Raw genomic sequence first — 230185 nt, forward strand, 5'->3', positions numbered from 1 at the left:
TCTTCGGTTGTCCTCACAAACCATCGATGATCAACGCGGTGGCCGTCTTCACGCCCACGCCACGCCCAACGCCGAAGCCAAGTGACGTTGGAGTATTAGGACTGGTCAGCGGCCCTCTTACGTTGCCGATGCGCCACCGGGGCGCATCAGCCGAGGAGGACACATGACCGAGCCGAGCCCCACTGAGGCCACCAAGAAGGCCCCGACAAAGAAAGCCCCTGCCGCGCCGGAATTCGCCCCGACGGTCACCGACAAGGGGCGCTTGGACCACACCGCCTGTGGGCATCCCCGTGACCTCAAGGGCCGGGCTGCATGTCGAGCCAACCACGCCAAGCAGCAGGACGCCCAGTGGGCCTACTCGACGACGAAGACGCCCACGCCAGGCAGGGTCTCGGTCATGCCCTTGATCCGTAACACCTGCATGGCACGGTCGATCACGGGTTCCGTAACGCCGTAGTGCTCGATCAACTCTCGGCGGCTGGGCAGCTTGGAGCCCGGCGGGAACTCGCCGGACTTGATGCGTTCGGCGAGGTCGTCGGCGATCTGCTCGTAGCGGTAACGCGGTGGCACGGTGTTCCCCTCGGTTGGCAACACGAGTAGACCACCTACGCCAGCCCTTGACTACCCAACGGTACCTGTGGGAGGTTGCCTAAGAGGTCGATTCCCCCGGTTGGCACTGTGGGCCGGTCCTCACTGGCGTGGGGGGGCGGCCCCGCCCCCCCCCGCGGGGGCCCCCCCCCCCCCCCCCCCCCCCCCCCCCCCCCCCCCCCCCCCCGGGACACACACGGCACGAGGAGGCGGCAGTGCTCCATTCCCACCCCCGGACGCGGCGAACACCGGCCTCGACTGCTCCGGCGAGCCGATGAGGCGCGTCTCCTACGACGGGTACGTCCTGGCGGTGGCGCTCACCCTCGCCCGCCGGCATCGGCCCGTCTGGTCATGGCGGCATTGGCGACACATCTGCCGCTGCGGAAGCGCCCTGCCCTGCCAAAGCCGCCACCGTATCCCGATCAACCGCGGCCACTGGCCCAGCCAGGACGGCCCGCGATGACCACCCACCAACCGACGCACGGAATCGACCCCACGTAGGAGCGGCCCCATGCAGCACAAGTTTGTCGTCACCCCCCGGTCCAATCACGACGCCCCGGCAGGCAACCCCGCTGCCGGGGCCGGAGAGCGGGGGCGCTCGTGATCTCCAGTGTGCTGTCGGTCCTGTTCGGGGGGCTGGTGCCGGGCTTCCTGCTCGGGCTGCTCGCGTTCCGGGTCAAGTCCCGGTGGTGCCCCCGCTGCGGCGGGTCCACCCACACCATGCCGCTGCCGGGGCACGACCGATGACCGGGCCGGGCCGGCAGCACACCGGCACCGAGTCGCCGATCGGGCGGCGGATGGCCGAGCTACGGGCTCGCCGGGGCATGAGCCAACAGGTCTTCGCCGACCGGATCGGCAAGTCGAAGAGCTGGGTCGACAAGGTCGAACGAGGCGTGCGTACCCTCGATCGGCTCTCCGTCATCGAGACGGTGGCCGGGGCGCTCGGCGTCGCCCCGCACGTCCTGCTCGCCGGCAGGACCGCACCGGCACCGGCCACCGACGTGGGTGCCGGCGTGGAACGGGTCCGGGCCGCACTGGCCCGACACGATGCCCCGGGGTCGGCCCCGGTCGGCCCGCCGGTGCGCCAGCTCGACGACCAGGCAGGGTACGCGTGGACGGCCTATCGCAACGGGCATCACCCCCAGGTGCTGCGGATGCTGCCCGACCTGCTCGTCGACAGCCGCCATGCCTGCCCCGCCGGCCTGGTGGACCCGCCCGCCGCCGACCTGTTGGTACGGGTCCACCGACTCACCGCCCAGACGCTGGTCAAGCTCGGCGAAGCCAACCTCGCCTGGCTGGCCGCCGACCGGGCGATGATGGCCGCCGCACGCGGTGAACCGCTGCGGGCCGGGCTCGCGGCGGTCTCCCTCGCCCAGGCGCTCCGGGCGCTGCGGCGGGGCCGTCTGGCGACGGCTGCCGCGCTCACCGCCGTACACCGACTCGACCCGGCGGTGTCGGAGGACGATCCGCCGGCCCTCGCCCTGACCGGGACGCTGCTCATCGAGGCCGCCCTCGCCGCCGCCAGCCACGGCGACACCGCCACCGCCCACGACCTCACCGAACGCGCCGCCCGCCTCGCCACCCGCCACGAGCAGTACGACCACCAGCACGACGGCATCGCCTTCGGCCCCACCGCCGTCGAACTCGCCCGCGCCCTGACCGCCACCCGGCTCGGCGACCACCATCGGGCCGTCGCCGCCCACCGCCGGGCCACCGAGCACGACGGCTGGCAGCGGCTCCCCGCCGAGACCCGCGCCGCCCACCTCATCGACATCACCCGTGCCCACCTCGACCTCGGCGACCGGCACGCGGCCGGCCGGGCGCTGCTCACCGCCGACCGCATCGCCCCCGCCGAGACCCGCACCCGCCCCGCCGCCCGCACCGCGCTGACCGCCGTGCTCCGCTCCGGACCCACCCCGGCCGACGTCGCCCGCCTCGCCGCCACCATCGGATTGACCCGCGCCTGACCACGGGAGGCGCGGATGGCGCGGGCCCCGGTCGCGGTCGCCTGGCCCGTGGTCGCCTTCTCCGTCGGGTTCAGCACGGTGATCGTCCTGGCGGACGCCGTGGCCGGAATGCCAGCGGAACGAAACGTTCTCGTTTCCCTCGATGGTGCGACGTACGTCATAGCTGGCTGCACCGGAGCGAATCCGCAGCTAACGTGAGTACGAAATCGTTTCGCGAGGAGAGATCATGCCTACCGTGCCCGCCGTCCAGCGCGGCGCAGGAACCGCCGACGACCGGGCCGGCGACGACCGCCACCCGGAGCTCCTCGAGGCCGTGCTCGAGCTGCTCCGCGAGGTCGGCTACGACCGGCTGACCATCGACGCGGTGGCCGCGCGGGCTCGGGCCAGCAAGGCCACCGTCTACCGGCACTGGCCCGGCAAACCCCAGCTGGTCGCCGCCGCGCTGCGCCATCGCCACGTCGGCGTGCAGATTCCCGCCGACACCGGTTCGCTCCGCGGCGACCTGCTCGAACTGCTGCGCACCACCGCCGCGATCTGCACCGACGACAGTGACCTCATGCAGGCTCTCATCTTCGCCATGCGGAGCAGCCCCGAACTGGAGAACCTGATCCGGCAGCAGGTGCTGCCCGCCGGCCGGGTGGCCGGCGTCGCCGTGGTGGTCCGCGCGGCAGCCCGGGGCGAGATCCCCGCCGAGGCCGGTGAACGGGACCTCTTCCACGACCTCGCCCCGGCCATGGTGATGTCCCGGATCATGGCCCACGGTCTCCCGGCCGACGACGAGTTCATCACCAGTCTCGTCGACCAGGTGCTGATTCCCGTGCTCCGCTACCGCTCCGACTGAGCGGCCAGCCGCGACCGCCCCAGACACACCGGGCACTGCGCCCGTCGGTCGCAGCTCCGCACCGGGAAGCCCGCCCGGTGTCCCCGTCATCCGCAACGCAGCCCGTACCTCATTCGAAAGGCCCACCATGCCCGGTTCCACCGCAACATCCCCGGGCGCACCCGACGCCGTGGCGTCGACAGGGGCGCACCCGCGGCGCTGGCTGGTACTGGCGGTCATCGCCATCTCCCAGCTGATGGTCGTCCTCGACGCCACCATCGTGAACATCGCCCTCCCGCAGGCCCAGGCCGACCTCGGCATCTCCGACGCCGACCGGCAGTGGGTGGTCACCGCCTACACTCTCGCCTTCGGTGGACTGCTGCTGCTCGGCGGCCGGATCGCCGACTACTGGGGACGCAAGCGCACCTTCCTGGTTGGTGTGGTGGGCTTCGCGCTCGCCTCCGCCATCGGCGGCGTGGCCACCACCGGCGAACTGCTCTTCGCCGCCCGCGCCCTCCAGGGCGCCTTCGGCGCGCTGCTCGCTCCCGCCGCGCTGGCCCTGCTCACGGTGCTCTTCACCGAGCCGAGGGACCGGGCCAAGGCATTCGCCGTCTACGGCGCCATCGCCGGTGGTGGGTCCGCCGTCGGTCTCGTCCTCGGCGGCGTGCTCACCGAGTACGCCGACTGGCGCTGGTGCCTGCTGGTGAACATCCCGATCGCCGCCGTCGCCCTCGCCGCCGCGATCCCGCTGGTCCCCGAGAGCCGCGCGCACGGCAACACCCGGTACGACATCCCCGGCGCCATCGTGGTCACCGCCGGCCTGGTCTCCCTGGTCTACGGCTTCACCAAGGCCGCCGAGGACGGCTGGGACGCCACCGCCACCATCGGTTTCATCGCCGCCGGCGTGCTCCTGCTGGCCGCCTTCGCGGTGATCGAGAAGCGCTCCAGCCACCCGCTGCTGCCGCTGCGTATCCTGCTCGACCGCAACCGGGGCGGCGCGTTCCTCGCCTCCACCCTGATCGGCGCGGGCCTGTTCGGCGCGTTCCTCTTCCTGACCTTCTACTTCCAGGTGGTGCTGCGCTACACCCCGGTCAAGGCCGGCCTGGCCTCGCTGCCGATCACCCTGGGCGTGCTGATCGCGGCCGGCGTGGCCAGCCAGTTGCTGCCCCGCCTCGGCGCGAAGCCGCTGATGGTGACCGGTGCCGTCCTCGCGGCGGGCGGCATGTTGTCGCTGACCCAGATCGGCCTGGACACGTCCTTCGTCACCCATCTGCTGCCCGCGCAGGTCATCCTCGGCATGGGTCTGGGCTTCACCTTCGTGCCGCTGTCCAGCCTGGCCCTCGTCGGCGTGCCGGAACACGACGCCGGCGCGGCCAGCGCCACCCTCAACGCCACCCAGCAGGTCGGTGGATCGTTGGGTACCGCCCTGCTCAACACCCTGTACACCAGCGCGGTCACCGCGTACCTGGCGACCCGGGTACCGGACCCGGTCAACCAGGCCAAGGCCCTGGTGCACGGCTACACCGTCGCCTTCGCCTGGGGGGCCGGGCTGATCCTGCTCTCCGGGCTCACCACCCTGCTGCTGATCAAGGTGCGCAAGCAGGACCTGTCGACGGGTGGCGCGATGCACCTGGGCTGAGCCCGCACCGGCCGCCGGCCACCCGCCCCGGGGTGACCGGCGGCCGACGCCCGCCCCCACGGACGCCGGTCGGCCTAACCCTTCACGCAGACCACCTGCTTGAGGTGCGCCACCACCTCGACCAGGTCGTCCTGCTGCGCCATCACCTGGGTGATGTCCTTGTACGCGCCGGGGATCTCGTCGACCACCCCGGCGTCCTTGCGGCACTCCACCCCGGCGGTCTGCTCCGCCAGGTCGGCGGTGCTGAACGTCCGCTTCGCCTGCCCCCGGGACATCCGCCGCCCCGCGCCGTGCGACGCCGAGCAGTACGCGTCCGGGTTCCCCCGACCCCGCACGATGTACGAGCCGGTGCCCATCGACCCCGGGATGATGCCCAGGTCCCCCCGACCGGCCCGGATCGCCCCCTTGCGGGTGACCAGCACGTCCACCCCGTCGTACTGCTCCTCCGCCACGTAGTTGTGGTGGCAGGAGATCGGCTCCCCGTAGCTGACCTGCGGGAACGCGTCACGGACCACGCCGCAGAGCAGGGCGAGCATGACCGCCCGGTTGCGCCGGGCGTACTCCTGCGCCCACCACAGGTCCCGGCGGTAGGCGTCCATCTCCGGGGTGCCGGCGAGGAACACCGCCAGGTCACGGTCGGGCAGGTCGGTGTTGTGCGGCAGGGTGCGGGCCACCCCGATGTGCCGCTCGGCCAGTTCCTTGCCGATGTTGCGGGAACCGGAGTGCAGCATCAGCCAGACCTGCCCGGCGTCCGGGCCGTCCTGCTCGACGCAGACCTCGATGAAGTGGTTGCCCCCACCGAGGGTGCCCAACTGGTGCCGGGCCCGGCTCTCCAGCTGTGCCACCCTGCGGTCCAGCGTGGCGAACCGGCCCCAGAAGTCGTCCCAGCCGCGCTGCTCCAGGCCCCGGACCCGACGCGGGTCGACCGGGTCGTCCCGCTTGGCGAAGCCGACCGGGACGACCGCCTCGATCGCCGACCGCAGCGACGCCAGGTTGTCGGGCAGGTCGGCGGCGGTGAGCGAGGTCCGTACCGCGCTCATCCCGCAGCCGATGTCCACCCCGACAGCGGCCGGCGAGACGGCCTGCCGCATCGCGATCACCGAGCCGACGGTGGCCCCCTTGCCGTAGTGCACGTCCGGCATCACGGCGACGCCCTGCACCCAGGGCAGCGCGCCGATGTTGCGCAGCTGCTGCGCGGCCTGCGGCTCGATCGCGTACGGGTCGGTCCAGACCCGTACCGGGGCCTTGGTGCCCGGCAGCGGGGTGAATGCCATCGTGGTCTCCTCGTTCGTCGGAGCAGGGGTGACAGGATTCGCACCTGCGACCGTCGGGGGTGGAATCCGGTGCTCCACCAGTTGAGCTACACCCCTCGGCGGGTGCCGGACGACGAAAAAGCCGCCCGGACCCTGGACGGGGTGGGCGGCTACGCGTGTCGCGCTGGCGCTATCCGCGCCGCCACCCCGGTCGCCGGCCACACCTGCCCTGGGTACGCCCGTCGGCTGGCAACCGCACACCGCCGCGCGGCACTGGCCGCGTGGACTCGGTGTGCAGGTGCTGCGACACGGTGGGCTCCCCGGTGGATTCGGTGTGGCGTTGCCCGTTGAAACTAGGCCAGCGCCCGGACGGCGGCAACGGATATTCACACCGCTCGCGGCAGCGCCGGTACGGCTACGCGTGCTCACACACCCGTGACACGTCGTCACTCCAGGCGCTCCCCACCAGAGCGACCGGAAGGCGGACCTCCCTGACGTGCTCGTCGGCGGTCTGCACCGCGGTCATCCGTGGACGGTCCGTCGTGACGGCGCAGCGCGCGGTACGGTGCCTGACCATGGCACTGATGCGCTGCGACTTCGACTCCGACGCCCTGGGACTCAGCACCTCGATGACGGTGATCCTGCCGCAACGCGCCCCGTCCCAGCTCGGGGACTCCGGCGGCGCGGTCGACGGCGACCCGCCGGTGCTCTACCTGCTGCACGGTCTCACCGACGACGACACCGCCTGGCTGCGGCACACCTCGATCGAACGCTACGCGGCCCCGCTGGGCCTGGCCGTGGTGATGCCGCAGGTAGGCCGCAGCTTCTACACCGACGAGGCGCACGGCAACCGGTACTGGACCTTCCTCACCGAGGAGCTGCCGCAGGTCTGCCAGTCGCTCTTCCGGCTCTCCGACCGCCGGGAGGACACCTTCGTGGCCGGGCTGTCGATGGGTGGCTACGGGGCGATGAAGTGGGCGCTGCGACGGCCGGAGCGGTTCGCCGCCGCCGCCAGCCTGTCGGGGGCGCTCAACGTCGCCCACCGCCGGGACCACCCGGACCGGCCGGTCGACCCGGCCGTCTGGCACACCATCTGGGGAGACGCCCCGGTGGCCGGCGCAGACGACGACACCGTGGCGCTGGTGGGCCGCGCCGGGGCCGACACTCCCCCGCTCTACCTCGCCTGCGGCACCGAGGACTTCCTGTACGAGGACAATCTACGCTTCGTCGAGGCCGCCCGGGAGCGGGGTGTGCCGGTCACCGTGGAGTTCTCCCCCGGCGACCACGACTGGCCGTACTGGGACGCGAAGATCCAGGACGTGCTGACCTGGCTGCCACTGCGCACCCGTCCACCGACGGCCTGAGCCTCCGGTGCGGTCGACGTCGGGCGGTGCGTCTGGTGACCGGTGACGTCGAGCAGGGCCGGATCAGCGGGGCGGCAGCGCCGAGCGGGCCACCGGGAAGTCGAAGTAGGTGTCCGGGTAGGGCTCGTCGGCGTACCGGTAGTGCCACCACTCCCGGTCGTAGTTGACGAAACCGCCCCCGGTCATGAGTCGCTCCAGCAGTTCACGGTTGGCGCGGGCGGTGCCGGTGATCCGGGTGTCGGCGGTGTGCGCGAGCGGGTCGAAGCAGTCGAAGCCGGTGCCCATGTCGACCGCGCCGTCGGCGAACCGCTTGTCGGCCGGGTCGGTGCACGCCACCAGCGGCTGGCCCGGGGCGTAGCTGGACCGGGCCGGGGCGGCCAGGGGCTCCAGGGTCAGGTCGAGGGTGCTGCCCCGGCTGTGCGCGGTGGGCGCACCGAGGTAGCCGTCGGCAAAGAGCCTCGACTTGGCCACCCGGGGATAGAACTCGGCCTTCATCTGCTGCCCGGCGGGGTCCTTCGCCCAGCGGACGAACTCGTCGGCCGCGCGCTGCGGCCGGTAGCAGTCGTACACCCGCAGGCTCAGGCGCTGGGCGCGGGCGGCGTCCTGCACCCGGCGCAGCGCCTCGGCGGCGGGCCGGGTGAGCAGGCACAACGGCTCCTCGTAACCGTCCACCGGCCGGCCGACGAAGTTGTGCGGGCCGGCGTACCGGATGTCCACCGCGATGCTCGGGTCCACCTCGGACAGCAGCACCACGTCGGCCGGGGCGCGCGACCCGGTCGGACCGGGCAGGGCGGCGCTCGACACCGGCACGGGGCCCGGCGGCCGGTCGCAACCCGCCGTCCACGTCGCCAGCGCCACCGCTGCGGCCAGCAACCGGGTCGCCGCCGACCGACCGCGGTCCGCGCCGGACCGCACCGTCGGCGGCGTACGACGAGGTCCCGTCCCCGACCGACAACCGTCCGTGTCGGGTCTCACCGCTGGCGGGGGCCGACGTGGCGGGGCCGGCGACGCAGCGCGAGCAGCAGCCCGGCGGCCCCGGCCACGACGGCGGACAGGACGACGGCGACCAGCGGACGCGACCACCGGTGACCGGCCGGGTCGAGCCGGGCCGGGCCACCGGCGGCGGCCAGCGGGGGCGGGGTGGCGGCGGACCCGGACGGCGTGGCGGTCAGCTCACCGGGGTTGACCAGCCGGCCCACGGCCGCGCCCCGGGGCACCCCGAAGCCCCAGTCGAGCAGGTCCGCGCCCTGCTCCCAGCCCCGCTTGTCGAGGACCTCCGCGCCGAGCAGGGCGACCACCAGCCGCCGGCCGTCGTGCTCGGCCGCACCGACGTAGGTGTGCCGGGCCAGGTCGGTGAAGCCGGTCTTCCCACCCAGCGCTCCCGGGTACCGGTAGAGGAGCTGGTTGTCGTTCTGGATCTCGAAGGACTTCTCGTCCAGCGCCGGCTGACCGGGGATCGTCGTCTCCCGGGTGGCGTCGTAGCGCCGGAAGGTGGCGTCGGCGAAACAGGCCCGAGCGATCAGGGCCAGGTCGTACGCGCTGGTGAACTGGCCCGGCCCGTCCAGCCCGGACGGGGTCACCGCGTGGGTCTGCAACGCGCCGAGCTGCTGGGCGTGCGCGTTCATCGCCCGCAACCCACCGGCCAGCCCGTCCGGGCCACCGCCGAGGCGGGCCAGCGCGTTCGCGGCCTCGTTGCCGGACTTGAGCAGCAGGCCCAGCCAGAGGGTTTCGATCCGGTACCGACCACCCTCGGCGAAGCCCACGGCGGAGCTGCCGGGCTCGATGTCGAGGTCCCCGTGGGTCAGGGTGACGACCTGGCGTGGATCGAGTTTCGGCAGCATGGTGGCGGCGAGCAGCAGCTTCTGCACGCTGGCCGGGGTGCCGTACTCGTGCGGGCCACAGCCGCCCAGCACGTCGCCGCTGTCCAGGTCGGCGACCACCCAGGAGGTGGCCGGCACGGCGGGCGGCACGGATGTCCCGGCCGGGCGTACCAGACCGTCGGTGGCCAGGGCCGGACCGCCGACCGCACGGGCGGCGGGGTCGGCGGGCGGCGGCACCGGTCGGGGCGGCCGGGACGCCGACGGTACGGGGGCGCACGGCCCGGTGGTCACCGCCCCGGGAGCCGCCAGGGCACCGGTCGGTGCGCCGGCCGGCGACATCAGGAGGGCGGCGATGACGGCAGCGGTACGTCCCCGAACTCTCACGCTGACGAACGTAGTGACGCCGGGCCCGCTGATCCGGCGATCCGGCGAATCACGCCCGACCGACCCCGACGGGCCGGTAGAGTGCCGCCCCCACCACAGCTGTGGTGGGGGCGGACGACGCCCGCGCCGACCCCGCTCGGGCGGGGGCGTCGGCCAACCCCCACCCGACAGACCCGGCGGTCACGCCAGCCGACCGGGTCAGTGGCCCCGGATGGCCCGGTGGATCTGCACCGGCAGGGCCGGGGCGCCGTCCACCGGGGCCGGGTCCTCGGCGGTGGGTGCGATGCCACCGGTGGCGATCCGGTCCAGGGTGGCCAGCCCGGCCGCGTCGATGCTGCCGAACACGGTGTAGTTGGGGCGCAGCGCCGAGTCCGACTGGACCAGGAAGAACTGGCTGCCGTTGGTGTCCGGGCCGACGTTGGCCATGGCGAGGGTGCCTCGGGCGTAGAGCCGGCGGACCCCGGTGGGGTCGGTCGGCGCGGGTGGCAGGCCGGTGGGCAGCTCGTCGCGGTAGCGGTAACCGGGCCCGCCCTCACCGGTGCCGGACGGGTCGCCGCACTGGAGCACCTTCAACGTCGGGTAGGCGGTCAACCGGTGACAGGGCGTCCAGTCGTAGAACCGGTGTCGCGCCAGGTGCAGGAAGCTCTGCACGGTGCACGGGGCCTGCTCCCGGTCCAGGGTCAGCCCGATCGGGCCCTGCGAGGTGCGCAGGGTGACCCGGACGGTGCCGTGATCCGGCGTCCGACGCGGGTCCGGCGGCAGCGGCACCGGCCGGGCCGCCGGTTCGTCGGGCGTGGAGGTGTAGGCGCACGGCCCCTTCGTGGTCCGGGGCGCGCTCGGGCCGCCGGCCGGCGCGGCGACGGCGGCGGTGCCACCGGCGACGACCAGCGTGGCCGAGGCCAACGCCACCCCGGCGAGGCGGGCCAGCCGGCCGTGGGGACGCGACCCGGCGGCGAACGGTCGGGGTTCACTCGACACTGTGGTCCTCCTGGACTCGTGGTACCGGAGAGGCGGCGGGTACCGGAACGACCGGAGTCTATGGAGGGTGGGACCGGTTGTCGACGCTGCTCGATCCCGGGCGAGGCGTCGCCGTCAGTCCCAGGCGACCCGCCGCCGGACCCGGCGGCGGGCCCGCCGCCGCCGGCGGCCGACGGCGAGCAGGACGGCCAACACGCCGACCAGCACGGCCGCCCCGCCCACCACCGCCCCACCCCACCAGTCCGGTGCTCCCACCGCCCGCCCGGCGGTGGTCGGAGCGGCGGCCGCCGGGGTGGACGGCGGAGCGGACGGGCTGGCGGCGGTCAGCTCACCGGGGTCGACCAGCCGACCCACCGAGGCGTCCCGGGGCAGGCCGAAGCCCCAGTCGAGCAGCCGTGCCCCCTGTTCCCAGCCGCGCACCGGGCGAGCCTCCGCACCGAGGAGGGTCACCACCAGCCGTCGGCCGTCGCGTTCGGCGGCCCCGACGTAGGTGTGCCGGGCCAGATCGGTGAAGCCGGTCTTCCCACCCAGCGCCCCCGGGTACCGGTAGATCAGCTGGTTCTCGTTCTGGATCTGGAAGCCGGGCTTGCGCAGCGCCGGCTGGGCCGGGATCTGGGTCCGCTCGGTCAGCGCGTACCGGCGGAAGGTGGGGTCGGCGAAGCAGACCCGGGCGATCAACGCCAGGTCGTAGGCGCTGGTGAACTGGCCCGGCCCGTCCAGCCCGGACGGGGTCACCGCGTGGGTCTGCCACGCGCCGAGCCGGCGTGCCTCGGCGTTCATCTCGCGTACCCCGGCCGACGCGCTGCCCGCGCCGAGGCGGGCCAGCAGGTTCGCCGCGTCGTTGCCGGACTGGAGCAGCAGGCCGAGCCAGGCGGTCTCGACCGAGTAGCGACCACCGTCGAGCAGGCCCACCGCGGAGCTGCCCGGTTCGATGTCCAGATCCGGGCGGGTCACCGTGACGACCTGTTTCGGGTTCAGCTTCGGCAGCATGGTGGCGGCCAGCAGCAGCTTCTGCACGCTGGCCGGGGTGCCGTACTCGTGCGGGCCACAGCCGCCGAGGACCGCCCCGGTGTCCAGGTCGGCGACCAGCCAGGAGGTCGCGGTGACCGGCGGCGCGGGGGCGTCGGGCGGCACGACCAGACCGGGGGTGGCCAGCGCCTCGCCACCGACCGCCTGCTGGGCGGGCACCGCCGCAGGTGGGGTGGGACGGGGCGGCCGGGTCACCTTCGGCACCGCCAGCTTCGGGCACGGCGTGACGGCTGCGCGGGCCGACCCGGCGCGGGGCGCGACGGACGCGCCGGCCGGTGACGGCATCCCCGCGACGAGGAGTACGGCCGCGACGGCGGCCGGAACCCGGGCTCTCATGGTGAGGCACCATACCGAGCCCGCACGTCGGATCCACAGTGGCCGCGCCGCCCGACGGCTCGTCCGGTGCCGCGCCCGTCGACCACCCGGGTCTCACCAGGAGTAGGTGGACGGTTACCGAAAGGCGACGAAAATCCCGCTCCAGATCGACCACGGAATCGCTCCCACACCCCCTGAGCTGGCGATTCGTCCACCCGACACGCATCGTCAGAGTTCGCTCACCGCACGTCTTGAACGATCTCCGTCCGCTCCCCGTATCCATCGCCGCAAGGACGGATCGGGGCGGTCGCCAATGCCGGGCGTCGGACACCGGTCCTCCTTGACCCCAGCCACCGTCGGGCCACCCGGACGCGACATCGTCGACGGCCCGCCGGAGATCAGAGGAGAGGTACATGGCCAGGCCAATGCGGAAGAATGCCGTCCTCAAGCTCGGCGGAGTCGGCGCCCTGGCGGTGCTGCTGCTGGGTGGCGGTCTACAGCTCGCCTCCGCGGACGAGAACACCGGCAGCGCCGCGCAGACCGTGAACTGCCCCACCGTGCGAGACAAGCTGCCCGCGATTCCGGCGGCTGCCGCCGCCGGGGTGGAGCGGGAGCTGGCCAACCTGGACGAGGAGATCGCCCGGCAGAACGAGCGGCTGGCGAAGCAGGCGGCCAACCCCCAGGGCGGCGCGAACTTCATCAACAACGCCATCCTCGGCCCGTTGAAGAGCAAGCGCGTCGCGGTCCTGGACCGCATCGAGATCAACTTCAACCGGGTCGGCGCTCAGCGTCCCGACCTGGACAGCCTGGCCACCTGCGGACTGAACGCCCCGGGTATCGCGAGCGCCCTGAACAGCTCCGTCAAGGCCGGCAACGCCGCTGCGGGCGCGGGTACCACGGCCGCCGCGCAGACGGTGAACTGCCCGACGCCGCAACTGCCGGACGTCCCGGCCCAGGCCGCCGCCAACGTCCAGGCCGAACTGGCCAACCTCGACAAGCAGATCAGCGAGGCCAACGCCCGCCTCGCCCAACAGGCCGCCAACCCCCAGGGCGGTGCCAACTTCATCAACAACGCCATCCTCGGCCCCCTGAAGGACAAGCGCCAGGCCGCCCTCGACCGCATCGAGATCGCCTTCAACCGCGTCGGCGCACAGCGCCCCAACCTCGACAACTTCGCCGCCTGCGGCCTCAACGGCGCGGGTGCCGGCAACGCCGGATCGGGCAACAACGGCGGAGGCAACGCCGGTGCCGGCAACAACGGCGGTAACAACGGAGCGGGTAACAACGGTGGGGGCAACGCCGGTGCCGCGCAGACGGTGAACTGCCCGACGCCGCAACTGCCGGACGTCCCGGCCCAGGCCGCCGCCAACGTCCAGGCCGAACTGGCCAACCTCGACAAGCAGATCAGCGAGGCCAACGCCCGCCTCGCCCAACAGGCCGCCAACCCCCAGGGCGGTGCCAACTTCATCAACAACGCCATCCTCGGCCCCCTGAAGGACAAGCGCCAGGCCGCCCTCGACCGCATCGAGATCGCCTTCAACCGCGTCGGCGCACAGCGCCCCAACCTCGACAACTTCGCCGCCTGCGGCCTCAACTGACGTACCACTCACGAGCGGCCCGGCGGATGATCCGCCGGGCCGCTCGACGTGTCACACCCCGGCCGACCCGACTTTCGCGCCGACGACTTCAGCTCCCGTCAGCCGACCCGGTCTCGGCCAGATAGTCGTACAGCGCGGCGGAGGCACGCAGCCGGCGCAGGCTGCGGCGGTGCAGGTCTTGCTCACGCCGGGCCAGTTCGGCCCGGACCCGGTCCGGCCGGCCGGTGCTGCGCAGCTCGTCGAGGACCGCCGTGATGATGTCGAACGGGTAGCCACCTCGACGCAACAGGGCCACCACCTGCGCCGCACGCCACTCCGCCACGTCGTACACCCGGTAGCCGGTGCCCCGCTGCCGGTGCGGACGGAGCAGGCCGCGCTGCTCCCAGAGGCGGAGCTGCGAGGTCCGCACGCCGACGTGGGCGGCCACCACACCGATCCGGGCGTCCCGACGGGGCACGGCCGCTGCCGGGCCGTCCAACACGGTCTCGAACGCACCCAGCACCCGAGCGATCTCGGCGCGCTCACGGTCCAGCTCGGCATGGCCGGCGTCGAGCGCGGCGAGCGCCGTCGGCCACTCGCCCCGGTGCACGGCGGCCAGCACCTCCCGGGTACGCGACCAGCCGTGCCCCTCCGCCATCCGGCGGGCCACCGCGAGGGCCCGCACGTGCCGTTCGGTGAGCATCCGGTAGCCGCTGGGCGTGCGGTCGGCCGGCGGCAGCACCCCGTCGGCCAGATAGTTGCGCACCTGCTGGGTGGAGATCCCCGCGCTGGCCGCGACGTCGACCACCCGCCACCGTCGCTCACCCACCCGGTCACCCACCCGGTCACCCACCCGGTCACCCTAGCGGTTGTCACGTGGTTTGAGACTTTACGCCCAGCAGCTTCCCGCCACCTCGGCGATCTTCGGTGAAAGTCTCCACAGGAGCATGAATGAGAAAATCGAAGGTATGGAGCAATCAGCGCAGCCCGCCGCCGACCACCACGACGTGATCGAGGTACGGGGGGCCCGGGAGAACAACCTGACCGGGGTCTCCGTCGACATTCCCAAGCGACGGCTCACGGTCTTCACCGGGGTCTCCGGCTCGGGGAAGTCGTCACTGGTGTTCGGCACCGTCGCCGCCGAGTCCCGCCGCCTGATCAACGAGACGTACAGCGCCTTCCTCCAGTCGTTCATGCCGAACCTGTCCCGACCCGACGTCGACTCGCTGCGGAACCTGACCCCGGCGATCGTGGTCGACCAGGAACGGATGGGGGCGAACTCCCGCTCCACCGTGGGCACCGCCACCGACGCGTACACGATGCTGCGGATTCTGTTCAGCCGGCTCGGCGAGCCGCACGTCGGCGGGGCCGGGGCGTTCAGCTTCAACCTCGCCGAGGGCATGTGCCCGGCCTGTGAGGGGCTCGGCCGGGTCTCCGACCTGGACGTGCCCGCGATGGTGGACGTGGAGCGCTCACTCAACGACGGGGCGATCCTGGTGCCGAACTTCGCCGTCGACTCCTGGTACTGGCAGACCATCGTCGGGTCCGGCCTGTTCGACCCGGACGTCAAACTCCAGGACTTCACCGCGCAGCAGTGGGCGGACTTCCTGCACAAACCGGCCACGAAGATCAAGGTGGGGGCCAACAGCTGGACGTACGAGGGGCTGGCGGTGAAGGTCCGCCGGCTCTACCTGGCCAAGGACCGGGAGTCGATGCAGCCGCACATCCGTGCCTTCGTGGACCGGGCGGTCACCTTCACCACCTGCGCCACCTGCGGCGGGGCCCGGCTCAACGAGGCCGCGCTGTCGTCACGGATCGCCGGACGCAACATCACCGAGTGCACCGCCCTGCAGATCAGCGACCTGGCGCAGGTGATCGGCGGGATCGACGCCCCGTCGGTGGCGCCGCTGGTGGCCGACCTGCGTGACACCCTGGACTCGCTGGTGGAGATCGGGTTGGGCTACCTCAGCCTGGACCGGGAGTCCGGCACCCTCTCCGGCGGCGAGGCACAGCGGGTGAAGATGGTCCGCCACCTCGGGTCCAGCCTCTCCGACGTGACGTACGTCTTCGACGAACCGACGGTGGGCCTGCACCCGCACGACATCGCCCGGATGAACGACCTGCTGCTGCGGCTGCGCGACAAGGGCAACACGGTGCTGGTCGTGGAGCACAAGCCGGAGACGATCGCGATCGCCGACCACGTGGTCGACCTCGGCCCGGGTGCGGGCTCGGCCGGCGGCCGGATCTGCTACACCGGTGACGTGGCCGGGTTACGTCGCTCGGACACGCTGACCGGCCGGCACCTCGACCACCGGGTCACCCTGCGTACGGCCGTCCGCCGGCCCACCGGTCACCTGCCGATCCGCGGTGCCGACCTGCACAACCTGCGCGACGTCGACGTCGACCTGCCGCTGGGTGTGCTGACCGTGGTCACCGGGGTGGCGGGCTCGGGCAAGAGCTCACTGATCCACGGCTCGCTGCCCCGTCGGGGTGGGGTGGTGGTGGTCGACCAGTCCGCGATCAGGGGTTCCCGGCGCAGCAACCCGGCGACCTGGACCGGCCTGCTCGACCCGATCCGTACCGCCTTCGCCCGCGCCAACGGGGTGAAGGCCGCGCTGTTCAGCGCCAACTCCGAGGGTGCCTGCCCGACCTGCAAGGGAATCGGGCTGGTCTACACCGACCTGGCGACGATGGCCGCCGTCGCCACCGTCTGCGAGGCGTGCGAGGGGCGTCGCTACACCCCCGAGGTACTGACGTACACGCTGCGCGGCAGGAACATCAGCGAGGTGCTCGGCATGTCGGTCGCCGAGGCGCGGGACTTCTTCCCGTCCGGACCGGCCCGGGTCGTGCTGGACCGGCTGGCCGAGGTCGGTCTCGGCTACCTGACCCTGGGGCAGCCGCTGACCACGCTCTCCGGCGGGGAACGTCAGCGGCTCAAGCTGGCCGTGCACATGGCCGAGAAGGCCGCCACCTACGTCCTGGACGAGCCGACCACCGGTCTGCACCTGGCCGACGTGGACCAACTGCTCGCGCTGCTGGACCGCCTGGTCGACGCGGGCAACACCGTGATCGTCATCGAACACCACCAGGCGGTGATGGCACACGCGGACTGGATCATCGACCTCGGCCCCGGCGCCGGTCACGACGGCGGCCGGGTCGTCTTCACCGGCACCCCCGCCGACCTGGTCGCGCACGGTGACACCCTGACCGGCCGCCACCTGCGCGAGTACGTCGCCGCCGGGTGACCGGCCGGGCCCGGCGGGCACATCGCCCCGCCCACTGGCCGGTGTCGGTCAGTTGTCGGGCAGCCGGCGCAGCCAGGCGCGCTGCCAGGGGGTCTCGACGGCCTTCGGGTGGTAGTGGTCGCGGACCCAGGCCACCGAGTCCCGGGCCGGCAGCCCGTCGAGGATCGCCAGGGCGGCGAGGGCGGTGCCGGTCCGGCCGATCCCACCCCGGCAGGCCACCTCCACCCGGGTGCCGTCGTGCGCGCGACGCAGCGCCTCACGGAGGGCGTCGAGGGCGTCCGCGCGGTCGAGCGGCAGCCAGAAGTCGGGCCACCGGATCCGCCGGTGCGGCCAGGCGGGGGCCGCGCCAGGGGCCAGGAGCAGGGCGAAGTCGGCCGGCGACACCTCGTCGGCCACCCGCCGCCCGCGTACGGTCACGCCGCTGGGCAGCGCGACCACTCCGACCGACCTGGACCAGTCCACGCCGTGATTCTGCCTGATACGCACAGCGTGCGCCGCCCCCGACCCTGGGGGTCGGGGGCGGCGCGGTCGGCGTGCGGGTCGCCTCTCGGCGGGTGGCGCGAGACGGCTCCACGTGACCCCCACCACCCGACAGCGGGACTGAGGGCCGGCAAAGAACGAGGCGGGAACCACCCGCACCCCGCGAATGGCGGGAACGTCGCGGCACACGTTGGTCAACTCGACGGCGACATCATCATGACTGTGCGTGACACCCTTGCGCGGGTTCCGGCCAGGCGCTCCGATCCAGGCGGCGGGCTGTCTCACCGGCCTCCTCGCTCAGCTTGAGGATTCGGCAGGTCAGCTCGACCCGGTCGGTACCATTGGCGGCGTCCAGCCAGGCGCACGCGCCCCGGGCCGCATTCCAGATCGACTCGTCCAGCCGTCCAGTGAATCGGACAGGGGTGACGATCCGTAACCGGGGGGTGGTCGCCGGTGCGCGCCGACGGGTTGGTGGCGACGACGCCACATCGAGAGACGACGCCACATCGAGACCGGAAGGGACGTGACCGGATGGCGGAGGCCGCCGAGTCGGTGTTCACCCAGGTGGTCAACCGGAACCCGGGGGAACCGGAGTTTCACCAGGCGGTACGGGAGGTGCTGGAGAGCATCGGTCCGGCCCTCGCCCGCCACCCCGAGTACGGGCACGCCCGCATCATCGAACGGATCTGTGAACCGGAACGGCAGATCATCTTCCGGGTGCCGTGGGAGGACGACCACGGTCGGGTCCGGGTCAACCGGGGTTTCCGGGTGGAGTTCAACAGCGCGCTCGGCCCGTTCAAGGGCGGCCTGCGCTTCCACCCGTCGGTCTACCTGGGGATCGTCAAGTTCCTCGGGTTCGAGCAGATCTTCAAGAACGCGTTGACCGGGCTGCCGATCGGCGGTGGCAAGGGCGGCGCGGACTTCGATCCGAAGGGCTGCTCGGACCGCGAGGTGATGCGCTTCTGTCAGAGCTTCATGACCGAGCTGTACCGGCACATCGGCGAGCACACCGACGTGCCGGCCGGTGACATCGGCGTCGGCAGCCGGGAGATCGGCTACCTGTTCGGCCAGTACAAGCGGATCACCAACCGGTACGAGTCGGGGGTGCTGACCGGCAAGGGCCTGTCGTACGGGGGCGCTCAGGCGCGCACCGAGGCGACCGGGTACGGGGCGGCGTTCTTCGCCGAGGAGATGCTGCAGCAGATCGGGGACAGCCTGGACGGCAAGCGGGTGGTGGTCTCCGGTTCGGGAAACGTGGCGACGTACGCGATCGAGAAGGTGCACCAGCTCGGTGGCACGGTGGTGGCCTGCTCCGACTCCGACGGTTACGTACTCGACGAGAAGGGCATCGACCTGGAGCTGCTGCGGGAGCTGAAGGAGACCCGCCGGGCCCGCCTCGACGACTACGCACGACACCTGCCGCACGCGGTGGCGGTCAACGACCGCACCGTCTGGGAGGTGCCCTGCGACCTGGCGCTGCCGTGCGCTACGCAGAACGAGATCGGCGGCGCGGAGGCCGCGGCGCTGGTGGCCGGCGGCTGCGTCGCGGTGGTCGAGGGGGCGAACATGCCGACCACCCCTGAGGCGGTGCGCATCCTCGGCCGGGCCGGGGTGAGGTTCGCCCCGGGCAAGGCTGCCAACGCCGGCGGGGTGGCGGTGAGCGCGCTGGAGATGCAGCAGAACGCCAGCCGTGACTCGTGGACGTTCGCCCAGTCGGAGCAGCGGCTGAGGGAGACCATGCGGGACATCCATGCCCGTTGTTGGTCCACCGCCGAGGAGTACGGCCTGCCGGGCGACTACGTGGCCGGGGCGAACATCAACGGCTTCCGTCGGGTGGCCGAGGCGATGCTGGCGCACGGGCTGGTGTGAGCGGCTGACCGGGCCGAGGCTGGAGGCATCCGGGTGGGCGCACGCGCTGGTGCCCGCCAGACCATGGGTCTGACGGGCACCAGCGTCCAGCGGTGTGCTCCGGGTCAGCGGGTCATGCCGAACCGGTGGCGACGCCGCCACACGAGGGCACTGAGCATCAGCACCACACCGGCACCGACGAGCCCACCACCGACCTTCAGCGGCGTGCTCAGGTTGTCACCGGTGACCGGCAGGTGATGCTTCTTCGGCAGCACGGTGAGCGTCGCGCTGGCCGTCCGGCCCGAGGTGCGCCCGGTCGCGGTGAACGTCAGCCGACCGACGTCACTCGGTCGGTAGCTCACGGTGAACCGACCGTTCGCGTCGGTCTGCGCCGTGAAGTGCCGGGGCGCGGGCTGCGGCTGTGAGTTGTCGACCCGCACCATCGCGACGGTGGTGCCGTCGCTGCGCCGGGCCGGGGCCTGCCCCGGAACGGACGCCGCGAGGGGCGCCACGGTGACGTCGATGTCGACGGTCTCGTTCGGCCCGAAACCGGTGCCGGTGAGGACCACCGTCTCACCGAGGATGATGGTGGGTGGGCTGACCGTCAGAGACGGTGTGGTGGGCGGGTAGTCCGGTGGCGGCTGCGGGGTGGCCGTGGTGTCGGCGGGTGGCTGCGGCTGGGCCGCCCCCGCCGCGCCCGGCACGGCCACGATGGCCAGGCCGACCGTCAGCGCCATGATGATGCGGGATAGCCGCATGATGGTCTCCTCCTACTACTGGTTGCAGCTAGGTGCGGGAACTACTTGGGTGGTCCACGGGGTGGCGGTCGGTGTGTGCCAGAGCTCGGGGGTGCCTGTGGAGTTTCGGCCGGTCAGCAGGTCCACTTCGAGGGTCCGGGTGGCGCCGGGGGCGACGTCCACGGTGGCGACGACGACCTGCCGGCCCCGTTCGATCCCGCTGCCCAGGGCGGTCGCCTTCCCGTCCAGCCGGGCGTCGAGCACGGTCCCGCCAGCCGGGCTGTAGACCGAGACCAGGGTGCGCGCGGTGTACGGGTCACCGGCCTTGCCGAGGCCGAGCACCGACTCGGTGAGACCCGAGTCGGGGGCCGACGAGTGCAGGGTGAAGCGCAGCTTGAGCTGCCGCCGGCCCTCGTCGGCGCAGTCCCCGACGGTGACGGTCGCCGTCGGCCGCAGGTAGTAGCCGAGCTTCGCGCCGCTGCCGTCGTTGAGGAAGACCCCCACTGTCGGTACGGGCTCCCGGTCGGGGAGCGCACCGGCGAGCCGGGTGTCGCTGAACGAATGTTGTTCCTCGGATCGGGCACTCCAGAACAATATCCGCCTCTCCGTTATAGAGCGGTCAAAAGCCGACAAAAGCAGCTTAGGATCTACCTCTTTCGTGAGGAAGGCGTCAAAGACCGCAGCCGCCGACGCGGCAAAGAAGGCGTCCTGCCCGCTGCCGTCGCGTCGCTGGTAGGCGTCGTTCAACAGGGTGCGCACCACCTGGTCGCTGACCAGGGTGGCGTCCCCCGGCACCCGGACCGGCCCGGTGGCCTGGAGCAGGTAGGACAGCACCACCGGATCGACCGCCAGGACACCGTCGACGCTCGCGCCGCTGTGCCGCCGGTACATCTCCCGGTAGAGCCCGGCGGCGACCGGGAAGTTGGGCGTCAGGTTGACGTCGGCCGGGTAGATGCCGGGCAGGTCGGTGTAGATCCGGCGCACCTCGTCGTCCACCGGCAGCACGGGCGAGAACGAGCCGAAGTCGCTGCTCGTGCCCTGCTTGCGCATCTGGACGCGGCCACCGTCGGCATGGATCACGGCGTACGCGCCGAACATCCCGCCCGTCGCCCTCAACTCGGCGAGGTTCTGCGAGACCAGCAGGTAGTCGCGGGGGCCGTCGGCACCCAACAGGGTGGGCAGCACCCGGGCACCCCGCTCCACCGCCCCGGTCAGGGAGGCCAGGCGGTCGATCTCCTCGCGCAGCCCGGTCAACGCCGTCCGGATCTGGCTGAGCAGGTTCTCGGCCGGCACCGCGTCGAGCCTGGCGCGCGACTCACGCACGGCCGCGTCCGCCGCCGCCAACTCCGCCGACGCGCCCCGGAGCCGGTCCAGTTCCAGCCGCCCTTCGCGCGGCAGCAGGGTGGCCAGGTCCATCCGGAGCAGCACCGGGAAGGCCCGCCGGGCCAGGTCGTCGATCGCCACCGCGATGCGCCGGACCGCGGTCAGGTCGTCCCCGCCGTACGGGGCGTGCTGGGCGACCCGCCAACCGGGATCGCCGGTGGCCGCCCGCGCCGCGCCGGCCTGCTCCTGCAACGCCGCCAACGTCCGTTGGGCACGGTCGAGATCACCCCCGAGCACCTGGGCACTCAACTCCCGGGCGAGCCCGGCGGCGTTGAGCAGATGGGCGCGCGCCTGCCAGCCGCGGAACCCCACCCAGCCAGCACTGCCGAGCAGCAACGCCCCGACGATCAGCCCGACCGACAGGGCCCGCCGGACCCGCTGCCGGGTCCGGCGTCGCACTCGCCGACGGCCGAGCCGCGAGCCACCACTCTCCGTCACACCACACTCCGCTCTGGACCGGACAGAAATGACCGTTGATCGGGTTTCCAGCACCAATAACAGCATGCCTGCCCGATTATTACCGCCTTTCTGACCTAAGACCTCTTTTGTGAGGGTTGTTCGGGTGGCTGGCCGGCGGCGACCGCACCCAGCAGCGTCTCGATCCGGTCCACCCCGGCCCCCAGCGACATCTCCCGCAGATACGTCTCCCGGCCCCGCCGCCCCATCTCGGCACGGGCCGACGCCGGGATCGTGGAGGCGAGCCAGAACCGGTCGGCCAGGGCGGCCCAGTCCTCCGGCGGACAGGAGAGCCCGGCCCGCGCCCGTTCGACCAGCGCGGCAGTGTCGCCACCGGCGGAGGCCACCACCGGAGCGGCGCAGGCCAGCGCGGACTGCACCTTGCTCGGGACCGTCCCCCGCAGCTCCGGAAGGTCGCGCAACGTAACGAGCTGGTAGTCGGCGGCGGCGTACAGCTCGGGCATGTCCACCGGCGACCGCCGTTCGACGAACCGGACGTTGTCGGCGCGCAGCTCGGCGGCGAGCCCCCGGACCCGCCGCTCCTCACCCCCGGAGCCGACCAGCACCAGGTCCATCCGGTCGTCGAGCGCCGCCGCCGCCCGGACGGCCGTCTCCAGCCCCTGGCGTACGCCGATCGTGCCGGCGTGCATGACCACGCAGCGGGCGTCCCGGCGCACCAGTGCCTGGGCGGCCCGGCCAGGGCGCACCGGTTGGAAGATCCGCTCGTCGGTCCAGTTGAGCACCGTGTGCACCCGCTCCTCGGACACCCCCTGGGCGAGCACGAGGCCCCGCATGGACGGTGCGGTGACCGCCACCGCGTCGGCCTCCCGCAGCACCCGCCCCATGGCTGCGGCGATCCGGCCGGGCCGGGCCCGCCCCTCGGCATCCTCCGCGCCGGTGGCCTCCCCGGTCCACAGATCCTGCACGTGCAGCACGGTGGGTGCCCGGCCGAGCAGCCGCAACACCCCGGCGGCGGCGAAGGTGGTCGCGGGAAGCTGGAAGACGTACAACACGTCGACGTCGGCCAGGTACCGCCGACCCACCAGCGCGGCGCTGGCGGCGAAGGAGAGGTAGCCGGCCAGTCGCGCGGCGGGCGAGCCGTCCCCACCGGCATACCGCGGCACCCGGCGCACGGTCAGCCGCTCGCTGCGGGTCAGGTGCCGCCAGCGCTGCCGCCAGCCCGGGTAGACGTGGCCACCGGGATAGTCCGGAAAGCCGGTCAGCACCCGCACCTCGTGCCCACGCCGGGCCAACTCCTCGGCGAGACCGCCGGGGATGAAGGCCGGCTCCGGCGGGAAATGGTACGACAGGATCCCGACCCTCATCGCCACCCTCCCCCGCCTCCTCCGGCGGCGACCGGTCCCGGCCGGCGGCCAGCGGGGACCGGTCGCCGAGCGCCGGCCCGCACCACGCTGCCGGCCCGCGCCGGGCGGCGGCGGTGAGCCGCCGCCCGCGCGAAGCACCCTCGCCCCGCCGACGCCCCGCCCGACGGCCGGGCGGCCGACCGGGCGACGGAACCCGGAGCGGTACTCATCGCGACAGCCGGGTGAGTTCCTGCGTCCGGTCTCCGACGGGTTGCAGCCCCTGGTCGCCCCGGTGGTCGGTGGTGACTCGGTCGGCCGGGACCGACCGGCGGCCGGCGGTGGCGATCCGGTACGCCTCGTACTGGTAGGCGTCGGCCTTGGCCACCTTGGTCATGTTGAGCACGCAACCGAGCAGCCGTACCGAGACGGAGTGCAGGGAGCGGGCCGCCTCGGCGACCTGGGCTCGCGAGGTCCGCCCCTGCTGGGTGACCAGCAGCGCCCCGTCGGCCTGCACCGCCACCACCACGCCGTCGGTGACGGCCAGCAGCGGCGCGGTGTCGATCACCACGATGTCGGCGGACTCGCGGAGCGCGAGCAACAGGTCCGCCATCGCCTTCGAGCCGAGCAGTTCGCTGGGGTTCGGCGGGGCCGACCCGCTGGGGAGCACCAGCAGGGACTTGTCGCCCCAGCGCTGGACCACGTCACCGACCTGGACGTCGCCGACGAGCACGTCGGTGAGCCCGACCGCACCGTTGACCCCCAGGTAGTCGGCGACCTTCGAGCGACGCAGGTCGGCATCGACCAGCAGCACCCGCCAGCCCGCCTCGGCCAGCGCGATGGCCAGGTTGCAGGACATGGTGGTCTTCCCCTCGCCCTGCAACGCACTGGTCACCGCGATCACCCGGGCCGGCTCGTGCACGTCCACGAAACGCAGGTTGGTGCGCAGCTTGCGGACCGCCTCCGCCCGGGCGGAGGTCGCCGCCTCCCCGACGATCAGCGGTGCCGTCTTGGCACCCGCGTCGTAGGGCACCTCACCGAGCAGCGGGCTGCCCGTGGCCCGTTGCAGACCGGCGGCGTCGCGCAGCCGGACGTCGACCATGCCGCGCAGCACGGCCAGGGCCGCGCCGAGCAGGAGTCCGATCAGCGCACCGATGCCGAGGTTGCGGTTGGGCGTCGGGGAGACCGGGCTGGAGCTGACCCGGGGACCGCCGACCACCTCGATCCGGGTGGGCCCGGGCTTGCCGTCCGAGGTGGTCTCGATCTTCTGGACCAGCTCGACGAACCTCGCCGACAGCGCCTCGGTGAGCTTCATGGCCCGGGTCTGGTCGGTGTCGGTGACGGTGGCGCGCAGCAGCACGGTGCCCGTCTCGGTCGAGGTGGCGACCCGACGCTGGACGTCGTCGGCGGTGAGACCGAGGGAGCTGTCGGCCACCACGGCCTGCGCCAGGCGGTCGCTGCGCAGCAGGTCGGCGTAGGACTTCACACGCTGCTGGAGGAAGAGCTCGCCCTGGTAGGCGTTGCTGACTCCCTGGCCGGGGGCGGTCACGAAGAAGGTCACGGAGGCCACGTAGCGGGGCACCGTGCGGACCGTGACCAGGGCCGCCGACCCGACCGCGACCATCAGCGTGACCAGGACGATCCACCAGTGCCGGCGGATCAGGCGCAGGTAGGTGCGGATGTCCATCACGCCCTCCGTTCCGGCGGAACGGCTAGCCGGTGAGACTGCACGAAATCCCCCTAATATCTGCTATCAACATGACAGTATCGAAAAGGTGCAGCAAGCTCGTTAAGCGACCAGGTGAATGTAGACGATACAAACCTCCTTTGAACCCTGAACCACCGCAAAAGCGGAACAAACCCGCAAAGGACGCTAATGGACCACTCGGAACCCCTGACCGACACCGCCGCGGTCCAGCGGCGCGACTGGGTGACGCGGCGCGCGAAGACCCTGTCCTTGCTAACGCTCGACACCGCTTCCTGGTGCGCCGGCTTCCTGCTCGCCGCCTGGGCCCGGTACGAGTTCGGGATCACCCCGCGGCAGTGCGCCGCCGCCCTCGGCGCGGCGCTGGTCTGCACGGTCGTCCACGCGGGACTCGAACAGGTGCGGGCCACCGCCTACGGCCGGCATCCGATCGGCAGTGTCGGCGAGGCACGTGACCTGGGCATCACCGTCGTGCTGGCCGCCGCCGTCGTGCTGGCCGCGCTGCTGCCGATGACCGTCCGGCCGACCCCGGCCAGCGTCCCGGTGCTGGGTGGCGCCGTCGCCCTACTGCTGATGGGCGGCGGGCGGATCGTCTACCGGTGGCGCCGGGACCGCGAGGCCCGGCCGGCCCACTCGTCCGACCGGGCACTCGTCTACGGGGTCGATGCGGCCAGCGAACGCCTGGTCCGGGTTCTGCTCGGCGACCCGGCCGGCGGGTACCTGCCGGTGGGGCTGCTCGACGACGACCCCGACAAGCAGGGGCTACGGCTGGCAGGACTGCGGGTGCTCGGCGGCCGGGAACAGCTGACCCAGGCCGTGCACCGCACCCGGGCCAGCACGGTGATCTTCTCGATCAACGGCTCGGACGCCGAGTTGATGCGCGACGTCCGCAGCCGCACCCTGCAGGCCGGTGCCGCGTTCAAGGTGCTCCCACCCGTACGGGAGCTGCTGGACCGCCCGGTCACCGCCAACGCCGTACGCGATCTACAGCTCACCGACCTGCTCGGGCGGGCCCAGCGGATCGCCGAACTGGCCGTGGAGCGCAACGGTCTGGCCGGACGCCGCGTGCTGGTCACCGGGGCCGGCGGCTCGATCGGCTCGGAGCTGTGCCGGCAGATCGCCCGCTGCGACCCCGGTGAGCTGATGATGCTGGACCGGGACGAGTCCGCGCTGCACGCCCTACAGCTGTCCCTGCACGGACGGGCGCTGCTCGACGGGCCGGAGTTGATCCTCGCCGACATCCGTGACGCCGACGGCATCGCCCGGATCATCGCCGGACGACAGCCCGACATCGTCTTCCACGCCGCCGCCCTCAAACACCTCACGCTGTTGCAGCGCCACCCGGGCGAGGCGGTCAAGACGAACGTGCAGGGCACGCTGAACGTGCTGGAGGCGTGCCGTGACGTGGCCGAGTTCGTGAACATCTCCACCGACAAGGCAGCCAACCCGGTCAGCGTGCTCGGATACTCCAAGCGGATCACCGAGCGGCTGACCGCGCACTACGCCAACCGGTACGCCGGCGCGTTCCTCAGCGTCCGCTTCGGCAACGTGCTCAGCAGCCGCGGTTCGGTGCTCACCGCCTTCCAGGCACAGGTCCGGGCCGGGCTCCCGATCACGGTGACCCACCCGGACGTGACCCGGTACTTCATGACCGTGCAGGAGGCGGTGCACCTGGTCCTCCAGGCCGCCGTCGTCGGCCGGGGCGGCGAGGCGCTGGTGCTGGACATGGGCGAGCCGGTGCGGATCGCCGAGGTGGCCCAACGGCTGGCCGCCGAGGCCCCCCAGCCCACCGAGATCGTCTTCACCGGCCTGCGCCCCGGGGAGAAGCTGCACGAGGACCTGTTCGGCACCGACGAGATCGACAGCCGTCCGCTGCACCCGCTCATCTCCCACGTCCGGGTACCCGCGCTGAACCCCGTGGAGCTGGCCGGGCTGGACCCGTACAGCGACCCGGACGAGCTGACCAAGCGGCTGGCGGCGTGCTGCGAGGACGACTCCGCGCGGCTCGGCGACGGCCCTGCCCCCATCTCCGCGCTGCCCTCCCCGCGCTGATCCCGCCGCCCGCCCGGCCCGACCCGCAGGGGTCCGGTCGGGCGGACGGTGGGGACCGGGGGTCAGCGGCGCCGCTCGTCCGCGTCTTCCCGCTCGTGCGGCTCGGTCTCCTCCAGCGCCTCGGTAGCCGGCTCGGTCAGGTCGTCGCCCGGCACCGCCACCGCCTCGGCCCGGTCCCACTCGTCCGGGCGACCGCCGGCCGGGGTTTCCGGGGCGGTGGCCTCGCCCGCGAAGCCGTACTCGTTCGGCTCGTCGTGCCGGCTCATAGGTGAATCCTTCCCGTCACGTCAGGTTCGTACCGTGCTGGCCCCCGGTGGGGGTGTGCTCGGCTTACCCATGGTGGGGGGCCGGTAGTCGGCGGCGAGGTGGTTGCCGCCCGGGCCAGGCCGGCCCAGAGCAGCTGGCGCAGCCCGATGATCGCCGCCGCCGTCGCCAGCGCCGCCCAGCTCCGCCCGCCCACCAGCCGGAGCAGACCGGCGGCGACCAGCAGGTCGAGCAGCACCCGCAGGGCGGTCCGCCAGGACCGGGCGGTCAGCAGCACCGTGCCGCCCACGCCGAGGGCGAGCGCGCTGACGACGGTGGCGAGCACGACCGCGACACCGGTCACCGGGGCGGCCCGCCGCCCCCGCCCCCGGCCGGCGGTGGCTCCGGACCGGGTCGCGGTCGACCGCCGGCATCCGCGGCGGCGTTGACCTGCTGCTTCTCCTGGGCGATCTCCCGGCTGAGCACGATGTTCAGCGCGGTCCGGATGGCGGCGATCGCGGCCAGCTGGCCGAGCTGGGCGAAGGTCGGCGACACCGCGGTACGCAGGATGTCCGCCGCGAGCTGGAACTCCAGGCCAAGGGTGAGGAACCGGCCGAGGGAGAGCCGGATCGGGGTGAACCCGGCGGCGCTGCGGTGTCGCAGCCCCTCGACCACGAACCGCAGCGCCGCCCAGAGCGCACCGACGAAGATGATCGTCGCGCCGAGGGTCTCCACCACCCCCACCACGACCGCGTCGCCGTGGCGCAACAGCTCGTCCAGCCTCACCCGGTGGCGTTACCCGCCCCCGGGTCAGCTAGTCGGTCGTCAGGACAGCTCCCGCACCGCCTCCAGGATCAGCCACAGACCGCAGATGGCGAAGAGCACGGCCGCGCCGTACCGGATGGTCTTCTCCGGCAGGTGCCGGCCGAGCAGCCGGCCGACCAGGATGGCCAGGGCGTCGGCGGCGACCATGCCCAGGGTCGAGCCGAGCCAGGTGCCGAACCAGCCGTACTTGGTGGCCAGGGTGATGGTGGCGAGCATCGTCTTGTCGCCCAGTTCGGCCAGGAAGAACGCGACACCGACGGCGAAGATGGCGGACTTGCCGGTCTTCTCCGCCTTGCGCTTCTCCTCCTCGGTGAGTTTGTCCCCGCGCAGCGTCCAGGCACCGAAGCCGAGGAACGCCAGACCGGCGACCAGCGAGATCCACCCGGTGGGCAGGGCGGCGTTGAGGCCGACCCCGATGGCCACCGAGGCCAGGTGCACGATCGCGGTGGCGATGGTGATGCCGATCAGCACCGGGACCGTCTTGAAGCGGGTCGCGAACGTGAGCGCCATGAGCTGGGACTTGTCGCCCAGCTCGGCGACGAAGATGACGCCGAAGCTGACGACCAGCGCGACGAGGAAACCGTCCATGAGAACCTTCCCGATCAGGCCGGGAGGAGGTATGGGGCGCCCTCGACCCGGCTGTGACAGCCTGAGTCGAAGGTCTCGCCCGCCCCACCCGAAGGTGGGGCCGCGTGGCCGGGTGCGGAACGCACCAGTGTGTCGACCACGACATTGGGGGCTACTCCCCTTCGCGTCGGCCAGCCTAGCCGACCGGGCCGGCCACCGGAGTACCGGGTGAACAGCGTCACCATGGCGGCCGGCGGCCGGCGGCCGGGTCAGCCCGCCCGGGCCAGCGTCACCCCGAACAGCCCGTCCGGGTCGGTCCAGAACTCCTCCGGCAGGAAGCCGGCCGCCGCCAGCTCCGCCGCGATCCCCTCCGGCCGGAACTTCGCCGACACCTCCGTCCGCAGCTCCTCGCCGGCAGCGAAGTCGACCGTCAGATCGAGGGCCCCGACCCGGACCCGCATCGCGTGCCCCGCCCGCAGCCGCATCTCGATCCACTCCTGCTCCGGATCCCAGCGCGCCACGTGGGCAAACGCGTCCGGGTCGAAGTCGGCGTCCAACTCCCGGTTGATCACCCGGAGCACGTTGCGGTTGAACTCGGCGGTGACCCCGGCCGCGTCGTCGTACGCCGGCACGATCACGGCCGGGTCCTTGACCAGGTCGGTGCCGAGGAGCAGGTGGTCACCCGGCTCCAGGGCCGACCGCATCGCCGCCAGGAAGCCGGCCCGCTCGGCCGGCAGCAGGTTGCCGATGGTGCCGCCCAGGAAGATCACCAGCCGTCGACCGCCGGTCGGCAACCGGTCCAGCTGACGGGTGAAGTCGCCGACGATGCCGCGCACCCGCAGCGCCGGGTAGTCGGTGGCGATCTGTTCGGTGGACTGCCGCAGCGCACTCACCGACACGTCCAGCGGTACGAAAGTGCCCAGTGTGCCGCACCGGGTGAAGGCGTCCAGCAACAGCCGGGTCTTCTCCGACGAACCGGAGCCCAGCTCGATAAGCGTCTTCGCCCCGGTCGACGCCGCGACGTCCGCCGCCCGCTCGGCCAGCACCGCCCGTTCCGCCCGGGTCGGGTAGTACTCCGGCAGCCGGGTGATCTCCTCGAACAACTCGCTGCCCCGGGCGTCGTAGAACCACTTCGGGGGCAGCCACTTCGGGTCTGCGGTCAGGCCGGCCCGGACATCGGACCGCAGTGCCCGGTCGAGGTCCCGCTCCTCCAGGTAGATCTCCAACGGTTCCGCACTCATCAGATGTCCCCTCTCCCTCCGACAGCAAGTCCCGTCCCACCCGTGCCGCCCGGGTCACCCCAGCTCGCCGAGGCGCACCCCGGCCGGTTCCGCCTGCACCCACCGCCGGTCCGGCACCTCCTGCCAGCCGGGCGCGTCGTCCACCGGTTCGGAGGCCAGCAGCACCGCGTCGCCGGTGGCGCGCACCGACAGGGCGTGGTCCCACACGCTCGCCACCACCGACACACCGTCGGTGAGCAGCAGGTTCAACCGTGACCCCGGCGCGCGGGCGGCAACCTCCCGCACCGTCGCGGTGACCGCCTCCGCCGCCGACGCGCCGGCCCGCAACCGGTGCCGTACCAGCGCCCAGAGCAACGCCGAGTCGGTCGGCGCGTCGAGGGTGACCAGATCCCGCACCGGCAGACCCCCGGCCAGGTCGAGCACCGAGTCCGGCCAGCCGCGTACCACCCCGTTGTGGCTGAACAGCCAGCGCCCCTCGGCGAAGGGCGCGGCGGCGCTCTCCTGCACCGGCATGCCGACCGTGCCGGAGCGCACCGCCGCCAGCACCGCGCCGGAGGTGGTCACCGCGGCCAACTCGGGCAGGGTCGGATCGGACCAGATCGGGCCGGCCCGCCGGTACCGCACCGGGGTTCCCGCGCCGGGGTACCAGCCGACGCCGAAGCCGTCCGCGTTGATCGTCCCGCCGCCGCGCATGTCGCGTGGGGCCCAGGACTGCCGCACCAGCGAGTGCGGCGGGTCGTACAGCAGCGCCCGCAGGGTCACCGGGGGGCCGAGGTACGCCAGGTGCCGGCACATCAGGCGACGCCGCCGGTCACCCGTGGGCCTCCTCGGGCCGGGCGTCGCGGGCACAGCGGAAGCCGCTGAAGATCTGCCGCCGGATCGGGTGGTCCCAGTTGCGGAAGGTGCCCCGACAGGCCGCCCGGTCGGTGCCGAACGAGCCCCCGCGCAGCACCCGGTAGTCACCGCCGAAGAAGACCTCGGAGTACTCCCGGTAGGGGAAGACGGCGAACCCGGGATGGCCGTGGAAGGGGCTGGCCGTCCACTCCCAGACGTCGCCGATCAGCTGGTGCACCCCGAGCGGGGAAGCGCCCCCCGGGTACGCACCGACCGGCGCCGGCCACAGGTGCCGCTGGCCCAGGTTGGCGTGCGCGGCGGTCGGTTCCTCGTCACCCCACGGCCAGCGCCGGGACCGGCCGGTCGCCGGATCCCAGCGGGCCGCCTTCTCCCACTCCGCCTCGGTGGGCAGCCGCTTGCCGGCCCACGTCGCGTACGCCTGCGCCTCGTGCCAGCAGACGTGCACCACCGGCTCGTCGTCGCGCACCGGCGACCACCGCCCGAACCGCCGGCACACCCAGCCGTCGCCGTCGCGTCGCCAGTGCATCGGCGCGGTCAGCCCGGCCCCGGTGCGGTGCCGCCAGCCGGCCGTGCTCCACCAGCGCGGGTCGTCGTACCCGCCGTCGGCGAGAAACTCCCGGTATGCGCCGTTGGTCACCGGCACGGCATCGATGACGTACGCGGGCAGGTCGACGGTGTGCGCCGGCCGCTCGTTGTCCAGCGCCCACGGGTCGGTCGAGGTGCCCATGGTGAACGGCCCGGCCGGCACCAGCACCTCACCGGCGGCCCGAACCTGCGGCTCGGGCGGCGGGGGCGCATCGAGCACCGGCGGGCCGGCGCGCAGCTGGTGGGTGGCGAGCATGGTCTCGTCGTGCTGCTGTTCGTGCTGCACGATCATGCCGAAGACGAACCCGTCGGCGATCAGCGCCCGGTCGGTGAACCGGATCCTGTCGAGCAGGTCGTGGACCTTGTCGCGGACGGTCGCCACGTACGCCCGCGCCTCGGCCGGTGGCAGCAGCGGCAGCGAGGGCCGGTCCTTGCGGGGCTGCTTGAAGGCGTCATACAGGTCGTCGATGTCCTGTCGGACGGGTGCCCGTCCGCCGACGTCGCGGACCAGCCAGAGTTCCTCCTGGTTGCCCACGTGGGCGAGGTCCCAGACCAGGGGGGACATCAGCGTCGAGTGCTGACGGACCAGGTCGTCGTCGTCGACGGCGGTGGTCAGCGCGTCGGTGCGGGCCCGGGTCCGGGCCAGCTCGGCCGCGATCCGGCTGCGCAGTCGCTCGGTCTCCGTGCCCGGCTGTTCGGTGGTGGTCACCGGTGCCCCCTCTTTGCGGCGACGATCCGTCGCCGCAGCCCGCGGTCGATCTCGTCGTGGGTCTCGGTCGGCAGGTCCAGTCCCGGTAACGCCTCCCGGGCCAGGTCGAGCAGGGCCGCGGCGGCCGTGGCCAGCGGCGGGTCCGCCAGTCCCCGCCGCGCGGCGGTATGCCAGCGGTCGGCCACCGGCGTGGCGATCGTCCGGGCCGCCCGGACCGTCCGCTCGTCGTGCAGCAGCGCGGTCAGCACGGCCAGTGGGATGGTCCAGTCCCGGCCGGGCTGGGCGTCGAGGTAGCGGACCTCGAGGTAGCCGCGCGGGCGGACCGGTGGGAAGAGCGTGCTGACGTGATAGTCCAGGTCGTCGGTGGTGGGCGGGTGCGGCAGCGCCCCGGCTATCCAGTCGGCGAAGGTGACCCCCGGTGGCGGCGTCCAGTCCGGGCCGTCGTGCCGTAGGCAGAGCAGTGGCGCGGCGAGGACGTACTCCGTCCAGGCCGCGACCGGGTCCTGGTCCGGCCGGTGCGCCGACCAGACCGGGTCGGTACGGGCCGGGTCGATGTCCAGCCAGGCGGCCATCCGGGCGGACGCCCAGCCGGTCCGCCGGCCGGCGTGTCGGTCGGCGGTGGCGAAGGCCGCCACCAGCGGTGGCCCGATCGCGTGCACCGCCGCCCAGCGGTCGGCCAGCCCGGCTGCCTCACCGATGTCGAGGCAGACCTGGAGGCCGGCGGTGCTGTACATCATGGTCTTCCCGGCCGGGCCGCGGCGGTCGAAGACGCAGCGCATGGCGCGATAGCGCGGGGTGTCGACCACCGGGTGCGGGGCCCGCCACGCATCGATGCCGGTCCGCCCGAGCACCAGCCCGGCACGGGCGAGCAGAGCGTCGAGTTCGTCGATGTCGGCCTGGGTCGCCGAGACCAGCGCGGCGACCGAGGATCGCGGCGCGGTGGACACCTCCACCTGGCCGCCCGGCTCGACGGTCACGGTGCTGCCGTGCCGCAGGGGGCGGGCCGGGCTGGCGTCGTCCAGGGTGGGTGGGCTGTGCGGCCCGAGCGCCGCCCGTAGCCGCGACCGGTCCAGCGGTCGGGCGGGGTCGGCGGCGTCGTGGACGGTCCATTCCAGTTCAACGCCGGTGAGGGTGGGTGGCCCGGTCTTGAAGCAGATCCGGGCGAGGTGTCCGGCGGCACCGGACACCTCGCCGAGCACGGTCGACCGGTCCAGCTCCGGCGACGTCACCACGAGATGATCCCCTCCCGATGTCGGCGTCCGGCCGTGCCGGCCGGTCGGGGCATGGCCGTCGCGGGCCGCCCCCGTCCCTCCATCCTCTGTCTAGCAGACGGATCCCGCACGCCCGACCGGAAGGAACTTCCTGTGAAACCTTTTCGACTAGTTCTTCCGGCCGGGGCCCCCGCCCTCGCTCCCCTTCGGGCCGCCGACGTCGCCCTTCGGTCCGCCGCCATCGTCGTCGGCATCGTCGGGCTCGGTCGAGGGGTGGCCCGGGACGAGGTCCCGGCAGTACGCCTCCACCCGGTCGGCCCCGCCGGCAGCGGCCATCAGGTCGACGAAACCCGGTTTGGTCACCGCCTTCCCCCGTTGCTGGGGCGACTTGGCCAGGTACGCCCGACATTGCCCGACCAGCTTGCCGCGGCCGGCCGGCTCGCCGTGGTGGGGGGTCGCGTACGGGGCGACGGGGGCCGAGGGGGCGCCGCCCGGCGCGACGGGGGGCCGACGCGACGGGCTCTGCCGGTCCGGGCCGGACCGGTGCGGGGTGGGGTGGGTGTCGGACGGGACGGGGTCGGGTACCCGCTCGGCGGGACGATCGTCGAGGGTGACGGCGGCGAAGGCCACCCCGGCGGTGGCGGTGGCGGCCAGCCCGGCGATCCAGGCCACCACGCCGGTGGTCAGCCGCCGCCGCCGTCGTCGGCCGGCCACGACGGGCCCGGGAACAGCGGCAGCCCGCGCGGCCCGGAAGGCCGCCACCGCCTCCTGCTCGCCGGCGAGTTCGTCGGGCCGGGCCGGGCCGGCGGCGGCGGCGAGCAGCCGGGCGAGCGGATCGTCGGTGGACGGCGGTGTGCCGGTGCCGGTCGGATCGAGCAACCGCTCGGCCTCGGCCCGGTCCACCGTCGGGCCGGACCGGGCCGACCGGCGGAAGTTCATCCAGTCTCCCCTCACGTCAGCCGTCCGCCGGCTCGGCCCGGGACGCGTGTGACGTCGGCCGGGGTCGGGGCGGGGTGACCCGCTCGTCGTCGGACGGCTGGGGCGCGTCGCCGCGATCCAGCAACGCGGCCAGCCGGCGCAGCCCCCGGTGCGTCGCCGTACGGACCGCGCCCGGTCGCCGGCCGAGCACCCGCCCGGCGGTCTCGGCGTCCAGCCCGATCACCGCCCGCAGGAGCACGGCCTCCGCCTCCCGGGGCGGCAGGGTGGCGATCAGGGCCAGCGCGGACTCGGTCCCGATCGTCTCACCGGCCCGTTCGGCGGTGTCGGCGTCACCGGCGAGGTCACTGAGCGCCTGCACCGGCACCGGCAGGGACGGGCGGCGACGCTGCCGACGCAGGTGGTCCATGGCCCGGTTCCGGGCGATGGTCACCACCCAGGCGCGGAACTCGCCGCCGGTGAACCGGGACAGGTCCCGGGAGATCTGCAACCATGCCTCGGAGGCGACGTCCTCGGCTTCGGGGCCGACCAGCGCGGTGAGGTACCGCAGCAGGCCCGGCTGGAGGCTGCGGTAGAGGAATCGGAAGGACTCCTCGTCGCCGGCCTGCGCCGCTACGACCGCCTCGGTCAGGTCATCGGTCATGGCCGTGCCGCGCGCATCGTCGACCCGGGTCGACGATGGGCGTACACGTGACGCAGCCACGGTCCGACCAGCGGCCTCTCTCGCGCACCCTCAGCCCCCCGCTGACCCGATCGCACCCGACGCCGAAGGCCGGGTGAGCCGTCTGGACACCGCCGGGAGGCACGGCGTCGGGTGTGGCCGCGGTACCGGCACCGGGTGGGCCAGAGTCGGGGCAAGGTTAGGAGCCGGGTGGGGTCGGGAGCAAGGGGTCATCGGGGCGGAAAGGGTGAGATGGATCAACCCGGAACGACGGCGGGTCGGCGTAACGCGGATCACCCTCGGGACGCTCCCGACGCAACGTCGGGCCGCGAGCGGTGGACCGCCACGTCTGCGGCGCGCGTCGGTGATGACGGCGAGTTGACCGCCGATCACCGCCCGTCAGGGCGGTAGACGGCCGGACCCGGACGGACCGGCCTGCGGATACCGGAAGGGATATCGGCGTCTGCCGGACGGGAGGCCCCTGGGTACGGTATGGGGGTGTTGTCATCCGAGGTCGTGCTCAGCGGTCGCTACCGCCTGGACGAACGTGTCGCCACCGGCGGCATGGGCGACGTCTGGCGTGCCACCGACCTGGTTCTCGGTCGCCAGGTCGCGGTGAAGGTACTGCTGCCGGCGCTCGTCTCGGACCCTGATTTCATCGCCCGGTTCCGCTCCGAGGCGCGGATCATGGCCGCGCTCCGCAATCCCGGCATCGTGCAGGTCTTCGACTGCGGCGAGGACCGGCTCCCCGACGGCGGCCGGGCCGACTATCTCGTCATGGAGTTCGTCGAGGGCGAGCCGCTGTCGCGCCGGATCGAATCGGCCGGCCAGCTGGACGTGACCGAGACGATGTCGATCGTGGCGCAGGTCGCCCAGGCCCTGCATGCCGCGCATGCCGGTGGGATCGTGCACCGGGACGTCAAGCCGAGCAACCTGCTGGTGCAGGAGGACGGCACGGTGGTGCTTGTCGACTTCGGGGTCGCCCGCTCCACGAACGTGACGAGCATCACCAGCACCAACGCGGTGCCGGGCACCGCCCTCTACATGGCGCCGGAGCAGGCATCCGGCCGTCCGGTCTCGGCCGCCACCGACATCTACGCCCTCGGCGCGGTGGCGCACTGCTGCCTGACCGGGCAACCGCCGTTCACCGGCGACAACCCGCTCCAGGTGGCAGTGCGGCACCTCGACGACGAGCCCCCGGAGCTGCCGGCGGACATTCCCGCGGCGGTCCGGGCCCTGGTGGCGCGGGCACTGGCCAAGGACCCGGCGGACCGTTTCGCCACGGGTGCCGAGATGGCCGCCGCCGCCCGCGCCGCGACCGGTGACGGCAGCGCCGCCATGACCGCCCTGGTGACCCCGCCGCTGCGCGACCCGTCCGGGGCGAACGGCCACCGCGTCGACCTGCCGAGAACGCCGACGACGGTGGTCGGCCCGGGGTCGCGGCGCAGCCGCCGAGGTTCCCTGGTCGGCGCGTTGGCCGCGGTGCTGGTGGCGTTGACCGCACTCGGCGCCGCGCTCGGCGCGGCGAAGTCGCTCGACAACGGCGTGCCGAACATCCGGAGCACCGGACCGGCGGTAGCGCCCACCGACCAGACCGAGGCCCCGGCGGTCACCGAGGAGACCGGCCCCGACGAGCCGGCGCGGCCGTACCGGCCGGGAAACCCGACCGACCGGTCGTCGCCGTCGATATCGGTCAGCCCGACGCCGCCCCGGAACGGCTCGTCCCAGCCGCTGCCGACCAAGTCCGCGCCGGCCACCCCCACGGAACCGACGCCGCCCACGACCACCCCCGCGGAACCGACGCCGCCCACGGCCACCACCCCCGCGGAGCCGCCGCCGACCACGGCCGACACGAGCGGCGGGGGCGGCGGGGGCGGCGGGGGCGGCAACAATCCCCCGCCGGCAAGCCAGCTGACCGGCAGCTGATCCGTCCCGACAGCAGGCATCCCAGGAACACCGAAACGGACGTAAATCGCCATATCGCCATCTAGGCTCCCGAGTAGTACACGTCTGACAGGGAGCTCGGGTGAACGCAGAGAAGCTCGTCGTTATCGGTCAGGGCTACGTCGGGCTGCCGCTGGCCATGCGCGCCGTCGAGGCCGGGCTGGACGTGGTCGGGCTGGACGTCGACGCCGACCGGGTCAAACGGCTGGCCTCCGGCGAGTCCTTCGTCGAGGACATCCCCGCCGACCGGCTCGGCCGCGCCCTGGCCAGTGGCCGGTACCGGCCGAGCACCGAGTATCCGGACGCCGAGGGTTTCGACATCTGCGTCATCACCGTACCCACCCCGCTGCGCGACGGGGCCCCCGACCTGAGCTACGTCGAGCAGGCCGGCAGCGCCGTCGGCCCGTACGTCCGGCACGGCTGCACGGTGGTGCTGGAGTCGACCACCTACCCGGGGACCACCGAGGATCTGCTCCGGCCGCTGCTGGAGGCGGCGAGCGGACTGCGCAGCCCGGGTGACTTCCACCTCGGTTACAGCCCGGAGCGGATCGACCCGGGCAACCCCACCTGGCGGCTGGAGAACACGCCCAAGGTGGTGTCCGGGGTGGACGAGGCGTCGCTGGCCCGGGTGGACGGCTTCTACCGCCGGCTGGTCGAGCGGACCGTGCCGGTCGACTCCACCCGGGTCGCCGAGCTGACCAAGCTGATCGAGAACACCTTCCGCCAGGTCAACATCGCGCTGATCAACGAGCTGGCGATGGCCTCCCACCACCTGGGCATCGACGCCTGGCAGGCGATCGAGGCCGCATCGTCCAAGCCGTTCGGTTTCATGCCGTTCCGGCCCGGACCGGGCGTCGGCGGGCACTGCCTGCCGATCGACCCGTGCTACCTGTCCTGGCAGGTCAAGCGCACCCTGGGCAGACCGTTCCGGTTCATCGAACTGGCCGACGACATCAACCACCAGATGCCCGAGCACGTGGCCCAGCGGGTGATGGCCGGGCTGAACCGGATCGGCCGGCCGGTCAACGGCGCCCGGTTGCTGCTGCTCGGCCTGGCGTACAAGAAGAACACCGGCGACATGCGCGACTCGCCGGCGGTGGACGTGGCCCGGCGGCTGCAGGCGCTCGGTGCGGACGTGCACGCGGTGGAGCCGTACGCCGAGCCGCAGCACATCCCCGGCGGGGTGGTGGTGGTCGACCTGACCGAGCGGGAGGTCGCGGCGGCCGACGCGGTGGTGCTGGTGACCGACCACGACAGCTTCGACTACGACCTGGTCACTCGACACGCCCGGTACGTCTTCGACACCCGGGACCGGTGCCGGGGCGAGATGGTGGAACGGCTCTGACCGGTACCGGCCGGCCCGTACCACCACCGGGCCGGCCGGCCCCGGGACCGGACCGGGTCAGTCCGCGCCGAGCGCCTCCACCACCGGGCGGGCCAACGCCCGGCGGGCCGGCAGCACCGAGGCGGCCAACGCGGCCAGCACCGCCACGGCCAGCATCACACCGAGCCGCCCCCAGGGCAGCACCAGCGTGAAGTCCCCGCCGACCCGGGCCACGAAGGCCACCGCCCCGGCGCTGACGCCGATACCCAGCGCGGTGCCGAGCAGCGCGCCGACCAGGGCGGTCAGCACCGCCTCGACGGCCAGCAGCGCACGCATCCGTCCCCGGGACAGCCCGAGCGCACGCAGCACGGCGTTCTCCCGGGTCCGCTCCAGCACCGAGAGGCTGAGCGTGTTCGCGACGCCGACCAGGGCGATCACCACGGCCAGGCCGAGCAGCGCGGTGACGAAGGCGAGCAGCATGTCCACCGTGCCGGTGAGCATCTTCTTGTAGGCCGCCTGGTCCATCAGGTTCACCGTCGGATACCGGGCGACCACCGCCTCGACGGCGGCGCGGGCCCGCTCGGCGGACACCCCGGTGGCTGGTTCGACCTCGGCCAGACGGCCCCGTTCGGTCGGGAAGAGCGCGGTGAAGTCGGCGTCGGTCAGGTCGACGACGTGCCCGGCGGGAACCTGGGCCGGCGTCGGGGCATCGGCGGTGACCACGGCGGCCACCCGGAACGGACGTCCGGCGACGGTGACCGTCGACCCCACCCGCCAGCCCCGGGCCGAGGCCAGTTCCCGATGCGCCAGCACCGTCCCCGGCTCCAGGTCGGCGACGTCCCCGGCGTCGACCCCGGCGAGGGTACGGCGCACCAGGGCCGGATGCGCGGACCGCAGCTCGACGCCGTCGACGACCCGGCTGCGCTGTTCGTGCACCACGCCCACCTCGGGGCGGGTCGCCAGCTCGCCGGCGAGTGGGGCGGGCAGGTCGCCGCCGATGCCGGTGACCACGTAGTCGACGCCGATCTGGGCGTCGACCGCGCGCTCGATGCCCACCTTGACGCTGCCGGCGCCCACCACGAACGCCGAGACCAGCCCGATGCCGATCACCAGGGCGGTGGCGGTCGCGGAGATCCGACGCGGGTTGCGGGCGGCGTTGGCGACGGCGAGCGCGGCGGTGGCCCCGAGGAGTGGCCGCAGCGGTCGGCCGAGCACCCGCACCAGCAGCGGCACCAGCACCGGACCGAACAGCACGATGCCGAAGAAGGCCAGCACCCCGCCGAGGGCGACCAGGGCGATCTGGCCGGCGGCGGCAGCCCCGGCCAGCGCGGCGATGCCGGCGGCTCCGACCAGCGCGCCGACGGCCAGCCGGACCCGCCCGGCGCCCCGGGCCGGCTGCCCGGCCGCGTCGGTGAGGGCGGCCACCGGCGGCACCCGGGTGCCCTGCCAGGCGGGCACCAGCGCGGACCCGACGGTGACCACGGTGCCGAGCAGCAGGCTGAGCAGAACGGTCCGGGGGGTGGGCGTGAGGTCACCGGAGACCGGCAAATCGAGGCGGGGCGCCAGGGCCGTCGCCGCGGCGGCCAGGCCGGCGCCGAACGCCACCCCGAGGGCCGAGCCGACCAGGCCGAGCACCACCGACTCCAGCACGGCGGCCCGGAAGACCTGCCCCCGGTGCGCCCCCACCAGCCGCAGCAGCGCGGTCCGCCGGGCCCGCTGGGCGAGCACGATGGCGAAGGTGTTGGCGATGACGAACCCGGCCACCACCACCGCCACCCCGGCGAAGGTGAGCAGCACCATCCGGAACTGGTCCAGGTCGCGGACCGCGTCGTCGACGGCCTCGTCGAGGATGCGCTGCCGCGACTTCACCGTGGCGTCGCCGCCGACCACCCCGGCCACCCGGTCGTCCAGCGTCTGCGCCGACATGCCCGGCTCGGCGGCCACCATGATCCGGCCGTAGCCCTGTTCCCCGCTGGCCGCCAGGGCGTCCGCGCCGACCAGGCCGATGAACGGGCCGCCGATGTCCCGCGCGGTGCCGGCCACGTCCACGGTGCCGACCAGGGTGTACGGGCGGGCCGGGCCGGTGGCTCCGCCGACGGAGACCGGGGTGCCGAGGACGAAACCCTGCTGTGCCACCGTCGGCGCGTCGAGGACCACCTCGCCGGCGCGGTCGGGCAGCCGGCCGGCGACCACGTCGTACGAGCGCAGCGCCGGTTCGGTGGGGATCGCGGCGAGCACTCCGAAACCGAGCACCGGACGGCCGTCGGCACCGACCACCCCGGCGAGGGCGGTCAGCTCACCGGCGGCGGCGGCCACCCCGTCGACCGCGCGCACCCGGTCGACCAGGGACGGCGGCAGGGCGCCCCGGCCGGCGTAGACGCCGAGGTCGGTGTGCCGGTCGAAGGTGGCGGCCCGCTCGTACGCCCCGGCCCGCATGCCGTCGGTGAGCATCAGTGTGCCGGCGACGAAGGCGACACCGAGCACGATCGCCACCGAGGAGAGCAGCAGGCGCAGCGCGTCGGCGCGCAACGTGCGCAGGGTCAGGCGCAGCATCCCGGTCACCGCCGGCGGTGGGCGACGGCCACGACCGTGGCGGGCCGGACGGGGTCGGAGCAGCCGGCTGCGAACCGGACGGGCCCCGGGCAACCGGTAGCGGGATGGACGGACGTGGGGACGGACATGGGGACTCCCGGTCGGCGTGGTGCAGGTCTCCTCCGACGCTAGGCAGCACCGGACCGGCCGGCGTCCACCCGGCCGCTCGCACCGGCTCCACCGCAGGTCGCCCCCGACCGGGGCCACCCCTACGACTCAGGTCGTACCCGGCTCAGCCGCCCGGGGTGACCAGGCCGCTCTCGTACGCCAGGACCACCACCTGGACCCGGTCGCGGAGCTGGAGCTTGGCCAGGATCCGGCCGACGTGGGTCTTCACGGTCGCCTCGGCGACGTGCACCTGGGCGGCGATCTCGGCATTGGCCAGCCCCTGGGCGACCAGCAGCAGGATCTCCCGTTCCCGGTCGGTGAGCTGGGCCAGTCGCGGGTCCTCGGCGGGGGCCGGGCCGAGCCGGTCGGCGAACCGGTCGAGCAGCCGACGGGTGATCGACGGGGCGACCACCGAGTCGCCCTCGGCGACCACCCGGATGGCCGCCAGCAGTTCCTCCGGCGGCACGTTCTTCAGCAGGAAGCCGCTGGCCCCGGCACGCAGCGCGGCGAACGCGTCCGCCTCCGTGTCGAAGGTGGTGAGCACCAGCACCCGGGGGCGGCCGTCGGCGGAGCCGGCGCAGATCCGGCGGGTCGCCTCCACCCCGTCCATGGTCGGCATCCGCAGGTCCATCACCACCACGTCGGCCTCGACCCGGGCCAGCACCCGCAGCGCGTCCGCGCCGTCGATCGCCTCGCCCACGACCGCCAGGTCGGGCTGGGAGTCCAGCACCATCCGGAAGCCGGCCCGGACCAGCGCCTGGTCGTCCACGATCACCACTCGCACCGTCATACCGCGATCACCTCCGGGTCCGGGGTCGACGGTAGCGGCAGCCGTACCTCGACCTCCCACCCGCCACCGGTGCGGGGGCCGGCGCTGAGCCGACCGTCGTAGACACCGACCCGTTCCCGCATCCCGACCAGGCCATGGCCGCCGGAGGGGGCCGGGCGGACCGGCGGACGGCCGCGTCCGTCGTCGGTCACCCGGACCACCAGGTCGTCGTCGACGCCGAGCACGACCGTCACGTCCGCACCGACCCCGGCGTGCTTGAGGGCGTTGGTGAGCGCCTCCTGCACCACCCGGTAGACAGTCAGGTCGAGCCCGGGTGGCAGCGCCGCCGGCACGCCCTCGGCGCGGAGCCGGACCCGCAGGCCGGCGTCGCGGAACCGGCCCACCAGGGCGGGCACCTCCCCGACGGTGGCGCGGCGGCGTTCCGGGTCGGTGGTGGGGGTGGTGTCGTCAGGGCCGGTCGTCGCCTCCGGCGTGCCCGGTTCCCGCAGCACGTCGACCAGCCGACGCATCTCCTCCAGGGCCTGCCGACCGGTGTCGGCCACCACCTTCACCGCGTGCCGGGCGGTCTCCGGGTCCCGGTCGAACAGCAGGCGGGCCCCGTCGGCCTGCACGATCATCACCGCCATGCTGTGCGCCACCACGTCGTGCAGCTCGCGGGCGATCCGGGCCCGCTCGCCGGCCACCGCCGCACGGGCCTCCGCCTCCCGCTCCCGCTCCAGGGTGCCGGCCCGCTCCTCCAGGCTGAGCACGTAGAGCCGGCGGGTGCGCACGTTCAACGCGGCCAGCCAGACCCCGCCGGTGACCAGGCCGAAGTAGATCGCGGTGGCCCACCAGACGAGGTTGGACTCGGACTGCGTGGCGGCCAGCAGCACCCCGATGGCGGCGACGACCCCGGCCAGCACGCCGTCGCGCAGCCGGTCGGCGTACTTGACCACGCTGTAGAGGGCGATCAGCACCGCGATGTCGTAGGCCAGCACGCCCCAACCGGCGACCACCTGGGTCAGCGCCAGCGCGGCCACCACGGCGGCGACCAGCGCCGGGTGCACCCGGCGGAACAGCAGGGCCAGCGTCATCGCGAGGCCGACCAGGACGGCCGGCCAGCCCCCGGGCTGGGCTTCCGCCCCGCTCACGGCGAAGAGCGCCACCAGGCCGCAGACGCCGACGTCGAAGGCGACGCTGCGCAGCGGGCGACCGAAGAGGGTACGACTCACGGTGACCGAGCGTAGTGCCCCGACCTGGGTCGATGCCGGCCGCTCGGGCGGACCGGCCGGTCGGCGGGGTCAGACCAGCTCGCGCAACCGGGTGATCTCCACGGTCTGCTCGGTCGCCACCGCGTTGGCGAACTCGTTGAGCTGTGGGTCGACGCCGGCGGAGAGCAGCTCGGTGGCCATCGTCACCGCGCCCTCGTGGTGTGCCGTCATCATCTGGACGAAGAGCCGGTCGAAGGCGACGCCGCGGGCGGCGGTGAGTTGCCCGATCGCCTCGGGTGACTGCATGCCGCGCATCCCGCCATGGTCGTGGCCCGGCTCCTCGGCGGCCAGGCCCCGGGTGTCGAACCAGCCGCGCAGTAGCCCGATCTCCGGCCCCTGGGCACCCCGGATTCGTGCGGCGATCGCCTTGACCTGCGTGCTGGCGGCCCGGTCGGGGGCGAGCGCGGCCATCTGGAGGGCCTGCTGGTGGTGCGGGATCATCATCCGGACGAACCAGACGTCGGGGGTGTTGTACCGGGGTGAGCTGGTGTCGCGGACCTCCTGCGCGGGCCGCGTCGTGGCGGGCTCCCCCGGCCGACCGGGCACGATCACCCCGGGGGCGTCGGCCGGAAGGGTAGCGGTCGGCGCGACCGTGGAGCCGGATGCCACCGGGGTCGACGGGCCGTCGGGGCGCAGGGCCAGCCCGATCGACAGCAGGACGGCGGCGGCTGTGACGACGAGCAGGGTCCGCCCACGTCGGCTGGTCATACGACTCCCCCTCCGATCGAGGTCATCGCGATAGTATCCATTCACCGCGGTGCTTCGATGTGGCACAGATCACATCGACCATGCTCGCTGGCCGGTAAGCTATCTGGCACGCGTCGTCCCCTTTCGAAGGGTCTGCCGATGATCAGATTCCCCTTACCCCGACGACGGCAGCTGAAGATCGTCAGCGTGGTCGCCGCCGGCCTGCTGGTGGCGAGCGTCGCCACCAGCCCGGCGGGCAACGCCGCACCGGCCACCGCGGCGGAGGGCGGGACCGGGACGGCCCCGGGCCTCGACGTCGACGAGATCTCCAGCAGCCCCAACCTGCGCCAGGTCGCCAACCTGCCCAAGCAGGCGCCGTTCGACACCACCAGCGCGTTCGGCACCGACATGGCCTTCCAGGGCCGGTACGCCTTCGTCGGCAACTACAACGGCTTCGTCGTCTACGACATCGGCCGCCCCAGCGCCCCGAAGATCGTGTCGCAGGTGCTCTGCCCCGGCTCGCAGAACGACATCTCGGTCTACGGCGACCTGCTCTTCCTCTCCACCGACTCGTCGCGCAACGACGACTCCTGCGCCAGCGTGTCGCAGCCGGCCTCGGTGAAGGAGTCCTGGGAGGGCATCAAGGTCTTCGACATCAGCGACAAGGCCAACCCGCGCTACATCAAGTCGGTGGAGACCGCCTGCGGTTCACACACCCACACCCTCGTCCCGGGCAAGGACCGTAAGACGGTCTACCTGTACGTGTCGTCGTACAGCCCCCGGGCGGACTTCCCGGACTGCCAGCCCCCGCACGACTCGATCTCGATCGTCAAGGTGCCGGTGAAGAAGCCCACCGAGGCGGCCGTGGTGGCCACCCCGAACCTCTTCCCGGACGGCGGCTACGAGGGCATCCCGGGTCAGACCTCGGCCACCTCCGGATGCCACGACATCACCGCCTACCCGACCAAGGACCTGGCCGCCGGCGCCTGCATGGGCGACGGCGTCCTGCTGGACATCCGGGACCGCGAGGCGCCCCGGGTGATCAACCGGGTCCGGGACACGGTCAACTTCGCGTTCTGGCACTCGGCGACGTTCAACAACGCCGGGACCAAGGTGGTCTTCACCGACGAACTCGGCGGCGGCGGCGCGGCCACCTGCAACGAGACCGTCGGCCCGAACCGCGGCGCGGACGCCGTCTACGACATCGCCGGCCGCGGTGACGCCCGCAAGCTGACGTTCCGCAGCTACTTCAAGATTCCCCGGACCAACGCCGACACCGAGAACTGCGTGGCCCACAACGGCTCGCTGATCCCGGTGCTCGGACGGGACGTCATGGTGCAGGCCTGGTACCAGGGCGGCGTCTCGGTCTGGGACTTCACCGACTCGACCAGGCCGAAGGAGATCGGTTTCTGGGAGCGGGGGCCGCTGTCGGACACCCAGCTCACCACCGGTGGCGCCTGGTCGACGTACTACTACAACGGGCACATCTACTCCAGCGACATCCAGAAGGGCCTGGACGTGCTGAAGCTCAACGACTGGCGGACCTGGACGGCCGATCTGGTCCGGGTTCCCGAGCTGAACGTGCAGACCCAGGCCGGCTACCTGAGCTGGTAGCTCGACCGACCGGCGACGGCCCGGTCCCCGTTCGGGGGCCGGGCCGTTCGCGCGCCCGGGACGAAGTGCGGGCCGCCCACCGTGGGGTCGGCGCCCGGGACGAAGTGCGGGCCGACAGCGGCCGGCGATCGGCCGCAACCGCCGGTCACCGACCGTTCCAGCCGACCGGCGGCGGACTCGGACCGGCTGTGCGAGGATCGGTCGCCGTGACACCTGCCGGCGGGGCACCGCCCGTACCGACCGACCGCCCCCGCCGTCCGGGGCTGCACCCGCTGGATTGGGTGGCGATCGGGCTGGCCGTGCTGGGCCTCGGCGCGGTGGTCACCGGCCTGCTCCCCCGGGCCGAGGCCCAGGCGACGTTGCACCGCATCCTGCCGCTGCTGCTCTTCCTCGGCGCGGTGGTGGTGCTCGCCGAGCTGACCGCCGTCGCCGGGGTGTTCGACGTGCTGGCCACCCGGTTGGCGGTCGCGGCCCGGGGCAGCTTCGTCGCCCTGTTCCTGCTCTGCGTCGGGTTCGCCTCGGTCACCACCATCGCGCTCAACCTGGACACCACCGCGGTCCTGCTCACCCCGGTGATGATCGCGCTGGCCCGCAAACTGGGCATCGCCCCGGGGCCGCTGGCGATGACCACGGTCTGGCTGGCCAACACCGCCAGTCTGCTGCTGCCGGTGTCGAACCTGACCAACCTGCTCGCCGCCGACCGGATCGACCTGGCCCCACCGGCGTACGCGGCCAGGATGGCGCTGCCGCAGCTCGCGGCGATCGGGGTGACCATGGCGGGGCTGTGGCTCTGGTACTGGCGGCGGGGCCGACGCGACGCCGACCGGTTCACCCCGCCCCCACCGCACCGGCCGGCGGACCGGCTGCTGTTCGGCACGGCGGTCGCCGGCTGCCTGCTGCTCGTCGCCGGCATCCTGGCCGGGGTGGAGATCGGGATCGCCGCCACCGCCGCCGCCGGGCTGGTGGTGCTCGGCTTCGCGGTCCGGTCCCGGCGGACCCTGCGCCCGGCGCTGCTGCCCTGGCGGCTGCTGGTCTTCGTGACCGGCCTGTTCCTGGTGGTGCAGACCCTCGGCCGGTTCGGCCTGGACGACCTGGTGGCCGTCCTGCTCGGCGACGCCGGTGGCACGGTGGGGGCGTTGCGGGCCGGTGGCACCGGCGCGTTCCTGGCCAACCTGGTCAACAATCTGCCCGCCTACCTGGCCGGCGAGGCGGTGCTTACGCCCGGCGACGAGACCCGGCTGCTGGCGCTGCTGATCGGCACCAACGTCGGCCCGCTGGCGGTGCCGTGGGCGTCGCTGGCCACCCTGCTGTGGTACGAACGCTGCCGGGCCGCCGGGGTGGCCGTGCCGCTCGGCCGGTTCGTGGCGACCAGCGCGGTGGTCGCGGTGGTCGCCACGGTGGCCTCGGTACTCGCCCTGCTGGTGACCGGCTGACCGGTCGGGCCCGGCACCGGGTCCTCCAGACCGTCCCTGCCACCCGTCACCGCCGACCGGCCGCTCAGATCCCCATCTCGGCCTCGTACGCGGAACGCAGCCGGGCCCGGGCGGCGGGGGCCAGGCAGACGTGCCAGGCGGACCCCTCGTCGATGACGTTCAGTTCGCCGGCGGCCTGCCGGGCCAGCAGGATCTCGGCCAGCACGTCACGTGCGCCGAACCGGGCGTACCAGGCCACCTCCACGTCCACCGCCCAGCCGAGGCAGTGTCCACTGGGGAGCATGGCCGGGTGACCGAGCCGACGCAACCGGTACTGGTGTTCGGTGCTGTGGGCGAAGCTGGTCACCCACAGTGGCGGGGTGCCCGGCGGGGCGGACCGGGCGAACTCCCGGGCCAGGTCGTTGAGGAGGGCGACGAGCTCCCGGCGGGTCCGCCGGAACGTCACCCCGGCGGTGCGCGGGGTGGCCTCCGGCAGCAGACGGCGGCGGACGACGCGTGCGCCGCGACCGAGGACGCTCGCCGGCTGTTCCTGGTATCGGAAGCCGAGCAGGCCGCGCCGGCGCAACCATTCCAGGTCGATCAGGTCGGGGTGTGTGTTGACCTGCTCGTCGGTGCGCAGGGTCGGGGCGTCCCGCCACCACATGAGGTCGATGCGGGACAGCAGGTAGATCCGGACCAGCGCGGTCAGGTCGGCGGCCGAGGTGCGGTCGTTGGGCTGGTGGCGGGCCAGCTCCAGCAGCAGCGTCTCGCGGGCGCCGATCAGGCCCTGCTCGGTGGCGTCGAGCACCTCGGCGATGGCCGGCTCGCGCAGCCGCTGGTCGAGCAGCACCTGACGGGCCGCCGTGGCGGCGGTGCCGGCCAGTGCGCCGACCTCGACCAGCAGCTCCGCGACCGCCTCCCGGTAGGCGGCGAGGTCGGGGGTGGCCGGCCGGGCGGCCCGGGACGGGACGGGCGTCCGGCGGGCCGGGGCGGGCGGGGTGACGCCGGGCTGTTGGCCGGGGCTTCGGCTGGGCACGCGCATGGTCGGTCCTCTCCCGGTGCGACACGGTGCGGATGAACCTGAAGGCACCGTAAACGCTGTGAACCGGTGGAGAACGAGCATTCCTCCCATGACCCCCTAAGGGCGACATGCGGCCCGACGCCGCCCACCCCGAGCCCGGCGCCGCCCACCCCCGGGGCCCGGGGGTGGGCGGCCCGGCGGTCACCGCAGCGCGCAGGCCGTCCCGTTCACGGCGAAGCCGACCGGGGTCGGGTTGACGCCGCTGTAGGAGGCGTTGAAGCCGAGGGTGACCGAGGCGTTGGGGGCGACCGTGCCGTTGTAGCTCTCGTTGGTCACCGTCACCTCCGTACCGCTCTGGCTGAACCGGCCCGACCAGCCCTGGCTGATCTGCTGGTTGCCGGTGAACCGGAAGGTCAGCCGCCACGACGACCAGGCGTCGACGCCGGTGTTGGTCACCGTCATGTTGCCGGTGAAGCCGGTGCTCCAACTGTTCGCCGTGTACGTCACCGCGCACCCGCCACCCGGCGGCGGGGTGGTGGTCGGCGACGGCAGCGTCGGCGTCGGCTGCCCGGTCGGTGTCGGCGTCGCGGTCGGTGTCGGTGTCGGCGTCGCGGTCGGCGTCGGCGTCGGCGTCACGGTCGGGCTCGGCGTCGGCGACCCGGTCGGGGACACCGTCGGGGACGGGGTCGGCTCCGGCGGGGTGCCGGTTCCGGCCTGCTCGGCCGCCCAGTTCGCCAACCAGGCCAGCGCCGAGTTCCAGTTGATCGCGACCTCGTTGACCGAGTACGCCCCGATGTCGTCGACGAAGCACTTCTGCGGCTTGCAGCCGGCGAGCTGGGCCTGGGCGACCGGGTCCTGCAACTCGCTGTTCGGGCCGCCGGAGAGCGCGCCGGGCGGCGCGGTGGGCAGCGCACCGTCGCTCTGGTTGGCCCAGAACCGGTGGTGCACGTTACGTACCGGCTTGTCCCCGTAGCCGGCAACGTAGGACTGGTTGAGCGGGTTGCGGCCGAGCAGGTAGTCGTAACCGGCGAAGGCCCCGGCCCGGTAGCGGGCCGTCCCGGTCAGGTCGAAGGCCGTGGCGAGCACGTTCGCGTTGTTGGCGACCCCGCCGTTGGAACCCCAGTAGTAGTGGCCGTCGCCGCTGCCCGGGGCCGGGTAGCCCTGGTTGGCGGTCTGGGCGAGCATCCGGTCGGCGAAGGCCACGATCGCCGTCCGGATCGCGCTCACGTCGGCGGTGGGCAGGCCGGTCGGCACCAGGGCCAGGGTGGTGTCCCCCAGCCCGGCGGTCCAGCTCCAGTCGTACGCCGATCTGGTGAAGCTCGTGCCCCGGGCGTGCGGGGAGCCGCTCAGGTCGGTGCGGTAGCCGGCCGTGCCGGTGGTGGCGTACAGCTCGGCCGCCGCCCAGTAGAACTCGTCGCTGACGGTGGTGTCCTCGTACGCGCCCCCGCCGGTGCCGTCCGAGGCGGACGCGAGCCGGTTCGGGTTGGCCTTTGCCGCCGCGTACGCCTTCTCGGCGGCGGCGAGGGTCCGGGCGGCGAAGGCGGCGTCGAACGGCTTCCACAGCCGGGACGCCTGCGCGGCCGCCGCCGCCAGGTTGAGGGTGGCGGCGGTGCTCACCGGGGAGAGCAGCCGGGGCTCGCTGTCGGCCTCGGGGCGGGTGGGCAACGCGGTCCAGTTCTGGTCGTGGATCTTGTGGTGCACCATGCCGGCGTTGGTCAGCGCCCGCGCCAGTCGCCGATCGTGGTCGCGGAAGCGCAGCGCGAGGCTCAGGTGGGGCACCCCGCGTCCCGGTACGTGCCAGGGCCAGTTCGACCGTACGCACGCCCGACAGGCCGGCCGGCGCGGACGTGGCCGGTGGACGGGCCGGCCCGGCGGCTGCCGGTCGGTCACCCGGCTCCGGGCGGGCGGGGCGGAGGGGCGGGCTGTGCCGGTCGGCACGGTTGTGCCGGTCGGCGGAGCGGCCCGACGGGGGTGATGGAAAACTCTGCCCATGAGTTCCGCACCCACACCGACCGACCTCTCCGCTCCCGGCGACTCCGACGGGGTGCCCGCCTTCGTGGATCTCGGCCTACGCGCCGAACTGCTGGGCGCACTCGCCGCGCTCGGCTACGAGGAGCCGACCCCGATCCAGCGGGAGGCGATCCCGCTGCTGCTGGCGGGGCGGGACCTGCTGGGGCAGGCGGCCACCGGTACGGGCAAGACCGCCGCGTTCGCCCTGCCCCTGTTGCAGCGGATGCCGGACGACCGCAGCAGCGGCGACCCGGTGTCGTTGGTGCTGGTGCCCACCCGGGAACTGGCCGTGCAGGTCTCCGAGGCGTTCCACAGGTACGGCAAGGACCTCGGCGCCCGGGTGCTGCCGATCTACGGCGGCCAGCCGATCGGCCGCCAGCTCCGCGCCCTGGACCTGGGCGTGGACGTGGTGGTGGCGACCCCGGGCCGGGCGCTGGACCACATCGCCCGGGGCACCCTGCGGCTGGGCTCGCTGGCCACCGTGGTGCTGGACGAGGCCGACGAGATGCTCGACATGGGCTTCGCCGAGGACATCGAGGCGATCCTGGAACACGCGCCCGCACAGCGGCAGACGGTGCTGTTCTCCGCCACCATGCCGGCCCGGATCGACGGGTTGGCCCGCAAGCACCTGACCGACCCGGAGCGCATCCAGATCGGGCGGGAGCAGCCGGTGGCCGGCGAGGCGCCCCGGGTACGGCAGAGCGCGTACATCGTCACCCGGGCGCACAAGCCGGCGGTGCTGGGTCGGGTGCTGGACGTGGAGTCCCCGACGGCGGCGATCGTCTTCTGCCGCAGCCGGGAGGAGGTGGACCGGCTCACCGAGACCATGAACGGGCGCGGTTACCGGGCCGAGGCGCTGCACGGCGGGATGAGCCAGGAGCAGCGCGACCGGGTGATGGGGCGGCTGCGCGCCGGCACCGCCGACCTGCTGGTGGCCACGGACGTGGCGGCCCGAGGGCTGGACGTCGAGCAGCTCACCCACGTGGTCAACTACGACGTGCCGTCGGCCCCGGAGTCGTACGTGCACCGGATCGGCCGGGTGGGTCGGGCGGGCCGGGAGGGGGTGGCGATCACCCTCGCCGAGCCCCGCGAGCACCGGATGCTCAAGACCATCGAACGGGTCACCGGGCAGCGGATCGACATCGACAAGATCCCCACGGTGGCGGACCTCCGGACCCGACGGATGGCGCTGACCCAGGCGGCACTGCGGGAGAGCCTGCTCGAGGACGACCTGGACCCGTTCCGGGTGATCGTCGAGTCGCTGTCGGACGAGTTCGACCTGATGGAGGTGGCGCTGGCGGCCGTCAAGCTGGCCCACGAGGCGGCCCTGCCCGGCTCCGACGACGAGGAGGAGATCCCGCAGGTGGCGGTCCGCGCGCCCCGGGAGTCCCGACCCGGGTTCGACGGCCGGGGCGGGGAACGGCGCGGCGGTGGTGGCAGCCGGCCGCGCACGGGCGGTACCGCGCAGGTCTTCATCGGCCTGGGGCGACGCGCCGGGGTACGTCCGCAGGACCTGGTCGGTGCGATCACCGGGGAGACCAAGGTGAGCGGCCGGGACATCGGCTCGATCGAGATCGCCGACCGGTTCTCCCTGGTGGAGGTGCCGCAGGGCGTCGCCGACGAGGTGATCGCGGGCTTGCGCAACAGCACCATCAAGGGACGCAAGGCGACCGTACGGCGCGACCGCGGCGGCGAGGGGCACTGACCCACCACGCGATATCGGCCCGCACCCCCGAGCCGGGGCGCGGGCCGGTCGCGTTCCTCAGAGTGGGTACGGCCCGAAGCGGCCCCAGGCGACGATCGCCGCCAGGATCAACAGCACCACGGTGATCGCGGTGCCGGGGTGCTCCTTGGCCCGGACGTGCACCACGATCGCGCCGACCATCACGATCACCAGGCCGACGGCGGCCAGCGGGGTGAGCACCGTGGCGATGCCGGTGAGGCCGGGCAGGACGAGCCCGATCGCGGCCAGCACCTCGACCGCGCCGAGCGCCTTGACCTGGGTGGGCGGGACGTTCTCGACCCATCCCATCCGGTCGCGCAGCTTCTCCTTGGGTTGGGTCAGCTTGGTCAGTCCCGCGCCGGAGAAGAGCGCGGCGAGCAGGATCTGCAGGATCCACAGGAACACGTTCACGGGTGGTCGCCTCCAAGGGGTGCCACCGTACGGTGGCTGATCAGTGGTGTGGGAAGGGTCAGGCTGGTGCGGGAAGGGTCAGGCTTCGCCGCCGATCGGCCCCCGACGCCCGGTGGGACGTCGAGGGCCGCCGAAACAGGACCGGCACGGCGGGACGGTCAGGCGGCGCCGACCGGCCGACCGCCGAGCGTCTCCGCGTCGATCTCGGCCGGGCGCAACGCCAGGGCGAGCACGTCGGCGACGTCGGCCAGGGTGTGCACGATCAGCGCCTGGCGTACCTCGGCGGGCAGGTCGTCGAGGTCCGGCTCGTTGCGGGCCGGGATGATCACCTCGGTCAGGCCGGCCCGGTGCGCGGCGAGCAGCTTCTGCTTGACCCCGCCGATGGGCAGCACCCGACCGGAGAGCGTCACCTCACCGGTCATCCCGAACTCGGGCCGCACCGGCCGGCCGGTCACCAGGGAGGCCAGCGCGGTGACCATGGTGATGCCGGCGCTCGGGCCGTCCTTGGGCACCGCCCCCGCCGGGACGTGCAGGTGGATCCGGCGTCCGGCCAGGACGTTCGGGTCGATGCCGTACCGACGCCCGTTGGAGCGCAGGTACGACCACGCGATGTGCGCGGACTCCTTCATCACGTCGCCGAGCTGCCCGGTCAGGGTCAGCCCGGGTTCACCCTCCATGCTGGTGGCCTCGATGAAGAGCACGTCACCACCCGCGCCGGTGACCGCCAGGCCAGTGGCCACGCCGGGCACCGCCGTCCGCTCGGCCGATTCCGGGGTGAACTTCGGCCGGCCCAGATAGCGGGCCAGGTTGCCGGTGTCGACCCGGACCGGGGCCGGGTCGGTGGCCAGCGTGACGGCGACCTTGCGCAGGATCTTCGCCAGGGCCCGTTCGAGCTGCCGGACACCGGCCTCCCGGGTATACTCCCCCGCGATCGAGGCGAGGGCCTCGTCGGCCACGGTGGCCTCCTCGGCGGTCAGCCCGGCCCGCTGGAGCTGCCGGGGCAGCAGGTGGTCGCGGCCGATGGCCACCTTCTCGTCCTCGGTGTAGCCGTCCAGAGTTACCAGTTCCATCCGGTCCAGCAGCGGGCCGGGGATGCTCTCCACCACGTTGGCGGTGGCCAGGAAGAGCACGTCGGACAGGTCGAGGTCGACCTCCAGGTAGTGGTCCCGGAAGGTGTGGTTCTGCGCCGGGTCGAGCACCTCCAGCAGGGCGGCGGCCGGGTCGCCGGCGTACCCGGCGGCCAGCTTGTCGACCTCGTCAAGGAGCACCACCGGGTTCATCGAGCCGGCCTCGCGCAGGGCGCGGACGATCCGGCCGGGCAACGCGCCGACGTAGGTGCGCCGGTGGCCGCGGATCTCGGCCTCGTCGCGGACGCCGCCGAGGGAGACCCGGACGAAGTTGCGGCCCAATGCGCGGGCCACCGACTCGCCGAGGCTGGTCTTGCCGACACCGGGCGGGCCGGCGAGGGCGAGCACCGCGCCGGAGCCGCGCCCGCCGACCACGCCGAGGTTGCGCTCGGCACGGCGGTTACGCACCGCGAGGTACTCCAGGATACGGTCCTTCACGTCGGCCAGGCCGGCGTGGTCGGCGTCGAGCACCGCGCGGGCCGTCGCCAGGTCGGTGTTGTCCTCGGTACGGGTGCTCCACGGCATCTCCAGCACCGTATCCAGCCAGGTGCGGATCCAGCCCGCCTCCGGGGAGGCGTCACTGGCCCGCTCCAGCTTGCCGACCTCGCGCAGCGCCGCCTCGCGGACCTTCTCCGGCAGGTCGGCGGCCTCGACCCGGGCGCGGTAGTCGGCAGAGCCGTCCGGCTCGTCCTCGCCCAGTTCCTTCCGGATCGCGGCAAGCTGCTGGCGGAGCAGGAACTCCCGCTGGGACTTCTCCAGCCCCTCGCGGACGTCGCTGTTGATCTGCTCGGTGACCTCCTGCTCGGCCAGGTGCTCACGGACCCATCCAACGAGCAGTTCCAACCGGGCGGTGACGTCCGGCGCGACGAGCAGTTCGGTCTTCTGCGGCAGGGTGAGCCAGGGTGCGTAACCCGCCGCATCGGCCAGTTCGGACAGGTCGGTCATCCGTTCCATCGCGTCGATGACCTGCCAGGCGCCACGCTGCTGAAGGACCGAGGTCATCAGGGCGCGGTACTCACGGGCCAACTCCCGGGCGCGACCGGCGGGAGCGGGTTCGTCCAGTCGGGTGGCCTCCACCCAGAGGGCGGCGCCGGGGCCGGGGACGCCGGAGCCGATCCGGGCGCGGGCCAGACCGCGTACCACGGCGGCGGGCTCGCCGTCGGGGAGCCGGCCCACCTTCTCGATGGTGGCGATCGTGCCGACGGGGCCGTACTCGCCGTCGATGCGCGGCACGGCGAGCAGGGTCTTGTCACCGCTGGCTCGGGCCGCGTCGACCGCGGCCTGGGTGGTCGGGTCGAGGGTCACCGGAATGACCATGCCGGGCAGCAGGACGACGTCGGTCAGGGGAAGTACCGGAAGGGTTGCCATCGGACACCTGCCATCGCGTTGAGTTGAGCGTGTCTCACTCAAGTCACCAACCGCTCCCCGTGTTCCGGGATGTGACCCAGGACACATCTCGGGGGCGGCGCGGCCGCCGGCCAGCATTGGCCGGACCCGGATATCCCAGGATTGACGCGACCCACCAAATGTAAGAGAGGCATATTGTTGCGGATTTGCCGTCAGATACGTCAAACTCTTAGCACACCCCGCTCAACACAGGGAGTAATGGCGATGGCAAGGAAAGTAATCACAGTTCTTACCGACGACCTCGACGGCGGAAAGGCCGATCGGACCGTCGAGTTCAGCCTGGACGGGGCGGCGTACACCATCGACCTCTCCGACGAGAACGCGGGGGTGCTGCGCAAGACGCTCGACGCCTACATCACCGCTGGCCGCCGAATGGGGCGGGGTGCGATCGAGGCCGGTCGCCCGGCTCGCCGCCCCGCTCGGGCCGGCGTCTCGGGAATGGATCGCGAGCAGAACCGCGCCATCCGGGAATGGGCGACCAAGAACGGCCACGAGATTTCCGAGCGCGGTCGCATCCCGGTCTCGGTCGTGGAGGCGTGGAAGAACCGCTGACCGGCGGGTCGAGTCACGATCGGATACGCCGGGGTCACGCTGAGATATCAGCGAGGACCCCGGCGTTCTTCGCGTTGTCCACGATTTCCATCCGGCGGCCGGGCAGCGAAAACCATTGCCGGCCGGCACGATCGGGGCCGATAGGGCCGGCCGCCCCGGGAACCATGGGCCGCGCCGTCGGGCCCGGTGGGGCTGATGCGCCGGTGGGCCGGTGGGGCCGCCGCATCGTCGGGGCCGGCAAGGCCGGCGCGACCAGGGGGCCGGGGCGGGTCGCCGCCGTGGGGACCGGTGAGGCGGCCGGGGACCTGGGCCCGTCCTCGGGTCCGCTCCCCGAGCCACGAAGAACTGCGGGCCGCCTCGGGGATTCCCCGGGCGGCCCGCAGTCGTCGTGCGTGTCGGGTCAGTTGACCTGGATGCGTACCACGTCGAAGGCGGGGGTCTGGTTGGCCCGCTCCATCATCGGCACCCGGTGCGAGCCGTCACCGGCCCAGACCGCGCACTGCGCCGTACCCGACTGCGGCAGGCCCGGGACCTGGATGGTCACGTCGTCAGCCTGGTTGCCGCCCTTGCCGTCCTCAGTGGCCACGAAGAACGCCGGAACGTCCTGCGGGTTCGACGGGGCCTGGTTGGTGTTCTGGAGCATCCGGCAGGCGGTGTGGAAGTGACCACGGGTGAGGCCCTGACCGTTGAGCACCGAGCTCTCCAGGTAGTAGCCACCCTGACCGGCCGCCAGGAACCGGTCACGGACCAGGTTGCGGGTGGAGACCTTCAGGCTGAACGCCTGGTTGCGCTGCACCCGGTTCGGGAACTGCGTGATCAGCAGCGACGGGTTGTTGGCCGCCGCACCGACCTCGCCGAACGCGGTGCTCACGCAGCGGTTGCCGTTCTGGAAGCCATCGTGCGGCTGCAACCTGCTGTTGGCGCAGTCCTTCGCGAGCACGCCCAGGGCGTTGCCGTTGTTGCCGTTCTGGCCGCCGTTGTTGTTGCCACCGTTCTGACCACCGTTGTTGCCGTTCTGGCCACCGTTGTTGTTCTGGCCACCGTTGTTGCCGTTCTGGCCACCGTTGTTGCCGCCGTTCTGGCCACCGTTGTTGGCGGCCACCGTGCAGCCGGCGAGCTGCTCCAGGCCCTGCGGGCGCTGGGCGAACCGGCCGATCGCGGTGGCGATCCGGTTCAGGGCGGACCGCCGCTTGTCGGCCAGCGGGCCGAGGATGGCGTTGTTGATGAACTCCTGCCCGTTGCGCCCCTCGGCGGCCAGCCGCTTGTTGGCGTCGGCGATCTGGGTCGTCAGCAGGGCAAGCTCCTTGTCCACCTCGGCCTTGGCCTGAGCCGGGATCTGGGGCAGCTTGGGGGTCACCTCCGGGCAGGCCACCGTCGAGGCGAGCGTGGTCACCGGCGCGTTGCCGGCCTTGACGGCCTGGCACTCGGCGACGGACATCTGGCCGTCACCCCAGTGGTTGCGGACCCAGCGACCGTTCTGCCACGTCTGGGTGGTGCTGCCGCGCCCGCTCGGCGAGGTGGCACCGGGGCTCGGCGCGACGCAGGCCGACGAGACGTTGCGGGTCTGCCTCGGCTTGTCCCCGGCCGATGAGATCTGGGTGACGGCGGCGATACCGCCGAAGACGACGAGCGCACCGACCGCCGCCAGCAGCCGCTTGCTCCGCGCGTTACCGGATGACCGGCGTGCCCCTGTGGACCTGCGCATCGAATTGCTCTCCTTCTCGATCCGGTACCTGACTCATGTCCCCGACGAGGAGACGGACTTTCGGGTGGGTCGCCCTGCCGGGGTCACTGCGACGTTCCGGTCGCACGTCGATGGCCGACGATGCCTTTCCGCACCGTCCGCCGCGTCGGGTGGCGCGGCTGGGAAGATCCTGTCCATTCCCGCTTAGGTACGGGCCGGCACGGACGAAGGTTCAAAGCGGATCGAGGATTCCGGGACCGTTTTCCGGCCGGACCGGGATGTCACCAACCGTCGCCGGAAAATGACGGCGGGTCGTTCCGGGTGGATCAGTCCACGCAGAGGTGATCGAACGCGAACGGCGTGGTCAACTCGTCCCGCCGGTCCCGCAGCGCGCGGATCTGCCGGCGCAACTCGTCCCGGTCGATCAGGGTCGACTCGTCGACGTCCGGGGCGGCCAGCCGGTCGCCCACCGCCACGGCCGCGAGATCCTCGGCCAGCCGGGCGGCGTCCACCCCGCAGTGCAGCCGTGCCTCGACAACGGTGACCCGTTCCACCAGACACCGGCCGGGCCGCACCTCGACCCAGCTCCACCCCTCGGCCACCTCGCCGCGCCAGCGCACGTGCAGCCCCCGCACGATCGGGTCGCTGAGCCGCCGTGACACGTACGCCTCGACGGCAGCCGCCCGGGACAGCGCGCCGAGGTCGTTGACCGGCCCGGTGCGCCCGTCCGGCAGCCGGCCGACGATGTCGCGGTACCCGACCGGCGCGTCGTCCGGATCGTCCGAGGCCGCACCGGCCGCGTAGGCGCGTGCGTCGATGACGTACGTGATGATCCGTCGGCCGTGTCCGGCGGCCCGCAGCGTCGGTGAGCCGATCCGCAGCACCGGCAGGCCGACGGCGGCGCACACCGCCGCCCCCATCCGCTCGGCCCGCTGCCCGGCCGAGCCGGCCGGCGCGGTGGGGCCGACGGTCAGGGCGAACACCGGGACACCGGTGTCGACCGCGCAGACGACGTGGTCGAACTCCTCCCGCAGGGCCGAACTCCACTGGTGCCCGGTGACCCCGGCCGGCCGCCGCGACACCAGGTCACCGAGCCGGCGTCCGCCGTACACCGCCTGGCCGGCCCGCAGGAACAGCGGCGCCGCACCGGCCGGGACCGGCCGCAGCCGGGCACCGTCGTCGGTGGCGGTACGCGTCATCGTCGGGCCGGTCCGTCCGTGGCAGGGGAAGGTGACCGGCCGAGTCTAGGACGTCGGCCACGGTTCCCGCCGCGCCGGTGTCGCCGGTGGAGACGGCGCCGGGCGGCCGGCGCGCGCCCCGACCGGCTTCTCTACGCTCACGGGGTGCTACACGACGGACCGGCCCCGGAACTGTTGACCAAGCGGAGTCTCGTCACGGTCTCCCACGCCATCGAACGGTCGGCGCTGGCCACCGCCGAGGACGGCCCACTGGTGGTGATCGCGCTGTTCCAGCGGATGCCCTACTTCCTGCGGGAGCGGGCCCGCTACACCCGGATCGCCGCGAGCGCGGCGGTCACCGTGGTCGGGTTGGCCGGGGAGGCGCCACCGGAACTGTCCCCCGGGGCGTACCCGGTGGCGCTTGACGAATCCGAGGAGTTGGCCCGGGAGTGGAGCGTGGTGGCGCTGACCCCCCGGTTCGGGGCGAGTCTGGTGGCCCGGGACCGGCGGGAGGTGGTGGCGGCCGGCACGCTGGAGGAGGGCCGGCTCTTCTCCGGCCGCTGGGGGTTCCGCCGCGACGAGGCTCTGCACGAGGTGATCCGGCTGCGCGCGCAGCTCGGCGACCGGCTCCCGCCGGTGGCGCTGACCGCGATCGATCAGGTGCTGCGCCGGGTCCGGGACCTGCCGGCGACCCCCGGTGAGCGCCGGGCCGAGGCGGCGTTGCGGCTGATGGCCGAACGGGTCGAACGGGCCCACCGGACCGCCCCGGGGCGGGTCGACGAGCCGGCGGAGGGCCCGCCGGGGCTGGTGGACGAGCCGACGCTACGCCGATGGACGGGGATGGACGGGGTGACCGCCTCCGGCACCCTGCCGGTGGCCCTGATCGGGGTACGGGTCAGTGAGCCGGCCGGCGCCCCCGAACGCTTCGGGCGGCGCAGCGCCGCCCGGGAGGCACAGGCCGTGATCGCCGCGCTGACCGCGCCACTGCGCCCGGTCGACCGGGCGGTCCGCCTCACCTCCGACGAGTACCTGCTGGTCCTGCCGGCGTTGACCCGGGAGGAGGCGCTGGCGGTGGCCGGCCAGGTGCACGCCTCGGTGGCCGGGCTGGCCCGGTCGTACCCGTTCGTGTCCTTCGCGGTGCACGCGGCGGTCACCGTGACCGCCCGGCGGCCGATGCCGGTGGCCGAGGTCCGGCACGCCCTCGAGTGGGCGGCCCGGGAGGGCGTTCCGGTGGCCACGGTGGCCCGGGAGGCCGTCGCGAGCGCCGCCCACCACTGAGGACGGGAGGCAGCGGGGTGCGGGTGGTCTCGTTGGTGCCGTCGCTGACCGAGGCGGTGGCGGCGACCGTGCCGGAGATGCTGGTCGGCGCGACCGACTGGTGCGTCCACCCGGCGGGGCTGGACGTGGCCAGGGTCGGCGGCAGCAAGTACCCCGACCTGGACCGGGTGCGTGCCCTCCGGCCGGACCTGGTGCTGCTCAACGTCGAGGAGAACCGGCGTGCCGACGCGGACGCGCTCACCGCAGCCGGGGTGCCGGTGCTGGTCACCTACCCGCGAACCGTGCCGCAGGCCCTGGACGAACTGGCCGGGCTCCTCACCGCGCTGGGGGTGACCGGGGAGCCACGCTGGCTGACCGACGCCCGCCGGGCCTGGGCCGCGCCCGCCGTCCCGGCCGGTGTCCGCCGGGCCGTGGTGCCGGTGTGGCGTCGTCCGTGGGTGGTGCTCGGCGGGGACACCTTCGCCGGGGACGTGTTGCGCCGGCTCGGCGTGGTCAACCTGTACGACGACGACCCCGAGCGCTATCCGCGCCCCGACCTCGACGCGTTGCGGGCCCGCCGGCCCGACCTCGTGGTGCTCCCCGACGAGCCCTACACGTTCACCGCCGAGGACGGGCCGGACGCCTTCCCCGGCACTGCCTGCGCGCTGGTCTCCGGCCGCCACCTCACCTGGTACGGCCCCTCCCTGGCCGAGGCTCCCGCCCTGCTCACCGCCCAGCTCTCGGCCCCGTCGCCGTGACTCGCCGTCGGGCGCGGCACCGAACGCCCTGCCCGCTGCGGATCGGCGGGGAATGCGTCGGCAGGGCGTCCTGGCCGGTGGTGGCCGTCCCGGTGCCGACCCCGGCGTCCCGGGTGCCCGGCGGAACCGCGCTGCCCGGCTGAGCACCGTCGGGCCCCTTCCCCGCGGGGAGGGGGCCCGACGAGGTGCGGCTCAGGCCACCGGGGTGACCCCGCCCGGCGTCCGCTCCACCAGGCCCGCGTCGTCCAAGTCGTACCCGATGGTGCTGGTCACCTGGACCACCCCGCTGATCTGCCCGGCGAGCCGCACCGCCAGCTCGGCGGCGGTCCGCCGGTCCAGCCGGCCGTCCAGCGCCACCGCGCCGTCGCGGACCTGGACGGTGACCAGCCCGTCCCGGACGGCCAGCACCCGCCGCAGCACCTCCTGCACCACGTCCTCCCGGATCTCCGCGTCACTGCGCAGGTGCACCCTCAGCAGGTCGCTGCGGGTGACGATGCCGACCAGCCGGCCGAGGTCGTCGAGGACGGGCAGCCGCTTGACCGACTCCCGGTCCATCAACCGGGCCGCCGCCGGCAACGACGCCCCCGGGTGCGTGGTGACGGCCGGCGCGGTCATCAACTCCTTCGCCAGCAACGCCTCGGCCTTCTCCCGGGACGCCCGACGCCGCCGCCGTTCGAAGACCCGGCGTTCCTCCTGCGCCCCGGAGTGCTCCACCTTGTGCAGCAGGTCCGCCTCCGAGACCACCCCCAGCACCCGACGGAACCCGTCCACCACCGGCACCGCGCTGATGCCACGCCGGATCAGCACGTCGACGATCGCCCGGTAGGGGGTCTCCTCCCCCACCGTGGCGACCTCCCGGGTCATCACGTCGTCCACCTGCCACGTCCTCATCACGACCTCCTCGACGGCTCTCACGGCCGACGCTAGGGCCGGCCCGACGGGCCGGGCAGAGGCGGGTGGACCGACGCCTCCCGGGTCGAAGGTCCCGTCCGGACGGCCCGGCCAGGGGACTTAGGTCCCGCTCCGGCACGGACCGGTCGGCCCTGCCGGATCAGCCCCGACGGGCGTCGAATAGAGCTGCCACCGGGAAGTGCGGTGCCAGGCAGAGAAGGGACGTGGAGACCATGACCGCGACGATCGAGCGGAACACCACCGCCAGGAGCATCGCACCGGTGGCCGGAACCGAGACCACCCGCCAGCGTGCCGCCCGGTACGTCTGGGCCGGAACCCGGATCGCCCTTGGCTGGATCTTCCTCTGGGCGTTCCTGGACAAGCTCTTCGGCCTCGGTCACGAGACCGCGACGAAGAACGCCTGGATCAACGGTGGCAGCCCGACCAAGGGTTTCCTCGCCTTCGGCGCGGCCGGCCCGTTCGAGGGGCTCTACCACGACATCGCCGGCGCGGCCTGGGCCGACTGGCTGTTCATGCTCGGCCTGGCCGGGATCGGCGTGGCCCTGCTGCTCGGCATCGGGATGCGCGTCGCCGCAGTCGCCGGTGGCCTGCTCATGGTCATGATGTGGACCGCCGTCCTGCCCCCCGAGAACAACCTCTTCCTGGACGACCACCTGATCTACGCCGCGGTGCTGGCCGGCCTCGCCCTGGTCGGTGCGGGGAACACGCTCGGCCTCGGCCGGGTCTGGGCCAAGCTCCCGCTGGTGCGCCGGTTCGGCTGGCTCAGGTAGCCGACAGGCCGGTAGGGGCGCCACCGTCGAGGTGGCGCCCCTACCGTGCGTCCATCCCCCGTCCGCCCCGACGGTCGTACCTGATCCCCAGGGCCGCCCCGTACGGTGGCCGCCGGTGGGCGCGGGGGGCGCGGATCGGGACCGCCGGGAATCGGTGCGTCGCGATCGGGCAGGATCGAGACCGACCGGACGATCGTGCGACGACGGAGGAGACCAGCAGATGAACGCACCCCAGGCAGGCAAGCCGGAGATCGGCCCGATCGAGGGCGCGGCGCCGGCGGACCTCGTCATCGAGGACATCACCGTCGGGGAGGGCCCCGAGGCCCGTCCGGGCCAGCTGGCCAACGTGCACTACGTCGGGGTGTCCCACTCCACCGGCCGCGAGTTCGACGCCTCCTGGAACCGGGGCGAGGCCTTCGAGTTCCCGCTCGGCGGCGGCCAGGTCATCGCCGGCTGGGACCAGGGCGTGGTGGGCATGAAGGTCGGCGGCCGTCGCCGGCTCACCATCCCGCCGCACCTGGGCTACGGCAGCCGGGGCGCCGGCGGCGTCATCAAGCCGAACGAGACCCTGGTCTTCGTCGTCGACCTGCTCGGCGTCCGCTGACCGCCGGTGGGGTCGCCGGCACCGTCCGGCGGCCCCACCGGCACGGGCGGTGACCCGTCAGGCGCAGGCCGCCAGACGGCGGGGCGTGACCTCGACCGCGGCGTCGCCGTGCCGGACCGGGATGATCCGGTGCAGACCGGTGGCCCGCAGCACCCGGGTGACCACCGGATCGGGGTCGACCACGACCAGCTCACCGCCCCGGGCCCGCACCCTCAGGTGGGCGGCGACCAGCGCCCGCACCCCGGCAGCGGAGAGCACCTGGACGCCGGAGAGGTCCAGCCGGAGCAACGGACGGGCCGGCGCGGCCCAGAGGGCGGCCCGGAACGCGCCGACGGTGGCGATGTCGATCTCGCCCACCGCTCGTACCTCGACCACGTCGTCGGCCACCCGGAGCCGCACGTGGAACCGGTCCTGTCCCTGCGTCATGCCCCGAATCTAGCCCCCACCCCCGACGTTTCCGCCCTGCCCGAGGCGGGTTTCCGGGTAGTCCCAGGGTCGCCCCGGAGTGGACCCGCACTCCTCCTCAGGGTGGAGCGGGTCTCAGGGTGGAGGCCGACGCCACCCGGCCGCCCCCGGGTCTGCTGCGCGGGACTCCCGCGCGGTGTCCCGCGGGCAACCGCCACGGTGTGCCGGGTACGACCGGGCCGCCGCGACGACGGCCCGGTCGTACCCCGGTCGTTCCTCCCCGGCCGGCGGTCAGCCGCCGCTGGCCGACGGCGCGGGCGACGTGCCCCCGGCGACCGCCCCCGGGTGCGGCGGGCTGGTGGTGGGCGCCGGCTTCAGGCCCGGCGGTACGGGCAGCGCGCTGCCCCTGGCGAACTCGGCCCAACTGGTGTTCCAGGCCGTCCAACCGTTGCCCGGCCGCAGCGGCACCTCGGTGCCTGTCACGGTGACCAGGTCGCCGACCTGGGTGACGCCCATCAGCCAGTCGGCGGCGGTGGACGAGACGTTGGCGCAGCCGTGCGAGACGTTGGTGTAGCCCTGGTCCCCCTCCGACCAGGGCGCGGCGTGGATGAACTCGCCGCCCCAGGTGAGCCGCTGGGCGTCCTCGACGTCGACCACGTAGCCGCCGTCGGGCTCACCCCGGGTGTCGAAGCGGGTCTGCTGGTGCTTCTCCATGATCACCATCTTGCCGCTGGAGCTCGGCGTGCTCGGCTTGCCCAGGCTGACCGGGATCTTGCGGATCAGCTTGCCGTCCTGGAAGACCGACATCTGCTTGGTGCCGTTGTCGATGTCCAGGGCGACCTGCCGACCGATCTTCGAGGTGGACCGCCGGTCGGCGTCGCCGACGTACTCCTTGCCGATCGGCAGCCCCTCCAGCGCCGACCGGACGCTGATCCTCGTCCCGGTACGCCAGAAGTCGGGGGCCCGGTAGTAGACCTGGCTGCCGTCCTCCAGCCACGACCAGGTGCCCGGCTGGGGCGGATCGGTCTGCACGAACAATCGTCGCTGCACGGCCGCTCTGGCCTCTTTGGGAATTGCCGGTTCGAACGCGACAGTCACCGGCATCGCGGTGCCGTACGTCTGGTTCCCGGCGAAATAGAGCACGCTGGTCAGCGTCTGCCGGTTCGTATTCGCCGCCGTGGTGAACGTCGTGCGCCCGACGGTCGTACGACCCGAGTCGCCGGTCGCGGTCACCTCTGCGGTGTAGGTCCGGCCGCTGCCCAGCGGGGCCGCCGGCACCCAGCTCGACCCGTCGTCGCGGGCCTCGCCGGCCACCGCCCTACCCTTGTCGTCGGTGAGTTTGACGCTGGTCACCCGGCCGTTCTTCACGGTGGTGCCGACCTCCGCGCTGACCGGCACGTCCTTCGCCCGATCGGCGGGGGTCACCGACACCGTGGGGTCCGCCGCCCCACCGGATGCCGCCCCGGCCGTCGGCTTCCGCTCGGCGGTACATCCGCCGAGGACCAACGGTGCGGCTGCGATGGTTACCGCCAGTAGCGTCAATCGCCGCCTCACGTCCATATTCCGTCCCCCATTTCCAGTCCCCTTGGCCACATTCTGTACGGCGTTTCTCGGGCCAGGTCGTGCTTTTCGGGGAACCGGGCGGGCAGCGCCGGGCGTATGGGCCCGAGCGATGCCGGACGGGGCCGAGAGGCGCCGATGTCCGGGATCGCCGGCGCCGGGTCGCCCCGGGCCGCCGACGACCGGTCAGTCCCAGTCCTGGTCGCCGTGGTTGCGAGCCCAACGCCCACCGACCGGCGGGGTGTCCAGCCGGATGGCCGCCACCGAATTGCCGGCCAGGTCGTTGTCCTCGACCCGGCAGCCGACACAGCTGCCCCGCGCGGTGATCCAGAGCCCGTGGGTCTGGGTGTGTTCGTCGTGGTTGTCCCAGATCCGGTTGCCCCGGACCGTCGCCGAGTCGAACGCCGCGTTGATCGCGATCCCGGCCCGGGTCGGCGGCCCGGCGGGCAGCTCGTACGGGGTGCCCGGCAGGGGGGTGTCCCCGCTCCACCCGGTGTACGCGTCGGGGCGTACCGGGGCGAGGGTCAGCTCGGTGGCGCTGTTCGCGGCCACCACCGCGACCCGCCGGCCGACCCGCAGCACCTTGCCCCGGTGGCTGTCCTGCGCCCAGTTCGCCGACCGGTCGACCAGGGACCGTTCGCTGTAGCGGACCGACTCACCACCACCGCTGGACGCGTCGGCGCACTGCCGACCGTTGTTGCGGATGCGGTTGTCGATCAGCATCGCGTCGGTCATCGGGCGGTCCACCCGGATCGCGTCCAGGCCGTTGCCCCAGAACTCGTTGCTCTCGACGACCACGTCCTGCGCCGGATGCGGGTAGCCACGGCCCAGGTCGTGCTCGTGGTAGCCGTACCCGCCGTTGCTGCTGATCCGGTTGCCCCGCACCGTGTACGGCCCCGGGGTGTTGCCCATGCTGATCCCGTCACGCACGTTGCCGTCGATGACGCAGTCGGTGAGCAGGCCACCCCGGCCGGCGACCCCGGCGGTGCCGTTGCCCGAGACGTCGTAGCCGGCCTCCAGGTTGCCGGTCATCGTGCAGCCGGTGACGATCAACCCGTCGGCGCCCCAGTCGGAGATGCCGAACCGGTTGGCCTGGCTGTGGCAGCCGATGATCCGGTAGCCGCGCGGCGGCGTCCAGTAGTCCTTCTGCAGTTCGAGGAAGATGCCGTTGGTGCCGTTGGCCAGGGCGGTGCAGTTGGCGATGGTGAGCCGCTCCATGTCGCCCCACCCGCCGATGCCGATGCCGATGCCCGCGCCGCCCATCTCCTCGCCGTTGTCCAGCCGGCCGCAGCCGACCACCACCACCCCGTCGACCAGGGTGTCCTGGAGGAAATCGCAGCCCAGCCCGCTCGCTCCGGTGTGGTGGATGTAGAGGTTGCGGAACACCCCGCGCACCACGTACTGCAACCCGAGGCCCTTGGCCAGGTAGTTGTACTCGGCCAGGGCCACCCCGGAGCCGTCGATCTCGAAGTCGGCGAAGGTGCAGTCGGCGATGTGCCGGTCCCGGTCCGCGCCGTGCTGGAGCACCGTCCAGAACGCCAGCGGCGTCGGGTCGGTCCGGTTGCCCTCGTTGCTGAGCAGGAACCGGGTGGCGGCCGGACCGGCGCCGATCAGCGACACCCCGCTACGCCACACCGTGCCGGCGTCCCGGATGGAGTAGATGCCCGGTGGGCAGTAGATGACCCGGGCCCGCCCGTCGGCCGTGTAGCCGTCGCCGAGCCGGTCCACCAGAGCGGCCAGCGCCGGCTGGTCGTTCGTCACCCCGTCTCCGGTCAACCCGTAGTCGTGGGCGTTGCACCACAGCGGGGCACCGGCCACGGGCGGCCGGCGGTCCCGCACGGCGACGGGCAGACCCTGGTACGGCACGGGTGACTCCTCTCGGCGGTGCGTCCACGACCGACGCGGCAGGTCCGCGACCGACGCGGTGCGTCCACGACCGGCGCGGCGTGTCCGCGACCGACGGCGGGTTCCCGGCCCGTCGACCCGAAAACCCCACCGGCCGACCGGCGGTCCGGACGAAGCGGACGAACGCCCGACGGGCCGACGGAGCCGGTCACCCCACCCAGGGGTGACCGGCTCCGGGCGTACCGCTCAGACGTTCGCCACCAGCAGCGCCGGCTGTTCGACGCAGTCGGCGACGTGCCGCAGGAAACCCCCCGCCACCCCGCCGTCGCAGACCCGGTGGTCGAAGGTGAGGCTGAGCTGGGTCACCTTGCGGACGGCCAACTGCCCCTCGACCACCCACGGCTTGTCCACGATCCGCCCCACGCCGAGCAGCGCGGCCTCCGGGTGGTTGATGATCGGGGTGGAACCGTCCACCCCGAACACGCCGTAGTTGTTGAGGGTGAAGGTGCCACCCGTGAGCCGGGCCGGCGGCAGGGTACCGGCGCGGGCGGCGGCGGTGGTCTCCGCCAGCGCGGCGGCCAACTCCCGGGTGGTGAGCCGCTGGGCGTCGCGCAGCACCGGGACCAGCAGGCCCCGGTCGGTCTGCGCGGCGATGCCCAGGTGCACCCCGCTCGACTGGACGATCCGCTGCCCCTCGGTGTCGACGTGCGCGTTGAGCTGCGGGAACCTCCGCAGGCCGCTGAGGCAGATCCGGGCCAGCAGGGCCAGCACACTGACCGGGGCGTCCGGGGTGGCCGCGTTGATCGCCGCCCGGGTCGCCAGCAGCGCGGTGGCGTCCGCGTCGACCCAGATGGTCACCTCGGGGATCTCCCGGCGACTGCGGGAGAGCTTGTCGGCGATCACCTTACGGATGCCGGTCAGCGGGATGACGACGTCCTGCCCACCGGTCGGGGCGGGCGCGACGTGCGGGGCAGGGACCGACCGGTCCGGAACGACGGCGAGCCGGTCCGGCGGGGTGTCCATCGCCGCCTCCACGTCGCCGCGACGGATCACGCCGCCGGGGCCGGTGCCGCGCAGCGCACCCAGATCCACACCGTGTTCCCTGGCCAACCGGCGCACGATCGGCGAGATGACCAGGGCGGACGCCCCGGCGGGGGCAGCTTCGACGACGGGTTCCGGGGCTGCGGCCGGCCGGGGCCGGCGGCGGCGTCGGGCGGTGCCGCCGTGCCCGGTGCCGTACCCGATCAGCACGTTGCCGGAGCCGGCCCGTTCCTCTTCGCGGTAGGTGGCGTGGCCGGCGGGCTCGTCACCGCCGTCCAGCGGCGCGATGGTGATCAACGGTTGGCCGACCGGGCGGACCTCACCGACCGCGCCGTGCAGGGTGACCACCCGCCCGGCGTACGGGCAGGGCACGTCCACCACTGCCTTGGCGGTCTCCACCTCCACCACGCTCTGGTCCACGGTGACCACGTCGCCGACGGCGACCCGCCACTGCACGATCTCGGCCTCGCCCAGCCCCTCGCCCAGGTCGGGCAGGAGGAAGACCTGCGCGCCGGTGGGGCCGGCGTCCGGGCCGGTCGGGACGGTACGGGCGCTCACGCCGCGCTCCCCTGGGCGAGCCAGCGCGGATCTGGCCGGTCGTCCCACTGGAGGCGGGCCACGGTGTCGAGCACCCGGTCCACCCCGGGCAGGTGGGTGTGTTCCAGCATCGGCGGCGGGTAGGGGATGTCCATTCCGGAGACCCGCAGCACCGGGGCGTGCAGGGCGTGGAAGCAGCGTTCCTGGACCCGGGCGGCGATCTCCGCGCCGACTCCGGCGAAGCCCTGCGCCTCGGTGATCACCACGCACCGGCCGGTGCGGCGTACCGAGGCGGTGATCGTGGCGTCGTCGAACGGCACGATGGTCCGGACGTCGACGACCTCCAGATCCCAGCCCTCCTCGCGGGCGGCCTCGGCGGCCTCCAGCGCCACCGGCACCGCCGGGCCGTACGCGACCAGGGTGGCGTCGGTGCCGGGCCGGCGGACGACGGCCCGGCCGATCGGCGCGGTACGGCCGGGCAGCTCGGCCTCGGCGCTGGCGAAGTAGAGCTTCTTCGGCTCCAGGAACACCACCGGGTCGGGGTCGGCGATCGCCTCCCGCAGCAGCGAGTACGCGTCCGCGACGGTGGCCGGGGTGACCACCTTCAGCCCGGGGGTGTGCGCGTAGTACGCCTCGGACGAGTCACAGTGGTGCTCGACGCCACCGATGCCGCCGGCGTACGGCACCCGGATGACCATCGGCACGCTCAGCGCGCCCCGGGTGCGGTTGCGCAGCTTGGCCACGTGCGAGGCGATCTGCTCGAACGCCGGGTACGCGAACGCGTCGAACTGCATCTCGACCACCGGTCGCAGCCCGGACATGGCCAGGCCGACGGCGAAGCCGACGATGCCGGCCTCGGCGAGCGGGGTGTCGAAGCAACGCTTGTCGCCGAACCGGGCCTGCAACCCGTCGGTGATCCGGAAGACCCCGCCGAGCTGCCCGACGTCCTCACCGAAGACGAGCACCCGCTCGTCGTCGAGCATCGCGTCGGCGAGCGCGGCGTTGAGCGCCTTCGCCATGGTCATGGTGGCCATCAGGCGTCCCCCTCGCTCGCCCGGTCGGCGGCCAGCTCGGCGCGCACCTGTTCGCGCTGCTCGACCAGCTGCGGGGTCGGCTCGGCGTAGACGTGGTCGAACAGGCTGAGCGGGTCGACCACGGGCTGGCCGTTCATCCGCGTGCGCAGGTCGCCGGCGTACGCCTCGGCCTGGGCGGCGATCGTCGCGACCGCCGCGTCGTCCAACTCGCCCCGGTGGCGCAGGTACGCCTCCAGCCGGGCGACCGGATCCCGGTCCCGCCACGCCTCGACCTCCTCGGGGTCGCGGTAGCGGCTGGCGTCGTCGGCGTTGGTGTGCGCCTCCATCCGGTAGGTGTGCGCCTCGACCAGGTACGGCCCGTGGCCGGCACGGGCGTGCGCGACGGCGCGGGTGAGCACCGCGAGGACGGCCATCGGATCGTTGCCGTCGACCTGTTCGCTGGGCACCCCGTAGCCGACGCCCTTGTAGGCCAGGCTCGGCGCGGCGGTCTGCCGGGACAGCGGCACGCTGATCGCGTACTTGTTGTTCTGCACGAAGAAGACGACGGGGGCCTTGAACACGGCGGCGAAGTTGAGCCCCTCGTGGAAGTCACCCTCGCTGGTGGCGCCGTCGCCGACGAAGGCCAGCGCGACGGTGTCCCGCCCCTGGTAGGACTCGCCGTAGGCCAGCCCGGCGGCATGCACGCACTGGGTCGCCAGCGGGGTGCACTGCGGGGCGGTGTGCACCACCGTCGGGTCGTACCCGCAGTGCCAGTCGCCGCGCAGCAGGGTGAGCGCCTCGACCGGGTCGATGCCCCGGGCGATCAGCGCCATCGACTCGCGGTAAGTGGGGAAGACCCAGTCGTCGTCGCGCAGCGCGAGCACCGCGCCGACCTGGCACGCCTCCTGGCCGCGCGAGGACGGGTAGACGGCGAGCCGGCCCTGCTTGGTCAGGGCGGTGGCCTGCGCGTCGAACCGGCGGCCGACGACCATCCGGCGGTACATCTCGCGCAGCGCCTCGATCGGCGGCTCGGGCAGGTCGGCGCGGGCCGGCAGCGGGGTGCCGTCGGGGTTCAGCAGCCGGACCGGCTCGACCTGCGGGAGCAGGCCGGCAGTCGGCTCGGGACCGACCGGGGTGGCCGGTCGACGGGTACGCGGGGATGCCCTGCGGACCGCCTGGGGTGTGGTCGTCACGGCGGGGACCTCCTGGACGTGTGGTGGCCCTATGCTCCTGCCGATGGATGATTGACTCAACATCCCGATGGAACGCGGGACGATTGGCCTACTGAGGAGTATCTTGTGAACCAGGAGACCACCCCGCCACCGGGCCCACCGGGCGGAACGGGACGTTCGGCCGCCGCCGCCCTGGACGAGGTGGACCGACGGGTCCTCGACGAGCTGACCCGCGACGGCCGGCTGTCCATCCGTACCCTCGCCGAGCGGGTGCACGTCTCGCGCACCAACGCGTACGCCCGGGTGGAGCGGCTGCTGCGCGACGGGGTAATCACCGGGTTCCGGGCCCGGGTGGCACCGGAACCGGCCGGACTGGGCACCTCGGCGTACATCGCGCTGACCATCCAGCAGAACAGCTGGCGGGAGGTCTCGGCCGAGCTGGCCCGGGTGCACTACGTCGAACACGTCGCGCTGCTCAGCGGCGAGCACGACGTGCTGGCGCTGGTCCGGGCACCGGACAACGCCACCCTGCGGGACGTGGTGCTGGACCGGGTGCAACGCATCGCCGGGGTGCTGTCCACCCGAACCTGGCTGGTCTTCGAGGAATTCGACGGCACCCGCAGCCCGTGGGCGTAGCCCGGCCGGACACGGGGCTGGGCCTGCGTCCGGCCCGGCGCGGCGTCGGCGAGCCGGTGTGCGCACGGGTGAGCAGCGCACCGTGCCGAGGGTGGCGCGGTCAGCGTTCCGGTGGTGCCTCCAGGCCGTCGCGGTCGGCGAGGTCGAGCAGCGGCACCAGCGAGAACCGGCGCTCGTCCAGGCCGGCGTGCGGATCGCCGCGTTCGGCGAACCGGGCCGGCATGCTCACCACGTCGAAGTCCTCGGGCCGCGCATCGTCGAGCTCGGCCCACGCCAGTGGCGCGGAGACCAGCGCCGCCGGAGTCGGCCGGATCGAGTACGCCGAGGTCATGGTGTGGTCCCGGGCCATCTGGTTGTAGTCGACGAAGACCGGCCGGTCCCGCTGGTCCCGCCACCAGGTGGTGGTGACCAGGTCGGGTCGGCGGCGCTGCATCTCACGGCCGAGTGCGAGCACGGCCCGCCGGCAGTCGCCGAAGCTCCACCTCGGCTCGATCGACAGGTAGACGTGCAGGCCACGCCCGCCGGTGGTCTTGGGGTAGCCGACCAGGCCCAGCTCGGCGAGGAAGGCCCGGACCTCGTGCGCCACCGGCACCACCTGGTCGAAACCGACGCCCGGCATCGGGTCCAGGTCGATCCGGAGCTGGTCGGGGCGCTCGACGTCGGCCGCCGTCACCGGCCAGGGATGGAACCGCAGGGTGCCCAGGTTGGCCGCCCAGATCACCACCGCCAACTCGCTCGGCGCGACCTCGTCGGCGGTACGACCGCTGGGGAAGGTGAGATGCGCCGTCCGTACCCAGTCGGGGGCGCCGGCCGGCAGCCGCTTCTGGTAGAAGGCGTCACCCCGGTTGTCCTGCCGGGTGCCGATCTTCGCCCCCTCGAACACCCCGCGCGGCCAGCGCTCCAGCATCGTCGGCCGGTCCCGCAGGGCGCGCAGGATGCCGTCGCCGACGGCCAGGAAGTAGCCGACCACGTCCCGCTTGGTCAGCCCGCGCTCGGGAAAGTAGGGCTTGTCGGGGCTGGAGATGCGGACCAGCCGCTCCCCCACCTGGATCTCCTCGGCCGCCGTCGCCACGCTCTCACGGTAACGGTCACCACCGACACCCGGCGGCGGCTCACCTCGGCCACCGGCATCGGACCGGCCCCGGGCCGCCCGAGGCTGCGGGCGACGCCGGGACGACGGGTGTGACATGTCGAGCTGGGCGCGCGGGGTGCCCCGGGCTCGCCGGCAATCGCCGGACGGTCCCCCACTAGGCTCGCCGCCATGGCGACCTACCTCGACGTACACCCGGAGAACCCGCAGCCCCGGACGATCGCCCGGGTGGTCGACCTGCTGCGCGCCGACGGCCTGATCGCCTACCCGACGGACTCGTGCTTCGCGCTCGGCTGCCAACTGGGCAACCGGGACGGCCTCGACCGGATCCGGGAGATCCGGCAGCTGGACAGCCGGCACCACTTCACCCTGGTGTGCCGGGACTTCGCGCAGCTCGGCCAGTTCGTGCACATCAACAACGCGGTGTTCCGGTCGCTGAAGGCGGCCACTCCCGGCAGCTACACCTTCATCCTGCCGGCGACGAAGGAGGTGCCGCGCCGGCTGCTGCATCCGAAGAAGAAGACCGTCGGGGTACGCATCCCCGACCACCCGGTGGCGCAGGCGCTGCTGGCGGCGCTGGGTGAGCCGCTGGTGTCGAGCACCCTGCTGCTGCCCGGCGAGACCGAACCGATGACCCAGGGCTGGGAGATCAAGGAACGGCTCGACCACGCGATCGACGCGGTGATCGACTCCGGCGAGTGCGGCACCCTGCCCACCACCGTGGTCGACTTCTCGCAGGACGAGCCGGAGATCGTCCGCTACGGTGCCGGCGACCCGAGCCGCTTCGAGTAGCCGCGTCCGGGGTCAGCGCGTGCCGGGACCGGCCGACGGCAGCGGCAACGGCTCCACGACCGGGTCGCCGACCCGGGCGGAGTGGGCGGGCGCCGGCCGGTCGGGTTCCGGGGTGCGGCTGTGCCGACGGCCCGCCCCCACCGGCCCGGTGTGCCGGGCCACCTCGCAGGTGACCAGGTGGATCGGCGGCGGCGGCGCGACAAACCGCCCCGGCCCCCAGCGCACCCAGAGCGCGACCCGGCCGGCTGCGGCCTCCGCCGTCAGCTTCTCCCAGGTCCGCCGTCGGTCGGTGTGGTCGACCTCGACGACCACGGGCGGCCCGTCGCGCCGGGCACACGCCACATCCAGCACCGACCGGCGGTCCGTCATCGGCGGGGGCAGCGGCAGGACGCTCGCCGCCCGGCGATAGGAGCGCCAGCCCTGCTCGGCAGCCCAGGCCAGCACGGTGTCGATGATCCGCGCGGTCACCTCGTCGGTACCCAGGTCGACGAACTCGAGCCGGGTCAGCCGCTCGGTGAGCGATGCCGCCAGCCGTTCACCGTCCGCCGCGCCGTCCACCCGGGCAGGGTATCGACCCACCGGCGACGGGCCGACCCCGGGCGCGCCTCCCGGCGACGGGCAGAGTCGGCGCGGTTACCCGGGTCGTACCGGGGGTAGGCATGAGGCCATGGCGGAACTGGCGGCGCTGTGGATCGTCCGGCACGGTGAGAGCACGGCGAACGTCGCCGCCTCGACTGCCGAGTCGACCGGCGCCGAGCTGATCGACCTGACCCATCGGGACGCCGACGTGCCGCTCTCGGCCACCGGTGAGCAGCAGGCTCGGGCCACGGCCCGCTGGCTGGCCGGCCTGCCGGCGCAGCGTCGACCGGACGTGGCGGTGGTGTCGCCGTACCTGCGGGCGGGGCGGACCGCCGAGCTGGCGTTGGCCGGCACCGGCATCCCGGCCAGCGTCGACGAGCGCCTGCGCGACCGCGAGCTGGGCATCCTCGACGGGCTCACCGGGCACGGGGTGACCCGCCGGTTCCCCGACGAGGCGGCCCGGCGGCGACGGCTCGGCAAGTTCTACTACCGGCCGCCGGGCGGCGAGTCCTGGACCGACGTGGCGCTGCGGCTGCGTACCCTCCTCGGCGACCTGCGCCGCGACCACCAGGGGCGGCGGGTGCTGCTGTTCGGGCACGACGCCCTGGTGTTCCTGCTCCGTTACCTGGTGGAAGGGCTGACCGAGGCGGAGCTGACGGGGCTGACCCGGGAACACCTGATCGCCAACTGCTCGGTGACCGGCTGGTCGGCCGACGCCGCCGGCCGGCTCACCCTGGACACCTTCAACGACGTCACCCATCTGCACGCGCAGGGCGCCCCACCCACCACGGAGGACGAGGTCCATGCCGAACCGGTCTGACACCCGGGTCATCACCCCGGGGTTGCTGCGGGACTGGGCACTGCCCGTACCCACCGGCGGCAAGGAGAACCGGGGAACCGTGCTGGTGGTCGGGGGCTCCCGGTTCACCCCGGGAGCGGTGTTGCTGGCCGGGGTGGCCGCGCTGCGCGCCGGGGCGGGCGTGCTGCAACTGGCCGCCGCCGAGTCCACCGCCGCCGCGTTGAGCATCCAGGTGCCCGAGGCCATGGTGGTCGGCCTGCCCGAGACCTCCGACGGCGCGGTCGCCGGTGACCCGGGTGACCGACTCGGTGACCTCGTCGAGCAGGCCGACGTGGTCGCCGTCGGACCCGGCCTCAACGACATCGACCAGACCCGCGCGCTGCTGCACCTGGTGCTGACGGCAGCGAGGCCGCAGACGGCGCTGGTCTTCGACGCGTACGCGCTGGGAGCGCTCAGCCACGAACCGGACCTGCTGGTCGGCGCGGACCGGCGGGTGGTGCTGACCCCGAACCTCACCGAGGCGCGGCACCTGCTCGGCCGCGATCCCGGCGACGACCTGGACGCCGAATCCCGCGAACTGGCCCGCCGGTACGAGGCGGTGGTCTCCCTGTACGGCCACGTCGCCACCCCCGACGGGGAGGGCTGGCGGGAGGAGAGCGGCGACGCCGGGCTGGGCACCTCGGGCAGCGGCGACGTCCGGGCCGGGCTGCTCGCCGGACTGCTCTCCCGGGGCGCCGAACCGGCCCAGGCGGCCTGCTGGGCGGCCTGGGTGCACGCGGTGAGCGGGCAGCGGCTGGTGCCCCGGTTCGGCAGGATCGGGTTCCTCGCCCGCGAGTTGCTCGACGAGATCCCGCACACCATCGCCACCGTGTGACGGTCGCCGGTGCCGCCAGCCGGCTCGGCCTGGGTGACCGCCGATCAGGCCGACAGCGACGACCCTCGATCCCACCGCAGCCCGCCGACTGGGCGCGGCGACCGACGAGCTGGTCACCCGTCTCACCGCCGCCCCCGGCTGCTGACCCACCGCCACACACTCCGTGCCACCGCCTGGGCCGGGTCGAACCAGCGGGGTCTCGACCGGCCGATCAGACCCCGCAGCGGTTCACCAGGCGGTCACCGGCCTGCCGTCGGGCTCCGGCAGGATCCGCCGCACCCGACCCGGGGGCAGCCGCCGCTGCCGCCATTCCCGGGGGTAGCCCACCGAGACCTCCTCGAACCGCACCCCGTCCTTCCAGGTGGTGCGCGGAATGTGCAGGTGGCCGTAGACCACCGCGCGGGCGGCGAACCGGCGGTGCCAGTCGGCGGTGCCGTCCGTCCCGCACCACTGCGCGAAGATCGGGTAGCGCAGCACCTCGGTCGGATGACGGTCCAACGGCCAGTGGTTGACCAGCACCGTGGGCAGCGCCGGGTCGCGGGCCGCCAGCCGGCGGGCGGTCTCCGCCAGCCGGGCCGCGCACCACTCCTGCCGGCTCCGGTACGGGTCGGGGTGCAGCAGGAACTCGTCGGTGCAGACGATCCCGGTCCGGTGCGCCTCCGCCAGGGCCGCCTCCCGGGTGTCGAACCCCGGCGGTCGCCAGCTGTAGTCGTACAGCAGGAACAGCGGGGCCACCAGCGCGGGACCACCCGGGCCCCGCCACACCCGGTAGTCGTCCTCGGGGGTGACCACGCCCAGTTCCCGGCAGCGCCGCACCAGCAGCTCGTAGCGCGCCACCCCGCGCAGGGTCACCGGGTCGGCCGGCGGGGTCCACAGCTCGTGGTTGCCGGGGGCCCAGATGACGGTGTCGAAGCGCCGCGCGAGCAGGCCGAGCGCCCACTCGATGTCGGCGACGGTGTCCGCCACGTCACCGGCGACGATCAGCCAGTCCCGTGGCGACCCGGGCCGCAGCGCCTCGACCAGGGCACGATTCTCCGCGTACCCGACGTGCAGATCGCTGATCGCGACCAGACTTCCCTCGATGTCCTCCCCCAGCATCCGCCGATCGTACGCAGTCGATCGCCCGGCGTGGGACATCGGCGCTGTCGGCGCAACGGCGGTGGCCGTCCGTCGGTGCCGGTGCCGGGGACACCCGATCTCCGCACAACCGGAGAACCCGGCCGTTGCCGGGTGCCGGAGGTGCTCCCGGACAACCCCGAGGGCCACCCGGTAGGATCGTCCTCGGGCCGTGACTGGCGCGTGGGGATGGAGCACCATCGGGAAGCGGCCCCGTCACGAGGACGCACGCCGAGCGCCTGGGCCTTCCGCACGTCACCTGGAGGTCGCATGTCGCTGAACGCCGAATCCACCGCCTTCCGCAGCGCGCTCGAGGTGATCCGTGCCGTCGAGCCCCGGGTGGCCGACGCCATCGGCGCCGAGCTGGCCGACCAGCGCGAGTCGCTGAAGCTGATCGCCAGCGAGAACTACGCCTCCCCGGCCACCCTGCTGACCATGGGCAACTGGTTCAGCGACAAGTACGCCGAGGGCACCGTCGGCCGTCGCTTCTACGCCGGCTGCCAGAACGTCGACACCGTCGAGTCGCTCGCCGCCGAGCACGCCAAGGAGCTGTTCGGGGCCGCCCACGCGTACGTGCAGCCGCACTCCGGCATCGACGCCAACCTGGTCGCGTTCTGGGCGATCCTGGCCGATCGGGTGGAGTCCCCGGCGCTGAAGAGGGCCCAGGTACGCCAGGTCAACGACCTGACCGAGGCGGACTGGTTCGCGCTGCGCCGGGAGCTGGGCGACCAGCGGATGCTGGGCATGTCGCTGGACGCCGGTGGCCACCTCACCCACGGGTTCCGGCCGAACATCTCCGGCAAGATGTTCGACCAGCGCAGCTACGGCACCGACCCGACCACCGGGCTGATCGACTACGACCGGGTCGCCGAGTCGGCCCGGGAGTTCAAGCCGCTGATCCTGGTCGCCGGCTACTCGGCGTACCCCCGGAAGGTCAACTTCCGGATCATGCGGGAGATCGCCGACTCGGTCGGGGCCACCTTCATGGTCGACATGGCGCACTTCGCCGGTCTGGTCGCCGGGAAGGTCTTCACCGGTGACTTCGACCCGGTGCCGCACGCGCACATCGTCACCACCACCACGCACAAGTCGCTGCGGGGCCCGCGCGGCGGCATGGTGCTCTGCGGCCCGGAGCTGGCCGACCAGGTCGACCGGGGTTGCCCGATGGTGCTCGGCGGCCCGTTGCCGCACGTGATGGCCGCCAAGGCGGTGGCGCTGGCCGAGGCGCGTCGGCCCGACTTCGCCGACTACGCCCAGCGGATCGTCGACAACGCCCAGGCGCTCGCCGAGGGGCTGCTGCGTCGGGGCACCACCCTGGTCACCGGCGGCACCGACAACCACCTGGTGCTGCTCGACGTCTCGGGCTACGGCCTCACCGGCCGGCAGGCCGAGCAGGCGCTGCTCGACTCGGGCATCGTCACCAACCGCAACGCCGTCCCCCAGGACCGCAACGGTGCCTGGTACACCTCGGGCATCCGGATCGGCACCCCCGCGCTGACCAGCCGGGGTCTCGGCACCGCCGAGATGGACGTCACCGCCGAGCTGATCCACACCGTGCTCAGCCAGACCACGCCGGGGGCCAACGCCGACGGCACCCCGTCGAAGGCCAAGTACGTCCTCGACCCGGCGGTCGCCGACAAGGTCAGCGAGCAGGCCACCGACCTACTCGCCGCCCACCCCCTCTACCCCACCATCACCCTGACCTAACCCCACCCACCCCACCCCCACCCACCCCACCCCCACCCCACCCCCACCCCACCCCCACCCCACCGCGCCCGTTGATCAAGAGGTTTCGGTCACGAAACCTCGTGCCGGTGACCGAAACCTCTTGATCAACTCGGGATGGCGGGGGCGGGGCGGGGGCGGGGCGGGGGCGGGGGGGGTCAGGGTAGGGGGCGCTTGAGGTGGTAGCGGTGGACCTCGGTGCTGCCCTGGACGTTGTTGACGTCCTCGGCGGCGGAGACCAGCTCCCAGCCCTCCCGGCCGACCCGGTTGAGGTGGGCGATGGCGGTGTCCCCGTACGCGGTGACATCGGTGCGTGATCCGTCCGGGCCGTACCAGACGAACGAGACGTGGAACTGGCGTCCCTGCCCCTGGTAACGGCGGACCAACAGGGCGTACTCCCAAGCGACCATGCGTCCATTATGGCCAATGGATCATCCCGGGCGCAGCACGGGGGGTGGCGGTTCGGCGACACCGAGTGGAGGCCGCCAGGGGGTACGGTCGCCCCGGGGCGGCCCGGGAGAGGCGACCGACCGGGGTGACGGTCAGCCGGCGGGCAGGGCGGCGCGGGCCAGTTCCTCGGTGATCAGGGCGGCCAGCCGGTCCAGGCCGAGGTCGATCTGCTCCAGGGTGACGGCGCTGACCGACAGCCGCAACGCGTCGACCGGTCGGCCGTCGCCGTAGAAGTGCGCCATCGGCGTCCAGAGCACCCCGAACCGCTCGGCGGACCGCCGCAGCAGCGCGTCGTCGACCGGGAACGGCACGGTGACCACGACGAAGAACCCACCGGCCGGGGCGTTCCAGCACACCGGCGAGCCGGCCGGGAAGCGCCGACGCAGGCCGGCCAGCAGGTGGTCCCGGTTGCGGGTGTACGCCGCCCGCTCCTGCCGGTTCGCCGCGACCAGCGAACAGTCGTGCTCCAGCAGCGCCCCGCCGATCATGGCCTGGGCCAGCGGGGAGGTGTTCACCGAGACCATGCTCTTGATCTTGGCGAGCTGGTCGGCGAACAACCCCACGACGCCGTCGGCGCCGGCGACCCGTTGGTCGGCCACCAGGTAGCCGATCCGGGCGCCGGGCAGCACCGTCTTGGCGAACGAGCCGAGGTAGACCACCCGACGGGCGGTGTCCAGCGCCTTCAGCGTCGGCGTCCGGTCGGCGTCCCCGGCCGGGAAGAGTCCGTAGGGGTTGTCCTCGATCAGCAGCAGGTCCTCCTCGGCGGCCAGGTCGAGCAGCCGCCGCCGATCGGCCAGCCCGATGCTGACGCCGGAGGGATTGGCGAAGTCCGGCATCACGTAACAGGCCCGGGGGCGCAACCCCTCGTCCCGGGCCCGGCGCACCTGGGCCCGCAGGTCGGCCAGGTCCACCCCGGTCGGGCCACCGACCACCGCCCGGACCGGCAGGTCCACCAGCCGGGCCGCGCCGGTCAGCCCCACGTACGTCGGGGCGACGGCGAGCAGGACGTCGGCCGGGCCGGCCCGCAGCGCCCGCAGCACCAGCAGCATCGCCTCCTGGCAGCCGACGGTCACCACCACCGCCTCCGGGTCGACGTGGACGTCCTCGTCGACGGCGAGGTTGCGGGCGATCAGGTGGTGGATGATGCCCTTGGTCCGGCCGTACTGGAACAGGGTGCGGCGGACCTGCTCGGGGTGCTGCCCGAGGTCGTCGGCGAGGTGCCGGCGGAACCGGTCCAGCCAGCGACCCGGCGCGTCGTCGTCGAAGAACTCCTCGTACGGCCGACCGGCGGCCAGCGACACCGCGTCGGGCCAGTGCTGCGAGACCTCGTTGAGGAAGTTCATCGAGTTCAGCGCCGGGTCGTCGACGGCCGGGTGCAGGGTCGCCAGGTCCAGGTCCACCGGGTGGTCCAACGGGTCAGCCTCCGGTCAGGGTGCGCAGCCGCCGGGCCTGCGCCGGGTCGGCACAGCCGGTCAGGGTCAGCGCGTCGCGCAGTTCGACGGCGAGCAGGTCGAGGGCGGCCCGCGCTCCGGACCGGCCGCCGGCCGCGAGGGCCCAGAGCAGGGGACGGCCGAGCAGCACCCCCGTCGCGCCGAGGGCGAGCGCACGCAGCACGTCGGTGCCGGACCGTACCCCGCTGTCCAACAGCACCTCGACCCGGTCACCGACGGTCGCGACCACCTCGGGCAGCACGGTGGCGGTGGCGGGCGCACCGTCGAGCTGCCGGCCGCCGTGGTTGGAGACCACCACGGCGTCCACGCCGACGTCGGCGGCCCGGACCGCGTCGCGCGGGTCGAGGATTCCCTTGACCAGCAGCGGCAGCCGGGTGCGGTCCCGCAACCAGGACAGGTCCGCCCAGGTCAGCGCGGGGGCGAAGGCGGAGTCGGTGTGCGCCGCGATGGCGGACACCCCGGGCGTGCCGACATGTGCCAGATCGTCCCGGCCAGCGGGCAGGTTGGCGGCGGTCACCTCCGGCGGCAGCGCGAAGCCGTTGCGGACGTCGCGCAGCCGCCGGCCGAGCACCGGCACGTCAACGGTGACCATCAACGCGGCGCAACCGGCGGCGTGCGCCCGGTCGAGCAGCTCGGCGACCAGACCCCGGTCGCGCAGCCAGTAGAGCTGGAACCAGACCGGCCCGTCGGTGGCGACGGTGACCTCCTCGATCGGGGTGCTGCTCAACGTGCTGAGCACGTAGGGCACCCCGGCCGCGCCGGCCGCCGCCGCGAGGGCCGGTTCGCCGTCCGGATGCAGCAACCGCTGGTACGCCATCGGCGCGACCGCCACCGGCATGGCCTGGGCGCGGCCGAGCAGCACCGCGTCGGTGCGGGGCTGCTCCACCCCGGTGAGCACCCGGGGAAACACGGCGACCCGGTCCAGGGCGGCCCGGTTGGCGGCGAGGGTGGTCTCCACGCCGCTGCCCCCCGCCACGAAGTCCCAGATTCCGGCCGGGAGCACCGCCCGAGCCAGGTCGGCGAAGTCGGCCAGGGCGACCGGTGGCCGGTCGACGTCGCCGAACCCGCCGGCCACGACCACCGTGGACGCCCCCTGCGACCCGCCTGCGGCGACCGCCGTCGGGGCGGTCCCGCGGGGAGCCGCCGCCTCGGCGGTGACGTCGGTGATCGCGGTGGGGGTGGCGTCGGTGATCGCGGTGGGGGTGGCGGCGGAGCCGGCCGTGACAGCGGTGGTCGCAACGGTGGGGGTGGCGGCAGTGCGCGCCGGGACGGTGTCGTCGGCGGTGGACGGGACACCGGGGCGGGTGGGGTCAGGCATTATGCACCCCTGCGGTGGGGACCGCCGGGGCGGGCAGCCCGAAGACCTCCCGCAGGAAGGCGGCGGCCTCGTCCTGGGCACGACGGCCGGCGTCGAAGACCCCGGGCATGGCGAAGAACCCGTGGATCATGCCGGGGTAGCGGCTCGCCCGCACCGGCACCCCGGCCTCGCGTAGCCGCTGCGCGTACCGCTCCCCCTCGTCGCGCAGCGGGTCGTGTCCGGCGGTGATGACCAGGGCCGGCGGCAGGCCGGCCAGGTCGTCGGCGAGCAGCGGCGAGGCCAGCGGGTCGGCCGCGTCCGCCGGGTCGGCCAGGTAGTGACCGCGGTACCACTCGACGGAGTGCCGGTTGAACAACAGCGGGTCCTGATCGTCGGCGGGACGACCGTCGACATCCCGGCTGTCGACATCCCGGTCGTCGGCGGGACGACCGTCGGTGTCCCGGCCGTCGGACCGGGCGGCGGCCCGCTGGTCGGTGTTCGGGTAGATCAGCAGCTGCCCGGCCAACCGGGGGCCGCCTTCGGCGCGGGCCAGCAGGGTCACCGCCGCCGCCAGGTTGCCACCGGCGCTGTCCCCGCCGACCACCAGTCGCTCCGGGTCCACCCCGAGGTCGGCGGCGTGCTCGGCGAGCCACCGGGTGGCGGCCTGGCAGTCCAGCACGGCGGCCGGGAACGGGTGCTCCGGGGCGAGCCGGTAGCCGACCGTCACCACCTGGCAGGGGGTGGCGTTGGCCAGCCGGCGGCAGATCCCGTCGGCGGTCTCCACGCTGCCCAGCGTCCAACCGCCACCGAAGAAGTAGACCAGGGTGGGCAGCGGCCCGTCGCCGGCCGGCCGGTGCACCCGGACCCGCAGCTCACCGGCGGGACCGGGGACGGACGTGTCGCGTACCTCGTGGACCGGCTCGACGTCGCCGCCGCCGGCGCGGATCGCGGCGAGGTCGGCGGCACGGGCCTCGGCGAGGGTCTGGGTGTACAGCGGTGGGATGCCGGCGGCGGCCCGCGCGGCCCGGTACGCCACCACCTGGGGGTCGAGGGACATGGGGTGGCTCCTATCCGCCGGTGGTGACGAAGAGCTTGTCGATGCCGCGCAGGAACAGGCTCCCGCTGTAGTCTGCCTCCTGGCTGACCGCGAGCCGGGGGAAGCGGGCGAAGAGCCGGGGCAGCCCGAGCCGGCCCTCCAACCGGGACACCGCCGAACCGAGACAGAAGTGCGGACCGACGCCGAACGCCAGCGACGGGGGGCCGTCGCGGCGCGGGTCGAACCGGTCCGGCTCGGGGAAGCGACCCGGGTCGCGGTTGGCGCCGGCGATGATCAGCAGCACGTTCTCGTCCCGGGCGACCGGCACGCCGCCCAGCTCGGTGTCCCGGGGCGCGGCGCGGGCCAGGAAGTGCACCGGGCTCTCCAGCCGCAGCACCTCGTCCACGCAGCCCTGGGCCAACGCGTCGTCGCCGGGCAGCGCGGCCACGGTGTCCGGGTGGGCCAGCAGCACGGGCAGGCCGTTGCTGAACATGTAGACGGTGGTGACGAAGCTGGCGTTGAACAGCACGATCAGGTTGCTGATCAGCTCTTCCTCGGTCAGGTCCACCTCGCCGGAGTCCAGCGCCTCGACCAGCCCGGAGATCAGGTCCTCGCCGGGCTGGCGGCGGCGGTGGGCGATCAGGTCCCGGTACAGCGCACGCAGCTCCTCGGCGGCCTGGTTGGCCAGCGCCAACCGCTGCGGGGTCTTGCCGGCCACGTCGAGGTACTCGTCGATCCAGTCGACCCGCTGCCGGTACCAGGCCAGCTCGGCCTCGGGCAGGCCGATGAACTCGGCCATCACCAGCGCCGGCACCGGATAGGCGAAGTCCGCGACGAAGTCGACCTCGCCACCGTCGGCGCCGGCGTCGGCCATCCGGTCGAGCAGGGTGTCGACCACCCGGAGGATCACCGGCTCCAGCGCGCCGAGCCGGCGCGGGGTGAACGTCCGGGCGAACACGCCGCGCATCCGACCGTGGTCGGGCGGGTTGACGAACATCATGGACGACTGGAAGGTGCGCAGGATCTCCTGGTCCTGCCAGCCCGGTGGGGCCTGCTTGTACCACTCCGGGTCGCGCAGCACCTGGTCGACCAGGTCGTAACCGACGGCCACCGCGCTGATGGTGCTGTGCTCCGGGCGGGTCGGCAGGGCGCTGATCGGCCCGTGCTCGTGCAGGGCCGCGTACCACGGATAGGGGTGCTGCCGGCCGGCTTCGCTGTAGAGGCCGGTCAGGATCTCGTCGACGTCCACGATGGTGCTTCCTCCCCAGGAATGACCGGTGGGGCGGCGGGTCACCCCCGCCGCCCCACCGGTGTCACAGACCGAGCAGTCGAAGTGGCACGGCGTCCGCCAACGCCTGGTTGCCGGCGTCGTTCGGGTGGATGTGGTCGCCCGAGTCGTACGCGGGCAACAGCCGGCTCGGCTGCGCCGGATCGCGCAGCACCGCGTCGAAGTCGAGCAGGCCGTCGAACTCGGCCGCCCCCGGTCCACGCAGCCAGGTGTTCACCGCCTGCCGGGTGGCGTCCTTCTCCGCCGTCCACACCCCCGGGTTGCCGTGTCCCTCGTACGGGGTCAGGGTGACGGCGAGGCTGCGCAGGCCGCGCGCCTTGGCCTGCTTGTTGATCTGCCGCAGCGAGGCGATGATCCGGTCGGCGGAGTCGTCGGACATCCAGATGTCGTTGATGCCGAGGTGGGTCACCAGGGTCTTCACCCCGGTCTGCGGGAAGACGTCCTCGTTGAGCCGGGCCAGCGCGTTCGGACCCAGCTCGTAGTAGCCGGGGAAGCCCCCCGCGCCGGGCTCCGTGCCCTCGTGGTTGAGCCGGTTGCCGGCCAGGCTCAGATTGAGCACCCCGGGGGTACGCACCTCCGGGCGGGCCTGGACGAGCCGGCCGGCGAGCAGCTCCGGCCAGCGCTTGTTGGCGTTGACGGTGCTGCCGTTGCCGTCGCCGATCGAGTCGCCGAGGATCACCACCGCGCCCGGGGTCTGGGGGCGCAGCACGTCGATGCCGGACAGGAACATCCAGCAGCAGTCCGGCCGGATGGTGAAGCCGGTGCCGTCGGCGGCGGTGGTCAGGTCGTTCGCCCCGATGAACGTGGTGACCTTGGACTGGCCGTGGAAGGTGACCGGCCCGGTGAGCACCGGGAAGTGCAGGGTGACGATCAGGTCCTCCTGCTCGGCCACCCGGTAGGTCAGCGGGTCGCTGAGCAGCTCAGCGCCCTTGTTCATGGTCGCCGAGGTGGACCCGCCGAACTTCAGCTCGCGCAACGTGCCGGGCAGGATGTCCGACCGGTCGGTCACGGTGGCGGTGTTCGGGCGGGCCACGGTGGCGTGCCCCACCTGCACCGCCTGCTCGCCGTACAGGTTGCTCAGCCGGACCCGCAGCCGGTCACCACCGACGGTGGTGCGCACGGTCATCCGGATGCTCTGGTTGTTCAGCCCGGTGTTGGTCAGCCCGACGGTGTTGCCCCGGGTGACCGCCGCGGCCCACGTGCCCGCCCACTCCTGCCGGGCGGCTGCCCGGCCACTGTCGGAGTCGGACGGTCCGGCGCTGGCCACCACCGCCGGGGCGCTCACGACCAGCAACGCGGCCGCGGACGCTATGACCTGCCATCTCTTCGGGGTCGACATTGAACCTCCATGGTTGGCCGCCCAGGGCCGGCGTCCATCGACGACACCGCCCGGACGATGGTCCAGAAACCTAGCCGCGACCTCTGACAGGCGTCAATCGACCCGACAGGCATGATCGAATGTCCATGGTGGCCGGCCCCTCGCCGTTCGGCTCTGTCCCCCGGCGACACCGTCGGCCTAGGCTCGCTATCGGCGGCGGTGCGGTCGCCCACTTCGCGCACCCCGTCGCGGGCCGGGCTCTGATCTGCTCGGACGCCATCCCGGCCGGTCGCCACGGCAGGTCCCACCGGGCCACCGGCGACCCGCCGCATCGACCTGGGGGCTGTGCGATGACCGACGGGGCCGACCGATCCACCACCTACGTGCACGACGCGCTGGAGCTGTTCGCCGGGTTCGGCGACCGGGAGGCGCTGGTCGGCGACGGACGCCGGCTGACCTACCCGCAGGTCGCCGCCGAGGTACGCGGGCTGGCCCACGCCCTGACCGGCCACGGGGTACGCCCCGGCGCGGCGGTGCTGGTGATGCTGGGCAACGCGGTGGAGGGCCCGCTGCTCCAGCTCGCCCTGCACCTGCTCGGCTGCCGGACGATGTGGATCGCCCCGGTGACCTCCCGACGGGAGATCGACGAGTTCGTCCGGTTGGCCCGTCCCGACGTCTTCGTGCACCACGCGTACGCCCCCGACGGGCTGGGCACGGAAATCGCCGCCTCGCTGCCCGGGGTGCCGGTGCTGCGGCTCGGTGCCGAACTCACCGCCGACGCCCCGCCGGTCGACCTGCCCGCCGAGGTGCCCACCCCGGAGTCGTTCCTGCAGACCAGTGGCACCACCGGCACCCCGAAGCTGGTGCACCACCGGGAGAGCTTCTACCGGCAGGTGCTGACCCTGGCGGCGGATTTCCGCGCCGCCGGCTTCCCGCTGCTGCGGCACCTGTCGCACTCCCCGATGTGGTTGGCCAGCGGGCAGATCACCACCCTGTTCAACCTGTTCACCGGCGGGGTGCTCTTCCTGCGCCAGCAGTGGGATCCGGCCGCGTTCATCGCCACCGTGGACACCGAGCGGCTCACCTCCACCTTCGTCACCCCGCCGATGCTCTACGAGGTGCTCGACCATCCGGCCCTGCCCGGTGCCGACTTCTCCGCCATGTTCATGTTCAACGTGGGCGCCGGGCCGGCCGCGCCCGCCCGGCTGCGCCAGGCCATCGCCCGGTTCGGTCCGTGCCTGCGGATCGTGTACGGCCTCAGCGAGGCGGTGGTGATCTGCGCCCTGCCCGGGTTGACCGAGGACCCGGCGCACCCGGAGCGGTTGGGTTCCTGCGGTCGGCCGTACGGGGACGTCACGGTGGAGATCCGCGACGCCGACGGGCGGGTGTTGCCGGCCGGCGTGGACGGTGAGGTGTGGGTCCGTACCCGGCTCAGCTTCCACGGCTACCACGGTCAGCCCGAGCTGACCGCCGAGACGCTGGTCGACGGCTGGGTACGGACCCGCGACGTCGGCCACCTCGACGCCGACGGGTTCCTCTACCTGGTCGACCGGTTGCAGGACCGCATCCTCACCCGGCAACGTAGCTGGCCGATCTACTCCCGGCCGATCGAGGACGTCCTTGCCGGGCACCCACAGGTCCGGGCGGCGGCGGTGATCGGGGTGCCCGACCCGGTCGCCGGGGAACTGCCGTACGCGTACGTGGTGCGAGCGCCGGGGGCGACGGTACGCGAGACGGAGCTGATCGGGCTGGTCACCACCGAGCTGAGCGACACCTGGGCGCCGGGCGCGGTGGAGTTCGTCGACGCGTTGCCGCTGAACCGGTCGGCGAAGGTGGACAAGCGGGCGTTGCGGGAGCGGTACGCCGCCGGGCGTCCCGTCGACCAGGTCGGCAGCCCGTCATGACCGCCGACGCCCGCCCTCGGCCGACCACCACCTCCGCTCCCGGCCCCGACGCCGACCCGCTGGCGCAGGCCGTCACCGGCACGGACCTGACAGGCGTCACCGGGGCAGACGTGACAGGCGCAGACGTGACGGGCGTCGTCGGATCGTCGGCGCGGCGGGCCGCACGGCGGGAACTGGTCGCGCTGGTCGCCGCCGACCTGATCTCCAATCTGGGTAGCCGGATCTCGGTGATCGCCATCCCCTGGCTGGTGCTCACCACCACCGGCAGCCCGGCCAAGATGGGCATCGTCGCGGCGGCGGAGTTCCTGCCGTACATGCTCTCCAGTTCGCTGGCCACCCCGTGGGCGGACCGGTTCGGGGTACGACGTACCTCCATCGCGGTGGACGCGGCGAGCGCGGTGGTGATCGCGGTGGTGGCGCTGGCCCCGTGGCTCGGCTTCGGGGCGCTGGTCGCCCTCGTCGCGGTGGCCGGTGGCCTGCGCGGCATCGGCGACCGGGTCAAACACGTGATGTTCCGGCCGGCGGCGCAGCGCGCCGGGGTGGAGCTGATCCGGCTCACCTCCGCCTACGACGGCCTGCTGCGGGGGGTGACGCTGTTCGGCACGGTCATCGGGGGCCTGCTCATCGACTGGGTCGGGGTGACCCGGGCGATCTGGATCGACGCGGGGACGTTCGCGCTTTGCGCCCTGCTGGTCGGGGTGCTGGTCCGTCCGCCGGCCCGCGACACGCCGGTCGCGCCCCGGGAGGGCTACTTCCAGGCGCTGCGCACCGGCTTCGGCTACCTGCGTACCGACCGGGTGTTGTTGACCATGCTGGTGGTGGTCTCCGCGTTGAACATGTTCGCCGCCGCCAACACGGCCGTCTGGGTGCCGCTGTGGGTCCGCGACGAACTCGGCGACCCGGCCGGCTTCGGCCTGGTGCTGGGGGTGTTCGGCGGTGGCGCGCTGCTGGGCAATCTGGTCTTCACGATGTTCGGCCCCCGGCTGCCCCGGACGTTGGTGTTCGCCGTCGGGGCGGCGCTCAGCGGTGCGCCCCGGCTGCTGGTGCTGGCCCTCACCGACCACCTGGTGGTGGTGCTGGTGGTGACGTTCCTGTCCGGGATCGGGATCGCCGCGATCAACCCGCTGCTGGGTGCCACGCTCTACGAACGGGTGCCGGACGAGTTGCAGACCCGGGTGCTGGGCATCTCCGGCTCGTTGGCGTTCGTCGGGCTGCCGGTGGGGGCGCTGCTCGGCGGCTGGTCGGTGGCAGCCCTCGGACTCCGGCCCGCGCTGCTGGTGATGGCGGTGGTGTGCGCGGTGCTGACCCTGCTGCCACTGGTCGCCGGGCCGTTGCGGGTGGGCCGGCCCACGCCCCGCCCGGCCACCACCCCGGGCTGACCCGGAGGGCTCGGGGAGCGGCACCCGGGCCGCCAGCCGCGCCGCCGACCCGGCACTGCCGTTCGGCGTGGTCAGCGCTGGTGGCGCAGCATCACCACGCCGTTGCCGAACACCCGGGTCTCGACCAGTCGCAGGTCGTCGTGGATGTCCGACGGCGGGAACAGCGGGTTGCCCCGGCCGATCAGCACCGGGTGGACGAAGATCCGGTACTCGTCGACCAGGCCGAGCCGACGGAACGCGGCAGCCAGCTCCGCCCCGCCGACCACCATGTCACCGCCCGGTCGGGCCTTCAGCGCGGCGACCTCGTCGGGATCGACGTCGCGCACCAGGGTGGCGTTGTCGTCGACGTGGGTGAGCGTGCGGGAGTAGACGATCTTGGGCGTCGTGCGCCAGATGCCGGCGAACTCCCGCATCGTCGGCGGGTTGGTCGGGTCCGCGTCGGCGGTCGGCCAGAACGCGGACATCAGCTCGTAGCTGCGCCGGCCCTCGAGGAAGGCGCCCATGCCGGCCAACTCGGCGTTGAAGTAGGCGTGCAGCTCCTCGTCGACCAGGTGCCAGCCGATCTCGTGGTCCGGCCCCTCGAAGTAGCCGTCGAGGGAGATCGACATCCACAGGATCACCTTGCGCATCGGTCGCTCCGTCCGTTCCGCCCGGCCGGACCGGGCGGCCCGTCGACCGCAACCTACCCGGGACGGCCGACAGAACTGGCGGGATCGGGCGGACGCCCGCCGACCCGGACCGACATTCCAGGGCTCGGCCCTGGGGGTGGCCGGCGCGACCCGATGATCGGCGGCGGGCCCGGCTCGGCGCACCTGGGCGACCATCGGGCGATCCGACCGGTCGGCATGATCGACGGCACCGGCCGGGTGGGCTACATTCCCGGCCATGTCATCGACGTTGACCGAGGCCACCGATCCGTACTGCCTGCGCGAGGGGGAGAGCGCCGCGCTGCTGCGCGACCATCCGTGGCACCGGTTCGTGGTGCTCGGTGACAGCGTCGCCGAGGGCATGTGCGAGCCGGTCGACGGCTACCCGGACGTGCAGTGGGCGGACCGGATCGCGGCCGAGTTGGCGGCCGTACGGCCCGGGTTGGCGTACCTGAACCTGGGGCGGCGCGGACTGCGGGCGCAACAGGTCCGGGCGGGGCAGTTGGACCGGGCGTTGGCCTTCTCCCCCGACCTGGCGCTGGTGGTCTGCGGCGGCAACGACGCCTTCCGGACGGCGTTCGACCCGGACGCCGTCGACACCGAGCTGACCGCGATCATCGGCGCGCTGCGCGACGCGGGGGCGGACGTGATCACGGTGGGCATGTTCGACGTCTCACACAGCCCCGCGGTCCCGGCGGCGTTGCGTCCCGGGCTCGGTGCCCGGATGCGGCTGCTCTCCTCCCGTACCGGCCGGCTCGCCGACCGGCTGGGCGCGCTGCACGTGCACCTGACGGATCACCCGGCCGGCACCGACCCGTCGATGTACAGCAGCGACGGCCGGCACGGCAGCGCCCGCAGCGACGCCATCGCCACGGCGGAGACAATCCGCCGCCTCGGCGCCCACCTCAGGGAGTCAGTCGGTTAGGAGAATTCCGGTCAGCAGGACGCCGCGGGCGAGGTTGAGGACCTCGTCGCAGCCGGGGTAGCCGACCCGGGCGAGCGCGCCGGAGCCGGCGCGGCCGAACAGGTACGGGGCGATGCTGTAGGGCACCTCGGCGGTGACCGTCTCACCGGTCTCGATCTGGACGAAGTCCATCGCCACCCGGTCGGCGGGCATGTACCGCTGGAGGATGTCGCCGCCCCGGTCGAGGGCGGCGGCCAGCCCGTCGGCCCACTCCCCCGGGCTCAGCTCCCGGCCGATGAGCACCCCGTGGCCGGCCGAGCCGTCGGCCGGCTTGGCGACCAGGTTCTCCCGGTCGGCCAGCGCCCGGTCCAGTTCGGTGGCGGTGAGCGCCACGGTGTGCGGCACGTACCGGTGGATCAGGGCCTGGTCGTCGGCGGGGAGCAGGTCCAGGTCCTCGTAGAGCCAGGCGAAATTGATCTTGTTGCCGAGCAGCCAGGCGGCGGCGCTGACGAACATCGGCAGGGTGCCCGCGTCGAGCGCCCCGGCCACCGCCTCCAGGCCGGCGCTCGGGGTGACCCGGTTGGGCACGAAGAGCCGGAACAGCGCGTCCACCGCAGCACCGCCGACCACCAGCCGCCGGTCGGCGTCCAGGGTGGCCGCGGCGACCGGGGCGATGACCAGGTCGATGCCGAAGGGACGGGCCTGGTCGATCAGGGGCGAGAGGATCCGGATGAACGTCTCCGGGTCGTCCAGCCCCGGATAGTCGGCCTCGAAGTCCATCAGCAGCGCCACCCGGGCCCCCTCGGCCAGGCCCAACTCGGCGCGGATCGCCACGAACCGCTGGTCCAGCAGGGACGGCGCGGGCCGGGCCGACAGGCCGTCCAGCAGCCCCCGCTCCCGGTACAGCGCGCCGTACCGCTGGATCACCGTGTCCGCGTCGAAGCCGCCACCGAGGCTGCTGTCGATGTTGTACTCGACGATGCGCGGCTCCCCGCCGGAGAACAGCACATCCGGCCGGTACGCGGCCAGCAGCGCCTCGGTCAGCGGCTCGTCCTCGTCGAGCAACCGGGTCTGCCCGGCCGGCACACCCATCAGCTCGCGCAGTTCCCCGGCGGTGCCCGCCCGACGACGGCAGGCGTCCAGGATGAGCTGGGCGATCCGGTCGCAGACCTCGTTCAGCTCGCGGAACGCGTCGGCGGTCAGCACCGGCGGCCGGGCCAGCCGCCACTGCTTGTTGTACGTCGCCCGGCCGTGGAAGATCCGCTCCCACTCCTGCGCGCCCGCGGCCACCATCGCCGTTCGGGCCGACTCCGGCAGCTCCGCCCAGGCCCGGCCGGGCTCCGGCCACGAGTAGTTCACGTCAGTCATCTGCAGTCCTTGGTCACGTGGTGGATGGCGGCGGTGAGCGCCTCCCGGCCGGGCTGCACGGCCCGGTCGAGGACGGGCGCGAAGGGCAACACCGCACCGTCCGGCCGGGTGACCCGGCGCGGCGGCGCGGTCAGCGGCACCTGCTCCAGCACCGAGGTGATGATCTCGGCGGCGATGCCGCAGGACCGGTTGGAGTCGTCGAGCACCACCAGCCGGCCGGTCCGGGACACCGAGTCGACCAGCCCGTCGAGGTCGAACGGGTAGAGCGTGCGCGGGTCGAACACCTCCACCGACACCTGCCCGGCCAGCTCCTCGGCGACGGCCAGCGCGTCGTGCACCAGGTGCCCGACGGCGACCACGGTGACGTCGTCACCGGCCCGGCGGACCACCCCCCGCCCCAGCGGCACCGGGGCGAGGGTGGCGAAGTCGACGTCGTCGCGGACGTCCAGCGCGCCGGCCGGGGCGAAGACCACCACCGGGTCGTCGTGCCGGATCGCCGACACCAGCAGCCCGTACGCGTCGGCCGGGGTGGCCGGCACCACGGTGACGATCCCGACGTGGGCGAAGAGCGAGTACGGGTGGTCGGAGTGCTGCCCCGCCCAGCCCGTCCGGGAACCCGAGCCGGGCACCAGGTAGGTGACCGGCACCGCGCACTGCCCACCGGTCATCAACGGGAACTTGTGCGCGTGGTTGACGATCTGCTCGAAGACCAGGAACAGCAGCGACGGGATCTGGAACTCCACCACCGGCCGCAGCCCGGCCAGGGCGGCCCCGGTGGCGAAGCTGGTGAACGCCTGCTCCGACAGCGGGGTGTCCAGCACCCGGTCCGGTCCGAACCGCTTCAGCAGGCCCGGGGTGACGTTGGACGCGCCGACCCGGACGTCCTCGCCGAGCAGGAACACCGCCTCGTCCCGGGTCATCTCGTCGGCCAACGCCCGGGTCAACGCCTTGCGGTACGACAGCCGTGGCATCAGGAACCTCCCCGGGCGGTCAGCCCACTGGCGTACAGGTGGTCCAGCGCGCCGGCCGGGTCCGGCTCCGGGCCGGCCAGGGCGAACGCGACGGCCGCGTCGAGGGTGGCCTCCACCTCGGCGTCGACGGCTGCCCGGTCGGCCGGGGCGAGCCGGGCGCCCTGGATCGCCACCGGGTCGCGGGATCGGCCGGCGGCCACCTCCTGCGGCGGGCGGTAGTCCAGGCGTACCGAGTGTTCGAAGGTGTGGTGGGCGTCGAACCGGTAGGTGCTGGCCTCGACCAGCTCCGGCCCGCCGCCGTCGCGCATCCGCGCGACGGCGGCGGCGGTGACCTGCCGGACCGCCTCCGGGTCCTGGCCGTCGACGACGGCGGCCCGGATGCCGAACGCCTCGGCCCGACCGGTGATGGTGCCGGCGACCGCGCCGGCCACCGGCATGGTGGTGGCGTAGCCGTTGTTCTCGCAGACCAGCAGCACCGGCACCTGCCAGAGCGCGGCCAGGTTGAACGCCTCCAGCAGCATCCCCTCGTTGACCGCGCCGTCACCGAAGAAGCTCGCCCCCAGCACCGCGTCGCCGCGCTGCCGGCGGGCCCACACCGCGCCGGTGAGGATCGCCGGGGACGCGCCGACGATGGCGTTGGCGCCGAGCACCCCGATGGACAGGTCCGCCGCGTGCATCGAGCCGCCCCGGCCCCGGTTCAGTCCGGTCTCCCGGCCGCACAGCTCGGCCATCATCCGGGCCGGGTCGGCCCCCTTGGCGAGCACGTGCCCGTGCCCCCGGTGGGTGCCGGTGACCAGGTCCCGGTCGCCGAGCGCGGCGCACACGCCGGCGGCGATCCCCTCCTGACCGAGGTAGGGGTGGATGCCGCCGACGATGTGCCCGGAGCGGACCAGTTCGATGGCCCGCTCCTCGAACCGGCGGATCAGCCGTACCGTGCGGTAGAGCCGGGCCGGGTCGGCGTCGGTCACCGGTCGCGGCCCTCCTTGACGGCGGCGAGGATGTCGTCCCAGAGCTGCGCGCGGGCGGCCAGCGCCAGGTTGACCGTGTCGGCGCACTCCTGCCACTTGACGTCGTCGTCGCCGCACAGGTCGGCGAGCATCTGCATCGCCATCGGGGTGTGCTGCTCGCCGTCGACCTCGATGTGCCGTTCCAGGTAGTCGACGAAGGTGTGCAGCCGGTTGCTGCGCTCGTTGACCGCGACGACCTGGGTGAACATGTCGGGGATCAGGTCCTCCCGGCCGAAGGCGAACGCGGCGGCCTGGCAGTGCACCGGAGTCGACTCGATGATCTTCCAGGTGGTGGCGGCGAAGGCCCGCGACGGCGCGGGCACCCCGGCCTCGACCAGCGCGTCGGTGACCGACGAGCCGGCCCGCAGCAGCGCGACCAGCCGGTCGACGGCGGTGGTGTCCGCACCCGCCTCGCCCATCCCCCGGACGTACAGCTCGAAGTGGCTGATGAAGCCCTCGCCCAGCTCGTCGCTCTCCTCCACCATCACGATGTCGTTGATCAGCCGGCGGCTGCCGGTCGGCCCGGTGGGAATCCACGGCACGGTCACGCAGGTGAGCTGCCGCTGCAACGACTTCAGCAGGGACATGAAGTCCCAGACCGCGAAGACGTGGTGCTCCATGAAGGTGACAAGCGATTCGTGGGTGTCCAGGTTGGCGTAGAGCGGGTGCTTGACCACCACGTCCCGGCGGTCGGTCACCGCCTTCTCCAGCCGCTCGATGCCCGGGTGCGTCTTACCCCAGTCGTACCGTGACATGTTCAGCCTCCCTGCTGGGCGCGATCGCGCCAGATGACCGGGCAGTAGTCGGGGTCCGCGTAGTCCGGCCGCCCGTCGTGGGTGCGGCGGACCAGCACGTCGTGGTTGTACGCGGCGAGAGTCCCGTCCGAGAGCGGGAACTCCCGGTAGGCGTTGTCGCCGTCCTGCAGGTGCAGCGAGATCGCCCGGCGCGGGCGTCCGCTGACGTTCGCGCCGCTGCCGTGGTAGGTGCGGCAGTGGTGGAAACTCAGGTGCCCCTTCGGGATCACCATCGGGATCTTGCGGATCTGCGCGCCGTTGTGCGCGGCGTTCTCGGCCAGCATCTCCTCGAGCTGGTCGCGGTCCCGCTCGGCGAAGTGCCGGACCACGGTGTCGTCCGCGCCGGTCTCGGACCACCGGTGCGAGCCGTCGACCATGGTGATGGTGCCCATCTCCTCCCCGCAGTCGTGGAACGGGATGAACGCGGTGAGCATCTTCTCCGACGACGAGGACGACCAGTAGTGCTTGTCGAAGTGCCAGGGCACGATGTTCGACGGCTCACCGGAGATCGGCGGCTTGTAGATCAGCGTGGACTGGAAGATCCGGATCTCGTCGGCCTGCGCCAGCCGGGCGGCCACCGCGCCGATCAGCGGCTTGCGCAGGATCGCGGCGATCCCGTCGTGCTCGTGGTGGACGTAGTCGTTGTGCCGCTGCACCGACCCCTTCGACGGCTCCCAGTAGGCAAGCTTCGGCGGGCGTACCGGCAGGGTGCGGTCCCGCTCGCCGTCGTAGTAGCGGTCGGTGGCCGCGGTCAACGCGTCCACCTCGTCGTCGGTGAGCAGCTTCTTCGACAGGTACCAGCCGTGCTCGGCGTAGTGGCGCACGTCCTCGTCGGACGGGAGCAGCGCCTCCTCCTGCGCGGTCAGCGTCGGATGTGTCGTGATCATGCCCCAACCCCTCGTGCCGTGCCGGCCGCGACGGCGGGGGTCGCCCCCGCCACGGCCAGCTCCCGTTCCTTGGCCTCGTAGAGCGCCTTGATGTTGCCGCTGCCGAAGGTGCGTGCGCCGCGCCGCTCGATCAGTTCGAGGAACAGGGTGCGGCGGACGTGCATCGACTCAGTGAAGATCTGCAACAGCTGCCCGCCGTGGTCGGCGTCGACCAGGATGCTGAGGTCCCGCAACCGGTCCAGTGGCGCGTCGACCTTACCGACCCGCTGTTCCAGGTCGTCGTAGTAGGCGGCCGGGGTGCCGGCGAAGCGCACCCCGCGTGCGCCGAGCGCGCCGACCGCGCCGACGATGTCGTCGGTGCGCAACCCCAGGTGCTGCACCCCGGCGCCGTGGTGCTCGGTGAGGAACGCGTCGATCTGGCCGGGCCGCCGGCCGGCGTCCGGTTCCAGCAGCACCAGGGTGACCCGCCCGGAGGCGTCCTGCACCACCTTGGAGTTCATCGCCTGACCGGCGACCTCGATGTGCTCCTCGAAGATCTGCGCGAAGCCGAAGACCCGCTCGTAGTGCGCGACGGTGTCGTCGAGCTGGCCGGGCGGCACGCAGACCGCCAGGTGGTCGATCTCGGCGAGCAGTTTCTGGTCGGTCCCGCCGGGCGGGGTCGCCTCGATCGCGCCGGGCAGGAAGTCGTCCCGGTCACCGCGTCGCTCGACCAGCCGGTGCAGCACGTCGCCGAAGCCGCCCACCTCGGCGGTCACCACCTCGGCGTCCGCGCCGGTCCAGGTGCGCGGTGGGGTCACCGGCGTCGCACCCCGGGCGACCAGCTCCGCGTACGCCCCGGCGGCGTCGTCGACCTCCACCGCCACCACCGCGATCCCGTCGCCGTGCCGGGACACGTACGCCGAGGCCGGGTGGTCGGCGGTGAGTCCGGAGGTCAGCACCATCCGGATGTCGGCCTGGCCCAGCAGCAGGGACCGCTGCCCGACCAGCCCGGTCTCCGGCCCGCCCTGCCCCCGCAGGGTGAAGCCGACGGCGGTGCCGAAGTAGAAGGCGGCCTGTCGGGCGTCTCCCACGTACAGTTCGATGTGGTCTATTCCACGAATGTCCATCTCTCCAGCCTTCCCATGTCCCCCGTGACTGCCGTCCGGGCACGTACGGCCCGGGTCGCCGCGCCGATCACCTCCCCGGCTCGGCGGTCCGGACGCCAGCGGTGGTGGTGCGCCGCAGCAGCAGGCTCACGTTCTGCCCGCCGAACCCGAAGGAGTTGGTGAGCGCGAACTCGGTCCTGGTGGACCGGGGCTCGTCCCGGACGTGATCCGCCGGGCAGTCCGGGTCCGGGTCGTCAAGGTGATAGGTGGGCGGCAGCAGGCCGGCGCGCAGCGCCAACGCGCAGGCGGCCGTCTCCACCACCCCGGACGCGCCGAGCAGGTGCCCGGTGAGCGCCTTGGTGGAGCTGACCGGCACCCCGCCGACGCCGAACACCTTCGCCAGCGCGGTGCACTCGGCGATGTCGCCGAGCCTGGTGCCGGTGCCGTGGGCGTTGACGTAGCCGACCTCCCCCGGCGAGACGTCCGCCTGGGCCAGGGCCGCCCGCATGCAGTCGGCCGCTCCCTCGCCGTCGGGCCGGGGCACGGTCGGGTGGTGGGCGTCGGTGGTCGTCCCGTAGCCGGCCACCGCCGCGTACGTCCGGGCCCCCCGGGCCGCGGCGTGCCCGGCACGCTCCAGCACCAGCAGCGCGGCCCCCTCGGCGAGGACGAACCCGTTGCGTCGCCGGTCGAACGGCCGGCTCGCCTCGGTCGGGTCGGCCCAGCCCCGGGCCAGCGCGCGGGCGTTGCCGAAGGTGTCGGCGAAGGTCGGGAAGAGCGGCGCCTCGCTGGCCCCGCAGACCACCACGTCCGCCTCGCCGGCCCGGATCAGCCGGGTCGCGTCGGCGACCGCCTGGGCACCGGAGGCGCAGGCCGTGCCGACGGCGGAGCTGTACCCCCGGATGCCGTGGGCGATGGCGATCCGCGCCGAGGCCATGTTCGGCAGGATGCCGGTCAGCAGGTACGGGTTGACCGCCGAGCGGCCCCGGGCGGTCCGGGCGATCACCTGGCTCTCCAGGGTGGACATTCCGCCGACGCCGCCCACGATGACGCCGATCCGCGCCGGGTCGACGTCCCGGCCCACCACGATGCCCGCGTCGGCGAGCGCGTCGGCGGCGGTGATCAGGGCGAACACCACGACCCGGTCGAGCACCTTGGTCTCCGGCCCGGTGGCGACGGTCCGCGGGTCGATCGGCGGGAGCACCCCGGCGACCTCCAGCGACTCCCGGGCCGGGTGCCCCTCCGGCGGCCGGGTCAGCCCGGACCTCCCGCCGAGCAACGCGTCGAAGGTGTCCGCCACCCCCCGCCCGACGGGGCTGAACAGTCCCATTCCGGTGATCACCACGGTCATGACGACGACTCGGCGAGGTAGCGTTCGCGCAGCGCCACCTTGCGGACCTTGCCGGTGACGGTGACCGGGATGTCGTCGGCGCGTACCGGCAGCACCCGGCGCAGGGTCGCGCCGACGTCCGGCCCGAGCGCGGCCCGGATCGTCGCGGTGCGGTCGGTGGCCGGGTCCGCCCCGGCAGCCAGCTCCAGCAGCACGTCGGTGGTGACCTGGCCGCCGTCGGCGACGATCACCACGGTGCAGTCGGTGACGTCGGGACAGGCGGCGAGGATGCGTTCCTCCGACAGCGCGGTGAAGAAGCGCCGCCCGTCGGGCAACTCCACCGAGTCCACCGCCCGGTCCAGGTGGTAGTAGCGGCCGTCGGCGTCGGCGTACACCAGGTCACCGGTGAGGTACCAGCCACGCAGCCGGAACCGGTAGCTGGTGACCGAGTCGTTCCAGTAGCCCCGGAACAGCGACGGCGAGTCGACGCCGAGGAAGCCGACCTGCCCCGGGGGCAACTCGTTGCCCTCGGCGTCGAGGACGGCGACGGTGGCGAACCGGTAGGGGCGGCCCACGCAGCGGCCGTACCGGTCGGTGTCGACGGTGTGCGTGATGTGGAACATCGAGTGTCCCATCTCGCTGGAGCCCAGCCCGTCGATGAAGACCGAACCGGCGACCCGGGTGACACCCTGCCGGGTGGACACCTCCCGGGAGCCGACCGCGACGAGCCGGCGTACGTGCGGCTCGTGCGAGCAGTCCCCGGTGTTGAACCACAACCGCACCGAGTCCAGGTCGTACCCGGTCAGGTCGAAGCGGGCCAGTTCGGCCCAGGTCATCGAGAAGCCGAAGACCCCGTCGGGCCGCCACCGCTGGATGGCGTCGAGAACCCGCTCACCGCCCTGCTCGGACAGCAGGAACATCTCCGCCTGGTTGCCCAGCGCCTGGTTGACCATGAGCACCGTCGCGGTGTGCGGTGCGGGCAGCGCGTTGAGGATCCGACGGGTGCCCTGCGCCTGGGGCATGGACAGCAGGTGCCGGGTGGCGGCGAAGAGGCTGGCGTGCGAGTGCAGCACCGCCTTCGGCACCCCGGTGGTGCCGGAGGTGTGGGTGATGACGATCGGGTCGTCCGGGTGGTGCCGGTAGTGGGTGGGGGCCTGCGCCGGCTCACCGGTGCCGGCCTGTTCCGGGGTGCCCAGCAGTGGTGCGCCCAGCTCGTGCCCGGCGAGCAGGTCGGCGTGCGCGGCGTCGGCGAGCACCCCGGCGCCGCGTAGCCGGCGGATGTACTCGGCGGCGATCTCCGGGCGCAGCTTGCCGTTCATCAGCGCCGGGATCGCGCCGAGCCGGGTCAACGCCAGGAAGCTCAGCACCATGTCGGCGGCGGCGGTGGCCCACACGGCGACCGGGTCACGGGGCTGCACCCCTCGGGCGTGCAGCCAGGCCGCCCGCGCGGCGACCCGCTCGTCGAGCTGGCCGAGGGTGAGCGGCTGCCCGGCGGGGTGCCCGTCGACCGGGGTGTCGAAGGTCAGGCCCGGCCCCTGCGGGTCGGCGCCGTGGGCCAGCACCCGGGCGAGCACGTTCCCGGCACCGATCTGCGGGTCGGCGGCGAGCGCCCCCCGCAGTCCCTTCGTCCTCATTGACTGTCTCCTCCCGCCAGCAGCACCGCGACCGCGCCGGTGGGCGTCGCGTCGGGTGCCTGTTCGATCAGGACCAGCAACGCCTCGTCGGCGTCACCGTCGTACAGCAGCAGTTCGGCCTCGGCGGTGGCGTCGGCGCGTGGGTCGCCGGTCGGGCTCAGGCACACCACCGGGCCGTCCAGTCCCCAGCGCGCGGCGACCTGCCCGGCGACGCTGTTGGGCACCGACTGGAAGAAGAACAGCGGACCGACCCGCCCCCCGGCCGCGACGGTGGACCGCACGTGGACGGCGCTGGGCCGGTCACCGGCCGCGCTGACCAGCACCACCGCACATCGGGCGTCGGCCGGGGCCGGGTGGGGCCGACGCTCCAGGCACCGTCCCGCCACCGCCGCGACCAGCGGCGCGAACGTCGAGTGCACGAATCCGGGCAGCGGCGGTGGCGGTCCGTCGCCCGGCTCCGGCCAACGCGCCTGCGCCAGCACCAGGGATGCGCCGTGGCCGGCCGGACGGCCCGGGACGATCCCGGGCCCCGGGCCGCGCGTGCCGGTCACGGCGCACCCACCAACAGTGCGGTGTTCGCGCCGCCGAAGGCGGCGTTGAGGCTGAGCGCGTACGGGCTGGTCACCGGGCGGGGCGCGGCGACGACCACGTCCAGCGGGCAGGCCGGGTCGGGGCCGAGCCAGCCGGCGTTGACCGGCAGCTTCCCGTGCCGCAGCGCCGCCACGGTGACCACCAGTTCGAGCAGTCCGGACGCCTCCAACGCGTGCCCGTGCAGCGCCTTGGTGGAGCTGACCGGCACCTGCCCGCCCCATTCGCCCAGGGCCAGCCGCAGCGCCGCCGCCTCGGAGGCGTCACTGAACCCGGTGCCGGTGGCGTTCGCGTTGACGTAGCCCACCGCCCCGGCGGGCAGCCCGGCGCGGTGCAGCGCCGAATCGATCGCCCGAGCCAGCCCACGGCCCTGCGGGTCGGGCTGGCAGGGGTGGTGGGCGTCGCCGGCCCGGCCCCACCCGGCCAGCGTCGCCACCGGCGTGCCGCCCCGGCCGCGCAGCGCGGCGGCGGACTCCAGCACCACCGCAGCCACCCCGTCGCCGAGCAGCAGCCCCTGCCGGCCGGTGCTGAACGGACGGACCGCCCCGTCGGCGGCGAGTGCCCGGCCGGCGTCGAAGAGCGCGAACTGGTCCGGCTCCACCAGGTACCCGGCGGCCACCACCACCCGGTCGGTGTCCCCCCGGCGGATCATCGCGGCGGCGTCGGCCACCGCGCTGCTCGCCGAGACGCAGGCGGTGGTGTAGACCCGGGTCGGGCCGCCGAGCCCGCACCGCCGGGCCAACCGGCCGGCCAGCGTCGGCAGCTCCGGCCAGGGCGGACCGTCGTCGGCCCGCTCGCCGTCGGCCCACCACGGGTCGTCGACGTCAGCGGTCGGCCGGTCGTCGGTGTACGGGCCGGACAGGGTGGCCGGGCCACCGTGGGTGGCCAGCAACAGCGCCGACCCGGCCCGCTGCGCCCGGTCGAGGTCGGCCGCCCGGCAGGCCGCGTCGACGGCATCGGCCAGCTCCTGCGGCAGGGTCGCCACGTCGGGCCGGGTGGCCGCGACGCTCACCCGACGGCCGGTGGTGTCGAAGCGGCGGACCGGCCGGAAGGCCGGAACGCCGGACAGCACCCCGGACAGCAGCGCGTCCACGCCGGTGCCGAAGGCGCTGACCGCGTACGTGCCGGAGATCGTTACGGGTGCCCGCTCAACCATCAGCGGAGGTGGTCAGGGAGGTGTGGAACACGGTCAGGGCGTCGTCGACGGTACGGATGCCGGCGAGCTGGTCGTCGGTGAGGTCCATCCGGGTGCCGTGGCGTTGTTCGACGAGGTGCACCAGCCAGGCCAGCTCCATCGAGCCGACCCGGTGCGGGACCTGGTCGACAGGTTTACCGGTCAGTTCGGCGAGCATGCTCACCAGGTCAGCTCGCCCCAGGTCGGGCTGACCGGACATCAGCGGTTGTCGCTGGTCGCCCCGGCGACCCGGTCGGCGACCATGGTGGTGAACTCCCCCACCGTCATCAGGGCCAGCTTCTCCGACTCGTCGTCGGCGAACCTCAGCCCGTAGCGGTCCTCCACCCGGACCGACAGGTCGGACAGGGCCAGCGACTCCAGGTCCACCCCGGAGGGGCCGAGGGTGGTGTCGTCGTCGATCCCCTCGACGTCGTAGTTCATGTCCTCGAGCTGCTCGATGACGAAGGTACGGACCTCGTCTCGCATGACGATAACCTCTCTCGATGGGCGAGCTGCCGGTGCCCGGTCGGGGCACCGTGCGCTTGTGGTTCGGGCGTACCGCCGACGGTCGGCCGGTGGTGACGCGGTGGTGACGCCCGGCTGCCGGGGACGGCCCTCGGGGACCGGCCGGTGGGCGGGGTGGAGCGGACCGGTCACGACGCCGCCGTTCGCAGCACGTCCAGTGAGCGGACCAGTTTGCCGGTGGTGGTGCGCGGCAACTGCGCCACCAGGTGCAGGGTGCGGGGGCGCTTGTAGCCGGCCAACCGTTCGGCGAGCAGTGTGTCCAGCACGTCCTCGGACAGCGGACCGTCGGGCTGCACGTACGCGGTGATCCCGTCGTCGTACGCGACCACGGCGGCGGCCACCCCGGGCAGCCCGACCAGGGTGGCCTCGACCTCGGTGAGGTCGACCTTCAGGCCACCCACGGAGACCTGCGAGTCGAGCCGGCCCTTGATGGTGACCAGGCCGGTGTCCGGGTCGACGGTGCCGGCGTCGCGGGTGCGCAGCCACCCGTCGGCCCAGCGGGTGGGGTCGCTGAGCCCGACGTACGGCGACGTCGGGCAGCTGATCAGCAGCTCACCGTCGGACTCGCGGACCTCGATGCCGGGGGCCGGCGCGATGGCCGGCCGGTGCCGGCCGTGCAGGTCGGTGCCGATGACGCCGACCTCGGTCATCCCGTACATGTTGCCCAGGGGGACGCCGTGCCGGTCGGTGAAGGCCTGCGCGACGGCCGGCGGGACCAGTTCCCCGCCGGTGGTCATCCGCGTGAACTGGGGCAGCGGCCGGTCGGGGCGGGTGGAGGCGAGCAGGCCGATGTGGAAGGGCACCCCCAGCACGGTGGCCGGGGTGTCCTGGGCGGCGATGGCGGCCAGCACGGCGTCGCCGCCGAGTCGCTCCGGCGGGACCAGCTCGACGCGTGCGTGCAGGCCGTAGAGCAGGCCGCCGACCAGGCCGAGCACGTGCACCATGGACGGCAGCAGGATGATCCGCTCGCCGGGCAGCGCCACCCCGTCGATGCGGGTGTAGCGGTGCACCTCGGCGATCAGGTCGGCGGCGGTCCGTCCGATCACCTTGGACGGACCGGTGGACCCGGAGCTGAGCTGGATCACGGCGTGACCGCTGACCGCCGGGCGGTCCGCGTAGCCGGTGACGCTCTCGGTGACGTCCACGAAGACCTTCAGCGCGCCACCGCCGGTACGCACCGGGGCCACGACCACCTGCGGGGTGAGCCGCCGCAACGCCCGGCCGACCTCGTGGTCGGTGAGCCGGTGGTCGAGCAGCACGGCCTGGCCACCGATGCGCCAGGTCGCCAACAGGTTTACCACATAGGACAGCGAGGGCGGCAGGCGGAGCGCGGCGGCCCCGCCGGGACGCAGCCCGGCGGCGGTCAGCCGGGCCTGCGCCTCGGTGACCAGGCGGTGCAGGGTGGCCCGGTCCACCGGCTCGGGCAGCCGGAGACAAACATCGGTCGGAGGGCCGGCGAACAACACCTCGTCCACCCAACCGGGTTCTTGCGCCGCAGAATCTTCCGTCGGGCGATTCATGGTCATCGCCGGCCACCGTCCAGCATAGAATCGGGCGAAAACCGCCCACAAAGTACGTCTCTTGGCGTGCTCACGGAACCCTACGACAGCCCGGAAGAGCATTACTAGATGCGAATGGCTAGATCATAAAAGGCGGCCGGCGGGATTGCCGTCGCTTGATCGGCCGGGCAGGATCAGGCGCGTACGCCGGCCCGCGACACCACCGGCGGCTCCGCCGTGCTCGACGATCCATGGTGGACCAGGTCGGCCGCCGGGTGGGTCGGGGGTGCCCGGCGTCAGCGTCAGGGGATGCTCGGCGTTGGCGTAGGCCACACCGTGCTCAGGGACGTGTATGCCCAGCTGGCATAAATATGCCAGCTGGGCATACACGTCCTACAGATGGTTGGCCCCACGGGAGGCGGGGGCGGGCCGGTGGTGGTGCTCGTCGTTCTCGGCGGTGATGCGGGCAGAGGCTTCCTCGCCGACTTGGACGCAGATGCCGAGGGTGGCCAGGTGCCGATGGCGGGATTTAGCCTGCAGCTCGGCGGCGCTGCGACCGCGAGCAGCGAGGTGGGTCGGGCCGCTGTGGCGCAGCTGGTGCAGGGTGTACCCGGCGCCGTGCGGGTCGTGCAACTTGGACGCCTGTTTGAACAGGTACTCGGCGCGCGGGTGGGACAGCCAGCCGCGGCCGGTGTCGGGGTCGATGTCGCCCAGGGCCGGCGCGCGGCATCCGGCGGCGGGGGGCGCGCCGGTCGGATTCTGTGTTACAGGCGGCCAGGCTGTACGTTGACAACAATCGACCAGTGGCTTGGTGCTAGACGGGCTGCTATCGCTTCGCGCTGTCGCTGGTGAGGGAGCCACACGCCGTACCATGCTCGACGGCGGCATGGGTGAAGGCGAACCGTCCTTGGACATTCAGCGCAGCCGACATGACGATCGCCGCCGCAACCGCCACGATGATCGCCGCTGTGGCCAGGGTCGTCCAGTCCGCATTCGGTCCGCCGCCATACAAGCTGACGGCGAGTTCTTCGGCCAGCGGATGCAGCCACAGCATGCCGATCGGACAGAGCAGCACCAGCAGTGCCCAAGCACCACGAAGGTCGTTGCGCGCCGCCAGCCCTACGCCGACGAGCAACGTCACCAAGAAGAGTGCCATCCCGGTGCCGGGCAGGACCTGCCCGGCGGGCCAGCCGTAGTACCCAAGGAGCACGTCGCCACCGTTACGGGCAGAAGTCGCCGCTACGGGTAGAGCCGCGGCGGCGCCGCCGACGGGCAGCAGTCGTAGCCACACGGGCGGCTGGCCGGGAACGCCGAGCGCCACGAATCCGAGGCAGACCTGGGCGAGTAGTACGAACAGCGGAGGCCGGGACCGGTCGACGACGGCGGCAAGCGGTACGACGGCGACGGTGAGGACGAGGGCGAGACCGGTCGCCAGGCGGGTCCACCGGCCGGGTACCACCACGTGCACCACCGCGACGACCAGCCATGCCGCCCACACGCCGAGACCGAGCGAGACGGACGTGCCGTGCTGTTCGAAGCCGAACCACGCCGTCGTCCACGGATTGAGCTCCAACACGGCCCAGCCGCCGGCGAGAGCCGTGGCGGTCAACAACGCCAGCGTCGCGGCCAGCCGCACTCCCGGGCCGATTCCGGTAGCGCCGATCGCGCGTAGGCGCTGGCGTAGCCCGCCGCCGGCTACGTCGGTCACGTCGGCGACCGAAGGCCACCGCCGGTCCGGCGAGGACAGAGCGAGGTACGTACCGACGATCTCGGTGCCGCGCGCGTTGCGATAGCCGGCCGGATAGAAGATCCGGACCAATCGCAGATAGCGGCGTGCCAGGTCACTCACGCGATCCCTCCACTGAGTCGGGGCGCGCCTCGACGGGTAAGTGTGTTCAACCGCGCGGTTGCGGCCTCGACGTTGCGGCGCATCCGCTCGGTCTCGTTGGCGAGCAGGTCACCGCCGTCCACGGTGAGCCGGTAGTAGCGGCGCAGCCGGCTGTCCACCACTTCCTCCCGCTCGACGGTGACCAGACCCGCTTCGAGCAGCCGGTCGAGGGCACCGTAGAGCGTGCCGGGGCGCAGCGACACGCGGCCGTCGGAAAGGCGGGCTACCTCGGTGATCAGTCCGTAGCCATGCAGCGGCTCCGCGGCCAACGCCGTGAGGATCAGGAACGTGGGTTCGCGTACCGGTGTCTCCACGCCATTAATATATCGGGTGCGAAGGTATAGCGGCAGAGCATGAGGATGACTGTTACTGACAGCGCGACGGCGCTGCCGTCCGGTTCGGCGGTGCCGCACAGGACACTGTGTCCAGCTCGGCGAGGAGACCTGCGCCCGCATCACCGCCGAGGACGACGAGCACCACCACCGCCGGCGCTGATCTCGCATCCCACCTACCGGTATCACGGCAAACGGCGAAGCGGCTCCCCCGGCAACCCGCCACCGCGAGGAAGTCACCCCAGGTCCGGGCCCAGATCAACTACTTATGTTGCTTTAGTCTGGAAACTACGAACGGGCCTTGGCGGCGGTGGCTCCCCGCGCAGCACCAGCGTGCTGTTGAACCCGTCGAAGCCCCGTGCGCAGACCAGCGCCACCCGGTGGCGGGGCCGGCGGGGAGCCCGCAGGAAGTCCAGCTCGCAGCCGGGAGCCGGGTCGGCTGGTCCCGCCGAGGCGGGCAGCGTGTCGTGGTGGAAGGCGAGCAGGGCGGTCGCCACGTCCAACGCCGACCCGCCCTGGTGGGCCCGGCCGGTCAACGACTTGTGGGTGCTCACCGGGGGCGGCCGGTCGCCGAAGACCGCCCGCAGCGCGGTCGCCTCGCTGCGGTCGTAGCGGGGCACCCCGAGCGCGTCGGGGACGACCAGGTCCACCTCGTCGGCGGTGGCCCCGCAACGCGCCAGCGCCAGACGCATCGTCCGGGCGTAGGTGACCGGGTCACCGGCGGTGTCCGGTCCGGTGTGCACGGCATCGTGGCTGGCTGCCCAGCCGGCCACCTCCCCGTAGATCCGGGCACCCCGGGCCAGGGCGTGGTCCCGCTCCTCCACCACGAAGACCGCGCCCCCCTCGGCGGGCACGTACCCGCAGGCGGCCCGGTCGAACGGCCGATACGCCGCCGCCGGTTCGTCGGCGTCGCTGAGCAGCCCGGAGCGGAGCTGGCAGGCCAGCGCGTACGGGCTCAACGGGCACTCGGTCGCCCCGGCGATCACCACCGGCGTGCCCCGCCTGATGGTCCGCACCGCGTGCGCCAGGCTGTCCAACCCACCGGCGGCCTCGGCGACCAGCACCCCGGACGGCCCCTTGAACTGGTGGTGGATGGAGAGCTGCCCGACGCTGGCCGCGTAGAACCAGGCGATCGACTGGTACGCCCCGACGGTCCGGCTCGATCCACCCCAGAGCCGTTGCAACTCCCGCTGCCCGAACAGGTTCCCCCCCGACGAGCTGGCCAGGATCACCGCCCAGCCGTACGGGTCGGTGGCCCGGGCGGGGAGCCTGGCGTCGGCGAGCGCCAGCGCGGTGGCGGCGAAGCCGAGCTGGGTCCAGCGGTCGGTCTGCACGAGCTGTCGGGCGTCGACGTAAGCGGCCGGGTGGAAGCCGGGGACCTCACCGCCGACCCGGGTGGGGTAGCCGGTCGGGTCGAACAGGGTTATCGGCCCGGTCCGCCGGATGCCGTCGGTCACCGTACGCCAGTGCGCGTCGACGCCGATGCCGCTGGGCGCGACCACCCCGATCCCGGTGACCACCGCCCGCACCCGATCCCGCTCCGGCCCGCCGGGTCGCACATCCCGGACCGTCACGCCGAGACCCCCGTCGTGGACCGAACCGGGGCCGGCATCGCGGACCGTCGGACCGGGGCCGGCGTCCGGGGCCGTCACGACGTCACCGCCAGCCGGCGGAAGAGCATCGCCGACTGGAAGCCACCGAACCCGCTGCCGACCGACAGCGCCACGTCCACCGGGGTCTCCCGGGCCACGTTCGGCACGTAGTCCAGGTCGCACTCCGGGTCCCGGGTGGTCCAGTTGGCCGTCGGCGGCACCACCCCGTACTCGATGGCCAGGGCGCAGGCGGCCATCTCGATGGCGCCGATCGCGCCCAGCGAGTGCCCGACCATCGACTTGATCGAGCTGACCGGCACCCGGTAGGCCGTCGGGCCGAGCGCCCGTTTGAACGCCGCCGTCTCGTGCCTGTCGTTCTGTCGGGTGCCGGAGCCGTGCGCGCTGACGTAGGAGACGTCCGCCGGGTCGAGCCGGGCCTGCCGCAGCGCCGCCGCGATGGCCAGCCCCATCTCCACCCCGTCGGGCCGCAGCCCGGTCATGTGGAAGCCGTTGCTGCGGCTGGCGTAGCCGGCCACCTCGCAGTAGACGTGCGCGCCGCGCCGCCGGGCGTGCTCCCACTCCTCCAGCACCAGCACCGCAGCCCCCTCGGCCAGCACGAAGCCCTTCCGGTGGGCGTCGAAGGGCCGGCTGGCGTGTCCCGGGTCGTCGTTGTCCGGGCTGGTCGCCCGGATCGCGTCGAACGAGGCGACGGTGACCGGGGAGATCGGCGAGTCGGCGGCGCCGGCCAGCACGATGTCGGCCTCGCCGTCGGCGACGAGCTGGTGGGCGTACCCGATGGCGTCGATGCCGGAGGTGCAACCGGTGGAGATCACCTGGGCCGGGCCACGCAACCCGTGCCGGCAGGCCACGTCGGCGGCGAGGCTGCTCGGCACCAACGCCTGGTAGAGGTACGGCCCGCCGAGGGCGTGGTCGACCAACCAGTGCCGGCCGGAGTCGCTGACCCGGACGTACTCCTGCTCCAGCGCCGTCGTGCCGCCGACGGCGGTGCCCAGCACCACTCCGGTGACGTCCCGGTTGGCGTCGGTGAGGTCGAGCCCGCTGTCGGCCAGCGCCTCGGCGGCGCAGGCCAGCGCGAACTGCACGTACCGGTCGGAACGTTGCCGCTCGGCCGGGGTGAGACCGGCGGCGTCCGGGTCGAAGTCGCACTCGGCGGCGATCTGCGACCGGTACGGCGACGGGTCGAAGAAACTGATCCGCCGGGTGGCCGTCCGCCCTTCGGTGAGGGTCTTCCAGAACCGGTCCCGGGTGACGCCGCCCGGGGCGACCACCCCGACCCCGGTCACCACGGCACGGCGCCCGGTCATGCCGGCCCCCGCTGTTCGACCAGCTCGGTGTCGACGTGGCCGAGCTCCGGGCGGGGGGCGAGCGGGCCGAGGTGGAAGACCACCTCGGCGGCGGCGTCGCCGGTGTTGCGCAGCCGGTGCCGGACGTTACGGGGCACGAAGAGCGCCTCTCCGGCGGCCAACGGCACCGGCTCGTCGTCCAGGTCGACGACGATCGCACCCCGGACCAGGTAGAGGAACTCCTCGCTGTACGGGTGGTAGTGCTCGGCGACCCGATCGCCGGGGGCCACCGTCACCACACCCATGAACCCGGAGGTGCTGCCGACGGTACGCGGGCCGAGCAGCACCCGCAGCTCCCCGCCGCGCCGCCGGTCGGCCGGCACGTCCCGGGCGGCGACCAGACCGGTCGTGACGTCACTCATCGCCGCCTCCCGCGTACGCCCGCTCGATCCGTTCCTTGATGACGGCGAGCTGCACCCGGCTGTTGGTGTTGATCCGCTCGGTCATCGCCGCGTCGTCCACCGGGGCGGTGGGCTTCATCGCGAAGTCCTGCACCCAGGTCATCCGGGTGCCCTCCGGTTCGGTGTCGTAGTACCAGTGGATCCGCATGTACTCGAACGGGCCGGTCTCCACCCGGCGGGCCCGCACCTGCCGGGTCGCCGGGTCGGCGGTGCGTTCGCTGACCCAGCTCCACGAGATGCCGTTCTCGTCGGGGTGCATGGTGAGCCGGAAGCGCACCGTGTCGCCGTCGCGGTGCAGGATCTCCACCACCGCGTACTCGGTGAACAGGTCGGTCCAGCGGGCCACGTCGTTGGTGATCTCCCAGACCAGCGGCAGCGGGGCGGCGATGACGATGCTGTTCTCGGTGTGCCCGGCCGGCCCCGCGTCGGCCACCAGGTCGGCGACGCCGGCGATGCTGAGCTGCCCGGCCTGTTCGGGGATGCGTACCCGCCAGCGGTCGGCGACCACGGCGGACAGTTCCAGCAGGGCCAGCGAGTCCATGCCCAGCTCCTCCAGGCTGGCGGCGGGCGCGTGGGCTGCCACGTCGGCGTCGAGGCCGCAGTGGGTCACCAGGATCTCGGTGATCGCGCTGGTGAGCGATTGGCCGTGGGTGACGGTCATCTCGGGTCCTCCTCGGTTGCGGTCAGGACAGGTCGGTGGGGGCGGGCGGTGCCGAAGCGGCGGAACCGGGCCCGACGTCGACGGACCAGGGTGGCCGGCGGCATGTCCAGCAGCGGGGCCAGGTTCGCCACCAGCGCCCGGCGCAGCAGCAGCGCCGCCGCCCGCGGGTCGGCCTGCGCGCCACCGGGCGGCTCGTCGACGATCTCGTCGGCCACCCCGAGGCGGCACAGGTCGGGCGCGGTCAGTCGCAACGCCCGCGCCGCCTGTGGCGCGGACCCGCCGTCCGGCCAGAGGATCGCCGCGCAGCCCTCGGGGCTGATCACCGAGTAGACGGCCTGCCGCAGCATCAGCACCCGGTCGGCGACGGCCAGGGCCAGTGCCCCGCCGCTGCCGCCCTCGCCGGTGACCACCGCGACCACCGGGGTGGGTAGCACGCTGAGGGTGAGGATGTTCTCCGCGATGGCCGCCGCCTGTGCGTGCTCCTGCGTGCCGGTGCCGGGGTCGGCGCCGGGGGTGTCCACCAGGGTCACCACCGGTAGGCCGAGCCGGGCGGCCAGCCGTACCAGGCGCAGCGCCTTGCGATGCCCGGCCGGACTGGCCATGCCGAAGTTGCGGGCGGCCAGTTCGGCGGGGTGGTGACCCTTCTGATGGCCGACCACCATCACCGGCTGGCCGTCCAGGCGGGCCGGCCCGCCGACCACCGCCGGACAGTCCGCGCCGAGCCGGTCACCGTGCAGCTCGACGAAGCCGTCGAAGACACCGTCGAGGTAGTCCAGGGTGGTGGGCCGACCGGGATGCCGGGCGGCCCGCACGATCTCCCACGGGTCGGCGGCGACGGGCCGCCGGCCGAGCACCTCGGCCCGGGGAGCGGCCACCGCCGCCGGTTCCGCTCCGCCCGCCGGCAACGGCCCGCCCCGAGCCGGTTCCTCCCACGGTACGCGGACCCGCGCGGCCCCGGCCCGGCCGCCGGCCACGGTGGCGAGCAGCCCGGTCCCCGACCGGGGCACACCGACCCGCCGAGCCCCGCCCCGGCCGTTGGCCGTCGAGGCGAGCAGCGCCACGAGCCGGTCCCGTAGCACCCACCGGGGCACCACCATGTCGACAAGTCCATGTCGGAGCAGGGCCTCGGCGCTCTGCCGGCCCGCTGCCAGGTCCCGATCGGTGACCTGCCGGATCACCCGAGGGCCGGCGGGCCCCGTCCGCGTGCCGCTCTCGGCGAGCACGAGATCGGTGTTGGCGGCGAAGGGGGCGATCACCTCGCCACCACCGGGGTCGGGAACGACACTGACGGTGAGCAGGGCCGCCTCGCGCAGCCCGGCGACGGCCTGACTCACCGTGGCCAGTTGCATCAGCGCCAGCGTGCCCTCCTGGAGCCGGGCGCCGCCGGCGGTGGTGACGAGCAGCAGCGGGGTCCGGTCGGCGAGGGCGCGTTCCGCGGTCCTGGTGATCAGCTCACCGACCGCGCAACCCAGGCTGCCGCCGAGGAACCGGAAGTCCAGCACCGCCAGCGCGACCCGGTGGCCGCCGATGCGGCCGACGCCGCAGAGCGCCGCCTCGTCGAGGCCGCTGCCGGCCCGCGCGGCGCTGAGCCGGTACCGGTAGGGCAGCGTGTCGACGAACCCGATCGGATCGACCTCGACCGCCCGACCGGGCAACGGCGTGAAGGTGTCCGGGTCGAGGAGCTGGCGCAGCCGCTCGGGGGCGGTGAGCCTGGACGGCTGCCCGCAGTGCGGGCAGACGTCCAGGTTGCGGCGCAGCCGCCGCCGGTAGAGCAGTGCGGCGCAGCCGGCGCAGCGGGACCAGCGCTGCTCCTCGGCGGCGGTGGTCACGTCGACCGCTCGGCGGTCGGGACGATGAGCGAACGGTCCATCTGTGCGGCCTCCCCACGGCGTGCTCCACCGGGCGGCTCACCCCGGTAGCCGTCACCTTCCGGCGGGCCCTGTCACCCGGGCGTCACCCGATGACGCGCAACACCCCGGGCAGTGGTGACGTTGCGTTGACGCAGGCTGTGTATCAGCTATGCAGCCGCTGTCCATCGTGACGACTGTTCGCAGTTCAAGGGTAATATCATCCAGTCACGATACCTTCACCTTCATTGACCGAGAGTAATCGGATTGGTAGTGTTCGTGCCGACCGGTGCGGCGGGTCCGCAGCGGAGCGACCCGGCCACGGCGTCGCGGGCGACCGCGTCGGGACACCGGACGATGGACCCAGGTTTCCGTGCAGGGGGTGCGCCCGTGACCGGTCAGGTCAGCACGCCGACCAGTGACGTTCCGGGCGACCCACCGGTGCGCCTGCACCTGCTCGGCGGTTTCCGACTGCTGCACGGCGACACCGCGGTGGTGGTTCCGCGTGGGCTGCAACGGGTGATCGCCGTGATCGGGCTGCGCCCCGGCGCCACCCGCAGCAACCTGGCCGGCCTGCTCTGGCCGGACGTACCCGAGGAGCGGGCGCTGTCGTCGCTGCGCACCGCCCTGTGGCGGCTACGTCAGGACCCCTGCTGCCCGCTGCTGTCCAGCGGTGACACCGTCCGCCTCGACCCGACGGTCCGGCTCGACGTGGACGACCTCGTCGCCACCGCGGCCCGGGTCCGCGACGGGGGTGACCCGCGCGCCGCCGCCGTCGCGCTCGCCGCCGGCAGCCGTGACCTGCTCCCCGGCTGGTACGACGACTGGGTGCTGCTGGACCGGGAACGGCTGCGCCAGCTCCGGCTGCACATGCTGGAACAGCTCGCCGCCGACCACCTCGACGCGGGACGGCACGGCGAGGCGTTGCAGGCCGCCCTGGAGGCGATGGCCGCCGAGCCGCTCCGCGAGACCCCGCACCGCCTGGTGGTGCGCATCCACCTCGCCGAGGGCAACGCGTTCGAGGCGGTACACGCCTTCTACGTCTATCGGGACCTGCTCATGCGGGAGCTGCGGCTGGAACCGTCCCCCGCGATGTGCGCCCTGGTCGACGAGACCCTCGCCCCGATCCGGCAGGCGAGCCGCCGCACCCCGACGGCCCGTCGTCACGATCCGGACGGACGGCGTGACGAGCAGGTGACAGCTGCGCCGCCAGGGTTTACCCACCGTGGGCCCTGGACCGATCGGGGCGCACCACCGGCGAGAGGGGCCCGATGAGCCGTCTGGTGATCGTCAGCAGGATCATTCCCGGCGCGGAGGGGCGGGTCGCCCAGATCTTCGCCGAGTCCGACGCGACCGAACTGCCCGGTCTCACCGGGCTCCGCCACCGGTCCCTGTACTGCCTGCACGACCTGTGCGTACACCTGATGGAGACCACCGACGTGGACGTCGACACCCTGGTCACCGCCCGCAACCACCCGCTGTACCGGCGGACCAACGAGCGGCTGTCGGCACACACGTCGCCGTACCTGCCGACCTGGCGGTCGCCCCGCGACGCGCCGGCCGGCTGCTTCTACAGCTGGGACGTCTCCGACGCGCCCACCCCGGAGGCGCTGGGCTGAACCGCCACCGGTGCGGTCAGCACCGAGAGCACGGCGACGACAACACCGTGTTGCGGCGTCGCCACCGCCTGGCACCGGACATTTCACCTGCGCAACGAGGGGCGGTCCTCCCTGTCGTCCGATATTCGCGTGTGCAAGGCTGCGGCGGGTCTTCGCGTTTTCTCGCGACTTCAACGACATACGCAATAGGGAGGTTGCCGTGCCGTCGACTTTCGGGCAATGGCTGATCGTGATCCTGGCCCTGCTGGTGGGCCTGGCCGGAGGCTGGGCGCTGTGGGGACGGCAGAAGCCGACCGCCGGACAGCCCATCGTGGAGGGTGACCCGGTCGCCGGGCTCTCCGCCGAGGAGAAGGCCGCCGCCACGATCGACGCCCCCCGCCCGGTCGCCACGGTCGACACCTCTCCGGCTCCCGCCGCCGTCGTGGACGAGCCCACCCCGCAGGACGCCAGCCACACCGCCCCGGCCACCGACGACACGGTGACCACGGTCGACACCCCGACCACCGTCGACACCCCGACCACCGTCGACACCTCGACCACCGTCGACACCTCGACCGCCGAGCACAGTTCCGCCGCCGAGCATGCCCCTGCCGTCGAGCACGCCCCCGCTGTCGACGGCACGCCGACCACGATCGCCGCCGAGCGGACCACTCCGCTGACCGGCCTCGAGGACGAGCCGACCACCGCCGACCACACCGGCCGTACCGCCTCGGACGAGGCACCCGCGAGCACCGCCGCCGACGAGACCACCGCGCCGGTCCCCGCGCCCCGGGCGGCCGTCGAGGACACCCCGGACACCACGGACAGCGGGACGGAGCTGCCGGAGCCGACCCCGGTCGACGCGCCGCCGGCCTCCACCGACCCGGACCCGGCCGCGAACGGCGCGATGACCGAGCAGGAGCCGCTCGCGGCCCCGACCGACGATCCGGCACCGGCCGCCGTGCCGGCCGACCCCGAGCCGACCGCGCCGGAGTCGGCCACGCCGGCCGCCGAGTCGGCCACCCCGGAGTCGACCACGCCGGCCGCCGAGTCGGCCGCGCCAGAGTCGGCCACCCCGGAGTCGGCCGAGTCGGCCGCGCCGGTCGCCGACGACGCGGACGCCGCCCCGGCCGTCGTCGCGCCGGTGGTCCCGACGCAGCGCACCCCCGTCGAGGACACCACCCCGGCCCAGGACGCCGGCGCCGCGCAGGACGGGCCGGCGGACGACTTCCGCCGCATCCAGGGCGTCGGCCCCAAGATCGCCGCCGCCCTCCAGGCCGCCGGGATCCGCACCTACCAGCAGCTCGCCGCGCTCGACGAGGCGAGCCTGCGGGAGACGATCCGCGCCGCCGGGCTGCGCGCCGCCGCGAGCCTGGCCACCTGGCCGCAGCAGGCGAAGGTACTGGCCGGTGCGGGTGCCGAGGCTGAGCGGGTGCTGCCGACGCCGACCGGCGGCGACGCCCAGGGCTGACCGGCTCACCCAACGAGGGCCGGTGGGCGTGCCAGCAGGCGCGCCCACCGGCCTTTCGCGTGCCGGGTATGTCGCTTCGTCGGCCGGGAGCCGTCACGGTTCGTCCGGTCCGCCGCCGGTGTCGGGCTCGGTGAGAAGTGCGTGCAGGGTGTGGGTGGCCTCCGCCACCCGCGCCGGTTTCGCCTCGACGAGGGTGATGAGGGCCTTCCACAGTGCCCAGCCGCGCCCCCGCCGCCACGTGCCGACGTCGACGTCGAGGGCGGCCCGCAACGCCGCACGGGCGGAGGCGTCGAGCAGCGTCCAGGCGATCGCCAGGTCGCAGGCCGGGTCGCCCACACCGCTGGTGCCGAAGTCGATGACGGCGGCCAGTCGCCCGTCGCGGACCAGCAGGTTGCCGAATGCGACGTCGCCGTGGAACCAGACCGGCGGGCCGGTCCACGTGCTGGCCAGTGCCGCCGACCAGATCCGGGTGACCGGGCCGACCGGGATCCGGTGGGCGAGCCGGGCGATCGCGGTCCGGGTCTCGGCGTCGTACGTGCGCAGGGGTCCACCCCGCCAGAAGCTGTGCGGGCCGGCGGTCGGGCCGGCGGTCGGGTCCACCTGGTACAGCGCGGCCAGGAAGCCGGCCAGGTCGGCGGCGAAGGTGGTGAGGTCGCCGATCCGGGCGGCGGTGGCCTGCTGACCGTCGATCCAGCGGTAGACCGACCACTCGAACGGGTAGCCCTCGGCCGGCCGGCCCCGGCCCAGCGGGACGGGCACCGGCAGCGGCAACCTCGGTGCCAGGTACGGCAGCCACCGTTGCTCCTTGGCCACCTGCGCGGCGTAGCCGTGGGCGCTGGGCAACCGCACGGTCATCGTGTCGCCGAGATGGAAGGTGCGGTTGTCCCAGCCACCGGCCGAGACCGGACGGACCGGGAGGTCCGCCCAGGCGGGGAACTGGGTGGCGACCAGGCGGCGTACCAACGCCTCGTCGATCTGCGGTGGGGCGACGGGGCGGGCGTCCATCGCCCCACCGTGGCGCACCGGTGCCGGTGACGCAACGGCTTTGTCGACGCTCCGCCGGTGTGCTGGCGTCGGGATGGCGGCCCCGGCCGCCGGTCGCAGTCGGGGACGGCCACCGGAGCGTGCGGCCCCGCCCCACTGACCGTTCCAGAACACCGTTTACCCGGTCCTGACCAATGGGTACATGGGCGTCACCTCGAATACACCACAAGCCGGGAGGCACCCCCATGCGCGGTACGTCGATCCTCGGAGTCATCGTCGTCATCTGGTTGGTCATCGGCGCCGTCGCCGCTGGTCAGCGCGGCTACTACGGCAACGACGACACCAACTGTGCCGAGGCCGGCACCATCCTGGTGACCATCGTGGCCGGGCCGCTCAACTACATCGGCGCGAACCCGAAGGTGGACTGCAAGCTTCCCGAACCGTCGAAGTAGACCGCGCCCGCCCGGCCCGCGCCCACCCCTCGGGGCGCGGGCCGCATCATGTCCGCTCCCGATCACCGCACACCGCCCGGTGTCTGCGCGATCCCGGCCAGTTGTCGTTTGTGGCGAACAACGACTGGCGGGGGCAGGTGGGGTCGGTGGGCACGGCCCGCAGGAGATCATCCGGCAGGCGGTCCGCGCCGAGCAGGCCGGCTTCGACTTCGTCGAGATGAGCGACCACTACCACCCCTGGCTGGACGTACAGGGCCACTCCTCGTTCACCTGGAGCGTGCTCGGTGCGATCGCCGCACGGACCAGCACCCTCGGTCTGGCCACCGGGGTCACCTGCCCGACCGTCCGCTACCACCCGGCGATCATCGCGCAGGCCGCCGCCACCATGGCGCTGATCTTCGACGGGCGGTTCACCCTCGGCGTCGGTGCCGGGGAACGACTCAACGAACACGTCGTCGGCCAGGGCTTCCCGAGTGTCCAGGGACGACACGAGCGACTCCGCGAGGCGTTGGAGATCATCCGGCTGCTCTGGGCGGCGCTGGACCCCGGTACGCCGAGGTGCCGCTCGCCTGGGCCACCGACGAGGAGCAGGCGGTCCAGGCGGCGCTGAGGACCAGTCGCTGGGCGATCACCGGTTGGAAGGTGATGAGTGAACTACCCAACCCGGTCAACTTCGACGCCGCCACCTCCTGGGTGGAGCCGCACCACGTTCGCCGGCAGTTCGCGGTCGGCCCCGACCCGCAGGTGCACCTCCAGGCGGTGCGGAAGTACCTGGACGCCGGCTACGACCACGTGGTGCTCCAGAACGCCGGCCCCGACCCCGACGGCTTCCTCGACTTCTTCACCACCCACCTCGCCCCCCACCTCCAAACCCACCCCTAACCCCCTCCCCCCACTTCTCCCCCTGCCCTTGCGCGGTGATCAAGAGGTTTCGGTCAGGACGGAGCGGTTCCGTGACCGAAACCTCTTGATCACCGCGACCAGGGGGGCTGGGGGGTCAGCCGCCTACGTGGATGCCGGGGCGGCGGGAGGGGTCCGGCTCGCTCTTGCGGATGATCTCCCGGACCACCGGCGGGGTGTCTCCCCGGCCCAGGATCAGGTAGCGCAGCAGGTGTGCGATCGGGTTTCCCTCGGACCACTCGAAGTGGGCGTGCGGGCGGACGCCGGTGCCGTCGCGCAGCGCCAGCAGGATCGCGGCGATCGCGTTCGGCACCGCCGGGCTGCTGGCCCGCAGCACCCGGAACCCGCCCACCTCGACCCCGTGCACCCACAGCACCTGGCTGAACTCCGACGGGTCCACCACGTCGATCTCGAGGAAGAGCACGTCGGCGGCACCGGGCACCGGGTTCATGCCCCGCTGCGCCCGCTCCTTGACCCGGTACTCCTTGAGCGCGCCGATGTTCCGCTTGTTGGCGATCAGGTGCAGCCGGCCGTCGTGGGCCAGCGACTCGGTGACGAACCGCCGGGCCACCTCGTCGAACTCGATCCGCTCGGCCCGCAGCTCGGTGGTCCGGGTGATCCGGGAGATCAGCGAGACCCCGACGATGCCGGCGATGAACAGCCCGGAGATGGCGATCCCGTCCGGCTTCTCGATCACGTTCTCGATCAGCGCGTAGAACAGCACTGCGGTGAGCACCACGAAGCCGACCGCGGCGAGCCGGTGGCGGGCCCGGACCGTCGCGATGGTCACCGCCACCGCCCCGGAGACCATCATCGCCAGGATGCCGGTGGCGTACGCGCCGGCCTGGGCGTTGACGTCGGCCCGGAAGGCGACGGTGATGACGATGCTGATCAACGTGTAGACCAGGACCACCGGCCGGACCGCCCGACCCCACTCCGGCGCCATCCCGTACGACGGCAGGTAGCGCGGCACGATGTTGATCAAGCCGGCCATCGCCGACGCCCCGGCGAACCAGAGGATCAACACGCTGCTGATGTCGTAGACCGTGCCGAACCCCTCCCCGAGGCGGGCGTGCGCCAACCAGGCCAGCGCCCGGCCGTTCGCCGCGCCGCCCGGCTGGAACTCGCGCGGCGGGATCAGCACGGTGGTGACGAACGCGGTGGCCAACAGGTACACCGACATGATCAGCGCGGCGGCGGTGAGCAGTCGGCGGGTGTTGCGGATCCGGGCGGCCAACCGCTGCTGGCGGTCCGCGCCCGTCCCACGTACCAACGGCATCATGCTCACCCCGGTCTCGAAGCCGGACAGGCCGAGGACCAGCAGCGGGAAGGCCAGCACCGCCGGGCCGAGCAGATCGCCGACACCGGTGCCCCCGGCGGTCAGGGCGGCCGTCCAGTCCCGGACGGTGGCCGGGTCGGCGGCGATCTCGGTCAGACCGGCGGCCACGATCACCGCGTTGAGCGCGAGGAAGACCACGACCAGCGGGACAGCCACCAGCACCGCCTCGCTGAACCCGAGCAGGAACACCCCACCGAGGACGAGCAGCAACGCCACCGTCACCACCACGGCGGCCCCGTCGCCGTGCGGCACCGACGACGGCAGGTACGGGTTCTCCAGCAGGTGCACCGTCGCGTCGGCGGCGGACAGCGTGATCGTGACGATCCACGAGGTGGCCACGAAGCCGAGCAGCACCAGCACGAAGAGCTTGCCCCGCCAGAACGGCAGCAGCCGCTCCAGCATCGCCACCGAACCCTGCCCGTGCGGGCTCTCCCGGGCGACCCGCCGGTACATCGGCAGCATCCCGAGCAGGGTGAGCGCCACGATCAGCAGGGTGGCCAGCGGGGAGAGCGCCCCGGCGGCCAGCGCCGCGATGCCCGGCAGGTAGGACAGGGTCGAGAAGTAGTCGACGCCGGTCAGGCACATCACCTGCCACCACGGGTGCCGCCGCTGGCTGCCCTCCTCGGCCTCCGGGCCGACCGGCTGCACCCGGTACGCGAAGAGCCACCGGCGCAGCGCGCCACCGGGCCGCGCCGGCCGGCCGTGGCTCTCCACGCACTCCGGCAACCCCACCGGCCCCGGCCGGGTGCGCTCACCCTGCCCGACGCCCCGGGCCTCGCGCAGCGCACGCCCGTGACCCGGCGGCGGCGTGCTCCCCCGTCGTTCCCGGGTCCGCCGGTCCCGCGCCCCGTCCCGCCCGTCCGCCATCCCCCGACCGCCCTCGTAGCCCCTGTCCCCGACGGTAGGCGCTGAACGCGGTCCCACCGACCGGAACAGGGGAAGCCGGAGACCGGTCCCGGCAGGAGCCGGTCAGGCGGGGCGGGCGTCGACACCCGGCGGCGCGCCGGGCAGGACCGCCAGCAGGGCGTCCGGGTCGGTCACCGTCACCGTGGCCGCCGGATGGCGCAGCCACCGGCCGGGAGCCAGCCCCGGCACCGGCGTGCCGAACCGGAGGCACACCCCGGCCGTGGTGCCGGTGCCGAAGGTCACCCCACGGTCGGCCAGGGACAGGTGCGGCCCGACCGACCGCCACCAGCGGTACGGCCCACCCCGCTGGGCGTCGACCACGTTCGCCCGCGCGGTGCGCAGCCGCCAGGGGCCGAACCGGATCACCACCGTCTCGTCGTCGACCACCACGGCGCAGTTCTGCGGCCGGATGCCGAGCAGCGCCAGCGGCACCCGGAACGTCGGGTCGAACCGGAACGCGAACCGATGTGCGGGCATGACCGGCAGATACCCGGTGCGGGGCGGGCGACACCCCGACCGGACGGGCACCCCGGGCAGGCGGGGCGGATCGGGCAGGCGGACCAGACGGGCAGAGCAGGCGAGGCGGACCGAGCGGGCGGACCGGGCGGCGTCCCCGTCACCCGGCCACCACGTGCGCGGCCAGATCACGCCAGCCGGATCACTCCAGGGCGCAGGTCCAGTCCTCGACGTGCGCGGCCAGGTGCCCGGCGACGGACCGCCAGTAGGGGCCGTCGGTGGCGTGGATCCGGGCCCACGGCTGCACACCGTCCCGGGCGCCGTCGCGCAGCAGGTCGTACATCGCTGCGGCCCGGGGGGCGAGGGTCGCGGCGAGCGCGGGACGGTCCGCCGCCGGCAGGCCGTACCCGTCGACCAGGACCCGCAGCCGGTGGGCCGATTCCGGCACCGGCCGGTCGGGGCGCATCCCGGCCATCGCCTGGGCGGCGTACGCCAACTCCCATCGTCGGGTGCCGGGGCCTGCGCCGTCCCAGTCGATGAGCACCCAGCCGCGCGGGGCCCGGACCAGGTTCCACGGTGCCGCGTCGTGGTGGCAGAGCAGTTCCGTGCCGTCGGGGCGGATCGGCACCTGCCAGCGGGCCGGCTCCGCAGGCACGAAGTCGGCGACGGCCCGGTGCAGGTCGGCCAGCAGCCGGCCGATCGAGGCCAGCTCCGCCGTCCGGTACAGACCCGAGGGATGGCCGCACTCCCCCGGCACGTACTCCAGCACCTGGCGGCCCCGGTCGTCGCGGCCCAGCGGCCGGGGCGCACCGTCGAAACCGACGTCGTGCAGATGGGTCAGCAGGGCGTCGACGGCGTCTGTCCACGGACCGACCGGCCGGCGGACGGTGTCGCCGACCCGGACCACACCGGTGGTGACGTTGCCGGGCAGGGGGTGCTCGTCGGGGCTCACCCCGCCATCCTGGCCGAACGGACGTGTCCCCGCGCGCCGGTTTCCCGGCGCGCGGGGACCCCCCGTCCCGGCTGCTACTGCAGGAACGCCCCCAGCGGTGAGAGCAGCAGCCGGCCGAGCGCCGCGGCGTTGTCGTCCAGCCGGGTGCGCTCGCCGTCGCGGGCCTGCGGGTCGTGCCGGCACCGCCAGATCTTCTGCGCGTTGCGCCAGGCCACGTCCCGGGTGTACTCGACCAGTTCGCCCTGGTACCAGTCGTCGATGTCGCCGTTGAGCATGTCGAGGAGCAGTTGCCACCGCTCCAGGTAGCCCCGCCGCAGCGATGGGATCTTGTCGGCGAAGATGTCGTTGATCTTCAGGTAGTCACGGTGCTGCTCGGTACCGTCCACCGGCTCCGACTCCAGGTGGTCGAACGTGGTCACCAGGGCGAACGGCAGGTCGAAATTGATGTGCGCGTTCACTCCCGCCGCCGCCGACGGCAACGGCCGGGCGTCCGGGCCGCGCATCCGCTTGAACAGACAGGACCAGGCGCGCGGGGTGCTCGGGCTCGACTCGGTCCACAGCCGCATCGCGTCGAAGTAGCGGGCGGCGAACTCCACGTCCAGCCGGGACAGGAACACCGGGTCGGCGAAGTAGTCGTCGTAGAGCCCCTCCAACACCCGGGTGGTGATGGTCAGGTAGAGCCGGTTGAAGTCGGCCAGCGGGCAGCTCTGCTCGAGCGGCGGCAGCCGCACCAGCAGGTCCTGCAGCTTGGTGAGGTGGTCGACCACCGCCGGCACGTCCTCGGGGTGGTCGGCGAGCAGGCCGACGATGTCCGCGTGGACGGGGCCCCAGACCGGTTCCGTCATGTCTCCTCCACAGTGGTCAGGGCAGCGCCGTGTCGTCGTGTTCCGGTGGACAGCCTGTCAGCGTCGACTGTGCGCGGGATCAGTAGAACGACGTATTCGACCGCGCCGTACGTACGCTCACTCGCCCCGATTGCGCAGGTGGATGGCGCTGGCCTGCACCCGGGTCCGCACCTGGAGCTTGTCGAAGATGTGCGACACGTGCACGCCGATGGTCCGTTCGCTGATGAACAGCCGGTGGCCGATCTCCTTGTTGGTCAGCCCTTCGGCCACCGCGGCGAGCACCTCACGTTCCCGGGCGGTCAGCATCGTCAGCTCGTCGACGTCCGGCTCGGCCGGGGCGAGGACCCGGCCCGACCCGGCGGGCTGGGCACGGCCCACCCCGGTCGACCGGGTGCGGCCCGCCCGGGAAGGCCGGGTGCGGTCGACCCCGGTGGGCTCGGCGCGGTCGGCCAGCTCCACCCGGGCCCGGCCGGCGAGCGTCCTGATCTCGCTGGTCAGCGGCACCGCACCCAGGCCCAGTGCCATCTCGTGGGCCTGCCGCAGCAGGATGCCCGCGGTGGTGCTGCGACTGCGCCGGCCCAGTAACGCCTCGGCCTGCCGCAGCCGCGAGTAGGCCGCCGGATAGGGGTGGTGCCGTTTGTCCCACTCGGCCGCCGACCGGGCCCAGGCGTCCGGGTCGCCCCGGCCGTCGAGCCGGGTCAACTCGGCGGTGCACAGGGCCAGGAAGCCGTCGGCGTTGAGCCGGACCGGACCGGCCGCCGTCGCGCTCTTGCCGGCCACCCGGTCGACCGCGTCGCGCAGCCGGCGGACCGCCGTGGGGTCCACCGCCACGGTACGACTGGCGTGCGCCTCCGCCTCCGCCCGCAGCCCGTGCCAGGCCAGCGCGCCCAGCAGCACCACGTCGTCGGAGCGGCTCTCGGTCAGGCCACGCTGCACCGCCTGCCGGGCCACGTCGTGCCGGCCCTGCCACATCGCCAGCCCGGCCCGGAGGATCAGCATCGGCAGCACGTGCCGGGGTGCGCCACCACCGGCGAGCATCGTCGCCACCGCCTCCAGGTCCCGGTCGGACGCCTCGACGTCGCCGTACCCGACGGAGAGCCGGCAGCGGGCCAGCAGCAGCTCCACCGCGTCGGCGCCGGACGGGCGGTGCCGCAGCGCCGCCGCGACCACCTTCTCCGCTTCCGCCCACTGGCCGACCCGGAACAACCCGTTGGTGGCGATGGCCAGCAGTCGGGTCTCGTAGGTGCGTCCCAGGCCCAGCTCGGCGACCCGCTCGGCACCCCGGCGGGCCACCACCACCCCCTCCTCCAGGATGTTCAGCGGCCCGGTCAGCAGCTCCGCCAGGTGCAGGTACGCGCAAGCCACATCCTCCGGGCCACCGGAGCGCTCGGCGGTCTCCAGGGCCCGGCGGGCCACCGCCAGGCCCGCGTCCGGGTCCTCCAGGAACGCCTCGCTGAAGCCCAGCGCGGAGCTGGCCAGCACCACCTCGGTGGTGCTGCCGCCGACCGTCGCGGCCAGGTCCAACGCCTCCCGGGCGCGCTGCCCGGCGTCGGCGTACCGGCCCAGGTGCACCAGCAGCTCGGCCAGTCGGGCGGCGGCCATCGTCCGCTCCCGGGCGGTGCAGTCGGCGGATTCCAGCACGCTGCGGTACTCCGCCTCGGCGGGGGCGGACCGGCCCGCAGCGGCGAGATAGCGGGCCCGCCGGATGCGCAGCCCGCAGGACGGGTCGAGCGGCTCACCGCCGGCCAACTCGGCCAGCAGGGACAGCGCGCGAGCGTGCTCGCCGCTCTGGTGGGCGGTCTCCGCCGCATGTTCCAGCAGCACCGCCCGGTCCACCTCGGGTGGTGCGCCCACCGGTCCACTGGCCGGGGTCGCGGCCAGCTGCAACGCCACCGACCAGTGCCGGTGCGCCTCGGCGAAACCGTGCAGCCGTTCGGCCTCCCGGGCGGCGGCCATCGCCGCCGGCAGGGCCAGGCCGGGTTCGCCGGCCAGCCGCCAGTGGTGCGCCAGGCGGGCCTGGTGCAGCTCCGCCGGTGCCCGGGTGAGCGCCTCGGCGTAGCGGCGGTGCAGACCGGCGCGCTCCGCCGGGAGCAGTTCGTGGGCGAGCACCTCGGCGACCAGCCTGTGCCGTAGCCGGTAGCCGTCGTCCGCGCCGACGAGCAACCGGTGGGCGACCGCCGCGCGGAGCGCCTCGATCAGCTCCGCCTCGGGCAGGCCGAGCACCTCGGCCAGCAGCCAGTGCTCGACCGGCTCGACGCCGACGGCCACCGCGTGCACCGCCGCGTGCGCGTGCCGGGGCAACACGTCCACTCGGGACAGAAAGATCTCGCGCAGCGTGTCGGACAGCCCGTCGCGGCCGTCACGCAGGTCACGGGCCAGCTCCTCGACCACGAACGGGTTGCCGCCGCTGCGCTGCCAGACCTGGTCGGCGGCGTCCGGGGCCAGTGGCGTACCGACGATCTCGGCGGCCAACAGATCGGTGTCGGCCCGGTCGAGCGGCGCCAGGTCGAGCACCCGCACCGACCGTAGCCGACGCAGCTCGGTGAGCACCCGGCGCAGCGGGTGGGCACCCTGCAACGACTCGGCCCGCACCGCCGCCAGCACCGACAGTTGCAGGTCACCCAGGCCGGCGAGCAGATAGAGCAGCAGTTGCCGGGTCGTCCGGTCCACCCACTGGAGGTCGTCGAGGACGAGCACCAGCGGACGCCCCTCGGCGATCAGGCTCAGCCCCCGGGCGACCCGCTCCAGCAGCGCCCCGGCGCTGTCCGCGCCCCCGGTCTCCTCGGCGAAGGTACGCAACAGACCACGTACCGCCGACGAGGTGCGGGCCTGGCCGGCGTCGAGGTCGGCGTCGAAGCGGCGGAGCGCCTGGAGCACCGGGTGCAGCGGGGAGGCGTCGCCGATGTCGAGGCAGGAGCCGGTGAGCACCACCGCTCCCGCGGCCCGCAGCCGCGCCGCAGCCTCGGTGAGCAACCGGGTTTTACCCACCCCGCTCTCACCGCTGACGAAGACCGCCGCGGTCTGCCCGGGGCCGATGTCGTCGTGGAGCGCGGCGCGCAGCGCCGCCAGCTGGTCGGCACGGCCGACGAGCGGTGCGGTGTCCACATCGCTGGCCATGTCCGCAGCCTAGTCACAGGTCCCCGCACCCTTCTACGGGCTTGTTCCGTCTCTGGTACCTCTCGCGTCGACATTGCGACTAAAGGTTGCAGCCGCCCGACATACGTCGTTCGGCAGATCCCCCGTCAGCCCGGTGGTGACAGTCTCCGAACGTCGTCAGTACCACTGCGGAGGAAGGGTGGGTGGGATGCCACTGTCCACGGTCGGTACCGGTCGGGAAGACGTCACCACGACGCCCTGGCCGGTGCCGCAGGAACGGCGCACGCTGACCGTGCTCTTCGCCGACATCGTCGGCTCGACGGCGCTGACCGAACGGCTCGACCCGGAGGACGTCCGGGCGGTGCAGTTCGCCTACTTCGACACCGTGGCCGGCGTACTGCGCCGCTGGCAGGGCACGGTGGAGAAGTACGTCGGCGACGCGGTGATGGCGCTGTTCGGGGCGCGTACCTCCGACGGGCTCGACGGCTACCGGGCGGTGCGGGCCGCCCTGGAGATCCAGGCCGCGCTGGACCGGCGGGTGCTGCCCGGCGGGGTCACGCTGCGGGTCCGGGTCGGCGTCGCCACCGGCGAGGCGGTGGTCGACCTGGCCGCCGTGCGCGACGGCGGCCACGGCATGGCCTCCGGCGCGGTCCTCACCACCGCGGCCCGCATCCAGGAGTACGCCCCGGCGGGTGGCGTGGTCGTCTGCGCCGCCACCCACCGGGCCACCGCGGGCCTGGTCGACCAGCACGCCCTCGCCCCGGCCACCCTCACCGGCAAGGCGCTGCCGGTCGACGTCTGGCGGGTCACCCGGACGACGCATCCGCGCCCCACCCGCCACCACGGCCCGCTGATCGGCCGACGCCGCGAGGTCGCCACCGCCCGGGACCAGCTCACCCGGGCAGCCCGGGAACACCGTCCACGGTGGGTGGCCCTGGTCGGACCGGACGGCATCGGCCGCAGCCGGCTGCTGGCCGAACTGCGCCACCGGCTGTCGGAGGTCGACGGCACACCGGTGCGCTGGGCGGTGGCACACTGCCCGCCGTACCCGGAGCGGGTGTTCGGTCCGGTCGCGGAGCTGCTGCGGGACGTGGCGGGGCTGCCCGCCACCGGCCCGGCGTCGACCGTCCGCGCCCGGTTGGCCGCCCTGGTCGACGGCCTGGTCGCGCCGGGCCGGGCGGCGGCGACGGTGGCGGCGCTCGCCGCGCTGCTGGACGCGCCGGACCGGGCGGCGGTCGCCGGAGCGGCGGCGGCACGCCAGGTGCTGCTCGCCCTGGCCGCCCGCCGTCCGGTGGTGGTCGGCGTGGACGACCTGGACCGGGCCGCACCGGAGCTGGTGCACTTCCTGCACTCGCTGTTCGCCGCCGCGACCGCCCGGGGGCTGCCGTTGGCGGTGCTGGCCACCCATCGGCCGGACCTGGCGGACCCGCTTCCCGCGCCGGCCCACCGCTGCCACCGGGTGGAGTTGCCGCCGCTGGGCACCATCCACACCGGCCGGTTGCTGCGCCGCCTGCTCACCCGCGCCGGCCAGCCGATCACGTCCGTCTCCCGGTTGCTGCCGCTGGTCGCCGGCCGCCCCGGCTACGCCGTCGCCTACGTCGACGCGTCGGCGTCCGCCACCGGTGACGGTTCGGCGTCCCCCACCGGTGACGCGTCGGCGCGTCCCAGCGGTGACGACAGGTCGGTGGATCCCACCGGCCCGACCCCGACGGCCACCGCACCCGGCACCGCGGGACGGATCATGTCGTACCCGCTCACCGGCCGGACGGCCGAGCCGGCGCTGCCCGAGTCGCTCCGACGACGCGCCGCCGCCCGGCTGGACCGGTGCGACGGCCCACACCGGGCGGTACTGATGGCCGCCGCCACGCTCGACGCCGAGTTCACCGCGTCGGCCGTCGACGGGCTGCTCGGCTGGACACCCGGCCGAGCGACGGACGCCCTGCGCCGGCTCCGCGCCGACGGGCTGGTGCAGCCCGGCCCGCACGGCGGCCATGTCATCGCCGACCCGGCCCTGCGCCGCTGCGCGTACGACCGGCTGCCCCGGACGGTGCGCGCCGAGTTCGCCCGCCGGACCGAGGCCGTCCGGCCGGCCGACGCCGGTCACGAGGGTCGGTGGCGGCGGGAATCCTGGCAGGAAACGGCCCCCACCGGGACCGTTCGCCACCAGGATCCCCGCCGACCCGGAACCCGATACGGCGATCAGCGCCGAGGGTTCACCGGGCCCGACGGGTGCCGGGGCGCTGCCGGGGTGGGTACGGCCGCCCTTCCCGCACCGGCCGCGGGCGGCTACGGGCGGCTACGGGCGGTCAGCGGTATCGGGCCTGCCGGCGTGGCCAGGAGTGTCGGGCCTGCCGGTCCGGTCGATGGCCTCGGGCCGGCCCGTCCGGCCGGAAGTGTCGGGCCTGCCGGTCCGGTCGATGGCCTCGGGCCCGCCGGTCCGGCCGGGAGTGTCCGGCCTGCCGGTCCGCCGCCGGCGGGAGGTGTCGGGCGCGCGCGGGGCGGGCCGGTGCCGGGCGGGCACCCGGGGCCTGGCGGCGGGCACCGTCGGTGGCCCGTCGACACCGGGCCCCGGGGCACGGGAGCCGTCGTCGTGCCGCTGCCGCCCCGCCGGACCGGCGTGCCACCCGACCACGAGCCGGCGACCGGCGGTCGGCGACGCCGCGGCGAAGGTGTGCCCCGCCCCGCCGTACCGTTACCGGCGCGGGCGGCCTGACCTGCTGCTGACCCTCGTCACCCGCCGACTGCCTCGTGGCCCGAGTCCACGCCGTTCGCGCCCACCGGGGCCGGCGTCCATCCGAGCGGGTGGCCCTGGTCGAGGTGCGGGCCGACGACAGGGCCGGTGCGGCCCGCACCCGGCAGGACCGGCGTCGTCCGCCGTCGTTCCTCAACGGGCCGCGTCGGCGGCGGGTGGCGGCGGGTCGGCGCGCATGGCAGGCACCGCCTCCCCGGCGTAGAGGCACGCGGCATGGTGGCCGGGGGCCACCTCGATCGCGGGCGGATCGGTGTCGGCGCAGGCGGGACGGGCCTGCGGGCAGCGGGTCCGGAACCGGCAGCCGCTCGGCGGGTCGGTCGGGCTGGGCAGGTCACCGCTGAGGATGATCCGCCGCCGGTCGCGTTCCACCAGGGGGTCGGCCACCGGGATCGCCGACAGCAACGCCGCCGTGTACGGGTGGGCCGGCTCCCGCCAGATCTGCGCCGGAGTGCCCGTCTCCACGATCCGCCCCAGGTACATCACCGCGATCCGGTCACTCATGTGCTCCACCGCGGCCAGGTCGTGCGCGATGAACAGGTAGGTCAGTCCGAGATCCCGTTGCAGCCGACGCAGCAGGTTCATGATCTGCGCCTGCACGCTCAGGTCGAGCGAGGCGATCGGTTCGTCGAGGACGATCAGGTCGGGTTCACCGGCCAGCGCGCGGGCGATCCCGACCCGCTGGCGCTGGCCGCCGGAGAGTTCGTGCGGGTGCCGACCGGCCGTCTCGGGCCGCAGGCCCACCAGGTCGAGCAGTTCGGCGACCCGGCGTCGGCGGGCCTCGGCGGAGCCTGCCAGCCGGTGCACGACCAGCGGTTCGGCGATGCTGGCACCGACGGTGCAGCGCGGGTCCAGCGACGCCTGCGGGTCCTGGAACACCATGGCCACCCGGCGGCGCAGCCCGCGCAGCCGACGACGTGACCAGCCGGTGACGTCCTCGCCGCCGACCCGGATCCGGCCGGCGGTCGGGTCGACAAGCCGCAAAAGCGCCAGGCCGGTGGTCGACTTGCCGCTGCCGGACTCCCCCACCAGGCCGAGGGTCTCGCTCGCCCGGACGGCCAGCGACACCCCGTCCACCGCGCGCACCGGCGGGCCACCGGGGCTGGGGAACCAGACCGCCAGCTCGTCGAGTTCGGCGACGGTTGCCGCGTTCATCGCTCCTCCGGGACGGGATCGTGGTATCCCCCGACAGCGGGGCGACGCCCCGCGCCGGTCGGGCGGGGGTGGTCCTCGGCAGGCGGGCGGAGGGTGCTGCCGGCAGCGGGGTAGAAGCTGCGGACCAGGTGACCGGGGGCGAGCGGCGCGAGCGGCGGCAACTCGTGTGCGCAGCGGGGGTCACCGCGGACCGGGCAGCGGGGCCAGAACGCGCAACCGGCCGGCAGGTCGAGCGGGCTGGGCGGTGCGCCGGGGATCGCGGCCAGTTCCTCTCCCGCCGCGCCGGGCCGTGGCCGGGCGGCCAGCAGGGCCCGGGTGTACGGGTGGCCGGGCGCGGCGAAGACCGAGTCGACCGGCCCCTGCTCGACGATCCGCCCCCCGTACATCACCGCGACGGTGTCGGCGATCCCGGCCACCACGCCGAGGTCGTGGGTGATCCAGACGACCGCGGTGCCGAGCCGACGACGCAGGTCGGCGACGAGTTCGACGATCTGCGCCTGGGTGGTGACGTCCAGCGCGGTGGTCGGCTCGTCGGCGATCAGCAGGTCCGGTTCGCAGGCCAACGCCATCGCGATGACGACCCGCTGACGCATCCCGCCGGAGAACTGATGCGGATGGGCGTCCACCCGGCGGTCGGGCGACGGGATGCCGACCAGGTCGAGCAGCTCGACGGCGCGGGACCGGGCCTGACGCCGGCTCATCCCGAGGTGCTCCTCGCACGCCTCGGCGACCTGCCGGCCGACGGTCAGCACCGGGTTGAGGGAGGTCATCGGGTCCTGGAAGACGAAGCCGACGTGCCGGCCACGCCACCGGCGACGCTCCGACCCGGACATCGTGGTCAGCTCCCGGCCGAGCAGCCGGACCCGGCCGGTGACGGTGGCGGAACGCGGCGCCAGGCCGGTCGCGGCGAGCACGGTCATGCTCTTGCCGCTGCCGGACTCGCCGACCAGGGCGAGGGTCTGGCCCGGGGCCACCGACCAGTCGACGCCGGCGACCGCCCGAGCCGGGCCGTTGCGGGTGCCGAGGGTGACCGTCAGGCCCTCGATGGCCAGCACCGGTTCGCCGCCGGGCGGGCTCCCGGCGGCCCGGGGCGCCGGTACGGGGTGTCCACTCATCGGGTGCTCCTCCTCGCCTCGCTGACGGTGAGCTGGCGCGGGTCGAGCACGTCCCGCAGCGCGTCACCGACCAGGTTGAAGGCGAGCACGGTCAGGAAGATCGCCGCGCCCGGGAAGAAGCCCAGCCACCAGGCGTCGGTGACGAACCCCCGCCCGTCGTAGAGCATCCGGCCCCAGGCCGGCGCGGGTGGCTGGACGCCGAGGCCGAGGAAGGACAGCGCCGCCTCGGACAGGATCGCGAAGGCCAGCGACAGCGAGGTCTGCACGATCAGCGGGGCGGCGATGTTGGGCAGCACGTGCCGGCGCAGGATGCGCAGGTCGGAGGTGCCGATGGAGACGGCGGCCCGGACGAAGACCTGTTCCCGGACGGCCAGCACACCGGCCCGGGTCACCCGGGCGAAGATCGGGGTGTAGACCACCCCGATGGCGGTCGTCGCGGTGACCAGCCCCGGGCCGAGCACCGCGACGATCGCCACCGCGAGCAGCAGCACCGGGAACGCGAACAGCACGTCCATGCCGCGCATCAGGATGTTGTCCGCCCAGCCGCCGTACCAGCCGGCGAGCAGGCCGACGGTCACCCCGACGGCCAGGGCGATACCGACGCTGACCAGGCCCACCTGCAACGACACCCGGGCCGCCACCAGCACCCGGCTGAGCACGTCGCGACCCAGCTCGTCGGTGCCGAACGGGTGCGCCCCGCTGGGCGGTCGGAGCATCTGGTCGACGTCCACGTCGTTGATCCCGGCCGGCGCGAGCCACTGCCCGGCCAGCCCGACGACCAGCAGGACCAGCAGCACCACCGTGCCGGCGACGGCCGGCGGGTCGTGCCGCAGCGCGGTCAGCGCGCGACGCAGGCTGCCCGCCTCGGGTGGACGCCCCGGTGACCTGCCGTCGGCCGCCCGGCTGGTCGGCCCGCCGTCGGATCGCCGTCCCGGACCGCCGTCGGCCGCCCGTCCCTGGTCGTCGGTCGCATGCCGGGACGGGCGGTGGTCGGTGGGAGGCGTCGACGCCCGGTCCCCGGCCGCGCTCATCGCAGCGTGATCCTCGGGTCGAGGCGGGCGTACAGGACGTCCACCAGCAGGTTCATCAGCAGGAAGAGGCTGGCCACGAAGAGCACCGCGCCCTGGAGCACCGGGTAGTCCCGGGCCTGCACGGCGTCGTAGGTGAGCCGGCCGACGCCCGGCCAGGCGAAGAGCACCTCGATCACGATCACCCCACCGACCAGGCTGGCCAACTGCACCGCCACCACGGTGACCACCGGGATCAACGCGTTGCGCAGCACGTGCCTAACGACCACCACCCGGCGGCGCAACCCCTTCGCCTCGGCGGTGCGGACGTAGTCCTCGGCGAGCACCTCGAGCACCGAGGAGCGGATGAAGCGGGTGAGGATGGAGGCGGTGACCAGCCCGACGGCGGCGGCGGGCAGGGCCACGTGGGACGCCCAGCCCGCCGGGTCGTCGGTGAGCGCCACGTAGCCCGACGGTGGCAGCCAGCCGAGCACCCCGGCGAAGAGCAGGATGCCCATGATGCCCATCCAGAAGTCCGGGACGGAGACCCCGAACTGGCTGAACACCCGGGCGGCGTGGTCGACGAACGAGCCGCTGCGCACCGCGGAGAGCACGCCGAGCGGGAAGGCGACCAGCAGCGCGAGCAGCACCGCGGTCACCGCCAGCGACAGCGTGGCGGGGAGCCGCTCCAGCACGATCGAGGTGACCGGCTGGCCGCTGCGGAAGCTGACCCCCAGGTCACCGGTGAGGGCGTGGCCGACGTAGCTGAGGTACTGCACGACCAGTGGCCGGTCGAGCCCGGAACGTTCCCGCAGCGCGTCGTAGGTCTGCTGGTCGAAGCGGGTGCCGAGGGAGACCCGGACCGGGTCGCCGGGGACCAGTTGCAGCAGCAGGAAGACCACCAGGGTCACCCCGAGCAGGACGACGACCGACTGGAGCAGCCGCCGCAGGACGAAGCGTCCCACGCCGCCCCCTCAGCGGCTCAGGGCGACGTCGCGGAACCGGATCGCCCGGTCGGTGCGGACCTGGTAGCCGGTGACCTTCCTGGACCAGCCCTGCACCACGTCCGGGTTGTACAGGTAGACGTAACTGGCGTCGTCGACGATCTGCTTGGCCGCCCGCTCGTACGTCTGCTTGCGTACGCCCTCGTCGGTCTGGGTGCGGGCCTGGTCGAGCAGGGTGTCGACGGTGGGGTTGCTGTACTTGTGGAAGTTGAACGTGCCGCCGGTGCGGTGCTGGGCGTAGTAGAACTCGTCCGGGTCGATGTTGCCCAGCCAGCCGAGCAGGAACCCGTCGAAGTTCCCCTTGCCCTGCTCGTCGAGCCACTGTGCGAAGTCCAGGGTACGGATCTTCACGGTGATCCCGACGTCTTCGAGCTGGGCGGCGATCACCTGGGCGGCGCTGACCGTCTCCGGGTACTCGCTGGTGACCATCAGGTCCATGGTGAGGCCCTTGACGCCGGCCCGGTCGAGCAGTTGCCGGGCCTGGTCCGGGTCGTGCCGGTACGGCGCGTACCCGTAGTACCAGGAGCTGCCCTTGGGGATGGCGGTCTGGTTGGCGGTGGCCTGCCCGAACTTGGCGGCCTTGGTGATCGCCTCCCGGTCGAGGGCGAACGCGACGGCCCGGCGGACGTTCACGTCGTCGTACGGCTCGCGTGCCTCGTTGAGGGCGAGGTACCAGTAGTCGGTCGACGGGGTGGTGGAGACGGTGATCTCACCGGCCTCCTTCAGCGCCGGCACCTGCTGCGGCGGCAGGTTGTCGGTCCACTGCACCTCGCCGCCGCGTAGGTTCTGCAGGGCCACCGTCGGGTCCTTGACGAAGGTGAAGGTGACCCCGTCGAGTTTGGGCTTCGGCCCCCAGTAGGCGTCGTTGCGGGTCAGCTTGATGGTGTCGCCGGAGGTGTAGGCGGCCACCGTGAACGGGCCGCTGCCCACCGGCCTGGTCTTGATCGCGCCGGACTCCACGTTGGACTTCTCGACGATCGCGACGGCCTTGAAGCCGCCGAGGTTGGCCAGCAGGTTGGGCGTCGGCGCGGTCAGCGTGACCACCACCGTGACCGGGTCGGGCGCGGTCACCGACCTGACGCTGCTGAACCGGTACGCCGCGTTCAGCTTCTCGTTGATGATCCGCTGGTACGAGTAGACGACGTCCTCCGAGGTCAGCGGCGACCCGTCGGAGAACCGCACCCCTTCGCGGAGGGTGAACGTCCAGGTGAGCTGGTCGGCGCTGGTGGTCCACCCGGTGGCCAGCGCGGGGCCCATCTTCAGGTCGGCGTCCGGCTCGACGAGGGTGTCGTAGACGTTCTCCAGCACCTCGAAGCTGTAGTAGGCCGAGGTCCTGTGCGGGTCGAGCTGGTCCGGCTCGCCGCCGATGGCGGCGGTGAGCGTGCCGCCGGCCGACGCCCCGCCGGTGGACCCGCCGCCGTCGACCTCGACGCTCTCGCCCGCGCTGCACCCGGCCAGGGCGGTCAGGACGACGGCGAGCGCCCCTGCGGCGATTCTCGATCTGGTCATGGACACGGCCACCCTCCGTCGCCTGTCAGATCAGAAAGGCGAGTCTTCTCCGCCAAGCGGGGCGATGTCAATGAAATCAGCGCAATTCACCGACCGTCACGGGCGTCCGTCGTGCGTGGAGTGTGCACAGCGGACACCCGCCCACCGCTTCTGTTTCCCATCGTCCGGCGGTCAAACCCCGCCCCCGCGACGAGGTGCGGGGCAGTCGCCCGCTGCGCGGCCGGCCTCGGCCCGGCCGTGCCCGTCGGGGCGCGGGCTGCGGCGCGGCACGGTCGCGGCGCAACGACCGGAACTCCCGCCGGCCGCCGGTGCCGGCCGTACGCCGGTCGGTGCCCGCCGCGTGGCCGAGCCCGGGTGATCCCGGCCCGGCCGGGCCTGGAGCTGCGGCGACCCACCACCGGATGCCGGCGCTCAGGTGCGCCCGACGGTCACCCGTGCCGGCCGGCACGGGCTATGCTCACGGACGAGTCGGCGGTGGGGCCCGCCGTCCCGGCCCCGACCGGGAGAACCGCGCCGGACGCGCCAACGGTCCCTGCCAGTGGTCCACGTACTGGTGGGGAGGTCCCGATGTCGCAACGGCCACCGCGCCGCGTCGACCCCGACGTCGACCTGCGCGTCCCGGCCGACCGGGCTGAGCTGACCGCACGTCCCGCCGCCGTGCTGGGCGTCATCGCCGCCGGCGGGGTGCTCGGGGCGTTCGCCCGTGCCGGGGTGCAGACCGCCCTGCCGTACGCCCCGACCGGTTTCCCCTGGTCCACCTTTGCCGTGAACGTCACCGGCTGCCTGTTGATCGGGGCGCTGATGGCGGTGCTCGGCCGGCGTCGGGTCGGCCCGCTGGTCCGGCCGTTCCTCGGGGTGGGCGTGCTCGGCGGCTTCACCACCTTCTCCGCGTACGTGGTGGACGTGCACCGGGCGCTGGCCGCCGGGGCCGCCGCCACCGCGCTGGGCTACCTGGCTGCCACCCTGGTCGGCGGGCTGCTGGCGGTCGCCGCCGGTGACGCCCTGGCCACCCGGCTGCTCGACCGGGGGTCCGGATGGCCCGGACGGTCAACGGCGTCGGACCGGACAGCCGGCGGGGACGCCCGGTGACCGTGCTGCTGATCGCGCTGGGCGCGGCGCTCGGTGCGCCGCTGCGCTACCTCACCGACCGGGCCGTGCAGGCACGTCACGACTCCCGGTTCCCGTGGGGGACGCTGACCGTCAACGTCGCCGGCTCGCTGCTGCTCGGCGCGGTGGTCGGGGTGCCCGCCGGGCCGGCGGTGACCGCGCTGGTCGGCACCGGTTTCTGTGGCGCACTCACCACCTGGTCCACGTTCGGCTACGAGACCGTACGGCTGGCCCGCACCGGCGCCCGGCTTCACGCGATGGCCAACGCCCTGGTCAGCGTCGTCGCCGGGCTGACCGCGGCGACGCTCGGCTTCGCCCTGGCCCAGGCATTCACCGGCTGAACAGCGGGCAGGGCGTCAGCGGGCAGGGGTCGCGCCCCGCACGGCGACCTGCTCCGGTCGCGGCCCGGCCGCCGTCTCGGGACCAGGTCGGCCCTCGCCGACCCCGGGGCGCTCGTCGCCGACCCCGGAACGACCGGGGCCGTGCTGGTGGCCGGGGTCATGCTGATGACCGTCGCCATGCCGATGGCCCTGGCCGTGCTGATGACCGTGGCCGTCGACCGGGTCGTCGGGGTGGTCGTGGGGGGTCTGCGGACGGCCCACCTTGTCGGCGAAGCCCGGCATCAGCACCCGGTACGCGCAGGTGTCGCAGTTCATCCGGATGTCCCCGCGCAGTGCCTCGGCGTGCCGCTCCAGCACCAGGTCGGCCAGGGCGTCGCAGTCACCGATCAGGTCGGCGACCCGGATGTCGAGGTCCGGATGGTCGGCGGCGAACGCCTGCGACTGGGCGACGATCCGGTCCGGCAGCACCCCGGCGAACAGGAAGTACGGGGCGACCACGATCCGGCGGGCACCGAGCCGCCGCAGCCGGTCGAGCACCGCCGGCACGGACGGCTCGGCCAGCGAGATGAACCCCGGTTCGACCCCCGCGTAGCCGCGCCCCTCCCAGAGCAGCCGGGCCACCTTCGCCACCTCGGCGTTGGCGTCCGGGTCGGTGGCGCCGCGCCCGATCAGCGCCACCCAGGTGCCGGCCCGGTCGGCCCCGGCGAGCGCGGCGTCGATCCGCTGCTCCAGGACCGTGTGCAGCAGTGGGTGCGGGCCGAGCGGGCGGCCGTACCGGTAGGTCAGACCGGCGTGGCGGTCCTGCTCGCGGGCCATCGCCGCCGGGATGTCGCCCTTGCCGTGCCCGGCGGCGGTGAGCACCAGCGGCAGCGCCACCAGCGCCCGGTGACCCTGGGCGACCAGCGCGGTGACCGCGTCGGTCAGCGGCGGCCGGGACAGCTCGATGAAACCGCCCGCGACGTCGCCGACGGTGGCCCCGGCCCGGCTGCGGACCCGCTCGACGAGCGCGGTGAACTGGTCGACCCCGGCCGCGCTGCGCGTACCGTGCCCGACGATGACCAGTGCGGTCATGTTTCCTCCTGGTAGAGCAGGGCGTTGAGGGCGGCGGCGGCGACCGCCGAGCCCCCCTTCTCGCCGACGTTGGACACGGCGGGCAGGCCACTGGCCCGCAGCGCCGCCTTGGACTCGGCGGCCCCGACGAAGCCGACCGGCAGCCCGACCACCAGCGCCGGGGCGGCGGCCACGGCGATCAGTTCGACAAGCGCGGTCGGCGCGCAGCCGACCACCCAGACCGCCCCCGGCCCGACCCGGTCCAGGGCGATCCGGACCGCCGCCGCCGACCGGGTCAGCCCGGTCTGCCGGGCCAGCACGGCGGCGGCCGGTTCGGCGACCGGGCAGACGATCTCCCGACCCGGGCGGGTGATCCCGGCGGCCACCATCGCCACGTCGGTGACGATCGGCGCACCGGCCCGCAGCGCGGCCAGCCCGCCGACCAGCGCCGCCTCGTCGCAGACCAGGTCGGTGACGTAGTCGAGGTCGGCGCTGGCGTGCACCACCCGCTCGACGACCGCGCGGGTCAGCGGTGGCAGCCGCCCCAGGTCGACCCGTTCCCGCAGGATGCGGTACGACTCCTGCTCGATCGGGTGGACGGCCCGGCTCACCGCTCACCCCCCGCGACCGGCCGGTGGCGGGTCGGGCCGACGGCGTACCCGGTGGTGGTCATGGTTCTCCTCGACGGTCGGTGGTGGCCCGGATCGCGTCCACCGGGCAGATCTCCACGCACTCCAGGCAGCCGGTGCAGCGGTCGGCCCGGACGGTCAACCCGCCGGGGACCGGGCGGATCGCGTGGGTGGGGCAGGTGAGCAGGCAGGCGCCGCAGCCCTGACAGGCGTCGATGACCACCGGCGCGACGACCGGGCCGGACCGGGACGCGACGACCGGGCCGGGCGGCGGGGCGACGACCGGGCCGGACGACAGGGCGGCGGCCGGGCAAGGCAGCGGGGCGGCGGCCGGGCCGGGCGGCGGGGCGGTCGGGGTCATTCGCGCCACCGGTAGCCCCGGGGGGTGACCATCCGGCCACCGACCAGCCGGGTCTGCGAGCTGCCCACCACGACCAGGCCGTACATGTCGACCAGGGTCGGGTCGAAGGTGGCGAGGGTGGCCAGGTGGACCTGTTCGTCGGGACGGCTGGCGTTGCGCACCACCCCGACCGGGGTCTGCGGCGGGCGGTGCGCGGCGAACGTCTTCAGCACCGCGCCGAGCTGCCAGTCCCGGGCCCGGCTGCGCGGGTTGTAGAGCAGAGCCACCAGGTCCGCCCCGGCGGCGGCGGCGACCCGCCGTTCGATGACCGCCCAGGGGGTGTGCAGGTCGGACAGGCTCAGGTAGACGTGGTCGTGTCCGATCGGGGCACCGAGCAACGCCGCCGCGGCCAGGGCGGCGGTCACCCCGGGCACCCCGACCACGTCGATCCGCTCGTCGGCGTACTCCAGGGCGGGGCTGGCCATCGCGTACACCCCGGCGTCGCCGGAGCCGACCAGGGCGACGGCGTGCCCCGCGGTGGCCTCCGCGACGGCGGTCCGGGCTCGTTCCTCCTCCGCGCCGAGCCCGCTGGCGAGCACCCGGGTACCCGGCCGGAGCAGGTCGCGGACCTGGTCGACGTACTGGTCGAGGCCGACCACCACGGCGGCCCGGCGCAGCTCGGCGACGGCGCGCGGGGTACGCAGGTCGGCCGCGCCGGGGCCCAGGCCGACGATCGCCAGCCGGCCGCGCGGGGCGTGCCGGGCGATCGCGACGGTCGCCATCGCCGAGGCGGTCTTCGGCACCAGCAGGCTGCCGCCGCCGCGCAACGCCGCCGCCTCCGCGACGCTCGGCGTGCCGACGGCGGCGCGGACCACCTCGCTGGGGTGCGGCACGTCGACCGTCGCCAGCTCCGCCGCCGGCCAGGTCTCCAGGGGTACGCCGAGCGCCTCGGCGGTGGCCCGGATGCCCTCCTCGTCGGCCTTGACGTCGACGCTGGCCAGGCAGCGCAGGCTGGCCGGGCTCAGGCCGGCGTCGTCGAGCGCCCGGTGCAGCAGCGCGGCGACCTCGGCGGCGGGCACCCCCCGGCTGGACCCCACCCCGGCGACCAGGGACGGGGGCCGCAGCACGGCGGTCCGGTCACCGAGCGGCACCACCCGGTCGGTGACCAGCACCCGGTACCCGCGCTCCGCGCCATCGGGCTGGTGCCCGGCGGGCGGGGTCGGCGCGTCCGGCGTGGCGGTGGCACCGGCCGGCGGGACGACGTGGACGTTCGGTGGCAGGGCGGGCAGCGGCCACACCGCGTCGGCGACCAGCCGGACCGGCTCGCCGTCGAGGATGGCCCGGGACACCGTGGCCACCGCCCCCTCGACCGGCCAGCCGAGGGTGTCCAGGCCGGGCAGGTCGACCGCGTCGGTGGCGGTGGTGACCACCGGCCGGGCGTCGAGCAGCACGGCCACCTCGGCGGCGAGCGTGTTCGCGCCCCCGGCGTGGCCGCCGAGCAGGGCGACGGCGTGCCGGGCGGCCTCGTCGACCACCACCACCGCCGGGTCGGTGCGCTTGTCGCCGAGCAGCGGGGCGAGGATCCGCACCACCGCCCCGGTGGCCAGGAACGCCACCACCGCGTCGCAGCCCGCCCAGGCGGCACGCAGCGCGTCGGCGACCCCGTCGGCCTCCACGAGTCGGGCGTGCGGCCAGGCGGCGGCCAGGGTACGGGCGTGCCGGCGACCGGCGGCGGTCGCCGCGACGAGTCCGACGCGAGGCGGTGCGGTGTCGATCCCGGGCGTCCCCTGGTTCCGGCGCGGTGCGAAGGCGATCACGGGCGCTCCCCGGTGAGGACGACCACCGGGTTGGTGGCCGCGAGTCGGATGGAGCCGCCGGGCAGATCGGCGAGCCGGGCGGCGGCGAGCTGGCTGCCGGTCACCGTGTAGCCGGCGGTACGCAACAGGTGCACGGCCGGGGCGACCCGGTCCAGGGCGGCGAGGGTGACCACCACCCGGACGGGGCGGCGGTCGGCGACGGCGGTCAGCACGTCGGTCCCGCCACCCCCGACGAAGACGGCGTCCGGGTCGGGTAACCCGCACAGCACGGCCGGCGCGTCGCCGGTGACCACCCGGACGTCGACGCCGTGCCGGGCGGCGTTGGCGGCGATCGGGGCCGCCGGATCCCGCTCCACGGCGATCACCGCCGCGCCGAGCAGCGCGCACTCGATGCCGACCGACCCGCTGCCCGCGCCGACGTCCCAGACCAGCCGGCCGAGTCGGGGCCGCAGCCGGGCCACCGCGAGGGCCCGTACCTCGGCCTTGGTGATCATCGAATCCCGGTGCCGGTACGCGGACTCGGGCAGCGCCCAGCCGTCGGCGGGCGCGGCGGCCGGCTGGTTGTCCGCCCGCACCGGCCCGACGCCGACCGCACCACCGACGTCGCCCCGGCCCGCGACGCCGGGCGAACCACCGATGCCCCTCCGGTCGATACGCCCCGCCCCGGGGCCGCCGTCGAAGTCGGCCACGAATCCGTCGTCGGGGTCGGCCACAGGATCGACGCCGGAGCCGGCCACGGAATCGACCTCAAGGTCGGCCACGGGATCGACGCTGGAGTCGGCCACGGGATGGAGATCGGGGTCGCCGGTGGTCGGGGCGAGGCTGAGCAGCACGTGCGGGTCGGCCCAGCGGCGGGCGGCGGCCTGCTCCGGGGTGGTCCAGGTGATCCGTTCGGCGGGGGTGCCGAGGTGTTCGGCGACCAGCAGGCGGCGAGGCCAGCCGGCCAGTCCGGCACCGATCTCGGCGGCTCCGGCGTCGGGCGCGGTGAGCACGGCGACGGCGGGCAGCGCCCGGCAGGCGTTGAGCGCGGGGCCCAGCTCCCGACCGTGCGCGGTGACCACCACCGCGCCGTCCCAGTCGAGCCCGGCGCGGGCGAACGCGGCGGCCACGCTGGACACCGCCGGCAGCACCCGGACCGGCAGCCCGGCGGCGCGCAACCGGCGTACCACGCCGAAGAAGCCGGGATCGCCGCTGGCCAGCACGACGGCCGGAACCCCGGCGGCGTGGGCGGTGACGAGCCGGTCCAGCGCGGGGGCGAGCGGGCCGAGGGTGACGGTGTCCACGCCGGGCGGCACCGGCGCGGCGGCCAGGTGCCGGGCCGCCCCGACGACCAGTCCGGCCCCGGCCAGGGCGGCCCGCGCGGGCGGGGACAGCGGCCGACCGGCCGCGTCGACGCCCAGCACCAGGATCGGCTCCGGCCCGGTCTTCCCGGCCGCCGGCTCCGACCGCGCCGCGCCGAGCGGCAACTCCGGGCCGGTCACGCCGGCCACCGGCCGGACGAGGCGACCAGGTTGTCGCCGGCGAAGTCGACCATGGCCACGTCGACGGTGAGCGCCGGCCCGGCGAAGCGGCGCAGCACCTGACGGACCCGGCCGCAGAGCAGGTCACCGGCCGGACGCAGCAGCCCGGCGGCCTCCCACAGCTCGTACGCGTGCCGTCCGGTGTTCGCCGCCACGACCGCCGCGACCAGGTCGGCGTCGCCACCGGCCTCGGCGGTGACCGCGCCGAGCAGCGACAGGTCCACCTTCGACCGGGTGTAGTGGGTCATCAGGATGCCGGCGGCGAGTTTGGCCAGCTTGCCGGCCATGCCGACGAAGACGACCCCGGTCATCGCGTCGCCGACGGCGGCGGTGACGGCCGCGCCGGTGAAGTCGCCGACCTCGACGAAACACACCTCGGGCAGCTCCGGCAGCAGCGCGCGGGCGGCCCGTTCGGTACGCCCACCGGTGCACAGCACCACGGTCCGCTGCCCCTGGGCCGCCATCACGTGCACCGCCTGCACCACGCTGGCCCGCCAGGAGGCGGTGGAGAAGGGTCGGACGACGCCGGTGGTGCCGAGGATCGAGATGCCGCCGACGATGCCGAGCCGCCGGTTGGTGGTCTTGCGGGCCATCACCTCGCCGCCCGGCACGCTGATCACCACCCGGACACCCACCTCGGTCAGGTCGACCACCTCGGCGACGGCCTGGCCGATCATCCGCCGGGGGGTGTCGTTGATGGCCGGTCCGCCGACTTCGAGTCCGAGCCCGGGTCGGGTGACGGTGCCGACGCCGGAGCCGCCGGCGAGGTCCAGGCCGGGCCGGGGCCGCCAACCGACGGTGGCGGTGAGGTGCGCGCCGTGGGTGACGTCCGGGTCGTCCCCGGCGTCCTTGACCACGACCGCCTCCGCCTGTGGAGCGGGCAGCGGGGTGAGCTCGCAGCGGGCGACCGGGAAGGCCACTCGTCGGCCGGCAGGCAGCCCGATCTCCACCTCCCGCTGGGGCACGCCGGTGACCAGGGCGGTCACCGCCGCCTTCGCCGCCGCCGTCGCGCACGCGCCGGTGGTCCAGCCGGTACGCAGCGCGACCGGCCGGACCTTCGCGGTACGCGGCAGGTCCGGCTCGCGCAGCGGCGGCTCGACGTACGTCACTGTGGTGCGTCCCCCGGTCCGGCGGCGCGGGACCGGCGCAGCTCGGCGCGGGCGGTCGGCTCCGCCCGACGGAAGGTGTGGAAGTGCCCGGGATGGTAGAGGTGCGAGCGGGTACCGGTGGCGGCGAGCGCCGGGCCGACCAGGAACAGGGTGTGCTTCCACAGCCGGTGTTCCTTCACGGTGGCCGCCAGGTCACCGAGGGCGCACCGCACCACCAGCTCGTCCGGCCAGGTCGCCTGGTAGGCCACCACCACCGGGGTGTCGGCCGGGTAGCCCCCGGCGAGCAGTTCCGCCTGGGCCTGCCCGGCGCGGGCGGCGGAGAGGAACAGCGCCATGGTGGTGCCGTGCCGGGCGAAGTCGCGGACCCGCTCCCCGGCCGGCATCGGCGTCTTGCCGCCCTCCAACCGGGTGAGGATCACCGACTGGGCCACCTCGGGGATGGTCAGTTCCCGGCCGACGAGGGCGGCGACGGCGGTGAACGAGGAGACCCCGGGGACGATCTCCACGGCCAGGTCGAGGGCGACACACAGGTCGAGCTGTTCCTGCACCGCACCCCAGAGCGCCGGGTCACCGGAGTGGATCCGGGCCACGGTGAGCCGGTCGGCGGCGGCCCGCCGGTACAGCGGCAGCACCCCCTCGATGGGCAGCTGCGACGAGTCGACGATCTCGGCGTCGGGGCGGGCGTGGGCCAGCACGTCGGCGTGCACCAGGCTGGCCGCCCAGATCACCACGTCGGCGGCGGCGATCACCCGGGCGGCACGCAGGGTGAGCAGGTCCGCGGCACCGGGACCGGCCCCCACGAACCACACCTTTCCGGTGCTGGTCACAGTTTTCCTCCCCGCCGGTCCCGGCGGGCCGGGACCAGCAGCGTCGACAGATAGGGCAGGTCGTCGTCGGCGGGTCCGACCGGTCCGATCCGCTCGTCCGGCAGGCCGAGGCCCCGGCCGAGCACGGCGTCGTCGAGCCGATCGTGTCGGCGCAGCTCGTCGACCAGGTCCCGGTGGCGACGCCACCCCTTGTAGACCACGACGGTGCCGGGGCCGGCGAGGGCGTCGGCGACCGGCGCCAGGCCGGCGGTGGCCGGCAGCAGGGTCAGCGGCTCCCGCCCCTGGCAGAGCGGGACGCCGCTGCGCGCGGCCAACTCCTGCATGGCGGTGACACCGGGGACGGTCCGCACCTGCACCGCCGGCCGCAACGCCCGTACGCCCTGGGCCAGGTAGTCGAAGGTGGAGTAGACGTTCGGGTCGCCGATGGTGGCGAAGGCGACCGACCGCGCGCCTCCGTCGATCGCGTCGACGACGGCACGGGCGGCGGCGTCCCAGGCGCGTTCCCGGCGGGCGGTCACCCCGCCCCGGTCGTCGAGGGCGAACGGCACCCGGCGTAGCCGGTCCGCCGACACGTGCGCGCGCACCGTCGTCTCGGCCCGGCCGGGCGGCGTCCCCGGGTCCGCCGCCAGCCGGTCCAGCACCGGTACGACCACCAGGTCGGCCTCGGCCAGCACCCGTACCGCCTTGAGGGTGAGCAGTTCGGGATCCCCCGGTCCGACCCCCACCCCGGTCAGCGTCGCGGCGGTCACCGGCTCGCCGCCTCGACCAGGCGGCGGGCGGCCTGTGGCCGGCCCGCCCAGTGGGTGTGCAGGTAGGAGGCGTGCACCTGGCCGGTGACGAAACCGTGGGGGGTGTCGTCCCAGCGCCAGGCGGGCCGGTCGCCGTGGCCCGGGTCGGTGACGGTGCGGTGGAACTCGTGGCCGCGTACCGGCTCACCGGCGGGGTGGACCGGGGAGTCGGTGACGGCGACCGCGTCGCGGTAGCCGAGGGTGAGCCGACCGGTCATCCGGGCGTGGTGGTCGAGCCGACCGCACATCGGCACCCCGTTCAGGGACCGGCCGAGGTAGAGCAGCCCGGCGCACTCGGCGACCACCGGACCGGCGAAGTCGGCAAGGTCGGCACGGAGCCCGGTGTTGGCGTTCAACGCCTCCACGTGCACCTCGGGGAAGCCGCCCCCGATGACCACGGCCCGGGTGCCGACGGGCAGGGCCGGGTCGCGCAGCGGATCGAAGGGGGCCACGGTCGCCCCGGCCGCGGTGAGCAGTTCGGCGGTCTCCGCGTACGAGAAGGTGAAGGCCGCTCCGGCGGCGACCGCGACGACCGGACGGTCCCCGCCGGCCGGGCCGCCGACGGCGACGGCCGGATCCCACGCGTCGACGGTCAGCGGTGGCGCGCTGCGGGCCAGGTCGAGCACGGCGTCGAGGTCCACGGTGGCCTCGACGAGCGCGGCGAGAGCCGCCACGACGGCCAGCGACTCCGGTGCCCGTTCGGCGACCGGCACCAGCCCCAGGTGCCGTGCCGGGGCGGCCACCTCGACGGCCCGGGTGACCGCCCCGAGCACCGGTACGCCCACCTCGGCGAGCGCGTCGCGCAGCAGGGTCTCGTGCCGGGGCGAGCCGACCCGGTTGAGGATCACCCCACCGACCCGGACGGCCGGGTCGAAGGCCCGCATGCCGAGCACCAGCGCGGCGACCGAGCGGCCCTGCGCGGTGGTGTCGAGGACCAGCAGCACCGGCGCGTCGATCAGCGTGGCGACGTGGGCGGTGGAGGCGTACCCGGCCCGGCCGACCGCGCCGTCGTGCAGACCCATCACGCCCTCGACCACGGCGACGTCGGCGGGGGTGGGGACGCTCGCGCCGTGCCGCAGCAGCGGGGCGATCAGCTCCTCGCCGACCAGCCACGGGTCGAGGTTGCGGCCGGGGCGGCCGGCGGCGAGCGCGTGGTAGCCGGGGTCGATGTAGTCGGGGCCGACCTTGTGCGGGCTGACCGTGAGGCCCCGGCGGCGCAGCGCGGCGAGCAGGCCGGTGGCCACCGTGGTCTTGCCGTGTCCGCTGGCCGGGGCGGCGACCACCAGCCGGGGCAGCGCGATCACCACTCGATGCCCTTCTGGCCCTTCTGGCCGGCGTCCATCGGGTGCTTGACCTTGGTCAGCTCGGCGACCAGGTCGGCCGCGGCGACCAGGCGCGGGTCGGCGTCCCGGCCGGTGATCACCACGTGCTGGAAGCCGGGCCGGTGGGTGAGGGTGTCGACCACCTCGTCGACGTCCACCCAGCCCCACTTCATCGGGTAGGTGAACTCGTCGAGGACGTACAGGCCGTAGCGCTGCGCGGCCAGGTCGCGCTGGATCTGCCGCCAGCCCTCCAGGGCGTCGGCGGCATGGTCGGCGTCGCCGCCACGCTGGATCCAGGACCAGCCCTCGCCCATCTTGTGCCAGGCGACCGGGGCGCCCTGGCCGGTGTCGGTGTGCACCTGTCCGAGTGCGCGGAAGGCGTTCTCCTCGCCCACCCGCCACTTGGCGCTCTTGACGAACTGGAACACCCCGATCGGCAGCCCGGCGGTCCAGGCCCGCAGCGCCAGCCCGAACGCGGCCGTCGACTTGCCCTTCATCTGGCCGGTGTGGACGATGGTCAACGGGCGGTGCCGCCGCTGCCGGGTGGTCAACCCGTCGGCGGGCACGTGGTCCGGCTTTCCCTGTGGCATCAGCGCACGCTCCGGTTCGTTCCGACGGTGGCAAGCCCGGCCAGCGGGTCGGCGGCGACCGTGTCGAGGCGGTGGTGGGCCGCGCCGAGCTGGCCGGCCAGCCGGCGGGCCAGGTGCAGGCGGACCGGTCCGGACTCGCAGTCGACCACGACACACGGCGCACCGGTGGCGGCGAGGACGGCCGCCGCACGCGCCGACCGTTCCAACGGACGCGGGCCGGCGGTGGCCCGACCGTCGGTGACCACCAGGACCAGCGGACGCCGTCTCGGGTCGCGCAGCCGCTGCACCCGCAGCAGGTCGGCGGCGGCGAGCAACCCCTCGGCCAACGGGGTACGCCCGCCGGTGGGCAGCTCGGTCAGCCGCGCCGACGCGGCCAGCACCGAGGACGTGGCCGGCAGCAGGACCTGTGCCCCGTCGCCCCGGAAGGTCACCACCGCCACCGTGTCCCGGCGCTGGTAGGCGTCGGTGAGCAGGGCGAGCACCGCGCCCTTCACGGCCGACATCCGCTGCCGGGCGCCCATCGACCCGCTGGCGTCGACCACGAACAGCACCAGGTTGCCTTCGCGGCCCTCCCGGACCGCCTCCCGCAGGTCGTCGGGGCGCAGCAGCAACCGGCCGCCGCACCGGCCCCGCCCGGCCTGGTGCGGGGCGGCGGCGCGCAGGGTGGCCGGCAGGTGCAGCGCGTCGGGCCGGCCGGCGGGCACCCGCGCGCCGGTGGTCCGCCCCCGCCCGGTCCGGGCCCGCGACCGCCGGCCGGGCACCCCGTCACCCACCCCGGGCGCGGTGAACAACCGGGCCGTCATCCCACCACGGGGTACGGCCACCGACTGCGTCCCGGTCGCCGGGTTCCCGTCCGACCCGTCCGGACGTCCGGTGCGGCCCGGTCGCTCGCCGGTGTCCGGGCCGGTGTCGGCAGGGTACGGACGGGCGGCGGCGTCGGGGCCGCCGTCCGGGCCGGTCCCGCTGTCGTCACGCCCACCCGGTCCACCGCCTGACGGCCCGCCGGCACCACTGTCCGGGCCGGCACCGCCGGAGCCACCGTCCGGGCCGGAGCCGCCAGAGCCACCGTCCGGGCCGCAGCCGCCGGCCGGGCCGGGACCGCCGGAACCACCGGCCGGGCCGGGACCACCGGGACCGCCGTCCGGGCCGGAGGTGTCGGGACCGCCGTCCGGGCGGGGGGTGTCCGGGCCGGTTTCGGGTGGGTCGTCGTCGGGGTGCTCGTCGCGGGCCCGCTGCAACACCTCGTCGAGGTGCTTCTCGTCCAGCCCGGGGGTGTCGAACGGGTCACGGCGACGTCGGTGCGGCAGGGCGAGCCGGGCGGCGACCCGGACGTCGTCGGCGGTGACCCGGTCCCGGCCCTGCCAGGCGGCGTGCGCGACGGCGGTACGGGCGGTGACGATGTCGGCGCGCATGCCGTCGACGTCGAACGCGGCGCAGACCTCGGCGACCTGCCGCAGCGCGGCGTCGGGCAGTCGTACCCGGTCGAGCCGGTCCCGGGCGGCGGCGACCCGGGCGGCCACCTCGGCGTCGGCGGCGGCCCAGCGGGCGGCGAACCCGGCCGGGTCGGCATCGGCGGCGAGCCGGCGACGCACCACCTCCACCCGGACGGCCGGGTCACGGCTGGCGGCCACCTCGACGGTGAGCCCGAACCGGTCGAGCAGCTGCGGACGCAGCTCACCCTCCTCCGGGTTCATCGTGCCGACCAGCAGGAACCGGGCGGCGTGGCTGACCGAGACACCCTCCCGTTCGACGTGGCACCGGCCCATCGCGGCAGCGTCCAGGAGCAGGTCGACCAGGTGGTCGTGGAGCAGGTTCACCTCGTCGACGTAGAGCACCCCACGGTGGGCGGCGGCGAGCAGGCCCGGTTCGAAGGCGCGTACCCCCTCGGCAAGGGCCTTCTCCAGGTCGAGCGAACCGACCACCCGGTCCTCGGCGGCCCCGACCGGCAGCTCCACCAGCCGGGCCGGCCGACGCTCGACCGGCGCGGCGGCCGGGTGGGCCCGGTCGGCGGCGGCCGGGTGTGGACCGTCGGGGCAGGTCGGGTCGGGGGCGGCCGGGTCACAGCCGAACCGGCAACCGGCGACCCGGTCCACCGGTGGGAGCAGGGCGGCGAGGGCCCGTACGGCGGTCGACTTGGCGGTGCCCTTCTCGCCCCGGACGAGCACCCCGCCGATCGCCGGGCTGACCGCGTTGAGCAGCAACGCGAGGCGCATGTCGTCCATCCCGAGCACCGCCGAGAAGGGATACCCGCTCACCGAGCCACCTTCCGTTCGCGACTGCGGGGCTCGCAAACCCGGCTCACTCCTCGCGCTCACCGAGCCACCTTCCGTTCGCGACTGCGGGGCTCGCAAACCCGGCTCACTCCTCGCGCTCACTGTCGCTCCTCCAGGTCGCCCTCGGTGGCCAGGTAGGTCTCGCGGAGGCGGTCCAGGGTGGCCGGCTCGGGTGCGGCCCACAGCCCCCGCTCGGCGGCCTCCAGGAGTCGTTCGGTGATGCCGCGCAGCGCCCACGGGTTGGACTGCTCCAGGAACTCCCGGGTCGGCGCGTCGAACAGGTACGCCTCGGCCAGGTGCTCGTACATCCAGTCGTCGACGACGCCGGCCGTGGCGTCGTAGCCGAACAGGTAGTCCACGGTGGCGGCCAACTCGAAGGCGCCCTTGTAGCCGTGCCGGCGCATCGCGGCGATCCACTTCGGGTTGACCACCCGGGCCCGGAACACCCGCCGGGTCTCCTCACCGAGGGTCCGGGTGCGCACGTCGTGCGGCATCGCCGAGTCGCCCACGTAGGCGGCCGGGGTGGCCCCGGTGAGGTGCCGGACCATCGCCACCATCCCGCCGTGGTACTGGAAGTAGTCGTCGGAGTCGACGATGTCGTGTTCGCGGGTGTCCTGGTTCTTCGCCGCCACCGCGATCCGGGCGAACGAGCGTTCCATGTCGGCCCGCGCCTCCCGCCCGTCCAGGCCCCGGCCGTAGGCGTAGCCGCCCCAGACGGCGTACACCTCGGCCAGGTCGGCGTCGGTGCGCCAGTTGCGGGCGTCGATCAACGGCTGCAGCCCCGCCCCGTACGCCCCGGGTTTGGAGCCGAAGATCCGGGCGGTGGCCCGCCGCTCGTCGCCGTGCACGGCGACGTCGGCGGCCACGTGTGCCCTCAGGTAGTTGTCCCCGGCCGGCTCGTCGAGGGCGGCGACCTGCCGCACCGCGTCGTCGATGAGGGCGACGACGTGCGGGAAGGCGTCCCGGAAGAAGCCGGAGATGCGGACCGTGACGTCGACCCGGGGCCGGCCCAACTCCGCCAGCGGCACCACCTCGACGCCGGTGACCCGACGCGACCGGTCGTCCCACACCGGCCGGCAGCCGAGCAGGGCCAGCACCTCGGCGATGTCGTCGCCCTGGGTACGCATGGCGCTGGTGCCCCAGACGGTCAACCCGACCGAACGGGGGTACGCCCCGGTGTCGGCGAGGTACCGGGCGAGCAGCGAGTCGGCAAGCGCCACCCCGACGTCCCAGGCGTTGCGGCTGGGGATCGCCTTCGGGTCGACGGAGTAGAAGTTGCGGCCGGTGGGCAGCACGTTGACCAGGCCCCGGGTGGGTGACCCGGAGGGTCCGGGCGGCACGAACCGGCCGTCGAGCGCACCGAGGGTATGGGTGATCTCGTCGGTGGTCCGGTCCAGCCGGGGCACCACCTCGCGGGCGGCGAACCGCAGCACCTCGGCGGCGTCAGGGAAGGTCCGACCGGCCACCTCCTCGACCACCGCGTCGACCCGGGCGGAGTTCCAGCCGAGGGTCTCCATGCCGAGGACGAGCCGCCGGGCCAGCCCTTCGATCAGGTCGACGGCGTCGGCGGCGGTGACCGCCGGGCCGTCGACGACGTCGGTCAGCGCCGCCGGCACCACCACCCGCTGTCCGGGCTCGGCAAGCAGCGCCTGCTCGTCCAGGCCGTAACCGGCAGCGAGGGCCTGTCGCAGGCCGGGCAGGGCGCGGCTGCCGCCCCACACCTGGGGTGCGCGCAGCACGGCGAGGACGAGGTTCACCCGGGCCTCGCCGGTGGGCACCTCGGCCAGGATGTGCAGCCCGTCGCGGATCTGCACGTCCTTGACCTCACACAGGTAGCCGTCGAGGTGCAGCACGAAGTCGTCGAAGTCGTCGGCGGCGGGCATCGCCTCGGTGTGCAGGTCGTGGTGCAGTTCGGCGGCGCGCACCAGGTCCCAGATCTGCCCCCGGACCACCGGCACCTTCGCCGGGTCGAGGGCCTGGACGGTGGCGTACTCGTCCAGGAGCTGTTCGAGTTTCGCCAGGTCGCCGTAGGTCTCGGCGCGGGCCATCGGTGGCACCAGGTGGTCGACGACGACGGCGTGCGCGCGCCGCTTGGCCTGGGTGCCCTCGCCGGGGTCGTTGACGATGAACGGGTAGACCAGCGGCAGGTCGCCGAGGACGGCGTCCGGGGCGCAGTCCGCGGCCAGCCCGAGGCCCTTGCCGGGCAGCCATTCCAGGGTGCCGTGCTTGCCGAGGTGCACCACCGCGTCCGCGCCGAAGCCGCCGTCGGCGACCGGCGCGGCCAGCCACCGGTACGCGGCCAGGTAGTGGTGGCTGGGCGGCAGGTCGGGGTCGTGGTAGATGGCGATCGGATTCTCACCGAAGCCCCGTGGCGGCTGGATCAGCAGGGTGACGTTGCCGAACCGCAGCCCGGCCAGGACGATGTCGCCGTCGTCGGTGTAGAGCTGGCCGGGTGGCTCACCCCAGTGTTCCCGCATCCGGTCCCGCAGGTCGACCGGCACCTGGTCGAACCAGCGCCGGTAGGTCTCCCCCGGCACCCGGGCCTCGGCGGCGGACAACTGTTCCGGGGTGAGCCACTCGACGTCGTGGCCACCGGCGGCGATCAGCGCGTGGATCAGCGCGTCCCCGTCGGTGGGCGGCGGCGCGTCGCCGAGGTGGTAGCCGGCGGCAGCGAGGGCGGCGAGCAGCCGTACCGCCGAGGCGGGGGTGTCCAGCCCGACGGCGTTGCCGACCCGGGAGTGCTTCGTCGGGTAGGAGCTGAGCACGATCGCCAGCCGCTTGTCGGCGTGGGGCAGATGCCGCAGCCGGGCCTGCCGGACAGCGATCCCGGCGACCCGGGCGGCGCGTTCGGCATCAGCGGCGTAGACCGACAGCCCGTCGGCGTCGATCCGTTTGAACGAGAACGGCACGGTGACGATCCGGCCGTCGAACTCGGGGATGGCCACCTGCATCGCCGCATCCAGGGGGGACAGCCCGGCGTCGCTGCCGGCCCACTGCGCACGGGTGCTGGTCAGGCAGAGCGCCTGGATCACCGGTACGTCCAGGGCGGCGAGCGCGCCGACGTCCCAGGCATCCTCGTCACCCCCGCCGGAGGCGTCGGCGGCGACCGTCCCACCGGCGGCGAGGACGGTGACGACGAGGGCGTCGCAGCGGGCGAAGAGGTCCAGCGGCCCGTCGCCGGGGGCGAGGCCGCGCAGCGAGCCGCAGAAGATCGGCAACGGGTTGCCGCCGGCCGCGTCGACCGCATCGGCCAGGGTCTCGACGAAGCCGGTGTTACCGGCCAGCGCGTGCGCCCGGTAGAACACGATCCCGACCGTCGGCCGACCGTCGGCACCACCTTCCCCACCCGCCGACCCGGCCCCCGCAGCCGACCCGACCCCCGCAGCCGACCCGGTCCCTTCGACCGGCTCGGCCCCCTCGACCGGGCCGGTGCCTCCGCTCGGGCGGGGCGTTGGCGTGGGCGTTGGCGTGGCGCCGAGGATGCCATAGGCAGGGGTGGGGGTGGGTGGGTCGAAGCCCTCGCCGGTGAGCAGGACCGTGTCGGACAGGAACCGAGCCAGCTGGGCCAGATTCTCCGCACCCCCTTCGACCAGGTAGGACAGCGCCTCGGTGGCCACCCCGGAGGCCACCGTGGAGACCGCCATCAGCTCCGCGTCGGGCACCGCCTCACCGCCGAGCACGATCGTGGGCACGCCGGAGCCGAGCACCGCGGTGAGGCCGTCCGGCCACGTCTGCCGACCACCGAGCAGCCGTACGACAGCCAGGTCGACGCCGTCGAGCAGCGCCGGCACGGCGTCCACACCGACCCGGGCGGGGTTGGCGAGTCGGTAGTCGGCGGCGCTGGCGCGGGCGGCGAGCAGGTCGGTGTCGGCGGTGGACAACAGCAGGATGCGCACGTGCAGCTCCGGAGAGTGACACCCGAGTCGACCGTGGTGGCTGGTCGGGCGGAGTGGATGGACGCCGCTCAGCGGCGACGGAGGTATCGACTCACCCGCGCCGGGCGGCGGGGGCGCTCGGGGCGGTCGTCAGCGGCATGCGGCACGCCGACCGATCGGGCGACACGGCCCGGTCACGGCGGTGGGATAGCCGACCATCAACGGATCGGCGGCGGTGGAGACGCTGCGCGTCATCGGATCCTCCTCGGGTGTCCACGCCCTGGGGTTCTCCGACGGCCGAAGTATCCTGGCTTCCGGATCGACGCTCACCCCCGGTCTTCCAACCGCACACACACGGTCGTGACTCGCGAGGGGGGATCGCTCCCCGGTGACAGTGGCGGGACCGCGTCGGAATCACACCGACTTCCTTCACTGCCGTCAGGCCGCGAATGCTGCCACACTCCTCACCCCGAGGTCAACGGCGGGCACCCGGACCGGACGGAGCTGATCGACCGGCGTGACGGGGCCGTACGAGGCCGTCGCGCCCCTCGCACGCAGCAGCCACCACGCCCGGCGTTCCACGGCCGAGCGGCAGACGAAGACCTCGCTGCCGGGGACGGGCGGAACCGGCACGTCGAACCCCGGGGCTCGACGACAGCGGGCCGGAGCATCACGCCCGGCCTGAGGCCGACGGTGCAGCGGCCCGGCGGGTCACATGTCTCCCTTGCACGCTGTCGAGCTGATGACGTCAACGACTCAGGCCGTCACCGTTGGGTTCACCGGGACGGCCATCGACCCCACGACGCCGATCCGTCAACGTCAAGCGACGCTGATCCGTCAACGTCATCAGCTCGAAAGGACGGCAACAGGGGTACCTTCACCGGCAACCCGCTCGACATCGGACCCGCCGGCCCCGGACAGCACCCCGGCACCCAACAGGACCGGTGCCCAGCAGGACCGGCGCCCAGCAGCCCGACACTCAGCGGGACCGGCGCTCCGGGTGGGACCGGTTCCAGGCCCGCATCCGCTCGGGATAGCCGGTCTTCGCCGCCTCGTAGAGTGGCACCGCGTGCCGGTGGGCCAGCTTCGCCGCCGTGCGCGGTGAGCCGGTACGGCGACGGATCCACTCCCCGTCGTGCGCGATCGCCACGACAGTGGTGTCGGTGGCGGTGGTCTCCGGTTCGAGGTAGAACTCCACCCCCCGGTGGGCCGCCACGAAATCCTCCAGCGCGGTCAGATCCTCCCGGGTGGCCTCCCGGTCGAGCTTGGTCGGGATGCCCTCGACGGCCCGGGGCCGCCGGTTGAACCAGCCCATCTGCCCGTTCCTCTCCTCGGCGTCCCTCCAGTGGAGCACCCCTACCTGGCAGCGCGCTGCGAGCCCCGTGACAGCTGGCTGAACGGGCGCCCCAGGCCACCGCAGCTACCCCGCGCGCGAGCGGCGACACCACCAAGAGCGGCGACACCACCGAGAGCGGCCAACACCGCCGAGGCCGACTACTCGGCCGAGGACGACGGCTCAGCCGAGAGCAGCCAGGTCGTCGGGGGTGAGTCGCAGCGCGGCGGCGGCCACGTTCTCGGCCACGTGCTCCGGATCACCGGTGCCGGGGATGGCCAGCACGTGCGGGCCCTGGTGCAGGGTCCAGGCGAGGCGTACCTGCTGCGGGGTGACGCCGTGGGCGCGGGCGACGGCGTGCACGGCTGCGGCGTGGTCGGTGCGCGCCCCACCCTCCCGGTTGACCCCGGCAAGGGCGAAGAACGGCACGTAGGCGATGCCCCGCACGCCGCACTCACGGACCAGGGCATCCTGGTCACTCCGGTTGTCCAGCGCGTACTTGTTCTGTACGCAGACCACCGGGGCGATGGTCTGCGCCTCGTCGAGGTGGTCGAGGCGGACGTTGGACAGGCCCAGGTGCCGGATCAGGCCGGCGTCGCGCAGCGCGGCGAGCGCCCCGAAGCGTTCCGCCACGGAGTCCGGCACGGGTCGCTTGACGATCCGCAGGTTGACCAGGTCGAGGTGGTCGCGGCCGAGCCGGCGCAGGTTCTCCTCCACCTGGGCGCGCAGTGCGGCCGGGCCGGTCTCCTCGTGCAGCCCGGTCGCCGGGTCGTACCGGAAGCCGACCTTGGTGGCGATCACCAGGTGGTCCGGATACGGGGCGAGCGCGGCGCGGATCAGCTCGGTGGCGTACCGGGCGGGGCCGGTGCCGACGTTCAGCGTGCCGCCCGGTGAGACGTAGAAGGCGGCGGTGTCGAGGTGGTCGACCCCCAGTTCGACGGCCCGGCGCACGACCCGCAGCGCCCGGTCCCGGTCGGGGTGGGCGGTGATCCGCATCGAGCCGAACCCCATCCGGTGCACGGTGCGGTCGCCCAGGGTCCAGTGGCCCGCCGCCGCGGCGGTGATCTCGGTAGGCATTCGGCGACCCTAGCCAACTCCGACGGCCCGTGGAGTCGGCCACGCACCCGATACCGGTGCCGCTCGGTGACTGCTAGTTTTCTTGTACTGGAGCGGTGGCGGACGAGCCGGCCGGCGGCCGGGTCGCCGGCACCAGGGCCAGCGTCGGGATCAACAGCACCGGCACCACCAGCAGCGCGTGCAGGGTGCCGACGTGGTCGCCGAGCAGGCCCAGCAACGGCGGGCTGGCCAGGAACGACGTGTAGCCGAGCACCGCGACGACGCTGACCCGGGCCGGAGCCCGTTCCTCGTCGTCGGCGGCGGCGCTCATCCCGACCGGGAAGCCGAGCGACGCGCCGAGCCCCCAGAGCACCACCCCGACGACGGCGACCGGGCCGGAGCCGGCCAGCACCGCCAGCAGCGAACCGGCGGCGGCCAGCAGGATCGTGCCGACCAGCACCGGGCCCCGACCCCAACGGTCGATGGCCACGGTGCCGGCCGTCCGGCCGATGGTCATTCCGGTGACGAAGACCCCGAAGACGGCGGCGCCGGCGGCCTCGCTGACCCCGTAGCCGTCGACGAAGGCGACCGCCAACCAGTCGTTCGCGCTGCCCTCGGTGAACGCCATCACCAGGACCAGCGCGCCGATGAGCAGGGTGCGGGGCTCCCGCCAGGCCGCGAGTAGGCCGCCCCGGCGGGTCGACCCCCCGTCGGCGTGGGAGGCGGGCAGGAACCGCCGAGCCCCGAGCAGGGTGCCACCGAGCACCAGCACCGCCAGCGCCGCCAGGTGGGCGGTGATCGGGACGCCGAGCCGGGCCGCGCCGGCACCGAGGCCCGCGCCGGCCACCGAGCCGAGGCTCCAGGCGGCGTGGAACCGGGGCAGGATGGTGCGGCCCAGGCGCTTCTCCACTGCCGCGCCTTCGACGTTCATCGCCACGTCGCAGGTGCCGGAGCCGTAGCCGAGGGCGAACAGTCCGACCGCGACGCCGGGCAGCGAGCCGATCGGGCCGGCGGCGAGGCCCACCCCGGCCAGCCCGGCCGCCACCAGTACGGTCGAGGTGACGACGGTGCGGGCCGGGCCGAGACGCTGGGTCACCAGGCCGGCGCTGATCAGCGCCAGGACCGCGCCGCCGGACATGGCCAGCAGCAACAGGCCGAGTTGGCCGGCGCTGAGGCCGAGCGCCTCACGGACGGCCGGGATCCGGGAGAACCAGGTGGCCACGGCGAGGCCGTTGAGGGCGAAGACCACCGCGACGCCGTTGCGGGCGGCCAGCAACGGCGGGGGTACGGCACTGCGGGGCGGGCTGGCGGTAGCGCTCACGACGGGGGCGGTCCTTCCGGTACGACATCCTCGTCGTCGATCTCACACCCGATTCGTCACGGCCACAAGCGGTATACGCCCCTTACCCCATGCCGGTCAGAGCGCGGGCAGTCCGAGCGCCTCGTCCACCCGGGCCAACACGGCGGCGTCGTCGTCGGTGCGCACCCCGCGCAGCAGGTCGATGGCGGTGGCCCGGATCTGGCCGACGATCATCGCCAGCGGCAGGCTCTGACCGGCGGTGAAGAGCCGTCCGGCGATCCGGACCGCCGCCAGGGCGGCCCGGTCGGCCTCCTCGGCGTGTCGGTCACCGGCCTCCTCCGCACCCTCCAGGTCGGCCGCGAGCGCCAGGCCGGCCGCCTCGACCGCCCGTGCCAGGTCACGCAGCGCCGCGCCCAGGTCGGACGGGACGGGGGTGGGCAGCCGGCTGAAGGTCACCCCGGCGCGAGCCAGCACCCGGATGTTGCGTACCGCGTAGTCGATCTGGCCGATGGAGGCGTCCACGCTCCGGAGCCGGCCGATGTGCCGGCGGCGGCGGACGTTGAGCCGGACCGCCTCGCCGGCGGCGAGGACGGCGTCCCGCAGCGGCTCCACGTCGAGCTGCCGGGCCTGTTCCAGGGCGGCCAGCGCGGCGGGCGCGTCATGCCGGTCGAGTGCGGTGGCCACCTCCTCCAGCACCTCGGCGAGGCCGTCGAAGGTACGCCGGAACTCGGCGACCAGCGGAGCCAGCGGCCGGCGGGCGTCGATGAGCTGGCTGGCCACCACCGCCACCCCGCCACCGATCAACGCGTCGACGAACCGGAACGGCACCAGCGACTCGGTGGCCGGGGAGACCACCACCAGGTAGAGGGCGGAGACCGCGGCCTGCACCACCGAGACGGTGCTCGCACCGATCGCCACCGCGAGGGCGATGGTGAGCAAGATGACGGTGAAGACCGTCCAGGTGGTACGCGGCCCCAGGGCCTGGACCACCAGGTCGGCGACGAGGACGCCGGCGGCCACCCCGAGCACCACCTCGACCGCCCGGCGTACCCGCTGGCCCCGGGCCTGGCCGAGGACGATCAGCGCGGCGGCGGGCGCGAAGAAGGGCTGGGGGTGGCCGACGATCCGGGTGGCCAGCACCCAGGCCACGGTGGCCGCCAGGGTCGTCTCGACGACCGGTAGCCAGCCCTGCCGCAGCCGGCCGGCGGCGGCCTGCAACCAGCTCCACCGCAGCATGTGCCGCCTCCTCCACTCCGCTCGGGTCGGGTCGGGTCGGCCCTCACGCTACGGCGGTCTCGACGTCGGCCCCACGCCGCACTCGGCACGGCGACCAGCTGCGGCCGTCACCGCCGGCCGGAACGGGACGCCTCGCCCGGTGAGGTACCGGGTCGCCCAGGCCCAGCCCGCCCGCAACACCCGCCCGGCACCGGCACCCGCCCAGCCCCCGCCACCCGCTCGGCCCGTTCTTCGGTGCCGGTCCGCTCGACGCGGGTGCCGGGAGCAGTAGCAGCCGGGTCAGGGCAGATGGGTCAGGTAGGCGTCGATGGTGGCGGCGAGAATGTCGGGGCCGGGCCGGGACCAGAGCGCAGCCTGGAACACCTCGACCTCGACCGGCCCGGTGTACCCGGCGGCGTCGACCGCCTCGCGCAGCCGGCGCAGCTCGACGCAGCCCTCGCCGGGCAGCGCCCGGCCGAGCAGCACCCCCTCCGGCAGTGGGGTCACCCAGTCCGCCACCTGGAACGCGGCGATCCGGTCGGCGGCCCGGGTGATCTGCGCGTACACCGTGTCGTCCCACCACACGTGGTAGGTGTCGACCACCACCCCGACCACCGCCGGGTCGAACCGTTCGGCGATGTCGAGCGCCTGGCCGAGGGTGCTCACCACGCACCGGTCGGCGCTGAACATCGGGTGCAGGGGTTCGATGGCCAGCCGTACCCCGGCCGCCGCCGCCTCGGGGGCGAGCGCGGCGACGGCGTCGGCGACCTGCCGGCGGGCCCCGTCGACGTCCCGGCTGCCGGGCGGCAGCCCGCCGGAGACCAGCACCAGTTCCCGGGTGCCGAGGGTGGCCGCCTCCTCGATGGCCCGCCGGTTGTCGTCCCACCAGTCCGGGCCGGTGAAGAACCCGCCCCGGCAGAGCGAGGTGACGGTGATTCCGGCCTCCCGGACCAGCCGCGCCGCCCGGTCGACGCCGTGCTCCTGGACCGGCTCCCGCCACAGGCCGATGCCGGGCACCCCGGCCGCCACACAGCCGGCGACCACCTCGGCCAACGGCCAGTGCGTGGCGGTGGCCTGGTTGAACGAGAACCGGGCCAGGCCCTCGCCCGGCACGACCCGTCCCGCCACCGCCGCCACCGCGCCGCCGCCGGGCACCACGCCGCCGCCGGGCACCGCCGGGGCGGTCACTGGGTCACCCCGGCCACGGTGAAGTAGGCGCGGGCCCGCGCCGCGGCCAGCTCCGCGTCGGGCAGCAGCCCGGCGGCGTCGGCGAGGACGAGCAGCCGGGCCAGGTGGGCCGGGGAACGGCCGGACTGCTGACCGGCCAGCATGGTGAAGTGGTCCTGGTGCCCGGCCAGCCAGGCGAGGAAGACGATGCCGGTCTTGTAGAACCAGGTGGGCGCGGCGAACAGGTGCCGGGCCAGCGGCAGCGTCGGGGCGAACACCGCGTCGTAGCGGTCCAGGTCGCCGGCGTCGAGGGCGGCGAGCGCGGTGGCGGCGGCCGGCGCGATGGCCGCGAAGACGCCGAGCAGCGCGTCGGAGTGGCCCTGGTCGTCGCCCCGGATCAACTCCGGGTAGTGGAAGTCGTCGCCGGTGTAGAGGCGTACCCCGGCGGGCAGTCGGCGACGCAGCGCGACCTCCCGGTCGGCGTCGAGCAGGGACACCTTGATCCCGTCGACCTTCCGCTGGTGCTCCTTGATCAGGTGCAGCACCGTCTCGGTGGCCTCGTCCAGGTCGGTCGAGCCCCAGTAACCCGCCAGCGCCGGGTCGAACATGTCGCCGAGCCAGTGCAGCACCACCGGCTGGTCGGCGGCGGCGAGCAGTTCGTCGTACACCCGCAGGTAGTCGTCGGGGCCGGTGGCGGCGGCGGCCAGCTGGCGGCTGCACATCAGCACCGGGCGGGCGCCGGCGGCGCTGACGTCGGCGAGCTGCGCGGTGTAGGCCCGGGTCACCTGGGCCACCGTCGCCGGCCCGGGTGGGAGCTGGTCGGTGGCGACCCCGGCGACGATCCGGCCGCCGACCGCGCGGGCCTCGGCGGCGCTGCGCCGGATCAGCTCCCGGGTGGCCGGGTGGTCCAGGCCCGCGCCGCGCTGGGCGGTGTCCATCGCCTCGGCCACCCCCAGCCCGTACGACCAGAGGTGGCGCCGGAAGGCGAGCGTGCGCTCCCAGTCGACGGCGGCCGGGGCACCCGGCACGTTCTCCGCCCCCGGGTCGGCGACGACGTGCGCGGCGGCGTACGCCATCCGGCTGGTGGACGGACCGGTGGGGCGGTCGTGGCCGGCGCTGCCGCGCAGCCGGTGCGTGCTGCCGTCGGGCAGCCGGACGGTGGCGGTCACCGGGTCAGCTCCGGCACCTCGACGCGGCGACCCTCCCGCGCGGAACGCAGCCCCAGCTCGGCAAGTTGCACGCCGCGTGCGCCGGCCAGGAAGTCCCACCCGAACGGGGCACCGGTGACGACGTGCCGCAGGAACGCCTCCCACTGCACCTTGAAGCCGTTGTCGAACTCCTCGTTGTCGGGCACCTCGGTCCACTGTGCCCGGAAGTCCTCGGTGGCGGGCAGGTCCGGGTTCCAGACCGGCTTGGGGGTGACCGCCCGGTGCTGGGCCCGGCAGCGGCGCAGCCCGGCGACGGCGCTGCCCTCGGTCCCGTCGACGTGGAACTCGACCAGTTCGTCGCGGTGCACCCGGGTGCACCAGGACGAGTTGAGCGCGGCGACCACCCCGCCGTCGAGTTCGAAGATGCCGTACGCGGAATCGTCGGCGGTGGCCGGGTACGGCCGGCCGGCCTCGTCGACCCGCTGCGGGACGTGGGTGGTGGCGACGCAGGTGACCGCCCGCACCGGGGCGAACAGTTCCTCCAGCACGTACTGCCAGTGCGGGAACATGTCCATCACGATGCCGCCGCCGTCCTCGGCACGGTAGTTCCAGGAGGGCCGTTGGGCGGGTTGCCAGTCGCCCTCGAAGACCCAGTAGCCGAACTCGCCGCGCACGGAGAGGATCTGGCCGAAGAAGCCGCCGTCGATCAGCCGCTTGAGCTTGCGCAGCCCGGGGAGGAAGAGCTTGTCCTGTACGACGCCGGTGCGGATGCCGGCGGCGTCGGCGGCCCGGACCAGTTCCAGCGCGGCGGCGCTGGACTCGGCGAGCGGCTTCTCGGTGTAGATGTGTTTGCCGGCCTCGATGGCCTGGCGGATCGCCTTCTCCCGCTGCTGGGTCACCTGGGCGTCGAAGTAGATCTCCGCGTCGTCGCGGGCGAGGGCGGCGGCGAGATCGGTGGTCCAGTCGGTGAGGCCGTGCCGTTCCGCGACCGCCCGCAGCCGGGTCTCGTCCCGGCCGACCAGGATCGGCTCGGGCCAGATCCGGGTGCCGTCGCCCAGCGCCAGGCCGCCCTGCTCACGGAGGGCGAGCAGGGAGCGGACCAGGTGCTGGCGGTAGCCCATCCGACCGGTGACGCCGTTGACGATGATGCCGATCGACCTTCGGGTCATGGTCGTCCTTCCCCTTTGCACATCACGGAGGTAAGCGCTTTCCTAGCAGCCTAGGCGGCGGCCCGACCACGGGGCAAGGGTCTGTCCCGGCCGTTGCGGTAACCTGTCCGCTACCGCGCGCCCCGGATCGGGGCCGGACACTTCCGGGGGTGCCCATGGCGACGCTGGCCGATGTCGCCCGCCACGCCGGGGTCTCCCCCGCCACCGCCTCCCGGGTGATCAACGGCAGCAGCAAGCCGGTCGCCGACGAGCTGCGCGAACGGGTCCTGCGGGCCGTCGCCGACCTGCGCTACGTGCCGAACGCGCACGCCCAGCTCCTGGCCCGGCCGCAGCGCAGCGTGGTCGGCGTGGTGGTGCACGACGTCTCCGACCCGTACTTCGCGGAGCTGACCCGGGGGTTGCAGCGGGTCGCCACCGACCACGGCCGGCTGGTCATCATCTGCAACAGCTACCGCGACCCGGAACGCGAGCTGGAGTACGTGGAGCTGCTGCGCGCCCAGCAGGTCGCCGCGATCGTGCTGGCCGGCTCCGGCTACCACGATCCCGCCTTCACCGCCCGGCTCGCCGAGAAGCTGGCCGCCTACGAGGCGACCGGCGGCCGGGTGGCGGTGGTCGGCCGACACGAGCACCCCGGCGACGCGGTGATGCCGGCCAACACCGACGGTGGCCGGCTGCTCGGCGCGGAGCTGCTGCGCCAGGGGCACACCCGGATCGGGGTGGTCGCCGGCCCGCAGGTGCTGACCACCATCACCGACCGGCTCGACGGGTTGCGCGCCGCGCTCGCCGACGGCGGCCACCCGCTGCCCGAGGAGCGGATCCGGTACGCCGACTTCGACCGCGACGGTGGCGCCCGCGCCGCCGGTGAGCTGCTCGACGCCCATCCGGGGCTGACCGCCCTGGTGGCGCTGAACGACTCGATGGCCGTCGGCGCGCTGACCCTGCTGCGGGCCCGGGACGTCCCGGTCCCCGGGCAGGTCTCGGTGGTGGGCTTCGACGACATGCCGGTCGCCGCCGACGTGACCCCGGCCCTGACCACCGTCCGGCTGCCGCTGGTGGAGCTGGGCGCGCGGGCGATGACCCTGGCCCTGGGCCCGCCCACCGACCGGTCCCGGGTCGAGGTGTTGCCGGCCACCCTGGTCGTCCGCGACAGCCTCGGCCCCGCCCCGGCCTGACCCGTCGGGCCCGGACCGGCCACGGCAGGATCCGCCGCCGGCCGGTGGGCGCGGTCGGTGGACCGGGTCGGTGGTCGGCACGGACACCGGCTCAGGCCGGGGTGGCGGCCAGCTCGGCGAGCCGGTCGATCTGCCGTGGGTCGGACAGCGCCGAGCCCACCGCCACCACCCGCACCCCGGCGGCGAGGAAGTCGGCGGCGTTGCCCGCGTCGATCCCCCCGGTCGCCACGAACCGCAGCTCCGGCAGCGGGCCGGCGACCGCCGTGAACCACCGGGGGCCGAGGCTGACGGCGGGGAACGCCTTGAGCCAGACCAGCCCGTGGTCGAGCGCCTGCTGCGCCTCGGTGGGGGTGGCCACCCCGGGCAGGTGCGGGATGCCGTAGCTGACCGCCGCGTCGGCCACCGCCAGGTCCAGCCCGGGGGCGACGGTGAAGGCCGCCCCGGCGCTGGCGGCCTGCCGTACCTGGGCGGGGGTACGCACCGTGCCGGCCCCGACCCGTCGGCCCCGCTCCTTGCCGGCCTCCACCACCGCCCGCAGGGCGAGCGTGGCCTCGGGGGTGCGGATCGGCACCTCGACCACGTCGATACCGAGGTCCCAGGCCCGCTCGGCGAGCCGGACGGTCTCCGTCGGTGGCAGGTCACGCAGGATCACCATCACCCGCGCGGTACCGAACAGGGGTGCGAAGTCGTGCACGGTCATCGACCACTCCATCCGGTGTCGGGGGCGGCGAGCAGACCGGCGTCGACCAGGTCCAGTCTCGCCCACTCCTGCGCCGGCAGCGCGAGGAGCCGATCGGCCAGCGCCCGCTGCGGCGGCGGTGCGGTGTCCCCGGCCACGGTCAGGGTGGGCGCCGCGCAGAGGTGCCCGAGCCGCAGGCAGTGGTGCAGGTCGAGGCCGCGCAGCAGACCCGACAGACAGCCGGCGGCGAAGGCGTCGCCGGCCCCGACCGGCTCGTGCACCCGCACCCGCAGCGCGGGGACGAACACGGCCGGTCCGGTGCGGGGCAGCGCGGTCGCGCCGACGTCGGCGTCCTTGACCACCACCAGATCCGGACCGGGCAGCAGGTCACGCACGGCGGTCGGGTCGGTGACGCCCCACAGGGTGTGGGCCTCGTCCAGCCCGACGAGGACCACGTCGGCGGCGTCGGCGAGCCGGCGCAGCACCGGCGCGGCGGCCTCGGCCGACCACAGCCGGGCCCGGTGGTTGACGTCGAAGGAGACCCGGGCGGCGGGCAGCGGCCGGTCGGTGACCGCCCGCCGCACCAGGGCCGCACAGGACGGCGAGAGGGCGGCGGTCACCCCGGACAGGTGCAGCAGCCGGACCCCGGCCAGCCCCGGGTCGTCCAGGACCCCCGGGCCGAGCCGGGCAGCCGCCGAGCCGGACCGGTAGTAGTGCACGGCGGTCCCGCCGGGCGTCGGGTCCTTGAGGTAGACGCCGGTCGGCGCGGCCGGGTCGACGGTGACCAGGCTGGTGTCCACCCCGGTGGCGACGACGTGCCGCCGCACCCGCCGGCCGAACGGGTCGTCGCCGACCCGGCTGACCCAGGCGGTCCGGTGCCCGAGCGCGGCGAGCGCGGAGGCCACGTTGGACTCCGCGCCGCCGACCGAGACACCCAACCGGTCGGCCAGCTCCAGCGGCCCGGTCGGGTCCGGGCTGAGCACCACCATCGACTCGCCGACGGTGGCCACCTCCGGGCCGGCCGACGCCTCGGGGGCGGGCGGGTCGGCGGTCACACCGGCTCCGCGGCGGCGAGCAGCGCGGTCACGCCGGCCCGGTCGCGCACCCCGTCGGCGATTAACACCCGGTGCCGGCCGGTGCGCCGGCCCCCGGCGGGCACCACGGCCGGCCGGTCGAAGGCGAAGGCCACGCAGACGCCCGGGTACATCGCGGTCCGCACGAACCACCGGTCGCCGAGCCCGAGCCCGGTGAAGACCAGGGTGTACGCCCCACCGCCCGGCGCGACACCGGTCAACGCGACCCAACGGGCGGCGCTGCCGTTGGCCGCCTGCTCGCCGTCGGCGTCGACGGTGAACGTGGCCGGCTCACCGTCGGCGACCGCCCGCCAGAAGAACCCGCCGTAGCCGGCCCCGCCGGGTCGACCGTTGGTGGCCGGACTGCCCAGGTGGACGTCCCGCTGCGCCGGGGCGGTGAGGGTGTAGTCGACGTCGAGGGCCCAGGCGTCCGAGGTCACCGGGGTCGCGACGAGCCGCCGGTGCTCGGTGAGCAGCACCCCGCCGTCGCGGTCGCGCCACTGCAACGCGTGCGCCAACCGGTCCGGGGCACGGTCGCGCCACTGCGTGTGCGCGATCACGCCGTGGTCGTCGCGCCAGGTGTACCCGGTGTCCCGGACGTACGTCCGGCCGCCCCACAGGTTGGTGCCGTCGACGTCCTGCACGGCCAGCGACGCCCCGAGGTGCCAGACGTGGTCGGCGGGCAGGGCGTCGGTGACCGGGGTGCCGGCCAGCGTACGCACCGGGTGCAGGTAGGGCCGGGGACCGTGCCGGGGGGCCAGGTCGGGGCACACCACGTACCGGGCCACCTCGATGTCGCCGACGTGCAGCCGGGGATCGTCGTCGCCGGAGGCGACCGGCACCGGGTCGGGGCCGGGCCGGGCCGGGGTCAGGGGCGGGTGACCGGTCACGGTGACTCCATCCGGACGACGGGCCGGCGGGCGGCGACGGCGTGCAGGGCGGCCAGCGCGTAGCCGGCCAGGATCGGCACCGCCACCGGGGTGACAAGTATCCCCAACAGACCGGCGACGGCGCACACCCCGCCGGCCGCCGCCCAGGTCCCCGGCCGGGCCAGGCCGGTCCGGGCGGCGGCGCGGGCCGCGTCCCGCCAGCCCCGCCCGCCGGTACGGCCGATCGCGACCACGGTCAGCCCGGCGTACCCGGCCAGGGCGGCGGTGACCACGGCGGTGCCGGCCAGGGCGGCCCCGCCACCGGGCACCCGGCCGGTGGCCAGCGCGACCAGGTCGACGCCGAGCGCGACGGCGACGGCCGCCCCGACGGCGCTGGCGGCCAGGCCGGCCGGCAGCGCCCGACCGAACCGGGCCAGCGTGGTACGCAGGTCCGGCCAGCCGCCGAGGGTCAGCCGGTCGTGCACGGCGGCGCTGGCGGTGGCGAGGGCCGGCGCGGCGGTGAGCACCGGCAGTGCGGCCAGCACCAGCGCGAACCCGAGCAGCGCCAGGTCGGTGGCGTCGCGCAGGGTGTCCCGCCAGTCCCGACGGGTCCGCTCGGCGGTCGGCTCCGCCACCTCGGGGGCGGTCATCCCTTCAACCCGCTGGTGTTGATGCCCTCGACCAGCATCCGCTGGAAGGCCAGGAAGAACAGGAAGACCGGCAGCAGGGACAGCACCGACATGGCGAACATCGGGCCGACCGCGCTCTGGCTGGTGGAGTCGATGAACAGGGTCAGCGCCACCGGCACCGTGTAGTCGTCCAGGCTGGACAGGAAGACCAGTTGCCGGAAGAAGTCGTTCCAGGTCCAGATGAACGAGAAGATCGCGGTGGTGACCAGCGCCGGCCGGCTCAGCGGCAGGATGATGTGCCGGAAGATGCCGTACGGGCTGGCGCCGTCGATCTTGGCGGCCTCGTCCAGCTCGCGCGGGATGCCCCGCATGAACTGCACCATCAGGAACACGAAGAACGCCTCGGTGGCCAGGAACTGCGGGATGAGCAGCGGCAGGTAGGGCCATTCCCCGCCGACCAGGCCCAGGCTGCGGAACAGGATGTACTGCGGCACGATCAGCACGTGGCCGGGGAGCAGCAGGGTGCCGATCATGACGGCGAACCAGACCCCGCGCAGCCGGAACCGCAGCCGGGCGAAGGCGTACGCGGCGAGCAGGCAGGAGACCGCGTTGCCGACCACGGTCAGCAGGCTGACCATCGCGCTGTTGAGGAAGAACGTGCCGAAGCTGATGTCGAAGTTGCCCCAGCCGTCGGTGAAGTTGCCCGGGGTGAACGTCTCGGGCAGCAGGCCGACGTTGTTGACGATCTCCTCCTGGGACTTGACCGAGGTGCCCAGCATCCACAGCAGCGGGTAGAGCACCACTGCCACGATCACGACCAGGACGAGCAGCCGTACCGCCTGCCGGCCGCCCGACCGGCGGGCACCCGCTCGACGCGCCGTCGAGGTCACCGCCACCATCACTTCTCCCCGTCGGAGTAGTGCACCCAGAACCGCCCGGTGCTGAAGAAGATCGCGGTGATCAGACCGATCGCGATCAGGAACACCCAGGCCATCGCGGAGGCGTAGCCCATCTCCAGGTCGGTGAAGCCGGAGATGTAGAGCTTCAGGGTGTACATCAGGGTGGAGTCGACCGGCCCGCCGGTGCCGTTGCTGAGCACGAAGGCGGCGGTGAAGCCCTGGAAGCCGTTGATGGTCTCCAGCACCAGGTTGAAGAAGATGACCGGGGAGAGCATCGGCAGGGTGACGTGCCAGAACTGCGACCAGCGGCCGGCCCCATCGACGGAGGCGGCCTCGTACAGCTCGGTGGGGACCTGCTTCAGCCCGGCCAGGAAGATCACCATGGGGGCGCCGAACTGCCAGATGGCCAGCACCATCAGGGTCTGTAGCGCCCAGTCCGGGTCGTTGACCCAGGGCAGCCCCTCGATGCCGAACAACGCGAGGAACGAGTTGAACGCGCCGTCCCGGTTGAACATGTTGACCCAGACGATGGCCAGCGCGACGCTGCCGCCGAGCAGCGACGGCAGGTAGAACAGCGCCCGGAACAGGCCCACGCCCCGCCACGCCTTGTTGAGCAGCAGCGCCACGCCGAGCGCGGCGGCCAGCTTCAGCGGCACGGCCACCAGGGCGAAGGTCAACGTCACCCGGACCGCGTGCCAGTACGACGGGTCGGCGGTGAACATCCGCTCGTAGTTGGCCAGCCCGACCCACTCCACCTCGGACAGCGGGGTGAGGATGTCGTAGTTGGTGAAGCTCAGCCAGAGTGAGAGCAGCATGGGGATCGCCGTGACGCCCATCAGTCCGATGAGCCAGGGCGAGAGGAATACGTAACCCGCCAGACCTTCGGCGTGCCGGTCCCGCCCGGCCCGACGCCGGTTGGCGTGGGGTCGGGCGGAACCGGTGCGTCCGGTCCGGCCGGGCACCGTGGTGAGGGCCACCGGGCCGGCTCCTTTCGTCGACCGCGCGGGGTCGGTCAGGCGATCGCGGACTTGCAGGCGGCGAGGAACTGTTCCGCCGCCGCAGCCGGGGTGGCCCGCTTGTACTGGACGTTCTCGGCGGCCTTGATCAGCTCGGACTTGACCTTGCTGTGCCCCTTGATCGGCACCTGCGGCGACGGGCCGAACTTCTGGGCCAGGTCGGACTCGACCTGGATGGACTGCTTCATCGCCGGGTCGGTCACCGTCTCGCTGACCCTGGCCCGCAGGTCCATGTTCGACGGCAGGCCCCGGTCGGTGCCGAGCAGCGCCACCGCCTCCGGGTCGTTGGCCAGGAAGTTGATCACGTCGACCGCGACGTCGCGGTGCTTGCTGCTCTTGAACACCGACCAGTACATCGACGCGCGGGCCCACTGGGCGCTCGGGTCACCCGGGTAGGCGACGACCCCCAGCTCGTCCTTGGTGTTCTTCTTCAGGTCCGGCAGCTGGTTGACCCAGACCCAGGAGGTGGCGGCCTTGCCGGTGACCACCAACTGCTTGGTGATGTCGCTGGAGTTGCCCTCGTGGATCACGTCCGCGGTGGGGGTGGCCCCCCGGTCCCGGGCGCCCTTCCACAACTCGAACCACCTGGTCACGTCCTCGGCGGTGAAGCCCAGGTCCTTGCCGTTGTAGAGGTCCTTGCCCTGCTGGCGCAGCCAGACCCAGAACGCCTTGTAGTCGGCGCTCGGGTCCTGGGTGCCGGGCACCTTGGTCTTCCTGGCCACCTGCTCGGCCCAGGCGACGTGCTCCTCCCAGCTCTGGCCGGTGGTCGGCTCGGGCAGGCCGTGCGCGGTCAGCAGGGTCTTGTTGTAGACCAGTCCCTGGGTGTTCTCGCCGGAGGCCACCCCGGCCAGCTTGCCGTCGACGACGCCGTACTCCAGCAGGCTCTTGGGGAACTTCGACACGTCGAGCTTGCCGTTGTCCTGGTAGCTCTTGAGGTCGAGCACGGTGCTGCGGCCGGCGTACTCGGACAGGTAGTTGTCGTCGATCTGGAACAGGTCCGGCGGGTTGCCGCCGGCGGTGAGGGTGGCCAGCTTGTCGAAGTAGCCCTGGTTGGCCTGCCAGGTCTTCTCGAACGTCACGTTCGGGTGCTTCTTGGTATAGAGGGCGAGGGCCTCGTCGGTGAGCTTGGCCCGCGCGTCACCGCCCCACCAGAAGATGGAGAGCTTGACCTGGCCGTCGTCACCGGCGGAGTCGTCGCCGCAGGCCGCCGCGCCGAAGATCAGCGGTACGGCGACGGCGGCGGCGACCAGGCCGCGCAGGAATCGACGGCGGGGGGCGGGGGTACGGTGGGACGGTTCGGCCGGCGTGCCGGCGGTGGGGGACGTTGCGGGGTGCATGCGCTCACTCCTTGGCGTTAGGAGGCGACGACGCCACCGGTGGTCACGGTCGGGCCGCCCGGGTCCGCAAGGCGATGCGGGCCCGGGCCATCCGGAACGGAGCCGGGACGTGATCGACCGGGCACGGGCCCGGTCGAGTCGCGAATGACCAGTTCGGTCTGGAGCATTACCTGTGCGGTGGTACGACGGTCGCCGACGGCCGCTGCCCGTCCCCCGCCCCGCGGGCGGGGTTCGGCGTCGTGTTGCAGCAGCATGTCGACGGCCGTCCGGCCGGCGGCCGCGGTCGGCGTGGCCACCGTCGTCAACTTGGGACGGGTGAGCCGGCTCAGCGCGATGTCGTCGACCCCGACGACACTGACGTCCTGCGGCACCCGGACGCCGAGCTGGTCGAGCCCCTCGATCAGCCCGATCGCCATCAGGTCGTTGTAGGCGAGCACGGCGGTGACGCCACTGCGGCGCACCTGGTCGGCCTGCGCGCTGCCGCCGGTCTCGGTGGGCGGGTTGGGTCCGAGCACGGTCAACTCGGCCCCGCCGGACCGGGCGGCGGCCCCGGCCGCCCGGCGCATCTCCCGGTTGGTCCAGGAACCACGTGGCCCGCCGAGCAGGGCGAGCTGCCGGTGGCCGAGGCCGAGCAGGTGCTCGATCGCGGCGCGGGCCCCCTGGCCGACGTCCATCATCACGCAGGGCAGGCCGGTCACCTGGCGGTTTATCACCACCACCGGGACCTCCCGGCTGACCTGCTCGATCAGGCTGTTGCTCATCCGGGGGCTGCACAGCAGCACCCCGTCCACCTGCTTGGCCAGCGCGTGGACCAGCTCCTCCTCGGCGGCCGGGTCCTCGTTGGTGTCGGCCACGAAGACGTGGTAGTCGCGGTGCCGGGCCTGCCCCTCGGCCGCCTTGATCAGCGGCGGGAAGAACGGGTTGGCGATGTCGGCGATGATCAGGCCGATGTTGTGCGTCCGGCCGGTGATCAGGGCGCGGGCGGCCCGGTTGGGTCGGTAGCCCAGGTTCTCGGCGCAGGCCAGCACCCGGACCCGGGTCTCCGGGTTGACCAGGTGCGGTGCCGAGAAGGTCCGGGACACCGTGGAGATGTGCACGCCCGAGGCCCGCGCGACGTCGCGGATGGTGGCTGGCACGGGCGACCCTCTCGTCGATGGTGTGGTTGAGGTCACGTGGGTGTCGCCAATTAATGCAAACGGTTGCTCCACTGTCAACGGGACTTTGTTACGGATCGATTGCGGGCCCGCTCCCACCATGCCCCCTTAAGCGCATGAAACGGCATCTATGCCACGGGATTGGCATCGATCGTTGACGTGGTCTTCAGCGACATGGTTTCTTCACTGCAAACCTTTGCAGCGAGCGGGAGGTTCCACCCGATGTCACCACCAGCCGCGCACCGCCGGCGTCACGCCCTGGTCGGCACCGGGGCGCGTGCCGAGATGTTCGTCCGCGCCCTGGTCACCGAACACGCCGACACCGCCGAGCTGGTCGCCTTCGCCGACGTGAACCAGACCCGGATGGACGCGCACAACCGGTGGCTGGCCGAGCTGGGCCACCCCGCCGTGCCGACCTACCGGGCCGACGACTTCGCCACCATGCTGGACAAGGAACGGGTCGACGTGGTGCTGGTGACCAGCGTCGACGTCACCCACGACGAGTACGTCGTGGCGGCCCTGCGGGCCGGCTGCGACGTGGTCACCGAGAAGCCGATGACCATCGACGCGGCCCGCTGCCGGCGCATCCTCGACGCGGTCACCGAGACCGGGCGGCAGGTCACCGTCGCCTTCAACTACCGCTACAACCCGTTGCACGAGCAGGTCCGGCGGCTGCTCGCCGACGGCGCGGTCGGCGAGATCGGCTCGGTGCACTTCGAGTGGCTGCTCGACGTGCGGCACGGCGCGGACTACTTCCGCCGCTGGCACCGGGACAAGGCCAGCTCCGGCGGGCTGATGGTGCACAAGGCCAGCCACCACTTCGACCTGGTCAACTGGTGGCTCGACGCCACCCCGGTCGAGGTGTACGCGGCCGGACGGCTGTTCTTCTACGGCGACGACGGCCGCCGGCACGGCTACGCCCGCGACTACGACCGGGCACACGACGCCCCCGCCGCCGCCGACGACCCGTTCGCCCTGCGCCTGGCCGACCACCCCCGGCTGCGCGAGCTGTACCTCGACGCCGAGGCCGAGGACGGCTACCACCGCGACCGCAACGTCTTCGCCCCCGGGGTGAGCATCGAGGACGACATGGCGGTGCTGGCCCGCTACTCCACCGGCGCGACGATGACCTACCACCTGACCGCGTACGCGCCCTGGGAGGGCTACCGGGTGATGGTCAACGGCAGCCGGGGCCGGCTCGAACTGGAGGTCACCGAGAGCGACTTCGTCAGCCCGGCCGCCGCCGGGGCGCTCAAGGGCGCCGCCCTGCACGGTGCCGAGGCCGCCGCCGAACACGGCGAGGCCACCCTCACCCTGCGTCCGTTCTGGCAGCCGCCCGTCCGGATACCGGTCGAGGGCTACACCCGGCAGGGCCACGGCGGCGCGGACGCCCGGATGACCCGGGTGATCTTCGGCGGCGAGCCGGACCCGCTGGGCCGGGCCGCCACTGCCCACGACGGGGCGCTCGCCCTGCTCACCGGGCTGGCCGCCAACCGTTCCTTCGACACCGGTGACCCGGTCCGCGTCGCCGACCTGCTCACCCTGCCCTGACCCGCCGACCCGTCGCCCGCACCCGAGGAGTCCCCCGACGTGCCGACCACCCCTGACCTGCTCCTGCCGACCGACCCGGGCGTCCGGGCCATCGCCCGCGAGCTGTACGCCCTGGCCGGGCCGCAGCCGATCATCTCGCCGCACGGGCACGTCGACCCGGCGCTACTGGCCGAGGACCGCCCCTTCCCGGACCCGGCCCGGCTGCTCATCGTGCCCGACCACTACCTCACCCGGATGCTGCTCAGCCAGGGCGTACCCCCGGCGGAGCTGGGCGTGCCCAGCGTCGACGGCAGCCCGGTGGAGACCGACGGGCGGACGATCTGGCGGCGCTTCGCCGCGCACTGGCACCTGTTCCGGGGCACCCCGTCCCGGCTGTGGCTGGAGCGCACCTTCAGCGAGGTGTTCGGGGTGGACACCGCACTGTCCCCCACCACCGCCGACGCCGTCTACGACGAGCTGGCCGCCCGGCTGGCCGAGCCGGAGTTCCGGCCCCGGGCGTTGTTCGAGCGGTTCCGGATCGAGGTGCTGGCCACCACCGAGTCGCCCCTGGACGACCTGGGCCGGCACGCCAAGCTCGCCGCCGACGGCTGGGGCGGGCCGGGCGGCCGGGTGGTCACCACGTTCCGCCCGGACAACGTCGTCGACATGGAGTTCGACGGCTGGCGGGACAACGTGGCCCGGCTGGGCGAGGTGGCCGGCGTGGACACCGGGACGTACACCGGCTATCTGGACGCGCTGCGGGCCCGGCGGGCGGCGTTCATCGCGGCCGGCGCCACCTCCTCCGACCACGGCCACCCCACCGCCCGGACCCTGGTGCTGCCCGCCGACGAGGCGGCGAAGCTCTACGACAAGGGCCGGTGGGGGCTGGCCGACGCCGCCGACGCCGAGGCGTTCCGGGCGCACATGCTGGTGGAGTTCGCCCGGATGTCGCTCGACGACGGCCTGGTGCTGCAACTGCACCCCGGCGCGGTCCGCAACCACAACCGCTGGCTGTACGGCGCCCACGGCCGCGACGTCGGCGGGGACGTCCCGCACGCCACCGAGTACGTGCACGCGCTGGCCCCGCTGCTCGACGCGCACGGCAACGACCCGCGGCTGCGGGTGGTGCTCTACACCCTCGACGAGTACACCTTCACCCGGGAGCTGGCCCCGCTGGCCGGCGGTTACGCCGCGCTCTACCTCGGCGCGCCCTGGTGGTTCCTGGACTCGCCGGAGGTGCTGCGCCGGTTCCGCGAGGCGGTCACCGAGTCCGCCGGGTTCTACAACACCGCCGGGTTCGTCGACGACACCCGCGCGTTCTGCTCCATCCCGGTCCGCCACGACGTGGCCCGCCGGATCGACGCCGGGTTCCTGGCCCGCCTCGTCGCCGAGCACCGGCTGACCGAGGACGAGGCCGCCGAGACGGTCGTCGACCTGGCGTACCGGCTGCCGAAGAAGGTCTTCAAGTTCGGAGAGTCCGCATGAGCACCAGGATCACCGACGTCGAGGTGCACGACGTCCGGTTCCCCACCGCGGCGGCCGGCGACGGCTCCGACGCGATCAACCGGGGCGACTACTCGGCCAGCTACGTCGAGCTGCGCACCGACACCGGCCCGACCGGCGCCGGGTTCACCTTCACCAACGGCCGGGGCAACGAGCTGACCTGTGCCGCGATCGAGGCCCTGGCGCACCACGTGCGGGGCCGGACGGTGGCCGAGATCGCCGCCGAGCCGGTGGCGTTCTGGCGCTCGCTCACCGCCGACGTGCAGCTGCGCTGGCTGGGCCCGGAGAAGGGGGTCATCCACATGGCCGCCGGCGCGCTGGTCAACGCGGTCTGGGACCTGCGGGCCAAGCTGGCCGGCAAGCCGATGTGGCGGTACCTGGCCGAGCTGTCCACCGAGGAACTGGTCGCCAACGTCGACTTCCACCACATCACCGACGCGCTCACCCCCGACGAGGCCGCCGCCATCCTCGACAAAGGTCTGACCGGAGCGGCCGAACGGCTCGCGGCCCTGGAACAGGACGGTTTCCCGTCATACACCACGTCGGTCGGATGGTTGGGGTATCCGGACGAGAAGGTGCGGGCGCTGACCCGCGAGGCGTACGCCCGGGGGTGGCGGGCGATGAAGATGAAGGTCGGCGGCCCGCCCGCCGACGACCTGCGCCGGGCCCGGCTCATCCGGGCCGAGATCGGCCCGGACGCGCTGCTGATGATGGACGCCAACCAGGTCTGGGACGTCGACGAGGCGATCACCAACATGGCCGCGCTGGCCGAGGTCGACCCGTACTGGATCGAGGAGCCGACGCACGCCGACGACATCCTCGGCCACGCCCGGATCGCCCGCGCGGTCACCGGGCTGACCGGCGGCCGGTGCCGGGTCGCCACCGGTGAGGTGGCCGCCAACCGGGTCATCTTCAAGCAGCTGCTCCAGGCCGAGGCGATCGGCGTGATGCAGATCGACGCCTGCCGGGTCGGCGGGGTCAACGAGGTGCTGTCGGAGATCCTGATGGCGGCGAAGTTCGGGGTGCCGATCTGCCCGCACGCCGGCGGCGTCGGCCTCTGCGAGTACGTGCAGCACCTGGCGATCTTCGACTACCTGCGGGTCGGCACCAGCCTGGACGGACGGATGGTCGAGTACGTCGACCACCTGCACGAGCACTTCGTCGACCCGGTCCGGACCCGGGGCGGCCGGTACCTGCTGCCCACCGCCCCCGGCTACAGCAGCACCCTGCGCCCGGAGTCGATCGCCCGGTTCCGCTTCCCGGACGGCCCGGCATGGCGGTGAGCGTGGGCACCGACCGGCTGGGCCTGGCCACCCTGCGCCGGCTGCCCGAGCAGAGCCGACCGCTGGTCCGGCCGGGCACCGTGCCGGCCGGCATCGTCCACCTGGGACTGGGCGCGTTCCACCGGGCCCACCAGGCGGTCTACACCGAGGCGGCGATCGGCGCGGCCGGCGGCGACTGGGGCATCGTCGGCGTCGCCCCGCGCAGCACCGCCCTGGTCGAGGCCCTGGCCGCGCAGGACGCGCTGTTCAGCGTCAGCACGCTGGCCGCCGACCGGTCCGAGACCCGGGTGATCGGCGCGCTGGCCGGCGTACGGCACGCGGCCAGCGATCCGGCGGCGGTGGTGGCGCTGCTCGCCGACCCGGCGATCCGGGTGGTGACGCTGACGGTGACCGAGAAGGCGTACCAACTGGACCCGGTCTCCGGAGGGCTGCGGGCCGACGAGGAGCTGACCCTCGACCTGACCACCGACCGGCCACCGGTCACCGTGCCCGGTCTGCTGGTGCGCGGGCTGCTCGCCCGTACCGCCGCGCAGGCGGGGCCGATCGCGCTGGTCAGCTGCGACAACCTGCCGGCGAACGGGCGTCGGCTGCGCGGCCTGGTGCAGCAGTCGCTGACCCTGGCCGGGGTGCCCGACGCCGTCCTGGACTCGCTCGCCGCCCAGGTGAGCTTCCCCGGCACGATGGTGGACCGGATCGTCCCGGCCAGCACCGCCGAGACGCTGGCTGCCGCCCGCGCCGCGCTCGGGGTGGCCGACCTGGCGGCGGTGGCCGCCGAGCCGTACACCCAGTGGGTGGTGGAGGACGACTTCCCCGGCGGCCGGCCGCAGTGGGAGCGGGCCGGCGCGGTGCTCACCACCGACGCCGGGCCGTGGGAGCGGTTGAAGTTGCGCGGCCTCAACGGGGTGCACTCGGCGGTGGCGTACCTGGGGGCGGTGGCCGGTTGCGAGACGATCGCCGACACGCTGGCGCTGCCGGGCCTGACCGACGTGCTGCGCCGGCTCGTCGCCGAGGACGTGGCCGCCAGCTTCACCCCGCCCGACGGCGTACGGGTCACCGAGTACGGCGACCAGGCGCTGGCCCGCTTCGCCAACCCGGCGATCCGGCACCGCACCCTCCAAGTGGCGATGGACGGTTCGCAGAAGCTGCCGCAACGGGTCCTGCACACCGCCGTCGACCTGCGCGCGCAGGGCCGGTCGGCGTACTGGGCGGCGCTGGTCGTGGCGGCCTGGCTGCGGTTCCTCGACGGGCGGGCCGACGACGGCACGGCGCTGCCGCTGGACGACCCGCTGGCCGACCGGCTCACCGCCGCCCTCGCCAGCGCCGGGGACACCCCCGCCGGCACGGTGCAGGCGCTGTTCGCCCTGCCGGAGGTCTTCCCGACCGCGCTCGCCGACGACGACGGGTTCCGTACCGACGTCGCCGGCTGGCTCGCCGCGCTGCGTACCCACGGAGTGCTGGCGACCCTGGCAGGTGCGGCGTGACCGCCCCGGTAGGGCCGATCCTGGCGGGTGCCGCGTGACCGCCCCGGTGCCGCCGGCCGCCGTCGGTGGGCTGCCCGCCCAAGGCGCACCGCCCGCCCACCGCGCCGCCGGGACACCGCCGGGCGCACCGGCCGGGACCGGCGTCGCCGTGCCGCGGGTGGCGATCGTCGGGGCGAACGGGCACGGCCGTTGGCACCGGCGGACCGTCGCCCCGCTGCACGCGGCAGGGCGGCTGCGGCTGGTGGCGCTGGTCGACCTCGCGCCGATCTCCGACGAGCCGGCCGCCCCGGTCCCGCCGAAGGTCACCGTGCACACCGACCACCGGGAGATGCTCGCCGCCGCCCGGCCGGACGTGGTGATCATCTGTACCCCGCCGCACACCCACCTGCCGATCGCCCTGGACGTCCTCGCCACCGGCGCGGACCTGCTGCTGGAGAAGCCGCCGGTGCTGTCCACCGCCGAGCACCGGACGCTGGCCGGGGCACTGGCCGCGACCGGCCGGGCCTGCCAGGTCGGCTTCCAGGCGCTCGGGTCGGCGGCATTGGCCGAACTGTCGGCCGCCATCGGGCAGGGCCGGCTGGGCACCGTCACCGGGATCGGCACGGTCGCCGCCTGGCAGCGACCGGACGGCTACTACGCCCGCTCCCCGTGGGCCGGCCGGCGCACCCTGCACGGCCGGCCGGTGCTGGACGGGGCGCTGGCCAACCCGCTCGCGCACGCGGTGATGCAGTGCCTGGCGGTGGCCGAGACGGTGACCCGCGCACCGGTCCGGCCGTCCCGGATCGAACTGGAGCGCTACCGGGTCCGCCCGATCGAGGTGGACGACACCGCCACCCTGCGGATCGTCACCCCCGACGGGCCGCCGATCGTGGCGGCGGTGACGCTGGCCGGGGAGGACTTCGTCGCCGGGGAGGTGATCGTGACCGGCACCGCCGGACGGGCGGTGCTGGAGTACCCGACCGACCGGCTGCTGCTGCCCGGCGACCCGGAACCCCGGGTGGTGCCGGGGCGGCGGGGGCTGCTGGAGAACCTGCTCGCGCACCGCGCCGACCCGGCCGGGGAGCCGCTGATCGCGCCGCTGGCGCGGACCGCGCCGTTCACCGCCGTGCTGGAGGAGGTGCGGCAGGCCCCCGAGCCGACCCTGCTCGACGGCGACCTGGTCACGGTGACGGGCAGCGGGCCGGAGCGGGTGGTGACCGTGCCCGGGGTCAACGCGGCGCTGCGGCGGGCCGCCGAGCAGGGGGCGCTGCTGTCGGAGCTGGCGGTGCCGTGGGCGGTGCCGCCGGTGCGTACGGAACTGGCCACATCCGGGGACGGCTGACCGGGGCGGCACCGGCCCACGGCTCAGCGGCAGCGGCTCACGGGGGGCGGCCCCGGCACCGGCCCACGGCTCGGCGGTAGCGGCTCACGGGGCGGCCCCCGGCGCAGCAGGGCGGCCCGGTCGTCGGCAGACCGGGCGGCACCACCGCACCATCCACCACACCCTCCGGAGAGACACATGCGTCCACGAACCAGCGGGGCGGCCCTGATCGCCCTCACCCTCCTGCTGACCTCGGGCACGGCGGCGTACGCCGCGCCCGGCCACCCCACCGACGGGCCTTCCCGGGCCGCCGAGCGGCTCGCCCGGCAGACCCTGCCGGCCGACGACGGCTGGGCCGCCGAGGGCCCCGGCACCACCGGCGGCGCGGCGGCCGGCCCCGACCAGGTCCACCTGGTCCGCAGCCGGGCCGACCTGGTCCGCGCGCTGGGCGGCGACAACGCCACCAACCGCACCAACGCGACCCCGAAGGTGATCGTCGTCGACGGCGTCGTCGACGGATTCGAGGCCGACGACGGCAGTCTGCGCAGCTGCGCCGACCTGGCCGACCCGGAGTACTCGCTGCCGGCCTACCTGGCCGCGTACGACCCGGCGGTGTGGGGCATGGTGCCGCCGACCGGGGCGTTGGAGGCCGCCCGGGTCCGCTCGGTGGCCAACCAGACGAAGCAGACCCAGATCAACGTCGGCCCCAACACCACCATCGTCGGCCTGCGCGGGGCCACCCTCACCGGGCTGACCCTGATGCTCGACGGGGCCAGCAACTCCATCGTCCGCAACCTGACCTTCGACGACGCTCGGGACTGCTTCCCGGCCTGGTCCCCCACCGACGGCGCGACCGGCAACTGGAACTCCCAGTACGACCAGGTCTCGGTGCGCCGCAGCGAGCACGTCTGGGTCGACCACAACACCTTCACCGACGGCGACAACCCGGACAGCGGCCAGCCGGTGCACTTCGGCCGGCCGTACCAGGTGCACGACGGCTCACTGGACATCACCCACACCGCCAGCCTGGTGACCGCCTCGTACAACCGGTTCGTGGGGCGGGACAAACTGATGCTGATCGGCTCGTCCAACACGGTCGGGCCGGACGTCGGCCGGTTGAAGGTGACGGTGCACCACAATCTCTTCGACCGGGTCCTCCAGCGGCTGCCCCGGGTCCGGTTCGGTCAGGTCGACGTCTACAACAACTGGTACCGGCTGGCCGGCGACGGCTTCGAGTACGCCGTCGGTGTCGGCGTGCAGTCCGCCGCGTACGTGGAGAACAACTACTTCACCCTCGGCGTCGGCATCGCTTCCGGTGACCTGCTGTACGACTGGGGCGGTACCGCCGTCACCACCCGGGGCAACTGGGTGCGCGCCGACGGCGCGCTGCCCCGCCCGGTCGACCTGGTGGCCGCCTACAACGCGACCCACGACCCGGACCTGGCCGCCGACGCCGGCTGGACGCCGACCCTGCGGGCGCAGCCGGCGTCGCCCGCGCCGCTGGTCCCGCTCGTGGTCGGCGGGCTCGCCGGAGCCGGACGGCTGCCGCTGTGACCCCTGCGGTCGGGCCGCGCCGCCGGGCGCGGCCCGACCGGTCGTCGGACGCCTTGCGGTGGCGTCTACCTCGGCAGGGTGAGCACCTCGGCGCCGTCGTGGGTGACGGCGATCGTGTGCTCGCTGTGCGCCGTCCGGCAGCCGGTCGCGCTGCGCAGCGTCCAGCCGTCGGCGTCGGTGACCAGTTCGGCGGTGTCCGCCATGACCCACGGCTCCAGGGCCAGCAGCAGCCCGGGGCGCAGCCGGTAGCCGCGACCGGGCCGGCCCGTGTTGGACACGTGCGGGTCCTGGTGCATCGTCGATCCGACGCCGTGACCGCCGAACTCGGTGTTGATCGGGTATCCCGCCGCGCTGAGGACCGCGCCGATGGCGTGCGAGATGTCACCGACGCGGGCTCCGGGGCCGGCCGCAGCGATCCCCGCGCTCAGCGCGCGCTCGGTGGCGTCGATCAGCGCGAGGCTCTCCGGGGGCCGGACGTCGCCCACGACGAAGCTGATGGCCGAGTCGGCGACCACTCCGCCCAGGGAGACCGCGAGGTCGAGGCTCAGCAGGTCACCCTCGGCGAGCGGGTAGTCGTACGGCAGTCCGTGGAGCACCGCGTCGTTGACCGACGTGCAGATGTAGTGGCCGAACGGTCCGCGTCCGAAGGACGGCTCGTAGTCGACGTAGCAGGACTGCGCCCCGGCCTCGATGATCATCCGGTGCGCCCACTCGTCGATCTCCAGGAGGTTCGTGCCGACCACGCTGCGGCCCTTCAGCGTGCGCAGGATGTCGGCGACCAGGGCACCGGTGTCCCGGGCTCGCAGCAGGTCGGTGGGGTTCAGGATCTCGATCATGCAGCGCCTTCCTCGGACCACCAATAAGTATCCCGGCCATATTATCCCGGTACTAGAATCGGAGCCATGGTCAGGTTGCCACTCACTCCGGCAGAGGTCGAACGCGGACAGCGCCTCGGCGCCCTCCTGCGCCGCGCCCGGGGGCAGCGTTCGATGCTCGGCACCGCGCTGGCCGCGGGGCTCTCGCCGGAGACCCTTCGGAAGATCGAGTCCGGCCGGGTGGCCACCCCCGCCTTCCCGACCATCGCGGTCCTCGCCGACGTCCTCGGCCTCTCCCTCGATGCGGTCTGGTCGGAGATCAGCCAGTCCGACGGCGGGATCGACCTCGCCGGCTCGGCACCCGCCCCCGGCGAACGGCTGGCCTCGTAGACCCCGCCACCACCCCGGTGGGCCGACCTCGCCGCCCGGCGGGCCGACCGCCCCGGGGTCGACGCCCGGCGGCGGGCCCCGGCAGGGACAATGACCCGCGGGTGACGGCCGGGGCCCGGCCCCGGCGACGAGGACCAGCGGAAGGTGGACGCGGGTGACGGGTGGACGCGAGGCCGACGCGGGCTTCCCCGACCCGGTGACCGTACTCCCGCCGGCAGGCGACCCGACCAGCGTGGCGACGCCGGTCGGGTTCGCGGTCCGGTACGCGCCAGGTGCGTTCCGCGCCGTGCTCGCCGCCGACCCGGCGCAGCTCTCCCCCGCCCGGGAGGCGCTGCGGGCGTGGCTGGTCGGGCTCGGGGTGGGCGAGGAGGTCGTGGAGGTGGTGCTGATCGCCGTCGGTGAGGCGTGCGCCAACGCCATCGAGCACGGCTACCGGTTCGCGTCCCTGGCGACCGTCACGGTGCAGGCCCGACTGCACGCCGACCGGCTGGAGATCGAGGTGTCCGACACCGGCGGCTGGCGGGAGGCCCCCTCGGACGGGTGGGACCGGGGCCGGGGGCGGTTGATCATGGCGCGACTGATGGACGAGGCACGGATCGACGGCACTCCCGACGGGACGACGGTACGGCTGGTCAAGCGCCTCACCGGCAACAGTTGACCCGGTCACATGCCCGACGGCGGGCTCGGGCGGGCAGTGAAGATCAGCTATAAGTAGGCGATGGAGTTCCCGCCGTACCTCGCCACCATGCCGATGCACGCGATCACCGAGCTGCACGGCGAACCGGGTCTGCTGGCCCGATTCCGGCTGGAGCTGCCGGTCTTCGCGGCGGCCGACCGGGACCGGCTGACCGCCGCCCTGGAGCTGGCCGCCGAGTTGCACCGGGACGACCGCCGCTCACGGGAGCCGTACCTCAATCACCTGTTGCGGGTGACGATCCGGATGATGCACCACTACCAGGTGCGCGACGCCGACGTGATCGTCGCGGGCCTGCTGCACGACGCGGTGGAGGACCACCCCGGGGAGTTGGCCGGCGCGGAGGCCGCCGACCCGACGGCGGCGGCGCTGGCCACGCTGGCCGACCGGTTCGGGGCGCGGGTGGCCCGGTTGGTCGCCGCGGTCACCAATCCGGTGTACGACCCGGACCGGGATCCGCACGTGCAGTACCGGGAGCACGTCGCGGCCAGCCTGGACCGGGAGCCGTGGGCCCGGGTCATCAAGGTCTCCGACTTCACCGACAACGGGGTGGGGGTGGTCTACTCCGTCGGGCCCAAGGTGGCCCGCTCGGCGGCGAAGTACCGGCCCCTGGTGCCGGTCTTCCGGGAGCTGATCGCCCGGCCGGACACCCCGCTGTCGGCACCGGTGAAGCGGCACATCTTCGCCCAGCTCGACCTGGCCGAGGAACGTTTCAGCGCGATCCTCGACCAGCCCAACTGACCCCCGCCACCCCGCCCGCGCCGCCGGACCGCCCGGCTCAGCACACCGCGCCGCCAGGTGGGCTCGACGCACCGTGCGCCGCCAGGTGGGACGGCGCGACGGACCGTGCCGCCGGCCCGCCCGGCTCAGCGCACCGCGCCGCCCGGCGGGACGGCCACCCCGCCGCCGCCGAGGACGGCGGAGAGCCGGTGCCGCAGGGCGGGCAGTCGTTGCGGGGTGTCCCGCAGCACCAGCCGGACCGGTTCCCGGGCACCGGCCGACACCCCGCCGACCACGTCGAGCAGGGTGCCGAGCTGGCCGGGCAGCTCGTCGGCCAGCAACAGACCGGCGTCGGTCACCTCCAGGGTGAGCGGCCCGGCGTCGAGCCGATCGGCCAGTACGTCGGCGAGCGCATCCCAGTTGCCGCCGAAGTGTCCGGGCAGGTCGAGGGCGTCGGTAAGGGTGTCGAACAGCGCCCGTCGGGTACGGGCCGCCGCCCCGGCCACGGTGACCACCGCCGTCGGTTGCCCCGACGGCTGCGCCTCGTCGGTCACCCGCAGCCACCCCGGCTGACGCTGTCCGGTCATCGTGCATCCTCCTGCTCGGCGGGCGGGCCGGCGGACCGGCCCGCCCCGGTGGTCCTCGGTCAGATCCGGTAGAAGTTGCTGTAGTGGTCGGGCGAGAACCAGGTCGCCCCGGTGCTCTTGTTCACCACGATGCGGTACGCGTCCCGTGCCGCGCCGGAGACCCGCGGGTAGACGTCGTACTCGTAGTAGGTGGCGTTGGTGGGGAGCTGCCCCTCGTAGTTGTAGAACTGGCCACCGGCGAAGTTCGACAGCCCGCCGCTCCAGCTGTACCAGCCCCGGCTGGTCGGGAAGCTCTTGGCCGACCAGCCGGAGCGGGCGGTCCGGGCGTCCGCGCAGCGGGACATCGTGCAGGAGCCGTAGACCGCCGCCGACGCGGAGTCGGTCAGCCTAGGGGCCACCACGGACGGCCCGACCAGCACCGCCGCGACCATGGCGGTCAGCAGCGCGAGCGTGCCCAGCAGGCGGCGCGGTCGGGTGACAGGGGCGGCGAGGCTCGGGCCGATGACAGGGGCGGCGGCGAGGCTCGCGTCGGCGGCAGCGGCGGCGGGGCTCGCGCCGATGGCGGGGGTGGTCGGGGTGACAGGGTTCGCGGGAGTGCTCAACAGGTCCTCCGGGTCGCGGGGGCCGACAGGAATGCATCGATCAGGATGGTTATCCCGATCAGCCACATTCTGGCGGGAAACGACCCCCACCGACCAGAGGTCAGCCTGACAACCGTGGATGAACGCACCATGATCGGCGCGCCACCGCCGGCTGAATGCTCACCGCGGGCGCGGTACCGCAGCGCCCTGTGCCACGACCGGTCCGGGACCGGGCGACCCCGTCGGCCACCCGGTCCCGGGGCCGCTCAGCAGCCGATCCGGCTGGCGCCCAGGGCGACGTCGTCGTACCAGAGGGTGTCCGCGCCCTCGCCGTAGCTCTCCCAACCCAGCTTCAGGTCGGTCAGCCGGGGACGCCAGGTGCGGTTGTACCACTGCCCGTCGATGTCGTGGGTGGCCACCCCGTCGGCGGTCAGCCCGGTGACGGCGACGCCGTCGAGCCAGGTACGCAGCTGCCCCTGCGCGCCGTCGACCATGAACTCCAGGCAGGTCCAGCGGCCGGTGGGCAGCGGCACGCTCAACGCCACCCCGGCCGGGCTCTGCTCGGGCAGGGTCGCGTCGTCGGAGGCCCGGTTCCACTGCAACGCGCCGTTCTGGCCGCCCATCCGCAGGTCACGGTTGCCGTCGGCGGAGTCGGTCATGGCCGTCATCGTGACGTGCTGGGTCGGCAGCGCGGTGGTGTGGCGTACCCAGATCCGGCCGTACCGCACGGTGCCCACGGCGCTGAGGTCCTTGTTGGACCGGACGAAGACGTGGTTGCAGTAGCCTGCTGCGCCGTCGATGCGCAGGGAACGGCTGCCGCTGTGCGTGGTCGCCGTGTCCACCGAGGCCCGACCCGCTCCGGAGCAGTCCGGGTTGACCACGCTCCAGTCGCCGGCCGGCGTCCCACCGGTCTGGTTCTCGAAGCCGTCACAGAGCACCGCACCGGCACACCCGACCGGCGGGTTCGTGGTGGGCGGCGGGGTCGTGGGTGGAGGCGTGGTGGGCGGCGGGGTGGTGGGCGGAGGCGTGGTCGGCGGTGGGGTCGTCGGGGGCGGGGTGGTCGGCGGCGGCGTCGTGGGCGGCGGGGTCGTGGGCGGCGGGGTCGTGGGCGGCGGGGTCGTGGGCGGCGGGGTGGTCGGCGGCGGAGCGCCGTTGCACGGTACGCCGTTAAGCGTGAACCCGGTCGGCGCGGCGGCACCGGAGGTGCTGGTGCCCTGGACGCCGAACTCGGTGGAGCCACCGGCCGGGACGCTGCCGTTCCAGGCGGCGTTGCTTGCGGTGACCGTCGTGCCGGCCTGACTGACCTGGGCGTTCCAGCCACCGGTGAGCCGCTGGCCACCCGGGTAGGACCAGGTGACGGTCCAGCTGGTGAGGGCGGTGTCACCCGGGGAGACCCGGATGTTGGCGGTGAACCCACCGGTCCACTCGTTGGGCTGGTAGTCGATCCGGCAGCCCTGGGCGGCCGAGGCGGTACCGGCGAGCAGGGTGGTGACGGCCGCCGCCAACGTGGCGGTGGCGGCCACGGCGGCGGTGATACGGGTACGGGAAATCCTCACAGGGGTCCTTCCGGCTGGCCGTCGGTGACGTACCGACGGCGCGGGAGCATCGACATCGCTCGCGCGCCGACGTGCCTGCACAGCACGTGGACAACAGCCCGGCTCGGGCCAACAGCCGCCTGGCAACACGGCGGCACCCGGACCCAATGTAGTGATGGTTGCCTATGGAAACAAGTGCCGTCGCCGCAGCATGATCCTGCCGTACGGTCGGCCCGCGATCGGGCCGACCACACGATGTCGGGTCAGCGGGTGGTGGAGAGGCTGGCGCAGTCGGTCTCGTCGGGCAGCAGCGGCCGGAGGGTGACCGACCAGCGCTTCCCGCCGGACGTCCACGGGGTTGCCGTGTTGGCCTTGCCGGCGGCGTCGAGCACCTGCTGCACGGCGGCACCGGTGACCGTCACGCAGCCCAGGTCGAGACCCTCGCCGAGGCTGGTGCCGGGCAGCGCCGGGCCGGGCCAGGCCACCCTGGCCTGCTTCGCCGTCTCGGGGGTGGCGACCCAGGGCCGGGCCACCGCCGCGATCGCGGTCGGCTGGTACGGCTGGGTCGCCGCGCCCGCCGGGTCGGTCAGCTTGTCGGCGAAGGCGCGCAGCTTGTCCCGGGCGGCCTGCTGCGCGGCGGTCAACCCCGCCTGCGGGCCGGTCGCCTCGCCCAGGGCGTAGACCTCCAACTGCTCGGTGCCGACCGGGCCACGGATGGTGAACCGGGTGGTGGCCACATCCGTGATCGACGGGGTGCCCACGTCGACCGCGCTGCCCACCCCGGCCGCGCGGGCCTGCTCGACCAGCTTCGTCACCTCGGCGGCGCTGATCGTCCGGACCTGGATATTGGGCAGCGCCGGGCCGGGATACATGAGCGTGGTCGGCCCCGGGGTGATCACCCGGCCGTCGCCGTAGACGCTGACCCCGGGCAGGCGGGTGACCGTCGTCTCCGGCGTCACGAAGCCACCCGTGTAGTCGATCCGGAGCACCGGCACGTCGTCGCCATAAGTAGGAGCGGCACCATCCGCCGCACCGGCCGCGTCGCCCTGCCGAGCGCAGGCGGCCGTCAGCAGGAGCAGCGGAACGACCGCCACCCACAAGCCTCGAAAACTAGTCATACCGCTTGGACGCACCCAGAACCCCGACGGCTCCCACCATTTTCCCCAGCACCCCACCCAAATCCGCCTCACGTCATCCCCCACCCCCGTGATCAAGAGCTTTACGTCAGCACCACCGCCCCCAATGACACAAACCTCTTGATCACCAAACACACGGGCGCACCATCGAGCGCCGACCCCGGTGATCAAGAGGTTTACGTCAGGGTCACGGCCCCGGATGACGCAAACTTCTTGATCACCGAGCGCACCTCGCATCATCGGGCGTGCATCAGGCTTCAGGTTCAGGGCTCGCGCATCCAGAGGTTCGGGTCGGTGACGAAGACGCCCTTGCCCTGGTGTCGACGGATGACGCGTAACGCCTCCAGCCGCACGTAGACCATCTGGATCGTCGACGTGCCGACCTCATAGTCGGCAGCCATCTGCGCGATCGACGGCAGCTTGTCCCCGGGCATGAGCTTCCTGGCCCGCACCCCGGCGACGATGTCGTCAGCGATACGGATGTAGTCCGGCGTTGTAGGCATGGCGCTCCTTGCGTGGCACGCCAATTCGATCACGAACCGCCCGCAGGCGACAACAATCAGTGGTTGACTTAAACGACTAAGCCGTTAGTGTTGAGCGCGAGCTGCTCCTCGCGTGGCAACGAGAACGGCTCACCCCCTGGTCGGGGCGGGTGTGTGTGCCCGTCCCGACCCGTCCGGCCGCTCTGCCGTCGTACCGCCGAATGGGGCTGCGACCGCCGAGCCGGCGGGCCGTCCGCAGCCGGCGGCGGACGGCCCGCTTCCAGACCCACCGAGGGACCTCCCCCGCTCTCCCCCAGCATCGGAAAGGACCCCAGTGACCCAGGTGTATCGAGGTGGCCAGCCCTACGGGACCGGCCGCCCGGCCCTCATGACCCCCCACGAGGTACGCACCCACGAGTTTCCGCCGCGTCGGCGCGGCCTCGACCCCCTTCTGGTACGCCAGTTCCAGGCCCGGCTGGCCGACGAACTCGCCGCGCTGCACCAGGAGATGCGTGCCCTCGCCGAGGAGAACGACCGGATCACCCGGGCGCTGCGCGACTGGCAGGCCCGACACGCCCGACAGTGCCGGCCGGCGAACGGCGGTCGCTGGTGAACGAACGGCCCCGCCCCGGTGACCTGCTGATCGTCGACGGGGCAGCCTCGGTGCAGTTCGCCGGGGAGCGGGCCCTCCGGTTGCGGGTGGTGTCGGTGGGCGAGGCGGTGCCGTACTCCAACTGGCTCTGGCTGACCGGGTACGTCATCGACCGCCACGGCCGGGCCACCGCCAGGCGGGAGGTCTACGTCCAACTCGCCGGCCTGCGCCGCGCCGCCTCGCCGCCACCGGCCCAGATCGACCGACGCGCCGCCTCGCCGCCACCGGCCCAGGCCGATCGACGTCCCGCCTCGCCGCCACCGGCCCAGGCCGATCGACGTCCCGCCGGCCCGCCGTCCACCAGCAGCCGCTCCACCGACCGGCCGGCCAGGTCGGACGGGGTTCGTCGGTGAAGCCGGGTCAGGCTTCCGGCGGGTCCTCGACGGTCTGCCGGTCCGGCTGCCCCTGGCGGGCGCGCAGGAACGGGCCGAGCCCCGTCCCGTCCTCGGTGGCCAGGAACGCGCCCCGCGCGGTGAGCAGCGTCTCGTCGGCGTGCGCCATGCAGCCCCACACCGTGTCGCCCCACGAGTCGGCGAGCTTGACCTCCGCCGGCTCCGGGCAGGACTCGCCGCGCGGGCCGCCGATCTGGCAGCGGGCGGGTGCGCCGCCGCGCCGGCCGACCGCCTCGGCGGCCTCCCGGATCAGCGAGAACCGCACCTCACCGCCCGCGTCCGGGTCGCGCGCCTGCTGCGGTACGGCCTGCCGCCGCCCGAAGGCGACCATGTTGCCGTCGGGGTCGGTGACCCGGTACTCGCCGCCGGGGGCGTGCTCCGGGTAGCCGGCCTTCTCGACCGGGTGCCCGGCGGCGGTGAGACGTTCGGCGGTCGCCGTCAGGTCGTCCACGTACAGGTAGATCAGCAGGGGCAGTTCGACGGTGACCAGGCGGGGGGTGACCGCCGCCAGCAGCAGGGTCAACTCCCCGCACCGCAGGTACGACCAGTGCGATCCACCGTCGCCCCCGGCGCGGATCTCGGTGTAGCCGAAGGTCTCGTAGAACCGTCGGGCCGCGTCGGCGTCCGCCACGTACAGCACCGGAACCTGGGCCCGCACACCACTTTGCACCGCGTCACTCTAGCCACCGCTGATCGAGGACTCACGTCTTGCAGATCGGGTTCTTCCGCTCGCCTGATCGATCCTGGTCAGCTGGCCAGGGTGGCGTACCGGCCGGCGTGGGCCAGCAGCGTCTCGTGGGTGCCGGACTCGACGATCCGGCCGTGGTCGAGCACCGCGATCTGGTCGGCGTGCCGGACGGTGGAGAGCCGGTGCGCGATGGTGAGCACCGTACGCCCCTCGGCGAGGGTGTCGAAGGCCCGCTGGACGGCCCGTTCGGTCTCGGTGTCCAGCGCGCTGGTGGCCTCGTCCAGCACCAGCACCCGGGGGTCGCGCAGCAGCGTACGGGCGATGGCCAGGCGTTGCTTCTCGCCGCCGGAGAAGCGGTGGCCCCGGGAGCCGACGACCGTGTCGTACCCGTCGGGGAGGGCGGCGATCAGGTCGTGGATCTGCGCGGCGCGGGCGGCGGCCTCCAACTGGGCGTCGGTGGCGTCAGGGCGCGCGTACCGCAGATTCTCGCGGATGGTGGTGTGCAGCAGGTAGGTCTCCTGGCTGACCACGCCCACGACGGCGGCCAGGTCGGTCAGCCGCAGGTCGCGCAGGTCGATGCCGTCGATGGTGATCCGGCCGGCGGCCGGGTCGTGCAGCCGGCTGACCAGGGCGGCGAGGGTGCTCTTGCCGGATCCGGTCTCGCCGACCAGGGCGAGGCTGGTGCCGGCCGGGACGTCCAGGGTGATGCCGGCGACGGCGGCGGTGTCGCTGCCCGGGTAGCTGAAGGTGACGTCCTCGACCCGCAGGTGCCCCCGAATGCGAGCCGGGTCGATCGCCACCGGCCGGGCCGGGTCGTCCACCTCCACCGGGAGGTCGAGGTACTCGAAGATCCGGGCGAACAACGCCAGCGAGGCGGTCAGCGTGACGCCGACGTTGAGCAGCCCCATCAGCGGCCGGAACAGCCCGCCCTGGAGCGCGGTGAAGGCGACCAGGGTGCCGATGCTGAGCGTGCCGGCGGTGCCGGGCAGCCCGGCGCCGAGATAGATCACGGCCGGGATGGCGGCGAAGATGATCGTCATGGTGGCCATCCGCCAGCGGCCGGCCAGCTCCGAGCGCAGTTCCAGGTCGACCAGGCGGGCCGAGGAGGTGGTGAACCGGTCGATCAGCGCGTCGCCCGCGCCGAGGGTCTTGCTGAGCTGTACGCCGCTGATCGACAGCCCCTCCTCGATGGTGACGTTGAGGTCGGCCAGCTCGCGCTGGCGCTGGGCGGTGATCTCACGGCGCATCGAGGCGACCCGGCGGGTGAGCCAGATGGCCGGGGGCAGCACCACCAGCGAGACCAGGGTGAGCCGCCAGGACAGCGCCACCATGGCGACCAGCGTCGCCACCACGGTGGTCAGGTTGGACGCGATCGAGGTGGCGGTCGAGGTGACCACGGCCTGCATCCCGCCGATGTCGTTGGTGATCCGCGACTGCACCTCACCGGTGCGGGTGCGGGTGAAGAACGCGATCGACTGCCGGTGCAGGTGGGCGAAGACGTCGGTGCGCAGCCGGTGCATCACCAACTGCCCGACCCGGGTGGAGATCCAGGTCTGCGCCACGCCGAGCACGGCGGTCACCGCCGCGACGGCGATCATGCCGACGACCAGCCAGACCAGCAGGTTCAGGTCGCGCTCGGGCAACGCGCGGTCGATCACGGCCCGCAGCAGGAAGGGTGAGGCCATCGCGACCACCGACGACACCACGATGATCGCGGTGACCACGGCCAACTGCCCGCGGTACGCGGTGAACAGCCGGCCGATCCGGCGCAACGAGACCTCGCGGGCCTGGGTCTTCTCGGCGGCACTGACGGTCCGGGGGGCGCCGCCGCGGCCCTCCCGGTGGGTTTGCGTGGTGTCCAAGGGGGTTCCTCTTCCGTTCGGGGGCTCCTGTGCCTGCGGGGGCAGGCTCTGAGTCAGGGATTTGCTGAGGTTACCTCATCATGAGGGAGCAACAGCGATTGCTGCTACCGTATTCCGGTGACCGGCGAGAAATCCGACCCGCCCGAGGAGAGCCTCGCGGAGCTGTTCTGGGCGGTGGCCCGGCGGCTGCGCCACCAGTCCCGGCGTACCCTCGAACCCTGGGACATCAACCCCGGCCACGCCCGTGCCCTGACGGTGCTCACCCGGCACGGGGCGATGCGGCTCAGCGCCCTCGCCGACCACCTGCACATCGCACCCCGCTCCACCACCGAGGTCGTCGACGGCCTCGAGGAACGCGGGCTCGTCGCGCGCCGGCCCGACCCGGCCGACCGGCGGGCGACCCTGGTCGCGCCGACCGACGAGGGTACGCGGGTCGGGGCGGCCATCCGGGCGGCCCGCACCGCCGAGGCGGAACGCTTCTTCGGTCACCTCTCCCCCACCGACCACGCCGACCTCACCCGCATCCTCCGCACCCTCCACGACTGACCCCGCCATCCCACCCCGACCGACCCGGCCCAGCCCCAGCCCCGGCCACCGCCTGCCCCTCCCGGCCGCAGTTCGGCTGCCGTTACTCCGACGCCTCGCCCGGATCTCCCACACGTCGCATGAGAAGGACCCGAACCCGGGCAGCTCACGTGCCGGGCATCGGGATCCCGGCGCACCGATCACGCATCGCGGTATCGCGTCGGGTGGCGAGGATCGCGTGCACCTCGTGGCGGACCGCGTCAGGCTCGTGGACCAGGCGGAGGCGGGCGAAGCGCACCACGATGATGCCGACGGTGGCGAGCAGGGCATCCCGACGCAGATCGATCTCGCGTTGACGGGAGTCGCCGTGGGTCGTCGCGCCGTCGAGTTCGAAGTCGACGCGCTCCCGCTCGGCGTACACGTCGAGGTACATGGTACGGCGACCGACGACGATCCGGGCCTGCCGTTGGAACGCGGGCATCCCCGGGCCGGTGAAGACGTGGTCGTGTCCCCATATCTCCAGGGGGCTGCGACACCCTGCGACGAGCCGGTCGAGCAGCGCGCACAACTGCGCCCGGCCGCTCAGCCTCGGCACGGCGGCGAGGGCCGACGCGATCCGCGCCGGGGTGGTGAGCCGGTCGTTGACGGCCCTGATCACCGGGGCGGGGCGGTCCGGCACGGGCAGCAGAGGCCAGGCGTCGACCAGCGCCCGCTCCAACCGCACCACCGGACAACCACCCCGACTCAGCACGTGGGGTGGGACCAGGGCGAAGCCCACTCGGTGATGGATCATCAGGTGCGCCCGGGGCCGGAGCCCGGAGCCGGCGACCACGTTGAGGCACACCGGTTCCCCGGCCGGCTGGCCGCGCACACCCCACGCGGCCAGGGCGGTGAGACTACCCAGCGCCGCGCGCCCCTCGGCCCAGGCAAGCGCCGCACGGATGCGAAGGGCGGCGTCGAGCAGCGGGAAGGTCGCGCCACCAACCGAGTGGGCAGCGGCGGGTACGAGGGCGGCGTCGACGTAGACGCCGGGCAGGACCCGTCGGAGTTGGCCGACGCGATCAGCGTGGGCAAGTACCCAGGGTGGAACCACCTGGACCGCCGCCCGTCGGGTGACCACGCCGCCTCCCTGCTCGACCAGGGATCGCAACACCGGGTGCATGTCCAGAGGTTGCCCTCCCGACCCGCACCGCCTCAACGTGCCGCCCTGCTCCCTGTGGACGCTGACCTCCTTGTGGACAACCCCCACGTCCCCCGGAACTCTGCTACGGCACCCCAAGATCGTATTGCGATTTGATGCACTCTCCCCGGCGTGTCGTCTGCATTTCGGCAATTTGATCATGGGGTGGGGTATGCGGAGGGCGTGCGGGTGGTGGGGGTCGGTGGGGGTTTTCGGGGCTCGCCGCTGCGGCGGCACTGTGCCCGGGGCGGGGTGCGGGTGCGGGTGCGGGTGCTGTTCTACCTGCGCAGTGGCGGTGGAAGCGCACTGCTGCTGGGGATGGTCGGCCGCCCCCAGCCCGACGACCTCGTCGAGTACGACTGATCGGCCGACGAGTGGACCCGGGGTTGCTTCTGCGGGGCGCTGACACCCGGCTCCTGACGGGACTACGGTCCCGCGCTGCGCCAACCGGTGGGACGGGTGCACCGGGCGGGCACCGAGACGGCGACCCGCTGGGCCGGTTACCTGGAGGGCGCGGTGCTGGCCGGTGAGTGGGCGGCGGCCGAGGTCCTCGCCCACCCCTTTACCCAGACCCCGCCCCACCGCCGAATCCCGGCCGACCGCCGAAACCCTACCTATCACCTGGACTCCGGCCGACACGGTCCGACCGGACCTCGACCGTTGCGCCCTGCGCCGATCCACCACCCGGAAGATATCGACAATCTTGAGTGCAGCTATTGAAAACTTTCTCCGCTCGCGACCTAATACCTGACAGTTCCTTTCACCGCTCCCGCCGTACCCACACGGCATCCCCCAGGGAGGAAAGATGAACCGTCTCCGCGCGATCGCGGGCACGCTGCTGGCGACCGCCACCATGGTCGCCGCCGCCACGTTCGGCGTCGTCACCCCGGCCGCCGCCGCCCCGGCCGGGCTGCCCGGCATGGACGTCTCGAGCTACCAGGGCAACGTCAACTGGTCCGCCGCCTGGACCAACGGCGCCCGGTTCGCCTACGTGAAGGCTACCGAGGGCACCTACTACACCAACCCGTACTTCGCCCAGCAGTACAACGGGTCGTACAACGTCGGGATGATCCGGGGCGCGTACCACTTCGCCCGGCCGGACACCACGACCGGGGCCACCCAGGCCAACTACTTCGTCGACCACGGCGGCGGTTGGTCGAAGGACGGTCGGACGCTGCCCGGCGCGCTCGACATCGAGTACAACCCGTACGGGGCGACCTGTTACGGGCTGAGTCAGAGCGCCATGCGCAGTTGGATCACCTCCTTCGTCAACCAGTACTACACCCGCACCGGGCGCTGGGCGACGATCTACACCACCACCGACTGGTGGACCACCTGCACCGGCAACTACAGCGGCTTCGCCGCCAACAATCCGCTCTGGCTCGCCCGGTACGCCGGCACGGTGGGCACCCTGCCGGCCGGCTGGTCCACGTACTCCTTCTGGCAGTGGGCATCGTCGGGCACCTTCCCGGGCGACCAGAACGTCTGGAACGGCACCCTCGACCGGCTCAAGGTGCTGGCCTGCAACGGTCCCTGCTGACCCGCCCCGCCCCGACCGACACCGAAGCCACCCCGACCGACACCGGAACCGCCCCGTGTCCACCGGCGGAGCCCCCATCCAACGGCGGCGGGCCCAAGCAGGTCCGCCGCCGGACCCTCCCGCCATCCCGAGGAGCCTGCCATGTCCGTACCCGTGTCCCGGCGCAGTGTGCTGCGCGGCGCGGTGTTGCTCGGCGCAGCAGCCGGCGCGACCACCCTGGCCCAGGTCGGCGGCGGCAACGCGCACGCCGCCGCCCGCGTCGACCAGCCGGTCATCGCCAACTGCGCCACCTGGGGGGCCCGGCCGCCCTCGTCTGCGGTGAGCGTGGTCGAGAGCCGACCCAACAAGATCATCGTGCACCACACGGCATTCCCGAACTCGACCGACTACAGCCTGGCCCACGCGTACGCCAACTCGCGCGACATCCAGAACCTGCACATGGACGGCAACGGTTGGCTCGACTCCGGGCAGCACTTCACCAACAGCCGGGGCGGTCAGCTCACCGAGGGCCGGCACGGCAGCCTGTACGCGCTGCTGCACGGGCAGACCATGGTGCAGGGCGCGCACTGCGTCGGGCAGAACAGCCAGGCCATCGGCATCGAGAACGACGGGATCTACCTCGACGTGCAGCCGCCGCAGGCGCTGTGGAACAGCCTGATCGTCTTCTGCGCGTTCACCTGCCAGCAGTACGGCATCCCGGCCAGCCAGATCTACGGCCACAAGGACTTCGCCAGCACCCAGTGCCCCGGCCTGTTGCACGACCGGTTGCCCGAGCTGCGGTCCGCCGTCGCCGCACTAATACAGTGATTGCTTATATAAGCCATGGCTGATACAAAGGGGACCGTGCACGCCTTCGACGTCCTCGGCGACCCGGTACGCCGGCGCATCCTCGAACTGCTCGCGCAGGGCGAGCGGAGCGCCGGTGGGGTCTGCGCGGTCATCCAGGAGGAGTTCGGCATCTCCCAGCCCGCCGTCTCGCAGCACCTCAAGGTGCTGCGGGACAACGGTTTCGCCACCGTGCGCCCGCAGGGCGCCCGACGGCTCTATGCGGTCGACCCCGCCCCGCTGCGGGAGGTCGACCAGTGGCTGGAGGGGTTCCGCCGGTTCTGGACACCGGCGCTGGACGCCCTGGGCACCGAGCTTGCCCGAGGTCGGCGCGAACGGCGGTCGCACACCACGACGGACGACCCGACCCAGCACCGGAGCACATCATGATCGAGACCAGCCACCAGATCAGCGCCGTACGACGGACCGTGGGCAGCCGCACCCTGGAAGCGGGTGAGGCACGCGTGCTGACCATCAGCCAGACGTACCGGACGACGCTGGACGACCTCTGGGACGCCTGCACCAACGCCGAACGCATCCCCCGCTGGTTCCTGCCGATCTCCGGCGACCTGCGACTGCACGGCCGTTACCAGTTCGAGGGCAACGCCGGTGGCGTGGTGCAGCGCTGCGACCCGCCGAAGAGCTTCGCCGCCACCTGGGAGATGGGCGACGAGGTCAGCTGGATCGAGGTACACCTGACCCCGGAGGGTGACGAGCGGACCCGGTTCACCCTGGAACACGTCGCCCACGTCGACGACGCGCGGTGGACCGAGTACGGCCCCGGCGCGGTCGGCGTCGGCTGGGACTCCGGTCTGCTCGGCCTCGCCAGCCACCTGGTCGGCGACGGCACGGGCATCACCCCCGAGGAGGCCGTCGCCTGGATCGGCTCCGAGGACGGCCGGCGCTTCATGACGCTGAGCGGCGAGAGCTGGGCCGAGGCCGACATCGCCGGCGGCACCGACCCGCAGGCCGCGCGGGCCGCCGCCGCCCGCACCATCGCCGCCTACACCGGCGCACCCTCCGCCTAACAACCCGGCGACCCGGCTGAACGGCCGCACGGCGATACGGCGGGCCACGGTCGTCGTGGTCCGGCGAATCGGTGCAGACTGCCGGTACGCTGCCGACAGACTGCCGATACGCCCACGGGCAGGCTGCCGGCACCTGCGGACAGTGCTGTCGGTGCCTGCGGGGAGGCTGCCGGCACCTGAGTCGAGGCTGTCGGTGCCTGCGGGGAGACTGTGCGACATGCCTCCCCGCCGTGCCGAAGACGTCCTCGCCCTGCATCGCGCCGGGCATCCGGTGAAGTACCTCTGTTTCTGGGGGCACCGGCCCCGGCGGGACGGCACCGTTGGCCAGAGTTGTCTGAGCCAGTGGTGGCCGGCCCCCTTCACCGTCGACGGGCGGCACTTCCCCACCGCCGAGCACTGGATGATGTGGCACAAGGCGCTGCTCTTCGACGACACCGAGGCCGGTGACCGCGTTCTCGCCGCACCACATCCGCACCGGGCCAAGGCCATCGGCCGGGAGGTACGGCACTTCGACCAGACCGTGTGGGAGGCCCGGCGCTACGCCATCGTGGTGGCCGGCAGCCTGGCCAAGTTCGGCCAGCACGCCGACCTGCGGGCGTACCTGCTGGGCACCGGGGAGCGGGTGCTGGTGGAGGCCAGTCCGGTCGACCGGGTGTGGGGGGTCGGGCTGGCCCCCGACGATCCGCGCGCCGAGGAACCGGCCCGCTGGCGCGGGCTCAACCTGCTCGGCTTCGCCCTGATGGAGGCCCGCGACATCCTGCGCGACGCCCCATCGACCCACCCTGAGCCGGCCGCGAGCACCGGTAGACCTGCCTGAGCCGGCCGGCGAGAAGCGGTAGACCTGCCCTGAGCAGGCCGGCGAGGAGCCGGGTCGACCTGCCTGGGTCAGGCCGTGACCCAGGCCGGTAACGTGCGGCGGCATGACCGCCCTCCCGTACACGCACTGCCACTACTGCGGCGCGGCCTACCCGGCGGACGCCGGCTGGCCCCGGCTCTGCGCGGCCTGCGGGGAGACAGTATGGCGTAATCCCACCCCGGTCGCGGTGGCGCTGCTTCCGGTACGCACCGACGCCGGCCTCGGTCTGGTCGTGGTCCGCCGGGACATCGAGCCGGCCCGGGGCCAGCTCGCCCTGCCCGGCGGCTTCGTCGAGTACGGCGAGGAGTGGTCCGAGGCGCTGGTCCGGGAGTTGCGCGAGGAGACCGGCCTGGTCGACGAGGCGGAGCGGGCGCGACTGTTCGCGGTGCACGGCGCCCCGCACGGCGGCACGATGATGATCTTCGGGGTGCTGCCGGAGCGGCCGGCGGCGGAGTTGCCGCCGTCGACGGCCACCGACGAGGCGACCGAGTGGCTGGTCCTCACCGAGCCGGTCGAGCTGGCCTTCTCCACCCATACCCGGGTGCTGGCCGACTTCCTCGCGGGCCACGCTTGACCCACTGCACGACCCACCCGGACAACGACGATCCACTACGGCCACTCACCGTAATCATCCTGCTTCCCCTGACCACTCCCCCACGCCCCCTTTGCTCTGCCGCCCCCGAGGCGACGGTGACGCCAGGTAACCGTCGCGCCGATGGCAGCAGAGCAAAGGGGGCGGGTGAGGGTAATGGGGATGGCGAAGCGGCTGAGGAAAACACCTGTTCAGGAAGGTGCGGTGGCGAGTCGCCTGTCGGGATGCGGTGAGGTGGCGGTGACGGCGCTCACCGAAGGTAACGGAGGAGATCGGGCGGCGGCAACACCGTGAGTGACGGAGGGATGGGGCGTCAGACCCGGGCCGGTTGCGGGGCGAACGGGATGTTCGCCGGGGTGTCGGCGGCCGGGTCGCCGGCCGGGTGCCGCCACAGCCCCCGGGACCGCAGGATCGGCAGCACCCCCTCGCCGAACCAGTACGCCTCCTCCAGGTGCGGGTACCCGGAGAGGATGAACTCGTCGATGCCGAGCGCGTGGTACTCGGCGATCCGGTCGGCGACCTCGGTGTGGCTGCCCACCAGCGCGGTGCCCGCGCCGCCCCGGACCAGCCCCACCCCGGCCCAGAGGTTGGGGGCGACCTCCAGCCCGTCCCGGCTGCCGCCGTGCAGCGCCAGCATCCGGCGCTGCCCCTCGGACTCGCTGCGCCGCAGCCCCTCCTGGGCGGCCCGGACGTCCGCCTCGTCGACGCCGTCGAGCAACCGGCCGGCCTGCGCCCAGGCCGCGTCGGCGGTGTCCCGGGCGATGACGTGCAGCCGGATGCCGAAGTGCAGCGTGCGGCCGGTGTCCGCCGCCAGGGCGCGAATCCGGTCGAGCTTCCCGACCACCTGGGCGGGCGGTTCGCCCCAGGTCAGGTAGACGTCGCTGTGCCGGGCGGCCACCGGGCCGGCGGCGGCGGACGACCCACCGAAGTAGACCGGCGGCACCGGGTCGGGCAGCCGGGACAGGCTGGCGCCCTCGACCCGCAGGTGCGCCCCGGTGTGGTCGACGGTCTCGCCCCGCCAGAGCGCCCGGACGACGTGCAGGAACTCGTCGGTACGGGCGTACCGGGCGTCCTTGTCGAGGAAGTCGCCGTAGGAGCGCTGTTCGGCGGACTCCCCGCCGGTGACCACGTTGAGCAGCAGCCGGCCGCCGGAGAGTCGTTGGAAGGTGGCGGCCATCTGGGCGGCGAGGGTGGGTGAGAGCAGGCCGGGGCGGAACGCCACCAGGAACTTCAGCCGTTCGGTGACCTCGGACAGCATCGCGGTGGACAACCAGGCGTCCTCGCACCAGGCCCCGGTCGGGGTGAGCGCGCCGACGAAGCCGAGTTGCTCGGCGCTGCGGGCGATCTGCCCGAGATAGGCGACGGTGGCGGGGCGGGTGCCAACGGCGGTGCCGACCGCGACGCCGTGGCCGCCCCCGACGATGTCGCGGCCGTCGCCGTGGGTGGGCAGGAACCAGTGGAAGGTCAGCGGCATCGAAGGTCCTCCTGAGGGATGGGACGGGGACCACGACAGGCTCCCATAAAACCTATCGGCTTGGTAGGTTACTGCCCGCCGCCGACCGCACCCCGCCCGTTCCCGAGGAGTCGACATGCCCACCCCACCGAGGCGCGTCCGCCGCCTGGCCACCGCCCTGTTCACCGCCCTGTCGCTGGTCGCCGTCGGCGGGGTCACCGGCTGCGCCGACGACGCCGCCGACGCGGGTGCCGGCACCGGCCCGCTGCGCATCGGCTACCAGCGCTTCGGCGGGCTGAGCCTGGTCAAGGCCCGCAACGCCGCACCGGACGCGCAGTGGTCGCTGTTCGAGAGCGGTCCCGCCCTGACCGAGGCGCTCAAGGCCGGCTCGATCGACATCGGCCAGGTCGGCGAGGCGCCCCCGGTCTTCGCCGCCGCCGCGAAGATCCCCTTCTCGGTGATCGGCACCTCCGCCCCCATCCCCCAGGGCGAGGCGGTGCTGGTCAAGGAGAGCAGCGGCCTGAGGACCTTCGCCGACCTGCGCGGCCGGACGGTGGCGCTGAACAAGGGCAGCAACGTCCACTGGCTGCTGGTCCGGCTGCTGGAGGCGAACAAGATGACGCTGAAGGACATCAACGTCAAGTACCTCAAGCCGGCCGAGGGCCGGCCCGCCTTCGACAACGGCCAGGTCGACGCCTGGATCATCTGGGACCCGTACTTCGCCCTCGCCGAGCAGCCCGGGGTGCGGGTCCTCGCCGACGCCACCGGCCTGGCCAGCAACCGGGAGTACGTGCTGGCCGCCCCCGGGGTGGTGCGGGACCGCACCGACGACGTGCGCGCCTTCCTCCGGACGTACCGGGAGGTCACCGACTGGGGGATCGCCCACCCGCAGGAGCGTGCCCAGGTGCTCGCCCCCGAGCTGAAGATCCCGCTGGACGTCACCACCCGGGCCCTGGCCCGCAGCGCCCGGCCGCTGGCTCCGGTCACCCCCGCCGTCGGCGCGGAACTCCAGGCCATCGCGGACGGCTTCACCACCCTCGACCTCGTCCCCGGCCCGGTGGACATCTCCGGTCGGGTCGACGACCGGTTCAGCGCGGTGTTCCAGTGAGCAGCACCGTGCTGGTCGCCGCGCCGCCGAGCGCCGTCGCGGCCCCGCCGGAGACCGGTCGGCGACGGCGCATCCGGGGCCGCTGGCGGCGGCTGGTCAGCCCGGTCGTGCTCGTCGTCGGCTGGGAGGCCGCCGCCCGCGCCGGACTGCTCGCCCCGGAGAAGCTGCCCGCGCCGAGCCGGGTGCTCGCCACCGGCGTACGGCTGGCCGGCGACGGAACCCTCGGCGTCCACCTGCTCGACTCGCTCACCCGGGCCGGTGTCGGGCTGCTCGTCGGCGGGCTGCTGGCCCTGGTGCTCGGTGCCGCCGCCGGCCTGCTGCGGCTCGGCGACGACCTGGTCGACCCGCCGGTGCAGATGGCCCGGATGCTGCCCCACCTGGGGCTCGTCCCGCTGCTGATCATCTGGGTGGGGATCGGCGAGTCGCTGAAGATCACCCTGGTCGCGCTCGGTGTCTTCTTCCCGATCTACTTCAACACCTACGCCGGCATCCGGGACATCGACGAACGGCTCGTCGAGGCGGCCCGGACCTGCGGTCTCGGTGCCGCCGCCCGGCTGCGGCACGTGGTGCTGCCCGGGGCGCTGCCGTCGCTGTTCCTCGGGCTGCGGCTGGCGATCGGGGCGGCCTGGCTCAGCCTCGTCGTCGGCGAACAGGTCAACGCCCAGACCGGCGTCGGCTTCCTGATGATGGAGGCCCGGGAGTTCAGCCAGACCGACGTGGTCGTGCTCGGCCTAGTCATCTACGCCCTGCTCGGGTTGCTGTCCGACCTCGCCCTGCGGGTGCTGGAGAGGAGGACGCTGACATGGCGACGCGGCCTGCGGGCGACCTGACCGGCCACCCGGACGACACGGCCGGCGCGACGGGCCACGCGGCCGGGCCGACAGGCCACGCGGCCGGGCCGACAGGCCACGCGGCCGGGCCGACAGGCCACGCGGCCAGGCCGACAGGCCACGCGGCCAGGCCGACGGGAACGGGCGATACGGACGACGGGGTGAGCGGGGTGGGGCCGGTGCTCGCCGCCCACGCGGTGCGGCGGGCCTTCGCCGACCGGCCGGTGCTCACCGGGGTCGACCTGACCGTCGCCGCCGGTGAGGTGGTGGCGCTGCTCGGCGGCAGCGGCTCCGGCAAGAGCACCCTGCTGCGGGTCCTCGCCGGCCTGGACGCCGAGGCCACCGGCGAGATCCGGCTGCACGGCACCGCCGCCGTGGTCTTCCAGGAACACCGGTTGCTGCCTTGGAAGCGGGTCGGCGACAACGTGGCGCTGGGGTTGACCGGTCCCGACGTCCGGGCCCGGGTGGAGCGGGCGCTGACCGAGGTGGGGCTGGCCGATCGACGCCGGGCCTGGCCGGCCGAGCTGTCCGGCGGCCAGGCCCAACGGGTGGCGGTGGCCCGCGCCCTGGTCCGCGAGCCGGACCTGCTGCTGCTCGACGAGCCGTTCGGCGCGCTCGACGCGCTGACCCGGCTGCGGATGCAGTCCCTGCTGCGCCGGCTGCGCGCCGAGCACGGCTTCGCCGCACTGCTGGTCACCCACGACGTGGAGGAGGCGCTGCTGCTCGCCGACCGGGTCCTGCTGCTCGACGGCGGCGTCATCGCCGAGCAGATCCCCGTCGACCTCGGACCCGTCGGCCACCGCGGCGACCGGCCCGCCCGCTCCCCCGACCATCCCGCCTTCGGCGCGCTGCGCCGCCACCTGCTCGACCGCCTCGGCGTACCCGCCGCCTGACCCACCGGAGACCCGATGACCCGCTGGACACCCGACCCGAGCTTCTACCCGTCCCCCCGCGAGGCGGCCACCGCGCCCGCCGAGAAGCTGGCCTACGTCGCGGCCTTCGACCGTACGGCGCAGCGGCCGGATGCGATCGTCGTGCTCGACACCGATCCGGATTCCGCCGACTACGGGCGGGTGGTCGGCTGGACCGACCTGCCGCACACCGGCGACGAGCTGCATCACTTCGGGTGGAACGCGTGCAGCAGCGCGCTCTGCCCGACCGCCCCGCACCCACACGTCGAGCGGCGCTACCTGATCGTGCCGGGGCTGCGGTCCTCGCGCATCCATGTGTTCGACACCCAACCGGACCCCCGCGCTCCGCAACTGGTCAAGGTGATCGGCGCGCAGGAACTGGCCGATCGGGCCGGTTACTCCCGCCCGCACACCGTCCACTGCGGCCCGGACGGCATCTACCTGTCGGCGCTCGGCGGCATCGACGGCGCCGAGGGCCCCGGCGGGATCGCCGTGCTCGACCACACCACGTTCGGAGTCCGCGGGGCCTGGGAGGCCGACCGGGGCCCGCAGTTCCTGGCGTACGACATGTGGTGGCACCTCACCCAGGACGTGCTGGTCACCAGCGAGTGGGGCACCCCGTCGATGATCGAGGACGGCATCGTCGGCGAGCTGCTGCTGGGGCGGAAGTACGGTCACGCGATCCACTTCTGGGACCTGGCCAAGCGTCGGCACCTGCAGCGGGTCGACCTGGGCGACCAGTACCAGATGCCGCTCGAGCTGCGCCCCGCGCACGACCCGACCCAGTCGTACGGCTTCGTCGGGGTGGTGATCAGCGTCGAGGACCTGTCGGCCTCGGTCTGGTTGTGGCACCGCGACGGCGCGGGCGCGGACGCCCCGTGGGCGGTGACCCGGGTGATCGACATCCCGGCCGAGCCCGCCGATCCGGCCGACCTGCCCGACCTGCTCAAGCCGTTCGGCGCGGTGCCACCGCTGGTCACCGACATCGACCTGTCGGTGGACGACAGGTTCCTCTACGTCTCCTGCTGGGGCACCGGCGAGCTGCGCCAGTACGACGTCAGCGACCCGTTCCACCCGGTGCTCGTCGGCTCGGTGCGGCTCGGCGGCATCGTGGCGCGCACTCCCCACCCGGCCGCGCCGGACGAGCCCCTCGCCGGTGGCCCGCAGATGGTGGAGGTCAGCCGGGACGGCCGGCGGGTCTACGTCAGCAACTCGCTCTACGGCTCCTGGGACGACCAGTTCTACCCCGACGGGGTGGGCGCCTGGCTGGCGAAGCTGGACGTCGACCCGGAACACGGTGGTCTCACCCCCGACGAGCGGTTCTTCCCACGCGGGGCGGAGTTCCGCGGGTTGCGGGTGCACCAGACCCGCTTGCAGGGCGGTGACGCCAGCTCCGACTCGTACTGCTTCCCGTGACCGGGCGGACCCTGCTCGCGCTGGCGGCGCTCGGCGCGTTCCACGGGCTGAACCCGGCCATGGGCTGGCTCTTCGCGGTCGCCCGGGGGTTGCAGCAGCGCCGCCGGGCGGCGCTGCTGGCCGCGTTGCCCCCGATCGCGGCGGGCCACCTGGCCTCCGTGGCGGTGGTCGCCGCACTGGTCACCGCCACCCGGTCGGTCACCGCCAGCACCGCGCTGGCGGTGACCGGCGGGGTGGTGCTGGTCGGCTTCGGGCTGTGGCGGCTGCTGTCGCGGCGGCACTTCCGCTGGGCCGGGATGCGGTTGTCGGCGGCACAGCTGGCCGGCTGGTCGTTCCTGATGTCGTCGGCGCACGGAGCCGGGTTGATGCTGCTGCCGGTGCTGCTTGCCGACCCGCCGCCGACCGGCAGGCACGCCGGGCACCTGGCGGCGGCACCGGCCGGTGCGCTGCCGGGACTGGCCGCGGCCGGGGTGCACACCCTGGCCATGCTGGGCGTCGCGCTGACCGTCGCGCTGGTGGTGTACGAGGTGCTCGGCGTCGGGGTGCTGCGCCGGGCCTGGTTCAACGTGGACCGGCTCTGGGCCGGGGTGCTGGTCGCGGCCGGGTTGGTGACGCTGGCCGCCGCGATCTGACCGAACGGCACAGCGCTGTCGACCAGTGGCCCCACTCGGCGGCAACTCCTACTATCTCAGTAGGAGTTGCCGCCGAGTCCAAGGAGTTCCGTTGTCCACCACCCTCTCGCACGACGAGGCCGACCACGACGCCCGCCGGGCCCGGCAGTGGCTGGCCGGCCAGGCCCGGGGCGGCGCGGTGTCCCGCGCCGAACTGATCGAACTGGCCGCGGCGATGAGCGCGCTCGCCGCCGCCGCCGACGATCGGGGGCCTGTTGCGCTCGCCGCCGACCCGGTCGGGGTGGACCCGGGCATCGTCAAGCCACTCCCCGCCGAGCTGCTCACGCCTGTGGAGAGCAACGCCGAGATGCGCTGGGAGGCGATGGCCGGGCAGGGGTACATGGTCCCGAACGACCGCTTCTTCGTCCGTAACCACACCCACACCCCCCGGCTCGACGCCGACACCTGGCGGCTGCGCCTGTTCGGCGACGGCCTGCGCGGCACCCCGACCCGGGACGCCCCGGTCGAGTTCGGCTACGCCGACCTGCGGGCGCTGCCCGCCGTCGAGCTGCCCGCGCTGGTCGAGTGCGCCGGCAACGGGCGGCACTTCTTCGCCGCCCAGCAGGACACGCCGGTCTCCGGGCTGCAGTGGCGGCTCGGCGGTGTCGGGGTGGCCCGCTGGCGGGGTGTTCCGCTGGCCACCGTGCTGCGCCACGCCGGGTTGACCGCCGACGCGGTGGACGTGATGCCGGAGGGCCTGGACCCGCCGTACGTCACCGGGGGTGTCGACCTCGGCCGGGTACGCCGTCCGCTGCCGATCGGCAAGGCCCTCGACGACGTGCTGCTGGCGTACGAGATGAACGGCGCGCCGCTGCCGGCGGACCACGGTTTCCCGGTGCGGGTCGTGGTGCCCGGCTGGATCGGGATCTCCTCGGTGAAGTGGGTCGGCCCGATGGAGGTCTCCACCACGCCGCTGTTCTCCCCGTGGAACACCCGCCTCTACCGGATGTTCGGCCCCGGCCATCCGGGCGACGGTGGGCCGGCCGACGTGCAGTCGGTCAAGAGCGCCTTCGAGCTGCCCTGGGACGCCCGGCTGGCGGCCGGCGTCGAGACCACGCTGACCGGTCGGTCCTGGTCCGGGGCCGGTCCGATCGACCGGGTCGAGGTCGACACGGGCGACGGGTGGCACCCGGCCACCCTGGTCGAGGCGGACCGGGGCGGGCCCTGGCAGCGGTGGTCGACGCGATGGTGCCCGCCGACCGCCGGCCGGTGGACGCTGCGGGCCCGCGCGGTCGACGTGACCGGGCGGGTTCAGCCCGACCGGGCCGGGTTCAACGACCTCGGGTACCACTTCGACGGGGTGATCCGGCATCCGGTGACGGCGGTCTGACCCGCCCGTCGCCCGGCGGGGTTCCCCGATGACCGCCGGTCGGCGGGGCCCGGCGTCGACGGGCGGGGGCCGCCCGTCGCGCGCATCGGCCGGCCGCCCGGGTGCGACGGGCGGCCGGATCATCCCGGCGCGACGGCGACGACCGTCGCGCCGGGATGGGTCCGGATCAGGCCGGGGTCAGACGCGGGCGCAGGTCGGCGTCCCGGTGGGACCGTTGCCGGTGCCCTGGAAGCCGAACTCGGTGCTGGCACCCGCACCGACGGTGCCGTTGTAGCTGACGTTGCGGAAGGTGACGGTGCCGGAGGTGCCGGTGTTCTGCGCGCTCCAGGCGTTGGTGACGGTGGCCCCCGAGGGCAGGGTCAGGCTGACGACCCAGCCGTTGAGCCCGGCGGAGCCGGCGGTGACCTTCACGTTGGCCACGAAGCCACCGGTCCAGGAGTTGAGCGTCACCGACGCGGTGCAGTCCCCGTTGCCGGGCGGCGGCGTGGTCGGCGGAGCCGTGGTGGGCGGGGCGGTGGTCGGCGGCGCGGTGGTGGGCGGGGCCGTGGTCGGCGGCGCGGTGGTCGGCGGGGTGGTGGTGCCGCCGGCGTTGAGCGCGTTCAGCGTCGAGGTGTACGCGGCCTTCTTGTTGCCACTGGCGTCGAAGAGCAGCGGAGTGCCGCTGGCCCGCCACGAGTCCGAGTCCCGGATCCCCCACACGGTGATGCCGGTGCAGCGGGAGATCGCCAGGCAGGCCTTCACCACACGGGAGTAGCTGTCGGCCTGGGAGCTGCCGGAGCCCTCGATGTCCAGCTCGGTGATCTGCACGTCGACGCCGAGGTTGACGAAGCGCTGGAGGTTGGCCTGGTAGTCCGACGGCACCGGCGACTGGGCGTTGAAGTGCGACTGGAAGCCGACGCAGTCGATCGGGACGCCCCGGGACTTGAAGTCCTGGACCATGGCGTACACGCCGTTGCTCTTCGCGTTCTGCCCGTCGGTGTTGTAGTCGTTGTAGCAGAGCTTCGCGCCCGGGTCGGCGGCACGGGCGGCCCGGAACGCCGCCTCGATCCAGTCGTTACCGGTCCGCTGCAGGTTCGAGTCCCGCCGACCACCACCGTTGCCGTCGGCGAACGCCTCGTTCACCACGTCCCAGGCGTAGATCTTGCCCTTGTAATGGGTCGCGACCTGGGTGACGTGGTTGAGCATCGCGTTACGCAGCGCGGTGCCGGACATGTTCTGCGCCCAGCCCGGCTGCTGCTGGTGCCAGGCCAGCGCGTGACCGCGGACCCGCATCCCGTTGGCCTGGGCGTGGCTGACGAGCCGGTCGCCGCTGGAGTAGTTGAACTGGTTCTGGTTCGGCTCGGTGGCGTCCCACTTCATCTCGTTCTCGGCGGTCACCATGTTGAACTCGCGGTTCAGGATGCCGACGTAGACGGAGTCGGAGAGCTTGTTCACCGCCACCGCGGTACCGAAGTAGCGGCCGTTCTCGGCGGCGGAGGCGCCGAGGGTCGTCCCGGCGCTGGCGCTGGAGGCGATGGCGACGGTGGTGCCGACGGCGACGACGCCGGCGGCGATCGAGACCAGTGCGGCACGCAGCCGCGGTGGTGTCGTCCGACGCCCGCTGCTGCGGGCGGACACATGGTTCATGGCAGACGCCTTTCCAAGATGGTGAGGAGTGCATCGCCCCGGCCTTCGCCCGAGTGCGGTGGCCGGCCCGGGGAGGCAGCGTGGTCCGCCCGGAGGCCACGCCGGCCTGTGCCGTCGCTCGACCGCCACCGCAGAGGTCGAGGGATTACTCGCGTGACGCTATCGAAACATCTCCGAAAGTTCAACGAATGTCGATACCCGATCTGCGCCTGCGATGGCCGACCGAATGCCCGAAAGGCCCGGAACAGCACGGCGGAGCTCCCGATCCGACCGGCAGATCAGGCTTCGAAACCTTTCGACACCACTCCCCACGAGGCGGGACGACCCTCACTCGGTGGCCGCGAGATAGCCGCTCGCCTGGAGCTCGAACAACTCCCGGTACGGCCCGTCGGCGGCCATCAGCTCGTCGTGGTTGCCCTGCTGCACGAGGCGGCCATGGTCCATCACGAAGATCTGGTCGGCGTGCCGGACGTTGGCCAGCCGATGGGTGATCAGCACGACCGTCCGGTCGGGCCGACGACGCAGGTGCGCGAAGAGCGCGTGCTCGGCGCGGGCGTCGAGGGCGGCCGAGGGCTCGTCGCAGATCAGCAGCCGGGCGTCGCGGTAGAGGCCCCGGGCGGCCACCAGCCGCTGCCACTGCCCACCGGAGAGGTCGTGGCCGTTCTTGAACTCCCGGTCGAGCAGGGTGTCGTAACCGAACGGCAGCCCGGCGATCATGTCGTGCGCGGCGGCCGACCGGGCGGCGTCCTCGACGGTCGGCCCGGCGGCGTCCGGGGACCGGTCGTGCCGGCCGATGCGGATGTTCTGCCCGGCGGTGAAAGGGAACTTCCACCACTCCTGGGTCATCACCGCCACCTGGGCGGCGGTGGTCGCCGGGTCCAGCTCGGCGATGTCGGCGCCGTCCCACCGGATCACCCCGCCGGTGGGGCGGTAGAGCCCGGCGATCAGCTTGGCCAGGGTGGTCTTGCCGGAGCCGTTCTCGCCGACCAGGGCGATCACCTCGCCCCGACGGACGGTGAGGCTGACCTCGTCCACCGCCGGGGTGTCGGTGTCCGGGTAGCAGAGGCTGACCCGGTCCAGCTCGATGGCGTCGAAGCCGGCGGTGGGCCGCCCCTGGCCGACGGTGGTGCGGCCCCGGGCCCGGTCGAGGAAGTCCCGGTAGTCCTGGTAGTAGAGGGCGTCCTCGTAGAGGTTGTTGGTGGCGTAGACGGCCAGGCCGAGGCTGGACCGGGCCGACTGGAGGGCGAGCAGGGCGGTCGCCGCCGCGGCCAGCGCGACCACACCGGTGAGCAGCAGCCCGCCGAGGACGGCGTAGACCGCGAAGGCGGCGATCCCGCCGACGGACATCCCGACCGCCCTGGTCCGGCTCTGCGCCCGCGCCAACCGGAGCAGCGCGGCGGTCTCGCCGGTCATCATCCGGCGGAACTCGGCCAGCAGGAAGTCGCGCATCTGGTACGCCCGGACCTCGGCGGCGGTGTGCCGGTTGGCCATCAGGTGGGCCAGCATCCACATCCGGCGGCGGCGGGTGATCCGGGCCAGCATGTCCAGGTACTGCCGGCGGGCCATCTTGACCGCGGTGACCGCCTCGGGCACCGCCGCGAGCAGCAGGCAGGGCAGCAGCACCGGCTGGATCACGGCCACCGCCGCGGCGGTGGCCAGCACGCCCACCACACCGGTGATCAGATTGACCGCGTGGTCCACGATGGACGCCGCCTCGGCCATCCCGCGGTCGCGGACCCGGTCCATCTCCTCGGCGAAACCGGCGTCGTCGAAGGCGGCCAGCTCCACCGCCGTGGTGGCCTCGAACAGCCGCAGCTCCACGGCGTAGTTGATCTGCGGCATCAGCCGGGCCTGCGCCCAGCCGGCGGTGACGGTCAGCGCGCCCTTCGCGGTCACCGCCGCCGCGGCCAGGACCAGCGCGGGCAGGGCGGCCCGGACCCGACCCGGCGTCGGGCCGGCGGCGAACAGCTCACGCAGCACACCGGTGGTGGCGAGCAGGCCGAGGGTGGTCATCACCCCGGCGGCGAGGTTCAGGCCGATGGCGGCGAGGGTGTCGCGTCGGTTGGTGGCCCAGGCCAGCGCGATGGCCTCGTGGAGCAGCCGGGGCAGGCGGCGGGCCACCGCACGGAAACTGGTGTGCGCGAACTCGTCGGCGTGGTGCATCCAGCCGGCGTCCGCCAGCTCCGGCAGCTCCAGACCGGCCGCGCCATCGGGCTCGTCGGTGGTGGTCGAACGACGGGGGCCGATCACCGTCGCCATGGGTCCTCCCGGGCCGAAGGGGCGGGGCACGGCGAGCCTACTGTCAGCGACGATCCGATGTCGCCAGGTGACCGGCGTGTCGTACACCTGTCGCATTGGCGTGTCGCCGGCCACCCTGCGGGACGGCGCCGCCGCGTCGCGTCGCGTGGCCGCGCCCCGGGTGGCAGGCTGGACACGAACCGTCGGCGCACCGCGTGGCGCGTCGACGAACATCGTGAAGGAGAAGATCGACCCGATGGCTGCGAGTGTGACCACCACCGACGAATGGCAGGCGCTGCGCAAACACGCCGAGACGATGCGCGGCACCCACCTGCGGGAGCTGTTCGCAGCCGACCGGCAACGGGGTGAGCGGCTCACCGGCGAGGTCGCCGACCTGCACGTCGACTACAGCAAGAACCTCGTCACCGACGAGACGATCGGGCTGCTCACCGCGCTGGCCGAGCGGGTCCGGTTGACCGACCGGATCGCCGCCATGTTCGCCGGGGAGCACATCAACTCCACCGAGGACCGGGCCGTGCTGCACACCGCGCTGCGGCTGCCGCGCGACGCCGCGCTGACCGTGGACGGTCAGGACGTGGTGGCCGACGTGCACCGGGTGCTCGACCGGATGGCCGCGTTCAGCGAGCGGGTCCGCTCCGGGCAGTGGCGCGGGCACACCGGCGAGCGGATCAGCACGGTGGTCAACATCGGCATCGGCGGCTCCGACCTCGGGCCGGTGATGGCGTACGAGGCGCTCAAGGCGTACCGCGACGGCGGGATCAACTGCCGGTTCGTCTCCAACATCGACCCGACCGACATCCACGACAAGACCCACGACCTGGACCCGGCGAGCACCCTGTTCGTGGTCGTGTCGAAGACCTTCTCCACCCAGGAGACGCTGGCCAACGCCGAGCAGGCGAAGACCTGGCTGCTGTCGGGCCTGGACGCCGACGACGACGCGGCGATCGCGAGGCACTTCGTGGCGGTGAGCACCAACGCGGGACGGGTGGCCGACTTCGGCATCGACCCGGAGAACATGTTCGGCTTCTGGGACTGGGTGGGTGGCCGCTACTCGCTGCCATCGGCGGTCGGACTGTCGGTGATGCTGGCGATCGGGCCGAACCGGTTCCGCGAGTTGCTGGCCGGCTACCACGCCGTCGACGAGCACTTCCGCAGCGCACCGGTCGAGCGGAACCTGCCGGCGCTGCTGGGGCTGCTCAACGTCTGGTACGTCGACTTCCTCGGCGCGCAGACCCACGCCGTGCTGCCGTACTCGCAGTACCTGCACCGGTTCCCGGCGTACCTGCAACAGCTCACCATGGAGAGCAACGGCAAGTCGGTGACCCGGGACGGCACGCCCGTCGACCACCCGACCGGGGAGATCTTCTGGGGTGAGCCGGGCACCAACGGCCAGCACGCCTTCTACCAGCTGATCCACCAGGGCACCCTGCTGATCCCGGCGGACTTCATCGCGTTCAGCCAGCCCAACCACGACCTGGGCGAGATGCACGACCTGTTCATGTCGAACTTCTTCGCGCAGACCGCCGCGCTGGCCTTCGGCCGGACGAAGGAGCAGGTCGAGGCGGAGGGGACGGCGGCCGACGTGGTGCCGCACCGGGTGATGCCGGGCAACCACCCGACCACCTCGATCATCGCGCCGAAGCTCACCCCGTCGACGCTGGGCCAGCTCATCGCGCTCTACGAGCACATCGTGTTCACCTGCGGCGCGGTCTGGGACATCAACCCGTTCGACCAATGGGGCGTGGAGTTGGGCAAGGTGATGGCCAACCAGCTCGCGCCGAAGCTGACCGGCGACGCGCCGGACCTGGCCGACGTCGACTCGTCCACGGCGGCGCTGATCCGCCGCTACCGGCAGGAGCGCGGCCGGGCCTGAGGCCCACCCCCACCCGACACAGTCGGGCCTGAAACCCACCTACCCGACACAGCCGGGTTCAAGGCCCACTGACCCGACAGCCGGGCCGAGATCCGCCGGGCCCGCGGCCGGGCGGAGGTTCCCCGGACGGCGACCGGCCTGAAGTCCCAGAAACGGCGGCCGGGTCATCACGACCCGGCCGCCGTTCCTCCGGTACGCGGCGAATGGTCAGCCGATGGCGGCGGCCGGGGCCACCGTGGACGCGGGCGATGCCGCCCGGGGTCGGTGCACAGGGTCACCTCCCGGGCACGCAGCGCCTCGGAACCGCCGCCTCCCTGCGCTTCGGCAGAGCACCGCGCGGGCGCAGAGTGGTGTTCCCCACGCAGGTCAGGTGGTTTTGCCGCCCAAAAGGCAGGAGACTCTTCTTCGGTACCGACAAAGGGGGAGACCGTGTCCGACACCGACCGCCCGCAGCGACATACCCGAGCCGCCGTGCCCGCCGGGGTAACCGATCCGCTCCTGTGGCGACTCGCCCTCGACGTGATCGACGCCCATCACCCGGACCAGTCCGGGCGCTGCGACAACCTGCTCTGCGAACACCAGGTGTGGCCCTGCCACGCCGCGCGCAACGCCCGCCGGGCGCTGACCATGGCCGGTGACGCGTCGGCCGAGACCGAGGACGACCGGCGCACCGCCGGGGAACAGCAGGGCCTGCGCCCGCGTCGCTCGCGTAGCGCCGAGGCCGCCTGACCGACCGTCGTCCGTCCCTCTCGACCCCGGCGGCTGGCGCACCGGGCCGGCGAGGCGGGACGCGGCGACGGCGGCTGCCACCCCGCCCGTCACCACGACACCGGGCGGCAGGTGGCGATGTCCCGACGCGGGGATTCCGCCACCTGCCGGCTCAGCCCAGCCGCTTGGCGGAGCGGATCGCGGTGGCCAGGTTCTCCAGCAGCGGGGCCGCGCCGGCGTACGAGAAGCGGGGCACCGCGTCCCACGGGGTCACCTGGTTGGCCTTGACCGCCGGCAGCTGCGCCCAGGTGGGCTTGGCCGCGAGGTCCTTGGGCTGCAACGCGGTGGAGCGGTTGTCCAGCAGGATCAGATCGGCCGGGAACTTGCCGGCGTTCTCCCAGCTCAATGCCTCGAAGTAGTCGCCGGCTTCGAGCTTGGTCGGCACCACGATCTCCACGCCCAGCTCGGCGAAGTACATCAGGTCGGTGCTGACCTTCGGGTTGGAGACGTAAAACAGGTCCGGGCTGCCCGAAGAGGCCATCACCCGGATGCCCGGGTTGGCCTTGACCGCCGCGCGGACCTGCTCGGCGGCGGCCTCGAACCGGGCCTTGGCGTCGGCGACCTTCGTGGCGGTCAGGTCCGCGCCGAGCGAGCGGGCCAGTTCGGCGTAGCGCTCGATCGGGCGGGTCATCGGGGTGCGCGCGGTGCTGATCGCCACGCTCGGCGCGAGCTGGAGGATCTTGTCGCGGCTCTCGTCCGGGACGTACCAGAGGGCGTCCGGGTCGTACATGTGGGTGACCAGCAGCTCGGGGCGGAGCGCGGCGTACTTCTCCACGTTGAACTCGCCCCAGACGTTGCCCAGCACGGTGACCCGGTCGACGTCGAGGTCGCCGGCCTGCGGGTCGCGGGAGCCGTCGGTGCGGGTGGTCTCGCCGAACACCCCGACGAGCTGGGAGTCGAGTCCGAAGTCGACAAGCGCGGCGGCAACCCCGGTGAAGGCGACCACCCGGGTCGGCGCGGTGGCCGCGTCGACCTTGCGCTGGCGGTCGTCGGTGAAGCTCCACGGACCGGCGGAGCCCTTGGCGGCAGGCTTCGCCGGGTCGTCACCCCCACCGCAGGCGGCGAGGAGGGCGGTCAGGGCCGCGCCGCCACCGGCGGCGAACAGGCCCCGGCGGGAGAGTCGGGGTGAGGGTGAGGAAGGCAGCATGTGACGTCTTTCGGTCAGGCCCGGACCGCGATGATCCGCGACGGCACGGTTAGGTTAACCTAACCTAAATCGCTGTCAACAGGCGGCACGCGCCGCTCTCGACATCCTGGAGCCGACACTGTCCGTCACCATATCCCCACCCGCCGCCCCGCCGGGAGCCGTGACGTCCCGCCGGCGCACCGGCGTCCGGGCTGCCGGGCTCGGTACGGGCCTGCTGCTGCTCGTCGCGGTGGCGGTGCTCAGCATCGCGGTCGGCGCGAAGCAGCTCACCCTCGTCGAGGTGTGGCAGGGCCTGGTCTCCACCGCCTCACCCGACCACGCGGTGGTGCAGCAGATGCGGCTGCCCCGTACGCTGCTCGGCCTGCTCGCCGGGGCGGCTCTCGGCGTGGCCGGCGCGCTCATGCAGGCGCTCACCCGCAACCCGCTCGCCGACCCGGGCCTGCTCGGCATCAACGCCGGCGCGTCCGCCGCCGTGGCCACCGCCACCGCGCTGCTCGGCGTCGCCACGGTGCGGGGGTGGATCTGGTTCGCCCTGCTCGGGGCGGTGGTCGTCACCGTGGCGGTGCACGCCATCGGTGGCGGCCGGCAGGCCACCCCGGAACGGCTGGCGCTGGCCGGGGCCGCCCTCAACGCGGTGCTCTACTCGTACGTCAGCGCGGTGATGCTGCTCGACGCGGCCTCGCTGGACCGGCTGCGGTTCTGGACCGTCGGCTCGCTGGCCAACGCGGACTTCGCCACCGTCGCCACGGTGGCCCCGTTCATCCTGGTCGGCCTGCTGGTCGGGCTGGCCGGGGCCCGCCCGCTCAACGCCCTGGCCCTCGGCGACGACGCGGCCCGCGCGCTCGGCGCCCGACCCGCCCTGGTCCGGGCCGGCACCGTCGCCGGGGTCACCCTGCTCTGCGGGGCGGCCACCGCCGCCTGCGGCCCGATCGTCTTCGTCGGCCTGCTGGTCCCGCACCTGGTACGCGCGCTGACCGGGCCGGACCTGCGCTGGCTGCTGCCCTACTCGGCGGTGCTCGCACCGGTGCTGCTGCTCGGTGCCGACGTGCTCGGCCGGGTCCTCGGCCGACCCGGCGAACTCCAGGTCGGCCTGGTCACCGCCGTGCTCGGCGGGCCGCTGTTCCTGCGTCTGGTGGCCCGCCGATGAACCCCACCCGCTTCGCCGGCCCGCCGACCAGGACCCGACCCTCCAGCCTGCCACCGGTGCGGGTGGTACGGCTCGGCGGTCGCTCCGTGCGCTGGCGCGTCCGGACGCTGACCGTCATCCTCTTCGCCACCGTCCTGGCCGTCGTCCTCGGGGTGCTCGCGATCGGCGGCGGCGACTACCCGATGAGCCCCGCCGACGTGCTGCGCACCCTCACCGGCGGCGGCAGCCCCGCCGAGGACTTCATCGTCGGCGAGCTGCGGCTGCCCCGGCTGGTGACCGCGCTCGGTGTCGGGGCCGCCCTGGCGCTGTCCGGCGCGATCCTCCAGTCCCTGGTCCGCAACCCGCTGGGCAGTCCGGACGTGCTCGGCGTCACCCAGGGCGCGGCCACCGGCGCGCTGATCGTGGTGGTGGCCGGCGGCGGCACCCTGCTGCTCTCCGGCGCGGCGCTGCTCGGCGGACTCGCCACCGGCCTGCTGCTGTGGGCGGTGGCCGGCCGGCACGGCCTGCACGGCTACCGGCTGGTGCTGGTCGGCATCGGCACCACGGCGATCCTCACCGGCGTCAACGGCTGGCTGCTCACCCGGGCCCCGCTGATGGACGCGGCGAGGGCCGTGCTCTGGCTCACCGGCAGCCTCGACGGGCGGGGCTGGGCGCAGGCCGTCCCGCTGCTCGGCCTGCTGGCGCTGCTGATGCCGGTGGTGGTCGTCGCCGCCCGGGCGCTGTCCATGATCGAGCTGGGCGACGACACCGCCACCGCGCTCGGGGTGCCGGTGTCCCGGGTCCGGCAACTGCTGCTCGGTGCGGCGGTGCTGCTCGCCGCCGTGGCGGCAGCCGCCGCCGGGCCGGTCTCCTTCGTGGCCCTGGTCGCGCCGCACCTGGCCCGCCGGCTCACCCGGGCCCCCGGCCCGAACCTGGCCGCCGCCACCTGCACCGGGGCGGTGCTGCTGCTCGCCGCTGACCTGGCCGCGCAGCGGGCGGTCGACGGCCACCAACTTCCCGTCGGGGTGGTCACCGGGCTGATCGGCGGGGCCTACCTGGTGTGGCTGCTCGCCGCGCGACGACGCGCGGCACGGATCTGAGGAGGACGCGGTGACGCAGGACAGTCGGCTGGGCGGGGTCGGGCTGACCCTGGCCTACGAGCGGCGGATCGTGGCGCAGGACCTGTCGGTCGCCGTGCCCGACCGGTCGTTCACCGTGGTGATCGGCCCCAACGCCTGCGGCAAGTCCACCCTGCTGCGCGCCCTGGCCCGGACGCTGCGGCCGACCGCCGGCACGGTGCTGCTCGACGGCCGGGACATCCATTCCCTGCGGTCGCGGGAGGTGGCCCGTACCCTCGGTCTGCTGCCGCAGTCGTCGGTCGCGCCGGAGGGCATCACCGTGGCCGACCTGGTCGCCCGGGGTCGCTACCCGCACCAGGGCCTGCTGCGCCAGTGGTCCGCCGAGGACGAGCGGGTGGTGACCGAGTCGCTGGCCGCCACCGGCGTGGGTGAGCTGGCCGAGCGGCCCGTCGACGAACTCTCCGGCGGGCAGCGGCAGCGGGTCTGGATCGCCATGGCGCTGGCCCAGCAGACCTCCCTGCTGCTGCTCGACGAGCCCACCACCTACCTGGACGTCGCGCACCAGATCGAGGTGCTCGACCTGTGCGCCCGGCTGCACGAGGAGCAGGGCCGCACCCTGGTCGCGGTGCTGCACGACCTGCACCACGCCGCCCGGTACGCCACCCACCTGATCGCCATGCGCGACGGCCGGGTGGTGGCCCAGGGCGACCCGCGCGAGGTGGTCACCGCCCCGCTCGTCGAGGAGGTGTTCGGGCTGCCCTGCCGGATCATCGAGGACCCGGAGACCGGCACCCCGCTGGTCGTGCCCCGGGCCCGCAGCGGACGTCAGTCCGGGCCGGTGACCGCGGGATAGTCGGCGGCGGTCAACGGACCGGACGACAGCGAGCCGTCGGCCCGGGGCACCTCCAACGGTCGGCCCCGCAGCAGGAACGACACCCCGGCGACGTCGGAGCGGCCGTCCAGGGTGCAGACGATCTGACCGTACGCCAGCGCCTCGTCGCTGCGACCGGACTCCTCCCCCGGCGGCTCCACCTCCACCTGGGCCCGCCCGTCGACCAGGCGGGCGTCCACCACGTGCACCGCTCCGGGCAGCGCGGTACCCAACCCGGCCGCCCGCTCGGCCCGGGTGGGGCCGGCCAGCAGGCGACGCAGGTGCCCGTCCACCCCGCCGACGGCGTCGACCTGCCGGACAGTCCGGACCAGCCGGCCGTCGCGGACCAGGCAGAACGCCTGCTCCACCTGGCCCGGCGCGCTGCTCGCCGCCGGGGCGGCCGGCGGGCCGAACGGCGGCTCGACGGCCCGGGGCTGCTCGTCGGCAGGCACCCCGCACCCGGCGGGCAGCAGCAACGCCACCACCGGCAGCAGCACCCGCCACCGGCCCGACGACTGCGTCCGCCGGGTCACGGCCGGCGGGTGCCTCCGCCGGGTCACGGCCGGCGGGTGCCTCCGCCGGGTCACGGCCGGCTCCCCGGCAGCTCCACCCGGAACCGGGCGCCACCGCCGGGCCGGTCGCCGACCGAGGCCCGGCCACCGTGGGCGGCGGCGTGCTGGGCGACCAGCGCCAACCCCAGCCCGGTGCCATCACCACCGGCCCGGTCATGCGCGGCCCGGCCCCGGACGAACCGGTCGAAGACCACCTCCCGGTCGGCCAACGGCACCCCGGGGCCGGCGTCGTCGACCTCCACCACCCCGACCCCGTCGGAGACCCACAGCCGCACGGCGACCGGTCCGCCGCCGTAGCGGACCGCGTTGTCCAGCAGGTTGACCAGCAGCTGTTCGACCCGCCGGGGGTCCACCGACCAGGACCCCGGCCGGGGCGGGCCGGTGCCGACCAACGACTCGGGCAGCCCCCGCCCCCGGCACACCCCACGGGCCAACGCCACCACGTCGACCTCCTCCCGAGACGCCGGCCGGTCGCTGCGGGCCAGCTCGATCAGGTCGTTGACCAGCCGCTGGAACCGGGTGATCTCCTCGCTGACCAGGCCGGCGGCGGTGGCCGTACGGTCGTCCAACCGGTCCCGACGCCGGGACAGCACGCTCGCCGCCGCCGACAGCGTCTGCAACGGTGAGCGCAGCTCGTGGGCGACGTCGGCGGCGAACCGGCGGTCCCGTTCGATCCGTACCGCCACCTGGTCGGCCATCCGGTTGAAGGAGGTGGAGAGCCGGGCCAGGTCCGGGTCGGTGCCCGGCGCGAGCCGGGCGGTGACATCCCCCGCCGCGATCTTCTCGGCGGCGTCGGCCACCGCCGTCAACGGACGCAGCCCGTGCCGGGTGGCGTACCAGCCGAGAGCCGCGCCGGAACCGGCCACGGTGACCGCCACCACGGTCAGCGCCAACGCCAACACCTGGAACGTCTGCTCCAGCTCCCGCAGCGAGGTGATCTCGTAGTAGCCGGTCGAGTCCGGCAGCGGCACCCCGACCAGCAGCGCCGGCTGCCCGTCGACCCGGACCCGCTGCACCCCCGGCTCACCGGCGGCGACCATCGCCATCAGCCCCGCCGGCACCGCGCCGGACGGGCCCTCGTCGGCGGTCCGGGCGTACCAGCGGCCGTCGCGGTGCACCAGCGCCCGGCGGCTTCCACCGGTGTCCAGGGTGCGCAGCACCTCGTACACGTCCGGGGCCTCGGTGTCCAGGCCGGCCCGGACCACCGACGCGTCGAAGTACGCCGCCCGCAGCGCGGTCCGCTCCCGCTCGTCGAGCAGCGAGCGGCGCACCAGTTCGTACGAGATCAACGCCATCAGGGCCGACAGCAACAGCGCGCCGATCGCGAAGGCGGCGGTGACCCGGGCCCGCAGGCCGAGCCGCCTCATCGTTGCAGCTTGTAGCCGAGGCCCCGCAGGGTGACCAGGTGCCGGGGGTTGGCCGGATCGGCCTCGATCTTCTGCCGCAGCCGGCCCACGTGCACGTCGACCAGCCGCTCGTCGCCGGTCTCGTAACCCCACACCCGGCTGAGCAACTGCTGCCGGGACAGCACCCGGCCGGCGTGCTCGGCCAGCTCACAGAGCAACCGGAACTCGGTGCGGGTCACCGGCACCGGCCGCCCGGCCCGGCGCACCTCGCCGGCCTCCGGGCTGATCTCCAACGGGCCGAAGGCCAGCACCGGCACCGCCGCCGAGGTCACCGACGCCGCCGTGCGGCCCCGGCGGCGCAGCGCCCGCAGCCGGGCCGAGAGTTCCTTGATGGCGACCGGCTTGACCAGGTAGTCGTCCGCGCCCGCCTCCAACGCGGCGACGATGTCGTGGGTGTCGTCGCGGGCGCTGACCACCACGATCGGCACGTCGTCGTCGCGGCGCAGCTGCCGGATGCACTCGAAGCCGTCCAGGCCGGGCAGCATCAGGTCCACCAGGACGTAGTCGGCGGCGTCCTGCCGCTGCGCCCGCAGCCCCTCCTCCGCCGTGGCCGCCCCGCGCGCCAGGTAGCCCTCGTCCTCCAGGGCCAGCAGCAGCGCCAGACGGATCCGGTCGTCGTCCTCGATCACCAGTACGCCCGCCATCGGGAAATCGTGCCCGGTGTGCGCCGGCGATGACGAACCGGCTGCGCCGTACGCGGGATTTGTCACGCAACTGACACACGTCCGCGCGGCGCTCGCCAACCTCGGCCCGCAGGCTGGGGACCGGACAGCGAACCGGAAGGAGGCCGATCGTGGGAGCGTCCCGCCCGGAGTGCACCGTACCGCTGGTGGAGGTGTGCGTCACCGACGACCTGGACCTGGCCGCGCTGGCCCGGTCCCGGCAGGTCTTCGACCGGCTCCTCGAACTGCGCCCGGCACACGTGGTGGTGGACCTCTCCGAATGCCGGCACCTCGACGCCGCCGCCGTCGGGCTGCTGCTCGACGTGCACCGGCAACTGGTCCGCCACGGGGGCGTGCTGACCCTGCGGGATCCCAGCGCCCGGGCGTTGCGCGTGCTGCGCGCCGCCCGGGTGTCCCGGGTGCTGCCCATGGTCACCACGCCCCGGGCCCTGCCGGTGGGCGGCGGGCTGGTCCCTGCCGCCGCCCACCGGCAGCCCGCCCCGACCCGGCTCCGGGAGTACACCCGGTGAGCGTCACCGGTATCGCCGCCGGCGTCGTCGTCGGGCTCGTGATCGGCGCGTTGGGCCGCCTCATCGTCCCCGGCCGCAAGCAGATCCCGGTCTGGCTCACCCTCGCCGTCGGCCTGGTCGCCGCGCTGCTCGGCACCATCCTGAGCCGGCTGGTCGGCATCGACAGCGACGGCTACACCCTGCGGCAGTTGATCGTGCAGGTCGGCCTGGCCGGGGTCGCCGTGGCGCTGGTCGTCGGCACCGCCGGGCGGCCCACCGAGTCCTGACCCCCGGATCCGGTCGTGGTCCGACGCGCGGGGTGTCCGGTCGACCACCGCGCGCCGGGCCACGGCCCACGCCGGCTTCCATCCTGATGGAGGAGAGACCGATGACCGTCGTACCGGACGACCCGCTGATGACGCTGATCTGCGACAGCTGCGGGACGGTGGCGAGCGGCCCGGCCTGCGTCCTGCCCGACGCCGAGGTGGTCTGGACGTTCGTCGCCGAGCAGGGCTGGACCGGCTCGCCGTTCGCCACCGGCCCGCACCGCTGCCCCCGCTGCGAACTGGTGCCCGGACCGGCCCCGGTGACGGCCCGCGCGCCCCGCCGCGCCGACACCCTCGGCGTGCTCGGCGTCGAACACCTCGACGAGGTGGTGATCGTCACCGCCGCCGGTGACCTGGACATCGCCACCGGCGACGACCTGCACGGCGCGCTGTCGGAGGCGGTCGACGCCGACCGGCACGTGGTGGTCGACCTGGTCCGGGTGCACCTGATCGACTCCACCGCGCTCGGGGTGCTGGTCCGGGCCCGGCAGGACGCCCGGCAGCGCGGACGACGGCTCAGCCTCGCCGGGCCGTCCCGGTTCGTCCGCACCGTCCTGCACACCATGCGGCTGGACCGGGTCTTCCCGGTCTTCGACAACCGGCGGGACGCGGTGCGCTGGTCCCGCTCCGCCACCGCCACCGAGCGGACCCCGCAGCGCAGCGCGGCCGGGTGAGGCCCCGACCGGCTCCCCCGGCCGGGGACACCCGGCGGGGCCGAGCCCCGCGCCGCGCTGCGGCTGCCCAGCAGCGCTGCGGCGCTCGGCCTCAGCGCGGCGCGGCGACGTGGGCCGACGGTTGCGGACCGAACGCGGTGAGGAACCGGTCCCGGAAGGTGTCCATCCGCCACACCGGCGCGTCCGGTCCGGGGCGCAGCCCCTCCTGCCAGCCCCAGTCGGCCACCCGGGCGAGCACCGCCGGATCGCGGGCGACGATGGTGATCGGCACGTCCCGGCTGGCGTTCGCCCCGGTGACCAGTGGGGACGGCTGGTGGTCACCGAGGAACACCAGCACCAGGTCGTCGTCGCCGTACGTCTCGACGTAGGAGATCAGGCTGTTCAGCGAGTACTCGATCGCCCGGCGGTAACCGGTGCGGACCTCGGTGGTGCTCCGCCCCACCACGTCCTTCGGGTTGAACGCCACAGACGTCGGCCGTTTGTAGATCGAGCCGTCCCCGACGTGGTCCCAGTCGAGCATCCGGGGGATCGCCGCCCACGGGGAGTGGCTGGAGATCAGTGGGATCTCCGCCATGATCGGGGCACGCCCGGGGGTGGCCCGCTCCCGGCGTTGGAAGGTGGACAGGGTGTACTGGTCGGGCATCGGCGCATAGCTGAACTGCGGTCCCCGGTAGTCCAGCCCCGCCGCGTCGAGGTAGCGGTCGTAGCCGAAGAACGCCCCCTCCGGCCAGGGCGAGGTGGCCGCCGGCATCACCCCGACCGACTGCCAGCCGGCCCGCCGGAACGCCTTGTTGAGGGTGAGCCGGTCGCTGGCCAGCAGGCTGTCGTGCCGTTGCTGGTTGTCGATCCACAGCCCGGACAGCAGCGTGTCGTGGGCCAACCAACTCCCCCCGCCGGCGGTGGGCGAGGTCAGGAAGCCGCTGCGGGCGGTGAACCCGGCGCTGGCCAGCCGCCGGGTGCCGCCGTCCAGCACCGCGCCGACCTGCCCGGCGAACTCCGGGTCCTCGACCGCGTCCCGGCCGTAGCTCTCCACGAAGGCCAGCACCACGTCCTTGCCGCGTAGCGCGGTGAGCAGCTGGTCACCCGGGGTGTCGCGGTAGGCGTCCCGGGCGACCTGGGCGGCGAACGCCCGCCGGTCCCGCAGCCCCGTGCCGACCTGGGCCACATGCTGCCCGACCAGGGTCGCCGTGCCGGAGTCGGCGATCGGCACGCCGAGAGTCGCGGCGGTCACCCAGAGGGCGGTGAGACCGGCCAGCACCCGGACGGTGGTCCGCCGGTGCCGGGCCGCCACCCGGGTCAGCCGTAGCACCGACCAGGTGGTCAGCACCAGGAGCGCGACCACCAGGGCGACCAGCCCCACGGCGGCGGCGACCGCCCCGCCGGTGCCCACCGAGTCGGCGACGAAGGCGTACCCGTCGTCCAGCAGCACCCAGTCGAGCACCAGGTCGAACGGGCGGGCCAGGCTGGCCGACATGCCCATGTCGAGCACCTTGACGATGGCGACCAACCCCAGCGCCACCCCGATCGGCAGCGCGACCCGCCGTCGCGCCCGGCCGGGCAGGGCCAGCAGGAGCGCGGCGGCGACCAACCCCTCGACCGGGACGCGCAGGAACGCGACGGCGGTCAGCTGGTCGAGCCGGTCCGGTGCGGTCAGCACCGCCAGGGTCAGCAACCCGGCCAGCACGGTGGTCACCCGGGCCGCGACGGCGGGCCACCGCCGACGTCCCGCCGCCACCGACGCGGGCACCGCCCCGACCGTCGGGTCCGGCACGTCGTCGGCGGACTCGGCGGGCCGGACCGGCGCGTCGTCCACAGCGGCCTCGACCGTCGGGGCCGGCGCGACGTCGCCGGTCCGGGCCGCCTCGGCGGCGGGTTCGGCGGTCGGGGCGGCGGGTTCTCCGAGCGGCGTGCTCCGGCGACGCAGGCGTGACAGCAACGACACTCCGAATGGTCCTTCCTGGGGAGGGCCCGGCGGCACGGCCGGGCAACGGGTCGACGGTCCGACTCAGACCGGCTGGTGGGCGACGAACGACCGGTCGGCGATGGCCTCGACCCGGGGCCGCACCGACGGTACGGACGGCAGCGTCGCGACGGACGACACCAACGGGACGGACGTCGGCGCGGCGATCCGGGCGGGCCGGTGCCACCACAGCCAGCCGACGTCGTGGCCGAACGACTCGACCAGCAGCGCCAACGCCACCGCGGCCAGCACGGCGGCCACCGGCCGGGCCAGCACCTCGGCGGCGACGACGAGCAGCAGGACGCCCTGCGCGGCGGCGACCACCTTGCGCCAGTAGCGCGGCGGCAGCGTCCCCCGCATCCAGGGCAGCAGCCAACCGGCGACGACGAAGGCGTACCGCAGGCCACCGATGGCGAGCACCCACGGCCCCACCGCCGGTGCCACCTGGACGCTGAGCACCAGGATGAGGAACGCGTCGACCTCCATGTCGAAGCGGGCCCCGAGCGCGCTGACCGTGCCGGTGCGACGGGCCACCCAGCCGTCCACCGCGTCCAGGGCCAGCGCCACCGCGGTCATCGGCACCAGCACCCCCAGCGGGGCGGAGCCGTCGAGGGCGGAGACGACCAGGGCGGTCACCCCGCCGACCAGCACCCCCCGGGCCAACGTCACCTGGTCCGCCGGCCCGAGCCGGTCGGCGGCGCGGCGGCGCAGACCGCGCCGCAGCGCGACACAGGTGACGACGCCGTACGCGAGGCCGGCCAGCCAGCCGGCGACGTCGAGCCCGACGGTCGCGGCCAGCCCGGCCAGCAGGACGGTCTGTACGGTCAGGCCGAGCACCGGACCGGTTCGAACCCTGGACACCCTGCCTCCGTGTTTATGATCGACGACTTCGGCAGTGGTACGGAGGCCGCGGCCGTTTCGTTCGGTTCCGCCGGCAGATGAGGAGAAAACCTCGTGACCCCCCATGCCCGCGCCTTCTGGCTCCGCTCTCCCGGGGTCGGTGAGCTACGGACGGTGACGCTACCCACTCCCGGACCCGACGAGGTGCTGGTCCGCAGCCTGTATTCCGGGGTGAGTCGCGGCACCGAGACGCTGGTCTTCACCGGCGGCGTGCCGCGCAGCCAGTACGCGGCGATGCGCGCCCCGTTCCAGGAGGGCGACTTCCCCGCCCCGGTCAAGTACGGCTACCTGAGCGTCGGCGTGGTCGAGGCCGGTCCGGCGGCGCTGCGCGGCCGGACGGTGTTCTGCCTCTACCCGCACCAGAGCGCGTACGTGGTGCCCGCGGCGGCGGTGACCCCGGTGCCGGACGACGTGCCGGCGGCCCGCGCGGTGCTGGCCGGCACGGTGGAGACGGCGGTCAACGCGCTGTGGGACGCCGCGCCGCTGGTCGGCGACCGGGTCAGCGTGGTCGGCGGCGGGATGGTCGGGTGCAGCGTCGCGGCGCTGCTGGCCCGGTTCCCCGGCGTCCGGGTCGAACTGGTCGACGCCGATCCGAGCCGGGCGGCGGTCGCCACGGCGCTGGGGGTGGACTTCGCCACCCCGGAGGCGGCGACCGGCGGGCGGGACCTGGTGGTGCACGCCAGCGCCAGCGGCGCCGGGTTGCAGCGCAGCCTGGACCTGCTCGCCCCGGAGGGCACCGTGGTCGAGCTGAGCTGGTACGGCGACCGACCGGTCGAGCTGTCGCTGGGCGGGGCGTTCCACTCCCGCCGGTTGACCGTGCGCAGCAGCCAGGTCGGCACGGTCTCCCCGGCGCGGGCCTCCCGGCGCGGCTTCGCCGACCGGCTGGCGCTCGCCCTGGAACTGCTCGCCGACCCGGTGTTCGACGCGCTGCTGACCGGGCGGTCCCGCTTCGCGGAGCTGCCCGACGTGCTCGACCGACTGACCTCGGGGAACCTCCCCGCGCTGTGCCATCTGATCACCTACGACGAGGAGTGACGCCGTGTTCAGCGTGACCGTACGGGACCACATCATGATCGCGCACAGCTTCCAGGGGGAGGTGTTCGGGCCGGCGCAGAAGCTGCACGGGGCCACCTTCGTCGTCGACGCCACCTTCCGCCGCCCCGAACTGGACGACGACGGCATCGTGGTGGATATCGGCCGGGCCACCGAGGAGCTGAAGGCGGTGCTGGCCGACCTGACGTACCGAAACCTGGACGACGAGCCGGCGTTCGCCGGGCAGAACACCACCACCGAGGTGCTGTGCCGGGCCATCGCCGACCGGCTCGCCGACCGGGTGCACGCCGGTGGGCTCGGCGCGGGCGCCCGGGAGCTGGCCGGGATCACGGTCACCCTGCACGAGTCGCACATCGCCTGGGCCAGCTACGAGCGGTCGTTGTAGACCATGCCGGCGGTACACGTCGTCCTCCCGGGCGACATCGACGACCCGGCCACCCCGAGCGGCGGCAACGCGTACGACCGGCGGGTCTGCGCCGGGCTGGCGGCAGCCGGGTGGACGGTGCGCGAGCACGGCGTACCCGGGGACTGGCCGCACCCCGACGAAGCCGCGCGGGCGGACCTGGCCGCAGTGCTCGCGGCCCTGCCGGCCGGCACGGTGGTGCTGCTCGACGGGCTGGTCGCCTCGACCGTGCCGGAGCTGCTGGCGGCGCAGGCCGGCCGGCTGCGCCAGGTGGTGCTGGTGCACATGCCGCTGGGCGACGCCGCCGAGGCCGACGCCCTGCGGCACGCCGACGCGGTGGTCACCACCAGCGGCTGGACCCGGGACCTGCTGCTGGCCCGGCACCCGCTGGACCCGGCCCGGGTGACGGCGGCCGTGCCGGGTGTCGACCCGGCCGACCCGGCCCCCGGCACGGTGGCCGGCACGGCGCTGCTCTGCGTGGCGGCGGTCACCCCGGTCAAGGGGCACGACGTGCTGGTCGACGCGCTGACCGGGCTGGCCGACCGACCGTGGACGCTGGACTGCGTCGGCGCGCTCGACCGCGATCCGGCCTTCGTGACCGGGCTGCGGCAGCGGGTCGAACGCGACGGGCTGGCCGGGCGGGTGCGCTGGCGCGGGCCGCTGACCGGACCGGCGCGGGACGCGGCGTACGCCGGGGCGGACCTGCTGGTGCTGGCCTCCCGTGCCGAGACGTACGGGATGGTGGTCACCGAGGCGCTGGCCCGGGGTGTCCCGGTGCTGGGCACCACCGCCGGTGGGGTGCCCGAGGCGCTGGGGCGGACCGCCGACGGCACCGCCCCCGGTGTGCTGGTGCCGCCGGGCGATCCGGTGGCCCTGGCCGGTGGGCTGCGCCGCTGGCTGCACTCGGCCGACCTGCGGGACCGGCTGCGCCGCGCGGCCCGGGACCGGCGGGTCGACCTGCCCGGTTGGCCGGCCACCACGACGGTGATCGCCCAGGTGCTGGACGGAGTACGGACATGACCGAGTACGCCACCGACCCGTTCGCCGACTGGCTGCGGCTGCGGGAACCCGCCGACGCCGACGCCCGCTGCGGGGAACTGGTCGACCTGCTCCGCGCCCGGCTCACCGGCAGGTCCGGCATCTCTGCCACCCCCGGGCACGGCCCCGGCTGGTCCGGCCCGGCGGTGCTCGGCCCCGACCGGTCCGCCATGCCGAAGCCCCGCCCCGGGAACCGGCCCCTGGTCGTGCACGACCTGGGCAGCGGCACCGGCTCGATGCTGCGTTGGCTGGCTCCGCTGCTGCCCGGCCCGCAGCGCTGGGTGCTGCACGATCGGGATCCGGGTCTGCTGGACCGGGCCGGCGCGACGGTGCCGGTCGCGGCCGACGGCAGCCCGGTCGAGGTGACCACCCGGCGGGGCGACATCACCCGGCTGACCGCCGCCGACCTTGCCGACGCCGGGCTGGTCACCGCGTCGGCGCTGCTGGACATGCTCAGTGCCGACGAGGTCGCCCGGATCGTGGCCGCCTGCGCGGGCGTCGGCTGTCCGAGCCTGTTCGTGCTCTCCGTGGTCGGTCGGGTGGTGTTCGACCCCGCCGACCCGCTGGACGCCGAGATCGCCGCCGCCTTCGACGCCCACCAACGGCGTACCGTCGACGGCCGGGTCCTGCTCGGCCCGGACGCCGCCGCGGCGGCCGGCGCGGAGTTCACCCGGCACGGGGTGCCGGTGGTCGTGCGGCCGAGCCCGTGGCGGCTCGGGCCAGACCGGGCGGCGCTGCTCGTCGAGTGGTTCGACGGCTGGCTCGACGCGGCCGTCGAGCAGCGCCCCGACCTGGCCGCCCGGACGGCCGGGTACGCCCGGTGGCGGCGGGCCGAGGCGGCGGCCGGTCGACTCACCGTCACCGTCGGCCACGACGACCTGCTCGCCGGGCGGGAATGAACCGGGTCGCCGGCCGGTACGTGAGAAAGGACAAGATCTTCCGAGGAGGAACCGCGTGTCACCGGACGCCACCGGCACATCTGCTGCCCGCGAGACCTCCGCCCGTCCTGCCGGGGCCGCGGCCTGGGCGTGGGTGAGCAACCTGGGCGGGGTGGGTCTGGTCGCGGCGCTGCTGTGGTGGCTGGGCACCGGGCCCGCCCTGGCCGGGCTGCGCCGGATCGACACCCCGGCGGTGCTGGCCGCGCTGGCGCTGGGCGCGCTGGCCACGGTCGGCTGCGCGTGGCGGTGGCGGCTGGTCGCCGAGGGGCTCGGCGTCCGGCTGCCACTGGGCACGGCGGTGGCCGACTGCTACCGGGCGGTCTTCCTCAACGCGACGCTGCCCGGCGGGGTGCTCGGTGACGTGCACCGGGCGGTGCGGCACGGCCGGGAGGCCGGTGACCTGGGTCGGGCCGTCCGGGCGGTGGTCTGGGAACGGACCGCCGGGCAGGTGGTCCAGGTGGCGCTCGCGGCGGTGCTGCTGCTGGCGCTGCCGTCGCCGGTGCGGCCGTACCTGCCGACGGTGACGGCGGTGGCCGTGGCGGTCGGCCTGGTGCTGCTGGTGCTGGTGCGGGCGCTGCCCCGATCGGGGCCGTCGCGTCGGGCGCGGGCGTTGCGCGCCGCCGCCGCCGACCTGCGGGCCGGGCTGCTGGGCCGGCGCACCGGGCCGGGTGTGCTGCTCGCCTCTACGGTGGTGGTCGGCTGCCACCTGGCGACGTTCGTGCTGGCGGCCCGGGTGGCCGGGGCCACCGCGCCACTGACGGTGCTGGTGCCGCTGACCCTGCTGGCCCTGTTGGCGATGGCGCTGCCCGCCAACGTGGCGGGCTTCGGCCCGCGCGAGGGCGTCGCCGCCTGGGCGTTCGGGGCCGCCGGCCTGGGGGCCGCCCAGGGGGTGTCGACCGCCCTGGTGTACGGGGCGCTGGTGCTGGTCGCCGCCCTGCCGGGCGCCGCCGTGCTGGTGCTGCGGGGGCGTCCGGCCGCGCTGCGCGAACGACGGGGTGACCGTACGGTGGGAGCCCAGGGTGGTTCCTCACCGGTACCCGCTGCCGGGCTGGCCGGCAGCACCTGACAGAGGAGACACATGTACGACGCACTGCCGGCCGCGACGGTCCGGACACAGGTCACGGTCCCGCTCCGGTTCCCCGACGGGTACGCCACGACGGCCCGGGTCTTCTCGTTCGACGGGCTGTTGGACGGTCGGGAGCACCTGGCGTTCGGGCTGGGCGACTGGGCGGGGGCGCTGCGCCGACACGCGGCGGGCGGGGCGGCGCCGCTGGTCCGCCCGCACAGCGAGTGCCTGACCGGGGACGTCTTCGGCAGCCAGCGCTGCGACTGCGGGCCGCAGCTACGCGAGGCGGTCCAGCGGATCACCGAGGCGGGCGGGTTCCTGCTCTACCTGCGTCAGGAGGGACGCGGCATCGGCCTCTACCCGAAGCTGGACGCGTACGCCCTCCAGGACGCCGGGTTGGACACCTACCAGGCGAACGTGGCGCTCGGGCACGACGAGGACGAACGGGACTACCGGGCCGCCGCGCAGATGCTGGCGGTGCTGGGCGTGCCGGAGCTGGTGCTGTTGAGCAGCAACCCGGACAAGGCCGAGCAGTTGGCCCGGCTGGGCGTGACGGTGGCCGAGGTGGTGCCGACCGGGGTGTTCCTGTCCCCCGCCAACGCCGACTACCTGGCGGCGAAGGCGAGCCGGGCCGCGGCCCGGTCCGTCGACCTGCCGTCGTTGAACTGAGATGGGTGTCGTGCCGGCCGGGACGGCGGCCACCGCCGAACCGGCGTCGACCGGGCGGCCGTACGTGCTGCTCAGCTGCGCCACGTCGATCGACGGGTACATCGACGACGCGACCGAGCAGCGGCTGCTGCTGTCCAACGCCGAGGACATGGAACGCATCGACGCCGTCCGGGCCGGCTGCGACGCGATCCTGGTCGGCGCGGGAACGATCCGGGCGGACGACCCCCGGCTGGTGATCCGCTCGGCACGGCTGCGGGCCACCCGGCAGGCCGCCGGGCTGCCGCCGTCGCCGGTGAAGGTGACCCTGACCGCCCGGGGACTGCTGGACCCGACGGCCCGGTTCTTCACCGTCGGCGACGCCGAGAAGATCGTCTACTGCGCCGGTCCGGCAGTGGCGAAGACCACCGAACTGCTCGACGGGCTGGCCACCGTGGTGGACTCGGGTGACCCGCTGGACCCGGCCCGCGCCCTGGCGGACCTGGCCGGCCGGGGGGTGGAACGGCTGATGGTGGAGGGCGGCGCGACGGTGCACGCCCGGTTCCTCACCGCCGGGCTCGCCGACGAACTGCACCTGGTGGTCGCCCCGTTCTTCGTCGGCGACCGCCGGGCGCCCCGGTTCGTCGGCGACGGCGCGTTCCCGTGGCATCCGGGCCGGCGGGCCAGAGTCGCCGAGGTACGCCAGATCGGCGACGTGGTGCTGGTGCGCTACGCCCTCTCGGAGCGCTGCGTCGACGGGTGAGAACGTCCTCACGCAGCGCACCGTCGACGGATGAACCGGTCGACGGGTCCGGTCCGTACCATTCGAGAGAGGCGACCGTCCGGTTCACTACGCTGCGTGGTAGCGGCCGACGGTACGGACGAGGAGTGGCGGGATGAGCGACCATCCCCAGATGCGGTGCGAATCATGGCGGGAGATCCTGTCGGCCCAGCTCGACGGGGAGGAGACCGCCGAGGAACGGGGCGCGGTCCAGGCGCACCTCGACGGCTGCGGGGACTGCCGCGCGTGGCACGAGGTCGCCGCCCTGGTGACCCGACGGGCCCGTACCCGGGTGGTGACGGCGGTACCGGACCTGACCGAGACGATCCTCGCCGCCGTGCCGCCGCCCCGCCGACGGCTCGTCGACCGGTGGCGGGGCGGGCTGACCAACGGCCTGCGGACGGCCCTGGGTCTGCTCGGCGCGGTCCAGCTCGCCCTCGGACTGGCCCAGGTGGGTCAGGGTGTCAGCGCCGAGCACCTGCACCCGACCGGGCAGCATCTGTGGCACGAGTCGGCGGCGTGGAACGTGGCGGTGGGTGCCGGCTTCCTCTTCGTCGCGCTGCGCCGTACCCCGCCTGCCGGGCTGCTGCCGATGCTCAGCGCCTTCGTCGCCACCCTGGTCCTGCTGTCGGTCAACGACCTGGTCACCGCGCAGGTGGCGGTGCCCCGGCTGATCAGCCACGGGTTCCTGGTCGGTGGCTATCTGATCACCGTGCTGCTGTTCCGGCTCGGCCCACGTCCGACCGGCCCGCCGCAGGGACGGCGTACCGGCCGGTCCCGGTGGCGGTTGCGCCTCGACGAGATCGACGAGCCCCGCCGGGTGGCGGCGCAGCCGTACGGCGCGCAGGCCAGCGACCGCCGGGTGGCCTGAGCCGGGCGCAGCGCAGCCACCTGGTTCCCGGGTCGCCGCCGATGTGGCCGCCGCCCGGGGTGCGGTACGGGGCCGGTTCAGTCGAGACCACGGATGAGGTGCGGCTCGGGGTCCGGGTCGGACCAGTCGCACTGTCCGCGCCGGTTCGCCCGCCCCCAGGCGTCCAGGGCGGAGGGTGCCCGGAGCGCCCCGGCCGGCCGACCGGTGCGGGGTCGGCCGGGCCCGGGTCGGACCTCGTGGTCGTCGGAGCTGTCGGTCATCGCGTCCCCCATGCCGAGACACCTCCCATCGTGGCCGGCACCCGGGCCGGACGCACCTTCGCTGTTGCCCAGCTCAACGCGCGATTCGTCTTCCGGCGACGGCCGGCGGGCCGAACCGGACGGGGTCCGCGAACCGGTCGCCGACGGGTGCCACCGACCCGCCGGTGAGAACGACGCGTCGCCATACCGCCACCGACCCGTGGTGAACTGCGGGTTCGGTAACGTGTCGAAGCGGCGGCACTGGTTTCGACCCAGTGGTGTCACCACCACCGAGACCCTGGAGGTGCGGTGAAGTACCTGATCCTGATCAGCCACAACGAGCAGGCGCGCGAAGTGTGGCAGGGCATGTCCGACACCGAACGGCAACTGGGCGTCGGGGCCCACGCCGCCCTCGTCGAAGAGCTGGCCGCGGCCGGCGAACTGATCGCCTCCGAGGCGTTGGCGGACCCGGCCACGGCCCGCCGGGTCCGGGTCGACCGGGGCCGCACGATCGCCACCGACGGTCCCTTCCCCGAGGTGAAGGAGTATCTCGCCGGCTTCTACCTGGTGAAGTGCGACAGCATCGAGCAGGCGGTGGCGCACGCCGCCCGGGTACCCGAGGCACGGCTCGGCCTGGTCGAGGTGCGGCCGGTCCTCGTCGCCGACCGGCCGGACGTGTGACCGTTACGACGGACGTCGAGGAGCTGCTGCGCGAACACGCGCCGCAGGTGCTCTCCACCCTGGTACGACGGCACGGCGACTTCGACACCTGTGCGGATGCCGTCCAGGAGGCCCTGTTGGCGGCAGCCGTGCAGTGGCCGGAGGAGGGGCTGCCGGCGAACCCCCGGGGTTGGCTGACCACGGTCGCCTCCCGCCGCTGGACGGAGCTGTGGCGCAACGACGCCGCCCGCCGTCGCCGGGAACGTGCGGTGGCCGTCCTCACCGGCCCGGGGCCCGCCCCGGTCTCCGCCGTGGACGACACGCTGACCCTGCTGATGCTCTGCTGCCACCCGGCGCTGACCCGGGTCTCCCAGGTGGCGCTCACCCTGCGGGCGGTCGGCGGGCTGAGGACCGCCGAGATCGCCCGTGCCTTCCTGGTGCCGGAGTCGACCGTCGCCCAACGGATCAGCCGGGCCAAGCAGCGCATCCGGGCCGGGGGCGCAGAGTTCCGGATGCCCGCCCCCGAGGACCGCCCGGCCCGGGTGGCCGCCGTGCTGGAAGTCCTCTACCTGATCTTCAACGAGGGCTACACGGCCAGCTCGGGGCCGGTGCTGAACCGGATCGAACTCACCGCCGAGGCGATCCGGCTGACCCGGCAGCTGCACGCGCGCCTGCCCGACGACCCGGAGGTCACCGGCCTGTTGGCGCTGATGCTGCTCACCGACGCCCGCCGGCCGGCGCGGACCCGGCCGGACGGGGCACTCGTCCCGCTGGCCGAGCAGGACCGGTCCCGGTGGGACGGGCGGGCCATCGCCGAGGGCGTCGCGCTGATCACCCGGACCCTGGCGAGCGCGCCGGTCGGGCCGTACCAGGTGCAGGCGGCGATCGCCGCGGTGCACGACGAGGCGTCCCGCGCCGAGGACACCGACTGGCCGCAGATCCTCGGGCTCTACAACGTGCTGCGGCGCATCGCGCCCGGCCCGATGGTCGCGCTCAACCGGATCGTGGCGGTCGCCATGGTGGACGGGCCGGAGGCCGCGCTCACGGAGCTGACCACCGTCCAGACCGATCCCGTGCTCGCCGGCAACCACCGGGTGTACGTCGTCCGGGCGTACCTGCTCGACCTGCTCGGTGACCGGGCAGCGGCCCGGCGGTGCTACCTGCTGGCGGCCCAGGCGACGCTCAGCGTCCCGGAGCAGCGTTTCCTGCGACTGCGCGCGACCCGACGAGCCTGACCACCGGCGGCGCTCCGGCCGGTCGCCGGGCGCGGCCCGCACCTGGCCCCCACTCGGACGGGTGCCGACGCCCGTGCTGCCCTCCTCGACTCGGCGCACGCCAGGTGCTGCTGACCGGATGTCGAAGCCGGCCCGGTGGTCTCGACATACGGGTGGATGGACCGTCGAGCCTTCAGGAGGCACCCATGAAGTACCTGATCATGATCAGTCACGACCGGCAGACCCGGGACGCCTGGCAGCGGATGTCCGACACCGAGCGGGAGATGGGCTTCAAGGCGCACGCATCGCTGGTGGAGGATCTGGCCGAGTCGGGTGAGCTGGTCGTCTCCGCGGCGCTCGCCGACCAGGGCCAGGCCAAGAAGGTCCTGGTCAGCGCCGGCCGGGTCGCGACCATCGACGGCCCGTTCCCCGAGTTCGAGGCGTACGTCGCCGGGATCTACCTGATCGAGTGCGACAGCATCGAGCAGGCGGTCGGGCACGCCGCCCGGATCCCCGAGGCCAACTTCGGCCTGGTCGAGGTCCGTCCGGTGCTCGGTGCCGGTGGCCCCGACATGTGACGGCCCGCCCACGCGGTGGACCCGCGGCACCGGTCGGTGCCGCGGGTCCACGTCCTTCGGGCGGGCCGTCCGCCACTTCGGCCGACCGACAGCGCGCCGGCCATGTCGTACCGCTGACCGGGTTCAGACCCGGGCCGGGACGGCGTCGCCTGCGGCACCGGCGGCGTGTTCGTCGGCGGTCGGGGTGGGGTCGGTGTCGTGGTCCTCGTCGACCATGGTGCTCTCGTCGAAGGGACGTTCCCCGGCCAGTACGGCGCGGGCCTGCTCCCGGTCGAACTCGCCGGTCCAGGTGCCGACCAGGACGGTGGCGACGGCGTTGCCGGCAAAGTTGGTCAACGCGCGGGCCTCGGACATGAACCGGTCGATGCCGACGATCAGGCCGACCCCGTCGACCAGGTCCGGCCGGTGCGACTGGAGTCCACCGGCGAGGGTCGCCAGGCCGGCGCCGGTGATGCCGGCAGCGCCCTTCGACGCGATGATCATGAAGACCAGCAGCGAGACCTGCTCCCCCACCGACAACGGGTCGCCCATCGCGGCGGCGATGAACAGCGAGGCCATGGTCAGGTAGATCGCGGTGCCGTCCAGGTTGAACGAGTAGCCGGTCGGCACCGTGATCCCGACCACCGGGCGGCTCACCCCGACGTGCTCCATCTTGGCGATCAGCCTCGGCAGCGCCGATTCCGACGACGAGGTGGAGACGATCAGCAGGAACTCCCGGCCCAGGTAGCGCAGCAGCGAGAAGATCGAGATCCGGGCGATCAGGCGGAGCAGCAGGCCGAGCACGACGACCACGAAGAGCAGGCAGGTGGCGTAGAAGCCGAGCATGATCTGGGCCAGGCTCTTCAGCGCGTCCACGCCCGTCGCGCCGACCACGGCGGCCATCGCGCCGAACGCGCCGATCGGGGCCAGCCACATCACCATAGAGAGGATCTTGAAGACCAGCCGCTGGATGACGCCGACCGCCCGCAGCACCGGCTCGCCCCGGCCGCCCATGCCCTGCACGGCGAAGCCGACCAGCAGGGCGACCAGCAGGGTCTGGAGCACCTCCCCGCCGGTCAACGAGGAGAGCAGCGAGGTCGGGATGATGCCGAGCAGGAAGTCGACGGTGCCCTCGCTCTCCCCGCCGGCCGCCTGCTGCCCCGCGCCGGCCAGTTCGGCGTTGAGCGCGAGCCCCGAGCCGGGGTGGACCAGGTTGCCGACGACCAGGCCGATCGCCAGCGCCACCGTCGACATGACCAGGAAGTAGCCCAGCGCCAGGCCGCCGACCTTGCCGACCTTGGCCGCCTGCCGTACCGAGCCGACGCCGAGCACGATGGTGCAGAAGATGATCGGGCTGATCATCATCTTGATCAGCGCGACGAAGCCGGTGCCGAGGGGCTTGAGTTCCTGCGCCGCGTCCGGGGCGGCGAGGCCGAGGGCGATGCCCGCGAGGACGGCGACGATCACCGCGATATACAGGTAGTGGGTGCGGTCCCGGCGGGGGCGCACGGCAGGTGCGCTGGTGGTGGGGGTCTCCATGAGTGAGACTGTGGTCCAGGTCTCACCCGGAAGCAGCCTTGCGTTCATTCTGTTCACCGGCGTGAAGCGTCGACGAAACGCCGACCTGAGCGGAGGGGCCGAGGGGCCGGAGGGACATGACCGCACGGAAGTGGAGCATCGCCGGGCAGCTCTTCGCCCTCCAGGCGCTGGTGGTCACCCTGCTGGTCACCGCCGGGGCGCTGGGCGCCGCGTTGCTGGCCCGCGCCGACGCCCGGGAGGCCGCCACCGACGAGGTGCTCGCGGTGGCCGAGACGGTGGCCCGCGCGCCCCAGGTGGTCGACGCGCTGGCCGACCCGGACCCGACGGCCACCCTCCAGCCCTACGCCGAGTCGGTGCGCGCCGCCACCGGAACGGACTTCGTGGTGGTGATGGCCCCGGACCGGACCCGGTACACCCATCCCGACCCGACGCAGATCGGCCAGCCGTTCATCGGCGAGATCGGCCCGGCGCTGGCCGGCCACCCGTGGACCGTGGTCAACACCGGCACCCTGGGCGAGTCGGTCCGCGCCGTCGTCCCGGTACGCGACCCGGACGGCACGGTGACCGGGCTGGTCTCGGTCGGCATCACCACCGAGTCGATCAATCGCAGCCTGCTCTCCCGCGCCCCCGTGCTGCTCGCCGTCGCCGCCGCCGTACTGGCCCTGGCCGGGCTCGGCTCGTGGCTGCTCAGCCGCCGGCTGCGCCGGCAGACCCACGGCCTCGGCCCGGCCCAGATGACCCGGATGTACGAGTACTACGACGCGGTCCTGCACTCGGTCGGCGAGGGGCTGCTGGTGGTGGACGCCCGCCAGCGGATCGCCCTGGTCAACGACGAGGGCAGGCGGCTGCTCGGGCTGACGCCCGACGCCCCGCTGGTGGACCGCCCGGTGACCGACCTGGGCCTGCCGCCGGACCTGGTCGAGCTGGTCACCACCGGGCGGCCCGCGCACGACGAGCTGATCCTGACCGCGGACCGGGCGCTGGTGGCCAACCAACGCCCCACCGACCTCGACGGACGGGCCCAGGGCAGCGTCTTGACCCTGCGCGACCACACCGAACTGCGTGCGCTCAGCAGCGAGCTGGACTCGGTGCGCGGGCTCACCCAGGCCCTGCGCTCCCAGGCGCACGAGGCCGCGAACCGACTGCACACCGTACTCACCCTGGTCGAGCTGGGCCGGGCCGACGAGGCGGTCCGGCTGGCCACCGAGGAGCTGACGCTGGCTCAGCAGCTCACCGACCAGGTGGTGGGGGCGATCGCCGAGCCGGCGCTGGCCGCCCTGCTGCTCGGCAAGTCCGCCCAGGCCGCCGAGCGGGGCGTCGACCTGACCGTCGAGCCGGACTCCCGCCTCGACGTCGGTACGCTGCCCGCGGCCGATCTACTCACCGTGGTCGGCAACCTGGTCGACAACGCGCTGGAGGCGGTGGCCGACGCGCCGCCACCTCGGCGGGTGCGGGTCCGGGTGAACGAGGAGGCCGACGAGGTGGTGGTCGAGGTGGCCGACAGCGGGCCCGGCCTGCCGTCGGAGCAGGTGGCCGACGCGTTCCGCCGGGGCTGGTCCACCAAGCGTGCGGGCCGGGGCATCGGGCTGGCCCTGGTCGGTCAGGTGGTCACCCGGCACGGCGGCCGGTACGACGTCGAGCCCGCTCCCGAGGGCGGCACGGCCTTCCGGATCAGGCTGCCGGTCGCCTCGGGGAGCCCAGGGTGAGCGACGACATCCGGGTGCTCGTGGTCGAGGACGAGGAGCTGATCGCCGAGGCGCACCGCGCGTACACCGAACGGGTTCCCGGTTTCCGGGTGGTGGGGGTGGCGCGGACCGCGCGGGCGGCGCTGGCCGCGCTGCGCGCCGGGGACGCGGTGGACCTGGTGCTGCTCGACTTCCACCTGCCCGACCTGCACGGCCTGGAGGTGTGCCGGGCGAT

At 73.8% G+C, this 230185-nt stretch carries 206 protein-coding genes, 1 tRNA gene, 5 pseudogenes and 2 riboswitches (1 of these 214 cut by a window edge); of the genes and pseudogenes, 83 read left to right on the plus strand and 129 right to left on the minus strand.

Features of this window, described 5'->3' with window-relative positions; translation table 11 throughout:
- Positions 1 to 354: 354 nt before the first annotated feature.
- Entirely contained in the window at positions 355 to 594 is a 240-nt protein-coding gene (locus ACIG87_RS06445) for a winged helix-turn-helix domain-containing protein (protein ID WP_396848754.1), read from the minus strand.
- Between the two features lie 594 nt (positions 595 to 1188).
- Between ACIG87_RS06445 and ACIG87_RS06450 the strand changes: the two genes are divergently transcribed.
- From ACIG87_RS06450 to ACIG87_RS06465, 4 genes are all read left to right on the plus strand, one after another.
- Positions 1189 to 1335, plus strand: coding sequence for a hypothetical protein (locus ACIG87_RS06450; protein ID WP_396848755.1), 147 nt, complete (start codon positions 1189 to 1191; stop codon positions 1333 to 1335).
- The gene (locus tag ACIG87_RS06455) at positions 1332 to 2555 is read left to right on the plus strand and encodes a helix-turn-helix domain-containing protein (RefSeq protein ID WP_396848756.1); all 1224 of its coding nucleotides are present in this window, start codon (positions 1332 to 1334) and stop codon (positions 2553 to 2555) included. The genes ACIG87_RS06450 and ACIG87_RS06455 overlap by 4 nt, the downstream gene beginning before the upstream one ends.
- Before the next feature lie 226 nt (positions 2556 to 2781).
- Complete coding sequence (locus tag ACIG87_RS06460; RefSeq protein ID WP_396848758.1) at positions 2782 to 3396, plus strand: TetR/AcrR family transcriptional regulator; 615 nt, start codon at positions 2782 to 2784, stop codon at positions 3394 to 3396.
- A 127-nt stretch (positions 3397 to 3523) separates the two neighbouring features.
- Positions 3524 to 5014: an MFS transporter gene (locus ACIG87_RS06465; protein WP_396848760.1), complete on the plus strand. Its 1491-nt coding sequence runs from the start codon at positions 3524 to 3526 to the stop codon at positions 5012 to 5014.
- A 74-nt stretch (positions 5015 to 5088) separates the two neighbouring features.
- On the opposite strand, the gene ACIG87_RS06470 is transcribed toward ACIG87_RS06465, so the two are convergent.
- A complete protein-coding gene (locus tag ACIG87_RS06470; protein WP_396848762.1) occupies positions 5089 to 6288 on the minus strand; it encodes an RtcB family protein in 1200 nt (399 codons plus the stop codon).
- 23 nt (positions 6289 to 6311) lie between these two features.
- Positions 6312 to 6384, minus strand: a tRNA-Trp gene (locus ACIG87_RS06475).
- Positions 6385 to 6842: 458 nt separating this feature from the next.
- Here ACIG87_RS06475 and ACIG87_RS06480 point away from each other — a divergent pair.
- Entirely contained in the window at positions 6843 to 7631 is a 789-nt protein-coding gene (locus tag ACIG87_RS06480) for an alpha/beta hydrolase (RefSeq protein WP_396848764.1), read from the plus strand.
- A 63-nt stretch (positions 7632 to 7694) separates the two neighbouring features.
- Here ACIG87_RS06480 and ACIG87_RS06485 read toward each other — a convergent pair whose 3' ends face one another.
- From ACIG87_RS06485 to ACIG87_RS06500, 4 genes are all read right to left on the minus strand, one after another.
- Positions 7695 to 8546, minus strand: coding sequence for a M15 family metallopeptidase (locus tag ACIG87_RS06485; RefSeq protein ID WP_396848766.1), 852 nt, complete (start codon positions 8544 to 8546; stop codon positions 7695 to 7697).
- 56 nt (positions 8547 to 8602) lie between these two features.
- Positions 8603 to 9790, minus strand: coding sequence for a D-alanyl-D-alanine carboxypeptidase family protein (locus ACIG87_RS06490; protein WP_396849231.1), 1188 nt, complete (start codon positions 9788 to 9790; stop codon positions 8603 to 8605).
- A gap of 243 nt (positions 9791 to 10033) precedes the next feature.
- Entirely contained in the window at positions 10034 to 10813 is a 780-nt protein-coding gene (locus ACIG87_RS06495; RefSeq protein WP_396848767.1) for a peptidylprolyl isomerase, read from the minus strand.
- Positions 10814 to 10927: 114 nt separating this feature from the next.
- On the minus strand, positions 10928 to 12178 hold the full coding sequence (locus ACIG87_RS06500; RefSeq protein WP_396848769.1) for a D-alanyl-D-alanine carboxypeptidase family protein: 1251 nt from the start codon (positions 12176 to 12178) through the stop codon (positions 10928 to 10930).
- Between the two features lie 392 nt (positions 12179 to 12570).
- Here ACIG87_RS06500 and ACIG87_RS06505 point away from each other — a divergent pair, with 392 nt between their 5' ends.
- Positions 12571 to 13755: a hypothetical protein gene (locus tag ACIG87_RS06505; protein WP_396848770.1), complete on the plus strand. Its 1185-nt coding sequence runs from the start codon at positions 12571 to 12573 to the stop codon at positions 13753 to 13755.
- 88 nt (positions 13756 to 13843) lie between these two features.
- Here the strand turns inward: ACIG87_RS06505 and ACIG87_RS06510 are convergent, their stop codons facing one another.
- Positions 13844 to 14587 carry a MerR family transcriptional regulator gene (locus tag ACIG87_RS06510; RefSeq protein ID WP_396848772.1) on the minus strand — a complete coding sequence of 248 codons (744 nt, stop codon included), beginning with the start codon at positions 14585 to 14587 and terminating at the stop codon, positions 13844 to 13846.
- 115 nt (positions 14588 to 14702) lie between these two features.
- Between ACIG87_RS06510 and ACIG87_RS06515 the strand changes: the two genes are divergently transcribed.
- Positions 14703 to 16979 carry an ATP-binding cassette domain-containing protein gene (locus ACIG87_RS06515; protein ID WP_396848774.1) on the plus strand — a complete coding sequence of 759 codons (2277 nt, stop codon included), beginning with the start codon at positions 14703 to 14705 and terminating at the stop codon, positions 16977 to 16979.
- 48 nt (positions 16980 to 17027) lie between these two features.
- On the opposite strand, the gene ACIG87_RS06520 is transcribed toward ACIG87_RS06515, so the two are convergent.
- Positions 17028 to 17441, minus strand: coding sequence for a protein-tyrosine phosphatase family protein (locus ACIG87_RS06520; protein ID WP_396848775.1), 414 nt, complete (start codon positions 17439 to 17441; stop codon positions 17028 to 17030).
- Between the two features lie 549 nt (positions 17442 to 17990).
- Between ACIG87_RS06520 and gdhA the strand changes: the two genes are divergently transcribed.
- Positions 17991 to 19328 carry an NADP-specific glutamate dehydrogenase gene (gene gdhA / locus ACIG87_RS06525; RefSeq protein ID WP_396848777.1) on the plus strand — a complete coding sequence of 446 codons (1338 nt, stop codon included), beginning with the start codon at positions 17991 to 17993 and terminating at the stop codon, positions 19326 to 19328.
- 104 nt (positions 19329 to 19432) lie between these two features.
- On the opposite strand, the gene ACIG87_RS06530 is transcribed toward gdhA, so the two are convergent.
- The 4 genes from ACIG87_RS06530 to ACIG87_RS06545 all read right to left on the minus strand — a co-directional run bounded on the left by ACIG87_RS06530 (position 19433) and on the right by ACIG87_RS06545 (position 24871).
- Positions 19433 to 20065, minus strand: a complete 633-nt coding sequence (locus tag ACIG87_RS06530; protein ID WP_396848778.1) for a hypothetical protein — start codon at positions 20063 to 20065, stop codon at positions 19433 to 19435.
- 15 nt (positions 20066 to 20080) lie between these two features.
- Positions 20081 to 21826: a DUF4012 domain-containing protein gene (locus ACIG87_RS06535; RefSeq protein WP_396848780.1), complete on the minus strand. Its 1746-nt coding sequence runs from the start codon at positions 21824 to 21826 to the stop codon at positions 20081 to 20083.
- A gap of 134 nt (positions 21827 to 21960) precedes the next feature.
- Positions 21961 to 23208 carry a glycosyltransferase family 4 protein gene (locus ACIG87_RS06540; RefSeq protein WP_396848781.1) on the minus strand — a complete coding sequence of 416 codons (1248 nt, stop codon included), beginning with the start codon at positions 23206 to 23208 and terminating at the stop codon, positions 21961 to 21963.
- 205 nt (positions 23209 to 23413) lie between these two features.
- Complete coding sequence (locus ACIG87_RS06545; RefSeq protein WP_396848783.1) at positions 23414 to 24871, minus strand: polysaccharide biosynthesis tyrosine autokinase; 1458 nt, start codon at positions 24869 to 24871, stop codon at positions 23414 to 23416.
- Positions 24872 to 25060: 189 nt separating this feature from the next.
- On the opposite strand from ACIG87_RS06545, the gene ACIG87_RS06550 reads away from it, so the two are divergent.
- Positions 25061 to 26941 carry a polysaccharide biosynthesis protein gene (locus ACIG87_RS06550; RefSeq protein ID WP_396848785.1) on the plus strand — a complete coding sequence of 627 codons (1881 nt, stop codon included), beginning with the start codon at positions 25061 to 25063 and terminating at the stop codon, positions 26939 to 26941.
- Between the two features lie 62 nt (positions 26942 to 27003).
- Here the strand turns inward: ACIG87_RS06550 and ACIG87_RS06555 are convergent, their stop codons facing one another.
- The 10 genes from ACIG87_RS06555 to ACIG87_RS06600 form a co-directional block, all read right to left on the minus strand.
- Complete coding sequence (locus ACIG87_RS06555) at positions 27004 to 27207, minus strand: hypothetical protein (RefSeq protein ID WP_396848787.1); 204 nt, start codon at positions 27205 to 27207, stop codon at positions 27004 to 27006.
- Entirely contained in the window at positions 27204 to 27548 is a 345-nt protein-coding gene (locus tag ACIG87_RS06560) for a hypothetical protein (protein WP_396848789.1), read from the minus strand. Before ACIG87_RS06560 ends, ACIG87_RS06555 begins: the two co-directional genes overlap by 4 nt.
- Complete coding sequence (locus tag ACIG87_RS06565; RefSeq protein WP_396848791.1) at positions 27545 to 27970, minus strand: DUF1622 domain-containing protein; 426 nt, start codon at positions 27968 to 27970, stop codon at positions 27545 to 27547. Before ACIG87_RS06565 ends, ACIG87_RS06560 begins: the two co-directional genes overlap by 4 nt.
- Before the next feature lie 39 nt (positions 27971 to 28009).
- Complete coding sequence (locus ACIG87_RS06570) at positions 28010 to 28597, minus strand: TMEM165/GDT1 family protein (RefSeq protein WP_396848792.1); 588 nt, start codon at positions 28595 to 28597, stop codon at positions 28010 to 28012.
- Positions 28598 to 28845: 248 nt separating this feature from the next.
- Positions 28846 to 29817, minus strand: a complete 972-nt coding sequence (egtD, locus tag ACIG87_RS06575) for an L-histidine N(alpha)-methyltransferase (RefSeq protein ID WP_396848793.1) — start codon at positions 29815 to 29817, stop codon at positions 28846 to 28848.
- 54 nt (positions 29818 to 29871) lie between these two features.
- Positions 29872 to 30612 carry an ergothioneine biosynthesis protein EgtC gene (gene egtC, locus ACIG87_RS06580; protein ID WP_396848794.1) on the minus strand — a complete coding sequence of 247 codons (741 nt, stop codon included), beginning with the start codon at positions 30610 to 30612 and terminating at the stop codon, positions 29872 to 29874.
- 16 nt (positions 30613 to 30628) lie between these two features.
- Complete coding sequence (egtB, locus tag ACIG87_RS06585; protein WP_396848796.1) at positions 30629 to 31966, minus strand: ergothioneine biosynthesis protein EgtB; 1338 nt, start codon at positions 31964 to 31966, stop codon at positions 30629 to 30631.
- The gene (gene egtA / locus ACIG87_RS06590) at positions 31963 to 33198 is read right to left on the minus strand and encodes an ergothioneine biosynthesis glutamate--cysteine ligase EgtA (protein WP_396848798.1); all 1236 of its coding nucleotides are present in this window, start codon (positions 33196 to 33198) and stop codon (positions 31963 to 31965) included. Before egtA ends, egtB begins: the two co-directional genes overlap by 4 nt.
- A 147-nt stretch (positions 33199 to 33345) precedes the next feature.
- Positions 33346 to 34116 (minus strand): hypothetical protein, encoded by a 771-nt coding sequence (locus ACIG87_RS06595; protein ID WP_396848799.1) that lies wholly within the window; start codon positions 34114 to 34116, stop codon positions 33346 to 33348.
- 16 nt (positions 34117 to 34132) lie between these two features.
- On the minus strand, positions 34133 to 34756 hold the full coding sequence (locus ACIG87_RS06600) for an RNA polymerase sigma factor (RefSeq protein ID WP_396848801.1): 624 nt from the start codon (positions 34754 to 34756) through the stop codon (positions 34133 to 34135).
- 516 nt (positions 34757 to 35272) lie between these two features.
- Here ACIG87_RS06600 and ACIG87_RS06605 point away from each other — a divergent pair.
- Both ACIG87_RS06605 and ACIG87_RS06610 read left to right on the plus strand, forming a co-directional pair.
- Positions 35273 to 36700 carry a serine/threonine-protein kinase gene (locus tag ACIG87_RS06605; protein WP_396848803.1) on the plus strand — a complete coding sequence of 476 codons (1428 nt, stop codon included), beginning with the start codon at positions 35273 to 35275 and terminating at the stop codon, positions 36698 to 36700.
- 100 nt (positions 36701 to 36800) lie between these two features.
- Complete coding sequence (locus ACIG87_RS06610; RefSeq protein ID WP_396848804.1) at positions 36801 to 38063, plus strand: nucleotide sugar dehydrogenase; 1263 nt, start codon at positions 36801 to 36803, stop codon at positions 38061 to 38063.
- 57 nt (positions 38064 to 38120) lie between these two features.
- Here ACIG87_RS06610 and ACIG87_RS06615 read toward each other — a convergent pair whose 3' ends face one another.
- The 4 genes from ACIG87_RS06615 to ACIG87_RS06630 all read right to left on the minus strand — a co-directional run bounded on the left by ACIG87_RS06615 (position 38121) and on the right by ACIG87_RS06630 (position 43490).
- Positions 38121 to 40595, minus strand: a complete 2475-nt coding sequence (locus ACIG87_RS06615; RefSeq protein WP_396848806.1) for an ABC transporter permease — start codon at positions 40593 to 40595, stop codon at positions 38121 to 38123.
- 271 nt (positions 40596 to 40866) lie between these two features.
- Positions 40867 to 41532, minus strand: coding sequence for a response regulator (locus ACIG87_RS06620; protein WP_396848808.1), 666 nt, complete (start codon positions 41530 to 41532; stop codon positions 40867 to 40869).
- Positions 41529 to 42743: a sensor histidine kinase gene (locus ACIG87_RS06625; RefSeq protein WP_396848810.1), complete on the minus strand. Its 1215-nt coding sequence runs from the start codon at positions 42741 to 42743 to the stop codon at positions 41529 to 41531. Before ACIG87_RS06625 ends, ACIG87_RS06620 begins: the two co-directional genes overlap by 4 nt.
- 69 nt (positions 42744 to 42812) lie before the next feature.
- Positions 42813 to 43490 carry a DUF305 domain-containing protein gene (locus ACIG87_RS06630; protein ID WP_396848811.1) on the minus strand — a complete coding sequence of 226 codons (678 nt, stop codon included), beginning with the start codon at positions 43488 to 43490 and terminating at the stop codon, positions 42813 to 42815.
- 138 nt (positions 43491 to 43628) lie between these two features.
- Here ACIG87_RS06630 and ACIG87_RS06635 point away from each other — a divergent pair, with 138 nt between their 5' ends.
- Both ACIG87_RS06635 and ACIG87_RS06640 read left to right on the plus strand, forming a co-directional pair.
- A complete protein-coding gene (locus tag ACIG87_RS06635; protein WP_396848813.1) occupies positions 43629 to 45083 on the plus strand; it encodes an LVIVD repeat-containing protein in 1455 nt (484 codons plus the stop codon).
- A 206-nt stretch (positions 45084 to 45289) separates the two neighbouring features.
- A complete protein-coding gene (locus ACIG87_RS06640; protein WP_396848815.1) occupies positions 45290 to 46516 on the plus strand; it encodes an SLC13 family permease in 1227 nt (408 codons plus the stop codon).
- A gap of 64 nt (positions 46517 to 46580) precedes the next feature.
- Here ACIG87_RS06640 and ACIG87_RS06645 read toward each other — a convergent pair whose 3' ends face one another.
- Both ACIG87_RS06645 and ACIG87_RS06650 read right to left on the minus strand, forming a co-directional pair.
- The gene (locus tag ACIG87_RS06645; RefSeq protein ID WP_396848817.1) at positions 46581 to 47537 is read right to left on the minus strand and encodes a hypothetical protein; all 957 of its coding nucleotides are present in this window, start codon (positions 47535 to 47537) and stop codon (positions 46581 to 46583) included.
- Between the two features lie 180 nt (positions 47538 to 47717).
- Positions 47718 to 49295, minus strand: a complete 1578-nt coding sequence (locus ACIG87_RS06650; RefSeq protein ID WP_396848818.1) for a glycoside hydrolase family 9 protein — start codon at positions 49293 to 49295, stop codon at positions 47718 to 47720.
- A gap of 211 nt (positions 49296 to 49506) precedes the next feature.
- Here ACIG87_RS06650 and ACIG87_RS06655 point away from each other — a divergent pair, with 211 nt between their 5' ends.
- Positions 49507 to 51231, plus strand: a complete 1725-nt coding sequence (locus ACIG87_RS06655; protein ID WP_396848819.1) for a DEAD/DEAH box helicase — start codon at positions 49507 to 49509, stop codon at positions 51229 to 51231.
- Between the two features lie 57 nt (positions 51232 to 51288).
- Here ACIG87_RS06655 and ACIG87_RS06660 read toward each other — a convergent pair whose 3' ends face one another.
- The gene (locus ACIG87_RS06660; protein ID WP_396848821.1) at positions 51289 to 51660 is read right to left on the minus strand and encodes a DoxX family protein; all 372 of its coding nucleotides are present in this window, start codon (positions 51658 to 51660) and stop codon (positions 51289 to 51291) included.
- Between the two features lie 158 nt (positions 51661 to 51818).
- A complete protein-coding gene (lon, locus tag ACIG87_RS06665) occupies positions 51819 to 54155 on the minus strand; it encodes an endopeptidase La (RefSeq protein WP_396848823.1) in 2337 nt (778 codons plus the stop codon).
- Between the two features lie 243 nt (positions 54156 to 54398).
- Here lon and ACIG87_RS06670 point away from each other — a divergent pair, with 243 nt between their 5' ends.
- Positions 54399 to 54746, plus strand: a complete 348-nt coding sequence (locus ACIG87_RS06670) for an Lsr2 family protein (protein WP_396848824.1) — start codon at positions 54399 to 54401, stop codon at positions 54744 to 54746.
- A 400-nt stretch (positions 54747 to 55146) separates the two neighbouring features.
- Here the strand turns inward: ACIG87_RS06670 and ACIG87_RS06675 are convergent, their stop codons facing one another.
- Both ACIG87_RS06675 and ACIG87_RS06680 read right to left on the minus strand, forming a co-directional pair.
- On the minus strand, positions 55147 to 56451 hold the full coding sequence (locus ACIG87_RS06675; protein WP_396848825.1) for a hypothetical protein: 1305 nt from the start codon (positions 56449 to 56451) through the stop codon (positions 55147 to 55149).
- A 305-nt stretch (positions 56452 to 56756) separates the two neighbouring features.
- Positions 56757 to 57629, minus strand: a complete 873-nt coding sequence (locus ACIG87_RS06680; RefSeq protein WP_396848826.1) for a hypothetical protein — start codon at positions 57627 to 57629, stop codon at positions 56757 to 56759.
- 144 nt (positions 57630 to 57773) lie between these two features.
- Here ACIG87_RS06680 and ACIG87_RS06685 point away from each other — a divergent pair, with 144 nt between their 5' ends.
- Together ACIG87_RS06685 and ACIG87_RS06690 are read left to right on the plus strand one after the other, a co-directional pair.
- Complete coding sequence (locus ACIG87_RS06685; RefSeq protein WP_396848828.1) at positions 57774 to 58886, plus strand: DICT sensory domain-containing protein; 1113 nt, start codon at positions 57774 to 57776, stop codon at positions 58884 to 58886.
- 17 nt (positions 58887 to 58903) lie between these two features.
- A complete protein-coding gene (locus ACIG87_RS06690) occupies positions 58904 to 59623 on the plus strand; it encodes a helical backbone metal receptor (protein ID WP_396848829.1) in 720 nt (239 codons plus the stop codon).
- 192 nt (positions 59624 to 59815) lie between these two features.
- Here ACIG87_RS06690 and ACIG87_RS06695 read toward each other — a convergent pair whose 3' ends face one another.
- Complete coding sequence (locus ACIG87_RS06695) at positions 59816 to 60514, minus strand: CBS domain-containing protein (protein WP_396848831.1); 699 nt, start codon at positions 60512 to 60514, stop codon at positions 59816 to 59818.
- A 224-nt stretch (positions 60515 to 60738) separates the two neighbouring features.
- Between ACIG87_RS06695 and ACIG87_RS06700 the strand changes: the two genes are divergently transcribed.
- A complete protein-coding gene (locus ACIG87_RS06700; protein ID WP_396848833.1) occupies positions 60739 to 61305 on the plus strand; it encodes a hypothetical protein in 567 nt (188 codons plus the stop codon).
- A gap of 220 nt (positions 61306 to 61525) precedes the next feature.
- Positions 61526 to 61909: an FKBP-type peptidyl-prolyl cis-trans isomerase gene (locus ACIG87_RS06705; protein ID WP_396848834.1), complete on the plus strand. Its 384-nt coding sequence runs from the start codon at positions 61526 to 61528 to the stop codon at positions 61907 to 61909.
- Between the two features lie 57 nt (positions 61910 to 61966).
- On the opposite strand, the gene ACIG87_RS06710 is transcribed toward ACIG87_RS06705, so the two are convergent.
- From ACIG87_RS06710 to pdhA, 6 genes are all read right to left on the minus strand, one after another.
- Positions 61967 to 62335: an STAS domain-containing protein gene (locus ACIG87_RS06710; RefSeq protein ID WP_396848836.1), complete on the minus strand. Its 369-nt coding sequence runs from the start codon at positions 62333 to 62335 to the stop codon at positions 61967 to 61969.
- Positions 62336 to 62605: 270 nt separating this feature from the next.
- Entirely contained in the window at positions 62606 to 63874 is a 1269-nt protein-coding gene (locus ACIG87_RS06715; RefSeq protein ID WP_396848837.1) for an Ig-like domain-containing protein, read from the minus strand.
- Between the two features lie 186 nt (positions 63875 to 64060).
- The gene (locus ACIG87_RS06720) at positions 64061 to 65740 is read right to left on the minus strand and encodes a right-handed parallel beta-helix repeat-containing protein (protein ID WP_396848839.1); all 1680 of its coding nucleotides are present in this window, start codon (positions 65738 to 65740) and stop codon (positions 64061 to 64063) included.
- Positions 65741 to 65965: 225 nt separating this feature from the next.
- Positions 65966 to 67318 (minus strand): dihydrolipoamide acetyltransferase family protein, encoded by a 1353-nt coding sequence (locus ACIG87_RS06725; protein ID WP_396848840.1) that lies wholly within the window; start codon positions 67316 to 67318, stop codon positions 65966 to 65968.
- Positions 67315 to 68331 carry an alpha-ketoacid dehydrogenase subunit beta gene (locus ACIG87_RS06730; protein WP_396848841.1) on the minus strand — a complete coding sequence of 339 codons (1017 nt, stop codon included), beginning with the start codon at positions 68329 to 68331 and terminating at the stop codon, positions 67315 to 67317. Before ACIG87_RS06730 ends, ACIG87_RS06725 begins: the two co-directional genes overlap by 4 nt.
- Positions 68331 to 69536 carry a pyruvate dehydrogenase (acetyl-transferring) E1 component subunit alpha gene (gene pdhA, locus ACIG87_RS06735; RefSeq protein ID WP_396849233.1) on the minus strand — a complete coding sequence of 402 codons (1206 nt, stop codon included), beginning with the start codon at positions 69534 to 69536 and terminating at the stop codon, positions 68331 to 68333. Before pdhA ends, ACIG87_RS06730 begins: the two co-directional genes overlap by 1 nt.
- Before the next feature lie 72 nt (positions 69537 to 69608).
- Here pdhA and ACIG87_RS06740 point away from each other — a divergent pair, with 72 nt between their 5' ends.
- On the plus strand, positions 69609 to 70118 hold the full coding sequence (locus ACIG87_RS06740; RefSeq protein WP_396848843.1) for an Lrp/AsnC family transcriptional regulator: 510 nt from the start codon (positions 69609 to 69611) through the stop codon (positions 70116 to 70118).
- Between the two features lie 100 nt (positions 70119 to 70218).
- Here the strand turns inward: ACIG87_RS06740 and ACIG87_RS06745 are convergent, their stop codons facing one another.
- Positions 70219 to 71190 (minus strand): DNA polymerase domain-containing protein, encoded by a 972-nt coding sequence (locus ACIG87_RS06745; RefSeq protein WP_396848844.1) that lies wholly within the window; start codon positions 71188 to 71190, stop codon positions 70219 to 70221.
- 189 nt (positions 71191 to 71379) lie between these two features.
- Here ACIG87_RS06745 and ACIG87_RS06750 point away from each other — a divergent pair, with 189 nt between their 5' ends.
- Complete coding sequence (locus ACIG87_RS06750) at positions 71380 to 72000, plus strand: L-threonylcarbamoyladenylate synthase (RefSeq protein ID WP_396848846.1); 621 nt, start codon at positions 71380 to 71382, stop codon at positions 71998 to 72000.
- A gap of 12 nt (positions 72001 to 72012) precedes the next feature.
- Here ACIG87_RS06750 and ACIG87_RS06755 read toward each other — a convergent pair whose 3' ends face one another.
- A complete protein-coding gene (locus ACIG87_RS06755) occupies positions 72013 to 72558 on the minus strand; it encodes a hypothetical protein (protein ID WP_396848848.1) in 546 nt (181 codons plus the stop codon).
- Between the two features lie 109 nt (positions 72559 to 72667).
- Between ACIG87_RS06755 and ACIG87_RS06760 the strand changes: the two genes are divergently transcribed.
- Together ACIG87_RS06760 and ACIG87_RS06765 are read left to right on the plus strand one after the other, a co-directional pair.
- Entirely contained in the window at positions 72668 to 73399 is a 732-nt protein-coding gene (locus ACIG87_RS06760; protein ID WP_396848850.1) for a histidine phosphatase family protein, read from the plus strand.
- Positions 73383 to 74252 (plus strand): NAD(P)H-hydrate dehydratase, encoded by an 870-nt coding sequence (locus tag ACIG87_RS06765; RefSeq protein WP_396848851.1) that lies wholly within the window; start codon positions 73383 to 73385, stop codon positions 74250 to 74252. Before ACIG87_RS06760 ends, ACIG87_RS06765 begins: the two co-directional genes overlap by 17 nt.
- A 228-nt stretch (positions 74253 to 74480) precedes the next feature.
- On the opposite strand, the gene ACIG87_RS06770 is transcribed toward ACIG87_RS06765, so the two are convergent.
- Complete coding sequence (locus ACIG87_RS06770; protein WP_396848853.1) at positions 74481 to 75350, minus strand: metallophosphoesterase family protein; 870 nt, start codon at positions 75348 to 75350, stop codon at positions 74481 to 74483.
- 180 nt (positions 75351 to 75530) lie between these two features.
- A riboswitch (ZMP/ZTP riboswitch) is annotated at positions 75531 to 75620 on the plus strand.
- Between the two features lie 18 nt (positions 75621 to 75638).
- Between ACIG87_RS06770 and ACIG87_RS06775 the strand changes: the two genes are divergently transcribed.
- Positions 75639 to 77075 carry a glycine hydroxymethyltransferase gene (locus ACIG87_RS06775; protein ID WP_396848855.1) on the plus strand — a complete coding sequence of 479 codons (1437 nt, stop codon included), beginning with the start codon at positions 75639 to 75641 and terminating at the stop codon, positions 77073 to 77075.
- Positions 77076 to 77251: 176 nt separating this feature from the next.
- Here ACIG87_RS06775 and ACIG87_RS06780 read toward each other — a convergent pair whose 3' ends face one another.
- The 6 genes from ACIG87_RS06780 to ACIG87_RS06805 all read right to left on the minus strand — a co-directional run bounded on the left by ACIG87_RS06780 (position 77252) and on the right by ACIG87_RS06805 (position 83927).
- Positions 77252 to 77503 (minus strand): hypothetical protein, encoded by a 252-nt coding sequence (locus tag ACIG87_RS06780; RefSeq protein WP_396848857.1) that lies wholly within the window; start codon positions 77501 to 77503, stop codon positions 77252 to 77254.
- Between the two features lie 132 nt (positions 77504 to 77635).
- Complete coding sequence (locus tag ACIG87_RS06785; RefSeq protein WP_396848859.1) at positions 77636 to 78955, minus strand: PLP-dependent aminotransferase family protein; 1320 nt, start codon at positions 78953 to 78955, stop codon at positions 77636 to 77638.
- A gap of 4 nt (positions 78956 to 78959) precedes the next feature.
- Complete coding sequence (locus ACIG87_RS06790) at positions 78960 to 80312, minus strand: alpha-hydroxy acid oxidase (RefSeq protein ID WP_396848861.1); 1353 nt, start codon at positions 80310 to 80312, stop codon at positions 78960 to 78962.
- The gene (locus ACIG87_RS06795) at positions 80305 to 81348 is read right to left on the minus strand and encodes an alpha/beta hydrolase (protein WP_396848862.1); all 1044 of its coding nucleotides are present in this window, start codon (positions 81346 to 81348) and stop codon (positions 80305 to 80307) included. The genes ACIG87_RS06790 and ACIG87_RS06795 overlap by 8 nt, the downstream gene beginning before the upstream one ends.
- A gap of 10 nt (positions 81349 to 81358) precedes the next feature.
- Positions 81359 to 82579, minus strand: a complete 1221-nt coding sequence (locus tag ACIG87_RS06800; protein WP_396849234.1) for a cytochrome P450 — start codon at positions 82577 to 82579, stop codon at positions 81359 to 81361.
- A 61-nt stretch (positions 82580 to 82640) separates the two neighbouring features.
- Entirely contained in the window at positions 82641 to 83927 is a 1287-nt protein-coding gene (locus ACIG87_RS06805) for an SGNH/GDSL hydrolase family protein (RefSeq protein WP_396849236.1), read from the minus strand.
- Between the two features lie 356 nt (positions 83928 to 84283).
- Between ACIG87_RS06805 and ACIG87_RS06810 the strand changes: the two genes are divergently transcribed.
- Together ACIG87_RS06810 and ACIG87_RS06815 are read left to right on the plus strand one after the other, a co-directional pair.
- A complete protein-coding gene (locus tag ACIG87_RS06810; protein ID WP_396848864.1) occupies positions 84284 to 85837 on the plus strand; it encodes a class I adenylate-forming enzyme family protein in 1554 nt (517 codons plus the stop codon).
- Complete coding sequence (locus tag ACIG87_RS06815; RefSeq protein ID WP_396848866.1) at positions 85834 to 87216, plus strand: MFS transporter; 1383 nt, start codon at positions 85834 to 85836, stop codon at positions 87214 to 87216. The genes ACIG87_RS06810 and ACIG87_RS06815 overlap by 4 nt, the downstream gene beginning before the upstream one ends.
- A gap of 71 nt (positions 87217 to 87287) precedes the next feature.
- Here ACIG87_RS06815 and ACIG87_RS06820 read toward each other — a convergent pair whose 3' ends face one another.
- Positions 87288 to 87845: a dihydrofolate reductase family protein gene (locus ACIG87_RS06820; protein ID WP_396848867.1), complete on the minus strand. Its 558-nt coding sequence runs from the start codon at positions 87843 to 87845 to the stop codon at positions 87288 to 87290.
- Between the two features lie 256 nt (positions 87846 to 88101).
- Here ACIG87_RS06820 and ACIG87_RS06825 point away from each other — a divergent pair, with 256 nt between their 5' ends.
- On the plus strand, positions 88102 to 88788 hold the full coding sequence (locus ACIG87_RS06825) for an SGNH/GDSL hydrolase family protein (RefSeq protein WP_396848869.1): 687 nt from the start codon (positions 88102 to 88104) through the stop codon (positions 88786 to 88788).
- Here the strand turns inward: ACIG87_RS06825 and ACIG87_RS06830 are convergent.
- The 21 genes from ACIG87_RS06830 to accA all read right to left on the minus strand — a co-directional run bounded on the left by ACIG87_RS06830 (position 88777) and on the right by accA (position 109693).
- Entirely contained in the window at positions 88777 to 90135 is a 1359-nt protein-coding gene (locus ACIG87_RS06830) for a hypothetical protein (protein WP_396848871.1), read from the minus strand. The genes ACIG87_RS06825 and ACIG87_RS06830 overlap by 12 nt on opposite strands.
- Entirely contained in the window at positions 90132 to 91106 is a 975-nt protein-coding gene (locus ACIG87_RS06835; RefSeq protein ID WP_396848872.1) for an alpha-ketoacid dehydrogenase subunit beta, read from the minus strand. Before ACIG87_RS06835 ends, ACIG87_RS06830 begins: the two co-directional genes overlap by 4 nt.
- A complete protein-coding gene (locus ACIG87_RS06840) occupies positions 91106 to 92074 on the minus strand; it encodes a thiamine pyrophosphate-dependent dehydrogenase E1 component subunit alpha (RefSeq protein WP_396848874.1) in 969 nt (322 codons plus the stop codon). The genes ACIG87_RS06835 and ACIG87_RS06840 overlap by 1 nt, the downstream gene beginning before the upstream one ends.
- The gene (locus ACIG87_RS06845) at positions 92071 to 92868 is read right to left on the minus strand and encodes a DUF3050 domain-containing protein (protein ID WP_396848876.1); all 798 of its coding nucleotides are present in this window, start codon (positions 92866 to 92868) and stop codon (positions 92071 to 92073) included. The genes ACIG87_RS06840 and ACIG87_RS06845 overlap by 4 nt, the downstream gene beginning before the upstream one ends.
- Positions 92869 to 92870: 2 nt before the next feature.
- On the minus strand, positions 92871 to 93794 hold the full coding sequence (locus tag ACIG87_RS06850) for a phytanoyl-CoA dioxygenase family protein (protein ID WP_396848877.1): 924 nt from the start codon (positions 93792 to 93794) through the stop codon (positions 92871 to 92873).
- Positions 93791 to 94900, minus strand: a complete 1110-nt coding sequence (hppD, locus tag ACIG87_RS06855) for a 4-hydroxyphenylpyruvate dioxygenase (RefSeq protein ID WP_396848879.1) — start codon at positions 94898 to 94900, stop codon at positions 93791 to 93793. Before hppD ends, ACIG87_RS06850 begins: the two co-directional genes overlap by 4 nt.
- A 67-nt stretch (positions 94901 to 94967) precedes the next feature.
- Positions 94968 to 96227 (minus strand): beta-ketoacyl-[acyl-carrier-protein] synthase family protein, encoded by a 1260-nt coding sequence (locus tag ACIG87_RS06860; protein ID WP_396848880.1) that lies wholly within the window; start codon positions 96225 to 96227, stop codon positions 94968 to 94970.
- Positions 96224 to 97840, minus strand: coding sequence for a class I adenylate-forming enzyme family protein (locus tag ACIG87_RS06865; protein WP_396848882.1), 1617 nt, complete (start codon positions 97838 to 97840; stop codon positions 96224 to 96226). Before ACIG87_RS06865 ends, ACIG87_RS06860 begins: the two co-directional genes overlap by 4 nt.
- A complete protein-coding gene (locus ACIG87_RS06870) occupies positions 97837 to 98325 on the minus strand; it encodes a beta-ketoacyl synthase chain length factor (RefSeq protein ID WP_396849238.1) in 489 nt (162 codons plus the stop codon). Before ACIG87_RS06870 ends, ACIG87_RS06865 begins: the two co-directional genes overlap by 4 nt.
- A gap of 62 nt (positions 98326 to 98387) precedes the next feature.
- Complete coding sequence (locus ACIG87_RS06875; protein ID WP_396848884.1) at positions 98388 to 99584, minus strand: beta-ketoacyl-[acyl-carrier-protein] synthase family protein; 1197 nt, start codon at positions 99582 to 99584, stop codon at positions 98388 to 98390.
- Positions 99577 to 99822: an acyl carrier protein gene (locus tag ACIG87_RS06880; protein WP_396848886.1), complete on the minus strand. Its 246-nt coding sequence runs from the start codon at positions 99820 to 99822 to the stop codon at positions 99577 to 99579. The genes ACIG87_RS06875 and ACIG87_RS06880 overlap by 8 nt, the downstream gene beginning before the upstream one ends.
- Positions 99822 to 100088 (minus strand): acyl carrier protein, encoded by a 267-nt coding sequence (locus ACIG87_RS06885; RefSeq protein WP_396848888.1) that lies wholly within the window; start codon positions 100086 to 100088, stop codon positions 99822 to 99824. Before ACIG87_RS06885 ends, ACIG87_RS06880 begins: the two co-directional genes overlap by 1 nt.
- A 167-nt stretch (positions 100089 to 100255) precedes the next feature.
- Positions 100256 to 101653, minus strand: coding sequence for a class I adenylate-forming enzyme family protein (locus tag ACIG87_RS06890; RefSeq protein ID WP_396848889.1), 1398 nt, complete (start codon positions 101651 to 101653; stop codon positions 100256 to 100258).
- 366 nt (positions 101654 to 102019) lie between these two features.
- Positions 102020 to 102259 (minus strand): hypothetical protein, encoded by a 240-nt coding sequence (locus tag ACIG87_RS06895; RefSeq protein WP_396848891.1) that lies wholly within the window; start codon positions 102257 to 102259, stop codon positions 102020 to 102022.
- Between the two features lie 193 nt (positions 102260 to 102452).
- Entirely contained in the window at positions 102453 to 103445 is a 993-nt protein-coding gene (locus ACIG87_RS06900) for a hypothetical protein (RefSeq protein ID WP_396848893.1), read from the minus strand.
- A gap of 26 nt (positions 103446 to 103471) precedes the next feature.
- Positions 103472 to 103828 carry a PadR family transcriptional regulator gene (locus ACIG87_RS06905; protein ID WP_396848895.1) on the minus strand — a complete coding sequence of 119 codons (357 nt, stop codon included), beginning with the start codon at positions 103826 to 103828 and terminating at the stop codon, positions 103472 to 103474.
- Positions 103829 to 104112: 284 nt separating this feature from the next.
- The gene (locus ACIG87_RS06910; protein WP_396849240.1) at positions 104113 to 105375 is read right to left on the minus strand and encodes a beta-ketoacyl synthase N-terminal-like domain-containing protein; all 1263 of its coding nucleotides are present in this window, start codon (positions 105373 to 105375) and stop codon (positions 104113 to 104115) included.
- 119 nt (positions 105376 to 105494) lie between these two features.
- Complete coding sequence (locus ACIG87_RS06915) at positions 105495 to 106763, minus strand: beta-ketoacyl-[acyl-carrier-protein] synthase family protein (protein WP_396848897.1); 1269 nt, start codon at positions 106761 to 106763, stop codon at positions 105495 to 105497.
- On the minus strand, positions 106760 to 107164 hold the full coding sequence (locus ACIG87_RS06920; RefSeq protein WP_396848899.1) for a cupin domain-containing protein: 405 nt from the start codon (positions 107162 to 107164) through the stop codon (positions 106760 to 106762). Before ACIG87_RS06920 ends, ACIG87_RS06915 begins: the two co-directional genes overlap by 4 nt.
- Positions 107157 to 107864, minus strand: a complete 708-nt coding sequence (locus tag ACIG87_RS06925) for an SRPBCC family protein (RefSeq protein ID WP_396848900.1) — start codon at positions 107862 to 107864, stop codon at positions 107157 to 107159. The genes ACIG87_RS06920 and ACIG87_RS06925 overlap by 8 nt, the downstream gene beginning before the upstream one ends.
- Positions 107861 to 109693, minus strand: coding sequence for a carboxyltransferase subunit alpha (gene accA, locus ACIG87_RS06930; RefSeq protein ID WP_396848902.1), 1833 nt, complete (start codon positions 109691 to 109693; stop codon positions 107861 to 107863). The genes ACIG87_RS06925 and accA overlap by 4 nt, the downstream gene beginning before the upstream one ends.
- A 408-nt stretch (positions 109694 to 110101) precedes the next feature.
- Between accA and ACIG87_RS06935 the strand changes: the two genes are divergently transcribed.
- From ACIG87_RS06935 to ACIG87_RS06945, 3 genes are all read left to right on the plus strand, one after another.
- Positions 110102 to 110986, plus strand: coding sequence for a BTAD domain-containing putative transcriptional regulator (locus ACIG87_RS06935; protein WP_396848904.1), 885 nt, complete (start codon positions 110102 to 110104; stop codon positions 110984 to 110986).
- Positions 110983 to 111330 carry a TcmI family type II polyketide cyclase gene (locus ACIG87_RS06940; RefSeq protein ID WP_396848905.1) on the plus strand — a complete coding sequence of 116 codons (348 nt, stop codon included), beginning with the start codon at positions 110983 to 110985 and terminating at the stop codon, positions 111328 to 111330. Before ACIG87_RS06935 ends, ACIG87_RS06940 begins: the two co-directional genes overlap by 4 nt.
- Positions 111331 to 111529: 199 nt before the next feature.
- On the plus strand, positions 111530 to 112780 hold the full coding sequence (locus tag ACIG87_RS06945) for a hypothetical protein (RefSeq protein ID WP_396848907.1): 1251 nt from the start codon (positions 111530 to 111532) through the stop codon (positions 112778 to 112780).
- 93 nt (positions 112781 to 112873) lie between these two features.
- Here the strand turns inward: ACIG87_RS06945 and ACIG87_RS06950 are convergent, their stop codons facing one another.
- A complete protein-coding gene (locus ACIG87_RS06950) occupies positions 112874 to 113785 on the minus strand; it encodes an aminoglycoside phosphotransferase family protein (RefSeq protein WP_396848909.1) in 912 nt (303 codons plus the stop codon).
- Positions 113786 to 114009: 224 nt separating this feature from the next.
- Between ACIG87_RS06950 and ACIG87_RS06955 the strand changes: the two genes are divergently transcribed.
- Together ACIG87_RS06955 and ACIG87_RS06960 are read left to right on the plus strand one after the other, a co-directional pair.
- Positions 114010 to 114216 (plus strand): hypothetical protein, encoded by a 207-nt coding sequence (locus ACIG87_RS06955; protein WP_396848911.1) that lies wholly within the window; start codon positions 114010 to 114012, stop codon positions 114214 to 114216.
- Between the two features lie 124 nt (positions 114217 to 114340).
- Positions 114341 to 115098, plus strand: a pseudogene (locus tag ACIG87_RS06960) (TIGR03557 family F420-dependent LLM class oxidoreductase).
- A 115-nt stretch (positions 115099 to 115213) separates the two neighbouring features.
- On the opposite strand, the gene ACIG87_RS06965 reads toward ACIG87_RS06960, so the two are convergent.
- The 5 genes from ACIG87_RS06965 to ACIG87_RS06985 form a co-directional block, all read right to left on the minus strand.
- Positions 115214 to 117322 (minus strand): amino acid transporter, encoded by a 2109-nt coding sequence (locus tag ACIG87_RS06965; RefSeq protein WP_396848912.1) that lies wholly within the window; start codon positions 117320 to 117322, stop codon positions 115214 to 115216.
- A gap of 102 nt (positions 117323 to 117424) precedes the next feature.
- Positions 117425 to 117838 carry a hypothetical protein gene (locus ACIG87_RS06970; RefSeq protein ID WP_396848914.1) on the minus strand — a complete coding sequence of 138 codons (414 nt, stop codon included), beginning with the start codon at positions 117836 to 117838 and terminating at the stop codon, positions 117425 to 117427.
- A gap of 181 nt (positions 117839 to 118019) precedes the next feature.
- The gene (locus ACIG87_RS06975) at positions 118020 to 118769 is read right to left on the minus strand and encodes a phosphotransferase (protein ID WP_396848915.1); all 750 of its coding nucleotides are present in this window, start codon (positions 118767 to 118769) and stop codon (positions 118020 to 118022) included.
- A 74-nt stretch (positions 118770 to 118843) separates the two neighbouring features.
- Positions 118844 to 119614, minus strand: a complete 771-nt coding sequence (locus ACIG87_RS06980; RefSeq protein ID WP_396848916.1) for a DUF5995 family protein — start codon at positions 119612 to 119614, stop codon at positions 118844 to 118846.
- Between the two features lie 117 nt (positions 119615 to 119731).
- Entirely contained in the window at positions 119732 to 122731 is a 3000-nt protein-coding gene (locus ACIG87_RS06985) for a helix-turn-helix transcriptional regulator (RefSeq protein ID WP_396848918.1), read from the minus strand.
- A gap of 187 nt (positions 122732 to 122918) precedes the next feature.
- Here ACIG87_RS06985 and ACIG87_RS06990 point away from each other — a divergent pair, with 187 nt between their 5' ends.
- A complete protein-coding gene (locus tag ACIG87_RS06990) occupies positions 122919 to 125423 on the plus strand; it encodes an AAA family ATPase (RefSeq protein WP_396848920.1) in 2505 nt (834 codons plus the stop codon).
- 171 nt (positions 125424 to 125594) lie between these two features.
- On the opposite strand, the gene ACIG87_RS06995 is transcribed toward ACIG87_RS06990, so the two are convergent.
- The 5 genes from ACIG87_RS06995 to ACIG87_RS07015 are packed head-to-tail and all read right to left on the minus strand — an operon-like array spanning position 125595 to position 131255.
- Positions 125595 to 126614, minus strand: coding sequence for an ABC transporter ATP-binding protein (locus ACIG87_RS06995; RefSeq protein ID WP_396848922.1), 1020 nt, complete (start codon positions 126612 to 126614; stop codon positions 125595 to 125597).
- Positions 126611 to 127729, minus strand: coding sequence for an ABC transporter ATP-binding protein (locus ACIG87_RS07000; RefSeq protein ID WP_396848923.1), 1119 nt, complete (start codon positions 127727 to 127729; stop codon positions 126611 to 126613). Before ACIG87_RS07000 ends, ACIG87_RS06995 begins: the two co-directional genes overlap by 4 nt.
- Positions 127726 to 128760, minus strand: a complete 1035-nt coding sequence (locus ACIG87_RS07005) for an ABC transporter permease (RefSeq protein ID WP_396848925.1) — start codon at positions 128758 to 128760, stop codon at positions 127726 to 127728. The genes ACIG87_RS07000 and ACIG87_RS07005 overlap by 4 nt, the downstream gene beginning before the upstream one ends.
- Positions 128757 to 129701: an ABC transporter permease gene (locus ACIG87_RS07010; protein ID WP_396848927.1), complete on the minus strand. Its 945-nt coding sequence runs from the start codon at positions 129699 to 129701 to the stop codon at positions 128757 to 128759. The genes ACIG87_RS07005 and ACIG87_RS07010 overlap by 4 nt, the downstream gene beginning before the upstream one ends.
- 9 nt (positions 129702 to 129710) lie before the next feature.
- On the minus strand, positions 129711 to 131255 hold the full coding sequence (locus tag ACIG87_RS07015; protein ID WP_396848929.1) for an ABC transporter substrate-binding protein: 1545 nt from the start codon (positions 131253 to 131255) through the stop codon (positions 129711 to 129713).
- Positions 131256 to 131816: 561 nt separating this feature from the next.
- Between ACIG87_RS07015 and ACIG87_RS07020 the strand changes: the two genes are divergently transcribed.
- Together ACIG87_RS07020 and crcB are read left to right on the plus strand one after the other, a co-directional pair.
- Positions 131817 to 132338 carry a fluoride efflux transporter FluC gene (locus ACIG87_RS07020; RefSeq protein ID WP_396848931.1) on the plus strand — a complete coding sequence of 174 codons (522 nt, stop codon included), beginning with the start codon at positions 131817 to 131819 and terminating at the stop codon, positions 132336 to 132338.
- Positions 132335 to 132697 carry a fluoride efflux transporter CrcB gene (gene crcB, locus ACIG87_RS07025; RefSeq protein ID WP_396848933.1) on the plus strand — a complete coding sequence of 121 codons (363 nt, stop codon included), beginning with the start codon at positions 132335 to 132337 and terminating at the stop codon, positions 132695 to 132697. Before ACIG87_RS07020 ends, crcB begins: the two co-directional genes overlap by 4 nt.
- A 102-nt stretch (positions 132698 to 132799) precedes the next feature.
- On the opposite strand, the pseudogene ACIG87_RS07030 reads toward crcB, so the two are convergent.
- The 19 genes and pseudogenes from ACIG87_RS07030 to ACIG87_RS07120 all read right to left on the minus strand — a co-directional run.
- Positions 132800 to 133768: pseudogene (locus ACIG87_RS07030) on the minus strand (sirohydrochlorin chelatase); the annotation flags it as partial.
- A complete protein-coding gene (locus ACIG87_RS07035) occupies positions 133765 to 134358 on the minus strand; it encodes a precorrin-8X methylmutase (RefSeq protein ID WP_396848935.1) in 594 nt (197 codons plus the stop codon). The pseudogene ACIG87_RS07030 and the gene ACIG87_RS07035, both read right to left, overlap by 4 nt.
- Positions 134359 to 134416: 58 nt before the next feature.
- Positions 134417 to 134599, minus strand: coding sequence for a 4Fe-4S binding protein (locus tag ACIG87_RS07040; RefSeq protein ID WP_396849242.1), 183 nt, complete (start codon positions 134597 to 134599; stop codon positions 134417 to 134419).
- Positions 134600 to 134733: 134 nt separating this feature from the next.
- Positions 134734 to 136491: a precorrin-3B C(17)-methyltransferase gene (gene cobJ / locus ACIG87_RS07045; RefSeq protein ID WP_396849243.1), complete on the minus strand. Its 1758-nt coding sequence runs from the start codon at positions 136489 to 136491 to the stop codon at positions 134734 to 134736.
- Positions 136492 to 137348: 857 nt separating this feature from the next.
- Positions 137349 to 137936, minus strand: a pseudogene (cbiE, locus tag ACIG87_RS07050) (precorrin-6y C5,15-methyltransferase (decarboxylating) subunit CbiE); the annotation flags it as partial.
- 74 nt (positions 137937 to 138010) lie between these two features.
- The gene (locus ACIG87_RS07055; protein WP_396848937.1) at positions 138011 to 139162 is read right to left on the minus strand and encodes a cobalt-precorrin-5B (C(1))-methyltransferase; all 1152 of its coding nucleotides are present in this window, start codon (positions 139160 to 139162) and stop codon (positions 138011 to 138013) included.
- On the minus strand, positions 139159 to 139989 hold the full coding sequence (cobM, locus tag ACIG87_RS07060) for a precorrin-4 C(11)-methyltransferase (protein ID WP_396848938.1): 831 nt from the start codon (positions 139987 to 139989) through the stop codon (positions 139159 to 139161). The genes ACIG87_RS07055 and cobM overlap by 4 nt, the downstream gene beginning before the upstream one ends.
- A complete protein-coding gene (cobI, locus tag ACIG87_RS07065; protein ID WP_396848940.1) occupies positions 139986 to 140738 on the minus strand; it encodes a precorrin-2 C(20)-methyltransferase in 753 nt (250 codons plus the stop codon). The genes cobM and cobI overlap by 4 nt, the downstream gene beginning before the upstream one ends.
- Positions 140735 to 142081, minus strand: coding sequence for a cobyrinate a,c-diamide synthase (locus tag ACIG87_RS07070; RefSeq protein ID WP_396849245.1), 1347 nt, complete (start codon positions 142079 to 142081; stop codon positions 140735 to 140737). The genes cobI and ACIG87_RS07070 overlap by 4 nt, the downstream gene beginning before the upstream one ends.
- Positions 142078 to 142689, minus strand: coding sequence for a cob(I)yrinic acid a,c-diamide adenosyltransferase (cobO, locus tag ACIG87_RS07075; protein ID WP_396848942.1), 612 nt, complete (start codon positions 142687 to 142689; stop codon positions 142078 to 142080). The genes ACIG87_RS07070 and cobO overlap by 4 nt, the downstream gene beginning before the upstream one ends.
- Positions 142689 to 145004, minus strand: coding sequence for a VWA domain-containing protein (locus ACIG87_RS07080; RefSeq protein ID WP_396848944.1), 2316 nt, complete (start codon positions 145002 to 145004; stop codon positions 142689 to 142691). Before ACIG87_RS07080 ends, cobO begins: the two co-directional genes overlap by 1 nt.
- Before the next feature lie 56 nt (positions 145005 to 145060).
- Positions 145061 to 148858 carry a cobaltochelatase subunit CobN gene (gene cobN, locus ACIG87_RS07085; protein WP_396848945.1) on the minus strand — a complete coding sequence of 1266 codons (3798 nt, stop codon included), beginning with the start codon at positions 148856 to 148858 and terminating at the stop codon, positions 145061 to 145063.
- A 279-nt stretch (positions 148859 to 149137) separates the two neighbouring features.
- A riboswitch (cobalamin riboswitch) is annotated at positions 149138 to 149267 on the minus strand.
- 549 nt (positions 149268 to 149816) lie between these two features.
- A complete protein-coding gene (locus ACIG87_RS07090) occupies positions 149817 to 150152 on the minus strand; it encodes a hypothetical protein (protein ID WP_396848947.1) in 336 nt (111 codons plus the stop codon).
- Between the two features lie 201 nt (positions 150153 to 150353).
- Entirely contained in the window at positions 150354 to 151247 is an 894-nt protein-coding gene (locus tag ACIG87_RS07095) for an aldo/keto reductase (RefSeq protein WP_396848948.1), read from the minus strand.
- Between the two features lie 73 nt (positions 151248 to 151320).
- A complete protein-coding gene (locus ACIG87_RS07100; protein ID WP_396848950.1) occupies positions 151321 to 152547 on the minus strand; it encodes an MFS transporter in 1227 nt (408 codons plus the stop codon).
- Between the two features lie 96 nt (positions 152548 to 152643).
- Positions 152644 to 153762 (minus strand): aromatic acid exporter family protein, encoded by a 1119-nt coding sequence (locus ACIG87_RS07105; RefSeq protein ID WP_396848951.1) that lies wholly within the window; start codon positions 153760 to 153762, stop codon positions 152644 to 152646.
- A 279-nt stretch (positions 153763 to 154041) separates the two neighbouring features.
- Complete coding sequence (locus tag ACIG87_RS07110; protein WP_396849247.1) at positions 154042 to 154839, minus strand: sugar phosphate isomerase/epimerase family protein; 798 nt, start codon at positions 154837 to 154839, stop codon at positions 154042 to 154044.
- A gap of 86 nt (positions 154840 to 154925) precedes the next feature.
- Positions 154926 to 156077 (minus strand): dihydrodipicolinate synthase family protein, encoded by a 1152-nt coding sequence (locus ACIG87_RS07115; protein WP_396848952.1) that lies wholly within the window; start codon positions 156075 to 156077, stop codon positions 154926 to 154928.
- Positions 156074 to 157225, minus strand: a complete 1152-nt coding sequence (locus ACIG87_RS07120) for a Gfo/Idh/MocA family protein (protein ID WP_396848954.1) — start codon at positions 157223 to 157225, stop codon at positions 156074 to 156076. The genes ACIG87_RS07115 and ACIG87_RS07120 overlap by 4 nt, the downstream gene beginning before the upstream one ends.
- Before the next feature lie 155 nt (positions 157226 to 157380).
- On the opposite strand from ACIG87_RS07120, the gene ACIG87_RS07125 reads away from it, so the two are divergent.
- Positions 157381 to 158397 carry a LacI family DNA-binding transcriptional regulator gene (locus ACIG87_RS07125; RefSeq protein WP_396849249.1) on the plus strand — a complete coding sequence of 339 codons (1017 nt, stop codon included), beginning with the start codon at positions 157381 to 157383 and terminating at the stop codon, positions 158395 to 158397.
- A 91-nt stretch (positions 158398 to 158488) separates the two neighbouring features.
- On the opposite strand, the gene ACIG87_RS07130 is transcribed toward ACIG87_RS07125, so the two are convergent.
- Genes ACIG87_RS07130 through ACIG87_RS07165 form a run of 8 tightly spaced genes read right to left on the minus strand, consistent with a single transcriptional unit; the run spans position 158489 to position 166035 of the window.
- Positions 158489 to 159097, minus strand: a complete 609-nt coding sequence (locus tag ACIG87_RS07130) for a bifunctional 4-hydroxy-2-oxoglutarate aldolase/2-dehydro-3-deoxy-phosphogluconate aldolase (RefSeq protein WP_396848956.1) — start codon at positions 159095 to 159097, stop codon at positions 158489 to 158491.
- Entirely contained in the window at positions 159094 to 160131 is a 1038-nt protein-coding gene (locus ACIG87_RS07135) for a sugar kinase (RefSeq protein WP_396848958.1), read from the minus strand. Before ACIG87_RS07135 ends, ACIG87_RS07130 begins: the two co-directional genes overlap by 4 nt.
- Positions 160128 to 161039, minus strand: coding sequence for a PmoA family protein (locus ACIG87_RS07140; RefSeq protein WP_396848959.1), 912 nt, complete (start codon positions 161037 to 161039; stop codon positions 160128 to 160130). Before ACIG87_RS07140 ends, ACIG87_RS07135 begins: the two co-directional genes overlap by 4 nt.
- Complete coding sequence (locus ACIG87_RS07145; protein WP_396848960.1) at positions 161036 to 161668, minus strand: hypothetical protein; 633 nt, start codon at positions 161666 to 161668, stop codon at positions 161036 to 161038. Before ACIG87_RS07145 ends, ACIG87_RS07140 begins: the two co-directional genes overlap by 4 nt.
- Complete coding sequence (locus tag ACIG87_RS07150) at positions 161665 to 162546, minus strand: carbohydrate ABC transporter permease (RefSeq protein WP_396848961.1); 882 nt, start codon at positions 162544 to 162546, stop codon at positions 161665 to 161667. The genes ACIG87_RS07145 and ACIG87_RS07150 overlap by 4 nt, the downstream gene beginning before the upstream one ends.
- On the minus strand, positions 162546 to 163523 hold the full coding sequence (locus ACIG87_RS07155) for a carbohydrate ABC transporter permease (protein WP_396848963.1): 978 nt from the start codon (positions 163521 to 163523) through the stop codon (positions 162546 to 162548). The genes ACIG87_RS07150 and ACIG87_RS07155 overlap by 1 nt, the downstream gene beginning before the upstream one ends.
- A 35-nt stretch (positions 163524 to 163558) precedes the next feature.
- Complete coding sequence (locus tag ACIG87_RS07160) at positions 163559 to 164899, minus strand: ABC transporter substrate-binding protein (protein ID WP_396848965.1); 1341 nt, start codon at positions 164897 to 164899, stop codon at positions 163559 to 163561.
- Positions 164900 to 164916: 17 nt separating this feature from the next.
- Positions 164917 to 166035 (minus strand): LacI family DNA-binding transcriptional regulator, encoded by a 1119-nt coding sequence (locus ACIG87_RS07165; protein ID WP_396848966.1) that lies wholly within the window; start codon positions 166033 to 166035, stop codon positions 164917 to 164919.
- A 240-nt stretch (positions 166036 to 166275) separates the two neighbouring features.
- On the opposite strand from ACIG87_RS07165, the gene ACIG87_RS07170 reads away from it, so the two are divergent.
- The 6 genes from ACIG87_RS07170 to ACIG87_RS07195 all read left to right on the plus strand — a co-directional run bounded on the left by ACIG87_RS07170 (position 166276) and on the right by ACIG87_RS07195 (position 174704).
- On the plus strand, positions 166276 to 167604 hold the full coding sequence (locus tag ACIG87_RS07170; protein ID WP_396848968.1) for a Gfo/Idh/MocA family protein: 1329 nt from the start codon (positions 166276 to 166278) through the stop codon (positions 167602 to 167604).
- A 39-nt stretch (positions 167605 to 167643) separates the two neighbouring features.
- Positions 167644 to 169068, plus strand: coding sequence for a glucuronate isomerase (uxaC, locus tag ACIG87_RS07175; RefSeq protein WP_396848969.1), 1425 nt, complete (start codon positions 167644 to 167646; stop codon positions 169066 to 169068).
- A complete protein-coding gene (locus ACIG87_RS07180) occupies positions 169065 to 170369 on the plus strand; it encodes an enolase C-terminal domain-like protein (RefSeq protein WP_396848971.1) in 1305 nt (434 codons plus the stop codon). Before uxaC ends, ACIG87_RS07180 begins: the two co-directional genes overlap by 4 nt.
- Positions 170360 to 171850, plus strand: coding sequence for a mannitol dehydrogenase family protein (locus ACIG87_RS07185; RefSeq protein WP_396848973.1), 1491 nt, complete (start codon positions 170360 to 170362; stop codon positions 171848 to 171850). The genes ACIG87_RS07180 and ACIG87_RS07185 overlap by 10 nt, the downstream gene beginning before the upstream one ends.
- 148 nt (positions 171851 to 171998) lie before the next feature.
- Entirely contained in the window at positions 171999 to 173171 is a 1173-nt protein-coding gene (locus tag ACIG87_RS07190; RefSeq protein ID WP_396849251.1) for a Gfo/Idh/MocA family protein, read from the plus strand.
- A 177-nt stretch (positions 173172 to 173348) separates the two neighbouring features.
- Complete coding sequence (locus ACIG87_RS07195; RefSeq protein WP_396848975.1) at positions 173349 to 174704, plus strand: polysaccharide lyase family 1 protein; 1356 nt, start codon at positions 173349 to 173351, stop codon at positions 174702 to 174704.
- Between the two features lie 65 nt (positions 174705 to 174769).
- On the opposite strand, the gene map is transcribed toward ACIG87_RS07195, so the two are convergent.
- A complete protein-coding gene (gene map, locus ACIG87_RS07200) occupies positions 174770 to 175540 on the minus strand; it encodes a type I methionyl aminopeptidase (protein WP_396848976.1) in 771 nt (256 codons plus the stop codon).
- 66 nt (positions 175541 to 175606) lie between these two features.
- Between map and ACIG87_RS07205 the strand changes: the two genes are divergently transcribed.
- From ACIG87_RS07205 to ACIG87_RS07215, 3 genes are all read left to right on the plus strand, one after another.
- The gene (locus ACIG87_RS07205; protein ID WP_396848978.1) at positions 175607 to 175909 is read left to right on the plus strand and encodes a helix-turn-helix domain-containing protein; all 303 of its coding nucleotides are present in this window, start codon (positions 175607 to 175609) and stop codon (positions 175907 to 175909) included.
- 154 nt (positions 175910 to 176063) lie between these two features.
- Positions 176064 to 176567: an ATP-binding protein gene (locus ACIG87_RS07210; RefSeq protein ID WP_396848979.1), complete on the plus strand. Its 504-nt coding sequence runs from the start codon at positions 176064 to 176066 to the stop codon at positions 176565 to 176567.
- Positions 176568 to 176627: 60 nt separating this feature from the next.
- On the plus strand, positions 176628 to 177344 hold the full coding sequence (locus ACIG87_RS07215) for an HD domain-containing protein (RefSeq protein ID WP_396848981.1): 717 nt from the start codon (positions 176628 to 176630) through the stop codon (positions 177342 to 177344).
- 125 nt (positions 177345 to 177469) lie between these two features.
- On the opposite strand, the gene ACIG87_RS07220 is transcribed toward ACIG87_RS07215, so the two are convergent.
- The 5 genes from ACIG87_RS07220 to ACIG87_RS07240 form a co-directional block, all read right to left on the minus strand.
- Complete coding sequence (locus ACIG87_RS07220) at positions 177470 to 177910, minus strand: barstar family protein (protein ID WP_396848983.1); 441 nt, start codon at positions 177908 to 177910, stop codon at positions 177470 to 177472.
- Positions 177911 to 177969: 59 nt separating this feature from the next.
- Positions 177970 to 178413, minus strand: a complete 444-nt coding sequence (locus tag ACIG87_RS07225; protein ID WP_396849252.1) for a ribonuclease domain-containing protein — start codon at positions 178411 to 178413, stop codon at positions 177970 to 177972.
- A 344-nt stretch (positions 178414 to 178757) separates the two neighbouring features.
- The gene (locus ACIG87_RS07230; protein WP_396848984.1) at positions 178758 to 180047 is read right to left on the minus strand and encodes a cellulose-binding domain-containing protein; all 1290 of its coding nucleotides are present in this window, start codon (positions 180045 to 180047) and stop codon (positions 178758 to 178760) included.
- Positions 180048 to 180289: 242 nt separating this feature from the next.
- The gene (locus ACIG87_RS07235) at positions 180290 to 181144 is read right to left on the minus strand and encodes a hypothetical protein (RefSeq protein ID WP_396848986.1); all 855 of its coding nucleotides are present in this window, start codon (positions 181142 to 181144) and stop codon (positions 180290 to 180292) included.
- Between the two features lie 281 nt (positions 181145 to 181425).
- Positions 181426 to 181665, minus strand: a complete 240-nt coding sequence (locus ACIG87_RS07240; protein ID WP_396848987.1) for a winged helix-turn-helix domain-containing protein — start codon at positions 181663 to 181665, stop codon at positions 181426 to 181428.
- 367 nt (positions 181666 to 182032) lie between these two features.
- On the opposite strand from ACIG87_RS07240, the gene ACIG87_RS07245 reads away from it, so the two are divergent.
- Together ACIG87_RS07245 and ACIG87_RS07250 are read left to right on the plus strand one after the other, a co-directional pair.
- Positions 182033 to 182257: a cell division protein DivIVA gene (locus ACIG87_RS07245; RefSeq protein WP_396848989.1), complete on the plus strand. Its 225-nt coding sequence runs from the start codon at positions 182033 to 182035 to the stop codon at positions 182255 to 182257.
- The gene (locus ACIG87_RS07250) at positions 182254 to 182649 is read left to right on the plus strand and encodes a hypothetical protein (protein ID WP_396848991.1); all 396 of its coding nucleotides are present in this window, start codon (positions 182254 to 182256) and stop codon (positions 182647 to 182649) included. The genes ACIG87_RS07245 and ACIG87_RS07250 overlap by 4 nt, the downstream gene beginning before the upstream one ends.
- Before the next feature lie 7 nt (positions 182650 to 182656).
- Here ACIG87_RS07250 and ACIG87_RS07255 read toward each other — a convergent pair whose 3' ends face one another.
- Positions 182657 to 183358 carry a VOC family protein gene (locus ACIG87_RS07255; protein WP_396848993.1) on the minus strand — a complete coding sequence of 234 codons (702 nt, stop codon included), beginning with the start codon at positions 183356 to 183358 and terminating at the stop codon, positions 182657 to 182659.
- Between the two features lie 77 nt (positions 183359 to 183435).
- Positions 183436 to 185238 (minus strand): ABC transporter ATP-binding protein, encoded by a 1803-nt coding sequence (locus ACIG87_RS07260; protein ID WP_396848995.1) that lies wholly within the window; start codon positions 185236 to 185238, stop codon positions 183436 to 183438.
- Between the two features lie 117 nt (positions 185239 to 185355).
- Here ACIG87_RS07260 and ACIG87_RS07265 point away from each other — a divergent pair, with 117 nt between their 5' ends.
- Positions 185356 to 185784, plus strand: a complete 429-nt coding sequence (locus ACIG87_RS07265) for a MarR family winged helix-turn-helix transcriptional regulator (RefSeq protein ID WP_396848997.1) — start codon at positions 185356 to 185358, stop codon at positions 185782 to 185784.
- A 145-nt stretch (positions 185785 to 185929) separates the two neighbouring features.
- On the opposite strand, the gene ACIG87_RS07270 is transcribed toward ACIG87_RS07265, so the two are convergent.
- Entirely contained in the window at positions 185930 to 186925 is a 996-nt protein-coding gene (locus tag ACIG87_RS07270; protein ID WP_396848999.1) for a DUF559 domain-containing protein, read from the minus strand.
- 183 nt (positions 186926 to 187108) lie between these two features.
- Between ACIG87_RS07270 and ACIG87_RS07275 the strand changes: the two genes are divergently transcribed.
- The 8 genes and pseudogenes from ACIG87_RS07275 (at position 187109) to ACIG87_RS07310 (ending at position 191766) form a co-directional block, all read left to right on the plus strand.
- Positions 187109 to 187306: a hypothetical protein gene (locus ACIG87_RS07275; RefSeq protein ID WP_396849001.1), complete on the plus strand. Its 198-nt coding sequence runs from the start codon at positions 187109 to 187111 to the stop codon at positions 187304 to 187306.
- 72 nt (positions 187307 to 187378) lie between these two features.
- A pseudogene (locus tag ACIG87_RS07280) lies at positions 187379 to 187663 on the plus strand (FAD-dependent oxidoreductase); the annotation flags it as partial.
- A gap of 85 nt (positions 187664 to 187748) precedes the next feature.
- Entirely contained in the window at positions 187749 to 188483 is a 735-nt protein-coding gene (locus tag ACIG87_RS07285; protein WP_396849002.1) for a lysozyme, read from the plus strand.
- Between the two features lie 141 nt (positions 188484 to 188624).
- Complete coding sequence (locus tag ACIG87_RS07290) at positions 188625 to 189290, plus strand: peptidoglycan recognition family protein (protein ID WP_396849003.1); 666 nt, start codon at positions 188625 to 188627, stop codon at positions 189288 to 189290.
- A gap of 36 nt (positions 189291 to 189326) precedes the next feature.
- Entirely contained in the window at positions 189327 to 189698 is a 372-nt protein-coding gene (locus ACIG87_RS07295; RefSeq protein ID WP_396849254.1) for an ArsR/SmtB family transcription factor, read from the plus strand.
- Complete coding sequence (locus tag ACIG87_RS07300) at positions 189695 to 190336, plus strand: SRPBCC family protein (protein ID WP_396849005.1); 642 nt, start codon at positions 189695 to 189697, stop codon at positions 190334 to 190336. Before ACIG87_RS07295 ends, ACIG87_RS07300 begins: the two co-directional genes overlap by 4 nt.
- Before the next feature lie 217 nt (positions 190337 to 190553).
- Complete coding sequence (locus ACIG87_RS07305; RefSeq protein ID WP_396849006.1) at positions 190554 to 191153, plus strand: NADAR family protein; 600 nt, start codon at positions 190554 to 190556, stop codon at positions 191151 to 191153.
- Between the two features lie 103 nt (positions 191154 to 191256).
- Positions 191257 to 191766, plus strand: coding sequence for an NUDIX domain-containing protein (locus ACIG87_RS07310; RefSeq protein WP_396849008.1), 510 nt, complete (start codon positions 191257 to 191259; stop codon positions 191764 to 191766).
- A 331-nt stretch (positions 191767 to 192097) separates the two neighbouring features.
- On the opposite strand, the gene ACIG87_RS07315 is transcribed toward ACIG87_RS07310, so the two are convergent.
- Positions 192098 to 193258 carry an LLM class flavin-dependent oxidoreductase gene (locus ACIG87_RS07315; RefSeq protein ID WP_396849009.1) on the minus strand — a complete coding sequence of 387 codons (1161 nt, stop codon included), beginning with the start codon at positions 193256 to 193258 and terminating at the stop codon, positions 192098 to 192100.
- A gap of 115 nt (positions 193259 to 193373) precedes the next feature.
- Here ACIG87_RS07315 and ACIG87_RS07320 point away from each other — a divergent pair, with 115 nt between their 5' ends.
- The 6 genes from ACIG87_RS07320 to ACIG87_RS07345 all read left to right on the plus strand — a co-directional run bounded on the left by ACIG87_RS07320 (position 193374) and on the right by ACIG87_RS07345 (position 199503).
- Positions 193374 to 194345 (plus strand): aliphatic sulfonate ABC transporter substrate-binding protein, encoded by a 972-nt coding sequence (locus ACIG87_RS07320; protein WP_396849011.1) that lies wholly within the window; start codon positions 193374 to 193376, stop codon positions 194343 to 194345.
- Complete coding sequence (locus ACIG87_RS07325; RefSeq protein ID WP_396849013.1) at positions 194342 to 195175, plus strand: ABC transporter permease; 834 nt, start codon at positions 194342 to 194344, stop codon at positions 195173 to 195175. Before ACIG87_RS07320 ends, ACIG87_RS07325 begins: the two co-directional genes overlap by 4 nt.
- Before the next feature lie 170 nt (positions 195176 to 195345).
- Complete coding sequence (locus ACIG87_RS07330) at positions 195346 to 196068, plus strand: ABC transporter ATP-binding protein (protein ID WP_396849255.1); 723 nt, start codon at positions 195346 to 195348, stop codon at positions 196066 to 196068.
- A gap of 15 nt (positions 196069 to 196083) precedes the next feature.
- Positions 196084 to 197502, plus strand: a complete 1419-nt coding sequence (locus tag ACIG87_RS07335) for a selenium-binding family protein (protein WP_396849015.1) — start codon at positions 196084 to 196086, stop codon at positions 197500 to 197502.
- Positions 197499 to 198134 (plus strand): hypothetical protein, encoded by a 636-nt coding sequence (locus tag ACIG87_RS07340; protein ID WP_396849017.1) that lies wholly within the window; start codon positions 197499 to 197501, stop codon positions 198132 to 198134. The genes ACIG87_RS07335 and ACIG87_RS07340 overlap by 4 nt, the downstream gene beginning before the upstream one ends.
- A gap of 91 nt (positions 198135 to 198225) precedes the next feature.
- The gene (locus tag ACIG87_RS07345; RefSeq protein ID WP_396849019.1) at positions 198226 to 199503 is read left to right on the plus strand and encodes a molybdopterin-dependent oxidoreductase; all 1278 of its coding nucleotides are present in this window, start codon (positions 198226 to 198228) and stop codon (positions 199501 to 199503) included.
- Between the two features lie 177 nt (positions 199504 to 199680).
- Here ACIG87_RS07345 and ACIG87_RS07350 read toward each other — a convergent pair whose 3' ends face one another.
- Both ACIG87_RS07350 and ACIG87_RS07355 read right to left on the minus strand, forming a co-directional pair.
- Positions 199681 to 201129 (minus strand): endo-1,4-beta-xylanase, encoded by a 1449-nt coding sequence (locus ACIG87_RS07350; RefSeq protein ID WP_396849021.1) that lies wholly within the window; start codon positions 201127 to 201129, stop codon positions 199681 to 199683.
- Between the two features lie 327 nt (positions 201130 to 201456).
- Positions 201457 to 203388, minus strand: a complete 1932-nt coding sequence (locus ACIG87_RS07355) for an ABC transporter ATP-binding protein (protein ID WP_396849023.1) — start codon at positions 203386 to 203388, stop codon at positions 201457 to 201459.
- A 235-nt stretch (positions 203389 to 203623) separates the two neighbouring features.
- On the opposite strand from ACIG87_RS07355, the gene pgi reads away from it, so the two are divergent.
- Positions 203624 to 205261 carry a glucose-6-phosphate isomerase gene (gene pgi, locus ACIG87_RS07360; protein ID WP_396849257.1) on the plus strand — a complete coding sequence of 546 codons (1638 nt, stop codon included), beginning with the start codon at positions 203624 to 203626 and terminating at the stop codon, positions 205259 to 205261.
- A gap of 471 nt (positions 205262 to 205732) precedes the next feature.
- Positions 205733 to 205990, plus strand: a complete 258-nt coding sequence (locus tag ACIG87_RS07365; protein WP_396849025.1) for a hypothetical protein — start codon at positions 205733 to 205735, stop codon at positions 205988 to 205990.
- 151 nt (positions 205991 to 206141) lie between these two features.
- Here the strand turns inward: ACIG87_RS07365 and ACIG87_RS07370 are convergent, their stop codons facing one another.
- Positions 206142 to 207176: an ABC transporter substrate-binding protein gene (locus ACIG87_RS07370; RefSeq protein WP_396849026.1), complete on the minus strand. Its 1035-nt coding sequence runs from the start codon at positions 207174 to 207176 to the stop codon at positions 206142 to 206144.
- 160 nt (positions 207177 to 207336) lie between these two features.
- On the opposite strand from ACIG87_RS07370, the gene ACIG87_RS07375 reads away from it, so the two are divergent.
- From ACIG87_RS07375 to ACIG87_RS07385, 3 genes are read left to right on the plus strand one after another with little or no spacing between them, the layout of a single operon-like run.
- Positions 207337 to 208323, plus strand: a complete 987-nt coding sequence (locus ACIG87_RS07375; protein ID WP_396849028.1) for a FecCD family ABC transporter permease — start codon at positions 207337 to 207339, stop codon at positions 208321 to 208323.
- A gap of 56 nt (positions 208324 to 208379) precedes the next feature.
- The gene (locus tag ACIG87_RS07380) at positions 208380 to 209402 is read left to right on the plus strand and encodes a FecCD family ABC transporter permease (RefSeq protein WP_396849259.1); all 1023 of its coding nucleotides are present in this window, start codon (positions 208380 to 208382) and stop codon (positions 209400 to 209402) included.
- Between the two features lie 43 nt (positions 209403 to 209445).
- Complete coding sequence (locus ACIG87_RS07385) at positions 209446 to 210234, plus strand: ABC transporter ATP-binding protein (RefSeq protein WP_396849261.1); 789 nt, start codon at positions 209446 to 209448, stop codon at positions 210232 to 210234.
- Here the strand turns inward: ACIG87_RS07385 and ACIG87_RS07390 are convergent.
- Genes ACIG87_RS07390 through ACIG87_RS07400 form a run of 3 tightly spaced genes read right to left on the minus strand, consistent with a single transcriptional unit; the run spans position 210207 to position 212874 of the window.
- Complete coding sequence (locus ACIG87_RS07390) at positions 210207 to 210785, minus strand: GerMN domain-containing protein (protein WP_396849029.1); 579 nt, start codon at positions 210783 to 210785, stop codon at positions 210207 to 210209. The two genes, ACIG87_RS07385 and ACIG87_RS07390, sit on opposite strands and share 28 nt — an antisense overlap.
- A gap of 50 nt (positions 210786 to 210835) precedes the next feature.
- Positions 210836 to 212191 (minus strand): sensor histidine kinase, encoded by a 1356-nt coding sequence (locus tag ACIG87_RS07395; protein WP_396849031.1) that lies wholly within the window; start codon positions 212189 to 212191, stop codon positions 210836 to 210838.
- The gene (locus ACIG87_RS07400) at positions 212188 to 212874 is read right to left on the minus strand and encodes a response regulator transcription factor (RefSeq protein WP_396849033.1); all 687 of its coding nucleotides are present in this window, start codon (positions 212872 to 212874) and stop codon (positions 212188 to 212190) included. Before ACIG87_RS07400 ends, ACIG87_RS07395 begins: the two co-directional genes overlap by 4 nt.
- Before the next feature lie 149 nt (positions 212875 to 213023).
- Here ACIG87_RS07400 and ACIG87_RS07405 point away from each other — a divergent pair, with 149 nt between their 5' ends.
- The 3 genes from ACIG87_RS07405 to ACIG87_RS07415 all read left to right on the plus strand — a co-directional run bounded on the left by ACIG87_RS07405 (position 213024) and on the right by ACIG87_RS07415 (position 214401).
- Positions 213024 to 213422, plus strand: a complete 399-nt coding sequence (locus tag ACIG87_RS07405) for an STAS domain-containing protein (RefSeq protein ID WP_396849035.1) — start codon at positions 213024 to 213026, stop codon at positions 213420 to 213422.
- The gene (locus ACIG87_RS07410) at positions 213419 to 213688 is read left to right on the plus strand and encodes a GlsB/YeaQ/YmgE family stress response membrane protein (protein WP_396849036.1); all 270 of its coding nucleotides are present in this window, start codon (positions 213419 to 213421) and stop codon (positions 213686 to 213688) included. The genes ACIG87_RS07405 and ACIG87_RS07410 overlap by 4 nt, the downstream gene beginning before the upstream one ends.
- Before the next feature lie 101 nt (positions 213689 to 213789).
- Entirely contained in the window at positions 213790 to 214401 is a 612-nt protein-coding gene (locus ACIG87_RS07415; protein WP_396849038.1) for an STAS domain-containing protein, read from the plus strand.
- Between the two features lie 91 nt (positions 214402 to 214492).
- Here ACIG87_RS07415 and ACIG87_RS07420 read toward each other — a convergent pair whose 3' ends face one another.
- Together ACIG87_RS07420 and ACIG87_RS07425 are read right to left on the minus strand one after the other, a co-directional pair.
- On the minus strand, positions 214493 to 216343 hold the full coding sequence (locus ACIG87_RS07420; RefSeq protein WP_396849040.1) for a sulfatase-like hydrolase/transferase: 1851 nt from the start codon (positions 216341 to 216343) through the stop codon (positions 214493 to 214495).
- Between the two features lie 162 nt (positions 216344 to 216505).
- Positions 216506 to 217222: pseudogene (locus ACIG87_RS07425) on the minus strand (CDP-alcohol phosphatidyltransferase family protein); the annotation flags it as partial.
- Positions 217223 to 217315: 93 nt separating this feature from the next.
- Here ACIG87_RS07425 and ACIG87_RS07430 point away from each other — a divergent pair.
- From ACIG87_RS07430 to ACIG87_RS07465, 8 genes are all read left to right on the plus strand, one after another.
- The gene (locus tag ACIG87_RS07430; RefSeq protein WP_396849041.1) at positions 217316 to 218296 is read left to right on the plus strand and encodes a zinc-binding alcohol dehydrogenase; all 981 of its coding nucleotides are present in this window, start codon (positions 217316 to 217318) and stop codon (positions 218294 to 218296) included.
- A 4-nt stretch (positions 218297 to 218300) separates the two neighbouring features.
- Complete coding sequence (locus ACIG87_RS07435) at positions 218301 to 218699, plus strand: 6-pyruvoyl trahydropterin synthase family protein (RefSeq protein ID WP_396849042.1); 399 nt, start codon at positions 218301 to 218303, stop codon at positions 218697 to 218699.
- Positions 218700 to 218702: 3 nt separating this feature from the next.
- Positions 218703 to 219737, plus strand: a complete 1035-nt coding sequence (locus tag ACIG87_RS07440; protein ID WP_396849044.1) for a glycosyltransferase family 4 protein — start codon at positions 218703 to 218705, stop codon at positions 219735 to 219737.
- Entirely contained in the window at positions 219734 to 220654 is a 921-nt protein-coding gene (locus tag ACIG87_RS07445; RefSeq protein WP_396849046.1) for a class I SAM-dependent methyltransferase, read from the plus strand. Before ACIG87_RS07440 ends, ACIG87_RS07445 begins: the two co-directional genes overlap by 4 nt.
- Positions 220655 to 220709: 55 nt before the next feature.
- Positions 220710 to 221759: a lysylphosphatidylglycerol synthase domain-containing protein gene (locus tag ACIG87_RS07450; RefSeq protein ID WP_396849048.1), complete on the plus strand. Its 1050-nt coding sequence runs from the start codon at positions 220710 to 220712 to the stop codon at positions 221757 to 221759.
- A 12-nt stretch (positions 221760 to 221771) separates the two neighbouring features.
- Positions 221772 to 222428 (plus strand): GTP cyclohydrolase II, encoded by a 657-nt coding sequence (ribA, locus tag ACIG87_RS07455; protein ID WP_396849050.1) that lies wholly within the window; start codon positions 221772 to 221774, stop codon positions 222426 to 222428.
- Position 222429: 1 nt separating this feature from the next.
- A complete protein-coding gene (locus ACIG87_RS07460; RefSeq protein WP_396849051.1) occupies positions 222430 to 223167 on the plus strand; it encodes a RibD family protein in 738 nt (245 codons plus the stop codon).
- 151 nt (positions 223168 to 223318) lie between these two features.
- Positions 223319 to 224056, plus strand: coding sequence for a zf-HC2 domain-containing protein (locus tag ACIG87_RS07465; RefSeq protein WP_396849263.1), 738 nt, complete (start codon positions 223319 to 223321; stop codon positions 224054 to 224056).
- 77 nt (positions 224057 to 224133) lie between these two features.
- On the opposite strand, the gene ACIG87_RS07470 is transcribed toward ACIG87_RS07465, so the two are convergent.
- Positions 224134 to 224328 (minus strand): hypothetical protein, encoded by a 195-nt coding sequence (locus tag ACIG87_RS07470; RefSeq protein WP_396849052.1) that lies wholly within the window; start codon positions 224326 to 224328, stop codon positions 224134 to 224136.
- A 276-nt stretch (positions 224329 to 224604) separates the two neighbouring features.
- Here ACIG87_RS07470 and ACIG87_RS07475 point away from each other — a divergent pair, with 276 nt between their 5' ends.
- The 3 genes from ACIG87_RS07475 to ACIG87_RS07485 all read left to right on the plus strand — a co-directional run bounded on the left by ACIG87_RS07475 (position 224605) and on the right by ACIG87_RS07485 (position 226747).
- Positions 224605 to 224976 carry a YciI family protein gene (locus ACIG87_RS07475; RefSeq protein ID WP_396849053.1) on the plus strand — a complete coding sequence of 124 codons (372 nt, stop codon included), beginning with the start codon at positions 224605 to 224607 and terminating at the stop codon, positions 224974 to 224976.
- Positions 224973 to 226190, plus strand: a complete 1218-nt coding sequence (locus ACIG87_RS07480) for an RNA polymerase sigma factor (RefSeq protein ID WP_396849055.1) — start codon at positions 224973 to 224975, stop codon at positions 226188 to 226190. Before ACIG87_RS07475 ends, ACIG87_RS07480 begins: the two co-directional genes overlap by 4 nt.
- 185 nt (positions 226191 to 226375) lie before the next feature.
- Positions 226376 to 226747 carry a YciI family protein gene (locus tag ACIG87_RS07485; RefSeq protein WP_396849057.1) on the plus strand — a complete coding sequence of 124 codons (372 nt, stop codon included), beginning with the start codon at positions 226376 to 226378 and terminating at the stop codon, positions 226745 to 226747.
- Positions 226748 to 226870: 123 nt separating this feature from the next.
- On the opposite strand, the gene ACIG87_RS07490 is transcribed toward ACIG87_RS07485, so the two are convergent.
- Positions 226871 to 228265 (minus strand): cation:dicarboxylate symporter family transporter, encoded by a 1395-nt coding sequence (locus ACIG87_RS07490; RefSeq protein ID WP_396849059.1) that lies wholly within the window; start codon positions 228263 to 228265, stop codon positions 226871 to 226873.
- 116 nt (positions 228266 to 228381) lie between these two features.
- Between ACIG87_RS07490 and ACIG87_RS07495 the strand changes: the two genes are divergently transcribed.
- Both ACIG87_RS07495 and ACIG87_RS07500 read left to right on the plus strand, forming a co-directional pair.
- On the plus strand, positions 228382 to 229971 hold the full coding sequence (locus tag ACIG87_RS07495; RefSeq protein WP_396849061.1) for an ATP-binding protein: 1590 nt from the start codon (positions 228382 to 228384) through the stop codon (positions 229969 to 229971).
- Positions 229968 to 230185 carry the start of a response regulator gene (locus ACIG87_RS07500; RefSeq protein ID WP_396849063.1) on the plus strand. It continues 463 nt past the right edge of the window, so only the first 218 of its 681 coding nucleotides appear in the window; its start codon is at positions 229968 to 229970; the stop codon falls past the right edge of the window. Before ACIG87_RS07495 ends, ACIG87_RS07500 begins: the two co-directional genes overlap by 4 nt.

Origin of the sequence: Micromonospora sp. NPDC051925, from assembly GCF_044548625.1 — a bacterium.
In the GTDB taxonomy this organism is placed as follows: Bacteria; Actinomycetota; Actinomycetes; order Mycobacteriales; family Micromonosporaceae; genus Micromonospora.

Coding starts and splice junctions, on each gene's coding strand:
- ACIG87_RS07105 (WP_396848951.1), bottom strand. CDS start 153,762: ATGCTGCGGTGGAGCTGGTTGCAGGCCGCCGCCGGCCGGCTGCGGCAG.
- ACIG87_RS07220 (WP_396848983.1), bottom strand. CDS start 177,910: ATGACCGGACAGCGTCAGCCGGGGTGGCTGCGGGTGACCGACGAGGCG.
- ACIG87_RS06470 (WP_396848762.1), bottom strand. CDS start 6,288: ATGGCATTCACCCCGCTGCCGGGCACCAAGGCCCCGGTACGGGTCTGG.
- ACIG87_RS06965 (WP_396848912.1), bottom strand. CDS start 117,322: ATGGCGGACGGGCGGGACGGGGCGCGGGACCGGCGGACCCGGGAACGA.
- ACIG87_RS06465 (WP_396848760.1), top strand. CDS start 3,524: ATGCCCGGTTCCACCGCAACATCCCCGGGCGCACCCGACGCCGTGGCG.
- ACIG87_RS06815 (WP_396848866.1), top strand. CDS start 85,834: ATGACCGCCGACGCCCGCCCTCGGCCGACCACCACCTCCGCTCCCGGC.
- ACIG87_RS06880 (WP_396848886.1), bottom strand. CDS start 99,822: ATGTCCGGTCAGCCCGACCTGGGGCGAGCTGACCTGGTGAGCATGCTC.
- ACIG87_RS07195 (WP_396848975.1), top strand. CDS start 173,349: ATGCGTCCACGAACCAGCGGGGCGGCCCTGATCGCCCTCACCCTCCTG.
- ACIG87_RS07490 (WP_396849059.1), bottom strand. CDS start 228,265: ATGGAGACCCCCACCACCAGCGCACCTGCCGTGCGCCCCCGCCGGGAC.
- ACIG87_RS06775 (WP_396848855.1), top strand. CDS start 75,639: ATGTCGCTGAACGCCGAATCCACCGCCTTCCGCAGCGCGCTCGAGGTG.
- ribA (WP_396849050.1), top strand. CDS start 221,772: ATGTACGACGCACTGCCGGCCGCGACGGTCCGGACACAGGTCACGGTC.
- ACIG87_RS06730 (WP_396848841.1), bottom strand. CDS start 68,331: ATGGCCACCATGACCATGGCGAAGGCGCTCAACGCCGCGCTCGCCGAC.
- ACIG87_RS07470 (WP_396849052.1), bottom strand. CDS start 224,328: ATGGGGGACGCGATGACCGACAGCTCCGACGACCACGAGGTCCGACCC.
- ACIG87_RS07355 (WP_396849023.1), bottom strand. CDS start 203,388: ATGGCGACGGTGATCGGCCCCCGTCGTTCGACCACCACCGACGAGCCC.
- ACIG87_RS07335 (WP_396849015.1), top strand. CDS start 196,084: ATGACCCGCTGGACACCCGACCCGAGCTTCTACCCGTCCCCCCGCGAG.
- ACIG87_RS06925 (WP_396848900.1), bottom strand. CDS start 107,864: ATGACCGTCACCCACGGCCAATCGCTCACCAGCGCGATCACCGAGATC.
- ACIG87_RS06555 (WP_396848787.1), bottom strand. CDS start 27,207: ATGAGCCGGCACGACGAGCCGAACGAGTACGGCTTCGCGGGCGAGGCC.
- ACIG87_RS07495 (WP_396849061.1), top strand. CDS start 228,382: ATGACCGCACGGAAGTGGAGCATCGCCGGGCAGCTCTTCGCCCTCCAG.
- ACIG87_RS06915 (WP_396848897.1), bottom strand. CDS start 106,763: ATGACCGGGCGCCGTGCCGTGGTGACCGGGGTCGGGGTGGTCGCCCCG.
- ACIG87_RS06780 (WP_396848857.1), bottom strand. CDS start 77,503: ATGGTCGCTTGGGAGTACGCCCTGTTGGTCCGCCGTTACCAGGGGCAG.
- ACIG87_RS07485 (WP_396849057.1), top strand. CDS start 226,376: ATGAAGTACCTGATCATGATCAGTCACGACCGGCAGACCCGGGACGCC.
- ACIG87_RS06770 (WP_396848853.1), bottom strand. CDS start 75,350: ATGCTGGGGGAGGACATCGAGGGAAGTCTGGTCGCGATCAGCGATCTG.
- ACIG87_RS07120 (WP_396848954.1), bottom strand. CDS start 157,225: ATGACCCGAAGGTCGATCGGCATCATCGTCAACGGCGTCACCGGTCGG.
- ACIG87_RS06550 (WP_396848785.1), top strand. CDS start 25,061: ATGGACCACTCGGAACCCCTGACCGACACCGCCGCGGTCCAGCGGCGC.
- ACIG87_RS07215 (WP_396848981.1), top strand. CDS start 176,628: ATGGAGTTCCCGCCGTACCTCGCCACCATGCCGATGCACGCGATCACC.
- ACIG87_RS06615 (WP_396848806.1), bottom strand. CDS start 40,595: ATGCTGCGCCTGACCCTGCGCACGTTGCGCGCCGACGCGCTGCGCCTG.
- ACIG87_RS06980 (WP_396848916.1), bottom strand. CDS start 119,614: ATGACGGAACCGGTCTGGGGCCCCGTCCACGCGGACATCGTCGGCCTG.
- ACIG87_RS06835 (WP_396848872.1), bottom strand. CDS start 91,106: ATGCCACGGCTGTCGTACCGCAAGGCGTTGACCCGGGCGTTGGCCGAC.
- ACIG87_RS06790 (WP_396848861.1), bottom strand. CDS start 80,312: ATGCCTGACCCCACCCGCCCCGGTGTCCCGTCCACCGCCGACGACACC.
- ACIG87_RS06680 (WP_396848826.1), bottom strand. CDS start 57,629: ATGACGCGTACCGCCACCGACGACGGTGCCCGGCTGCGGCCGGTCCCG.
- ACIG87_RS06705 (WP_396848834.1), top strand. CDS start 61,526: ATGAACGCACCCCAGGCAGGCAAGCCGGAGATCGGCCCGATCGAGGGC.
- ACIG87_RS07245 (WP_396848989.1), top strand. CDS start 182,033: ATGACCCCCCACGAGGTACGCACCCACGAGTTTCCGCCGCGTCGGCGC.
- ACIG87_RS06850 (WP_396848877.1), bottom strand. CDS start 93,794: ATGATCACGACACATCCGACGCTGACCGCGCAGGAGGAGGCGCTGCTC.
- ACIG87_RS06570 (WP_396848792.1), bottom strand. CDS start 28,597: ATGGACGGTTTCCTCGTCGCGCTGGTCGTCAGCTTCGGCGTCATCTTC.
- ACIG87_RS07285 (WP_396849002.1), top strand. CDS start 187,749: ATGAACCGTCTCCGCGCGATCGCGGGCACGCTGCTGGCGACCGCCACC.
- ACIG87_RS07370 (WP_396849026.1), bottom strand. CDS start 207,176: ATGCTGCCTTCCTCACCCTCACCCCGACTCTCCCGCCGGGGCCTGTTC.
- ACIG87_RS06460 (WP_396848758.1), top strand. CDS start 2,782: ATGCCTACCGTGCCCGCCGTCCAGCGCGGCGCAGGAACCGCCGACGAC.
- ACIG87_RS07440 (WP_396849044.1), top strand. CDS start 218,703: ATGCCGGCGGTACACGTCGTCCTCCCGGGCGACATCGACGACCCGGCC.
- ACIG87_RS07310 (WP_396849008.1), top strand. CDS start 191,257: ATGACCGCCCTCCCGTACACGCACTGCCACTACTGCGGCGCGGCCTAC.
- ACIG87_RS06885 (WP_396848888.1), bottom strand. CDS start 100,088: ATGCGAGACGAGGTCCGTACCTTCGTCATCGAGCAGCTCGAGGACATG.
- egtD (WP_396848793.1), bottom strand. CDS start 29,817: ATGAGTGCGGAACCGTTGGAGATCTACCTGGAGGAGCGGGACCTCGAC.
- hppD (WP_396848879.1), bottom strand. CDS start 94,900: ATGGACATTCGTGGAATAGACCACATCGAACTGTACGTGGGAGACGCC.
- ACIG87_RS06715 (WP_396848837.1), bottom strand. CDS start 63,874: ATGGACGTGAGGCGGCGATTGACGCTACTGGCGGTAACCATCGCAGCC.
- ACIG87_RS07415 (WP_396849038.1), top strand. CDS start 213,790: ATGACCGTCGTACCGGACGACCCGCTGATGACGCTGATCTGCGACAGC.
- ACIG87_RS07125 (WP_396849249.1), top strand. CDS start 157,381: ATGGCGACGCTGGCCGATGTCGCCCGCCACGCCGGGGTCTCCCCCGCC.
- ACIG87_RS06890 (WP_396848889.1), bottom strand. CDS start 101,653: ATGACCATGAATCGCCCGACGGAAGATTCTGCGGCGCAAGAACCCGGT.
- ACIG87_RS07000 (WP_396848923.1), bottom strand. CDS start 127,729: ATGAGTGGACACCCCGTACCGGCGCCCCGGGCCGCCGGGAGCCCGCCC.
- ACIG87_RS07395 (WP_396849031.1), bottom strand. CDS start 212,191: ATGAGGCGGCTCGGCCTGCGGGCCCGGGTCACCGCCGCCTTCGCGATC.
- ACIG87_RS07020 (WP_396848931.1), top strand. CDS start 131,817: ATGTCGCAACGGCCACCGCGCCGCGTCGACCCCGACGTCGACCTGCGC.
- ACIG87_RS06490 (WP_396849231.1), bottom strand. CDS start 9,790: ATGTCGCCGGCCGGCGCACCGACCGGTGCCCTGGCGGCTCCCGGGGCG.
- ACIG87_RS06480 (WP_396848764.1), top strand. CDS start 6,843: ATGGCACTGATGCGCTGCGACTTCGACTCCGACGCCCTGGGACTCAGC.
- ACIG87_RS06670 (WP_396848824.1), top strand. CDS start 54,399: ATGGCAAGGAAAGTAATCACAGTTCTTACCGACGACCTCGACGGCGGA.
- ACIG87_RS06710 (WP_396848836.1), bottom strand. CDS start 62,335: ATGACGCAGGGACAGGACCGGTTCCACGTGCGGCTCCGGGTGGCCGAC.
- ACIG87_RS06750 (WP_396848846.1), top strand. CDS start 71,380: ATGGCGACCTACCTCGACGTACACCCGGAGAACCCGCAGCCCCGGACG.
- ACIG87_RS06500 (WP_396848769.1), bottom strand. CDS start 12,178: ATGAGAGCCCGGGTTCCGGCCGCCGTCGCGGCCGTACTCCTCGTCGCG.
- ACIG87_RS06825 (WP_396848869.1), top strand. CDS start 88,102: ATGTCATCGACGTTGACCGAGGCCACCGATCCGTACTGCCTGCGCGAG.
- ACIG87_RS06630 (WP_396848811.1), bottom strand. CDS start 43,490: ATGACCAGCCGACGTGGGCGGACCCTGCTCGTCGTCACAGCCGCCGCC.
- ACIG87_RS06765 (WP_396848851.1), top strand. CDS start 73,383: ATGCCGAACCGGTCTGACACCCGGGTCATCACCCCGGGGTTGCTGCGG.
- ACIG87_RS07205 (WP_396848978.1), top strand. CDS start 175,607: ATGGTCAGGTTGCCACTCACTCCGGCAGAGGTCGAACGCGGACAGCGC.
- ACIG87_RS06505 (WP_396848770.1), top strand. CDS start 12,571: ATGGCCAGGCCAATGCGGAAGAATGCCGTCCTCAAGCTCGGCGGAGTC.
- ACIG87_RS07170 (WP_396848968.1), top strand. CDS start 166,276: ATGTCACCACCAGCCGCGCACCGCCGGCGTCACGCCCTGGTCGGCACC.
- ACIG87_RS06545 (WP_396848783.1), bottom strand. CDS start 24,871: ATGGACATCCGCACCTACCTGCGCCTGATCCGCCGGCACTGGTGGATC.
- ACIG87_RS06655 (WP_396848819.1), top strand. CDS start 49,507: ATGAGTTCCGCACCCACACCGACCGACCTCTCCGCTCCCGGCGACTCC.
- ACIG87_RS07185 (WP_396848973.1), top strand. CDS start 170,360: ATGGCGGTGAGCGTGGGCACCGACCGGCTGGGCCTGGCCACCCTGCGC.
- ACIG87_RS06540 (WP_396848781.1), bottom strand. CDS start 23,208: ATGAGGGTCGGGATCCTGTCGTACCATTTCCCGCCGGAGCCGGCCTTC.
- ACIG87_RS07090 (WP_396848947.1), bottom strand. CDS start 150,152: ATGGGCTGGTTCAACCGGCGGCCCCGGGCCGTCGAGGGCATCCCGACC.
- ACIG87_RS06820 (WP_396848867.1), bottom strand. CDS start 87,845: ATGCGCAAGGTGATCCTGTGGATGTCGATCTCCCTCGACGGCTACTTC.
- lon (WP_396848823.1), bottom strand. CDS start 54,155: ATGGCAACCCTTCCGGTACTTCCCCTGACCGACGTCGTCCTGCTGCCC.
- ACIG87_RS06845 (WP_396848876.1), bottom strand. CDS start 92,868: ATGTCACGGTACGACTGGGGTAAGACGCACCCGGGCATCGAGCGGCTG.
- ACIG87_RS06530 (WP_396848778.1), bottom strand. CDS start 20,065: ATGCGGCTATCCCGCATCATCATGGCGCTGACGGTCGGCCTGGCCATC.
- ACIG87_RS06990 (WP_396848920.1), top strand. CDS start 122,919: ATGCCACTGTCCACGGTCGGTACCGGTCGGGAAGACGTCACCACGACG.
- ACIG87_RS06455 (WP_396848756.1), top strand. CDS start 1,332: ATGACCGGGCCGGGCCGGCAGCACACCGGCACCGAGTCGCCGATCGGG.
- ACIG87_RS07320 (WP_396849011.1), top strand. CDS start 193,374: ATGCCCACCCCACCGAGGCGCGTCCGCCGCCTGGCCACCGCCCTGTTC.
- ACIG87_RS06675 (WP_396848825.1), bottom strand. CDS start 56,451: ATGCGCAGGTCCACAGGGGCACGCCGGTCATCCGGTAACGCGCGGAGC.
- ACIG87_RS06620 (WP_396848808.1), bottom strand. CDS start 41,532: ATGACGGTGCGAGTGGTGATCGTGGACGACCAGGCGCTGGTCCGGGCC.
- ACIG87_RS06995 (WP_396848922.1), bottom strand. CDS start 126,614: ATGAACGCGGCAACCGTCGCCGAACTCGACGAGCTGGCGGTCTGGTTC.
- ACIG87_RS07305 (WP_396849006.1), top strand. CDS start 190,554: ATGCCTCCCCGCCGTGCCGAAGACGTCCTCGCCCTGCATCGCGCCGGG.
- ACIG87_RS07160 (WP_396848965.1), bottom strand. CDS start 164,899: ATGCACCCCGCAACGTCCCCCACCGCCGGCACGCCGGCCGAACCGTCC.
- ACIG87_RS07005 (WP_396848925.1), bottom strand. CDS start 128,760: ATGAGCGCGGCCGGGGACCGGGCGTCGACGCCTCCCACCGACCACCGC.
- ACIG87_RS06830 (WP_396848871.1), bottom strand. CDS start 90,135: ATGACTGACGTGAACTACTCGTGGCCGGAGCCCGGCCGGGCCTGGGCG.
- ACIG87_RS06860 (WP_396848880.1), bottom strand. CDS start 96,227: ATGACCGTGGTGATCACCGGAATGGGACTGTTCAGCCCCGTCGGGCGG.
- ACIG87_RS06515 (WP_396848774.1), top strand. CDS start 14,703: ATGGAGCAATCAGCGCAGCCCGCCGCCGACCACCACGACGTGATCGAG.
- ACIG87_RS07180 (WP_396848971.1), top strand. CDS start 169,065: ATGAGCACCAGGATCACCGACGTCGAGGTGCACGACGTCCGGTTCCCC.
- ACIG87_RS07350 (WP_396849021.1), bottom strand. CDS start 201,129: ATGAACCATGTGTCCGCCCGCAGCAGCGGGCGTCGGACGACACCACCG.
- ACIG87_RS06635 (WP_396848813.1), top strand. CDS start 43,629: ATGATCAGATTCCCCTTACCCCGACGACGGCAGCTGAAGATCGTCAGC.
- ACIG87_RS07290 (WP_396849003.1), top strand. CDS start 188,625: ATGTCCGTACCCGTGTCCCGGCGCAGTGTGCTGCGCGGCGCGGTGTTG.
- ACIG87_RS06695 (WP_396848831.1), bottom strand. CDS start 60,514: ATGAGGACGTGGCAGGTGGACGACGTGATGACCCGGGAGGTCGCCACG.
- ACIG87_RS06795 (WP_396848862.1), bottom strand. CDS start 81,348: ATGTCCCTCGACCCCCAGGTGGTGGCGTACCGGGCCGCGCGGGCCGCC.
- ACIG87_RS07235 (WP_396848986.1), bottom strand. CDS start 181,144: ATGACTAGTTTTCGAGGCTTGTGGGTGGCGGTCGTTCCGCTGCTCCTG.
- ACIG87_RS06645 (WP_396848817.1), bottom strand. CDS start 47,537: ATGCGCGTGCCCAGCCGAAGCCCCGGCCAACAGCCCGGCGTCACCCCG.
- ACIG87_RS06810 (WP_396848864.1), top strand. CDS start 84,284: ATGACCGACGGGGCCGACCGATCCACCACCTACGTGCACGACGCGCTG.
- gdhA (WP_396848777.1), top strand. CDS start 17,991: ATGGCGGAGGCCGCCGAGTCGGTGTTCACCCAGGTGGTCAACCGGAAC.
- ACIG87_RS07460 (WP_396849051.1), top strand. CDS start 222,430: ATGGGTGTCGTGCCGGCCGGGACGGCGGCCACCGCCGAACCGGCGTCG.
- ACIG87_RS07315 (WP_396849009.1), bottom strand. CDS start 193,258: ATGCCGCTGACCTTCCACTGGTTCCTGCCCACCCACGGCGACGGCCGC.
- ACIG87_RS07445 (WP_396849046.1), top strand. CDS start 219,734: ATGACCGAGTACGCCACCGACCCGTTCGCCGACTGGCTGCGGCTGCGG.
- ACIG87_RS07270 (WP_396848999.1), bottom strand. CDS start 186,925: ATGCACCCGGTGTTGCGATCCCTGGTCGAGCAGGGAGGCGGCGTGGTC.
- ACIG87_RS07400 (WP_396849033.1), bottom strand. CDS start 212,874: ATGGCGGGCGTACTGGTGATCGAGGACGACGACCGGATCCGTCTGGCG.
- ACIG87_RS06955 (WP_396848911.1), top strand. CDS start 114,010: ATGCGCGGTACGTCGATCCTCGGAGTCATCGTCGTCATCTGGTTGGTC.
- cobO (WP_396848942.1), bottom strand. CDS start 142,689: ATGCCACAGGGAAAGCCGGACCACGTGCCCGCCGACGGGTTGACCACC.
- ACIG87_RS07465 (WP_396849263.1), top strand. CDS start 223,319: ATGCGGTGCGAATCATGGCGGGAGATCCTGTCGGCCCAGCTCGACGGG.
- egtC (WP_396848794.1), bottom strand. CDS start 30,612: ATGTGCCGGCACCTGGCGTACCTCGGCCCCCCGGTGACCCTGCGGGCG.
- ACIG87_RS07240 (WP_396848987.1), bottom strand. CDS start 181,665: ATGCCTACAACGCCGGACTACATCCGTATCGCTGACGACATCGTCGCC.
- ACIG87_RS06600 (WP_396848801.1), bottom strand. CDS start 34,756: ATGACCGATGACCTGACCGAGGCGGTCGTAGCGGCGCAGGCCGGCGAC.
- ACIG87_RS06760 (WP_396848850.1), top strand. CDS start 72,668: ATGGCGGAACTGGCGGCGCTGTGGATCGTCCGGCACGGTGAGAGCACG.
- ACIG87_RS07095 (WP_396848948.1), bottom strand. CDS start 151,247: ATGCCTACCGAGATCACCGCCGCGGCGGCGGGCCACTGGACCCTGGGC.
- ACIG87_RS07150 (WP_396848961.1), bottom strand. CDS start 162,546: ATGGTGGCGGTGACCTCGACGGCGCGTCGAGCGGGTGCCCGCCGGTCG.
- ACIG87_RS07300 (WP_396849005.1), top strand. CDS start 189,695: ATGATCGAGACCAGCCACCAGATCAGCGCCGTACGACGGACCGTGGGC.
- ACIG87_RS06875 (WP_396848884.1), bottom strand. CDS start 99,584: ATGGTTGAGCGGGCACCCGTAACGATCTCCGGCACGTACGCGGTCAGC.
- ACIG87_RS07145 (WP_396848960.1), bottom strand. CDS start 161,668: ATGACCGCCCCCGAGGTGGCGGAGCCGACCGCCGAGCGGACCCGTCGG.
- ACIG87_RS06940 (WP_396848905.1), top strand. CDS start 110,983: ATGAGCCGTCTGGTGATCGTCAGCAGGATCATTCCCGGCGCGGAGGGG.
- map (WP_396848976.1), bottom strand. CDS start 175,540: ATGATCGAGATCCTGAACCCCACCGACCTGCTGCGAGCCCGGGACACC.
- ACIG87_RS07130 (WP_396848956.1), bottom strand. CDS start 159,097: ATGACCGTGCACGACTTCGCACCCCTGTTCGGTACCGCGCGGGTGATG.
- ACIG87_RS06595 (WP_396848799.1), bottom strand. CDS start 34,116: ATGAACTTCCGCCGGTCGGCCCGGTCCGGCCCGACGGTGGACCGGGCC.
- ACIG87_RS06985 (WP_396848918.1), bottom strand. CDS start 122,731: ATGGCCAGCGATGTGGACACCGCACCGCTCGTCGGCCGTGCCGACCAG.
- pgi (WP_396849257.1), top strand. CDS start 203,624: ATGGCTGCGAGTGTGACCACCACCGACGAATGGCAGGCGCTGCGCAAA.
- ACIG87_RS06920 (WP_396848899.1), bottom strand. CDS start 107,164: ATGAGTGACGTCACGACCGGTCTGGTCGCCGCCCGGGACGTGCCGGCC.
- ACIG87_RS06970 (WP_396848914.1), bottom strand. CDS start 117,838: ATGCCCGCACATCGGTTCGCGTTCCGGTTCGACCCGACGTTCCGGGTG.
- ACIG87_RS06950 (WP_396848909.1), bottom strand. CDS start 113,785: ATGGACGCCCGCCCCGTCGCCCCACCGCAGATCGACGAGGCGTTGGTA.
- ACIG87_RS06865 (WP_396848882.1), bottom strand. CDS start 97,840: ATGAGGACGAAGGGACTGCGGGGGGCGCTCGCCGCCGACCCGCAGATC.